This window comes from Ancylobacter sp. VNQ12, assembly GCF_049445835.1.
GTDB lineage: Bacteria > Pseudomonadota > Alphaproteobacteria > Rhizobiales > Xanthobacteraceae > Ancylobacter.
Window position 1 is genome coordinate 1 of record NZ_JBMSDU010000001.1, and the last position, 228498, is coordinate 228498.

A 228498-nucleotide genomic window follows, 5' to 3' on the forward strand; every position below is an offset into this window, starting at 1 on the left:
CGGACCGCGGGCCGAACGCATCGGGACGAGCGTGAGCCGTTGCCCGCAAAGGGCGTGATGTGGGTCCGTGATCGTGACCTCGGACACCAGCCGGTCGACGATGAGGGTATCCTGTAATGTTCGGGGACGCCAAGATGACGACCGCGCTGCTCGACCGGCTGACCCATCACTGCGACATCGTCGAGACCGGCAACGAGAGCTGGCGCTTCAAGAACAGGCTCTGAGCCAAGCGCTCCTCCGACCCGGAGCCGGCGCGGCTGCGCAACACAAGCCAGCTCCGCCGCGCCGCCTCCTCACCGCCTCAGCCCCTCAAGGGGTCAAGATTGGACGCCGATCGGGGGGCAATATTGCGCGCCGTTTGACATTCCAGGCCGCCGCCATGAAGCAGCGCTACTCGATCCGCTTTCCCGGTCTGCTCGACCAATCCTCCCGGCCGCGCGGGCTGTACCGGTTTTGCCGGGAAGAGGATGGATCGCTGCCGGATCCGGACCTCGCAAGTGCGGCGCTCGATGCGCCGCCCCTGCTGGCCGAGGAGATGGTGGACCTCGTCCGGTTCAAGACGGCGACGCTGACGGCCTTCGGCTATCAGCGCAACGGTGTCTGGGGCGAGGAGACGGCGTCGCAGAAGGTCGAGCATCTCGGCCTGATGTTCGGCGCGCTCGCAGCCTCACCCAGCGGCGCGGTCCATGGCTTCGGTGTACCGCTGGAAAACCTGAGCTTCGGTCTGCTGGTCTTCCCGATCGTGTGGGACTGGTACATCCAATGGCGCGAGCGTCGGCGCGGCTTCTACACCGCGTGGGAAGCCGACATGCTGCGGATCGCTGCCGCGCTCAGACAAGGCGTCCCATTTGTACGCGATGGCGTCCTATTCGCCGCACGACCGTCGTTTGGGGCTTTCCCCATGCGCTCCGATAGGTCTTCGGTCATTCCCGGACCTTTCCGGCACCGATTTCTCGGACGCAATGACTCTCAAGCGGCACAGGAACAACCCCAAGGCACTCGGACCGATAGCCGGACCGGAGACGGCGCTGGCCCGCGCCAGACGTGCTGAAGAGGCGTTTCTGGGTCTTGCCCGGATCATCAGTCGCCAGATCGCCCGCGAGCAGTTTGATCGGCACATCGCGTTGGAGCGGAAGGTCCGGAGGAAACGTTCGAAGGGCGACAAGGTGTAATTCCAGCTTTGCTCATAAACAAATTATACGTATAATTCTGGCATTCGATCTGAAAGGATGCCCGCCATGGCGAGAGTCGGCTCCCTCGAATTCCAGCGCAAGTTCGGCGAGTTCCAGCATCAGGCCCAGCGCGAGCCGGTGGAGATCACGCGGCACGGACGCCGCGAGTTCGTGTTGATGTCCGCTGACCATTATGACTGGCTTCGGGCCGCCGCGCAGCGGACCCACCGCACGGCCGACGCCATCGATGTGGTGATCGACGCGGTGGAACGCGCGGAGATGGACGCCGAGCACACGCACCTGAACGACCTGTTGAAGTAAGGCGCTCGCCGTGGCGTTTCCTGAGCCAAAGCCCGGCCTCATCCTTCGCTATGATTACCTCTGGACGCACGAGGCAGCTGCCGGCCGCGATCAAGGCAAGGATCGCCCGACCTGCCTTGTCGCCGCGACCGATTCCCTTGTGCGCCCTCGCTATGTAGTGTTGCTGCCGATCACCCATACGCCGCCGTCCGGGGATACGGTGGGGATCGAGATTCCGGCGAAGGTGAAAGAGGCTATCGGCCTCGACAGCGAGCCGAGTTGGGTAATCGTATCGGAGCACAATATCGACGAATGGCCGAATGGCGGGCTGTCGCCGGTTCCTGGCAAGCTAGGTGAGTTCAGCTACGGATTCATCCCGCCAGGGCTGTTCGAGAAAATCAGGGCCAGCTTCCTCGAACTGGCACGAGCGAAGAAGAGTGGTGCCGTCCGCCGCTGACCATGGAGACACGAAAGGAAGGTCGATGACCCGCGTCGCGCTCTATGCCCGCTATTCCTCAGATCACCAGCGGGAAGCCTCAATCGAAGATCAGCTTCGCCTCTGCCGGGAGCAGGCGAGACGCGACACGTGGAAGGTGGTCGCCACTTACAAGGACGCAGGGATTTCCGGTTCCAGCATGATCCTGCGACCTGGCATCCAGATGCTGTTGCAGGACGCGCAGGCGGGACAATTCGATGTGGTGATGGCCGAGGCGCTGGACCGCATCAGCCGCGACCAGGCGGACATTGCGACGCTGTTCAAGCACCTCAAATTCGCCGACGTGCCGATCGTCACATTGGCCGAAGGCGAGATCAGCGAATTGCATGTCGGCCTGAAGGGCACGATGAACGCGCTTTTCCTCAAGGACCTTGCCGCCAAGACGCATCGCGGCCTCCGTGGTCGTATCGAGGACGGCAAGTCGGGCGGTGGGCTCTGCTACGGCTACAAGGTGGTGAAGAAGCTCGGCACATACGGCAATCCCGTTCGGGGAGACCGTGAGATCGACGAGGTCGAAGCCAACATTGTTCGACGTGTGTTTCGCGAGTTCGCGGATGGTGTAGGTCCGCGCACAATTGCGCGCCGACTGAACGAGGAGGGCATTCCCGGCCCGAGCGGCAAACTGTGGAGCGACACAACGATCCGCGGTCACGTCAAGCGCGGAACCGGCCTCGTGAACAATGAGCTTTATGTCGGCCGCTTGCTCTGGAACCGGCTTCGATATGTCAAAGACCCGTCAACTGGGAAGCGCGTCTCGCGAATGAATCCGGGCTCGGAGTGGATCGTCAAGGACGTCCCCGAGCTCCGGATCGTCGACGACGAGCTGTGGCAAGCCGTGCGCGAGCGGCAAGGCGAGATCAACGAGAAGTACGTGAATGTCACCGAGGCGATCCGTGATCACCATACCAAGAATCGACTGAACGGTGGCCGCAGGCCGAAATCGCTGCTCTCGGGGCTGATATTCTGCGGCTGCTGTGGCGGTCCGTATTCTCTGCGCGGATCCGACCGCTTCGCCTGCTCAAACCACATCAGCAAGGGTAGCTGCTCCAACAGCCGAACGATCCCGCGCGAGGAGTTGGAGCGCCGGGTGCTTGCCGGTCTCAAGGGTCGGATGATGGCACCTGAGGTCGCGGCAGAGGCGATGCGTGCCTATGCCGATGAGACGAACCGGCTCAACCGGGAGCGCCGCTCGAACGGCGACGCCTGGAAAGCGGAGCTGGTCAAAGTCGAAAAACAGATCAGGGGCATCATTGAGGCCATCAAGGCTGGAATGTTCCATGAGAGCATGAAGGCCGAAATGGACGCGTTGGAGGCCCGAAAAAAGGAGCTTTCGGAGCTACTGATCGATGTTCCCAACGACGTTCCGGACATGCTGGCGAGGGCAGCGGTCATCTATGCGAGCAAGGTGGCGACTCTGACCCGTGCGCTGAATAGGCCAGAGGAGAGGCCTCAGGCAGCGGAAGCCCTGCGGATGCTGATCGAACGGATCGTGCTCACGCCCGGCAATGAACGAGGCGAGATGTTCGCGGCGCTGCACGGCGAACTGCGCACCATCCTTGAATGGACCGAGCGCCAGGCAATCGGAAAGACCAGCAGAAAAACAAAACCCGCAGCCGAGGCTGCGGGTTTGTCTGTATCAGTGGTTGCGGGGGCAGGATTTGAACCTGCGGCCTTCAGGTTATGAGCCTGACGAGCTACCGGGCTGCTCCACCCCGCGTCAGAGCCGGTGCAAGGCGCCAGTGGCGCCGCCGACGCCGGGTATCTAGCAATCCGGATGGTCAAATGAAAGGGGCATGGGCTACTTTTTGTCATCGGACCGTCGCGCTTGGTCCGCATCCTTGGACTAAGTGTCTACAGGAAAAGGGGAATTATTTATGCTCGAGACTGTGCATGGCGGCTCTGCGCCCGCAGCCCCGGGCGAGCCGTCGGCGCGCGCCACGGTTGATCCGCTTGGCGAGGCAATCATGGAGGCTGCCGGAGAGGCGCGGACGGCGCTCGCCGTCGCGGATCCGGTCAAAGCGGTGCATGAGCTGCGCAAAGCCTTCAAGCGGCTGCGTGCGTTGCTCCGACTGGTTCGGCGGGAGACCGGCAGCCGCGAGGCGGCCGTGGAGGCCCGCACGCTGCGCCGTGAACTCGGCGAGGCGGCGCGTCAGCTCTCCGGCGCCCGCGACATGGCCGCCCGGCGTGAGGCGCTGGACGATCTGATGGAGAAGGATCTGCTCACGCCGGCGCTGCGCAAGACGGCGGGACGTGTGCTCGTTCCGCGCGGTTCGCAAGCGCAGGATGCCGGCCTGGCGCCACATCGCGAGGAACTGGCGCGGCTGATCGCGGCCACCGAGACCGCCGCTACTCGGCTGACGGGTGCGTGCCGCATCCCTGCGCTGCTGCGCGCCATGACCGGCGAATATGCGATCGCCCGCCGGCTGGGGCGGAAGGTGGATCCCGGCGACGCCGAGAGCCTGCACAATCTGCGCAAGGCAGTTGTCGCCCATCGTTACCAGATGGCGCTCGTCACCCATGCCTGGCCGGCAGTTGGCCGGGTGTGGGAGGTCGAACTCCAGCGGCTCCGGGAGAAGCTGGGCAAGTTCCAGGACCTTTCGGTACTGCTGGAGAGGCTCGGGCAAGCTTCCCTTGAGGGGCAGCCGGTGCCGGGCTGGAACGCGCCGCTTGCAGAGGCTGCCCGTGCTCGCCAGCTAAGACTGACAGTATCGGCCCTGCGTCTGCATGCGCGGCTGTTCGCCGAGAAGCCGAAGGCTTTTCGGCGCCGGCTCGCGGCGTATTTTGATCCTGTATCGGTTCGGGAATAAAACCCCATCTGCGGTGTTGTCCCGACGCCGATTGGAGCAGCCCGATGTTCGTCCGGCAAATGCACTACCTTGTCGCGCTTTCGCGCGAGAAGCACTTCGGCAGGGCGGCGGAGGCCTGTCACGTGTCCCAGCCGACGCTGTCGGCGGGTATCCGCAAGCTGGAGCAGGAGCTCGGCCTGCCTGTCGTCGTGCGGGGCCACCGCTTTCTCGGCTTCACCGCAGAGGGGGAGCGCGTCCTGGCCTGGGCCCGGCAGATCGCGGCAGATTACGAGAGCCTGCGGCAGGAGCGGGCTGACCCTTCCGGGCGCCTGAGCGGAACATTGCGCGTGGGTGCGATTCCGGCGGCGACTGCCGCGGCGCCGGCGCTGCTCGCCCCCTTCCGCGACCGTCACCCGGAGGTGAAGGTGCAGATGCTGACACTGAGCTCGGCGGCGATCCAGCGCGGACTGGACGAACTCGATCTCGATGCCGGCATCACCTATCTCGAGAACGAGCCGCTGAACCGGGTGCGGCGCGTGCCGCTCTATACGGAACGCTATGTCTTCGTGACGCGGGCGGACAATCCCCTCGCGCGGCGCCGGTCGATCCGCTGGGCGGAGGCGGCGGGGCAGCCGCTCTGCCTGCTCACCCCGGATATGCAGAACAGGCGCATCATCGATCATGTAATGACCGAGGCGGGGCTCGTCTCGCAGCCGGCCATCGAGACCAATTCCTTCATGGGCGTGTGGAGTTTCGTGCGGCGCGGGCCGTGGACCAGCATCGTGCCGGAAGCCAGTTTCCAGGGGCTGGGCGATGCAGCCGACCTCGTCGCGGTGCCCCTCGTCGAGCCGGTGCATGTGCAGCCGGTCGGCCTTGTGCTCTCCGACCGCGATCCGCTGAGCCCGGTCGCCGCGGCGCTGCTGAAGCTGGCGCGCAGCCTGTCGCCCGACGGCGCCGGTCGCGAAAAGTCGATTGAGAATATTTCCAGGTAATGCCGGCTTCATCGTCGGTATCTATCAATTGTTCATCCCTTTCAATTTGAGATTTTCACTCCTCGCCCTACGTTCAAATGGTCGGCAGCGAAGCGGCGGAAAGATCAACCGCAGGCTAGCCGACGTGGAGGATGCCCCGTCGCGCCGCGCTTACGAGCATCAGCGGCAACTCGTCTGTGAGAAAGCGCGCCGGAAACGGACAAGTTTCGAAGCCTTGGCGTTCGGAGCCGAGCGGTCTGCCGTTCCCGCGGCGGAAGCGTCCCCACTTACCCCAATGAGAGGAGACGCGACTATGGCGAAGGTTCTGTGCGTTCTTTACGACGATCCGATCGACGGCTACCCCAAGTCCTATGCTCGTGACGATCTGCCGAGGATCGACCACTATCCCGGCGGCCAGACCCTGCCGACGCCGAAGGCGATCGATTTTGTCCCCGGCACGTTGCTGGGGAGCGTTTCCGGCGAACTGGGCCTGCGCAAGTACCTCGAAGCCAACGGCCACACGCTGGTCGTGACCTCGGACAAGGATGGGCCGGACTCGGTGTTCGAGCGCGAGCTGGTCGACGCCGACGTCGTCATTTCCCAGCCCTTCTGGCCGGCCTATCTCACGCCCGAGCGCATCGCCAAGGCGAAGAACCTCAAGCTCGCTCTGACCGCGGGCATCGGCTCGGACCACGTCGACCTGCAGTCGGCCATCGACCGCAACATCACCGTCGCGGAAGTCACCTACTGCAACTCGATCAGCGTCGCCGAGCATGTGGTGATGATGATCCTGGGCCTGGTACGCAACTATCTCCCCTCGCATGACTGGGCGCGCAAGGGCGGCTGGAACATCGCCGACTGTGTGGCGCACTCCTATGACCTCGAGGCGATGAGCGTCGGCACCGTGGCTGCCGGTCGTATCGGTCTTGCCGTCCTGCGCCGCCTCGCGCCGTTCGACGTGAAGCTGCACTACACCGACCGCCACCGCCTTCCGGAAGCGGTCGAGAAGGAGCTGAACCTCACCTGGCACGCCACGCGCGAGGAGATGTATCCGCATTGCGACGTGGTCACGCTCAACTGCCCGCTGCACCCCGAAACCGAGCACATGATCAATGACGAGACGCTGAAGCTGTTCAAGCGCGGCGCCTATATCGTCAACACCGCCCGCGGCAAGCTGTGCGACCGCGACGCAGTGGCGCGGGCGCTCGAGAACGGCCAGCTTGCCGGTTATGCCGGTGACGTCTGGTTCCCGCAGCCGGCGCCGGCGGACCATCCCTGGCGCACCATGAAGTGGAACGGCATGACGCCGCACATTTCCGGCACGTCGCTGACCGCGCAGACGCGCTATGCCGCCGGCACGCGCGAAATTCTCGAATGCTTCTTCGAGGGGCGTCCCATCCGCGACGAGTACCTGATCGTGCAGGGCGGCAATCTCGCCGGCGTCGGCGCGCATTCCTATTCCAAGGGCAACGCGACCGGCGGCTCGGAAGAGGCCGCGAAGTTCAAGAAGGCGAGCTGACCCTTTTATTCCCCGGTGCGCGCCGTTCGCGGTGTGCACCGTGCCTTCCCAATGCGATCGCAGGCTCTCACTGATGATCGTCTAGCAAACTGGCGCGCCGGTCCCGCGAAGACCGGCGCGCCTTTTCTTTTCACACTGCCCTGAGATAGCGGATGGGCCGGCCGGGTGCGATGGCCTGCGCGGCGCGGGCGATGCCCTGCGCATCAATGCCGTAATGGCGATAGAGATCGGCAATCGTTCCGGTCTGGCCGAAATGCTCGACGCCGAGTGCGCGGGTGCGGTGGCCCCACACCGAACCGAGCCAGCTCAGCGTCGCCGGGTGACCGTCGACGACGGTAATCAGCGCACAATCCTGCGGCACGTGGGCCAGCAGCGTCTCCACAGGACTGCGGGCCTGCGCCGAGCCGTCCTCGCGTGCCTTCTGCGCCGCCGTCCATCCCGCGTGCAGCCGATCCGCCGAAGTGATGGCGAGCAGGCCGACATCGCGCCGATCCTCGGCGATGAGCCCGACGGCCTCGATGGCTTCTGGCGCCAGCGCGCCGGAATAGGCGACGACCACCTGCGCGTTCGGCCCCGGCCGGCGCATCCAGTAGCCGCCCTTGACGATGTCCTCGGTGAGCGCGGCGTCGAGCGTGCGCTTGGGCTGCTCGATGGTGCGGGTGGACAGGCGCAGATAGGTCGAGCCGCCGTTCTCGCACTGCATGTGGTCGAAGGCGAAGCGCAATATGACGGCGAGTTCGTCGACGAAGGCCGGCTCGAAGCTGGCCAGCCCATCCTGCGTCATGCCGATCAGCGGCGTGGCGATGGACTGGTGCGCTCCGCCCTCCGGCGCTAGCGTGACCCCCGAGGGCGTGGCGGCGAGGATGAAGCGGGCATCCTGGTAGCAGGCATAGTTCAAGGCATCGAGGCCGCGCTCGATGAACGGATCATACAGCGTGCCGACGGGGAGCAGCCGCTCGCCGAAGATGGAGTGCGACAGGCCGAGCGCCGAGAGCATGATGAACAGGTTCATCTCGGCAATGCCGAGTTCCATGTGCTGGCCCTTGGGCGAGAACTCCCAGTTGAAGGTGGAGGGGATGCGTTCCTTCCTGAAGGTGTCGGCCAGTTCCTCGCGGGCGAACAGGCCGCGCCGGTTCACGAAGGCGCCGAGATTGGTCGAGACCGTCACGTCCGGCGAGGTGGTGACGACGCGGCTGGCGAATTCGCTGTCCTGCTTGCCGATGTCGTTCAGTAGCAGGCCGAAGCCCTGCTGGGTCGACATGGCGGGCTGAAGCTGCACCGACAGCTTTGCCGGAACCTCGATTGCCGGCGCCTTGTAGCGGCGTGCGCCGCGCGCGTTGAACGGCGCGGCCTCGATGAGGGCCCTGAGTTCGGTGGCCGGCGTGGCGAGGCCTTCGAAGGCGTCCCATTCATGACCCGGGCGAATTCGGTGCCGGGCGCGCAGATCTTCCATCTGCGCCGGCGTCATCAGTCCGGCATGGTTGTCCTTGTGGCCGGCGAGAGGCAGGCCGAAACCCTTGATGGTGTAGGCGATGAAGCAGACCGGGCGGTCATGCGTGCGCGCTTCCTCGAAAGCGTGCAGCAGCGAGGCCAGGTCATGGCCGCCGAGATTGGTCATGAGCTGGCCCAGCTCCTCGTCGGAGCGCGCCTCGATCAGCGCCGTGACCGGGCCCTGATCGCCGATGTCATCGAGCAGACGCCGGCGCCACGCCTTGCCGCCCTGGAAGGTCAGCGCCGAATAAAGCTGGTTGGGGCAGGTGTCGATCCAGCGGCGCAGCGCCTCGCCGCCGGGCTCGGTGAAGGCAGCCTCCAGCAGGCGGCCATATTTGAGGATGACCACGTCCCAGCCGAAATTGTGGAAGATGGATTCGAAGCGCTCCCACAAGCCTTCGCGCACCACGGCGTCCAGGCTCTGGCGGTTATAGTCGACGATCCACCAGGTGTTGCGCAGGCCGTGCTTCCAGCCCTCCAGCAGCGCCTCGAAGATGTTGCCCTCGTCCATCTCGGCATCGCCGACCAGCGCGACCATCTTGCCCTCGGGCAAAGCGGTGCCGAGGTCTTTCGCCCGCAGATAATCCTGCACCAGCGAGGAGAACAGCGTCTGCGCCACGCCAAGGCCGACCGAACCGGTGGAGAAATCCACGTCGTCGATGTCCTTCGTCCGCGAGGGGTAGGACTGCGCGCCTTTGTAGCCGCGGAAATTCTCCAGCTTGGCGCGTGTCTGGTTGCCGAACAGGTACTGGATGGCGTGGAAGATCGGGCTCGCATGCGGCTTCACCGCCACCCGGTCCTCTGGGCGCAGCGCCTTGAAATAGAGCGCCGTCAGGATCGTGGCCAGCGAGGCCGAGGAGGCCTGGTGGCCGCCGACCTTCAGCCCGTCCGCGCTGGGGCGGAGATGGTTGGCGTTGTGGATCGTCCACATGGCCAGCCACAGCACCTTGCGCTCGAGTTCCTCAAGCAATTCCACCCGTTCCGCGGCCATGTTCTCTCTCCGGCTTGCAGGAAAGAGAGATTACATCGGTGGTGCGAGCTGAGGCAGGCATTGTAGGCTAGCGGAATGCAGCACAATGGCGAATTCAGCCAGGATCACTCTCGGGATTAGCGGAAAATGGCAGAAGCGAAGCTCGATGGGATCGACCGCAAGATTCTCGTGGCGTTGCAGGAAAACGCCCATGCGACGATGGAGGAGATCAGCGCCAAGGTCGGGCTCTCGCCTTCGCCCTGCGCGCGGCGGGTGCGCCAGATGGAGGCGGCGGGCGTCATCCGGGGCTATGTTGCCATCCTCGATCAGGAAAAGGTCGGGCTGCCGATCAGCGTGTTCGCCTCGATCCGGCTGGAGCGCCAGCGCGAAGACGAGCTCGACCGCTTTGCCAGGGCGATCGCGCGCTGGCCGGAGATCGTCGAGTGCTATTTGATGACCGGCCAGCGCGATTATCTGCTGCGCATCGTGGTGAAGGACCTGCCGGCCTATGAGGCCTTCCTCAAGCGTACGCTGACGCGGCTGGAAGGCGTCGCCTCGATCGAATCCAGCTTCGCCCTGAGCCAGGTGAAGCACGCGCAGGCGCTGCCGATCGACCAGTGAGATCGGGTTGCCGGAGCCGGGGCCGGCTCCTATCCTGCCCGCCCTTCACACAGGCGAACGAGGCCATCATGGCGAAGCACGGGCATATCCGCATCGGCGTCGGCGGCTGGACTTATGAGCCGTGGCGCGGGGCGTTCTATCCCGACGGCCTCGCTCAGAAGCGCGAGCTGCAATATGCCGGCTCGAAGCTCACGGCCATCGAGATCAACGGCACCTATTACGGCTCGCAGAAGCCGGAGAGCTTCGCCAAATGGTTCGCGGAGACGCCCGACGATTTCGTGTTCACGCTGAAGGGATCGCGCTTCACCACCAATCGCCGGGTTCTCGCCGAGGCGGGCGAATCCGTCGAGCGCTTCGTTACCAGCGGCATCGCCGAGCTGAAGCACAAGCTTGGTCCGATCAACTGGCAGTTCATGGCCACCAAGAAGTTCGACCCCGCCGACTTCGAAGGCTTCCTCAAGCTGCTGCCGAAAAGTGTCGACGGCATCGCGCTGCGCCATGCCGTGGAGGTGCGGCACGACAGCTTCAAGAACGCGGAATTCGTCGCGCTGGCGCGGGAATATGGTGTCGCCATCATCTTCGCCGGGGACTCGGAGTTCCCCGCCATCGCCGATGTAACGGCACCCTTCGTCTATGCCCGCATCATGGGGACGCGGGAAGACGAGGAACTCGGCTATTCCGGCAAGGCGCTGGACGGCTGGGCGGAGGCGGCCAAGGCATGGTCGGCGGGGCAGACGCCGGCCGCGCTGAAGGATGGGCTTCTCGCGCCGGCAGCAAAGGTGGAGCCGCGCGAGGTGTTCCTGTTCGTCATTAGCGGCTTCAAGCTGCACAATCCCGCGGCCGCCATGGCACTCATCGAGCGGGTGTGATCTCGCCGGGCGGCGGTGGAAAGACCAGCCGGGCCACCGTGCCGTGCGGCACGTTGGGCGTGATCTCGAGCCGCCCGCCATGCAGCGCGGCGATGCGGCGGACGATTTCCAACCCGATGCCAAGGCCGCCGGCGCGTTTGTAATGGCCTGGCGCGTCGTGACCGGCGCCGGTCTGCGGTTTTTCCGCCTCGAAGCCGATGCCGTCATCACTGACGCCGAGGCCGGGACCGCCATCGGTGGCGACGGTGATCGCGATGCCGGGGCCGGCGTGCCGCACGGCGTTCTCGATCAGGTTGCGCACTGCGTCCTTGAGCAGCGCCGCATGGGCGGTGATCGTCGGCTCGGCGACCCCGTCAAAGGCGATGGAGGCGCCGTGCGAATAGACGAAGGGAGCCAGCGTGCCGACGCTGTCGCGACCGAGCTCGGCGAGATTTATGGGGGCGAAGCCGGTACGGTCGGAGGCTTCCAGCCGCGCCAGCGTGACCAGTTGCTCGACGAAGTGGGTGAGCTCGTCGAGTTCGGCGGTCACGCGCCGCGCCGCCGGATGGTCGATGCGCTCCAGCTCCAGCCGGATCACCGCGAGCGGGGTGCGGATCTCGTGGGCGATGGCCGAGGTGAACAGCTTCTGCGCCGCCATCAATTCGCGGGTGCGGGCATAGGAGCGGTTCACCGCGCCGGTCAATTGGGCGATCTCCAGCGGCATGCCCGCCTCGTCGAGTCGCGCATCGGGGCTGAGCGGGTCGAGGCGCTCGGCCTTTTCCGCCTCGACCGTCACCGGGTGCAGTGCCGTGCGTAGTGAGAACAGCGTGGCACCGAGCACGAAGATGAGCGTGAGGCTCATCGGCAGCACCATGTGGTCCAGGGCCTCCTCCGCCAGCACGCCCCAGATCGCGCCCTGCGGGTCGCCGGTGACGGCAAGCTCGATGAACGCGCTGCGATCGCCGATCTCCACCGTCCGTCCGCCGGCGAAGGAAAGCGGATAGCCGGGCGCGAGGATGCGCATCCAGAAGGAGGGCGGGTTGAGGTCGAGGGGCAGGAAGTGCTCGGTGCACGCCCGGTCGCAATGGGAGAAGAGCACCACGCCGCTGGCCGTGCGCACGCGCGCGACATAGCCGGAGCCCTCAGTATCGTAGCGCGAGGCAAGCTCGCGCGGCAGCTGGAACGCCAGCCGCGTGCCGTTGCGCGCGAGGCCGCCGGCGAGTTCGGAGGTTTCCTGTTCCAGCGTAAGCCGGGCAAGGTTCTCCGGGTCGCTGGCATATTGGCCGAGGACGATGACGAGCTGCGCCAGCATGGCCAGCGCGGCGAAGGCGATGATGCGCCCGGCGACGATCCGCCCCAGCGGGCGCGCCCGCCGCACGTTCACGCGCCGGTCTCGCGCAGCATGTAGCCGACCCCGCGCACCGTCTCGATGGCGGTGCCGGTCGGATGCGGCGCGAGCTTGCGGCGCAGGCGCGAGAGCACCACTTCGATGGCGTTCGGGCTCACCTCCTCGTCGAACTCGGACAGCCCTTCTTCCAGCCCGCGCTTCGGCGTCACCCGCCCGGCGTTGCGCATGAGGATTTCCAGCGCGGCACGCTCGCGCGGGGCGAGGGCGACGATTTCGCCGGCGCAGCTGGTCTCATGCGTGGCGGGATCGAAGCGCAGCGCACCGGCCTCCAGCACCGGATCGACTGAGAGCGGCGCGCGGCGTAGCAATGCCCGCGCGCGGGCGAGCAACTCGCCATTGTTGAATGGCTTGACGAGATAGTCGTCAGCCCCGGCGTCGAGGCCGGCGATGCGCTCGTCCACCGCGCCGCGTGCGGTCAGCACGAGAACTGGCGTCGCGTCCTTGCGGCGGCGCAAGGCGCGCAGCAGCTCGAGACCGTCGCCGTCGGGCAGCCCGAGATCGAGCAGCACGAGGTCGTAGCGGGTGGTGGCGAGGGCGTCGTCGGCCTTGCCGAGATCGCTCACGGCATCGAGCCGCCAGCCGGCGTCACGTATCGTGTCGCCGACCAGCTCGCGCAGACGCGCGCTGTCTTCCACAAGCAGCAGTCTCACCGCCCCTCACGCCCGTTTACGGCCAGTCACCATGGACCAGACGAGGTTTTCGTGGTGCCGCCAGCTTTCGAACAGAGCTGCCGCCGCATGGACCAGCGCCAGAACCAGTATGCCATTGGCAAGGGCTTCGTGCAGCTCTTCCAGCCAGTCCTCGCCCCAGAAGGCGTCGAGACCCATCATCCAGCCCGTGAGCGAGACACCGGCGAGCAGCACCATGAGCGCCAGCATCATGACCGCACCGGCCGGATTGTGGCCCAGCATGCGCGGCTCGCGACCGGCGACAAGCGCTGCGATGTAACGGCGGAGACGCGAGGGCGTCGGCACGAAGTCCTGGAAACGCGCATATTTCGTGCCGACGACCCCCCAGACGAGGCGGATAACGAGTGCGCCGGCCACGACATAGCCGACGATTTCGTGCGGCAGTTCGCCGTCTTCGAGAACGAACAGGTTGAGGATGCAGCCGGCGACGACCGTCCAGTGGAACAGGCGCACGACCGGATCCCACACCCGGACGCTGGCGCCCGTGGCCGGCGACTGCACGTCACCGGCCTGAGCTGCTTGAGACGCCATCAGTCGATTTCGGACTTCACGACGGCGCCGGTGACCGGATTGAAATACACCTCGGCCTTGCGGTTGTCCTTGGTATATCCGTAGATCTCGTAGCAGCTGCCCGAGACCTTGAAGGTCTTGATCTTCTGGTAGCCCATCTCGGTGACCTTCGCCTTCATGGCATCCTCGGTCATCCACTTATCCTTGGCTTCGGTGGTACAGGCAGGTCCGGCAAAAGCGGCAACGGGAGTGAGGGCCGAGAGGGCGACGATGCCGGCAATGATCTTGCGCATGGGGCTTCCTTTACTGACGATCGGCGAACTGCATCGATCGCCGGCACGCTAGTCGCGGGAAGCTGTCCGCCGCCTGTCAGGAAGGAACGCCGTGCGGGGCGGTCAGGCCCCGCCGGGCCAGCGCCAGTCGCGCACCTCCGGCAGGTCAAGGCCATGAGCACGGATGTAGCGCGCATGCTCCGTCAGCTTGTCGCGGATAGCCTGTCGGACATGGACGTCGCCCTGCAGTTTCGGCACACGGTCGATCACGTCGGCGACGAGGTGGAAGCGGTCGAGCCGATTGCGCACCACCATATCGAAGGGCGTGGTGGTGGAGCCCTCCTCGACATAGCCGCGCACATGCATGTTGTCGTGGTTGGTGCGGCGATAGGCGAGGCGGTGAATGAGCCAGGGATAGCCGTGATAGGCGAAGATCACCGGCTTGTCCCGGGTGAATAGCGCGTCGAAATCCGCGTCCGACAGCCCGTGCGGGTGCTCGGATTTCGGTTGCAGCGTCATCAGGTCGACGACGTTGACCACCCGCGCCTTCAGCTCGGGGAAATAGTCGCGCAGCAGGCTGGCGGCGGCCAGTGTCTCCAGCGTCGGCACGTCGCCGGCGCAGGCGAGCACCACATCCGGCTCGTCGCCCTGGTCGCTGCTGGCCCATTCCCACAGGCCGATGCCCTGCGCGCAGTGCTTGATGGCGGCGTCCATGTCGAGCCATTGCGGCGCGGGCTGTTTGCCGGCGACGATGACGTTCACCCGGTTCCATGAGCGCAGGCAGTGGTCCGTCACATAGAGCAGCGTGTTGGCGTCCGGCGGCAGGTAGACCCGCACGACATCCGCCTTCTTGTTCACCACATGGTCGATGAAGCCGGGATCCTGATGGCTGAAGCCGTTATGGTCCTGCCGCCAGACATGCGAGGTGAGCAGGTAGTTGAGCGAGGCGATGGGCCGGCGCCACTCCACCTCGCTGGAGGATTTCAGCCATTTGGCGTGCTGGTTGAACATCGAATCGACGATGTGGATGAATGCCTCGTAGCAGGAGAACAGCCCGTGCCGGCCGGTGAGGAGATAGCCCTCCAGCCAGCCCTGGCACATGTGCTCGGACAGCATCTCGGTCACGCGCCCGTTCAGCGCGAGATGGTCGTCATAGGAGAGCTTCTCGGCGTTCCAGGCGCGGTCCGTGACCTCGAACAGCGCCTGCAGCCGGTTGGAGGCGGTCTCATCCGGGCCGAACACGCGAAAATTCTTCGCGGCAAGGTTCTCCTTCATCACGTCGCGCAGGAAGGTGCCCATCACATAGGTCGATTCCAGATCGACCGCGCCGGGATGAGGCAGCTTCACGGCATAGTCGGTGAAATCCGGCAGACGCAGGGGGCGGCGCAGCGCGCCGCCATTGGCGTGCGGATTGGCGCTCATGCGCTTCTCGCCCTCGGGCGCGAGCGAGGCGATCTCGGGTTTCAGACAGCCCGCCGCGTCGAACAGCTCCTCAGGCTTGTAGCTCTTCATCCAGTCTTCGAGCAGCGTGACATGCTCGGGCTTCGACATGTCGGAGAACGGCACCTGGTGCGAGCGCCAGAAACCTTCCGCCCTCTTGCCGTCGACCGTCTTCGGCCCGGTCCAGCCCTTGGGGCTGCGCAGCACGATCATTGGCCAGCGCGGGCGTGTCGTCACGCCATCCTCGCGCGCGGCCTTCTGGATCGTGGCGATCTTCGCGAATGCCTCATCGAAGCCGGCCGCCATGGCCTGATGCATCGGCTCGGGCTCCTCGCCTTCGACGAAGATCGGGTCGTAGCCATAGCCCTGCAGCAGGCTTTTCAGTTCGTCATGCGGAATGCGGGCGAGCACGGTGGGGTTGGCGATCTTGTAGCCGTTGAGGTGGAGGATCGGCAGCACCGCGCCGTCGGCGGCGGGGTTGAGGAACTTGTTGCCGTGCCAGGAGGTGGCGAGCGGGCCCGTCTCGGCCTCGCCGTCGCCGATGACGCAGGCGACGATCAGGTCCGGATTGTCCAGTACCGCGCCATAGGCGTGGGAGAGTGAATAGCCGAGCTCGCCGCCCTCATGGATCGAGCCGGGCGTCTCGGGCGCCGCGTGGCTCGGGATGCCGCCGGGAAAGGAGAACTGGCGGAACAGCCGGCGCAGGCCCTCCTCGTCCCGCGAGATGTCGGGGAAGAGTTCGCTGTAGGTTCCATCCAGATAGGTGGAGGCCACCACGCCCGGCGCGCCATGGCCCGGACCGGCGATGAACAGCACGTTCGCGCCGGTGTCGCGGATGACGCGGTTGAGATGGACGTAGAGGAAATTCAGTCCTGGCGTCGTGCCCCAATGGCCGAGCAGGCGCGGCTTGATGTGATCGAGGGTGAGCTTCTCGCGCAGCAGCGGGTTGTCCAGGAGGTAGATCTGGCCGACCGAGAGGTAGTTCGCCGCCCGCCACCATGCGTGCATGTGCTGGAGGCGTTCCGGGCTCAGCGTCGCCTTCGAGGTCGCGTCGGCCATCGTCGATTTTTCCTTCCGATCGGTCTGGTCTCTATCTGCACATAGGGCGGGCTGGTCGGGCCGTCACGGGACCAGCACGGCGGCGCCCTGGAATCGGCCGGCGCGCAGGTCCGCGAGTGCCTCGTTGGCGCGTTCCAGCGGGTAGGTGGTGGTGATCGCGGTCACGCCGGCCACGGGCGCGAGGGCGAGGAATTCCGTCGCATCCTCGCGGGTGAGGTTGGCGACTGAGACGACCTGCCGTTCCTCCCACAGGATGGAATAGGGAAATTGCGGGATGTCGCTCATGTGGATGCCGCCGCACACCACCCGCCCGCCTTTGCGCAGGGAGCGCAGCGCGGCGGGCACCAGCGCGCCGACCGGCGCGAAGATCAGCGCGGCGTCGAGCCTCGCAGGCGGGGCGTCCTCCGAGGCGCCGGCCCAGCGCGCGCCGAGCGAGAGGGCCAGCTGCTGCGCGTTCACATCGCCCGCCCGCGTGAAGGCATAGACCTCGCGCCCCTGCCAGCGGCAGACCTGGGCGATCAGGTGCGCGGCGGCGCCGAAGCCATAAATGCCGATGCGCCGTGCGTCGCCCGCCATTTTCAGCGTGCGCCAACCGATCAGCCCAGCGCACATCAGCGGCGCGGCGGCGACGGGATCGTCGAAGCCCGCCAGCGGGAAGCAGAAGGCGGCATCCGCCACGACATGGGTGGCGAAGCCGCCGTCACGCGTGTAGCCGGTGAACAAGGGGTCGTCGCACAGATTCTCGTGATGCGACGTGCAGTACGGGCAGACGCCGCAAGTGTGGCCGAGCCAGGGGATGCCCACGCGGGTGCCGAGAGCGGGCGCGTCGACCCCCTTGCCCAGCGCCTCGACGATGCCGACGATCTCGTGGCCGGGAATGACGGGCAATTTCGCCGGGGGGAGTTCGCCGTCGACGACGTGAAGGTCGGTGCGGCACACCGCGCAGGCTTCGACGCGCACGCGAATCTCGCCGGGCCCCGGCGTAGGGGTGGGCCGCTCCTCGAGTCGGAGCCGCTCGCCATAGGCGTGGAGAACCATAGCCCTCATCGCATCTCCTCGCTCGGCACGCGGTAAGTCATGATGCCTGCCATTTCGAATTCTTCGTTGATCGCGGTCAAGACGGCTGCGGAAAGGTTGGCTATCCTCTCGTACAACTTGGCGAATATGGCCATGCGCGCCATGCTGCGCGGGTCCGTTCCGCATCCGAGCTTATGGAGTTGAGATGGCAAGCCAGCGACGGTTGCCCGTCTATTCGCTTTTGGCGGCAGTGTTTTTCGTGGGTTTCGTCGGGCCTGTGGCGGCCCAGCAGGATTCGCCGGCGAATGCCGGTCTTGGAGCCAAGCTGCAGGCGCTGATCGCCCGGCTCAGCGGGAACCGGCTGCCGGCGGGGTTCTTCCAGACCAATGGGCGGATCGAGGCCGAGCAGGTGCTGATCGCCTCCAAGCTCGCCGGCCGGGTGGCGCAGGTGCTGGTCGAGGAGGGCCAAACCGTCGATCTCGGCCAGACGGTGGCGCTCATGGACACCAGCGAGCTGGAAGCCCAGCTTGCCGGGACGGTGGCACAGGTGCGCCGCGCCGAGAAGTCGGTGGCCGAGGCCGAGGCGCAGATCGCACAGCGCGACAGCGAGCATACGCTTGCCGAACAGGAGTTCGAGCGCGCCTCCAAGCTGAAGGAAGGCGGCTACGGCACAATCCAGGCGCTCGATCTGCGCCAGAGCCAGCTGACGGTCGCCGTGGCGGCCCAGCGTGCCGCGCAGGCCTCGCTGGAGGAGGCGCTCGCCGCCGCCGATGCCGCCCGCGCGGATGTCGCGCGCATCCAGTCGCTGATCGACGATTCGACGCTGAAGGCGCCGCGCCGCGGTCGCGTCGAATACAAGCTGGTGCGCTCGGGCGAGGTTGTGGCGGCGGGCGCGCCCATCGTCACGCTGCTGGACCTCGGCGATGTCTACATGACCGTCTTCGTGCCTGCCCGCGTCGCCGGCCGCCTCGCCATGGCCGACGAGGCGCGCATCGTGCTCGATCCGGCGCCCGACTATGTGATTCCGGCGACGGTGAGCTTCGTGGCGGCGGGCGCGCAGTTCACGCCCAAATCCGTGGAGACCGCGGATGAGCGCGAGAAGCTGATGTTTCGGATCAAGCTGCGCATCGCTCCCGAACTGCTCAAACAGTATGAGGACCGGGTGAAGACCGGCGTGCGCGGCGTCGCCTATGTGCGCACCGATCCTGCCGCGGCATGGCCGGACGCGCTGGCGGTGAAGCTGCCGCAATGAACGAGGCGGCAACGGCCAAGGGGGCGGTGATTTCCCTCGGCGGCGTGGTCCATCGCTACGGCAAGATCACCGCCCTGGACGGGGTCGATCTTGCCGTGCCGGCGGGCAGCATGGCCGGGCTTATCGGGCCGGACGGCGTGGGCAAGTCGACGCTGCTGTCGCTTGCCGCGGGCGTGACGCGGATTCAAGACGGCACGGTCCGCGTGCTCGGCGGCGACATGGCGGATTCCGCCTGGCGGCGCGAGGCTGGCGGGCGCATTGCCTATATGCCGCAGGGCCTCGGGCGTAATCTCTACCCGACGCTGAGCGTCGCGGAGAATCTCGATTTCTTCGGCCGGTTGTTCGGGCAGGGTGGTACCGAGCGGCACGAGCGCATCGCCGAACTCATCGCCGCCACCGGCCTCGCCCCTTTCGCCGACCGCCCCGCCGGCAAGCTGTCGGGCGGCATGAAGCAGAAGCTGGGCATCTGCGCCGCGCTGATCCACGATCCCGACCTCGTCATTCTCGACGAGCCGACGACCGGCGTCGATCCGCTCTCGCGCCGGCAGTTCTGGGAGTTGATCGACCGGCTACGGGCGCGCCGGCCCGGCATGAGCGTCGTCGTCGCCACTGCCTATATGGAGGAGGCCGAGCGCTTCGACTGGCTGGCGGCGATGAATGCCGGCAAGATCCTCGCCACCGGCAGTCCGGCGGAAATCCGCGCCAAGGCTGGCGAGGCGACGCTGGAGCGTGCCTTCGTCGCCCTGCTGCCGGAAGCCCAGCGCGGTGCCGCTGAACCGTTGCCGGACCTGCCGCGCGTGATCCATGATGGCGCGCCGGCCATAGAGGCGAACGGCCTCACCTGCCGCTTCGGCGATTTCGTCGCCGTCGACCATGTTAATTTCCGCATCGAGAAGGGCGAGATCTTCGGCTTCCTCGGCTCCAACGGCTCGGGCAAGTCGACGACGATGAAGATGCTCACCGGCCTTCTGCCGGCGAGCGAGGGAGAGGCCAAGCTGTTCGGCGCGCCGCTGGCCGGCGGCGACATGGAGACGCGCAAGCGCGTCGGCTACATGTCGCAGGCCTTCTCGCTCTACGCGGAACTCACCGTGCGGCAGAATCTCGTGCTGCACGCGCGGCTGTTCGAGCTTCCCGATGTCGAGGGTCGCGTGGCCGAGATGCTGGCGCGCTTCGACCTTTCCGATGTTGCCGACGAACGCCCCGAGAGCCTGCCGCTCGGCATTCGTCAGCGGTTGCAACTCGCCGTGGCGGTGATCCACCGGCCGGAGATCCTCATCCTCGACGAGCCGACCTCCGGCGTCGATCCGGTGGCACGCGACGGTTTCTGGCGCACGCTGATCGAGTTGTCGCGGCAGGACGGCGTGACGATCTTCCTTTCCACCCACTTCATGAACGAGGCCGAGCGCTGCGATCGCATCTCGCTCATGCATGCCGGCAAGGTGCTTGCCGTCGGCACGCCCGATGAGCTGAAGCGCGCGCGCGGGATGGACACGCTCGAAGAGGTGTTCATCGCCGTGCTGGAGGCGGCGGGGATGGGGCGCGAGCAGGGCGGGGAGCTGAAGCAACGATCCGCCGCGATGGCCCGCATGCGCCGCTTCGATATTGGCCGGCTCTGGGCCTATGCGAGCCGCGAGGCACTGGAGATCGTGCGCGACCGGGCGCGGCTCGCCTTCGCCTTCCTTGGGCCGATTCTGCTGCTGCTCACCTTCGGCTACGGTATCTCCTTCGATGTCGAGAATCTGCCCTATGCCGCCTTCGACCAGGACCAGAGCCTGCAAAGCCGGCAGTTGCTGGAGAGCTTCGAGGGCTCGCGCTATTTCGAGACCCATGCAGCGATCTCGTCGACCGACGAACTCGATCGCCGGCTGAAGGATGGTGAGCTCAAGCTCGCCATCGAGGTGCCGCCCGATTTCGGCCGCGACCTGCTGCGCGAGCGCGTGCCGGAAGTCGGCGTCTATGTGGACGGCGCCATGCCGTTTCGGGCGGAGACCACGCGCGGCTATGTCCAGGGCATCGCCCAGAGCTACCTCGCCGACGCGCAGATGCGCACCACCGGCCAGGACACGCCGCCCTATCCCATCTCCATCGAGCCCCGCTACCGCTACAATCAGGCGTTCAAGAGCGTGAACGCCATGGTGCCGAGCGTCATCATGCTGATGCTGGTGTTGATCCCCGCGATCATGACCGCGCTCGGCGTGGTGAAGGAGAAGGAGACCGGCTCCATCACCAATTTCCAGTCGACGCCGGTGACACGTCTCGAATTCCTGCTCGGAAAGCAGTTGCCTTATGCCGTTATCGCCTTCGTCAGCTTCATTACGCTGGTGATCACGGCGCGGCTGATCTTCGGCGTTCCGGTCAAGGGGTCGATGGCGACATTGGCGCTCGGTTCGCTCGCCTATGTGCTGGCGACCACCGGCTTCGGCCTGCTGATCTCCAGCTTCGTGAAGAGTCAGGTCGCCGCGATCTTCGCGACCGCCATCATCTCCATCATTCCGGCGGTGAATTTCTCCGGGCTGCTGGTGCCGGTGTCCTCGCTGTCGGGTGGCGCGCGCTTGATGGGGCTCGCCTTCCCCTCGGCCTGGTACGAGCAGGTGAGCGTCGGCACTTTCACCAAGGCGCTCGGCTTCGCCGACCTGTGGCCCAACATCGCCGTGACCTTCCTGTTCGCCCTTGGCTTCATCGCCGCGGCGATGGTCGCGCTACGCAAGCAGGGAGCGTGAGCATGTTCGCAAGGCTCGCCCGCGTGTTCCGGCTCGGCATCAAGGAACTCTACAGCCTAAAGGCTGACCCGGTGCTGGCGGGGCTGATCGTCTACACCTTCACCATCGCGATCTATACCGTCGCCACCGGCGCCAAGTTCGAGGTGGAAAACGCCGCCGTCGCGGTGGTCGACGAGGACCAGACCGCACTGTCGCGCCGGTTGCGCGACGCGCTGCTCAAGCCGTTCTTCAAGGAGCCGGTGCTGATCGGCGCCGACGAGGTCGACCGGGCGATGGATTCCGGCCGCTTCGTCTTCGTGGTGTCGATCCCGCCGAAATTCGAGCACGACGTCATCGCCGGCCGTTACCCGACGATCCAGCTGGACATCGACGCCACCGCCATGTCGCAGGCCGGCAACGGCGCTTCCTACATCCAGAACATCCTGATCCAGGAAGTGCTCGCCGCCATGCCCAGCGCGGCGACGACGCAGCCGGTCAATGTCGTGGTCCACGCGATGTTCAACCCGAACCTGCAATCGGCGTGGTTCACCGCGGTGATGCAGGTCATCAACAATGTCACCATGCTGGCGGTGATCCTTTCCGGTGCGGCGCTGATCCGCGAGCGGGAGCACGGCACCATCGAGCACCTCTTGGTGATGCCGGTGACGCCGATGGAGATCATGCTGGCGAAGATCTGGGCCAACGGCATCGTCATCGTCATCGCGGCGACGCTGTCGCTGCTGATCGTGGTCGAGTGGCTGCTCGGCGTGCCGGTGCAGGGCTCGATCCTGCTCTTCGTCGGGGCGATGCTGGTCTACCAGTTCTCGGTGACGGCGCTCGGCATCCTCATCGCTACGGTGTCGACCTCGATGGCGCAGTTCGGCCTCATCGTCATGCCGTCACTGATCATCATGAACCTGCTGTCGGGCTCGACCACGCCGATGGAGAGCATGCCGGTCTGGCTGCAGAATGTGATGCAGCTCTCGCCTTCCACCCATTTTGTCGCTCTGTCGCAGGCCATCCTCTACCGCGGCGCCGGGTTTGCGGTGATCTGGCCGCAGATGCTGGCGCTGGCCGCCATCGGCGCGGCGTTCTTCTTCCTGGCGGCGCTGCGCTTCCGCAAGGCGCTGCAGGCGGCGCAGTAAGGCTTGCCTCAGGGCATTTTCGACGCGAGCGTGATGGTCTCACCGTCGACGGTGAAGCGGCCATAGCCGCGATGGTGGATGGTGCGGGGCGCCTTCTGCTTGGGATCGCGCCAGGCGGCGACCACTTCCAGCACGAACAGGTTGAAGCGGTTGACCAGCCGCGTGTCGATGACGCGGCATTCGAGGTTGGCGAAGCACTCCTGCACCAGAGGCGGCGCTACTTTGCTCGCCGGCACCGGCGTGAGGCCGATGGCGGCGAACTTGTCGGTGTCCCGCCCATGCGTGTTGCCGACAGCCACCACCTTCTCCGCCAGTTCGACGGCGGGGATGGCGATGACGCATTCGCGGTGCTTGCGCAGGGCCTGGAAGCTGTAATCGCCCTCGCTGACGACGCAGGCGATGAGCGGCGGGGTGAACTCCACCATCATGTGCCAGGACATGGTCATGACGTTGGCGCGTCCACGGTCGGTCGTGGTGAGCAGCACCACCGGTCCAGGCTCCAGCAACTGATAGACCTCGGGCAGCGGCACTTCCTGCATGGCGACCTCCTGCGGTGGATGCCGGATGATAAGCTGCGAGGCGGCGATTGCGTCCGCATCCTTCCCTCTTGTGCAGCGCGGCGAACGGACATCTAATGTCTCGGAGGCTGCGACAGTGACGTCGCCGGCCTTTCGGCAGGGATTGCCGGCAGCCCTTGGGCTCTTTCCGTTCGGATGGAACATCCGAACGAGAAATGCTCTGGCGGGCCGTCCGCTCCTGCCTGGGGTGAGGACTCCCGCGACAGACCCGACGCGGAGACTCCCCATGCTGAGCGACATCGACCTGTCCGCCTATCGCCTCGCTGCCGAGCCCTATTACCGGCCGGTCGGCGATGAGGTCGCCGTGTTCGAGGCGGCATGGCGCCACCGCCTGCCGGTGATGCTGAAGGGGCCGACCGGCTGCGGCAAGACGCGCTTCGTCGAATATATGGCCTGGCGCCTTGGCCAACCGCTGATCACCGTCGCGGCGCATGAGGACATGACCGCCGCCGACCTTGCCGGACGCTTCCTGCTGAGCGGCGAGGGCACGGTGTGGCACGACGGGCCGCTGACCCAGGCGGTGCGCCATGGTGGCATCTGCTATCTCGACGAGATCGTCGAGGCGCGGCAGGACACCACCGTCGTCATCCATCCGCTGACCGATGCGCGCCGCATGCTGCCGCTGGAGAAGCGCGGCGAGATCGTCCCGGCTCATGCCGATTTCCAGCTCGTGATCTCCTACAATCCCGGCTACCAGAGCGCGGTCAAGGACTTGAAGGAATCCACCAAGCAGCGCTTCATCGCCATCGATTTCGACTATCCCGCCCCGGCGCTGGAGGCCGAGATCGTCATGCGCGAGGCCGGCGCCGATCTCGCCCTCGCGCGCACCCTCGTCGCCATTGCCGCCTGCTCGCGCAATCTGCGCGGCCAGGGGCTGGACGAGGGCGCCTCCACCCGCATGCTGATCCATGCCGGGCGGTTGGCGGCGGGCGGCGTGTCGCTCGAAGCCGCGGTGCAGGCCGGCATCGTGCTGCCGATGACCGACGACGCCGATGTACGCCGGGCGCTCGGCGCGGCGATTGCCGCCTGCTTCGCATGAGCGCGGTGCGGGAGCGGGCCGGGCCGGCGGCCGCCCGGCTGGCGGAGCTGATGCGGGCGCGCGAGACGTTGCGCGGGCCGTTCGAGGTCATCTGGCGACGCCTCGCCGCCCGCCGTTCCGAGGAGGCGCTGGAGCCTTGGGCGGCTGGCGTCCTCGCGCTGGTCGATGCCAATGCCGGGGCGCTGTGTCTTATCGCCTTCTGGCGGGCGAGCGGTGAACTGGCGGGGCGGCGCGATCCGGCCGAACTGGGAGAGATGAGTGCGCATCTCGCCGCGATCTGCCGCGAGGCGGGAGCGGCGGCGGCGATCGCCGTGCTCGACGCCCTCCTGCGGCTGGAGCGGCAGATCGGCGGCGAGGATGCGCACTTGTGGCGGGCCCTGCACCGGCTCGCACAGGCCGCGCCGGAGAGTGTCGAGACCCTCGCCGCGCGGGCGGAACGAGTGTGGCATGCCGGCCATGGCGTGGCCTTCGCCGATTTCATCGAGGCGGGACTGCGGGCAGCGGGACGCGACCCTTCGCGGCGGCGGGCGTTCTTTTCGCTGGAGGATCCGCTGGCGCGCAGCCTCGCCGCGCGCATCGGCGCCGGCGCGGGATTTGCCGAGGTCGAGGAAGAACTCGGGCGGGTGCTGACCGCGCTGTGGGGCAGGGCGCCGGAGCTGCGGTCGCTGCCGCCGTCCGCGCCTGACGTCCCGCGCCGCGCCAGCATTGCCGGACCGGTCATCCGCCTGCCGGAGGTGCTGATTGGTGTCGAAGGCTCGGTCGCGCGGCAGCTTTATCTCGCGACCGCGGTCCACGCCGGCGCGCATCTCGCCTTCGGCAATCCGCGCTTTCCCGTCGGCAAATTCAAGCCGGTGCAGATCGCCCTCGCCACGCTGGTGGAGGATGCACGGATCGAGGAATTGGCGATGCGTGCCTATCCCGGTCTGCGCCGGCTCTGGGCGCCCTATCATCGCGCCGGGCCGGAGAAGGGGCCGACCGTCGCGGCGCTGCTGGCGCGGGTGGCGCGGGGCCTGTTCGATCCTGCCTATGACGACCCCGATGATCTCGTCGGCAAGGCGCAGTGCCTTTTCCGTGCCGCCTTTCCCCGCATCGACGACCCCGCCATCAGCCTCAATATCGGCACGCGCCTCGCCAACGATATCGGCCAGCGCCGCATCCCCTTCGATGCGCGCGGCCATGCGGTGGAGCCCGTCTATCGCGACGACGGGCTGGGCCTGTGGGACTTCTCGCAGATCGATCCGGAGACGAGCGAGGAGATCGAACTGCTGGTCGAAGCCGCGCGGGTGGAGCGGCGAGAAGGGGAGGGCGGCAAATCGCAGGGCGATCCGGCCTCCGGCCGTGCCGGACGAGCGCGCCCGAGTGTTGCCGCGCGGCCCGAGGGGGTGGTGATCGCCACCTATCCGGAATGGGATCCGGGCGCCGGCATCGAGCGGGAGGACTGGACCACGGTGAAGGAAATGCCGCCGTGTGCTGCCGACGCCGGCGAACTCGCGCGGGCGCAGGCTAGGGCATTCGCGGTGCGGGCGCGCATCGCCCGTCTGGTGCGCGCGGCGAGGGTCGGAAGGGCGAGCCGGCTCCGGCGCCAGAGCGAGGGGCACGAGCTCGATCTCGACGCGGCCATCGACCTCGCCATCGCCCGGCGGGCCGGCGAGATGCCGGACCTCAGGGTATTCCGCTCCACGGCGTTGCTACAGCGTGACGTCGCCGTGCTGGTGCTGATCGACGTCTCGCACTCGACCCGCGCGCGGCTGGCGGACGGGGCCAGCGTGCTCGATGTCGAGAAGCTCGCCGTCGTCCTGCTTGGCGAGGCGCTGGCGAGGCTCGGCGATGATTTTGCACTGTTGGCCTTCGCCTCGGCCGGGCGCGGCGACGTGCAACTGCATTATGTGAAGCGGTTCGCGGAGAGCTTCGGGGCGGAGACGCTCGGGCGGCTCGCCGGGCTTGCCCCCGGCCTGTCGACCCGTCTCGGCGCTGCGCTGCGCCATGCCGGCGCGGAAATCGGCCGGGTGCGGGCGTTCCGCAAGCTCATTCTCGTGCTGACCGATGGCGAGCCCTCCGACATCGACGTCGCCGCCGGAGACCTGGTGCAGGATGCGCGGCGCGTGGTGCTGGCGCTTCGCGCGAAGGGCATCGACACTTTCGGCGTGACGCTGGACCCCACCGGGGTCGGTTCCGGGCCGGCGATCTTCGGCAAGACCAACACTATGCCGGTCCGCCGCGTCGAGGACCTGCCGATGCGACTGTCTGAGCTGTATTTCCGGCTGGCGCGGCGGTGAGTCTTGCTTCTCCCCTCTCCCCGTCGGGGAGAGGGGCCGGCGCCGCGCTTTCGCTCACCGATGTGCGGTGTCGGGGTTGGGGATGCCCTCGATCGGGCACTCCTCGGTGCCGACCATCGGGCGCGTGAAGGACTCCACCATTTCGCGCGTGCCCTCCGGGTCGGAGATCCACTTGGCGTAGAAGTCGTAGGGGCAGGCGGCCGCGCCCTTGTCGCCGTCGCCGGAATTGATCATGCCCGTATAGCCGCGATGCAGCAGCTTGAAGAGGTGGTTCTCCGACTGCATGTTCTTGCGTGCGTCGCGGATCAGCGAGGTCGACAGCGCGGCGTACTGGATGCCGTAATCCTCCTCGCCGCATTCGCCGAGCGTGCGCCCGTCGAAGCCCACGATGGCCGAATGGCCGAAATAGGAATAGACGCCATCGAAACCCGAGGCGTTCGCCACCGCCACATAGACATTGTTCGCCCAGGCCATGGCCTTGGCCATCAGCACCTGCTGGTCCTTGGCCGGGTACATGTAGCCCTGGCAGCGCACGATCAGCTCGGCGCCCTTCATCGCGCAGTCGCGCCAGATCTCCGGGTAGTTGCCGTCGTCGCAGATGATGAGTGAGATTTTCAGCCCCTTCGGGCCTTCCGAGACATAGGTGCAATTACCGGGATACCATCCCTCGATCGGTACCCAGGGCATGATCTTGCGGTATTTCTGCACGATCTCGCCCTTGTCGTTCATCAGGATGAGCGTGTTGTAGGGCGCCTTGTGCGGGTGCTCCTCGTGCTGCTCGCCGGTGAGCGAGAACACGCCCCACACCTTGGCCTTGCGGCATGCCTCGGCGAAGATCTCGGTCTCGTCGCCGGGAATGGTGGAGGCGGTGTCGTACATCTCCTTGGAGTCGTACATGATGCCGTGGGTCGAATATTCCGGGAAGATCACCAGGTCCATGCCGGGCAGGCCGACCTTCATGCCGACAAGCATGTCGGCGATCTTGCGGGCGTTTTCGAGCACCTCGGCCTTGGTGTGAAGGCGCGGCATCTTGTAGTTCACCACCGCCACGCCGACGGTGTCTTTGCTGCTGGAAACGTCGCCGTGCAACATCGGACTTCTCCTCTCGGGAAGACACGCCGCTGCAAATCGCAAGCGGACGAGCCATTGCACCATGGGATTTTGATTTGCCGGCAAATGAAGCCGGGGCGGGTGGCGCCGCCGGTGCGGACGACATTGTCCCGCCGGGCCGCGCGCAGGGTCGCGGGCACAAAAAAAACCGACAGGTCCTCGCGAACCTCCCGGGCTTCACCGCCGCGCCCGACCAGCAGCATCGATGACCGGGCAGATGACGCTGCCGGCAATGCCGACCTCGTCCAAGCAAGGATTGAAACATCGCCGCCCGGCGAGTTCAAGCGGCGCGACCCCCGGCAAATGCCGGTGTTACCGGGAGGGCACAGTTCGAAGCTCGACCCACAATGCACCGTCATCCTGAGGTGCGAGCGCAGCGAGCCTCGAAGGATGGATTTCCGATGTGCCCGGCCGGGCATCCTTCGAGGCTGGCCTTCGGCCAGCACCTCAGGATGACGGTCATCGGGAGAGAATGCGAAGTAAGCATCGTACTTTCAGCTTCGCGGCCGGAAGTTCAGCAATTCGCTGGCGTTGATGATGGCGAGCGCCATGTCCTCCATCGGCACGCGCTTGGCCATCGCCTGGCGGCGGATGCTCTGATAGGCCTCCTCCTCGGAAATGCCCTGGCTGGCGATGAGGACCGACTTGGCCTTCTGGATGCGCTGGATGCCGTTCAGCTTGCGCTCGACCTTGGCGAGGCGTCGGCGTGCCTCCTCGCGCTCCCGCCACAGGCTGCGGGCGATGGTGAGGTTGGCGAGCAGGCCGAAGGGGCGGATCGGCCGCTCTACTACCGCGACGGCCCCGGATTCGAGCACCAGCTGCAGCGTCGAGGGGTTCTCGTAGCCGACGATAGCGATGAGGGGCGGGCGCTCATGCGGGTCGCCCTTGAGCAGCTCAAGGATGGCGGCGCGCGGCTCCTGCTCCATAGCCAGCAGCACGACGTCGGCCGCCGGCCAGTCGGCGGGCACCGGCCAAGTGACCTCGACCGCACAGCCGATGCGCCGCAGATGCTCGACGAGGCTAGTGCGCTCCTCGTCCGGCGGGTGGATGACATGCACCCGGAGGCCGCGCAGATCCTTGAGTATCTGGATCGCCGAGGTGCCCTCGACCGCTGCGGTGACACTTGTCGTGGAGAACAGCACGCCGAGGCGCCAGGGTGTGGTCGTCGAGGAAGCGTGGGTCATGGGCTGCGGTATACCCCCGCATGAATGGGACACCCCACGCTTGTGCCCGGCGTGCGTGGCCCGGCGCAATACGGCAATTGCCCCAGATAGCAGCCAGTAACGGTATTATGATAGGTCCGCGGCGCCTCTCAGATGCCGAAGCAGGCCCGCAGCTGGGCGCGGGCGTTCTCGAGGATTTCCACCGAGAGTGCGGGGTCGCCCTCGGCGACGCCGCGCGCCATGGTGAGCGCGCCGGTCATGGTGGCGAATATGGCGATGGCCTTGCGGTGACGGGCTTCCGCGTCGGCCTCCTTGAGATGATCCTCGATCGTGCCGATGAAGCGCCTGATGCCGCCGGCGTAATCCTGCTGCATCTGCGGGCCCTCCCGCGCGATGTCGGCGGCCAGCGCTGAAATGGCGCAGCCTTTCGCGGGGGCATCGCGATGGGTGGTGGAGAGGTAGCGGTCGATGATCGTGCCGATGTCGCCGGTCTTCTTCCAACCGGCAAGGCCTTCCGCGCAGGCCTCGCGGCAGGCCTCCCCAGCAAGCTCGGCCTTGGAGCGGAAATGGCCGTAGAAGGCGCCGTGCGTCAGGCCGCTGGCCTGCATGATCTCGGCGACGCCGACATCGTTGAAGCCGCGCTCGCGAAACAACCGCGAAGCGGATTCCAGTATGGCGGTGCGATGTTCCGCGACCTTCGCCTTCGAGACCCGCACCTTTTCCTCCGCTGCCGTCCGAGCGCCTTTCCTTAATCAACAGAATGTATTGCTGATGCAAATCAGAAATAACCCTGACCAGCCGCGCGAAATGCGCGCGGCTGGCGGGATCGGCGTCAGGCGGCGTCCCAGACCGGGGCGAGGGCGGGCGGGCTGAGGAGCCGCCCGTCCGGCCGGGCGAGGGCGTGGATCGCCGCCATCTCGTCCGGCGACAGCTCGAAATCGAACACCGCGAAGTTCTCGGCGGCGCGCGCCTCGCCGGCGGTCTTGGAGAGGACGACGAGATCCTGCTGGAGGACCCAGCGCAGCACGATCTGCGCCACGGTGCGGCCCTTGGCGGCGGCGATGTCTTTCAGCACGGGATCGCCGAACACCTTGCCGTCGGCCATGGCGTAATAGGCGGTGACGACCAGGCCCGCCGCGCGGGCGGCCTTTATCACCGGGCTCTGGTCGAGATAGGGGTGGTACTCGACCTGGTTGGTGACGAGCGGGACGGCGCTGAGGCGGATCGCCTCCTGCATCTGCGCGACATTGAAGTTCGACACGCCGATGTGGCGCACCTTGCCGGCCTTCACCACCTCGTTGAGCGCGTCGACCGGCTCGGGCAGCGCATGGCCGGCCGGCCAGTGCAGCAGCAGCAGGTCGACATAGTCGGTCCTGAGCTTTTTCAGGCTCTCGTCGACCGAGGCCACGAGCGCGTCGTGGCCGTATTTGTCGACCCACACCTTGGTGGTGAGGAAGATGTCGGCGCGCTTCACGCCGGAAGCCTCGATGCCCGCGCCGACCTCGGCCTCGTTGCCGTAGATCTGCGCGGTGTCGATGTGGCGGAAGCCGAGCTTGAGCGCATGCGGCACCATGCGCAGCGTGTCGGGGCCGGGCAGGCGGAACGTGCCGTAGCCGAGGGCGGGAATGCGGGCGCCGTTGGCGCTGACGTAAGGCTGCATCGGATTGTCTCCTTGAGGCTCAGGCGGTACGGGCAATGAGCGTCGCGCGGCGGTCGAGCGCTCCGCTCCAGATGGTGAGCCCGAGCGCGCCGGCAACCAGGATGGCGCCGACCCAGGGCGTGGCGCCGAGGCCGAGCGGGGAAGCGACGACGAGGCCGCCGACCCAGGCACCGATGGCGATGCCGAGATTGAACGCGGCGATGTTCAGCGCCGAGGCGACATCCACCGCGCCGGGGCGGAACTTCTTCGCCAGTTCCACGACATAGATCTGCAGGCCCGGCACATTGGCGAAGGACAGGAAGCCGAGCAGCGCCAGCGTCGGCAAGGTGAGCCAGGGCGAGAGCGCGGTGAAGCTGAACAGCGCCAGCACGGCGGCCTGGGCGAGGAACAGGAAGGTGAGCGCGCGGACCGGATCGCGGTCGGCGAAGCGCCCGCCGACGAGGTTCCCCGCGGCGATGGCGAGGCCGTAGAGCACTAGGATCAGGCTGACGCTGGACGAGGCAAATCCCGTGATTTGCTCGAGGATCGAGGCGAGATAGGTGAAGGCGACGAAGGTGCCGCCATAGCCGAGCGCGGTCATGCCATAGACGATGAGCAGCCGGCCGGAGCCGAGCACGCGGACCTGGTCGATGAGCCGGGCGGGGGCGGGGCGGGGGAGGTTCGAAGGAAGTAGGGCGGTGAGGGCGGTGAGGGCGATGACGCCCAGCCCGGCCACGGCCCAGAAGGTGGCGCGCCAGCCGAAGATCTGGCCGATGAAGGTGCCGAGCGGCACGCCGGTGACGATGGCCACCGTGAGGCCCATGAACATCATGGCGATGGCCGAGGCGCGGCGGTCCGCCGGCACGAGATCGGCGGCGATGGTGGCACCGACCGAGAAGAACACGCCATGGGCGAAGGCGGAGAGCACGCGGGCGACCAGCAGCGTCTCATAGCTGGGGCTGAGCGCGGCGGCGGTGTTGCCGACGACGAACAGTGCCATCAGGGACATGAGGAGGGGCTTGCGGGCCATGCGGCCGGTGAGGGCGGTGAGGATCGGAGCGCCGAAGGTGACGCCGAGCGCATAGACGCTGACGATGAGGCCGGCGAGCGGCAGGTCGATGTGGAGGTCGCTCGCCACCGTCGGCAATAGCCCGACGATGACGAATTCGGTGGTGCCGATGGCATAGGCGGCGATGGTGAGCGCGAACAGCGCCAGGGGCATGCGGGTGAACGACATGGCGGTTCCAGACAAATGAAAGGCCGGGCGCGCGGCTCGGGGGAGCGCGGCGCTACAGGCGATGAGAGGCGTTGCGCCGAATATGCGCGCCGGCGACTTGCGCGATTAGCCGCCATGATGGACGAAGAGCTTTGAATTTGTTTCATAAGCGAACGGCGACCTGCCCCTTGGCACGGCGACGTGCCGAGGCTTTGGTGGAGGACCCTCATGGACAATCGCGCCGGCGAGATGCAGGTGCTGGTCGAAGCGGTGGACCGGGGCAGCTTCTCCGCCGCCGGCCGCAGGCTCGGTCTCTCGCCCTCGGCGGTGAGCAAGCTGATCTCGCGGCTGGAGGAGCGGCTCGGCGCGCGCCTGCTGGTGCGCTCCACCCGCGCCATCGTGCTCACCAGCGAGGGCGAAGCCTACGTGGCGCGGGCGCGGCGCATCCTCGGCGAGATCGACGAGGCCGAGCGCTTCATCGCCGCCGGGGCCGCCGCCACGCCACGCGGCAAGCTGCGCGTCAGTTCGACGGTCGGCTTCGGCGAGCGCTGCCTGGTGCCGCTGGTGCCCGAATTTCTCGGCCGCTATCCCGAGGTGCAGCTCGACCTGTCGCTGACCGACGACGTGATCGATCTGGTGGCCGAGCGCGCCGACATCGCGCTGCGCGCCGGGCCGATGCGCGATTCCACGCTCAAGGCGCGCAAGATCCTGGAAAGCCGGCGAGTGATCGTGGCCGCGCCGGCCTATCTCGCCCGCCACGGCATGCCGCGCACGCCGCAGGATCTTGCCCGGCACAATTGCCTGCGCTTCAACTTCCGCCGCGCCATGGACGACTGGCCATTTCTCGATCCGGCGACGGGCGCGAGCTATGCGCTACCGGTGTCCGGCAATCTGGAGGGCAATAGCGGCTCGATGGTGCGGCGCCTCGCGCTCGACGGGCTGGGCCTTGCCCGCATCGCCCGCTATGTCGCGGAGGCGGACATCGCGGCCGGTGCGCTGGTGCCGGTGCTGGAGGAATTCAACGGCGGCGACATCGAACTGCTGCACGCGGTGTTCGTCGGCCACGACTATCTCGCCGCCCGTATCCGCGCCTTCGTCGAGTTTCTGGCCGAGCGGATCAAGGCGTGAGGGTGCTTCCTCTCCCCGACGGGGAGAGGGATGGGGTGAGGGGGCTTCGATGCTCCGCGATCGTGTTCCCCCTCACCCGGCGCTACGCGCCGACCTCTCCCCGTGGGGGAGAGGTGAAGAAGCCGCCGGCTGTCCCGGGATCATGCCCCGAGCGGGCGGCCGGTGGTCGCGGGGGCTCAGGCGAAGCGGACGAGATGGGCGCGGGCGCTGGTCGAGGCGCTGCTCCCTCTCCCCCTGGGGGAGAGGGTTGGGGTGAGGGGTCTTCGATGCTCCGCGATCGTGTTCCCCCTCATCCGGCGCTACGCGCCGACCTCTCCCCGTGGGGGAGAGGTGAAGAAGCCGCCGGCTATCCGGGATCACGCCCCGCGCGGCCGGCCGCGGGCGCAGGGGCTCAGGCGAAGCGGGCGAGATAGGCGCGGGCGCTGGTCGAGGGGCGGCCGGCGAGCGTCTCCACGTCCCGCGAGGTCGCGGCATATTCGCCGGCGCCGAGCGCGGCATAGAAGCTGCCGACGCCGGTGGCGACGAATTCCGGCAGGCCCATGGCGCGGAACTGCTCCTCGAAGGCCGAGACCGGCACGTCGAGCGCCTTGATGTCCTTGCCGGTGATTTCCGACAGGAGCGCGGCGAGATCGATGGCGGACCAGGCCTCGCTGCCGGCGAGTTCATAGACCTTGTTTTCATGGCCGGTGCCGGTGACGGCGCCGACGATCGCGTCCGCCACATCTTCGTGGCTGATATACGCGACCTTGCCCGCGATGCCGGTGAAGGGCAGTACGCCGCTCGCCTTGGCATTGGCGAAGAGCGGGTCGTTGTTGGAGAAATACGAGTTGTCGCGCAGGATCGTATAGGCGATGCCGGACGCCTTCAGCTCGGCCTCGGTCGCCTCATGCGCCTTGGCCCAGTCGAACCGGCTGGTGGCGACCGGGTTGACGGCGCTGGTGTAGACGATGCGCTTCACCCCCGCGGCCTTGGCCGCCTCGATGGCATTGTGATGCTGGGCGATACGGGCCTCGTTCGGGCCGACGCCGGAGATGATGACGGCCACCTCCTCGCCGGCAAAGGCGGCCTTCAGGCTCGCGGGGTCGTCATAATCGGCGGCGACGACGGCAAAACCCTGCGCCTGCTGCGCGGCGAGCTTCTCCGGCGAGCGGACGGCGAGCTTGACGCTGCCGGCGAGACCCTTTGCGGCGAAGGCGCTCGCAAGGGTCTGGCCCAGCTTGCCGCTGGCGGCGGTGATGACGGTCATGGCGGGTGCTTCCTGTTGGGCGGCCCTGCGGCTCGCCTCGGTTACTGAATGAGAGTAACATGCAGTTTGGAAGCGAGCGGACAAGAAGGGTTTTCAAAGTGCGTCGGTATGCGTGGGGTAACCGAGGGGCTTTGGTTTCATGGATGACCCTCATCCTGAGGTGCGAGCGCAGCGAGCCTCGAAGGATGCCCATCCGGTGCACCTGAATGAGCATCCTTCGAGGCCCGGCCTCTGGCCGGGCACCTCAGGATGAGGTCGATCGGGTGGGACGTGAGAGCTTAGGAGAGAAACCAAGTGCTTGTGGATGTCGATAAATACGCGCTGCAGGAGCTGTGCCCGACGCGCGACGTGCTGGACCGTATCGGCGATCGCTGGACCGTGCTGGTGCTGAGCGAGCTGGAGGACGGTTCGCGCCGTTTCACCGCGCTCAAGCGGGCGATACCGGACATCTCACAGCGCATGCTGGCGCAGACGCTGCGCCACCTCGAAGCCGACGGGCTGGTGACGCGCACGGTGTTTCCCACCATCCCGCCGCGGGTGGACTACGCGCTGACCGATCTCGGCCGCTCGCTGATGATCCCCTTGCGCGCGCTGGTGGGGTGGGCCGAGGCCAACCACCAGACTGTGCGTGCGGCGCGCGAGCGCTATGCGCGTACCGTGACGGAGGGCGTACCCTCGACCACGCGGCCGACGATGGCGGCCCTGGGGTAGCCGGCGGCACGGATCTGATCGAGCACCCGCGCCGCGGCATTCGGCGCGACGGCGACCAGCAGGCCGCCGGAGGTCTGCGGGTCGGTGAAGAGGTGCCTTCGGTGCTCCGGCAGCCCCTCGGGCAGATGCACCGCCTCGCCATAGCTCGCCCAGTTGCGGTGCGAGGCGCCGGTGATGAAGCCCTTCTGCGCCAGCGTTTCCGCCTCCGAGAGCAGCGGCAGTGCGTTAGCGTCGATCTCCAGCGCGAGGCCGGCGCCACGCGCAACTTCGAGGCCATGGCCGAGAATGCCGAAGCCGGTGACGTCGGTCACGGCGTGCACCTCCGCGTCCTTGCCGAGCTCGGTGCCGATCTTGTTGAGCGTCGTCATCGAGCCGATCATCTCGGCATAGCCGGCGGGCGACAGTGCCTCCTTCTTGAAGGCGGCGGAATAGATGCCCACCCCGAGCGGCTTGGTCAGGATCAACGTGTCGCCCGCGCGCGCCGTGCTGTTCTTGCGGATGGTCTCGGGCCGGGCGGTGCCGATGACGGCGAGGCCGTAGATCGGCTCGGGGGAATCGATGGAGTGGCCGCCGGCGATCGGGATGCCGGCCTCCGCCGCGATCGAGGCGCCGCCCTTCAGGATCTCGCGTACCATCGCCGGCTCCAGCTTGCCGAGCGGCATGCCGAGAATGGCGAGCGCCAGCAAGGGTTTGCCGCCCATGGCATAGACGTCGGAAATGGCATTGGTGGCGGCGATGCGGCCGAACTCGAAGGGGTCGTCGACCATCGGCATGAAGAAGTCGGTGGTGGCAATGAGGCAGGTGTCGTCGTCCAGCTGCCAGACCGCCGCGTCGTCGCCGGTCTCGGTGCCGACCAGCAGACGCTCGAACGGCCCGGCGAGCGGCTGTTCCGACAGCAATTCGCGCAGCACCGAAGGCGCGAGCTTGCAGCCGCAGCCGCCGCCATGGGCGAGGCTGGTGAGGCGGAACGGGGCGGGCTCAGCGGGCTTGTCGAGCATGGTGACGTGTCCTCGTGTTCTTCACCTCTCCCCCACGGGGAGAGGTCGCCGCGCAGCGGCGGGTGAGGGGCTTTTGGCCACAGGTCGGTCTTCCCCCTCACCCCAACCCTCTCCGCCTGAGCCGGATGTTTCCGGTTCAGGCATCGCCGGAATCGAACTCGGCAACAGCCGAATTCGGGCGGGGAGAGGGAGCTTTCAGCGCCGATCAGGCCGAAAGCTCGCTCGCCTTGATGGTGTATTTGAAGGCGTCCGGGTCGAGGCAGTCGTGGCGCAGGCTGGCCACTTCCGCCTGCGGGTACATCAGGAAGCCGAGCTTCGGGCCGGACGAGCCGGGCAGGGCGATGTCGTGGCCGTCATTATAAGCGAGCCAGTTGCCTTCCCACGAGCCGAACAGCGCCTTGCGCGCGGCCAGCACCTTGGCGTCGTCCATGGCGTTCTTGCCTGGCGGCTCCTCCAGCACGACCTTGCGCACATCGGCGGGATCGGTCGCGACCCAGCCGAAGCCGTCCAGCCACACTTCGGCGCGGCAGTGCTGCGCCTTGGAGATGGTCGGCGAATTGGCGCCGAGGCTCTTGTAGCCGAAGGCGGAAGGCGCGACGCGGATGCCGTAGAGGTCGCGGGCGGGAATGCCGGCGGCGCGCACGAGGCCGACATAGAGCGCGTTGAGATCGGCGCATTTGCCGCCGAGATTGCCGCTCTGCAAGAGCGAGGCGACGTCGCCCGTGCCGCAGCCGCGGGTGGCGGCGTTGCGATAGGTGTTCTCGACCACCCACTCATAGATGGCGCGGGCCTTCTCGACGTCGCTGGTCTTGTCGGCGGTGATCTTGTCCGAGGTCGCCTTCACGATGCCGTCGAGCGGAACGAGGTCGGTCGGTGCCAGGAACAGCGCGCGGTCCTCCGCCGAGAGCGGGGCGACGGTGCCGGGCTTGGAGAGGTCGGTGGCGCGGTCGCGGGTGGCGAAGGTCGAGGTGATCTCGACGGTCGGCGCCTTCTCGCCCTCGGCCCAGGTGAGGTGCAGCATCTGCGCGCCGTAATGCGGGTCCGTCTCGACCTTGGCGGTGGCGGCGTTGGTCTTCCAGCGGCTCTCGCCCGGCTTGAACCAGTCGGCGGCGGTGTAGGAGGGCAGCGGCACCCAGGCTTGAGCCGGGCCGGCCTTGCCCTCGACCGGGGCGATGTCGAGCGTCGTCACCACCTCGAAATTGCGCCATTTGCCGGGCTGCGGCGCGAAGACGGCACCGGCGGGCGCCGCGACCTGCGCGAGAGCGTGATGCGGCACGGCGGCGACGGCGGCGAGCGCGGCACCGGCTTTGAGGAATTCGCGGCGGCTGGTCATGTTGTGGCTCCCGATTATTCGTTGAGGGGCGGCAGCACGCCTTCAGGCGGCACGCCGGCGGGGGTCGCGAGACGTTCGAGCAGAGGCAGGGCGGACGGGTCGTCCCAGTCGACCGGGCCGCCGGCGTAAAGACGCAACACATGCGAGGCATCGAGCACGAAGCTGGTCGGCAGGACGGCGACGCTCCACGCCTTCATGGCGGCGCGGTCCTCGTCGAGCAGTATGGGGAAGGGCACGGGCTGCTTCTCGAAGAAGCGCCGCACCCGTAGCTCCGGCTCGCCGACATCCACCGCGAGCAGCGCGACGGGTCCGTCGCCGATGCGCGCGACGAGCCGCGACAGCCCGGCCATCTCCTCCCGGCACGGCTCGCACCATGTCGCGAAGAAGTGAACGATGACGACTTTGCCGCGCAGTGCCTCAAGGCTCTGCATCCTGTCGCGCAGCGTGGGCAGGGCAAGCGCAGGCGCCGCGCTGCCGAGCGGCAGCGGCGGGCTGGAGGCGGCCACCGCCAGGCTCCCCGGCGACAATGATGCCAGGGAAGCGATCGCGGCTGCGGAGAGATGACGGACGATGCCCCGGCACGCGGGAGCCTGATGCACAAACATCGTGCGCGATGCTGCGACTACGGCGCGCGCACGTCAACCCGTCTGCCGGCAGCAGGCTGTGCAGTGCGGCGCAGCATTTTCAAACCGCACGGCAACATGGGGAACGGCTTGGAAATACACGGGTTTTTGTGTGCGATCCGCCGCTCTCCAGTTTGACATTGGAGGGGTTAAAAAATATGTTTCACGATCGGATTTGCCTATCGACCGATGGGCATTGCGGCAGAAAATCGGGAGGGTCTCGATGAATATGGAGCTCTCGCGCCGGACGTTTCTGAAAACGTCGGGTGCGGGTATCGCGGGTACGTCGCTGGGAGCCTTCGGGTTCGGCGAGGCGGAGGCGGCAGTGGCCTCCTTCATCAAGCCGTTCCATCTGGTGAACACGACGGAAACGCGGAACACCTGCACCTATTGCTCGGTCGCCTGCGGCATCATCATCTATTCCAAGGGCGACCTTCGGAAGGGTGAGAAGGCCGACATCGTCCATATCGAGGGCGATGCCGACCACCCGACCAATCGCGGCACGCTCTGCCCCAAGGGCGCGGCGCTGCGCGACATCGTGAAATCCGAGACCCGGCTGACCCAGCCGATGGTGCGCAAGCCCGGCTCCGACAAGTTCGAGCCGATCGCCTGGGAGGCCGCGCTCGACAAGATCGCCCGTGCGCTGAAGGACGATCGCGACGCGAACTTCATCGCCACCAACAAGGATGGCGTGACGGTCAACCGCTGGCTGACGACGGGTTTCCTCGCCGCCTCCGCGACGACCAACGAGACGGCGTTCTGCACCTACAAGGTGGTGCGCAGCACAGGCATATTGGCGTTCGACAACCAAGCGCGCGTCTGACACGGCCCGACGGTGGCGAGTCTCGCCCCAACATTCGGCCGTGGCGCAATGACGAACTCGTGGACGGACATCAAGAACACCGACCTCGTCGTCATCATGGGCGGCAATGCCGCCGAAGCACATCCCTGCGGATTCAAATGGGTCACGGAGGCGAAAGCCAACCGGGGCGCCAAGCTCATTGTCGTCGACCCGCGCTACACGCGCTCGGCGTCGGTGGCGGACTATTACGCGCCGATCCGTCAGGGCACCGACATCGCCTTCCTGATGGGCCTGATCAACTACTGCATGGCCAACGACAAGGTGCAGTGGGCCTACACCAAGGCCTTCACCAACGCTGCCTATCTCGTGAAGGAGGGCTTCACCTACCAGGACGGCCTGTTCACCGGCTATGACGAGGCCAAGCGCGACTACGTCAGAGACACCTGGGAATACGAGATCGGGCCGGACGGCTATGCCGTGGTCGACGAGACGCTGCAGAATCCGCGCTGCGTGTGGAACCTGCTGAAGCAGCACGTCGCCCTCTACACGCCGGAAATGGTCGAGCGCATCTGCGGCACCCCGAAGGAGAAGTTCCTGAAGGTCGCCGAGATGATCGCCGAGTGCTCCTCGCCGACCAAGACCATGACGAGCATGTACGCGCTCGGCTGGACCCAGCATTCCAAGGGCGCGCAGAACATTCGCGGCATGGCGATGCTCCAGCTCATCCTCGGTAATATCGGGGTGCGCGGCGGCGGCATGAATGCGTTGCGCGGCCACTCCAACATTCAGGGGCTGACGGATCTCGGGCTGATGAGCAACCTCATCCCCGGCTATCTGAACATTCCCACGGACAAGGAGGTGGACTTCGCCACCTACATGTCGACGCGCGGCTTCAAGCCGCTGCGGCCGAACCAGATGAGCTACTGGCAGAACTACAAGAAGTTCTTCGTCAGCTTCATGAAGTCGATGTACGGCTCCGCCGCCACGGTGGAGAACGACTGGGCCTACGCCTACCTGCCCAAGCTCGACGTGCCCGGATACGACGTCCTGCGGGCGTTCGAGCTGATGAAGCAGGGCAAGATGAACAACTACATCTGCCAGGGCTTCAATCCGCTGCAGGCCTTCCCCAACAAGGCCAAGCTGGCCGAGGCGCTCGCCAAGCTCAAGCTGCTCGTGATCATGGACCCGCTCCAGACCGAGACGGCCCGCTTCTGGGAGGACCACGGCACCTTCAACAAGGCCGATCCCGCCGCGATCAAGACGGAGGTGATCCAGCTGCCCACGACCTGCTTCGCGGAGGACGAGGGCTCGCTGGTCAATTCCGGCCGCTGGCTGCAATGGCACTGGCCGGGCGGCTCGCCTCCCGGCGAGGCCAAGCACGACACCTGGATCATGGCGCAGATCCATCTGCGCCTGAAGGAGCTCTACAAGAAGGAAGGCGGCGCCTTCCCCGATCCGATCGTCAATCTCAACTGGTCCTACAAGGATCCGGGCGAGCCGACGCCGGAAGAGCTGGCCAAGGAGATGAACGGCTCGGCGCTGGTCGACGTGTTCGATCCGGCCGACCCGACCAAGAAGCTGCTGGAGGCGGGCAAGCAGCTTGCCGGCTTCGGCCAGTATCGCGACGACGGCACCACGGCGGGCGGCTGCTGGATCTTCTCCGGCTGCTACACCGAGGCCGGCAACATGATGGCGCGCCGGGACAATTCCGACCCGGGCGACACCGGCGCCTACCTCAAATGGTCGTTCGCCTGGCCGGCGAACCGGCGCATCCTCTACAACCGCGCTTCCTGCGACCTCGACGGCAAGCCGTGGGATCCCTCGCGCAAGCTGATCGAATGGGACGGCTCCAAATGGAGCGGCTACGACGTGCCGGACATCGCGCCGACCGCCAAGCCGCGCGACGTCGGCCCGTTCATCATGAACCCGGAGGGCGTCTCCCGCCTGTTCGTGCGCAAGATGATGCGCGACGGGCCGTTCCCGGTGCATTACGAGCCGTTCGAGAGCCCGGTCGCCAACGTCATTGCCCCGAAGATCGTCGGCAATCCGGTGGCGCGCGTGTTCGCGGACGACTGGAAGCAGTTCGCCAAGACCGGCTCGGCCGAGTTCCCCTATGCGGCGACCTCGTACCGGCTCACCGAGCACTTCCACTACTGGACCAAGAACAACCACGTGAACGCGGTGCTTCAGCCCGAGCAGTTCGTCGAGATTTCCGAGGAACTGGCGAAGGAGAAGGGCATCGCGCTCGGCGGCTGGGTGCGGGTGTGGTCGATGCGCGGCTCGCTGTTCGCCAAGGCGGTGGTCACCAAGCGGATCAAGCCGATGACCATCGACGGCAAGACCGTCCATGTGGTCGGCGTGCCGATCCACTGGGGCTTCGTCGGCGCCGCCCGCAAGGGCTTCCCGGCGAATGTGCTCACCCCCTTCGTGGGCGACGCCAACATCGAGACGCCGGAGTTCAAGGCGTTCCTGGTGAATATCGAAGCGTCCACCGGGCCGGTGGCATAACAGGGAGGCGGTACGATGTTTCCACCCATTCCGAACCCGTCCGTCTCCCCCGAAGCCGCGTCCCAGCGTTTCGGCGAGAAGGACATCATGCGCCGCTCCGCTTCCGAGGTGACGCCGCCGGCTGAGCGGCTCACCGAAGTGGCGAAGCTGATCGACGTCACCAAGTGCATCGGCTGCAAGGCGTGCCAGGCGGCCTGCCTCGAATGGAACAACCTCACCGAGGAGATCGGCTTCAACCACGGGGTCTACACCAACCCCATGGACCTGACGCCGGACACCTTCACGCTGATGCGCTTCACCGAGTGGGTGAACCCCGAGACCGAGAATCTCGAATGGCTCATCCGCAAGGATGGCTGCATGCATTGCGAGGATCCGGGCTGCCTGAAGGCCTGCCCCTCGCCCGGCGCCATCGTGCAGTACTCGAACGGCATCGTCGACTTCCAGCACGAGAACTGCATCGGCTGCGGCTACTGCATCAAGGGCTGCCCGTTCAACATCCCGCGCATCTCCAAGGTCGACCACACCGCCTACAAGTGCACGCTGTGCTCGGACCGCGTGGCGGTGGGCCAGGGTCCGGCCTGCCAGAAGGCCTGCCCGACCCAGGCCATCGTCTTCGGCACCAAGCAGGAGATGAAGGACTGGGCGGATTTCCGCATCAAGGACCTGAAGTCGCGCGGCTTCGACAAGGCGGGCCTCTATGATCCGCAGGGCGTGGGCGGCACGCATGTGATGTATGTGCTGCATCACGCCGACACCCCGTCCATCTATGCCGGCCTGCCGGACAATCCGCGCATCTCGCCGATCGTCGAGACCTGGAAGGGCGTGACCAAATATGTCGGTCTCGCCGTGATGGGCTTCGCCGCCGCCGCGGGCTTCCTCCACTATGTGGTGGCCGGGCCCAACAAGGTGACGGAAGAGGACGAGGAGAACGCCGAGAAGCTCACCGAGGGCAAGGCGCCGCCGCCCCCGGCTTCCGGCCCGGCGCATGAGCAGGGGAGGACATGATGGCCGCCATCCATCAGAACGAGATCCCCAACGATGTCGAGCCGGGCGATGCCGTCCGGCCCGGACACCCCGTGCATGTGAAGCGCTACACGGTCGGGGCGCGCATCAACCACTGGATCACCGCCATCAGCCTCGTGCTGCTGGCGCTGTCCGGCATGGCGCTGTTCACGCCGCGCCTGTTCTTCCTGACTGGCCTGTTCGGCGGCGGGCAGTGGACGCGCACGCTGCATCCCTGGATCGGCGTGGTGCTGTTCTTCTCCTTCGCCATCCTGTTCATCCGCTTCTGGCGGGCCAACCTTCCCGCACGGGAGGATGTCGACTGGGTTGCGCATTCCGGCGACCTCTTGGCCGGGCGCGAGGAGAAGATGCCGGAGGTCGGCAAGTACAATGCCGGCCAGAAGGGCGTGTTCTGGGCGATGTCGGTGTTGATCATCACCCTGATCGCCTCTGGCATCGTGATGTGGGACCAGTATTTCTATGATCTCACCACCATCCCGCAGAAGCGCGTCGCCATTCTGGTGCATGCCATTGCGGCGGTGGTCATCATCTGCGTCTGGATCATCCACGTCTATGCGGCGATCTGGGTCAAGGGCACCATCGGCGCCATGACCAAGGGCGAGGTGACGGGCGGCTGGGCCTGGCGCCACCATCGCAAATGGCTGCGCGAACTGGTGAGCCGCAAGCCGCGCGCACCGGCGGAATAAGTCGCCGGGTCGCCGGCGACGGCAGGCGATCCTATATTGTCGGCGATCCCGGCGGCGGCCCGCCCCCGCCGGGATGACGCCTTGGCGTGCGTGTCCAGCGTTTGCGCGTTCTATCGTTGCGTAGCCACGTGGCCCGTGCGGTTCGTGAGGGAATGAATGTCCGCAGACCTGCAACCTGATCCGACCGCGATCGGCGATGTCTCGACCCCGCCCTTCGCGGTGCTGCCCGATCCCGTCACGCTGTTCGGCATCCGCGCGCAAAGGCTGAAGACCTATGCGGCGGTGAGCCCGCTCAAGCCCTATCTCGATTTCGTCGCCGGCCTCGTGGAGGCGCAGGGGGCCATCGTGCCGGCGCTGCCGCCGGTGGAGCTGCCCGACCGGGAGACGCTCGAGCGCGCGGCGTCCTTCGAGATGCCCGCGCTCGACCGCGCCGGCTTCAAGCTCGACGACACGCTGGAGACGACGCTGGAGGCGATGTTCGACGCCAGCGCCCGCGTCGCCATGCCGAAGGAGGCCGCCGACGCGCTGACCCGCGTGCGCCGCGCCGACGGCGCCGAGCGCGCGCAGATGGTGCGCGACGTGCTCGCCCACGACATGCCGATCGAGACGCTGGCCGAGCATGTCTATGTCGCGGCGGCGCTGCAGGTGCATTTCGCTCGCCTCGCCGCCGGCCTCGATGCCGGCAAGCTGGTCGCCGTGGGCGACGGCGTCTGCCCCGCCTGCGGCGGGCCGCCGGTCGCCTCGCTGATCGTCGAATGGCGCAACGCGCATGGCAACCGCTTCTGCGTCTGTTCGCTGTGCTCGACGCTGTGGAACTATGTCCGCATCCGCTGCTGCTCCTGCGGCTCCACCAAGGGCATCGGCTATCAGGAGGTGGAGGGCAGCCCCGGCACGGTGAAGGCCGAGACCTGCGACGAGTGCCGCACTTATGTGAAGGTGATGTACCAGAACAAGGACGTCACCATGGAGGCGGTGGCCGACGATATCGGCACGCTGGCGCTCGACATGATGATGCGCGAGGGTCCCTATCGGCGGGCCGCCTTCAACCCCTTCCTGCTCGGCTATTGAGGGGCACCCGATGGACGCGGAAGCCCGGCCCTCGCTTCGTGACCTGCCCTCGGTCGACCTCGTGCTGCGGACGCCGGCGGGCGAGATGACGGTGGAACGCTTTGGCCGGCCGGCCGCCACCGCCGCCATTCGCGCCGCACTGGACGAGGTGCGCGGCTGCGTGCTGGCGGGCCATCTCGCCAGCCTGCCGACGCCGGACCATGTGGCGCTGGCCGCGAGCGAGACGCTGGAGCGGGCCGCTCGCGCGAGCCTGCGCCCGGTGTTCAACCTCACCGGCACGGTGCTGCACACCAATCTCGGCCGCGCCCTGCTGGCCGAGGAGGCAGTGGAAGCCGCGACCGCCGCCATGCGCTCGGCCGTGGCGCTGGAGTTCGACCTTGCCACCGGCAAGCGCGGCGAGCGCGACGACCATGTGCGCGACCTGCTGATCGAACTGACCGGGGCGGAGGACGCCACCGTCGTCAACAACAACGCCGCCGCCGTGCTGCTGGTGCTGAATACGCTGGGGCAGAATTCCGACGGCAGCCCGCGCGAGGCCGTCGTCTCGCGCGGCGAGCTGATCGAGATCGGCGGCGCCTTCCGCATGCCGGACATCATGGCGCGGGCGGGCGTGACGCTGGTCGAGGTCGGCACCACCAACCGCACCCACCCGAAGGACTATGTCGGCGCCATTGGCGAGGCGACCGGGCTGGTGCTGAAGGTGCATACCTCGAATTACCGCATCGAGGGGTTCACCCGCGACGTGCCGGCGCGCGAACTGGCGGTCATCGCCCATGCGCGCGAGGTGCCGCTGGTGAACGACCTCGGCTCCGGCACGCTGGTCGACCTCTCCCGTCTCGGGCTGGCGCATGAGCCGACCGTGCGCGAGGCGGTGGCGGATGGGGCGGACATCGTCACCTTCTCCGGCGACAAGCTGCTGGGCGGGCCGCAGACCGGCTTCATCGTCGGCCGCGCCGACCTCATCGCGGCGATCAACAAGAACCCGATGAAGCGCGCCTTGCGCGTCGACAAGGTGCGGCTCGCCGCGCTGGAGGCGACGCTGAAGCTCTACCGCGATCCCGAGCGGCTGGTGGCGCGGCTGCCGACGCTGCGGCTTCTGGCGCGCACGCGCGGCGAACTCGCCGCCCGCGCCCATGCGCTCGCCGAACATGTTGCGACGCGGCTCGGCGACGGCTTCGACATCGAGATGGTGGAGTGCGCCAGCCAGATCGGCTCCGGCGCGCTGCCGCTGGAGACGCTGCCGAGCGCGGCGCTCGCCATCCGCCCGGCCCTTGAGGCCTCCGGCGGGCGGCTCAACGCGCTGGCGGCGGCGTTGCGGGAGCTTCCCGTCCCGGTGGTCGGGCGCATCGCCGAGGGCGCGCTGCTGTTCGACCTGCGCTGCCTTGAGGACGAGGCCGGCTTCCTCGACAGCCTCGCCCATATAAGGCTGCCGGCATGATCATCGGCACGGCCGGCCATATCGACCACGGCAAGACCGCGCTGGTGGGCGCGCTGACCGGGGTCGATACCGACCGGCTGAAGGAGGAGAAGGCGCGGGGCATCTCCATCGATCTCGGCTTCGCCTATCTCCCCACCGAGGCCGGCACGCTCGGCTTCATCGACGTGCCGGGGCATGAGAAGTTCATCCACACCATGCTGGCGGGCGCCAGCGGCATCGATTTCGCGCTGCTCATCGTCGCCGCCGATGACGGGGTGATGCCGCAGACCCGCGAGCATCTGGCGCTGCTCGACCTGCTCGGCATCACGCACGGGCTGATCGCGCTGACCAAGGCCGACCTTGCCGATGACGCGCGACGCGCGGCGGTGGAGGCGGAGATCGCCGCGCTCTTGGACGGTACTTCGCTGGAGGGTGCCCCGGTCGTCGCCGTGTCCTCGCTGACCGGGGAGGGGATCGACGACCTGCGCGGACGGCTTGTGGATGCGGCGCGGGCGTTTCGCGCGCGGGCGGCGGAAGGGCGCTTCCGCCTCGCGGTCGACCGCAGCTTCACGCTGTCCGGTGCCGGCACGGTGGTGACCGGCACGGTACTCTCCGGCCAGGTGAAGGTGGGCGATCAGCTCATGCTCTCGCCCTCGGGAATTCCGGCCCGCGTGCGCTCCATCCATGCGCAGAACCGCAAGGCGGAGGAGGGCCGCGCCGGGGATCGCTGCGCGCTGAACCTCGCCGGCGAGGGCGTGACGCATGAGGGGATCACCCGCGGCGACATGGTGCTCGATCCCGCGCTGCATGCCCCGACCGAGCGCATCGACGCGAAACTCCGGGTATTGGCGGGCGAACCCAAGGCGCTCGGCCAGTGGTTTCCGGTGCGGCTGCACCATGCCTCGGTCGAGGTCGGCGCCCGGCTGGTGCCGCTGTCGCTGGAGGCCGTGCCGCCCGGAGACGAGGCTTATGTCCAGCTGGTGCTGGAGCGGCCGATCGCGGCGGCGAGCGGCGACCGCTTCGTGATCCGCGATACCTCGGCGCAGCGCACCATCGGCGGCGGCACGCTGCTCGACCTGCGCGCCCCGGCCCGCAAGCGCCGCACGCCGGAGCGCCTCGCCCAGCTCGACGCAGGGACGGAGGCCGATCCCGCCCTCGCCGTGGCGCGGCTGCTCGAGGGCGAGCCGTTCCATCTCGACCTCGACGGCTTCGCGCGAGACCGGGCGCTGGCGGCGGCGGCGCCCGTGACCCTTGCCGAACAGCTCGGCCTCGTGACGTTTGCGGCGGGCGGCACGCGCACCGCGCTGTCGCCCGCGCGCTGGGAGTTCTACCGCGCCGCGCTGCTGGCGGAGCTGACGCGCTTCCACGATGCCAATCCGGACCTGCCGGGCATGGGCGCGGAGAGGCTGCGGCTGGCGCTGGTGCCGCGCCTCGCCAAGCCGGTCTTTGCCGAGGCGCTGAAGCGGCTCGCCGGCGAGGGGAGGATAGGGCTCGACGGCGCCTGGGTGCGGCTCGCCGGGCATGAGGTGCGCCTCACCCGGCAGGATGAGGTGCTGTGGGAGCTGATCGAGCCGCACCTCGGCGGGGCCGAGCGGTTCCGCCCGCCGCGCGTGCGTGATCTCGCCGGCCTCACCGGCGCGCCGGAGCCCGATATCCGCCGGCTGTTGAAGCTGCTCGGGCGCATGGGCCGCGCCGACGAGGTGGCGCATGACCATTTCTTCCTGCGCGCCACCGTGGCGGAGATGGTCGGCATGGTGCGCGACCTCTCGCAGGCCGCCGCCGACCACCAGTTCGCCGCCAGTGCGTTCCGCGACCGCATCGAAGAAGGGGAACACGCGGTCGGCCGCAAGGTCGCGATCCAGATATTGGAGTTCTTCGACCGGCACGGCGTGACGCTGCGCCGTGGAGATCTCCGACGCATCAACCCGCACAGGCTGGACCTGTTCGGCGCGATCGGGGAGACTGTGCCGGACACGACGCCTTCTGGAAGGGAAGCATCACTGGTGTGATGTCCGGGCTTCAAACCCGGGAGGGGCCGCGAGACGGTCCCTGGTGGGTTCGACTCCCACTCTCTTCCGCCACATGACCCGCAGGACGGGACAAGCAAAAGGGCCGGCGCCCGGATGAGCGTCGGCCCTTTTCGTCTGCGTCGGCGGCGAGGCCGGTCAGTACGCATCCTTCATCTGGCGCGTCGCGGCCAGGATGGCCTGCGTGCCGTTCATCGCTTCGGTATTGCCCTGTGCGGCGAGCGCCTTGAAGATGCGGTTGGCCGACTGGAAGTCGCGGATCTTGTAGTAGCACCAGGCGCGCATCAGCATGAGATCCTGCTGCTCCGGCGCGATGCGGGCGAGTTCGTCCAGGGCGATCAGCGCCTCGACATAGCGGCTGTCCTTGTAGAACTCGTAGGCGCGCTGGGTCAGAAGATCCTTGGTCAGCGCCAGCGAGCGGCGCGGGCTCTGCGGCGCTTCGAGGGCCGCGGCGCTGGCGGCATTCGTCATGCCCTTGCGCAGATAGGCCAGCGACTTGCCATAGGCGGCGTCTTCCGCCGTACGGCCGGTGCCGTATTTGATGGCGTAGTCGAAGGCCGGGATCGCCTCCATCGGCCGGTTCATCTCCATGAGCTGCCAGCCGCGCGCCAGCGAGGAGGCCGCGCCGCCACCACCGCCGCCGACATCGGATACCGTGCTGCCGGTGCGGGCGACGGAGCGGGTGACCGAGCGCCGGCGCGGCGGGGCCGGGGCATAGCTGGCGGCGACCGGCGTGGCATAGGCCCGCTCGGCGGCGACCTGGGTGGTGACAGGCTGTCCAACGGCACCCGGCAGCGGCTGGAACTGCGCGGTCGGCTGATAGGTGCCAGGCACTCCCTGAAGTTGCACGCCCTGAACCTGCGCGCCCTGGAATTGCGGCACCGGCTGGAACTGGCCCGTCGGCGCATAGGACAGGGCGGGGGCACCCGGCTGCACGCTGGCGGCGCCGGGCACGGGGACGAATTGCGGCGTCGCCACGCCCGGAACATAGCCGCGGCCGGCATTGACCGTGGGCGCGCCGAGCGGCGGCGGCTGCAGGGTCGGGGTCGGCGTCAGGCGCGCGGCGGCGGCAATCAGCGGATCGTTGTAGCGCAGGGTCGTCGTCTGCGCGTTGCGGGCCTCGAGGCGGGCGCGCACCACGGGATCGACGAGGGCGACGATGCGCTCCGAGCGCGGGCCCCAGCTGCGCACCATGGCCATGAGCCGTGCCTGGTCGCCGAGACGCCAGAAGGTCAGCGAAAGGCCGTAGGCGGAGGGCTCGTCGTTCGGATCCCAGGTCAGCGCCGTCTCGAACCAGGACTGCGAGGTGACGATCTGCCCGGTATTGTAGGCGTACCAGCCGAGCGCCTGCGCGCCGGGCACATATTTGTCGCGCATCACCACCGGGCTGAAGCGCGACAGCACGATCTCGTCGAGCACCGGCGGGGGATCGGCGGTCAGCAGGCTGATGACGACGTCGAGATAGGCCTTGTTGTTCTCGGGCGCGCTGTCGCGCCACTCATAGGCGATCGGCTCGGCTTCGAGCGCGCGGCCGAGGAAGTTCAGCGCCAGCACATAACCTTCCGCCGACTTCGGGCCGCCCTTGCGGTCCAGCGCCAGCTTGAACCATTCGAGCGCGCGCTGCGCCTCGTCGTGGCGGAACAGATACCAGCCCAGCAGCAGCGGGTCGCCCGGCGTGGTGCTCTGGCGCGACAGCTCTTCCATGCGCTTGATGTCGTGGTCCGGAACCGAGAATTCCGGATTCTCCGCCGCCTTGCCCATGCGCCGGCGGATCAGGTCGTCGCGCAGCACGTCGAATTCCGGCTTGTCGTCGGCGTCCTTTCGCTCCAGCTCCATGAGCTTGGCGATCTGCTCGTCGGTCAGCAGCGGAATGGCCTTCTGCATCGTCGCGAGACGTTCGTTCGGGTCGTTGCAGTTGGTCAGCACATAGGTGTAGGCGTCGAGCGCGCGCGGCAGCTGGTTGGTCTTGCTGAAGGCCTCGGCGACGCGCCAGAGGATGTCGACATTCGAGCAGGTGAGCACGCCCGGCGTCTCGGTGGCGAGCCGCAGCACGGTCGACCATTGCTGCGCATCGGAGGCGTTGATGAGGCGCTGGCGGGTTTCCGATTCATTGAGCCGGGCGATCAGGTCCGCCGGCGGATCCCACGCCGGATCGGCCGCTTGCCGCGCGGCGATGGCGCTGCGCACGTCGCTGTACTTGCCGTCGGCATAGAGCTTCCACATGCGCTCCAGCTCGGTGTCGGTCTGCGGGCCGAACAGATCGGCGGGCGGCGACCATTCCGGGTAGAGCGCGCGCAGGCGGGCGATTTCGGCTTCGAGCCGGCGCGTGTCGCCCTGCGAGGCGAAGTAGCGGAGAGCGGTTTCGTCGACCTTGGGGCGTGCCGTGCCCGGCGTGTCGCCATTGGCGCGGTTGGCGGGCGTGCTGCCGGAGCTGCCAGGGAGCTCGATCTGCTGCGCAATGGCGGGGAGGACGGTTCCTCCCAGCACGATCAGCAGAGCGGCTCTCTTCAAAGACATCTCGGATATTTCTCCGCGACTAGCGCCCAGCCCAACAAGTAAAGTGTCGACGGATAGTAGAGCGTGGGCTCGAACCGCCGCAGATCATCCGGGATAGGAGCCGCATCAAGGGCACATGCCAGAACCGCCCCGAGCATGCGATAGCCCGGATCGGTCAGCCGCGTCAGCACGCGTCCGGTGGGGATCTCGACGACCGCGGGTGTGCCCCCGTTCTCGATCAGCCAGTTCCGCCGGAATGTCTCCTGTAGCTCTGCGTCCACTATCCCCGCACGCAATAGGTAAAGAGATATCCTTAACGAATTGTAACCAAAGACCGGGGGGAAGCCCTCGGCCACGGTCACCGGCGCATTGTTCGGCGCCGAAATCCAGTCCGGCGGAAGCCGCGCGGGGCCGAGCTGCGCGATGCGCAGCAGCTCGATGCCGCCGGCCACCACGCCGTCCCAATCGGTCTCCGGCGCGAGTTGCTTCATCACCGGAAAAGCTTCGAATATCCAATAGGATAGATTGAGTATCGGGCCGTCCTTGCGGTCCCCGGCGGCAAATCCGGCCGCGCCGGGCAACAGCACCAGCCGGCTGCCGCTGCGCACGATGAGCTTCTTGCCCACGGCCCGCGCGATCTTCTGGGCGCTGTCTATATAGGACTGGTTGCCCCACGTTCTTCCGGCCCGCGCCAAAGCATAAGAAATTAACAGATCGCCGTCGCTCGCCGCGTTGACGTCCGTAACACGTGGTGTCGAATTCGGGTCCCAGCGCCATGCAGCGAGTCCGTCGTCGCGAATCAGCAACTCGGTACGCGTGAAACTCCATATGCGCTCGAAATTGCTTCTGTCACCAGCTAAATAGGCCAGAAGCATTCCATAGCCCTGACCTTCGCTGTGACTGATGCCGCCATTGGCGGTGTCGACGACCCGTCCTGAATCGTCGACGAAGTGCTGCATATAGGCTTCCCAGGCCGCCGCCGGGATGGAAGAGGTCTGCGCTTTCACTGAAACAACCCCGAAGGCGAGCAAGAAGATGCCGGCGACGAGGCGTTTCATCATGTGGGGCGTCCCAGTCGTCTCAGGAGGAAGGCCGTGGCAATGCCGAGCACGGTGCCGGCGATGAGCAGCATCAGCGCATAAGGCATGATGTTGGTCGAGAGCCAGTTCGCCGCGATCATTCGGAAGTTCGCGAAGGACAACGGCTGGGTGATGATGAAGCGGAAGGACGAGGTGTCCCGGCGCTCGACCTCGCCCGTGGAGCTCTGGAAGGCGACGGCCTGACCGCCGATCCGGTTCCAGACATTGTCGGCGGTGAAGCGGACCATCGAGGCGCTGAGTGCCTCCGAGGTGCGGGCCGTCACCAGCGTCCAGGACTGCTGGCCGTTGGTGCTGGAGCCCTGCGCCATCAGGATCGAGGTGCGCGGCGGCGGCTCGTACAGCGTGCGCCGGCCCTCCTGGATGCGCAGCGAGTCGAAGCCGATCGCGAAGGTGCGCCGCAGCCATTCCTCGAACGCATCCATGACGGCGTAGACGCCGCCGCGGCCGGCCACGCTCTCGCGCCAGCGCTCGTAGATTTCCGGCGTGTTGTGCTGGCTCGGCTGCTCGGTCGGCACCATCTGGGTGTCGGCGGAGCGCCGGTTGCGGAAGCGCTCCAGCACGTTGTCGTAGTTCTCGCTGCCGGCGACGCCGCTCGGCCGGTCGTCCTCCACCGAGACTACCCAGTTGGCCCGTGTCGAGGGTGCGATGCCGACCTGGTCCAGCACGCTGGAGGCGATGTGGTCGATGCCGCCGACGAAGATGGTGTTGCGCTCGCCCAGCGTCACCGAGGCGGCGGAGGCGTCGATCGGCAAGGGCGCGCCGTTCGAGAGCGCGAGGCGCGCCATCAGCGTGCCGGCGCCGGCGAGCGTCGCCGCATCCTGCCGCGCCAGCACGACGGCGATCGGATTGCCGTCGATATTGTAGGGAAAGCCGGTGGCGGTGAACGCGCCGAGGTCGGGCAGGCGGCCGATGCGGGCGAAGTTGCCGAGGGAGAACTCCGACGAGTCGAACAGCACGAACCGGTTGTCCGCCGGCAGCGTCGCGCCGGGCAGGCAGCGGGCGTCGGATTCGGTGTCGAGCACGACCTCGAGCCACAGCCGGTTGATGCCCGGCCGGAAATTGCGCAGCGGAACGAACATCGGCTGATGCTGGAACAGCCCGCCGCCGCGTGCCGTGATCGGCAGGGTGGAGGCGATCTGCTGGTTCACATAGAGGTCGATATGGCTGCCCGGCCGGACCGCGGCGGTGAAGGCGGCGTCGAGGAACAGGTTCGCATTGCCATAGGCCTCGGCATAGAAGTCCGGCGGCAAGGCGATCTGGAACTCGGAGCGGAAGCGGCGCCCGGAGAATTCCTGCGTGGTGACGCCGAGCTCCGCCAGCCGGACGCTGCGTGCGCCGTCGAACAATGGGGCGTTGGGCGCGAAGCGGGTCTGGGTGTTGATGGCGTCGGTCTGCGGGATCGAGATGCCGTTGAGCCGGTCGATGGCGCGGTCGACGTCGGCCGGCGTGGGGCCGGAGATGACGAGGGTCGGCGCGCCGAGTCGGTCGTCGTCGAGGAAGCTGGTGATCGGTCGCTGGCGGGCGTCGGCGGGCACCGCCGCCATCAGGCGGGGCAGCTCGGATGCGGTGCCGACGACCACGGTGAACGTGCCCGGCGCGGCCCGCCCCTGCGCGCCCTCGGCGATGACCACCGACGGATTGGGAAACTGGCCGCGCACGGCAAGTCCCTGCACGACGCGCAGCACCCGCGCGCTGCCGCCGCCTTCGATCGGGCCCGGCGTGATCACGCGGATGGTGGTGACGCCCTTGTCGTCGAAGCCGACCGAGGGGAGATCGTCGAGCCCGCCGGTGATGGGCGGGCGGCCGCCGGCGAAGGAGAGGCCGGTGCCCTCATTGTTGATCTCGGTCCACAGCTCATAGGTGGCGGTGACGGCGCAGTCGGTGCGGTGGCGCTGCACGACGTCGACGCGGATGAGGTTGGCGCCCGCGCGCAGGGCACCGCGATGGATCGGCACGGCGAAGCGCGAGGGCTCCTGCGAGGAGGCGATCGGCGTCTCGATGACGGCCTGGCCGTTGATCGTCACGCGGATGCGCGAGGTCTCGGGCATCACCACGACGGCGTTGATGTAGCTCAGCAGGAAGGTCGCCTGGCGGGCCGCTTCTTCCTCGGTGACGTAGATCACCCAGGCGCGCGAGGCGACTTCGCCGGAGAAGATCATTCGCGGCTGCGGGATGATGAAGCGGTCCGGCCGCGGCGGTGCGCTCGGCTGGCTGCTCGTCGGCACCGGGGCGACGCGCGGCGGGGCGGGCTGGCCGGGACGCATCTGGAACGGCGCGGCGGAGGGGGCCGGCGCGCCGGCTTCGCCGGGCAGGCCGAGGCCGGTCGAGGGATACGTTTCGCCGGAAGGCGCCGCCGGGGCGGCGGCCGGGGGCGGCGCGGATTGCGTGAGCGCGCGCGGAGCCGGCGCGGGAGCGGCGGTGGACGGCGCAGTGGTGGACGGGGCCGCTCCGGACGGGCCCGGCGTTGCCGGCGTGCCGACCGCCGCCGAGGGGAAGGACGGCATGGAGAAGCTGGAGCCGCCGGACGAGCCGCCGGCGGGGGCCTGGCCGGCGGCCGGGGCCGGGAAGGCCGGTTGCTGAACTGCGGCCGAAGGGGCGGTCGACGGTGCGGCGGAGGGAGCCGTCATCGGCACCGATGTCGCCGGCCCCTTGGGCGCGGAGCCCGCGTCCTGCAGCGGCGGCGTCATCGAGAAGCCCGTGCCCTGACCGGCCGACCCGCCCTGCTGTGCGAAAGCGCTGCAGGCGAAGGCGGCGACAAGGCCGATCACCGCGATCGAGGAAACGGCGCGCATGGGCATCATCCGCGTTTGGCCGGGGCGAGTGAAGGCTGGCGGCGGCGCTCGCGCCACAGCTTGTGCAGATGAACGAGATAGGACAGGCCGCGGCCCGTATGGAAGATGGAAAGTCGAACGAAATTGAGAGTACCGCGCAGAACCCCCGGATTTTTGCGCCGGGACTCCTGGAATTTCTTCCACTGTTCCGAACTCGCGAAGATGAGGTCGGAAATGAGCCGGTAGTGCTGGGGCTCCTCGGGGGCGAACTGGCCGCCGATCAGCAGGCCGTCGGCATCGCGCTCGATGTTGCGGATGGTGAAGGGCAGCGTGTCGATCTTGATGTTGGCGGAGAGCGGCTTGAAGCGCAGCACCGCCGCCTGGCCGCGCTCGATCTCCGGCATGGTCACGTTGGCGTTGGGGCGCACGCGCGCACCGCCGACCGAGCCGTCGTCGATCGTGGCGGGATAGGCCACGCCGTCGATGATGAGCTCGCAGCGCCGCAGCAGGTCCACGCGGTGGGCGCGGCGGCGGTTGCGCCGCTCGGACACCACGCCGAGGGCGCAGCCGGCGATGATGATGTTGAGCACGTTCCACGCCCCGACGACGATGATGACGTCGGCGTTGAACGGCTCGGTCAGCAGCCGGTAGACGGTGACCAGCAGGCCGACGATCAGGATGCCGTAGATGATGAAGAACGGCCGGCCGATCTCCGACACATGGCCCTCGTCCATCGTCTCGCCCTTGGCGGTGACGTTGAAGGTCGGCTTGTGCGGATTGATGAGAACCGAGATGAGCGCTGGCAATAGATAGATCGATTGTATGTATTCGTAGAGCTCGGAAATCCACGGCCAGCGATAGCGCCCGTAGAGGTAGTTCTGCATCAGCAGGTTCACGAGCATGTAGGTCGTGGTGTAGGCGAGGAACTCGGCGCCGGAGGCGTCGAAGATCTCCAGCGAGAAGAACAGGTAGAACAGCGGCGAGATGAGGAACATCAGCCGGGGATAGGCGAACAGCCAGAACAGCGTGGACGAGCAGTAGCTCAGCCGCTGCGGCAGGGTCAGGCCGCGCTTCAGCGGCGGGACATGGAAGCGCAGGATCTGCATCATGCCCTGCGCCCAGCGCGAGCGTTGCCCGATGAAGCTGGTGAAGGTCTCGGGCTGAAGGCCGGCGATCAGCGGGCGGTCGACATAGATCGAGTGCCAGCCGCGCGAATGCAGTTCGAGCGCGGTCTCGGCGTCTTCGGTGATGGTGATGCCCTGGAAGCCGCTCGTCTCCTGCAGGGCGCGCCGGTTTATCAGCGCCGCCGAGCCGCAGAAGAATGCCGCGTCCCATTTGTCGAGGCCACGCTGGATGATGCCGTAGAACATCTCGTTCTCGGACGGCATGTACTCGAACGTGTTGAGGTTGCGTTCCAGCGGGTCGGGATTGATGAAGAAGTGCGGCGTCTGGACGAGGAACAGGTTCTCCGTCGTCTGGTAGTAGCCGACCGTCTGTTGCAGGAAGTCGCGCGTGGGCGCGTGGTCGGCGTCGAACACGGCGACGAGATCGCCGGTGGAATGCTTCAGGCCGTTATTGAGGTTGCCGGCCTTGGCGTGCTCGTTGCGCGCGCGGGTGAGGTAATGGCAGCCGAGCCCGGCGCAGAGCTGCTGCAGCTCGGCACGGCGCTGCTGGGCCTCGAGCGCCTTGACGGTGTCTTCCTGCTCGCATTTCTGGTCGGTGCCGCCGTCGTCGAGCAGCCAGACGGAGAACTTGTCGTCGGGGTAGTCGATGCTGAGCGCGGCCGAGGCGGTCGAGGCCAGCAGATGCGGGTCCTCATTATAGGTCGGGATGAAGATGTCGACCGTGGGCAGTTCGTCCATCACCAGCGGCGGCGAAACCCGCTCGGGCATGGGCGAGGACACCACGAACAGGCTGAGGAACAGCATGAACACGCTGTACATCTCGGCGATGTAGAGCATGAAGCCGGGGATGAAGTCTTCCAGCTGGGTGATGGGCGGGATGGTGCTGGTGGTGCGCCAGTAGACGTAGCGCAGCACGATCGCGGTGCCGAGCGCGAGCGCGATCATGCGGAAGATGCCGACCGGAGGCCCGAACGTCTTCAGCAGGATCATGGCCAGCACGACGATGCAGCCGGCGATGAGATGGGCCTGGAGGCTGATGGGCAGCGTGATCAGGAACACGACGATGAGCGAGGAAATCGCCCACAAGCCTCCTATCCATGCCTTGCGCATTCTGTCTCCGCCTCGGTTTCGCCAGGGCCGCGGCTGGCCGGCGGCATAAGGTGTGTCTAATCCTCAGAGGTTGAGGAAATCTATCCAATATCGAACTTTCTTGTCACTTGCTCGATTCCACCCGGCGCCCGTGCAGGCTAAAGTCTTCCTACGCAAGTGATTCGTCTATGTTTCACGAGGCGACTCTTAGGATCGGATGCAGGCGGAGCAGAGCGTCGGCGCAACGGCGCTTCAGCGCTCGAAGGACACATGACCGGACGGAATGCGCGCGTACCTCTTCTCGGGTGTCTTGCCGTTTCCGTCGCTTTCCTGACGGCCGGTTGCGCACCCTTGTTCTGGCGGGGCAATCCGCAGGTCGCGACCGCGACGGTCGAGGTGCCGGTCGCCGAGGCGCTGGTTCTGCCGGAACCCGGCGCGGCGCCGCAGGTCATCACCGTTCTGGAGACCGACTATATAAACGCGGTCCAGCAGGAAATCATTCTCGCCACCAATTCGCGCTCGCGCGGGCAGAACGCCATTTATGCGGTGTTCTTCGGCCCGGTTAAGGGGCGCACCGGCTGGGAGAACCTGCGCAAGGACGAGTTCCTCAACGACGAGGCGCTCGACGAGGAAATGCTGGAGCGCATGCCCGGCGTGCCGATGCATGTGTCCAACTACTTCGTGCAGAACCGCTACGGGCCGTTCAACTATGCCATCGGCAATGCCGGCGGCGGCGAATTGTGCATCTATGGCTGGCAGCGGATCCAGTCGCAGGCGCGCCTGCGGCTGATCCCGCCGGACAGCGGCGTGCTCGCCATCCGCCTGCGGCTCTGCCAGATCGGCGCGAGCGAGCAGGACCTGCTGCGGGTCATGTACCGCTATTCGATCAACGGCTATTTCCTGCCGCAGTTCTGGCAGCCCTATGGGCGGCCCATGGGCGAGCCGGAGGGCCTGGGCATGATCGGCGGGCCGCTGGCCTATCCCTCCGGCCTGCAGGGCGACGGGACGGTGCTGGACGGCTGGGCCGGACCCGAGCCGGTGCAGGCGGCGCCGGCGCGCGCTGCCCGGAGCACGAGGCGCTATGGCAGCGCGGTGCCGCAGCCGGAGCCGGTCTATCCCGCGGCGCAGCCCGGCTACATGGACCCGACCATGCAGGGCAATCTGGTCGATCCGGTCGAGGGCTATCCTCAGGTGCCGGGGCCGGCGGTTTCCGGCCAATTGGCGCCGAGCGCGAAGCCCAGCGTCACGCCGGGCCAGGTGCAGCCGGGCGCGGTGGTCGACCGGGCGCCGGCGCGGCCGGTGCAGTCCGACCAGCAGAGTTCGCCGTTCAGCACGCCGCCGACCCTGCCGGGGACGACGAACTACCTGCCCTCGCCGGGCGTCTCCTCCTCCGGTTCTTCCTCGACCGGCGCGCCCAGCGCGATCGGCGAGCCGGTGCGGCTGGTGCCGGGCGCTTCCTCCTACCCGACGCCGAGCCAGTAGCGGGCGTCAGGGGGCGGCGAGGCGGGCGCGGGCCCGCGTGCGGATCTGCTTCAGCGTGGCCAGTACCGGCCGTTCGACGGCGACGAGGAAGACGCACCCCAGCGCGAGCGTCGCGGCTGAAGTGGCGACGAACAGCAGCGCCAGCGCCAGCGGCGACATCGGGCTCAGCGCGGCGAAGACCGCCGAGGCCGGCGCCACGATCAGCGGCACGTGCACGAGATAGATCGGGAAGGACAATTCGCCGAGCTTCTGCAGCGGCGGGCTCTCGAACAGCCGCCTGAGCGCCGGCGTCATCAGGATCGCGAGCACCAGCAGCACGGCGCCGGCCTGGCGGGGGCCGTCGGTGCCGAGCCGGGCGATGAGCTGCGAGGCGAGGTCCGGCCCGGCGGCGCGGCCGGCGAAGCTGGCACCGAGCACGAGGCCGGCGAGGCCGACCAGCGCGCCGAGCACGGGCCGCTCGCCCAGCCGATGGCGCAGCTCATAGATGAGCGCACCGCCGCAGAAGGCGGCGAGGTAGAACAGCCCCACCGCGCCGAAGGCAAGGATGCCGGCCGCCATCGCATAGGGCCGCGCGCGGCCTTTCAGCAGGGCGTAGGAACCGTAGATCAGCACCGATCCGAAAAATTCCGCCTGCATGGTCCAGAGCGGATTGTTGAAGCGGGTGGTGCCGTTGACGAACACGCCGACGCCGCCCTCCCAGATCGCCTGCGACAGCGGGGGAATGGGCGGCTGGTAGGTCCAGCGGAACCAGCGGCTGCCGCTGATCGCCTGTGCCTCGCTCGCGGCCTCGGGAAAGCCGGTGAGCCAGGCCCAGGCGAGGATGGAGGAGGCGAGCGCCGGCAGGCCGAGGCGGAAATAGCGCAGCCCGATCATCAGCGGCGCCTCGCGCAGATTCTTCGGGCTGGAGGCTGCCAGCACGAAGCCGGAGAGCACGAAGAACACCGCCACGGCGAAATTGCCGTTCCACAGCACCGCCAGCGGCGTGTCGAACAGGCTGAAGCCGGTGCGCGCCCGGTCGGCGAACGGGCCGGGCGTGAAGGCATAGAAGAAATGGAACGCCACCACGGTACAGGCGGCAAAGCCGCGCAGCCCGTCGAGGCAGGTGACACGCGATGAGGCAGGCACGGGCTGGCTGGCAGGCATGGTGCGTGCGCCCCCCGGCGCGGACCAATGGAGAGACGGCGGCGATCTAATACCGCCGCGGCGCCGGCAGCAACGGGCGATGCGTGACAGGCGTAGCCTCGCGGGTCCTGGCGCCGGTGGCCTGCGGTTTCGTGAATTGACGTGGCCCGCCGGTCGGGCTTCACCGCGTGCGTCGATGCGAGGAGAGATGCGGGTGAGGCGGCTGCGCTGGATTCTATGGGGACTGGTCGTGCTCGGGGCGGGCGGCTTCGGTTTTCTTATGCTGCGCGAGCCGTCCGTGCCTTCCGGGGCGATGGTCCTTGAGATCAGTGAACTGGGCGGACCCTTCGCGCTGACCGACCAGCACGGGCGCGCGGTCACGCAGGACGACATTGCCGGGCGCCCCTATGCGGTGTTCTTCGGCTTCACCAACTGCCCGGATGTGTGCCCCACCACCCTGTTCGGCCTGACCCGGCTGATGGAGACGCTCGGCCCGGAGGCAGACCGCTTCAAGGTGCTGTTCGTCACCGTCGATCCCGAGCGCGACAGCGTGGAGCAGCTGGGGCTCTACATGTCCTCCTTTGATCCGCGCATCGTCGCGCTGACCGGCACGCCGGAGGCGACGGCGCGAATGCTGAAGAATTACCGCGCCTACGCCCGCAAGGTGCCGACCGAGGGCGGCTACACCATGGACCATACCGCGCTGGTGTTCCTGATGGGCTCGGACGGACGCTTCGTCTCGACGCTGGACCTGCACGAGCCGCAGGAAACCCAGCTCGGCAAGCTGCGGCGGCTGGTGGACCGATAGCTCACGATTGCGTGAAGCCGGCGCCGATGCCGCAAGGCTGCCTTGCTCCTCAAGCGACTGGAGATGGCAGCGTGCCGGAACCGGAATGGCCGGCGGAAGCTGCGGAGGTGCATATGAGGCGTCGTGACGTTCTTCTGGCCGGGGCCGCGGCCGCCGGGCTTCTCGCGGGCGTATCCGGCGCCAGCGCCCAGCGCATGGCCGACAAGATCCTCGGCGAGCCCGGCCCGTTGCCCGAGCGCGTCTTCGGCTCGCCGGACGCCAAGGTCACGGTGATCGAATATGCCTCGCTGACCTGCCACCATTGCCGTGATTTCCATGTGAAGACATGGCCCGCCATCAAGGCGAAATATGTCGATACCGGCCGCGTGCGGTTCATTCTGCGCGAATTCCCGCTCGACCAGATGGCGCTTGGCGGCTTCATGCTGGCGCGCTGCGCCGGCGAGGAGCGCTGGTACGATGTGGTCGACACGCTGTACCGCAAGGACGACGCTTGGGCGCATGCGCCGAACCCGCTGGAGGGGCTCCGCGGCCTGCTGACGCCGGCCTATCTGAGCGCGGAGAAGTTCGAGGCTTGCCTGAGCGACAGCGCGCTGCAGGAAAAGGTGCTGACCGTCTCGCGCAACGGAACGGTGGCCGGCGTCGCCGCCACGCCGACTTTCTTCATAAATGGCAAACCATATTCAGGCTTCATGACGGTCGAGCAATTCAGCCGTCTGATCGATCCGCTGCTGTGAGCGGTCGATGGAATGGCCTTGTGAGAGCGTCGGGAGCTCGGGTTTCGTGAGTAAGCTGCTGGCCAGACTTGGTCTTGTCGCCGTCCTCGTGGCGTCCGCCGCATTGGCGGGCTGCGTGTCGATGGATGGCGAGGACGATCGTGGATCGATCCCGCTCAACGGCAAGATCGTCTCGGAGATGACCGCCAAGGGCATGACCCCGGCCGATCCGATCATGGTGCGCATCTACAAGCAGGAGAGCGAGCTGGAGGTGTGGAAACGCACCAGCAACGGCACCTATGCGCTGCTCAAGACCTACCCGATGTGCCGCTGGTCCGGAAAGCTCGGCCCGAAGATGCGCGAGGGCGACCGGCAGGCGCCGGAGGGCTTCTACACCATCACCCGCGCGCAGCTGAACCCGCGCTCGCAATACTTCCTGTCCTTCAATCTCGGCTATCCCAACGAGCTGGAAAGCGCGCTGGGCTACACCGGCGCGGCGCTGATGGTGCACGGTGCCTGCACCTCGGCCGGCTGCTACGCCATGACCAATAACGGCGTGGGCGAGATCTACGCGCTGGCGCGCGAGGCGCTGAAGGGCGGGCAGGAGGAGTTCCAGGTCCAGGCGCTGCCCTTCCGCATGACGCCGGCCAATCTCGCCGTGCACCGCAGCGACCCGAACATGGCATTCTGGCAGAATCTGCGGGAAGGCGTCGACTATTTCGACCTGACCAAGCAGCCGCCGACGGTGACGGCCTGCGCCGGGCGCTACCGCTTCACGCCGGGGCCGCTGCCGGCCGATGCCAAGCTCGACCCGCTCGGCCCCTGCCCGGTGGACCCCGCCAGCGCCGCGATCGCCCAGCGCATTCAGGAGCGCGAGGCCGCCGAGGCGGCGGAGATCGCCTCCATCGCCGCCGCCAACCCGCCGCTGGCCGCAAGCTATGTCGATGGCGGCATGCACAAGAGCTTCCGCGACGTGCTGCGCCGCGCCGGGCCGGAGAAGCTGGCGGCGCTGACCTCGGGCGTGATTCCCGTCAGCCAGCCCGATGCGGCTCTGAAGGACCCCTATCCCGGCGCGGTGACGGTTTCCGCCGCGCAGTGATCTGCCGTTGACGTGGCAGGCCGCGCCGTGGTGCAAGCAGCGACCATGAATGTGACCGTCGAAAAACCACTCGCCCCCGTCCTCGTGCGCGATGCGCATGTGCCGGACATGGCCGCCATTCAGGCGATCTACGCCCACCACGTGCTGCACGGCCTCGCCACCTTCGAGGAGGTGCCGCCTTCGGTGGAGGAGCTCGGCGCGCGGCGCACCGCCGTGCTGGGCGCGGGCCTGCCCTATATCGTCGCCGAGAGCGGCGGCGAGGTGGTCGGCTACAGCTACGCCACCGCCTACCGTCCCCGTCCGGCCTATCGCTTCACGGTGGAGGATTCCATCTATGTCGCGGACGGCCGGGGCGGGCTGGGCATCGGCAGCGCACTGCTGGCGGAATTGATCGCCCGCTGCGAGGCGGGGCCGTGGCGGCAGATGATCGCGGTGATCGGCAATAGCGGCAATGCGGGCTCCATCGCCCTGCATCGCCGGCACGGCTTCGCTCACACCGGGGTGCTGCACGATGTCGGCTTCAAGCTCGGCCGCTGGGTGGATTCGGTGCTGATGCAGCGCCCGCTCGGGGCGGGTGCCGGAACCCTGCCGGACGCGCGCGCCGCGGCAAAATGAAAAGGCCCTCCGTCGGGAGGGCCTTTCCGTCGTCTTCAGTGCCTCACGCGCTACTCACTCGGCCTTGGCTTTCACCGGCTTGGAGCGAAGGACGGCACCGCCACGCGCGCGGCTGGCGGCGGCGCGCGGGGGCGTCATCGGGTCGTTCTTGTCGGCGCCCACCGGCTTGCGCGACAGCATGGCCTTGTCGATGGTGACGAGGCGCATGACGTTGGTGGTGCCCGGCGTCGCGAAGGGCACGCCGGCCGTGATGGCGATGAGGTCGCCCTGCTTGGCGAAGCCGTGCTCGACCGTGGTGTGCGTTGCCTTGGTCGCCATCTCGCCGAAGGTGTGGATCTCCTCCGGCGCGTGCACGGCGTGCACGCCATAGGACAGCACGAGCCGGCGCGCGGTCGACAGCTGGCTGGCGATGCCGACGATCGGGATGCGCGGGCGCTCGCGCGCGGCGTGCAGCGTCGTGGTGCCCGACAGCGTGTAGGTGACGATGGCGGCGGCATCGACCGACAGCGCGGCCTGATAGGCGGCGGCGGTCACCGCATCGGCGACCGAATGACCGGCGTCGGGACGCTGCGATTCGACGATGGCACGGTAGCCGGGGTCGCGCTCCACCTGCTTGATGATCTGGTCCATCATCGCGACCGCCTCGACCGGATATTGCCCGGCCGCGCTTTCCGCCGAGAGCATGACCGCGTCGGCACCGTCATAGACGGCGGTGGCGACGTCGGACACCTCGGCGCGGGTCGGCACCGGGGCGCTGATCATCGATTCCAGCATCTGCGTCGCCACGATCACCGGCTTGCCGAGCCGGCGGGATTCGCGGATGACGCGCTTCTGCAAGGCCGGGATTTCCGGCAGCGACAGTTCCACGCCGAGATCGCCGCGCGCCACCATGATGCTGTCGGAAAGCTCGGTGAGGCGGGTGAGGTGCTCGACCGCCTGCGGCTTTTCCAGCTTGAGGTTGATCTGGGCGCGGCCCTGGATCAGCTCCTTGGCCTCGAGCACGTCCTCGGGACGCTGCACGAAGGACAGCGCGATCCATTCGACGCCGAGGTCGAGGGCGAAGAACAGGTCCGAGCGGTCCTTGTCGGTGAGCGCGGAGACCGGCAGCAGTACGTCGGGGACGTTGAAGCCCTTATTGTTCGACAGCCGGTTGCCGGCGACGACCTCGGCCTCGATGAAGCCCGAACCCTTGCGCACGACGCGCACGCGCACCTTGCCGTCGTCCAGCAGCACGGTCGAACCCTCATGCAGGGCTTCGAGGATTTCCGGGTGCGGGATCGGCACGCGCGTCTCGTCGCCCGGGGTCGGGTCGGTGTCGAAGCGGATGGTGGTGCCGGCGGTCAGGTTGATGTGGCCGTCGACGAACTTGCCGAGGCGCAGCTTCGGGCCCTGCAGGTCGGCGAGCACGCCGATGGGGCGGCGCACATCCTTCTCCAGCGCGCGCACCGCGCCGAGTACCTTGCCGTGGTTCTCCTGCGTGCCGTGGCTGAAATTCAGCCGGAACACATCGACGCCCGCCTCGTACAGCGCGCGGATCTTCTCCGGGCTGGACGATGCCGGCCCGAGGGTCGCCACGATCTTCGTTGCGCGTTCGCGCCTGCCTGCCATTGTTTCCTCCATGTCGCCGGCGCGTCTCCCGCGACCCCGCACTGATACGGGCTCACGTTGCCGGCGCGTCTTCTATGTACCAATTCGGGGCGGCTGTCTCTTGCGCGATATCTTGCACTGCAACGTGTCGATACGGCGACGCAGCACGTTCAATTCTTCGCGCCCAAGGCAAAGTCGGTCGCTTACCTCTGGCGAAGCTATGATGTTACGTTGATCGCCGCGCGCGGCGAGGAGAGGGTCTCGCCGGGCCGATCCGTTGCCGATCGGAACCATCCGCCGCATACGGAATCAACTTGCTGGTATCTAGAATTCTGTATACCAATGGAGTCGAATGGCGGGAAGTGCCGTCGGCGCGCGCGGGATGAAGATGTCCGCGCGGGATCCGGGGGCGGGCGTGCGCCAGCGCCGTGAACCGCACGATCGAATAACAGCCGGCTAACGGCTCGCAAGGGAGGGAAGAATGCGTCTGTCCGTTCTGAAGGAGACGGTCGCGACCGAGCCACGGGTTTCTGCGTCGGTTGATACGGTCAAGCGGTATGTTTCGCTTGGGGCTGACGTTGTTGTTTCGTCGGGAGCGGGGCTGGCGTCGGGGATCGGCGACGGGGATTATGAGGGCGCGGGCGCGTCGGTGGTCGCGGATAATGCGGCGGCGGTGGCGGGGGCGGACATCGTGCTCGGGGTGCGCCGTCCGGAGGCGGGCGCGCTGGCCGGCGTGAAGCCGGGCGCGCTGGTGATCTCGATCGCGGATCCCTATGGGCACGAGGCGGAGCTGGAAGCGCTGGCGAAGGCGGGCGTGTCGGCGTTTGCGATGGAGCTGATGCCGCGCATCACCCGCGCGCAGGTGATGGACGTGCTGTCCAGCCAGGCCAACCTTGCCGGCTATCGCGCGGTGATCGATGCCAGCGCCGAGTTCGGCCGGGCCTTCCCGATGATGATGACGGCGGCGGGCACGGTGCCGGCGGCGCGGGTGTTCGTGATGGGCGCCGGGGTCGCGGGCCTTCAGGCGATCGCCACGGCGCGGCGTCTGGGCGCGGTGGTGTCGGCGACCGATGTGCGTCCGGCGGCGAAGGAACAGGTGGAGTCTCTGGGCGCCAAGTTCATCGCGGTCGAGGACGAGGAGTTCAAGCAGGCGGAGACGGCGGGCGGCTACGCCAAGGCGATGTCGGCGGAGTACCAGGCCAAGCAGGCGGCGCTGACGGCGAGCCACATCGCCAAGCAGGACATCGTCATCACCACGGCGCTGATCCCCGGGCGTCCGGCGCCGAAGCTGGTGTCCAGCGAGATGGTGGCGTCGATGAAGCCGGGCTCGATCCTGGTGGACCTGGCGGTGGAGCGCGGCGGCAATGTCGCGGGCGCGGTCGCGGGCGAGGTCGTCACCACGGCGAACGGTGCCAGGATCGTCGGCTATCTCAACGTGCCGGGGCGTCTGGCGGCGACGGCGTCGCAGCTCTACGCGAAGAACCTTTACGCCTTCGTGGAGACGCTGGTCGACAAGGGCACGAAGTCGCTTGGCGTGAAGTGGGACGACGAACTGGTGAAGGCGACGCTGCTGACGAAGGACGGTGCGGTGGTGCATCCGGGGTTCAAGCCGCAAGGGGCTGGCGACGCCGCCTCGGCGGCGTGAGCGCGGCCGGGTTGAGCGTCTTGCCGTGATCGACAGGGCGGGCCGGTTGCGCCGGGGAGGGCGCGGCAGGGCTCGGATAACAGACTTCTAGGGGATTGAGGGACATGGCCAATCCGGCAGCGGGCGACGCGGTCGCCCAGAACGCGGCGGAAGGCGCGCGCATCGCCGCGGAAGTGGCGGCGCAGGCGGCGCAGGCGGCGCAAGCCTATGCGGACGCGGCGGCACAGCATTATGCGGAGATCGCAGGTAACGCGGCGCACGCGCTCTCGGGCGGGGCGATCGACCCGTTCGTGTTCCGCCTCGCCATCTTCGTGCTGGCGGTGTTCGTGGGCTATTACGTGGTGTGGTCGGTGACGCCGGCGCTGCACACGCCCTTGATGAGCGTGACCAACGCGATCTCCTCGGTGATCGTGGTCGGCGCGCTGCTGGCGGTGGGCGTCGACACGGTGGCGGAGGGCACGGGCTGGGCGCGCGGCTTCGGCTTCCTCGGGCTGATCCTGGCTAGCGTGAACATCTTCGGCGGGTTCCTGGTGACCAGCCGGATGCTCGCCATGTACTCGAAGAAGAAGTGAGGGCGACGGGATGAACGCCAATATCGTCGCTCTGCTGTACCTCGTCTCCGGGGTGCTGTTCATCATGGCGCTGCGCGGGCTGTCGAGCCCGGCGACCTCGCGCCAGGGCAACCTGTTCGGCATGGTCGGCATGACCATCGCGGTGCTGACCACGCTGGCCTCCTCGCCGCCCTCGGGGCTGGGCGGCTGGGCGCTGGTGATCGGCGGCCTCGCCATTGGCGGCGGCGCCGGGGCGGTGATCGCCCGCAAGATCGCGATGACGCAGATGCCCCAATTGGTGGCGGCGTTCCACTCGCTGGTGGGCCTTGCCGCTGTCATGGTGGCGGCTGCCGCTCTTTACGCTCCTGCCGCGTTCGGCATCGGCGATCCCGGCCATATCCATGCGCAGGCGCTGGTGGAGATGAGCCTCGGCGTCGCCATCGGCGCCATCACCTTTACCGGTTCCGTGATCGCGTTTGCCAAGCTGAACGGCAATATGAGCGGCAAGCCGATCCTGCTGCCGGCGCGCCATGCGATCAACCTCGCGCTGGCGGCGCTGATCGTGGTGCTGGTCGTCATCCTGACGCTGACCGAGAGCCACACGGTGTTCTGGCTGATCGTGATCGCCTCGCTGGTGTTCGGCGGGCTCTTGATCATCCCGATCGGCGGGGCGGACATGCCGGTCGTGGTGTCGATGCTGAACTCCTACTCCGGCTGGGCGGCGGCGGGCATCGGCTTCACGCTGGGCAACACGGCGCTGATCATCACCGGCGCGCTGGTGGGATCCTCGGGCGCGATCCTGAGCTACATCATGTGCAAGGGGATGAACCGGTCCTTCGTGTCGGTGATCCTGGGCGGCTTCGGCGGCGATGCCGCGGCGGGCCCGGCCGGCGCGGTGGAGAGCCGGCCGGTGAAGCAGGGCTCGGCGGAAGACGCGGCGTTCATCATGAAGAACGCGGCCAAGGTGATCATCGTGCCGGGCTACGGCATGGCGGTGGCGCAGGCCCAGCACGCGCTGCGCGAGATGGCGGACAAGCTGAAGGAAGAAGGCGTCGAGGTGAAATACGCCATCCATCCGGTGGCGGGCCGCATGCCCGGGCACATGAACGTGCTGCTGGCGGAAGCCAACGTGCCCTATGACGAGGTGTTCGAGCTGGAGGACATCAACTCGGAGTTCGCTCAGGCCGACGTGGCCTTCGTCATCGGCGCCAACGACGTGACCAACCCTGCGGCCAAGACCGACCCGACCTCGGCGATCTACGGCATGCCGATCCTCGACGTGGAGAAGGCCAAGACCGTGCTGTTCATCAAGCGCGGCATGGCCGCCGGCTATGCCGGCGTCGAGAACGAACTGTTCTTCCGCGACAACACCATGATGCTCTTCGCCGACGCAAAGAAAATGGTCGAGGACATCGTCAAAAACCTCGCTCATTGAGCGCGGCTCTCCGATGACGCAAAAGGCCGGGCGCGAGCCCGGCCTTTTTCATATGCCCGCCGGATCCGCCATGCTGCGGCGCGGCGACTCTTTTCGTTGACGACAGGTGTATTGCATACCAGACTTCGACCAAAGGCTAAGAAGACGTGACGGCGCCCGTTCCACTCAAGTCGAGGAAACGCCATGCTAGTCGCTGATCTCATGAAGCTGAAAAGCGCCCGCGTGCCGACGATCCGCATGTCGGAAACCGTCGAAATGGCCGCCACCCTGCTCAACCGCGAGCGCATCGGCGCCGTGGTGGTGAAGGATGCCTGCGGCTCCGAGGGCGACACCGTGGTCGGCATCTTCTCCGAGCGCGACGTGGTGCGCGCCATTGCCGAACGCGGCGCCGCCTCGCTGAAGCTGCCCGTCTCCGAGCTGATGTCGCGCAACATGATCTCCTGCGCCATGGACGACAGCGTCGACCAGGTGCGCGCGATGATGGACGAGCACCATGTGCGGCATCTGCCGGTGCTGGCCGAACACCAGCTGGTCGGCGTGCTCAGCATTCGCGACGTGCTGGCGCATGATGTGCGCATGGCTGCGCTGGTCGCCGCCGGCGCGGGGCGTCCGGCCGGCGTGCCCGGTGTCTCGCTGACCGCCTGAACCACCGTCTGCCGGCAAAGAAAAACCGCGCGGGACGGTCTCCCGCGCGGTTCATTCATGTCAGGTGGAAACCCTGTGTGCCGGTCAGAGCGCCGGCGAGGTTTCCTGGCGCATCGGCGCCGTCTCCATCTGGTGCACGCGGTCGATCACCGCCTTCTGCACCTTCTCGAAGGCGCGGACCTCGATCTGCCGCACGCGCTCGCGCGACACGCCGAACTCGGCGGCGAGGTCTTCCAGCGTCATCGGATCGTCGGCGAGGCGGCGCGCCTCGAAGATGCGGCGCTCGCGCTCGTTCAGCACCGACAGGGCGCCCGACAGCGCATTGCGCCGGTTGTCCATCTCCTCATGCTCGGCGATGACGGTTTCCTGGCTGTCATGGTCGTCGGCCAGCCAGTCCTGCCATTCGCCGCCGCCTTCGACATCACCGCGCAGCGGCGAGTTCAGCGACGCGTCGCCGCCAAGACGGCGGTTCATGTCGATGACGTCCTGCTCGGTGACGCCGAGCTTGGTGGCGATCTGCTGCACCTGGTCCGGCCTCAGATCGCCTTCTTCCAGCGCGGAGATCTGGCTCTTGGCCTTGCGCAGGTTGAAGAACAGCTTCTTCTGCGCCGCCGTGGTACCCATCTTCACCAGGCTCCACGAGCGCAGGATGTACTCCTGGATCGAAGCCTTGATCCACCACATGGCATAGGTGGCGAGGCGGAAGCCCTTGTCGGGCTCGAACCGCTTCACCGCCTGCATGAGGCCGACATTGCCCTCGGAGATGACCTCGGAAATCGGCAGGCCGTAGCCGCGATAGCCCATGGCGATCTTGGCCACCAGACGCAGATGACTGGTGACGAGCTTGTGGGCGGCGTCCGGATCCTCATGCTCGCGCCAGCGCTTGGCGAGCATATATTCTTCCTGCGGCTCCAGCATGGGGAACCGGCGGATTTCCGCGAGATAGCGGTTCAGGCCACCTTCAGCGGACGGCAGGCTCATTGCGGAACGGGCCATGATTGCACCCTCCTTCTTTTCTCGGTCCCCAAGTGCGGGCAACCGGTAGGCGGCCGCTTGTCGCCGACCGCTTCACTATAATAGCAGCAACGGCCTCTTTTTGCGAAAGCGCAAGACGATGGAGGGTCACGAAGCGTTGACCGGGCGCCGGCGCGCGCGGCCCCCGCCGTTCAGCGCCCGTCCGCGAGGGCCTGTTCGAGCGCGGCGAGGTCGGGCGGCAAGTCGCTCTCGAACAGCAGGAATTCACCCGTGGCCGGGTGTTCGAAGCCGAGGCGCGCCGCGTGCAGGGCCTGCCGGTGCAGGGTTTCCACCATGGTGCGGGCCTCGGGGCCAAGGCGCGTTACCCGCGTGCGCTGGCTGCTGCCATAGAGGCTGTCACCGATGAGGGCATGGCCGATATGCGCCATGTGCACGCGGATCTGGTGAGTGCGCCCGGTCTCCAGCTGGCATTCGACCTTCGCCGCGATGGGGCGGCCCTGCGCATCCTCGAAGGCCCTGAGCCGCGACCAGTGCGTAATGGCAAAGCGCCCCTCCTGGCGCACCGCGATCTTCTCGCGCGAGGTGGAGTGCCGGGCGAGGGGAGCGTCCACCGTACCGCTCGGCAGCTCCGGCACGCCCCAGACGAAGGCGACATAGGCGCGCTCCAGCGGGCCGGTGCGGCCATGATCGGCGAACTGGGCGGCGAGGCGCTTGTGGGCGCGGTCGTTCTTGGCGACGACGAGCAGGCCCGACGTATCCTTGTCCAGCCGGTGCACGATGCCGGGCCGGCGCACCCCGCCTATGCCCGACAGGCTGGCGCCGCAATGATGCAGCAGCGCGTTGACCAGCGTGCCGTCGGCATTGCCGGGCGCGGGATGCACGACGAGGCCCGCCGGTTTGTCGACGACGATGAGGTGATCGTCCTCATAGACGATGGTGAGCGGAATATCCTGCGCCACCGGCTCGGCCGCTTCCGGCTCCGGCAGCTCCAGCGTGTAGCGCGCTCCGGCCGTGGCCTTGGCCGAGCCATTGGTGACCGGTACGCCGTCGCGGGCGAGCCTTCCCTCGGCGATCAGCGCCTGCAGCCGGGTGCGGCTGAGCTCGGGCAGGTGCCGGGCGAGCGCACGATCGAGCCTCTGCCCTTCATCCTCGGGCCCGACGGTGATATCGACGCGGGTCTCCGCCATGTCGGCGGCGATCTCGTCCACTTCATCCAACGGCTCGTCCATTGGGGCCCGCATGACTTCTCCAGTTCCTGACGACGACAAGCTCAACCCCGCCCAGGAGCGCGTGCTGCGCAAGCTGCGCCGTTTCGCGGCCTTTTCCGGGCTGATCATGGTGCTCGGCTTTATCGCCGTTTTCGGTGCCATCGGATACAAGCTCCTGAGCGGCAGGAAAAGCGCGCCGGCGGAAATCGCCGGTACCATCCAGCTGCCCAAGGGCGCGAATGTGCGCGCGGCGGTGATCTCCGGCGATCTGATCGCGGTGACGCTCGAGCGCGGCGGCCTCATTGAGACGCGGTTCTACGACCTCGCGACCCGCGCCGCGCGCGGCAGCCTGAGCTTCGCCAGCGAGCCGTGAAGGGGAGGGCGCTCACTCGCCCGCCGCTCCGCTGCGCCGTCCGCCGGACGCCTCCACGGGTGTCGGTGGTGGATGGCTGTGAAAAACGGCCGAATGTCAGAACGATGGCTTGATCCGGCAGGCGATTGGCCCTATGAGACGCCCCTGCCGCACGCGCCCATCGTCTAGCGGTCAGGACGTCGCCCTCTCACGGCGAAAACCGGGGTTCGATTCCCCGTGGGCGCGCCACTTCCGCCAATTCGCTCGCTACAGCTTTGACGCCGTCGCCGCATCGTCGCGATGCAGGCGGACCGTCAGCATGAACAGGCCCGCCAGCAGAAACGAGGCGGCAAGCGCGATGGCCGTGGTGATGAACTGACCTCCGCTCATATCCAGCAAGATGCCGCCGAGACGGGGCCCCAGGAAGCCGCCCAGATTGCCGACGGCATTGATGAGGCCGGCCGCGCCGCCAGCCGCCAACATCGGCACCGCCCGCGATGCCGCCGCCCAGAAGGGACCCTCGTACGCTAGTGCGCCGCCCATTGCGAGGCAGATGAAGAATACCGACAACATCACCGAAGACTGGCCGATCAGCACCGATGCAACCAAGCTGACGGCGGCCACCGCGAGCGGAATCAGCACGTGGCGCTGATAGAGCCGGTTGCGATCGGTCAAGGAACCGTTCACCCACATGAACACGATCGCCGTGAAGTACGGCAGAGTGGCGATCAGGCCCACCGCGCCGAATCCCGCTTCCGTCAGCGCCTTCAGCAACGTCGGCATCCACATGTTCAGACCGTAGAAGCCGACCTGGATCAGGAACGACACGACGACCAGCTGCCAGACGACGGGCTCGGCGAAGATCTGGCGAAAAGAGGTGGCTTTCGGCTCGCTTGCCCGATCTTCAGCCAGCGACTTCTCGATGAAATCGCGCTCGGCGGCCGAGCACCAGGCGGCCGCACGCGGGGTATCGGCGATCATCAGCCACCAAATGGGTGTGGCGATGATGAAGGGCAGCGCGCCCTCGATCAGGAGCATCGTGCGCCAGTTGGCCCATTCGACGATGAAACCGGAAACCGGCTGCGTAATGATCGAGGCGATCGCCAGGTTCGTCATCCAGAAGCTGTAGGCACGGGCTCGTTCCGACATCGGGAACCAGTTGTTTATGAGAACCAGGGTGGCCGGCCAGACGCCCCCCTCCGCGAGGCCGAGGACGAAGCGAGCCAGGACCAATTCGTCGAAGCTGCGGGCGAGGCCGCACCAGATGGCGGCGCTACCCCATAGCAGAATCATGATCCCGATGGATTTCTTGGCGCTCCAATGGGTGGCGAGCCAGCCGCCGGGAATCTGAAAGAGCGTATAGCCGATGAAAAAAATGCCGCCGGCGAAGCCTTGATCCGCTTTGCCGACGTTAAATTCCTGGCCGATGCCGGCGAAGGCGTAGCTGATATTGGTGCGGTCCATGAAGGAGATGATGTAGACCACCATCGCCACGGGTATGAGCCGCTTCCACCGCATCATGCCTGCTGTCGGCCCGGTAGCCGCGTTGGGCGCGTCCATGCCGTTCCCCCCGATTTTTCCAATCACCAGCGCGCACTCGAAACACGGGCATTCAAGATCCGGGTGTTCAAGATCCGGGCATTCCCACTGACGCCCACGCGATCGCAATGTGAACAGTCAAGGCGCGCCCGTGATGGCGTTCATTCAGCTACCGATTTCGATCGCTCGCAACAGCGCGTTGGCCCGTACCAGCGCCGGCACGCCGAAGCCTCCGGTGAAGCGCCGGTAGATCGGCGCGAGCAGCGCGTAGGCCTCCGCCTGCCGCGCTTGCCGCCGCCAGCGTTCCGCCAGGCTCACCGCCGCGCGCAGTTCCCAATACAGTGCCTGTTCGTGGCGTGAGAGATCGATCGCGCGCAGGAAGATCCGCTCCGCGGACGGATCGTCGGGATCGCGGAGGGTGAGGAGCCTGCCGCAGATGCACTGCAATTCCGGTACGTATTCCATGTAGTCCGTCTGCTCCGCAGAGCGCAGCGCCTCCTCGGCTTGCGCAAGACCTTCATCGACGCTCCCTGCGGCGGTGAGCGCCTCGGCAAAATAGCCGCGGAACGGCGTCACGAATGATCGATAGCCGGTGGCCTCCAATTGCGCGAGGCCGGACCGGAGCGCCGCGACGCCGGCGGTGGGGTCGCCCCGCATGGCAAGGACCCGCCCCTTCGCGCAAAGCGCCACGGCGCGGAAGGTGGGAAACCCGTAGCGGCTGGACTGTTCTTCGATCAGCGCAATATACCGCTCGGCGATGGCGAAACCGCCAAGCTCGGGAAACAGGAGCGCCGCGGGCCGTGCGAGCGCCAGGCAAAGAGCGACGGGCTGCCCGACTTGCCGGGCTGCTTCGATGGACCGCCCGGCGGCCTCGATCGCCGCGTCGATCAGGCCGCGCGCCAGCAGACATGACGACAGGTGGCCATGGGCGGAGGCCGGCTCATTGATGCCGTAGGATGGCCCGTCACGCCGGTGCCGGGCTGACGAGTATTCATGGACAGCCCGCTCCAGAAGGCTCGAGGCCTCGACATATTCCGCCAGATAAAGCAACGACATGCCGACCATCAGGTTGGCCGTGCGCACCGCGGGCGGGTTGGCGTCGCCAAGTGCGAGTTCGGCATAGCGCCGGCTCAACTGCAACGCTCTACGCAACTCCAGCGAGCGCAGATTGATTTGCCACAGGCTATGCACCGCGCGCCTCTGGTATTCGACGTCGCCGACTTCTTCCGCCAGCGAAAGCGCCCGCGCCAAATTGCTATAGGTGGCGGGAGTCATGCCCTCGGTAAACATCAGCGACTGGCCGAGAGCACACCGCAGGACCATCTCGTCCCTGGAATTCTCCGTGCCATCCAGCTCGGCCACGGCTTTGGTGGTCCAGATGCGGCACTCCTCCAGCAGCGGCGCGGACAGCCAGAAAGCCACGGAGGCGGTGGCGAGCGCAACGCCGAGGCCCGCATCGCCCGAGATCGAGAACGCCCAGGAAAGGGCCGCGCGCAAATTGTCGACCTCGCGAGCGTAGGCGGGGAGCTCCTCGCCGCCGATTTCCTGATCGGCTCTGGCATTGGGATTGAAGGTGGCGAAGAAGTCGCGGAAATACTCGGCATGGCGGCGCGCGGCCGCGTGCCACTCGCCGCTGGGCGCCAGCTTTTCCATCGCGTAGGCACGCACCGTCTCGAGCAGTCGCCAGCGCTCGTCGGGTGTGGTGCGGTCGAAGGTGACGATGGATTTTTCGACGAGGCTGGAGATGCAGTCCGCGACATCCGCCGGCGGATGATCACGCATCACCGCGCAGGCTGCCTCGATGGTGAAGCTACCCGGAAAGACGGCTAACCGCTGGAGCACCAGACGCTCTGCAAGCGGCAGCAGGGCATAGCTCCAATCGAAAACGGCGCGCAGCGTCCGATGGCGCGGCAAGGCGGTGCGGCGCCCGGTCGTCAGCAGCGCGAAGCGATTCTCCAGTCCTCCCGCAACCCGGGAGAGCCCCAGCGAGGACGAGCGGGCGGCGGCGAATTCTATGGCGAGCGGCAGGCCATCGAGGCGACGGCAGATGCTGGCAATCGAGAGCAGGCTCTGCTCGTCGCGGAGGCCGTCCATGTGCGGCGCCTCGGCCAACCCCAGGAACATCTGAACAGCGCTATTGCCCAGTATTTCTTCCGACCGTTCGGCTTCATGTCGCGGAACTTCGAGAGGCGGCACGCGATAGACATATTCCCCGTTGATCCTCAAGGTCTCGCGGCTGGTGGCGAGGATGACGGCATTCGGCGCCAGGCGGACAATGACGTCCGCCAGTTGCGCGGCCGAGGCGACGAGATGCTCGCAATTGTCGAGGACCAGGAGGAGACGATCGTGGCCAATGACGCGCGCCACGCTCTCCGCTGATATCGGGCGACCATCAGCCTTCAGGCCGATGGCCTCTCCTACGGCGACCGGCAGCAGGCCCGGATCGGCGAGCGAGGCCAACTCCACGAGCCAGACGCCGGCGTCAAATCGCGCCAGCAGGCTGCGTGCCAATTCGATCGCAAGCGCGGTTTTGCCAATGCCGCCCGGACCCGTGAGGGTGACAAGGCGATACGCCGCGCAGGCCTCTCGTAGAAACTCCAAGGATGCGCCCCGTCCGACGAGATCGTTTGCGGCGGCGGGCAGGTTTGTCGACGTGCTGCTGCGCGACGGTGATGGCGGAGGCAGCGGCGCCTTGCCGGTCTGCACCGTCCACGTGCCGACCAGGCGGAAGCCACGCCCGGATATCGTCTTGAGCATGGCGCGATGCGAGCCAAGCGCTTTCCGGATCGCGGATATGTGGACGTCGATCGCGTTCTCTCCGACGATGGCGCCGGACCAGACGAGCTCAAGCAGACGTCCGCGGCTGACGACCTCGTTCGCGGCCTCGACCAATACGGCCAGGATGTCGAAGGCCCGGCCGCCGATCGGCATGGCGTCGCCGCGCACGCGCACCTGGCGCAGTAACAGATCGATCTCGCACTCGTCGGACCGGTAGATCGCCTGACGGCCCGCTGTGCCGCCCGGCAGGTTGGATTCGAGCGAATGCGCCGGGATCGGGTCGAAGGTCGGCGGCGCCGACGTCGACGCTTCAGCCGCACTTGCGGTCTGCCACACGACCCAGTCGCCCAGCAGACGATAACCCTTGCCGGATATGGTCCTCAGCAAGGCCCGGTTTGCACCGAGCGCCTTGCGGATCGCGAATATCTGCACCTGAAGGGCCGTGTCGCCGACGACGACTTTGGGCCACACGCGCGACATCAGGTCCGATTTGGTTACCGTGGCCCCGGACGCCTCGACCAGCATCTGCAGAACGGCGAACGCGCGACCACCCAAGGCGACAGTCGATCCGTTCGCTCGCAGTTCACGACGCTCGACGTCGATTTCCAGGCGATCTGGCCGGCTGCCGGCGACCGGTCCATTGACTTCCACTGCGCCCACAAGCTGAAAACCCCAAGGTGACCCAGATTGGCGGACGCTACGCTTGGCAGATCGCTGGTGGGCTCCGTGCTGTCATCCGGCGCCCACGTGCGACTCCAGCAAACTGCCGTTCAGCCTGAGAGCTCTCGGTCTCCGCCGCGCCACAAAGCGCTATCGCGGCGTTCCGTAACTTAAGGAATCTCAGGATTGTTAAATCCGGCTCATGACCGCGTCAATTGCGGGAACGGCGCCGCGGGACGTTGAGGCCTTGTCGCGATAGGACCGCGGCAGCTCGGTCGAGACCCATCGCATGGCCAGCGGATCCGAAAGCAATCTTAAGGATCTTTATGGCCGGCCGTAAGGACAAGTACTTAGGCCGAACCTACAGTGTAGCCCGCTTAGGCCGGATGTAATGGCCGCCAGAAGGTTCTCCGTCGCTCGTTCCGTTTCCCGGCAAGCGACGCGCATAGTCTCCGCTTTGACTGCGCCCGGTCTTTGGGCGCGGGCCGCACGACCGTCGCAGCGCTGGAGAGATGATGATGAAAAACATGATCTTCGGAGTGCTCACAGCCATGGCCACCTTGAAGGGCGACGTGGATGCCACCCAGCAAGTCGTTGCCAGAGCCGGCAAGCCGGTCGTGCTGGTCGGCCATTCCTATGGCGGCGCTGTCATCACCGAGGCGGGCAGCCTGCCGAAGGTGAAGAGCCTCGTCTATATCGCGGCCTTCGCACCGGAGGTCGGCTTCCGCGGTTCGCTGCTGAACCGAGAAGGGTGAGCAAGCCGATGCCGCGCTCCTCCACCACTTTGGGACTGTCGGATGCCAAGCGGATGCTCGACGCGGGCGAGGCCAAGGCCGCGAGCATCGGCGTCGCCTACAACATCGCCATCGTCGACGCCGGCGGCGCACTGGTCGCCTTCGCGCGACAGGATGGGGCGCTGATAGGAAGCATCGACCTTGCCATCGGAAAGGCGATTACCGCGCGGCTTTTCGACAAGCGCACTTCAGACCTCGCAAAAATGGCGCAGCCGGGCGCGCCGCTCTTCGGCATCGAACAGAGCAATGGCGGAAAGGTCGTCATCTTCGGCGGGGGCCTGCCCGTCCTGATCGACGGTGAGATCGTAGGCGCCGTCGGCACGAGCGCCGGAACGGTCGAACAGGATATCGCCGTGGCGGAGGCGGCCGCGGCAGCCATCAATGAACCCGGAATTATCGAGGAAAGGAGAAGCACATGAAAGCCGCGCGCATACTTCAATATCGCAAGCCGCTTGTCCTTGAGGACATAGCGATTCCCGACATTCAGGCCGACGAGGTGCTGGTCAAGGTGGCCGCATGTGGGATGTGTCGATCCGACGTGCTCCTGGTCGACGGATTTTTCCAGAACTATGGCGACATCCCGCCGCCGGTAATCCCGGGTCATGAGATCACTGGGACGCTCGCGAAAATTGGCAGCGTCGTGCCAAAAGCCGCGGGCCTGGAGGAGGGCGACCATGTGGTGGTCGCGCCCGGATGGGGCGACGGCGTGTGCCGCCATTGCCAGGCCGGTAACACGCACATCTGCCCGAACGTGCGCTGGCCCGGCTTCGGCACTTATGGCGGGTTCGCGGAATATATTCCCGTTCCGGCGCGCTACGTGATCAAGGTGCCGAAACATTTGAAGTTCGAGGAGCTCGCTCCGCTCACCGATGCAGGGCTGACGCCCTATCGTGGCCTCAAGAAGATCCGCGATGCCGGTGGACTTGGCCCGGACCGGGTGATCGGCGTGTTCGGTGTCGGCGGCCTCGGCGTCTACGCGGTCCAGTATGCCAAACTGCTTGGCGCCGGCGCCACCGTCGTCGCGTTCGCCCGCAATCCGGACAAGCTCGCGATCGCAAAGACGTATGGCGCAGACCACATCATCGACATCAAGGGCAAGTCCGCCGACGATATCGGCAAAGAGCTGAAGGCGGCCACGGGGCAGAAAAAGCTCGACGCGATCATCGACACCGTGGGTGCGCCGGAGATGATGCAACTGGGCTTTGCCTTGCTGGCGATCAGCGGGCACTATGCCGACGTTGGCTTCGTCGGCGATCGCATCGACGTCCCGCTGTTCCCGCGCGTCTCAGGCGAGCAGACCTTTCATGGGTCCTTCTGGGGCAACAATCTGGACCTCAGCGAGGTCATGGCGCTCGCCGCCGAAGGCAAGATCCAGCACACGATCGAGACCATCGGCTTTGATCAGATCAACGAATATCTCGATCTCTGCCGCGACAACGCGATCGTCGGCCGTGCAGTGGTGAAGTTCTGACGGCGTGCCGCAGCGCAGCTGGACCCGGTTGCCGTTGCGACGCACCGGCCGTGGATGCCGGAGCGCATCATCATTCATCGAAGGAGAACATCGTGACCCAGCATGTCCTGTTCATCGTCACCAATGCCTCCGTGATCGGCCCGCACAGCCGCAAGACCGGCTTCTTTTTCGCCGAGATCGCTCATCCCTTCGATGTGCTCGACAAGGCGGGGATCGCAATTGAGTTCGCTTCGCCCGCCGGCGGATGGACGCCCTACGACGCGTATGACGAGACGGATCCCGCCCAGAAGGCGTTTCTCGAGAGCAAGGCATTCCGTCGGCTGAATCACAGTCGCAAGCTCTCCGAGGTGGACGCCGCGGATTACGACGCCATCCTGGTGCCTGGCGGCCTCGGGCCCATGGTCGACATCGCGCGCAATACGGACGTGCAGAAGGCCGTCGTGCGCGCCTGGAGTACCGGCAAGATCGTGAGCGCCGTTTGTCACGGCCCGTGCTCGCTTCTCGGCGTGGATCTCGGCGACGGCACGCCGTTCGTACGCGGCAAGAAGCTGACGTCGTTCTCGAAGAAGGAAGAGTTCGACTACGCCCGCGACGACGTGCCCTACGAGCTCGAGGATGCGCTGAGGGCGGAAGGGGCCGAGTACTCGTCCGCCGCCAACTGGGAACCTCACGTCGTCGTCGATGGCCGGCTCATCACCGGCCAGAATCCGGCCTCGGCCGGAGGGGTGGGGAAGGAACTGCTCGCCGCCCTCAATGCGGTAAACGGGTGAGGCGCCGCTGAAATATCCGGCGTGCGGCTCCATTTCGCAGGCACGTAGCTCGGCGGCGGAAGGGAGTCGCAGGTACCCATTTCATCGGGAGCTTTGCATGACGCAATCGCCATCGAAGATCACCGCGATCCTGACCGCGTATCCCGGCAAGGCGGCCGAGTTGAGAGCATTGCTTATAGGCATGGCACCGCATTGCAGGGCCGAACCCGGCAACCTGCGTTGGGATGTCTGGCGCGATGCATCAAATGAAGACCGTTACGTGATCGATGAGCTGTACCGGGACGCCGCGGCCGTCGAGGCCCATCGCAACTCGCCGCATTATCAAATCTACGCGGCCAAGGTTCCGGAGCTGGCCGATCGGACGGCGGTGACCTCCGAAGCGGTGGAGGTCAGGTGACAGGCGGACACCGGATCCTTGCAGCCTTGTCGCGTTGATAGGGAGGACGGGCATGATCGAGATCGTGCAGGCTTTCGACCGCAAGCCCATAGCGGAACTGCCGACGGACGATGCGTCGGCTCTCGATGCCAAGCTGACGACGGCGCGCGCCCGGTTCCTGGATCGTGCCGGCTGGTTGCAGCCGCATCAGCGCATGGCGGTGCTGCACAAGCTCGCCGGCCTCGTCGAACAGCGCCGCGAGGCATTCGCGACCCGGATCGCGCGCGAGGGCGGCAAGCCCTATTCGGACGCGCTGGTCGAGACCGACCGGGCGATCGACGGCATCCGCGATGCCGCCGACCTGCTGCGCGTGCGCGGCGGCGTCGAGATTCCCATGGGCCTCACCCCGGCCAGCGAGAACCGGCGCGCCTGGACCATCAAGGAGCCGATCGGCGTGGTGGCGGCGATCTCGGCTTTCAACCATCCGCTCAACCTCATCGTGCACCAGGTCGCGCCCGCCATCGCCACCGGCTGCCCGGTCATCGTCAAGCCGGCCATGGCGACGCCGCTCTCCTGCATCGAATTGGTGAAGCTCGTCGACGAGGCCGGTATGCCCGAGGGCTGGGTGCAGACGCTGCTTCCCGAAAGTCGCGACCTTTCCGAAGCCTTCGCCACCGACGCGCGCGTCGCCTTCCTGAGCTTTATCGGATCGGCGAAAGTCGGCTGGCGGCTGCGCTCGATACTGGCGCCCGGAACCCGCTGCGCGCTCGAACATGGCGGCGTCGCACCCGTCATCGTCGACCGCAGCGCCGATCTCGACGCAATCATCGAGCCGATTGCGAAGGGCGGTTATTACCACGCCGGCCAGGTGTGCGTGTCGGTGCAGCGCATCTACGTGCATGCCGAGCTCAAGCAGGCCTTCGTCGACCGCCTGGCCGCCCGGGTCGAACGGTTGCGGGTCGGCGATCCGACCCACGCGGAGACCGAGGTCGGCCCGCTGATCACCCCGGCCGAAGCGAAGCGGGTCGAAACCTGGATCGACGAAGCGGTCGCCGCGGGCGCGCGCCGGATCGGCGGCGGTCGCCTGAGCGAAACCACGCTCACGCCAGCGATCCTGGTCGATCCGCCGCGCGGGGCGAAGGTCTCGACGCACGAGGTTTTCGGGCCGGTCACATGTGTTTACGGCTATGATCGGATCGACGAGGCGATCGGCGCCGCCAATTCCCTTCCGGTCGCTTTCCAGGCCAGCATCTTCACGCGCGAGCTTGACGTCGCCTTCGACGTCGCCGAACGGCTCGATGCCTCGGCGGTGATGGTGAACGACCACAGCGCTTTCCGCACCGACTGGATGCCTTTCGCCGGCCGGCGCGAATCCGGCTACGGCGTCGGCGGCATTCCCTACACGGCGCGCGAGATGACTGCGGAGAAGATGATCGTCTTCAGGCGTTAGCGCCGGTCGTCCGTTCCGCGGTACCCCTGGTGCGCATCAAGCTGTCAGTTACCTGAGCGTGCCGAAGGAAGCATCAAGGTCACGACAACGGAGATCCTCAAGAGACCTCCCGACCTGGGCCTAATCGGACGACACGACGTTCGGACGGATCGCTGCACACCGGATCGACACGATCCGCATAGCCATCGCGAAGGGAGGTACACATGTTGGACAAGGCCTATCGCGGTCAATGTGCCGCTGTGAAGGTGCATTGCACGAACGAAGCGGAGCGGCGTAACCGCGGCCTCACGCTGTTGGCCCTGGCGCTCGGCAGCTTCTGCATCGGGACGTCCGAGTTTGCGAGCATGGGGATCCTTCAGCTGTTCTCGGCCAGCCTCGGCATCGATATCCCCACAGCGACGAATGCGATTGCGGCCTATGCCTTCGGCGTGGTGATCGGCGCTCCTCTGGTGACGCTGGTGGCGGCGCGGCTGAACCGGCGAACGCTTCTTCTCGGCCTGATGGCTCTGTTCATCCTCGGCAACGTCCTGTCGGCCGTCGCCACGAATCTCGGCATGTTCGCCGTGGCGCGTTTCGTCAGCGGCATGCCGCAAGGGGCGTATTTCGGCGCCGGCGCCGTGGTGGCGTCCTACATCGTCGGCCCCGGTCATGCGGGAAAGGCGTTCGCGCTGGTCATGACCGGGTTGACGGTGGCGACGATCGTCGGCTCGCCGCTAGCGACCTTCCTCGGGCAGACCATGGGATGGCGAAACACCTATTTCACCGTTGCCGGGGTTGCCGCGCTGGCCTTCCTTGCCTTGTGGACCTGGGTGCCTCGAACCGAAGCGCTGCGCGGCGGGCCCGTGGTGCAGGAGCTTGCCTCGCTGCGCAAGCCGGCCGTCTGGGTCACAATGCTCGTCGCGGCGCTCGGCGTTGCCAGCATCTTCGCCGTGTACACCTTCATCGGCCCCTTCGTCACCGATACGGCGGCGCTCGATCAAGCCTGGATTCCGATCGCGCTCGCGCTGTTCGGGTTCGGCATGACCGCCGGCAACCTGATCGGCGGAAGGCTGGCGGATACCTATCCCGCGCGAGGATTGGTCCTGGGTTTCGGCAGCGCCCTGATCGTGCTTGCGATGCTGGCCGTCGGCGGCAGCAATGTGTGGATCCTGATGCCGGCCCTGTTCGGCGTCGGCGCGACGATGATGGTCGCCATCCCCACGATTCAGGTACGCCTGACGGGCTTCGCGCCGGAGGCGCCCACGCTGATGGGTGCCATGAATCTCGCGGCGCTCAACGTCGCCAACGCGATCGGCGCCTGGGCGGGCAGCATGACGATTGCGGCCGGCTACGGCCTGCTGTCCGCCGTATGGGCGGGCTTCGGGCTGACTCTCCTGGGCCTTCTGGTCTTTGCGCTCACCTTGCCGAGGGCGCCTCAGCTCGCGCCTGCATGATTGCGGTCAAGCCCCTCATCTGCTCGGATGGTGTTGCGCGCGAGAAGTGGCATAGGCCCGATACGGAGGTCCCCCCATGGCAATCGGCGACGCTCGGCGAGAGCAGATGTTTCCCACACTGTCCGCCCTTCAGCTCGCGACGGCGCGTCGTTTCGCGAGCGGTGCGCCGTGCCGTTTCGGTCCTCGCGACATCGTCTATGAGATCGGCGCCCGCAACACCCCCTCCTGGCTGATCCTCGATGGCTCGGCTGACGCGATCCGGCGCAGCGCGGCGGGCCAGTCGTCGGTGGTCACCACCTACGGTCCCGGCCAGTTCACCGGCGAGACCAATCAGCTTACGGGGCGTCCAGCCCTTATGTCGGTCGTGGCGGGTGACTCCGGCGCGGTCGCGATACCCTTTGATGCGCCGCATCTGCGGGCGCTCGTCATTGGATCGGCCGATGTCGGCGAGACGATCATGCGCGCCTTCATCCTCCGGCGCGTCATGCTGATCGAGGCGGGGCAGACCGGCGGCGCAGGGTCGATCCTGGTCGGACGCCGGGATGATCCAAACATCGTCGGGTTGTCGGGCTTCCTCACCCGCAACGGCTACCCTCATACCGTCATCGCCGCCTGCGAGGTGGAGGGTCGCGAACTGGTCGAACGGCTCGGCGTCGATCCCGAAGATCTGCCGCTGATGATCTGCCCGAATGGCACATTGCTTAGAAGCCCGAGCAATGCGGACGCCGCGTCCTGCCTCGGCATCACACCGGATCTCGACGCGGACAAGGTCTATGACGTGGCGGTCATCGGGGCCGGCCCGGCCGGGCTTGCCACTGCCGTCTATGGCGCATCCGAAGGGTTGTCCGTCCTGGTGCTGGACAGCCGCGCCTTTGGCGGCCAGGCCGGCGCGTCCGCCCGGATCGAAAACTATCTCGGCTTTCCAACCGGCATCTCCGGACAGGCCCTCGCGGGCAGGGCCTTCAATCAGGCGGCGAAATTCGGCGCCGAGCTCGCCATTCCGCTGACCGTCGGATTGCTTCGCTGTCACGGCGAGGATGCGGAAGCCCCATTCAGCCTTGAGTTCAGCAACGGCGGCACGGCGCGTTCGCGCACCATCGTGATCGCTTCGGGAGCGCGCTACCGGCAGCCCGCCATCTCCAACATTGAAGAGCTGGAGGGGGCCGGTGTGTCCTACTGGGCATCCCCCGTCGAGGCGCGGCTTTGTGCCGGCCAGGACGTCGTCCTGGTTGGTGGCGGAAACTCGGCGGGCCAGGCGGTCGCCTATCTCGCGCCGCAGGTCCGGCAGTTGCACCTGGTGGTGCGCCGGCCCCTCGAGCAGACGATGTCCCGCTACCTGATCGATCGGATCGCGGCCTTGCCCAATGTCGAACTGCATGTGGGCAGCGAGATCGCCGCCTTGCATGGCGACCGGGCGACAGGTCTGACCGGGGCGACGTTTCGGGACAGCCGGACCGGTGCGGTCCGGGAGTACGCATCGCGCCACCTTTTCCTGTTCATCGGAGCCGATCCCAATACACACTGGCTCGACGGCTGTGTGGCGCTCGATGGAGCGGGCTTCGTCCTCACGGGGGAGCGCGCCGGTGACGGCGAGCGGCTGCCACTCGAAACCAGTTGCCCCGGCATCTTTGCCGTCGGAGACGTTCGTGCCGGCTCGACCAAGCGGGTCGCCGCCGCGGTCGGCGAAGGCGCCGCCGTCATCGCGCAGATTCACTCCTTCCTGACAAGGGACATCGGCCGCACATTGAGCGCGGTGCGGCAAGCATGATGGAACGTGGCCTTTGCATCGCCTCGGGGGCCGATGCGTTGAGGTACATGCCCGGTCCGGATGAGCCTCCTATTCTGCGGTTGCGCCGACAGCGGGCAGGCGACTTGAAGCAAAGCTAAGCGTCAGAAGTCGCCGAGGATCGCGTCTGCGAGACGCGCCACCGTCGCGACGTGCTCGCGGCTCGCCTCATAGGCGGCCATGCCGTCGCGCCGGCGGATGGCGTCGTGGAGCTTGCGCATCTCGCGGATGGCCGCCTCGTGACGCCCCTCGGCCGCGATGGTCATGCCGCGCAGATGGTTGATGCGGGCGTTGAGGGAGCGGACGACGTCCCAGGCTACTTGCTTGCCGGCCGCCACGAACAACTTCTCGTAGAACTCTGTCGTCCGCCGCAGCACCTCGCGCGGGCTGCCGGATCGGAAGGCTGCGTCGATGGCGTCGATCACCCGGCCGAGCTCGGCAACGGCGACATCGTCGGCCTTGAGCGCGCAGGCGCGCGCCGCCTCGCTCTCCAGCAGGCCGCGGATCTCGTAGATCTGCGCCGCCTGTGCCGGATCCGGCTTCGTCACCGCCGGCCCCTGATGGGGGATGGTCTCGACCAATCCCTCCGCCTCCAGATGGCGCAGCACCTCGCGCACGACGCTGCGGCTTACCCCGAGCCGCTCGCACAGCGTGCGCTCCACCAGCCGCTCGCCGGGCCGGAAGCGAAAGTCGAGGATCGCGTCCCGCATCTTCTCGAGGGTGAGGCTGCGCAAGGTAGCGACGCTGCGCTCGACCTTCATTTCTTCTCCGGCCGTGACCCCGGCGCCGTTCGCTTCCCTCATCGCGACCATCATTGTCTCCATCCCCCGCCTCTTGTCGCCTGTGGCGCGCGTCATGACAATTGACTCCGATGTCTTATGGTATACCATCTTACGAGGAACGATAGATAGACGCCGAACGAGCGTCGCCAACGTGGAATTCGCGTCATGCCTCTGCAACTCAGGAAGCTTGTCACCTACTCCGAGACCACGCTGATCGAGGGCGGACGCGCCGCCACGACCCCGCTGCGGATGCACGCCGCGGCGGCGGTGCTGACCAACCCCTGGGCCGGACGCGGCTTCGTCGAGGATCTGAGGCCGGAAATCCATGACATCGCCCCCCAGCTCGGCGCCCTGCTGACGGAGGAGATCCTGAAGCTCACAGGGTCGGGCGAGGCGGTGGAAGGCTATGGCAAGGCCGCCATCGTCGGCACCTCGGGCGAGGTGGAGCACGCCTCGGCGCTGATCCACACGCTCCGCTTCGGCAATCACTACCGCAAGGCCGTGGGCGCCAAGAGCTACCTCGCTTTCACCAATACGCGCGGCGGGCCCGGTGCGCCGGTCGTGATCCCGCTGATGGACAAGCTCGACGAGGGTCGCCGCTCCCACTACCTGACCATCCAGTTCGCGATTCCCGACGCGCCGGCGCCGGACGAGATCGTCGTTGCGCTCGGCGCCTCGATCGGCGGGCGGCCGCACCACCGCATCGGCGACCGCTACCAGGACCTGAAGGATCTGGGCAGCACGCAGGAACTCGGCGCCGCCCATGTCTGAGACCCGCATCGCCGCCTATGTCGGCCGCGGCGGGCGGCCGGGCCGCATACGCTACCGTCGCGAGGGGGTGGCGGGTGGCGTGCCGGTGGTGCTCGTCCACGGCGTCGGCATGGCGTTGGAGGCCTGGGCGCCGCAGATCGAGGCCCTGCGCGCCCGTTGTGACGTGGTCGCGCTCGACATGCCCGGCCATGGCGGCTCCAGCCTACCGCCGGAGGATGCCCGCCTCGCCGACTATGCCGATCACGTCGTTGCTCTCATGGATGCGCTGGCGATCCCGGCGGCGGTCGTCGTCGGCCATTCGATGGGCGCGCTGGTCGCGCTGGAGGTGGCGCTCGCGCACCCCACGCGGGTGCTCGGCGTCGCCGCCCTCAACGCCGTGTTCTGCCGCACGCCGGAGCAGCGCGCCGCCGTCGCCCAGCGCGCCGCCACGCTGGCGGAGGAGGGCAGCGCCGCCTCGCACGAGGCTGCGGTGCGCCGCTGGTTCGGCGAGCCCGTGCCGGAGGAGCTGGAAGCGACCGCCGCCCGCGTCGCCGGCCTGCTCGCCGCCTGCGATCCGGTCGGCTATGCGCGGGCCTATGCGCTCTTCGCCGCCTCCGACGAGGCGCATCGCGACCGCCTCGCCTCGCTCGCCGTGCCGGCGCTGTTCATGACGGCGGACGGCGATCCGAACTCCACGCCCTCCATGTCGCAAGCGATGGCCCGGCTCGCGCCGCAGGGGCGCGTCGAGGTGCTGGCGGAGGCTCGCCACATGATGAACCTCACCGCCCCGGAGGCCGTGAACCAGCGCCTTCTCGCCTTCCTGCAGGAGGTCGCGCCCACGCCCTTCGATCCGAAGGCTTTCCGCCAGGCGCTGGGCGCCTTCGTCACGGGGGTGACGGTGGTGACCACGCGCGACGCCGCCGGCGAGATGCGCGGCTTCACCGCCAATTCCTTCACCTCTGTCTCGCTCGACCCGCCGCTGGTCCTCGTCTGCATCGCCAAGACCGCGTCGAGCTTTCCGGTATTCGGCAGCGCCGAGACCTTCGCCGTGTCAGTGCTGGCGGCGGCGCAGAAGGATGTCTCGGCGCTTTTCGCCTCGAAATCGATCGACAAGTTCGGCGCCAGCCGCTGGCACATCGGCCCGGCGGGCAGCCCGGTCATCGAAGGCGCCAGCGCCTGGTTCGACTGCCGCCGCCACAGCCTCGTCGAGGCCGGCGACCATGTGATCCTGATCGGCGAGGTCGCCGGCTTCGGCGCCACCCCCTCGCCGCCGCTCGGCTATTGCCGGGGCGCCTATGTCGACTTCGCCCTCGGCCAGCAGGCGCTGGCGAAGCGCGACGAGCCGGCCCGCGTCGGCGCCATCCTGGAGAAGGACGGCGCGGTGCTGCTGGTCGAGGACGGCAGCGGAGGGCTCGACCTTCCCGTCGGCACCTGCCTGGAGCCGGCCGGCAATCCGCGCAGCCTCAAGGGCGCGCTGGCCCGGCTCGGCGTCGAAGCGCAGCTCGGCTTCCTCTTCGCGGTGTTCGAGACGCCTGGCCGGGGGGCGACGGAAGGCGAGGGCACCGTCTCGATCTATTATCGCGGCACCTTCGAAGGCACGCCGCAGGCGGAGAGCGGCGCCCGGCTCGTGCCGTTCGACGACATCGCCTGGCCGCGCCTGCCCGACGAGGCGACGCGAACCATGCTCGCCCGCTACGTCCGCGAGCGCCGCGAGGATGCCTTCGGCATCTATGTCGGCGATGCCGAACGCGGCACCGTCCACCCGCTCGCCGCCCACACCTGAGACAGAACCGGGGATCCGACGATCATGAAATTCTCCCTCTTCGTCCATATGGAGCGTTCCGATCCGTCTATCCCCCACCGCCGTCTTTTCGACGAGTTGGAGGAACTGGTCTTGATCGCCGAAGCCGCCGGCTTCGAGACGGTATGGATCGGCGAGCACCATGCGATGGAGTTCACCATCGCGCCCAATCCCTTCATCCAGCTCGCCCATCTCGCGGCCCGCGCCTCGACCATCCGCCTCGGCACCGGCAACGTGATCGCCCCGTTCTGGAGCCCCATCCGTCTCGCCGGCGAGGCCGCGATGATGGACGTCGCCTGCAACGGTCGGCTCGACCTCGGCGTCGCCCGCGGCGCCTACTCCTTCGAATATGAACGCATGCTGCCCGGCCTCGACGCCATGGGCGCGGGCCTGCGCATGCGCGAGCTGGTGCCGGCGGTGAAGAAGCTGTGGGAGGGCGACTACGCCCATCAGGGCGAGTTCTGGTCCTTCCCAACCACCACCGCCTCGCCCAAGCCCGTGCAGGCCGGCGGCCCGCCGGTGTGGGTCGCCGCGCGGGACCCCAACAGCCATGATTTCGCGGTCGCCACCGGCTGCAACGTGCAGGTCACGCCGCTCGCGTCGGGTGACGGCGAGGTGGCGAGCCTGATGGAGCGCTTCAACGCGGCGGTGGCGAACCATCCCGAGGTGCCGCGCCCGAAGATCATGCTGCTCCAGCACACCTTCGTCGCCGATTCCGAGGCGGAGACGCAGGCGCTCAGCGAGGACCTGTCCGCCTTCTACTGCCTGTTCGGCGCCTGGTTCGCCAATAAGCGGCCGATCCGGCAGGCGATCATGCAGCCGCTCACTGCGGAGGAGCGCGCCGCCTTCCCGCAATACGCCCCCGACGCGGTGCGCCGGAACCTCGTCATTGGCCAGCCCGAGGAGGTCGTCGCCCGGCTGAAGGGCTACGAGGCGCTCGGCTTCGACCAGTTCTCCATCTGGATCGACAGCGGCATCAGCCATGCCCGCAAGAAGAAGTCGCTCGAGCTGTTCATCCGCCACGTCATGCCGGCCTTCGCGCCGGCACCGGCCGCCGCGGCAGTGGCGTGAGGACGACGCCGATGAACGCGCTTCGCGAGGACTTCCGGCTCTATATCGACGGCGCGTTCGTCGCGGGCGGCGCCAGCTTCGAGAGCCTCGATCCGGCGACCGGGAAGCCATGGGCGCGCATGCCGGCCGCCACCGCCGCCGATGTCGACCGGGCGGTGAAGGCCGCGCACCGCGCCTTCGACGATCCGGCCTGGGCGAACCTCACCGCCACCCAGCGCGGCAAGCTGCTGATGAAGCTCGGCGATCTCGTCGCCGCCCATGCGCAGGAGCTGGCCGAGCTGGAGACCCGCGACACCGGCAAGATCATCCGCGAGACCCGCGCCCAGATCGGCTATGTCGCGGATTACTACCGCTATTTCGGTGGTCTCGCCGACAAGCTCGAAGGCGCGCACCTGCCGGTCGACAAGCCGGACATGGAGGCCTATCTGCGCCGCGAGCCCATCGGCGTCGTCGCCGCCGTGGTGCCGTGGAATTCGCAGCTCTTCCTCTCGGCGGTGAAGCTCGGCCCGGCGCTCGCCGCCGGCTGTACGGTGGTGCTGAAGGCCTCTGAAGAGGGTCCGGCACCGCTGCTCGCCTTTGCCAGGCTGGTGCACGAGGCCGGTTTCCCGGCCGGCGTCGTCAACATCCTCACCGGTTTCGGCGAGGAATGCGGGCGCACGCTGACCGCCCATCCGCTCGTCGCGCGCGTCGCCTTCACCGGCGGTCCGTCCACCGCCCGCCAGGTGGTGCGCAACACGGCGGAAAACCTCGCCTATACGACGCTGGAACTCGGCGGCAAGTCGCCGGTGCTGGTGTTCGCCGATGCCGACCTCGAAAGCGCCGCCAACGCCATCGTCGCCGGCATCTTCGCCGCCTCCGGCCAGAGCTGCGTTGCCGGCTCGCGATTGTTCGTCGAAGCCTCAGTCCGGGACAGGCTGCTTGCCATCCTCGTCGACAAGGCGAAGCGCATCCGCATCGGCGACCCGCAGGATCCGGCGACCGAGATGGGCCCGCTCGCCACCGCCCGCCAGCTCGCCCATATCGAGCGGGTGGTGGCGGAGAGCCTGTCGGCCGGCGCCGGCCTCGTCACCGGAGGCCGCCGTCCGGCGGACTTCGCCACCGGCCATTATTACGAGCCGACCATCCTTTCCTGCGCCGGTAACGAAGTGCCCTGTGCCGCCGAGGAGCTGTTCGGCCCTGTTCTGAGCGTCATCGCCTTCACGGACGAGGCGGAGGCGGTGGCCAAGGCCAATGACAGCCCCTTCGGCCTCGCCTCCGGCGTGTTCACCGCGAGCCTCACCCGCGCCCACCGGCTGATCCGCCGGCTGCGCGCCGGCATCGTCTGGGTGAACACCTACCGCGCCGTCTCGCCCATCGTGCCCTTCGGCGGCTACGGCCAGTCCGGCCTCGGCCGCGAGGGCGGCGCGGACTCCATCCGCGACTACACCCGCACCAAGTCGGTCTGGATCCGCACCTCGGACGAGCCGATCGCCGATCCCTTCGTGATGCGCTGAGGAAGCCCGCCAATGCTGTACGAGATGCGCACCTACCGGCTGAAGACAGGCACCGTGCCGGCCTATGTGAAGCTGGTCGCCGAGGAGGGCATCGCCATCCAGAAGGCCCATCTCGGCAACCTCGTCGGCTACTTCTCCAGCGACATCGGCCCGCTCAACGAGATCGTCCACATCTGGGCCTATGAGAGCCTGGACGACCGCGCCACCCGACGCGCAGCGCTGAACGCCGACCCGGCGTGGCTGGCCTTCCTTCCCAAGATCCAGGCGCTGATCGAGGTGATGGAGAACAAGATTCTCCTGCCGACCCCGTTCTCGCCGCTGAAGTGACCAGAGCGCGAAAAGCGCCGCGTGCCGAACACAACCAGAGAACCACAGGGGAATAACATGTTTCGCAAGTCCAAGATCGGCTGGATCGGAGGTCTGGCCCTCGGCGCGCTCGTCGCCGGTGCGGGCCTCGGCCTCGCCCAGTCCGGCTCCATCGTCTTCACCAGCTGGGGCGGCACGACCCAGGACGCCCAGAAGAAGGACTGGGCCGTGCCCTTCACCAAGAAGACCGGCATCGCCGTGAAGCAGGACGGGCCGACCGACTACGGCAAGCTGAAAGCCATGGTCGAGAGCGGCAACGTCGCCTGGGACGTCGTGGACGTCGAGGCCGACTTCGCCGCCGCTGCGGCGAAGGACGGGCTGATCGAGCCAATCGACTTCAACATCGTCAAGCGCGCCGATCTCGACCCGCGCTTCGTCACCGACCACGCGGTCGGCAGCTTCTATTATTCCTTCGTGCTCGGCTTCAATCCGACGACCTTCGGCGAGAAGGCGCCGAAGAGCTGGGCGGACGTGTTCGACACCAAGAGCTTCCCCGGCAAGCGCACCTTCTACAAATGGTCGGCGCCCGGCGTGCTGGAGATCGCCCTGCTCGCCGACGGCGTGCCGGCGGACAAGCTCTATCCGCTCGACCTCGACCGCGCCTTCAAGAAGCTCGACACCATCAAGGCCGACATCGTCTGGTGGAGCACCGGCGCGCAGTCGCAGCAGTTGCTCGCCTCCGGCGAGGCGCCGATCGGCCAGTTCTGGAACGGCCGCCTCTTCGCGCTCGAGCAGGGAGGCACCAAGGTCGGCATCTCCTGGGAGCAGAACCTGACCGCCGCCGACATGCTGGTGGTGCCGAAGGGCGCGAAGAACAAGGACGCGGCGATGAAGTTCCTCGCCGAGGCCACGAGCCCCGAGGGCCAGGCGAGCTTCGCCACCGACAGCGGCTACGCGCCCGTCAACGTCAAGTCGACGGCACTGATGCCGAAGGACGTAGCCGCCAACCTGCCGGACAAGCACACCGCCTCGCAGATCAATCTCGACATGGCCTATTGGGCCGCGCATCGCGACGAGATCGGCAAGCGCTGGTACGCCTGGCAGGCGCAGTGACCAGGCGCTCTGCCGCCCGGCCGAAGCCGTGACACGTGGCGTCCGCGCCGAGGTACGGCCGTTCCCATCATCGCGCCCGGCCCGATCTCCAGGGTCGGGCGCGGCCGAGCCTTTCGACGAGCGCCCATGACCGTGATCGACGCCACGACCAGCACCGCCCCGCACGCGCCTTCGGCCTCCTCACGCCGGGCCTCGCGCGGCTTCGCGCCGGTGACGCCGGCACTGGCGCTGGTGCTGTTCGTCTTCGTGCTGCCGGTGCTCGCCCTGCTGCTGCGCAGCGTGCTGGAGCCGCAGCCGGGGCTGCAGAACTATGCGGCCTTCTTCGCCTCGACGACCTATCTGAAGGTGCTCGGCAACACCTTCCTGGTCGCCGGCACGGTGACGGTGGCGACCGTGCTGCTGGGCTTTCCCGTCGCGTGGTTCCTCGCCATCGCGCCGAGCTTCTGGTCGCGGCTGCTGTTCGCCATCGTCATCCTGTCGATGTGGACCAACCTGCTGGCGCGCACCTATGCCTGGATGGTGCTGCTCCAGCGCACCGGCGTGATCAACCGCACGCTGATGAATCTCGGGCTCATCGCCGAGCCGCTGCCGCTCATCAACAACCTCGTCGGCGTCACCATCGGCATGACCTACATCATGCTGCCCTTCATGATCCTGCCGCTGCACGCGACCATCCGCTCCATCGACCCTTCGGTGTTCCAGGCGGCGGCGCTGTGCGGGGCGAGCCGCTGGCAGGCCCTCACGCGGGTGATGCTGCCGCTCACCGCCTCCGGCATCGCCGCCGGCGCGCTGATGGTGTTCGTCATGTCGCTCGGCTATTTCATCACCCCGGCGCTGCTGGGCGGCACCTCCAACATGATGCTGGCGGAGCTGATCGCCCAGCTCGTGCAGTCGCTGCTCGACTGGGGGCTGGCGGGGGCGGCGGCGCTGATCCTGCTGACGATCACGCTCGCCATCTATCTGGTGCAGCTGCGCTTCTTCGGCTTCGGACAGGCGAGGAGCTGACCCATGCTGCTCGATTTCTCCCGCCTCGGCGGCTGGCGCATTGCCCTCGCCCTCATCGCGCTGCTGGTCGGCGCCTACCTGCTGCTGCCGATCCTGCTCATCGTCGCGCTGTCCTTCGGCTCCTCGCAATGGCTGCAATTCCCGCCGCCCGGCTGGACGCTGCGCTGGTATGAGGAGCTGTTCGACGATCCGGAATGGATCGCCTCCTTCCTCACCAGCTTCCAGATCGCCGCCGTCGTCACCGTGCTGTCGGTGCTGATCGGGCTGATGGCCTCCTTCGGCCTCACCCGCGGCACCTTCCGCGGCCGCGAGGCGCTGCGGGCGCTGTTCCTCACCCCGATGATCCTGCCGGTGGTGGTGCTGGCGGTGGCGCTCTACGCCTTCTTCCTGCGCCTCCATCTCAACGGCACCTTCGTCGGCTTCGTGCTGGCGCATCTCGTCATCGCGCTGCCCTTTTCGATCATCGCCATCTCCAACGCGCTGGAGCGCTTCGACCGGGATATCGAGACCGCCGCCATCGTCTGCGGCGCCAGCCCGCTGGAAGCCAAGATCCGCGTCACCCTGCCCGGCATCCGCCTCGGGCTGATCAGCGCGGCGATCTTCTCCTTCCTCGCCTCCTGGGACGAGGTGGTCATCGCCATCTTCATGGCGAGCCCGGACCTCCAGACCCTGCCAGTGCGCATCTTCGGCACGCTGCGGCAGGACCTGTCGCCGGTCATCGCCGCCGTCTCGACGGTCCTCATCGCCCTGACCGCCGCCCTCATGGCGCTCGCCGCCCTCCTGCGCAAGGACGCCCGCTCATGACCTTCCTCGACATCCATGGCGTGTCCAAGAGCTTCGGCAATGTCGCCGCCGTCTCCGACGTTTCGCTGGAGATCGCCCGGGGCGAGTTCATGACCTTCCTCGGCCCATCCGGTTCGGGGAAAAGTACGACGCTCTACATGATCGCCGGTTTCTTCGAGCCGACGGGCGGCGACATCCGCATTGACGGGCGCAGCATCCTCGCCGAGCCCTCGAACAGGCGGAACATCGGCATGGTGTTCCAGCGCTACACGCTGTTCCCCCATCTCAGCGTCGCCGAGAACGTCGCCTTCCCCTTGCGCGTGCGGCGGCGGTCCGGCGCGGAGGTCGGCCGCAAGGTCGAGGAGATGCTGGCGCTGGTGCGGCTGGAGCGCTTCGCCGACCGCATGCCGGCCCAGCTCTCCGGCGGTCAGCAGCAGCGCGTCGCGCTCGCCCGCGCGCTCGCCTACGATCCGCCTCTGCTCTTGATGGACGAGCCGCTCTCGGCGCTCGACAAGAAGTTGCGCGAGGAGATCCAGACCGAGATCCGCCGCATCCATCGCGAGACCGGCGTGACCATCCTCTATGTCACGCACGACCAGGAGGAGGCGCTGAGCCTGTCCGACCGGGTGGCGCTGTTCAATCATGGTCGCATCGAGCAGGTCGGCAAGGGGCGCGAGCTCTATGACGAGCCGTGCACCCGCTTCGTGGCCGGTTTCGTCGGCCATTCCAACTTCCTCGACTGCACCATCGCCGCCCGACGGGACACGCGCGCCGACATCGTCTTTCCCGACGGCAGCAGCTTCGCGGACACCCCGCTGCACGCAGCGGCTTCGTCCGGCACCGCCGCGCGGCTGATGATCCGGCCCGACCGGCTACAGCTTGCCGCCCCGATGCCGGCGGCCGGTCCGGGCATCGACGCCACCCTGTCCGATGCGACCTTCATCGGCGAGACGTTCCACTTCGCGGTGACGACCGATTGGGGTGCGCAGGTCAATGTCCGGCTTCCCGCCGGCGCGCCGATGGCGCATGACCCGATCGTCGGCGAGCGCGTGCGGCTGAGCTGGGAAGCGGCCGATGCGCGGCTCTTCGCAGACTGAAGGAGACGCCCGGCGAAACCCCGCGCCGCTGGCGCCGGAGCGCGGTGGAGCGTAGCAATGTCCGCCATCCTCGCCGCGCCGCCAATATGCCTTCGACGGTGGGCCTCTGCGTCTGGAGAGGGCGTCTTCTGCCCTGCGCCGCCGAATTCAAGCTCACCTCTCACCACCCGCCGGGCCACCGGCTTCGTGTGGGAATTCTATTGAAGATCGATCAGAATCTTCAGTTCCTGTCCGGTGGGACTGAACAACGGCTCGAAGCGTCCACCCGCAGGAGAGTGCGGACGACGTGTCCATAAGCAGGTCTTCAGGCGGACCGAGGCGCCTGGCTGTCGATGCGCATGAAAAATTGCGTGCGCGGAACGAAGATCCGCTGGAAAGAGCCGTGACTGGCCGGACTCGCCGAGCTGAAGATCTCCACCACCATGCCAATCGTCTTGGCCGCTACGCCGATCTTGGAGCAGATGTCCCGCGGCAGCGGTTCTATACGGATATCATACGTCATGCGCTGGACATTGAGGTTGAGCTCACGCCGCAGGTTGACGCCTTCGAGTGGCATCGTCTTATCCTTGCGCGCCTGGTCATAAACGCGCGCATCGATGATAAACTGGCTATAGACTAGGAATTCATGGCCGATATCGACGATGCGGTCGATCTGTACCACGTCGTCTTCCACCCATTGCATGTGCATGTTCCAGGAGCCGCGGCTGCTGTGCCGGTGGATGCGGTCCACCTGGGGGAAGACAGGGAAGAAGTTCTCGCGCCGCTCGTCGCTGAACAGGAAGTGCCAGACGGTATCCACCTGGCGCGGCTCGCGATTGACGAAGCTTCCGGCCCGCCCCTGGCGACGATCCACCGCCCCGTCCTGCACCAGTTCGCGATAGGCCTTCTGCACCGTGCCGAGGCTGAGGCCGGTGGCCAGGGCCAGATCCTTCTCCGGCGGCAGGCGATCGCCAAGGCTCCAGAATCCTTCGCGGATTCCCGCCAGCACCGCATCCCTCAGCTGGAGGTATTTCGGGGACTGGCCGGGGTCCTTCGGCGCAAAGCGGCGCCAGAAGTCGTATCCCGCCTGGGACGCCGGAACCCTGGTCTCGGCATCTGCCTTATCGCGCGTCGCACGCGGAACCCGAGGCTTTGTCATGGCAGATTCCGAACGCAAGTGAGAGGGCGGTGGTACTGACATTCCCACGAGGAGACAAGGCGCCGACGTGCGGCGTGCGCGATGTCCACCATGAGCGGTCAGTCGCCAGGCAGATCATGGACGTTGCTGAAGAAAACGTCCTTCCAGGAGGCCGGCAAGTTCTTCAGCAGGCCGGTCTTGTGCATATATTGTGCGAAGACCATCACCTTCCGGGGCATCGGCGAGAAGGTCATCATGTTTGGATCATTGAGGATCGCCACAATCTCGGCCACCGACAGCTTCGAGGTGTCGAACCGCTTGAATGCCTGCGCCGCCGCGGTCTTGTCGGCGGCGATGAGCGTCATCGCTTCGGTCAGCGCGGCATAGGTGGCGTCGTAGAGCTTGGGATTTTCGGTCCGCCATTTCTCGTTGGCATATGCGGTGATCAGCGTGCTGGGTCCACCCGTGACGTCATAGGAGTTGAGGACGGTGCGCACCCCCGGCTTGGCGAGCTCCATCTGGATGAAGGGCACCGTGGTCACGTGCGTCTTGGCGCCCGCCCCGCCCGAAAGCAGCGCCGCGACCCCGTCGGGATGGGACATTGTGATGGCCAGCGTCTCGAACTTGTTGCGCTGGTCGAAGCCGAACGCCTGGGCGGTCGCCATCTCCAGGATCAGCGCATGCTGCGTGCCCTTGCCGGAGGCCATGGCGATCCGGTCGGTGGGCTTGAAGTCCTTGATGGAGGTGATCGCAGGGTCGATGGTGTTGAAATAGATCGGGGAATCGCAGATCGCCATCATCCCCTTCACGGGGGCGAACTTCACCGTCTTGTCCCACAAATTCAGCATCACCGACGTGCCCGCCATGGCGATGTCGGCATTGCCGGAGATCAACGCATCGGTGATGGCCGGGCCGCTCGTCAGCTGGGTGTAGGCGACCTTGACGTCGGGTACCCCGAGGGCGGCCGCGTGCTTTTCAATCAGCCTGTTTTCCGTGGCGATGATCATGGGCAGGTAGCACAGTCCGAGGCCGCTCACGATGCGCACCTCGGCCGCCTGGGCGGGCCGGGCGAGGTGCGGACTGAAGGCGGTGACAAGAGCGACGGCTAATCCGGCCAGCCGGGCAAGTTGTTCCATCTGGATTCCCTTTTGTCTGGAAGGTTCTGCGCCGGTTCGGCGTCTCGTTTTGCGATCGATGAAACGCGACGCCAGCTGGCTGGCTGTCGCGTTCGCTTTTTCAATGCATCGGATGCGATCGGGTGATCGCCGAAACCCGTCAGAGCAGGCGGTCGCTCTGGGGGCCATGGAGCGGAATCTCCATGAGGTCTTCGCCGAAGAAGATGTTGCCGCCATAGACGCGCGAGATGTCGGCGACCACCCGCTCCCGCAGGCCGGGCCGGTCGAACTGTTCGGTGATGTGGGTGAGAACAAGATTCTTCACCCTGGCATCGCGCGCCAGCTCGGCGAGTTCCATGTGCCCCATACAGCTGTGCGAAAAATCAGGACTGTAGTTGGTGCCAGAGAGGTAATGGCACATGTGCACCAGGACGTCGCAGTCCTTGGCCAGCACATGCATGCTCTCCGCCGGGCCGCTGTCGCCGGAATAGACGAAGACGCCCTCGGAGGTCGTCAGGCGGAAGCCGAGGGTGATGAGGAAAGGCTGGAAGTGGTTCACCTGGGTCGTCTCCAGCATCCAGCCGTCGCCCTGGACGACGTCACCCGGCGACAGGGTGGTGACCTGCGGGGCGGGGCGTGGCCGCGGCAGCGTGCCGCCGCGCGCCTTGAACAGGTCGAGGCTTGAACCATGGGAGGTGCGCGCCACCAAGTCTGCGTTGTAGACGCCATCCACCCCGAACAGGCGCTCGGTGATCTCGGCGATGGGAGCGGGCCCGAAGACCTTCAACTCGGGGATTCGGTCGGCGCCCTGGTCCCAGCGGGTCAGAAGCAGGCGGCCATAGTCGCCGCAATGGTCATAATGCAGGTGGGAGAAGAAGAGGTGGGTCACCCTGGTCGCGGGGATGCCCAGCTCCAGCAGGCGATGATGGGCGCCGAATCCGTGATCCATGACGATCACGTCACTGCCGGTCTCGATCACATAGCCGGAGGAGCCGCGGCGCAGGGAGGGCGTGGGCGTGCCCGTGCCGAGAAGGCGAATACGCATGGGACTGCTCTTTTCCTTGGGTTGTGCGTGCAGGGCGAAGTCAGCCGCGGCTCATGCCCCAGCGGCGGATGGTGCGTGCCTCGATGGTGCGGAAGATCAACCCTTCCACCAGAAGGCCGATGATGATGACGCAGGTCAGTCCAGCGAAGACCTGATCGGTTTCCAGCTGGTTGCGCTTCTCGAACAGGAACCAGCCGAGGCCGCCGGATCGGGAGGACACGCCGAACACCAGTTCCGCCGCGATCAGCGTGCGCCAGGCGAAGGCCCAGCCGATCTTCAGTCCCGACAGGATCGAGGGAAAGGCGGCCGGGATCAGGATCAGCGCCACGTAGCGCACGCCGCGCAGGCCATAGTTCTGACCGGCCAGCCGCTGGGTCTCGGACACGCCCAGGAAACCCGTCAGCGTGTTGAGGGCCACGGCCCATAGCACCGAATGCACAATGACGAAGACGAGGCTGGGCACGCCGAGTCCGAACCACAGGAGCGCCAGCGGCAGGAGGGCGATGGCGGGCAGCGGGTTGAACATGGCGGTGAGGGTCGCCAGAAGGTCGGCGCCCAGTCGCGAGGAGACGGCGAAGGTCGTCAGCACCGCCGCGAGGGCAATGCCGATCGTATATCCCGTCATGAGCACCTGGAGAGTGGCGCCGATGCGCTGGAGCAGGACGCCGTGGATGAGGCCGTCCCACAAGGCGCGCAGGGTGTCCGTGAGCGTGGGGAACATCAGCGGGTTGGAGAGCCATATGGCATAGAGCTGCCATGCCACCATCAGCGCGACAACGATCGCCCCGCGCCGGACACCCTCCATGTTGGCGAGGTGCTCCCAGAGCGAGAGCGGACGCTCGATCTCGCCCGCATCGCTCACGCGCGGCGTCGCACGCTCGAATTCCGGACGGATGGGGGGAGAAAGCCGGGCGGCCGGCAAAGGCGACATCTCAGCCATGGTGGCCCTCGGCGAAAAGCATGGTGTTGATCCTCTGGGCCAGGGCCATGAAGTCGCTCCCTCCCAGGTGGTCGTGCCCGTACTGGTGGGCGTTCAGTTCCGCCTTCACCTGGCCGGGATGGGGGGAGAGCACGAGTATCCGCGAGCCGACCACGATCGCCTCCTCGATGGAGTGGGTGACGAAGAGGACGGTGAAGCGGATGTCGTCCCACAGTTGCAGCAGTTCATCCTGCATCTGGCGGCGCGTCAGGGCATCGAGGGCGGCGAAGGGCTCGTCCATCAGGAGGATGGCGGGTTCCATGGCCATGGCGCGGGCGATCGCCACACGCTGCTTCATGCCGCCGGAGAGCATGTGCGGATAGGCGTCCGCGAACTTGCTGAGCTTGACCTTCGAAATGCTGGCCAGAGCGCGCTCACGGGCCACGGCCCGGGGAAAGCGACGGCTCACCAGAATGGGAAACATCACGTTCTCCAGCACGGTCTTCCAGGGCATCAGCTGGTCGAAATCCTGGAACACCATCATGCGGTCGGGGCCGGCGTCGGTGATCATCTGGCCGTTCAGTCGCATGAGGCCGGCCACCGGTTTCAGAAAGCCGGCGACACCTTTCAACAAGCTGGATTTGCCGCAGCCGGACGGGCCGAGCAGCACGAAACGGTCAGCCGGATAGACTTCGAAGCTGACGTCGCGGGTGGCCGTGACGAGCAGATCGCGGGTCTTGTACTGGAGCGTGACGCCGGACACTTCCAGCAATGGCCCGGTTTGCGACGGCGAAGACGTCCGGTCGTGCGGATGCGTGGCAGCAGCGCTCATCGGCCCCTCATTGTTCCATCTCTGGCTTCGCCTTCAACGATGCCCGAAGGGGCGTACGGGTGGCGAATTGCACTGATTTTCAGTATATAGTGAACGCTAAATGCTACATAGCATAATGTCAAGCGAGCCCCGGCTGAGGCGGGTTGTCGTGAAGCGGTCGCTCGCGTCGGCGTGCGGGCTGGGCGGAACATCGCCTTGCGTCGGCCTTTTGGCCTTTTGTCACGCAGTTGACGTCTGGCCGATCCAGGGGCGAGCCACCCTCATCGACGGGGCCTGCTCGAGATCGCCGGCCAACGCATCCGTCCGTTCGGGATCGATGCCGCCGAGCGCGGCAGACCTGGCGGGATGAGCGGGGCGCGAATGACCCGCGCGGCAGCTTCAGGAGTTGAGCCCGAAAACCATGGGGCATGCAGACCGCTCCGTCGGCGGCCTCCCCGAGGGCGCTCGTCAGCGGGGAGCAGAGGAAGCCCTGGCACGGCCCCGCCGCAATCCGGAGGCGCGCCGGCCTGTCAAGCTACACATCATCGAGGTCTTGAACTAACGTAAGGTATTGGTGCGCTGATCAAGGTCGGAATAGTGGGGGCGCGGATGAGATCCATCCTGTTGGGAGTAATTGCGGCCCTTTCGACTTCGTGCGCGGTCATGGCCGAGGAGTCTTGGATCGCGCTTGCGACGGGAAGCAACTCGGAGTGGGTTTATGCTTATCTCGGTCGCGCGCCCACGAAGGGCCGGGCCGAATCCAAGGTCATGGAAAACTGTCGCGCCGAGGGGTTCGCCTGCACCTTCCTGAAGAGTTGGAGACGCGGTTGCATCTACGCGGTATCGGGTCATGACGCGAGCGGCCGCGCTTACCTGGGCACCGGTCCGGATCTTGAGTCCGCTACGCAACAGTGCGAGGCAACCGGGGCATCTTGCTCGGATCCCGATCCCGCCTCTATGTGCGTCCTTGAAACAGATTCTCCGGGGGTGGGGGATATTGCCGGCCCCATGGCCCAGTTGCCAGGTACCACGAGGCCGACACCGAACTACCGCCCGGAACCGGCCGATGTCATGGGCGCCGACAGTCTGGTCCGCTATTTCACGTGGATGTACAATTTCGAGCCGGAGCCTGGCTTGAGAACCTGGTCGCGCGACGACCTGAACCGCTGGAGCGAGCGATATCCAAGCGGAAGAGTCGCAAAGGTTTTTGACACCGTCGAAGCATCGTCTGTTGGCGGTTGCAATGGTCAGCTGGTCAGCAGATCGACCGACCCAAGTTTCCAGGTTTTCATTCCCAACAAGGGATGCAAAAATATGGTGGCGAAGTTCCGCAGAGGTGACGATCCATGGTCGAACCTGGGGAAAATGGAAGACGTTGAGTAATCCATTCGTCGGTTTTTAGAGAAATATCAGAGAATATCGGGGCAGATTGGCCGCGCCGACATTGCAGAGGCTGGCCGCTGAGGTGGTTCTGTCGTGTCGGGCTGATGGCGGCTTTGCTAAACTTGGTTCAGGTGCCGTCACGCCGCGATGTCGATGGCGTTACAAGCCGTTTGACCCTCCTCCGGCGTTCTGCCGCCGAGGGGCGAGCGAGGCGCGCGCGGTGACGGACGGGAATCCACCTGCCGCTCCCCGCTCGATCGACAAACATGTCGTCCAGCTACCGGCTGCGACCATCCATGGAGATTCGCACGCAAGTATCCCGCTGCACCTCCGTGATGATGAATGCGCAAGGTTATTCGGCCTCGGCCGCCCGCTAGGCGGTGGGGCTAGCGGCGGCGCTCCAGCGTGGCGAAGAACAGGACGGTGAGGCCCAGCACGATCAGCAGCAGCACGAAGGCCGCGGCAGCGCCCTCGTTGAGCGAGAGGCCGAGGAAGGCGCGGCGATAGGCGAAGAAGCTCAGCACCTCGGTGGCGTTGCCCGGCCCGCCCTTGGTGAGGATGTAGGGCAGGTCGTAGGTGCGGAACTCGTTGATGAGCTGGATGATCACCGCGATCATCGCCACGGGGCGCAGCATCGGCAGGGTGATGTACCAGAACTGCTGGAGCGGCGAGGCGCCGTCCACCTCCGCCGCCTCATAGGGGTCGCGCGGCAGCGAGGCGAGGCCGGCGGCGAGGATCAGCACGACGAAGGAGGTCTGCTGCCAGATGTCGATGGCCGCCATCGTCCACAGCGCCAGGTCGGCATTGCCCAGCCAGTCGATACGCGGCAGGCCGAGGCTCTCCAGCACCTGGTTGGCGATGCCGAGATTGGGCTGCAGCAGCATGCGCCAGATCAGCGCCACGCTGACCGGCGACATCGCCATGGGTATGGTCAGCACGGCGAAATAGACCGGCTTCATCGTCACCGTGCGGTTGAGCATCAGCGCGATGCCGAGCCCGATGACGAACTCGCCGGCGACGGTGACGAGCGAGTATTTAACAGTCAGCCACAGCGCGCCCCAGAACAGCGGATCGGCCATGACCGTGGCGAAGTTGTTCAGCCCGACGAAGGGCTGAAGCATCGGCTTGAGCAGCGTCAGCGAGGACAGCGAGATGAGCCCCGCATAAACCAGCGGGAAGCCCATGACGATGGCGAGCGTCAGCAGTCCCGGTGCCGCAAAGGCCCAGCCGGTCCGCCAATCCCGGTCCGCGAATGCGGGAACGCGCATACTCGTCTTTCCGTTTCGTCAGGGCCAGAAAAGCCGGCGCGCCGAGCCGAGGGGGTGGCCGGCGCGCCGGTCGGCGGGCACTTCCGGAGAAGCGCCCGCCAAAGCGATCACTTGGCGAGGAGCTGGGTCAGGCCGTCGGCCGCCGCCTTCAGCGCCTCCTCGGGCTTGGCCTGGCCGCCGGCCGCCAGCGAGAGCTGCGCGCCCAGAACATCCTCGTACTGCGCGGAATAGGCGAAGATCGGGAAGGACTTGCCGGAGGCGACGACGTCGAGGCCGGTCTTGTAGAAGGGGTACTTCTTCAGCACCGCCTCGTCCGCGAACACGTCCGAGCGCACCGGTGCATGGCCTTCCATCGCGCGGGCGACGGAGATCTTCTTGCCCTGCACCCATTCGATGAACTTCCAGGCCGCGGCCTTGGATTCATCGGAAGTGTTCTTCGGGATGCCCCAGCCCCAGCCGCCGCTTTCACCATGACCGCCCGGCATGACCGACAGCGCCAGCCTGCCGGCGACTTCCGGGCACTTCTCCTTGTTGTCGAGCTGCGGCAGCATCCACCAATAGGTGACCATGCTGAACGCCTTGCCGGCGCACATCAGCCGCATCGTGTCGTCGAGCGTGGCCGACAGTGCGCCCTGCTGGGCGCCGTTCTGCACGTTGTCGGCGTAGAGCTTGAGCGCGGCCAGCCCCTCGGGGCTGTTCAGCACGACCTTGCGGCCGGCATCGAGATAGGCGCCGCCGGACGAGAACAGGTAGTTGGAGAACTCCATGGCGTTCGGGTCGCCACGCTGCGCCTGCATGGCGGCGCCGACGACGCTGCCACCCGCCTTGAAGAACTTGGACAGTTCCACATACTCGGCGAGCGTCTTCGGCAGGGCCAGCTCCTTGCCGGTCTTGGCCTTGTAGTCGGCCTTGATCTTGGGGTCGCCCAGCAGGTCGGTGCGGTAGATCAGGCCCATGGAGTAGTTGTACATGGGCAGGATCGGTGTCGCTTCCTTTGTCTGGCCCAGCAACTCCAGCATGGACGGGATGAAGGGCTTCAGGTCGAAGCCGGACTTGGCGATGTAAGGGTTCAGATCCTCCAGCCAGCCGGCGGTGGGGAATTCGCCGGCCCAGAGGAAGTCGACCTCCAGCACGTTGTAATAGCTCTCCGGCGAGACGAGCTGGGCGACCAGCTTGTCGTGCATGTCGCCATAGCCGATCTTCTCGAACTCGACCTTGATGCCGGTCTCCTTCTCGAATTCCGGCAGCAGCTTCTCAATGATCTGGGTTTCCGGCACGTCCTCCATGAGGGCGCGCAGCGTGACGTTCTGGGCGTGGGCCGCGCCGGACGCCGCCAGCAACGTGGCGCCGAGCAGGGCCGCCTTGAGGCTACGCTTCAACTGCATCTCGTTCTCCTGTTCCTCTGGTGCGGGCTTCGCCCGCCTTGTTGGCGCACGCCCGGGCGGGCGCGGCAGAAAGAACCGTCACTTCACGCTGCCGAAGGTCAGCCCCTGGACGATGAAGCGCTGAATGAAGCGGGAGGCGATCACCAGCGGCAGCACGGCGAGCACCACGCCGGCGGAAACCTTGGCGATCTGCACGCCGTTCGAGGTCTGGAGCGAGGCCAGCGCCACCGGCACCGTCGCGGTCTGCGGACCGCTCAGCACCAGCGCGAACAGGAACTCGTTCCAGGTAAGGATGAAGCCGAGCACGCCGGCCGCCGCGATGCCGGGCAGCGAGACCGGCAGCACGATCCGCCAGAAGGCGCCCCAGGCGGTGGCGCCATCGGTCTGCGCCGCCCATTCGAGATCGACCGGAATGCCCTCGAAGAAGCCCATCAGGATCCAGATGAGGAAGGGCAGGTTCACCGCCGCGTAGACGATGACGAGGCCGGTCAGCGAATTGGTGAGTCCGACGGTGCGCAGTAGCGCGAAGGCGGGCAGCACGATCGCCACCGGCGGCAGCATCTGCGTCGCGAGCACCGCGAAGCGCCCGGCCTTGCCGCCGGTCTTGAAGCGGGCGAAGGCGTAGCCGGTCATCGCCGCGAAGGGCAGGGCGACCACGACCGAGCCGAAGGCGACGATCAGGCTGTTGAGATAGGACTGGCCGTAGCGGGTCGAGGTGAACAGCGCGACGTAATTGTCGAGCGTCGCGGCCGGCATCAGTTCCGGCGAATAGGACAGCGGCTCCGGCAGGAAGCTGGTGCGGACCACCCAGAGGATGGGCAGGAGGATGACGGCGCAGGTCAGGAGCAACCCGAGATGAAGTGCGACGCGCCGCATGGCCTCCCCTCCGCTTCGATCAGGATTTGACGATGCGGAGGGCGGGACGCGGAAAGGCCCGCGTCGTCTCCGGGTCGAACAGGTGCATGGGCCGCGCATCGAGATAGAGCGGAACGCTCGCTCCCGCCGGCGCGGTGAAATGGCGCGAGAGCCGGGCGGAGATCTCGACCGGCTTGCCGCCGCCCGCGCCGCCGATCTGGCCGACGAGGATGTTCTCGACGCCGAGCGCCTCCATCGCCACCACGGTGACGTCGATGCGCGCGAAGCCGGGCTGGGGCGCCTCGTGCAGGTCCTCGGGACGCAGCCCGAAGATCACCTCGCGTCCGGCCGCCGGCGCATAGGCCGCCCGGTGCATGTCCGGCACCGGCACGTCGAGGCCGTCGCCGACAACGGCCAGCCCGTCGTCCCGGCCCTGCAGTCGGGCGGGAATCAGGTTCATCGGCGGCGTGGCGAGGAAGCGGGCGACGAAGGTATCGACCGGGTTGGCATAGACCTCCAGCGGCTTGCCGACCTGGATCATGCTGCCCTCGCGCATGATGCAGATGCGGTCGCCCATGGTCATCGCCTCCACCTGGTCGTGGGTGACATGGACGATGGTGCGGCCGAGCCGGCGGTGCAGCTTCACGAGTTCGAGCCGCATTTCCGCGCGCAACTGCGCGTCGAGGTTGGACAGCGGCTCGTCGAGGAGGAAGGCGACGGGATCGCGCACGATGGCGCGGCCGAGCGCGACGCGCTGGCGCTGCCCGCCCGAGAGGGCCGCCGGCTTGCGGTCGAGATAGGGAGTAAGTCCGAGCAGCCCCGCCGCCTCGCGGATCTTCTCGTCGATGACGGCCCGGCCCACGCCGCGCATCTTGAGGCCGAAGCCCATATTGTCGCGCACGCTCATATGCGGGTAGAGCGCGTAGGACTGGAATACGACGGCGATGTTGCGGTCACGCGGGGCCACGTTGTTCACGCTGCGCCCGCCGATGCGCAGATCCCCCGAGGAGATGCCCTCCAGTCCGGCGATCATGCGCAGTGTGGTCGACTTCCCGCAGCCCGAGGGACCGAGGAAGATCACGAACTCGCCTTCTCCGATGGAAAGGTCGACGTCACGCACGCCATAGGCGCCGTTGGCGTAGAGCTTGGAGACATGATCGAGCTCGATCGACGACATCAGCAATCCTCTGCCCGGAACACGGCGCCCCCGTCACGCGGGATACGCCGGAGGGCCTTGTCTTTCGCCGGAGCCCCAACGGTCGGCGGATAGTAGTGGAACAAAATCGCACATCGCAAGAACTAAATCGAACGGGCCGGCATCGTGACCGGTCACATTCGCACAGCCTGGCATCAGGTCGTGTAGACGCCGCCCGTCACGTTGATGCCCTGTCCGGTCATGAAGCGAGCCTGATCCGAGCAGAGGAAGGCGACGACGTCGGCGACGTCTTCCGGCTGCTCCAGCCGTCCGAGCGGGGTCTGGCCGATATAATCGTCGATCACCCGCTGTGGGCTGACGCCGCGCAGCGTCGCTTCCCACTGCACCTCGCGCGACTGCATGCCCGTCGCCACGAAACCCGGACAGACAGCGTTGACGCGGATGCCCTTCGGGGCCAGCTCGCGGGCCAGCGCCTGCGTCCAGCCGAGCACGGCGAATTTGGACGCCGAGTAGTGCGCCAGCAGCGGTGCGCCGACCTTGGCGGCGAGCGAGGCGGTGTTGACGATGCAGCCCTTGCCCGTCGCCACGAAATGCCGGGCCGCGATCTGGTTGGTGAGGAAGACGCCGCGGGTGTTGACGTCGAAGTTGAAGTCCCACTCCGCGTCGGTGATCTCAAGTGCCGCCTGCATCGTCGAGACGCCGGCATTGGCGACCAGCAGGTCGCAGCCGCCGAGCCGTTCCAGTACCTGGGCGAACGCTGTCTCGACCGAGGCGCGCTGGCGCACATCCACTGCGACCGCCACCGCGCCGCCGCCGATCGCCGCCGCCGTTTCCTCGGCTGCGGCGAGATTGATGTCCCCGATGGCGATTCGCACGCCCTGGCACGCCAGGGCCGTGGCGATGGCCCGTCCGATCCCCGTCGCCGCCCCGGTCACGAAGGCCAGTCGGCCGGAGAGTTCGGGGTAGACTGGCGTCGGCGCGGTCGCAGGGATCATGGTCGGCTCCTCATGTTCGACGCGCAGCTTATCCAAACATGATCGCACATCAAGTGTAATCTTGTGTTTGATATTGTTCGTTTGTTGCGCTAGAGAGGAGTGGCCGACGCGCGGCGAATCCGTTCACCTCCGATGGATCCGCAACGAGGCAGGGTGCAATGATGGCCGACGACGTGTCTTTTCCGGACAGATCCGTTGCCGAACTCGCGGCTGGCGAGGACCGCCAGCGCATGCTCTCGCATGTGCGCCACGCCCGCATACTCGACCAGCTCGCCCTCTCCGGCTCGATCAGCGTCACCACCATCGCCGCCGAGCTCGGCGTGTCGGACATGACGATCCGGCGCGACCTGCTGGAGCTCGAGCGCGAGGGGCGGCTGGTGCGCGTGCATGGCGGCGCCGTGCTGGCCGAGGTGCCGGCCAGCGTCGCCATGGACAGCGAGGAGCCGCGCTTCGACGCGCGCCTGCGCCGTGGCAGCGAGGCGAAGACCGCCATCGCCGCCTATGCCGCCGGCCTTGTCGCCGGCTACCGCACCGCCGCCATCGACGTGGGCACCACCACCTATCTGATGGCCGGCCATCTGCGCGATGTCGGGCACCTGAAGATCTTCACCAACAGCCTGCGCGTCTCGGCCCTGCTGGACGGTGGAGCGCCCGAAGTCTACGTGGCCGGCGGGCGCGTGCGCGCGGAGGAGATGTCGGTGTGGGGGCCCACCGCCATCGCCCAGTTCGAGAAGCTGTGGTTCGACGTCGCGGTGCTCGGCACCTCGGGCGTCACCGCCGAGGGCTTCTTCGATTATTCCTTCGAGGACACCGACATGAAGCGCGTCTATCTGCGCCGGTCGGGCCTGCGCATCCTGCTGTGCGACAGTGCCAAGTTCCAGCGCATGTCGCTGGTCCAGGTCGGCGCTCTCACCGATATCAACATCCTCATCACCGATGCCGAGCCGCCCGCGCGCATCGCCGCCGCGCTCGCTGCCGCGCGCGTCGACGTGCGCATCGCGCCGCCGGCCCCTGGAAATTGATGCGCCCCGCGCGCGCCCCGTCCCCCAAGGAGTAGTTGGAATGGTTTTCGAGTGTTTCGGCGCCAAGAAGAAGGTCGTCATCGCCATGGCTCATATCGGCGCACTGCCGGGAGCCCCGCTCTATGACGCCGATGGCGGCCTCGACAAGCTGATCGAGGGCGTGCTCGCCGATGTCGAGAAGCTGCAGGCCGGCGGCGTCGACGCCATCATGTTCGGCAACGAGAACGACCGCCCCTACGTCTTCAAGGGCTCCCCGGCCTCCATCGCCGCCATGTCGGCCATCGTGCAGGCGGTGAAGCCGAGCCTGAAGGTGCCGTTCGGCGTGAACTATCTGTGGGACCCCGTCGCCACCGTCGCCATCGGCGCAGTGACGGGCGCCAGCTTCGTGCGCGAGATCTTCACCGGCCTGTTCGCCTCCGACATGGGCCTGTGGGAGCCGAACTGCGCCGAGGCGGCGCGCCTGCGCCACGACCTGAAGCGCGACGACATGAAGATGCTCTTCAACATCAACGCCGAGTTCGCCCATTCGCTCGATCAGCGCCCGATCGAGCTGCGCGCCAAGAGCGCGGTGTTCTCCTCGGTCGCCGACGCCATCCTCGTCTCCGGCCCGATCACCGGCCAGCCGGCCGACCAGTCGCACCTTCAGAAGGTGGCCGAGACCGTCAAGGACGTGCCGATCTTTGCCAATACGGGTGTGAACATCGACAATATCCGCGACATCTTCTCGGTCGCCTCCGGCGTCGTCATCGGTACGCACTTCAAGGTCGACGGCAATACCTGGAACCCGGTCGAGGCGGCGCGCGTATCGCGCTTCATGGATGTCGTGAACTCCATCCGCTGACCCCTCTCTCCTCCCTTCCGGTTGCTTCATGAGCTGCGTTCTCGGCCTCGATATCGGCACGACCTCGACCATCGGCCTGCTTCTGCGGCTTCCGGGGGAGATACTGGGTGTCGTCTCGCGGCCGGTGACGCTGACCTCAAGGCATGCCGGCTGGGCGGAGGAGGACCCCGCGGAATGGTGGGCGAATGTGTGCGCCATCACCCGCGAGCTGATCGACAAGGCCGGGATCGACCCGGCCGAGATCGCCGCCGTCGGCGTCACCGGCATGCTGCCGGCGGTCGTGCTGCTGGACGCGGAGGGCCGGCTCCTGCGCCCTTCCATCCAGCAGAGCGACGGACGCTGCGGGGCGGAAGTCACCGAGCTGCGCGCCGAGCGCGACGAGACGTCCTTCATTGCCAAAGCCGGCAACGGCATCAACCAGCAGCTCGTCACCGCGAAGCTGCGCTGGATCGCCCGCCACGAGCCGGAGGTGTTCTCCCGCATCGCCACCGTGTTCGGCTCCTACGACTATGTGAACTGGCGGCTCACCGGCGAGCGGGCGGTAGAGCAGAACTGGGCGCTGGAGGCCGGCTTCGTCGATGTCTCGCGCCATGAGATCGATGACGACCTGGTCGCCTGGGCGCGCATTGCGCGCAGCGCCATCCCGCGCAAGACCGCCTCACACGAGGTGATGGGGCGCGTCTCGGTGGAAGGCGCGGCCGAAACCGGCCTCGCCCCCGGCACGCCGGTCATCGGCGGCGCGGCCGACATGATCGCCTCGGCGCTCGGAGCCGGCGTCACCAGGCGCGGCGATATCCTGCTCAAGTTCGGCGGCGCCATCGATATTCTCGTCGCCACCGACCAGGTGAAGCCGGACCCGCGCCTGTATCTCGACTATCACCTCATCCCCGGCCTGTTCATGCCGAATGGCTGCATGTCGACCGGCGGCTCGGGGCTCAACTGGTTCGTGCATAACTTCGCCGGCGGCGAGGCGGCGACGGCCGAGCGCGCGGGGCTGAGCCTGCACCAGCATCTCGACCGCCTCGCGGACGCCCGCCCCGCCGGCGCGGAGGGGCTGACGGTGCTGCCCTATTTCCTCGGCGAGAAGACGCCGATCCACGACCCCGCCGCACGCGGCATCGTGGACGGGCTCACCCTCTCGCACGATATCGGCCATGTGTGGCGGGCACTGCTGGAAGGCTATGCCTTTGCCTGTGCCCACCATGTCGAGGTGCTGCGCGACATGGGGCACGCCGCTGCACGCGTCATGGTGTCGGATGGCGGCTCGAATTCGCGCGTGTGGATGCAGATCATCGCCGATGTGCTGCAGCAGCCCGTCCATCGCCTGAAGGGCCATCCCGGCTCCTCGCTCGGGGCGGCCTGGACGGCGGCGGTCGGCATCGGCGCGGCGGACTGGGCCGGCATCTCCCGCTTCGTACAGCAGGACGAGACGCTGGAGCCGGACCCGGCCCATGCGCAGACCTACGCCGCCGGCTATGCGCGCTACCGCGACCTCTACCGCCGCCTCGCCGGAAGGGACGCGGCAAGGGATACGGCATGAGCGCCCGCCGGCTGCGTGCTGTCGCGTGGGACATTGACGGCACGCTGATCGACAGCGAGCCCCTCCATCACCGCGCGCTCGTCGCCGCCTGCCGTGCGCTGGGCTCCGACCTCTCGGACCTTCCCGACCAGGCGTTTCGCGGCATCCATATGGGCGATGTGTGGAATGAGATATCGCCGCGCCTGCCGGCGGAGGTGGCGCAGGCCGAATGGCTGGCGCGCATCAATGACCATTATGTCGCCCACCGCGACAGTCTGATCGCGCTTCCCGACGCGGTGGCGACCATCCGCGCGCTGGCGACGCTCGGCGTGCCGCAGGTCTGCGTCTCCAATTCGAGCCGCAGCGTGGTGGACGCCAATATCGACGCGCTCGGCATCTCCGATGTCATCGTCTTCTCGCTCAGCCTGGACGACGTCGCCTGCGGCAAGCCCGATCCCGAGCCGTATCGCCGGGCCTGCACGCGGCTGGGCGTCGCGCCGGACGAGATGGCGGCGGTCGAGGACAGCCTGTCCGGCGTGCGCTCGGCTCGTGCCGCTGGCCTCTATGTGGTTGGCTACCGTGCGAGCGGCGGCGGTTTCGGGGATGTCGACCTCGAAATCGACGGGCTTCAGGAAATCGTGCCGCTGTTCACAGGGCAGACGAAAAGCTCCCGGATGGACGTGGAATGATCGTCTGATCGACGGGACCTGGCAGGTGCGCGTGCCCCGGCGCTCCTGGTTGAGGTGAAAGGCCGGTCGCCGGCGATCTTGGCATCGCGGGGCTCCGATCCCCCGACGAGCGGCCGGAGTGGGAGACGCACACGCTGCATGAGCCTTGGGCATGGGCCTTGGCGCAACGAAAATGCGTTCGGTCTGGCGGTTGATTGTCGAGCAACCAACCGCCAGAGTGAGCGTTGTCTAACGATGGCAACATGGCACATCGCTCCAATTTGAAAGGTGTCGTCGATGAAAGTCTTGTCGGTACTCAAGGTTGGGCTTCTCGCATTGGCAACACTCATCGGCGCCGTATCGATGGCGAGCGCCGCTGACGGATCAATCACCATTCGTATCTTGAAGGCCGGGTTCGTGGTCGGCGGATCAGCCGGAGACGGCGTGCTGACGTTTCAGGGCCGCAAATATCCGCTCTCGGTCGGGGGGCTGAGTTATGGCTTCACCTTCGGCGCCTCGGAGACGCGACTTCACGGAACGGTCAGAAATATCCGGCGCCCGTCTGACGTTTCTGGGGTCTATGCCCAGGGCGGTGCCGGCGCTGCACTCGGAAAGGGCGCGCAAGTCGTCGTCCTGACCAACCAGAATGGCGCTGTTCTGGAGCTGAGCGGTGAGCAAAAGGGCGTCATCGTCAGCCTTGATTTGAGCGGGCTGGCTTTGTCGCTGAAGTGAGGATTTCCCCGGAACATCAGCCCTTTCGATGAACTCCGCCCATGCCCTCGGCGCCCGCGTCTTCGCGACCGCCAATGCCGAGCATCGCGCCGAGGCGCTGGCGCTGGGGGCCAGGGCGGTGTTCGACTAGCGATCCGAGGGCTTCGAGCCGGGCGTGCGCGCAGCCACCGGCGGACACGGGGTCGATGTGATCGTCGATTTCGGCGGCGGCGACTACCTCGCGCGCAATCTGCGCGACCTCGCCCCGTTCAGGTCGGCCTGCTGCGCGGGCAGGACGGCGCCGGCATCCCGCTTCGCGCTGTACGCCCCCTTCGGTCGCAAGACACCGCACGTATCGACCGGCGGCTGAATGCGGCTGCGGACTGTCCCTTGCCGGCATTGTGCTGTCGGGCTCCGGGGCGGTTGCTCCCTGGTGCCTGCAGGATCAGCGGAGCGCAGCGATCAGCGCCTTGGCAAGCGCGGCGGTCGAAGCAGGATTCTGACCCGTCAGCAAGTTCCCGTCCTGGACGATGTAGGAACCCCAGTTCGGACCCTGCTCGAAGATCGCTCCGCGCTTGCGCAGTGTATCCGCGAGCAGCCACGGCGCATTCGTGGCGGTGCCGAACTCTATCTCCTCCTCATCGCTGAGAGAGGTCATTCTGCGTCCCGCGAAGGGCCACCGGCCATCCTCGTCGCTTGCGGCCAGCAGCGCGGCGGGACCGTGGCAGACCGAAGCGATCAGCGTCGACGCCTGGTTCGCCTGGACCAGGATCCTGCCCATGTCGGCGTCCCTGTAGAGGTCCTCCATGGGGCCATGGCCACCAGGAACCACGACCGCGTCGAACCGATTGACGTCGATCCCTGCGAGGAGGAGCGGCTTTTGGAGACGCCCGGCATTCCTGGCGAGGTAGTCGCGGTAGCGATCAGCGGCTTCCTGACCGATGATCTCCGGCTGGAGACTAAGGGGGTCGATCGTCGGCTGCATGCCGCCCGGTGTCGCGAGATCGACCTGGAGGCCCGCCTCGATCAAGGCCTCGTCCATAACGATGAATTCCTCGGCCCAGACACCGGTGTCATAGGTCGATCCGTCGGCGCGGGTCCATCTGTTGGCCGCGGATAGGACGGTCAGTACCTTGGTCATGTTCGAACTCCTTGTGCCCAGGGGCCCGCCGTTCGGCAAAGCCGCCGGCGGCCCGCAGGGTGCGATTCAGCTAGATGTTCTGGCCGCCCGAGACCTCGATGCGCTGGGCGGTGATCCAGCGGTTGTCGGGGCGGAGCAGGTTCGCGACCGCCGGACCGATGTCGTCGGGCAAGCCGACGCGGCCGAGCGCGATCATCGAGGCGAAGGCTTCGTTGTAGGCGGGCGTGTCGCGCACCGCCCCACCCAGGAAGTCGGTCTCGATGGCGCCGGGCGCGATCGCATTGGCGGTGATCCCGCGGGCGCCGAGTTCCTTGGCCATGTAGAGGGTCAGGATTTCGACCGCGCCCTTCGCCGCCGAATAGGCGGAGAAGCCGGGATAGGACACGCGGGTAAGGCCGGAGGAGAAGTTCACGATCCGGCCGCCATCCGCCATCAGCGGCAGCAGAGCCTGCGTCAGGAAGAAGACCCCTTTGACGTGCACGTTGAAGATCAGGTCGAACTGCGTCTCGGTGGTCTCGACGAAGGCCGCCATCTCGCCGTGCCCGGCATTGTTGATGAGATGGTCGAAGGTCTCCCGTCCCCAGGCCGTGAGCACGGTGCGGACCCGTTCGACGAAGCTGGGGAAGTTCGACGCGTCTCCGGTGTCGAGCTGCAGCGCGACCGCCCGGCGGCCGAGCGCCTCGATCTCGGCGACAACGGCCTGCGCCTCGTCGGCGCGGCTGCGATAAGTGAAGATCACGTCGCCGCCCTGGCGGGCGATGCTCATGGCGGTGTTGCGGCCAAGGCCGCGGCTGCCGCCGGTCACGATTGAGATCGTCGTCATTGTGAAGTCTCCTGTTGCATGGCTTGGGGGTTCAGGGCGCATTGGTTGGGCGCCCAGGGTTCATGACGGCCTCGCCGCCGAACTCGCGGTGGAGGCGGAGCAGCGCTCTGCCGCATGAGCTTTCGAGGAAGAAGGTCGCGGTGGCGACGAGCAGGGCGAGAAGGCCGGCGCCTCCGAAAATCCCTATCGTCAGGCTGACGGCCGCGGCTGGCACCGCCTGGCCCTGTGCCAGTACGGCGCCGGCCAGTCCCAGAACGGCGGTGGCGGCGAACAGCGCCACCGCGCCGTTGAGAAAGCCGAGCCCGCGCAGCAGCAGCTGGATGCGCCGCCGGGCCAGTACGACGGCCGCTTCCGGGGCGACGTATTGCAGCGACATCCTGTCGTCCCGCGCCGCCAGCGACGCGCGAAACTCGCGCCACTGGGAGATGGCCAAGTTGTAGCGTGTGGTCGCGCCGTTCTGCAGGACCGCGCTGGCGTTGGTCAGGATCGCCGGCCCGGCGATGAAGGAGAGGGAGGAGAAGGGATCTTCAAGCATGCGGGTTCCTCATCCCCTGGCCCGGGCGGGCGGGGATCGGTTGGACTATCGAAGACTGACCTGCTTGGTCCGCTGATAAGGCTCGAGGATCTCGATGCCGCCTTCGGTGCCGATGCCGCTTTCCTTCCAGCCGCCCAGTGCGGCCTCGGGATAATGGGTCACTGGCCCGTTCACCCCGACTACGCCGTATTCGAGCGCGTCGATCAGACGGCGCTGGCGGCCGATGTCGTGCGTGACCACGTAGGCGGCGAGGCCGAATTCAGGACGGTTTGCCCGCTCCAGCATGGCCGCTTCGTCGTTGAACGGAAGGATCGGGGCGATGGGGCCGAACGGCTCCTGGTGCAGGATCTCAGCGTCGTCCGGAACATCGGTGATCACGGTCGGCGCATAGAAGAACCCGCGCTGACCGACCCGCTTCCCGCCGACCAGGACCGATGCGCCGCGCGATCGCGCGTCCTCCACCAGCTCTTCCACCGCCGCCAGGCGGCGCGCATTCGCCAGCGGGCCCATCTCGCTGGCCGGATCGGTCCCGGCACCGACGCGCCGCGCCTTGGCCCGCTCGACGAACCGCGTGGTGAAGCGCTCCTGGATCGATGCCTCGACGAAAAAGCGCGACGGGCTGAGGCAGATCTGGCCGGCGTTGCTGAACTTTGCGTCCGCCAGCATGTCGGCGGCCCATTCCGGATCGACGTCGCTGCAGATGATCACCGGCGCGTGGCCTCCCAACTCCATAGTGACGGACTTCACCTCGGCGCCCGCCGCGGCGGCGAGGCGTTTGCCGATCGGGATCGAGCCCGTGAAGGTGAGCTTGGTGACTTCGCGCGCCGCGACGAGGTGGTCGGAGACCTGGTTGGCGTGGCCGAACACCACGGCGAGGGCCGCCGGCGTGACGCCGGCCTCGAGCAGGGCCCGCGCCATCACCAGCACCGGTCCGGGGGTTTCCTGCGAGGGCTTGCAGATGATCGAGCAACCGGCACCGAGCGCGCCCGCGAACTTCTTCGCCGCGAGCGCCATCGGGAAGTTCCACGGCGTGAAGGCGGCGACGACGCCAATGGGAAGCGACCGGATCTCCACGCGGCTTCCCCGCGTGCGGCCGGGGATGAGGCGGTCTGAAATCCGGCGTGCCTGCTCGCCTCCCCACTCCAGGAAATCGGCTGACCGTTCGACCTCGGTCCGGGCCTGGGCCAGGGGCTTGCCCTGTTCGCGCGTGATGGTAAGCGCCGCCGCCTCGAGGTCGCTGCGCAGGATGTCGGCCGCCCTCTTCAGGACGCGGCCCCGTTCCCAGGGCGGCGTCGCTGCCCAGTCGCGCAGGCCCCGCGCCGTCGTCGCGACCGCCTCGCGAAGATCCTGGACGGATGCGTAGGCAACCTGGCCGATCTTCTCTCCCGTTGCCGGATCGAGGACGTCGCCGGCCTCGCCGGTCGACCCCGCACGTTCGGTGCCGTCGATGAGCAGGTGGAACTCGTGAGGCATGGGATAGCTCCCGGCGCCGGGCAAGGCGCGTTGGTCTCCGGCGGTTCGCGTCGGAGCTAGATCAACAAGGATGGGTGCAATCGGCGTGCGCGCAGGCCCGCCGGTGACTGCTCTGCCGGTGTCGAGACAGAAGATGTCTCGTGCTGGCCCGGTTGTCATAGCAGTGGGGCTTTGCGCGAAGAACGACTTCGTTTATGTATCAGTCATACCTCGGAGGCATGACCCGTGGAGCTCCGCCACCTCAGATACTTTGTTGCTGTCGCCGAGGAGGGCAGCCTCACCGTGGCCGCTGAACGGCGATTGTTCACCGCTCAGCCGTCCTTGAGCCGCCAGTTGCGCGACCTTGAACTCGAGGTCGGCGCCCAGCTCTTCATTCGCAGCTCCCGGGGCGTCGAACTCACTCCGGCCGGACGCGCCTTCCTGGATCACGCCAGGCGGGCTCTGCAGGCCGCGGCTGAAGCGGTGGCGGCGGCGAGGCGTGCGGCACGGCCACCCAAACCCAGCTTCTCGGTCGGCTTTTTGACCGGGCAGGAGGTCGAGTGGCTTCGGCACGTCACTCACGTGCTCAGGCCTCAGCTCAGAGACATTGATTTTCGTGTGTCGAGCGACTTCTCGCCCGACATCGGCGAAGCGATACAGCGCGGCGACATCGACCTGGGCTTCTGCCGGCTGGAGCCCCACCCGGACGTCATCTACAAGGTGATCGCGCACGAGCCGATCCTGGTTTTCCTACCCAGGGATCACCCTCTCGCGGCCTGTTCCGCGATTGATGTGCGCGACATCGATCCCACCTCGTTCGTCGGCTATTCCGACACGCCCCATATCCTGCGGGGCATCGTCGATCGCTATTTCCGCGATCGAGGCGTCGCCATGTCGCCGGCCCAGTTCCTCGACGGCATCGCCACGGGGATTTCGCTGGTCGCCTCCACGGGCGGCGTGACGCTGCTGCCGGCCTATGTCGAGCCTTTGCTGCCACGCTCCGTGGTATGTCGGCCGCTCACCGGCAACGCCCCGGTGATCGAGGTCGCCGCCGGTTACCGGGGCGACAATCCTTCCCCCGTACTGCGGTTCTTCCTCGATCACATCGACCAGCTCATCGCCTCGCGAGCGGGGGAAGCGGTTTCGATTTGATCGGGACATCCGCCTGCGGGCGGAGGTGCATGATACCCCGGTTGCCCGAACGTCCGTCCCCGGCGCGACGCTGGAAGCGGACGCTGAACGCCCTTACCCGCGGAACCGTCGCGCCAGCGCCTCCGAGCCGCGGGCGAGCACCCCGGCGTCCGAACCCACCGCCGTGAAAATGTTGCCGGCGGCGATGTAGCGGCGCGCGAGCGCTTCGTCCCCGGTGAGGATGCCGGCGCGGTTGCCCGCCTTCACGATGCGGCCGACCAGCCCCTCGATCAGCGTGACCACCGCCTCGTTGCCCTGGTCGCCGAGATAGCCGATGTCGGCGGAGAGGTCGCCCGGCCCGATGAACACGCCGTCGATCCCCGGCACGCCGCAGATCGCCTCCAGATTCTCCATGCCGAGCCTGGATTCGATCTGCACCAGCACGCAGATCTCCTCATGGGCGCGGCTGTAATAGTCCTTCACGCGGCCGAAGCGCGAGGCGCGCGAGGCCGACGCGAAGCCGCGGATGCCCTCGGGTGGGTAGCGGGTGTAGGCGACCGCGGCCGCCGCCTGCTCGGCGGTCTCCACCATGGGGAAGAGGAAGCTTTGCACGCCGGCGTCGAGATAGCGCTTGGCCCAGACCGCATCGGTCACCGGCGGGCGGACGATGGGCTGCACCTTGTTCTCCATGCAGGCCTGAAGCTGCGAGAACACCATGTTCAGCTCGTTCGGCGAGTGCTCGGTGTCGATGAGCAGCCAGTCATAGCCGGAGCCGGCGAGGATCTCGACGGTGAGGTTGCTGGCGAGGCTGCACCAGAGGCCGAGCTGCTGCTCGCCGGCATGGATGCCGCGCTTGAAGTGATTGACAGGCAGTTCCACGAGACGGTCCCTTGCTCTCAGTAGATGGAAGGCTCGCCGACAGGCGCGCCAAAGGAGGTTTCCAGGAAGTCGAAGTCGCAGCCCTCGTGCGCCTGCCGGATATGGCGCGAGAACATCCAGCCATAGCCGCGCTCATAATGCGGTGGCGGCGGCACAAGCGCGGCGCGGCGGCGCTCCAGCTCGTCCTCGGCGACCAGCATGTCGATCGAGCGGGCGGGCACATCCACCCGCACGAGATCGCCGGTCTTCAACAGCGCCAGCGGCCCGCCGACATAGCTTTCCGGCGAGACATGCAGGATGCAGGCGCCGTAGCTGGTGCCGCTCATGCGCGAGTCGGAGATGCGCAGCATGTCGCGCACGCCCTGCTTCACCAGCTTCTTCGGGATGGGCAGCATGCCCCATTCCGGCATGCCCGGCCCGCCGAGCGGACCGGCATTGCGCAGCACCAGCACATGGTCGGGCGTGACGTCGAGGCTCTCGTCGTCGATCGCCGCCTTCAGGCTGGGATAGTCGTCGAACACCAGCGCCGGGCCGGTGTGCACCCGCAGATGCGGGGCGCAGGCGCTCGGCTTGATGACGCAGCCCTCGGGAGCGAGATTGCCGCGCAGCACTGCCAGCGCGCCCTCGGCGTAGATCGGGTTGTCGACGGTGCGGATGACGTCGTCGTCATGCACCTGCGCGCCGACGATGTTCTCGCCGAGGGTTCGCCCGGTAACGGTGAGCGCGTCGAGATGGAGGTGGTCCGTAAGCCGGCTCATCAGTGCCGGCAATCCGCCGGCGAAGAAGAAGTCTTCCATCAGGTAGGCGTCGCCCGAGGGGCGGACATTGGCGATGACCGGGACGATCCGGCTCGCGCGGTCGAAATCGTCCAGCCCGATGTCGACGCCGGCGCGGCGCGCCTGCGCGATCAGATGGATGATGGCGTTGGTCGAGCACCCCATCGCCATCGCGACGGTGATGGCGTTCTCGAAGGCGGGACGGGTGAGGATGCGTGCGGGCGTGAGATCCTCCCACACCATCTCGACGATGCGCCGCCCGCAGGCGGCGGCCATGCGGTTATGGCCGGCATCGGCGGCGGGAATGGAGGAGGCGCCGGGCAGGGTCATGCCAAGCGCATCGGCGATGGCGGTCATGGTCGAGGCGGTGCCCATCGTCATGCAATGGCCGAAGGAGCGGGCGATGCCGCCCTCGATCTCGCCCCAGGCCTTCTCGTCGATATTGCCGGCGCGGCGCTCGTCCCAGAATTTCCAGGCGTCCGAACCGGAGCCGAGCGTGCGGCCGTTCCAGTTGCCGCGCAGCATCGGCCCGGCCGGGAGGTAGATCGCCGGCACGCCGGCGCTGGTCGCCCCCATCAGCAAGGCGGGGGTGCTCTTGTCGCAGCCGCCCATCAGCACGGCGCCATCGATGGGATGAGCGCGGATGCCTTCCTCCACCTCCATGGCCGCCATGTTGCGGTAGAGCATCGAGGTCGGCTTGAGGAAGGTTTCGGAGGCCGAATGCACCGGCAGCTCCAACGGGAAGCCGCCTGCCTGGAGCACGCCGCGCTTCACGTCCTCGACGCGGTCCTTGAAATGGCCATGGCAGGGATTGAAGTCGGACCAGGTATTGAGGATGCCGATGACCGGCTTGCCGACCCAATCCTCCGGCGCGTAGCCCATCTGCCGCAAGCGCGAGCGATGGCCGAAGCTGCGCAGGTCGTCATGGGCGAAATAGCGGGCGCTGCGTAGTTCTTCGGGTGTTTTGCGCGCGGCAATCTTCGCATGGGCGTTCATGAAGGCACCTGTGGGATGCCGGGCCTCACATATGAGGCCCGGCGAGAAGCGATCACTGGGTGGCTATCTTTCCGTCGGCCACGACCCGGCGCCAGCGTTCCTCCTCCGCCTTCTGGAAAGCGGCGAACTGCTCGGGCGTGTTGGCAACGATCTGGAAGCCGAGATCGTTGAACTTGCTCCTGACTGCCGGATCGGCGAGCGCCGCCGCGAAGGCGTCGACCACTTTCTTGCTCACCTCGGGCGGCAACCCTTTCGGAGCCGCGGCCGCCTGCCAGGAATAGACGTCGAGCCCATCGACGCCAGCCTCCTTCATGGTCGGCACGTCCGGCAGCACCGGGTTGCGCTCCGCGGCGGTGACGCCGAGCACCTTCAGCTTGCCGGCCTTGATGTGGCTCGCGACCGCCCCGAGGTTCTGGAACGATACGTCGGAATGGCCGGCGATGAGATCGGCGATGGCCGGGCCGCCGCCCTTGTACGGCACATGGATGCCGGTGGTGCCGGTCTGCTGCCAGAACAGCGCGGCCGTCAAATGGTCCGACGATCCGGCACCGGAGGTGGCAAACGTCACCTTGTCCGGGTTCTTCTTCAGATACGCCACCAGTTCCTGCACCGTATTGGCCGGGAAGTTCGGGTTGGCGACCAGCACGTTCGGCGTGCGTACCGCCACGGTGACGAGGTCGAAATCCGTGCCCGGTGCATAGCCGAGCTTGGGGTTGAGCGCGGGATTGATGGCGAAGACGCCGATCGAGCCAACCAGCAACGTATAGCCGTCGGCGGGCGAATTCTTCACATGCTGCGCACCCGTGGCGCCATTGGCGCCCGGGCGGTTGTCGACCACCAGCGGCTGGCCGAGCTTTTCCTGCATCTTGGGCAGCAGCAGGCGCGCCGTGCTGTCCGAGGCGCCGCCGGGCGGAAACGGCACCACGACCGTCACCGGCCGCTCGGGAAAGGACTGGGCCAGCGCCGGGGCGGCGGCGAAGCCGGCGCACAGCGCCGCTACCAGCGCCAGCGGAGCAATCTTGAGATGGGACATGGTTCCTCCTGTCGCGTCGAATGACGCATGGGGCAGGAGCCGGCGCCGGTTTGGCGTTGGCGCATGGTCTCCTCCGATCCCCGACTTTGCGGGGTTGACCCTTATGGGCACACCACTGAAGCACTAATGCATCAGTGGCGTCAACTCGGTTTTGCGCTATGGTGCCGGCATGGACAGCCCCAACCGCCCGCGCCCCACGCGCGACCCCTCCCGCCACGCGGCGCCGCAGGTCTTCGACTATCTGCGCGAGCGAATCATCGCGCTGGAGTTGCCGCCCGGAACGCTGATCTCGCGCATCGAGTTACAGGACCTGTTCGGCTTCTCCTCCACGCCGGTGCGCGACGCGCTCTTGAAGCTGCAGGAAGAATCGCTGGTCGAGATCTTCCCGCAGCACGCCACGGTGGTGAGCCCCATCGACCTGAAGCTTGCGCGGCAGGCACATTTCCTGCGCCGCTCCGTCGAGCAGGAAGCGGTGCGCACCATCGCCCTGATGGAGGAGCGCACGGAGGTGGTGCGGCGGCTAGAGACGGTGATCGACGTCCAGGCCGCGCTGCTCGCCCGCGGCGACCTGCCGGGCTTCGAGAACGCCGACCGCGAATTTCACCGCATCTTCTTCGAGACGGTCGGCGTGTCGGAGCTCTGGACGATGACCCGCCGCTATTCCGGCCACATCGACCGCATCCGCCGGCTCCACCTGCCGATGCCGGGCAAGGCATCGCAGGTGATTGCCGATCATCGCGCGATCGTGGCGGGAATCGCCTCGGGCGATGTGTCGGCGGCGCAGGGCGCGCTGCGCGAGCATCTGTCGAAGTCGCTGGCCTTCACGCCTGACCTGCGTGCCCGCTGGCCGGATTATTTCCGCGACTGAGGCGGGGCGCGCCCGAGCGTGCAGATGCAGCGGCATCGTGGCTTCGCCGCCAAGCCTGCCCGAGGGCGACATCACAACTCCGCCCCGCCTGTCGCGCCACACCAAGCGTGCTGTGAGCACGACTGGGCTTTGCTTTGCCCTCTCATGACATAAGCTTGCCAAGCCGCGGAGGCTTGTGGCCATGGCGTTGTCAGAAGCAATGCCGCTACGCTTGCCCGACCTTCGACCGTAGTTCGGAGACCTGCTGTTCGAGCTTCCGGACGCGGCTCTCAAGCAGGTCGACTTCGTCGTAATCCATCGCCTGTTCCCATTGGCGTAGCGTCTCAAGCCAGCCCCGCCAGATGGTCTTCGAGAACAACCGCTGCAATGTTGCTTTTGTCATTAGCGGCCTCTTCTGCCTGTCGTCCCCATTATTGCCGTGGCTTGGCATCGAGAGGAGCCGCAGCGGCCTGAGCCATGACGCTGCCGGCGGCTGCCTGCAGGAACTGCTTTGACATCTCCTCGTCGTTGACGGCGCGCGCGAGCAGCACGGCGCCCACCATGGTGGAGAGAATGGCCATGGCCTTGCTCTCCGCCTCGCCGCGATCCGCCCCGCCGATCCAGCCGGCGACCAGGGCGAGATGCTCCTTGAAGCCGGCCTCAAAGGAAGCGCGCACCTCCGGCCCCTGTCGGGCCGCGTCCGAGCCGAGAGCGACGACCGGACAGCCATCCGACCTTTGGGCGCAGTGATCCTCGCTGAGATAGAAGTCGACTGCGGCGGCGAGCGGATTGTCGGGCCTGGAGGCGGCGGCGGCGGACCAGCGACCCAGGGCCTCCTCCAGGGCACGGCGGGACGCCTGGACCGCCAGATCCTCCTTGGAGTCGAACTGCTTGTAGAAGGCGCCCTGGGTCATGCCGGCGCCGGCCATCAGGTCCTTCAGCCCGATGCCATCAAAGCCGTGCTCCCGGAAGAGACGGCTCGCCACATTGATCACCGTCTGCCGGTTTTCCTCCGCCTGAACGCGACTGACGCGCATGGCTGACCTCCTCAAATTAGATTGCGTTCGATTTCTATATCGGATATAGAGTTCAAATGCAATCTAATTTGATAGGGCGGCGGACATGAAGAAGAAGCCCGTTCTCGTGCTGGCAGGTGGTTTGATCGTGGTGGCCGGCGTCGGCTCCGCCGTCGTGTTGTCACTCTCCTCGCCCCACGCAGGACCTGCGAACGACCCCCGGCAGGAAGCCCCGCTCGTTCGCGTGGCGACGGCAGCGCCGGTGAAGGGCGTCGAGCGTGGTTTCACCGGCCTCATCGAGGCGCGGGTGCAAAGCAATGTCGGCTTCCGGGTGCCGGGCAAGATCGTCGAGCGGCTGGTCGATGTCGGCCAGACCGTCAAGGCGGGCCAGGCCTTGATGCGGATCGACGACACCGATCTGCGCCTCGCCCTCACGGCCAAGCGCAACGCCGTGGCCGCCGCCCGCGCCGTGCTGGTCCAGGCGAGCGCGGATGAGAAGCGCTACGCCGCGCTTGTGAAAGGCGGACTTGCCGCGACGCCTCAGCGTTACGAGCAGGCCAAGGCCGCGCTCGACACCGCGCAGGCGCAGCTCGACTCGGCGGAGGCGGATGCCGACGTTGCCGAAAACGAGGCGACCTATTCCACGTTGACGGCCGGCGCGGACGGCACCGTTGTTGCCACCCTCGGCGAACCCGGGCAGGTCGTTGCCGCCGGCCAGACCGTGGTTCAGCTGGCCCATGCCGGGCCGCGCGAAGCCGTGGTGGCGCTTCCCGAAACGATCCGTCCGGCCTTGGGGTCGCAGGCCAGAGCCAGCGTCTACGGCAGCAATGCCGAGCCCAGCACGGCACGCCTGCGGCAGATTTCCGACGCCGCCGATGCCCAGACGCGCACCTATGAGGCGCGCTACGTGCTCGACGGCCCAGCCGCTTCGGCGCCGCTCGGCTCGACGGTCACGATCACCATCGCCAGTGGCGCGAACCAAACAGCCGTGACCGTCCCCGTTGGCGCGGTGCTGGACGATGGCGCACGCACCGGCGTGTGGGTGCTCGAACGCTCCTCGTCCACCGTGCGCTTCGTCCCCGTCCAGATCAAACGGTTCGGCGGGGAAGAGGCCACCGTCACCGGTGTCGAGCTCGGCACGGAAGTCGTGGCGCTGGGCGCACATCTCCTGAAGGACGGGGCACCCGTCCGAACGGCGGCCGTGGTCGAGGGGAGAGCCCAATGAGTTTCAATCTCTCGGCTCTCGCGGTCCGCGAACGGGCGGTCACGCTGTTCTTCATCGTCCTTCTGGCGGCAGCGGGCGTCTACGCCTTCGTCAAGCTCGGGCGAGCGGAAGACCCCTCCTTCACCATCAAGACGATGACGGTCACGGTGGCATGGCCGGGCGCCACCGCCCGCGAGATGCAGGACCTCGTCGCCGAGCCGCTGGAAAAGCGCATTCAGGAGCTGACCTGGTATGACCGGGTCGAGACCATCGCCCGTCCCGGCTTCGCCTTTCTGACCGTGACGCTCAAGGACAATACGCCCCCCTCGGCGGTCGAGGAGGAGTTCTATCAGGCGCGCAAGAAGCTCGGTGACGAGGCGCGCAATCTCCCGCCCGGCGTGCTCGGCCCCTTCGTCAACGACGAGTTTTCCGATGTGAGTTTTGCCCTCTACGCCCTGAAGGCGAAGGGCATGCCCATGCGCGAGCTGGCGCGGCAGGCGGAGGTCATACGGCAGGACCTCCTGCACGTCCCCGGCGTCAAGAAGATCAATATTCTGGGCGAGCGGCCCGAGCAGATCTTCGTCGAGTTCTCCTACGCCAAGCTGGCGACGCTCGGCGTGTCGGCGCAGGACATTGCGAGCGCCCTTCAGCGGCAGAACACCGTGACCCCCGCCGGCTCCATCGATACGCGCGGCCCGCAGGTCTTCATCCGTTTCGATGGGGCCTATGACAGCATCGAGGCCATCGCCAACACGCCGATCGTGGCCGGTGGCCGGACGCTCAAACTGTCCGATGTCGCCGAGGTGCGTCGCGGCTATCAGGACCCCGAAACCTACATCATCCGCCATGATGGCGAACCCGCCATCATGCTGGCGGCGGTGATGCAGCAGGGCTGGAACGGGCTGGAGCTCGGCAAGGCGTTGGAGGCCCGCTCCAGCGCGATCGCCGCCACGCTGCCGCTCGGCATGACGCTCGCCAAGGTCAGCGATCAGGCCGTGAACATCGACGCGGCGGTCGGCGAGTTCATGCTGAAATTTGTCATGGCGCTCGGCGTCGTGCTGTTCGTGAGCCTCGTCGCCCTCGGCTGGCGCGTCGGCATCGTCGTGGCGCTCGCGGTGCCGCTGACGCTGGCCGTCGTCTTCCTCATCATGCTGGAGACCGGCCGCTTCTTCGACCGCATCACGCTGGGCGCGCTGATCCTGGCGCTCGGCCTGCTGGTGGACGACGCCATCATCGCCATCGAGGTGATGGTGGTGAAGATGGAAGAAGGCATGGACCGCATCCAGGCGGCGGCCTACGCCTGGAGCCATACGGCGGCGCCGATGCTCTCGGGCACGCTGGTGACGATTATCGGCCTGATGCCGGTCGGCTTTGCCGCCTCGGCTGCAGGGGAGTATGCCGGCAACATCTTCTGGGTGGTCGGCTTCGCGCTGATCGTCTCGTGGATCGTCGCCGTGGTCTTCACGCCTTATCTCGGCGTGAAGATGCTTCCCGCCATCAAGCCGATCGAGGGCGGCCACCACGCCATCTATAATACGCCCAACTACCGACGCCTGCGCGCGGCGATCAAATTCACCGTGCGGCACAAATTCCTGACCTGTGCCGTGGTGGGCGTCGCCATGGCCCTCTCCGTGATGGGCATGGGAGCGGTCAAGCAGCAGTTCTTCCCGACCTCGGATCGTCCCGAAGTCCTGGTCGAGGTGCGTATGCCGGAAGGCACCAGCATCGAGACCACCACCGCTGCTGTGGAGAAAGTCGAACGCTGGCTGAAGGAGCGCCCCGAGGCGAAGATCGTCACCAGCTATATCGGCCAGGGCGCTCCGCGCTTCTTCTTCGCCATGGCGCCGGAGCTGCCCGATCCGTCCTTCGCCAAGATCGTGGTGCTGACGCCGGACGCAGAGGCCCGCGAGGAACTGAAGCATCAGCTGCGCGCGGCCATCGCTGGCGGGCTCGCTCCCGAAGCCTTCGTCCGGGTCACGCAGCTCGTCTTCGGCCCCTATACGCCGTTCCCGGTTGAGTTCCGCATCATGGGCCCTGATCCGGCGGAACTGTACCGCATCTCCGAGAAGGCCCTTGCCCTCATGAGCGGCGTGCCGGACGTCCGGCAGGCCAATCGCGACTGGGGCAACCGCTCGCCCGTGCTGCGCTTTGTCCCCGACCAGGACCGGCTCAACCTGATCGGCCTGTCGCCCACCGAGGCCGCCCAGCAGATGCAACTGCTTCTGACCGGCCTCACCGTCACGCAGGTGCGCGAAAACATCCGCAACGTGCCCGTGGTGGCGCGCAGTGCCGGCGACAACCGGCTCGATCCGGCGCGGCTTGCCGACTTCTCGCTGATGAGCCGGGACGGCCGACAGGTTCCGCTCGATCAGATCGGGCGCTCCGAGATCCGGTTCGAAGAGCCGATCCTCAAGCGCCGCGACCGCACGCCGGTCGTCACGGTCCGTGCCGATGTCAACGAAGCCACGCAGCCGCCGGAGGTCTCCCAGCAGGTGATGCAGGCGCTCCAGCCGCTGATCGCCTCGCTGCCGGTCGGCTACCGCATCGAAATGGCCGGGAATATCGAGGAGTCCCTCAAGGCCAACGTCGCGCTGGTCAAGATCTTCCCTCTGATGATCGCCGCGATGCTCATCGTCATCATCCTGCAGGTCCGCAGCCTGTCGACGATGACGATGGTGATGATGACGGCTCCGCTCGGCCTCGCCGGCGTGGTGCCGACATTGCTGCTGTTCAATCAGCCCTTCGGCTTCAACGCCATTCTCGGGCTGATCGGGCTCGCCGGCATCCTCATGCGCAACACGCTGATCCTGACGGAGCAGATCAAGGAGAACAAAGCGGCGGGGCTCGACGACTATCATGCCGTCATCGAGGCAACCGTCCAGCGGACGCGGCCGGTGATCCTCACTGCGCTGGCGGCGGTGCTGGCCTTCATCCCGCTGACGCACTCCGTGTTCTGGGGATCGATGGCCTACACGCTGATCGGCGGCACCGCCGTCGGCACGGCGCTGATCCTGCTGTTCCTCCCCGCACTCTACGCCGCCTGGTTCCGCATCAAGCCCACGGCCGACGAGGTGCACGCGGACGTCGCGCACGGTCCCGCAGCGCATCCGGCCCTGGCCGCCGAATGAGAGCCTTCAAGCGCTCTCATCTCAAAGCAATGAACGAAGGAACGATCATGTCGACCGCGAAAATCGTGCTCATCACCGGGGTCTCATCCGGCATCGGCCGCGCCACCGCGCTGAAATTCGCGGAAGCGGGCTGCCGCGTCTATGGCACCGTTCGTAACCCAGCCAAAGCTCAAGCCATTCCCGGCGTGACGCTCGTCGAGATGGACGTCCGCGACGAGGCATCGATTGATCGCGGCATTCAGACCATCATCGCGCAGGACGGGCGCATCGACGTGCTCGTCAACAGCGCGGGCGTGACCCTGCTTGGCGCGACCGAGGAGACCTCGATCTCGGAGGCCCAGACGCTCTTCGACACCAACCTTTTCGGCCTCCTTCGCACGATCAAGGCCGTGCTGCCTCACATGCGCGAGCAGCGCTCCGGCCGCATCGTCAATGTCAGCTCGGTGCTGGGCTTTCTGCCCGCGCCCTACATGGCGCTTTATGCGGCGTCCAAACATGCCGTCGAGGGGTTGTCCGAAACCTTGGATCACGAAGTGCGTCCGTTCGGCATCCGCGTGACGCTGGTCGAACCGTCCTTCACCAAGACCAACCTCGATCTGAACGCGCCGCAGGCGGCCTCCACCATTGTCGCCTATGGAAAGGAGCGCGCCCTCGTTTCGCGAGCGATCCAGAAGAACGTTCAGAAGGCCCCCGCGCCCGATGCCGTCGCCGACACGATCATGCGCGCCGCGCTGGGCGGCTGGAAGATGCGCCACACGCCGAAGGGGGAGGCGTCCCTCCTCGCCAAGCTGCGCCGTTTCATGCCCGCCGGGCCCGTCGAGAAGGGGCTGAGGAGGACGTTCGGCCTCAGCTGAAATGGGCCTCGTCTCGGGCCGGGCGCCCGCTGCTGGGTAGCAGGCCAGTTTCTGGCTCCGGCGCTCCCTTGGCGCCATTTAGCCGGCATCTTCGCGCGCCATCTGCGGGAGGCCCGACGACGCTTACGCAGCGTCGGAATGACGGCGGCCAAGAGCGCTGACCGCCGTCAGGCCGAGTCGCTTCTCGCCTGAGATTGACAGGCGGACCAAAGGAGCGGTTCGCCAAAGTCTTCCCGGCGCGCAGTGGGCACCTTGTGTGCCGTCAGGGCGTGCCGCAGGTGGAGCTGCCGCATACCGCGCGACATATCGCCGGGTTCATGCAGGTATACGTCTTTCCCGCGGCGGGCTTGCCCGGTGTGGCCGCCAGTTTGGCTGCGGGCGCGTCCAGCGCGCGCATATCCGCATCCCGCGCTGTGAACTGGCCGCATGTCGGGGCGCCGCACACGGCGCGGCAAATGGCCGGATTCATGCACGTGTAGGCGGCAAAAGATTGCGTTGGAACAAGTATCGATCCACCGATACTCGCCACTGCAAGGGCGAAAATGACTGTTTTGCGCATTATTTCCTCCGAATTTGACGGCAATCTCAGATGAGTATTGACGTCTCACGCGCGCCAGAATGCGACGTTTGTAATATTTGCGTATTGCACAAGCGGAACATTAATCTCGCTGTAGGGGAGCTCGGCTGATTACGGGACGGAGAAATTCATGTAATCTCGATGACACGTAATTACCCGAGGGATCTGGTGCCATGGCGGCCGATGGCGCGCGCGTTTCCATATCGACCGGCGACATCAAGGCGCGCGATCGGGAGGAACTGATACGTGATTACTACGGACGTATTTGCATGCGGCTCGATCTTGAGCCGCTGGGCGACAGCGAACTGCGTTTCGACACGACGACGACAATGTTGCCGGGCATGAGCGTGACGCGCGCTTCAGTGGCACCCATGGCTTGGGAGCGTACCGAGGCGCTGATGTCGGACGGCAATGACGATCTGGCCGTCTCCTGGATAGCCAGTGGCTGGCGGTTCCGGAGCAAAGGCGGAACCACGGTCGAAACGCTTCCCGGCGCCCCCTGCATCATGCCGCTCGACATGCGGTGGCAAGCCGAGGCGCAGGACGGCGATTGGACGGTTTGCATCCAGCTCAATCGACGCTTGCTGGAGCCGCTGGTGAGGCATATCGGCGATATCGCACCTGATGCCCTTCGGCCCGACACTCCCGAGGCGCGACTGCTTTTCGATTATGTCCATGCGGCAAGCCGGACGCCGCTCACGCCACAACTGGCGGCGTTGGTCTCGCAACATATCTCGGATCTTCTGGCGGCCGCGCTGGGCACGACACGAGAGGTCGAGGAGATCGTTGCCGGCCGAGGTGTACGGGCGGCGCGGCTTCGCGCGATCAAGCAGCATATCGCGGAGAATCTGTCGAATGTCCGTCTCTCCGCGGAAACGGTGGGACGTCACATGGGGATGACCCCTCGTTATATCCGCCGCCTTTTCGCCGAGACCGGCTGCAGCCTGTCCGACTACGTCACCGACCAGCGCCTCGCGATGGTGCGTCGTCGCCTGGAAGATCCACGTTTCGCCGGCCAGCAGATCGCCGACATCGCATTCGGCACAGGGCTGGTCGAGCCGTCGACCTTCTATCGCCGGTTCAAGGCGCGCTACGGGTTGACGCCATCGGACGTGCGGGCGGCGGGGAGGGGGCCCTCGCTCGAATAGTGCTCAGAACCTGACCGTCAGATCGGCCTTGAAGCTGTTCTGCTGGGCGTCGGAAGCGAGCTGGCCGTTATAAGCGATGCCGAGCCTCGCCTGCGCAGACAGGTCGACGTCGAGACCTGCCTCGAGGACGGCTGCATCGCGGGCGATCGGCACGCCGGCAATGGTGAAGGGGTCGCCGCCGGCAAAGGCCAGCGTCGCGACCGGCGTGGTGTCGCCGAAGGCGTGGCGCCAGCCGAGCGTGCCGCGCAGCGTCGCCGGGACGCCGCTGACGTCGAGATCGGTCGCCACGCGTAGGCCGAGGGTGGTGAAAGTCGTGTCCGTGGTCTGGCTACCGGATTGGAGCGCTGCCGCCCCCCATTGCTCGGTGAAACCGTCGCTGTCGAAGCTCACATAGGCGAGGTTGGCGAAAGGCTCCAGCGCCACGGCGTGCACATCGATACGATAGCCGAACTCGCCGAAGGCCTGAAAGGTCGCGGCGTCATAGCTGCTCTTCAGGCTCTCGCCGAAGCCTGGAAAGACCACGGAACGGCTGGTGTCGATCTGGTGCCAGCTGTAGGCGAGGCCGGAGCGGAAGCCGAGGTCGCCCCACTGCGTACCGGCGTAGAGGCCCAGGGGAAAATTGTCGCTGCTGCCCGACGAGGCCCGCTCGTCGACGTCGAAACTCGTTCGGCTGTAGCCGGCGAGAATGCCGAGCCGCCAGGTTTCGAAGATCGGTGCGTCGGCCCCGATGAAGAAGCCGCCGGTCGAACTGTCGAGGCGTGCGGCGTTGCCATCGCCATCGATGTGGCCCCAGGCGCCGAAGCCCTGGCCCCAGATGGCGAAGCGATCGGTGGTCGGCTCGGCGGACTGGACCCCGCCCTCGCCATAGGCCATTACCGGCGAGGCCGAGGCGCCGACGCTGTCCAGTGCCGCGCGGAGGCGGTCGAACGCCGCTTCGCGGACGAAGCGGCTGTCGTCGATCAGCGCGCTCCTTGCCGAAGCATGGATCTCGCCGGAAAGCTGGTCGAAGGCATAGCGCGCCTCCGCTGCCGGCAGGCTGAGGACGGCATCGTAGACCGGATTGCCCAGACCCAGGCTTTCGGCGCCGTAGCCGGTGGCGATCTGGTTGGGGGTCAGGCCGACGGCGCCGAAATCGACGTCGTTGCGGATGAGCGTGAGATAGACGTTGTTGGGATCGTAGCTCAGCGTCGGATCGAGAAAGGCGAAGTCGGACGCCACCGTCGCGAACGCACCGTCCACACCGCCATCGGCGGTGACGATGGTGTAGGTCCGCAAGGGGCTGTAGGCGCCGGCAAGGCCGATATGCTGCACCGTGCCGCCACTGATCGTGACGGTGCCGGTGGCGTGGATGAGGTCGCCATCGCTGCTGGTCGGGTCAAGTTCGACCTCGTAGACGCTGCCGGCTGCCAATGTCGCGTTGCCGGCAACATTCAGCGTGCCGATGGAATTTCCGGGGGCGACGACGGCGCCGCCGGCGATGGTCGTCGTGCCGACCGTGCCGGTTCCCTGCAGGCGGCCAGCGAGAACCTCCAGCGTGCCGCCGAGGGTGCCGGTCACGGCGAGCGTGCCGCCGTCGACGCTCGTCGTGCCGGTGAAGCCCCCCGAATTGCCGCTCAGCGTCGTCGTGCCGGAGAAGATGTCGATGGTTCCCGTGCCGGTGATGCCGGCGGCGAACTGATAATCGGTCGAGCTGTGGTTGAAGACGATGCCACCGGTGCCGGGGCCGAACATGATCGCGCCCGCCGCCAGCGTGCCCGGCGCTGTCGCCGCCTGCCCTTCCGCCGCACCGATGTTCAGCGTGCCCGACGAGCCCGCTCCCGCGGCGATCTCGGTGATGCCGCCGACCTCGACCCGGCCGCCCCCGGAGATAGTGAGCACGCCGGTGCCGTCGGCGCCGATGAGGAGATCGCCGCTGTTCACCCAGCTGGCGCCGGAAACCGTCACCTCGCCGAGGCCGCCGGTCGAGGCACCGATGCCCGCCACCACCGAATTCACCTGCCCGCCATTCTCGACGAACATCGCCGCATTGCCTTCGAGGCCGACGAGCAGGAATTCGTGGCTGATCAGCGAGGAGCCGGCGCCGCTGATGGACGCGCTGCCGCCCGAGTTCGCCTCCATGCCGAGAAGGACGCTCTGCGCCTCCACCCTGCCGCCGGCGGAGATCGACAGCGCACCGGTGCCCTCGTCGCCGATGCCCATATTGCCGGTGTTGAAGAAGCTCGAACCTTCGCCCGCGACATTTAGGATGCCGACGCCGGCGCTGAAGCGGCCGAGGAGCGAATCCAGCGTGTTCACCGTGCCGCCCTCGGTGACGTTGAGCGTGCCGAGGCCGGAGTGCCCGACGGTGAAGGTCGTGCCGTTCGTCCAGCTGGCGCCGCCGGTCACGGTCGCGACGCCGGTGCCGCCGAGCGCGATCGTCGCCCCTTCGCTGGTCACGCTGGCGCCGTCGGCTACGGTCAGTGCGCTCTCGCCACCGGCGCCGACATAGACATTGCTGCTCGCCGCAAGGCTCGAACCCGCACCGGTTACGATCCCCGTGCCGGTGCCGAGAGACAAGCCGACCGTGTTGAGTGCCGCCCCGGCCTCGATGCGCAGATGGCCGACACCGTCGCCGCCGATTCCGGTGCTGGCCGTCGTGGTCCAGCTCGTGCCCGGACCGGTAAGCGTCACCTGGCCGAAGCCGGTCGGCTCGAAGCCCACGACGAGCGTCTGCGATTCCACCGTGGCGCCGTCGGAGACCGTCACGGAGCCGCTGCCTTCCTCGCCGACGATGAATTCGCTGGAGGCGATCCAGCTCGTCGTGCCGCCGCTGATGTCGAGGATGCCTTGCGATCCGCTGGCGGCGCCGACGGTGACCCGTTCCGAGTTCACGGTGCCGCCGCTGTCGACATTGACCGTGCCGCTGCCGAAATTGCCGACGATCAGGGGATCGGTGACGTTCCAGGTCGAACCTGTCCCGGTGACCGTCGCGGTGCCGAAGCCGACATTGCCGACGAAGGAATCATTGCTGATGACCTCGCCGCCATTGGTGATCAGCAACAGGCCGCTGCCCTGATCGCCGACATAGAAGTTGCCGGTGTTCGCCCAGGTCGAATCCGTGCCGGTTACGGTGACCGAGCCGGCCGAGCCGAGGCCCCGGCCGATATAGCCGGTGGTGGTCAGCAACACGCCGCTGTTCTCCACCAGCAGCGAGCCGACCGCGCTGTTGCCGACGGTGAGGTCGCGTGCGTTGGCGCCGATGGCGAAGACTGCCGGCGCATTGATGGCGATGGTGTCGATCTCGGCGTCGGTGGCATTGTCGGGCAGGCCGGCACTCCAGTTGCCGGGATCGAACCAGTTGTCCGAGTTGGTGCCGGTCCAGGCGGTCTGCGCGCCGACGGGTGAGGCATAGACCAGGGCGAGGACAGCGGTTGTCGCCAGCAGCGTGCCGTGGCGCCGTGGATATCGCGAAAGCCAGCCGGCTGCGGGATCCTCCCGCCGCGAGGATGGCCGGAACTCATGGCCGCCCTCCGTCTGCCCTGTCCGAAAACCCCGCATCGTCGACGTCATAGAAACCCCCGAAACGCTATTGCATCGCAGGGGAAGGGCGGAAGAGGCGCCCCCACTTCGCAGGTGCGAAGCACGCGGCGTCCCTCCGGAAACCTGTCGACCCGGCAATGCAGGGCGACTTTGGGTTGGGCATCTTCAGATTTGCAAGGAAATGAAAGGTGCCGGACGTAAATGTATCCAGGGCCGCAGGATCCGTATCCGACAGTGCAAATGCAGCGACTACGCAGGTAAATTCAAGCTAAACTGCAGATCGACTCTCGAATCGAGTTGCAAAGATAGAATGCCCCGATCCGACGGTCCGTCTCACCTGAGTTGGCGGATCCAGTGCCACATTGTGGTGTCGTCGCCGGGATGTTCGAGCAAGCGGCGCCCCTCGGCGGCATGCGCACGCACTTCGCGCGGGGTGACGCCGAACAGCTTGCGAAACGCACGAACGAAATTCGTGCGGTAGGCGAAACCGTGAAGTTCGGCGATGTCGGCGATGCTCCTGCTCTGTTGGGCGGGATCGGCGAGCATCTGCCTCGCCTGCTGGAGTCTTCCCCGCGTAATGTAGGACGCCACGCCGCCATGCGCCTCGAACAGATAATAGAGCTTGCGGGTCGAGATGCCGAAGGTTGCCGCGAGCGCCTCGCCGGTCAGGCTCGGATCGAGGAGGCGTTCGTCGATGTAGCGGGCGATCTGTCCGGTCAGCGCGAGCTGGACGGCGGCTGCGTTCTCCTCCGTCACCGCGGCATTGAGCGCCGCGGCGGCGAGCTCGATCGTCGGCCGGACGATCGTCTCCGCCTCATCGAGGCTCATATCGCCGGCGCCGGCGTAAAGGCCGCTGAGATGATTGCGCAGCAGCGCGGCGAGCGGCGCATCGCCCCGGATAAGGCGCAAATTCTGCTCGTCCGGCGCCCTGAGCAAAGGCGCCAGCAGGCGGCGCGGTATGGTCAGGTTGAGGCTGTCGAAATCCGCCGTCGTCGCGGTCGCCTGCGCCTGGGCCAGATCGGCGATGATGAAATCCCCCGGATCGGCTCGATCATGGGATCCGCCCTCGCGCCGTCCGTGGCTTCCCTTGACGCAAAGCTGGAGCGTGACGTGGTCGAGCCCGTCCCGGCCGATCCGAGCCGGCGTGCGGTCGAAGCTGTGGGCCACGCAACGATATCCGGTGAGCACGATGTCGCCGAGGTGAAAGGCGTCTGCACCGAAATTGAAGCGGTCGGTCTTGTTGCGCAGGCGGACGTCGTAGAGGACGCCGATGCTTTCCTGCCAGGCCGCGATCGCCTCCTTCTGGGTGAGCCCCGCCGTGTCCATGACGACATGCCGAACCCGCGGCACGGCTGTAACGGCTGCCGGGGAACCGGCGTTTGCGCTTTCCACCATGAGGGCCCGCAGATGGTGCTGATGAGAAAGGTTGCTCGATTTCCTTACCATAGGAAACCGGTGAACATAGGCCGTCAAGGACACGGCTGTTCGGGCGACTGAACCTTGGCGGGTTTATGAAGCGTGGTGGACCCGAAAAGGGCGGCAAGCTTTCCGTCTGTCCGCAGATTTATCGGGCTTCCGCCTGGTCAGGCGCCGGCCGCTAGGCGTTCGGGGTGAAGTAAGAAATGCCTCGGCCTATATAATTTAGTTCTACAGAAACTGATATTTATATTATCTACACGAATATGGTGAAGGTAGGTACGAAGAGAAAATGGCATTATTCCTTACATAAAATCCCGTCTAATTTGGCCGGAATGGCGAAGCCGTCCTTCACGCACACCATGATGACCATGATGTTGAGCCCATTTATGTCGGGATTCTCATGGAAGAATTTGCGGGTTAAGGTCTCGTGATCCTTCATGCTGCGGGCGGTGACGATCAGGATGACGTCTGTCTCTCCCGTCACATAGTCGCCGTTCATGACCTCCGGCGTCGTATGGGCACGCTGGGTGGTGCGCAAGGCAGCGCTGAAGTTCCTCCGCGACACCCGCGAGCCGCCATCCGCCTTTGAGTTCGCTCCCCTCCCGCCATCCCGCTCGTCTCTGCGCTCTATGAGGCGCAGGACAACAGGGCCATGCGTAGAGGAGCCGGCTTCGGACGGTCGCGCCGGCTCGGCGACGACGCTCGCCATGGGGCAGAGGATTTGTCTCATGCCGACGCCCCTTCCGGATGAGATGTCCGGCCGAGCGACTCGGAAATATAAAGAAACCTGACAGCAGTGAGTTGTAACACCAGGGGATATAGTTCTGGGCTAGATTATAAATGCCTGATGAAAGCGCAACTTCATCGGGTATGGCTGGGGCGCTGACCCAAGACTTCACCCGTCGACCAGCGCCTCAGCCGCTTATATCTACAGGTCCTTGGTCTGCGACAGAGCGTCTCGATCCCCATGCGCGTCATCAGAATGGCGACAGAAGACGTCCCGCTATCGCTATGACCCTCGGCATCGAGAGGCCTCCTGCAACATCCGGCCGCCGGCGAAGGGGGGGGGGGGCCAGATGCGGCCGCTGGATTGCGCGCATCAGGGCCGGCTTGCGCTCACCATCTCGACCGTGCCGGGCGGCCCGGACCAAATCGCCCCAGCGCCAGACTCTCCGACGGTTGCATTCAGCGCCTTCGCGCTGTCGTGGGTGCTGCTGCCTCGGACGTTGCCTCGGAGCCGAAGACGTTGGCTGCGCCATTGCGTGAACAGGTTGGGGCAGATGTCGAACTACTGCGCGGCTTTGAAGATGGCTACGCGATGACCGTTGGCTCGAAGCATCAACGTCCAGAAATCATGTATGAAAAATAGCTAGTTTTGGAAATATTCGGACATGTGACAGCAGCAAAATCGCCTTGAATCACTTTTAATGTTCGATTATATAATATTAAGTGTGATTTATAGTGTTATGTTAGATGATATATTATTCATAATTCGACCAATATTGGTTTAATCATAATTATAATTAAAAATATATAAATATTGAATGATAGAATTGTATACGCATACGGAAACAGAAAAGAACGCACTGAGTGGTGTAAAATGAAGTCGACAAGTTATCGCGCGGTGTTCTGCTTTTCTGTCAGGATTGGGTTTGCGTTATTTGCGTTGTGTTCCGTAATACTGTGGGGTGCTGGTACTGCTTCATTGAGCGCTAAAGGGCTGGCTTCGCAAAAAGAGCCATCCATCATCGTCGAGGGGAATCGGCGCGTTGATGCGGAGACCATCCGCTCCTATTTCCAGACCCAGCCGGGCGAGCGGCTGACGCCCGCGAAGATCGACGAGGCGCTCAAGGCGCTGTACGCCACCGGGCTGTTCTCCGACGTCACCATCAGCAATCGCGGCGGGCGCACCGTGGTGACGGTCACCGAGAACGAGGTGGTCAACCGCGTCGCCTTCGAGGGCAACCGCAAGCTCAAGGACGAGCAGCTCGCCAGCGAGGTGCAGTCCAAGGCGCGTGCGCCGTTCTCCAAGACCACCGTGCAGGCCGACACCCAGCGCATCATCGAGCTTTATCGCCGCTCCGGCCGCTACGACGTGCGCGTCGAGCCCAAGATCATCGAGCGTGGCCAGGGCCGCGTCGATCTGGTCTTCGAGATCAACGAGGGCGACAAGCTCGGCATCGCCGAGATCAAGTTCGTCGGCAACAAGGCGTTCTCGGCGGGCAAGCTCAAGGAAGAGCTGACCACCACCGAGACGAACTGGCTGTCCTGGCTGAAGAACACCGACGTCTATGATGTCGACCGCATCAATTCCGACCAGGAGCTGCTGCGACGCTTCTACCTGAAGCACGGCTATGCGGATTTCCGCATCATTTCCGTCACCGCCGACCTCGACCGCCAGAAGGAAGGGTTCATCCTGACCTATGTGGTCGACGAGGGTCCGCAATACAGCGTCGGTTCCGTCGAGGTGGTGTCCGGCATCAAGGATGTCGATCCGGCCGCGATCCGCGCCGCGCTGCGTGTGCAGAAGGGCCAGATCTACAACGCCGAGCTGGTCGAGAAGTCGGTCGAGAATGCGACGATCGAGGTGTCGAAGGCGGGCTATGCCTTCGCCCAGGTGCGTCCGCGCGGCGACCGCGACATGCAGAACCGCACCATCTCGCTGGTCTTCGCGGTCGAGGAAGGGCCGCGCGTCTATGTCGAGCGCATCGACATCCGCGGCAATACCCGCACCCGCGACTGGGTCATCCGCCGCGAGTTCGATCTCGCCGAGGGCGATGCCTATAACCGCGTGCTGATCGATCGCGCCGAGCGCCGGCTGCGCAATCTCGGCTACTTCAAGGATGTGAAGATCTCCACCGAGCCGGGCACGGCGCCGGACCGGGTGGTGCTCGTGGTGCAGGTCGAGGATCAGCCGACGGGCGAGTTCTCCGTCTCCGGCGGCTATTCGACCGCGGACGGCTTCATCGGCGAAGTGGCGGTCGCGGAGAAGAACTTCCTCGGCCGCGGCCAGTATGTGCGGCTTGCCGGCTCGCTCGGCGAGGACACGCAGGGCGCTGACTTCAACTTCACCGAACCCTATTTCCTCGGCTATCGCGTCGCGGCCGGCTTCGATCTCTACTGGAAACAAACCACCGCAACCTCATCCAGCCCGTATGACACCTCGACGGCCGGCGGCACGCTGCGTGTCTCGCTGCCGCTGACGGACGAGTTCACGCTGGGTCTGCGCTACAGCCTCTACCAGAAGGAGATTACGATCGACGACGATACGATCGCCGATTACGGCACGCCGTCCTGGGCGCTGCTCGAGGTGGACGGCGATCCGGCACTGACCTCGGCGATCGGTTATACGCTGTCCTACAACATGCTCGACAGCAATACGGACCCGAGCAATGGCTACCTGCTCGAACTGAAGCAGGATTTTGCCGGCGTCGGCGGTGACGTGAACTATATCCGCTCGACCTTCGATTCGCGCTTCTACTTCCCGGTTTATGGCGACGTGACTCTCATGCTGCGCGGTCAGGCCGGCAACGTTACCTCCTGGGGCGGCGAGGACCTGCGCATCCTGGACAATTTCTTCAAGGGACCGGACCTCGTGCGCGGTTTCGAATCGAACGGCATCGGCCCACGCGACCTCGCCTCCGGCTGTAGCGACGGGGTGTGCGACAGCTCCGACGCGGATGCGCTGGGCGGCACGCTCTACTGGGGCACGTCGGCGGAACTGCAGTTCCCGCTCACCTTCCTGCCGAAGGAAATGGGCCTGAAGGCGGCGATCTTCGCGGATGCTGGCTCGCTGTGGAGCTATGAGGGGGGGACGACGTTCGAGAATGTGTCGGGTTGGGAGGACAACCTGACGAACTGCTCGGCCATCTCGGGCTCGAAGACGCAGGGCTATGCCAATGTCTGCGTCGCCGACAGCGACTCCGTGCGCTCGTCGGTCGGCGTCAGCCTGATCTGGAAGTCCCCCTTCGGCCCGCTGCGCTTCGACTATGCCTGGGTTCTGACCAAGGAAGACTATGACCAGACGCAGGCTTTCCGCTTCAGCGGCGGCACCAAGTTCTAATGGCGCAGACGGCCGCTCGGGGGCGCTCGATCATTCCGGGGAGCCGTCGGCCATCGTGCGGTATAATGGTAGCGAGTTCACCTCGAACGCGATCCTTGCCTGGGCGGATGCGGCGCGGGTCGCCATTTGCTCAAGAGTTGGACCCGCCGGCGGAACCTGAACGGTTCACACGCGCTGCCGGTTGGCCCGTCTGCGCCAATGCCGCTCTGCACTGGCGCCGGACTTCCGCGATGAAGTCCACGCAATGGCGTGGCAACGGACGCAGTTCGTTGCTGAGCGCCACGACGTCGAAATGGATTGCCGGGCGCAGCTGGGCCACGGCAATGTTGCTTGTCATCAAGGACAGCGCCGTGAACATGTCCACGACGGAAGCGCCACAGCCCTTCGCCACCAGCGCGCAGGCCAGATAATAGGTCTGTACCTCGATCTGCGGTGCGAGGCTGATGCCCTCCGCATTGAGTTTCTGGCGCAACAGACGGCCAAGCGGATCCTCCGAGGCGAGGCCGATCATCGGAACGCGCGACAAATCCTCCAGGCGAACCTCTTCGGCGCCGGGGGCGGGCTGGATGAACACCATGTGTCCCCGGCACAGCTTCTCGATCCGGATGCCCGCCGAAGGGGGGTGGTCATAGGCGAGCGCTATGTCGATATCCTGCGCCAGAATGCCTTCAACGAGTTCGTTGGTGTGCTGCGTCAGAACTTCGTAGCGCACCTGCGGATGGACCTGCTGCAACGCATGGATGGCTGAAGGCACGATGGAAAGCGCCAGACTGGGAATGCAGCCCAGCCGAATGCGTCCCTGCCGTTCGGGCCCCAGATTCTGTCCCAGGCGCTGCACGTGTTCCAGTTGCCGGAACAGCTTCTCGATTTCCGGCGCCAGAATCTCGGCCTCGCGTGTTGGCACGAGGCGACCCTTGACCCTCTCGAACAGGGCAAAGCCAAGCTGCTGCTCGGCATGACGCACCAGTTTGCTGGCCGCCGGTTGCGAAATGCCGAGAAGGCGCGCGGCACGCGAAATTGCCCCTGTCCGAAACAGAGCATGCAAAGCTTCGACACTGCGTAAGCGCATGATTTCACACCTCAGCCCATAACTTTTGTTTCTACATGATAGACAAGAATGGGCGTTTTCAAACCTGGCCCGGAGGGACACACTCCGCCCATTCTGGTGACTGAGGGCCGTAGGAATGCGGATCTGTGTTCTGGGGGCCGGCGTGGTGGGCATCACCTCGGCCTATTATCTGGCGAAGGCGGGCCACGAGGTGGTGCTGGTCGATCGCAATGGTGCCCCCGGCCAGGAGACGAGCTTCGCCAATGGTGGCCAGCTTAGCTATTCCTATGTGGCGCCGTTGGCAGCTCCCGGCGTGACCCAGCATATCCTCGACTGGGTATTCGGCCGTGATTCCGCTCTGAAACTGACGCCTCGCTTCGACCCTTGGCAGTGGCGATGGCTGATCAACTTCATGCGCGCCTCACGCGCGCCGGTCTTCTACCGTTCGATCGTGGAACTGACCGGCCTCGCTTATCTCAGCCGCGACCTCCTTCACGACCTGGTGGCGCGTGAAAGGCTGGATTTCAACTTCGTCCGCTCAGGCAAGCTGGTGGTTCACCGCGAGGCCGGTGCCTTTGAAGCTGCCCGCAAGCTCGTCGACATGCAGTCCCGCCTCGGTGCCGATCAGCGGGTGCTCTATCGTGACGCCTGCGTGGCGCTGGAGCCCTCGCTCGCCCATATCGCCGGCGATCTCGTGGGCGGGGTCTACACGCCGTCCGAGGATGCCGGCGACTGCGCCCGTTTCTGCCTCGAGCTCGATCGCGTTCTGGCGACGCTGCCTGCCGTTACCCGGCTTTATCATCATCGCATCGGCGAACTCGTGCGGGAGAAGGGCGAGATCAAGGCGGTGATTACCGATCGCGGCCCGGTTGAGGCGGATCTGTTCGTGGTGGCCGCCGGTCTTGAAAGCCGCGACGTGCTGCGCCCGCTCGGCGTGCATCTGCCCTTGTATCCGCTGAAGGGCTACAGCCTGACCGTGCCGATCGAGCAGGATCGGGCCGCTCCGCGCATGAGTGTGACCGATGCCAAGCGCAAGATCGTCTATGCCCGCCTGGGTGCTTATGAGCGTATCGCCGCCATGGTCGATCTCGGCGCGCGTGATGCGAGCGTCGCCCCGGATCGGCTGGACGACCTGAAGGCGAAGGTGCGCGCCACCTTCCCGGCCCTGGGTTCGCTCGAACGCGCCACGGTGTGGTCCGGGCTTCGGCCCGCCACCGCGCAAGGCAAGCCGATTGTCAGCGCGACGCCCCTGCGCAACCTCTATGTGAATGCCGGACATGGCGCGCTTGGATTCACGCTCGCCTGCGGCAGTGCAAAGCTCATCGCCGACATGATCGGCGGGAAGGAAACGGCCATCGCAACCGCGCCATTCGAGCTCGGAGCCGTCTTTTAGCAAGACCAGACAAGCTGACATCCACCGATCCCGTGCCGCCATCACCGCACAACAAGGCCGGCCGGGATGCTTTCCCAGGGGAGTGCCTATCCATGAAATGTGAAATGTCGCGCGCAGGACGTTTCCGTCGTGCCCTTCTGACCAGCGGCATGCTGGCTTCGCTGGCGGTTGCAGGTCTCACCGTTCCGTTCGGAATGGTCCCGGCCATGGCCGCGGAACTGCGCCTTGCCATTGCGGAAGACGCCACGACACTCGATCCCATTGCCTCGTCGGATAATCCGTCGATCTGGACCGAACTGCTCATCTTCGACCAGCTCGTGCGTCCGACCGCCGATGGCAAGAGCCTTGAGCCGGGCCTTGCCGAAAGCTGGACGGTCTCGCCGGATGGCAAGGAATACACCTTCAAGCTGCGCGACGCGAAATTCGCCGACGGCACGCCGGTGACCGCAGAGGACGTCGTCTTCTCGCTGAAGCGCGCGGCGGGGGAGGGGTCGGACTGGGCCCGCTTCTTCCGTCCGATCACCAACTATACGATTGCCGATCCGAAGACGGTCGTCATGACGCTCGACAAGCCGTTCACGCCGATCCTCAACAATCTCGCTCTGTTCAGCGCCTCCATCGTGCCGAAGGCCAAGGTCGAGGCGCAGGGCGCCGATTTCTTCAAGAAGCCGTTCGGCTCCGGCCCCTTCATGGTGAGTGGCTGGGTGCATGGCGAGAAGATCGAACTCGCCAAGAACCCCAATTACTGGCAGCCCGGCAAGCCGGGTGTGGATGCCGCAATCGTCACCATCATCGGTGACGACAATGCGCGCGTGCTGAAGCTGAAGGCGGGTGAAGTCGACGCCATCATCGGCATTCCGTTCAACCAGGTGGCGGCGCTGAAGCGCGATCCGGCCCTGAAGGTGGATGTCGCGCAGACCCTGCGTATCGACCTCGTCCAGCTCAACACCACCAAGAAGCCCTTTGACGACGAGAAGGTGCGCCAGGCGCTGAACCTCGCCATCAACAAGGACGCGGTCATTCGCGGGGTATTGCACGGCAATGGCGAGGCCGCCGTCTCTTCCTTGCCGGTCATGGCCTATCACAACGCAGCGCTGAAGCCCTATCCGCAGGATCTGGAGAAGGCCAAGGCCCTGCTGGCGCAGGCCGGCTATCCCGACGGCTTCTCCGCCAGCCTGCTGGTTCGCGCCGGCGACGTGACGGCGCGCCAGGTGGCGACCGCCATCCAGAGCGACCTGAAGAAGATCGGCATCAACATCACCTTGCAGTCGATCGAAGGCTCGACGCAGTACGCGACGACCAAGAGCGGCAATTTCGAGATGTCACTCAGCTATGCGACCAGCGACACCATCGATCCTGATCAGCTCATCGGTTTCACCGCGGTCAATCCCGAGCGCGCCAACGCCTTCCACACCCAGTGGAAGAACGAGAAGCTGAACGAGCTCTATGTGAAGGAACGCGGGACGCTCGACGGGCCGGAGCGCCAGGCTCAGTTCCAGGAGATGGAAGCGCTGGTGCATGAGGGCGCGCCGTTCATCTTCCTCTACCAGCCGGGCACCCCCTACGCGTCCAAGGCGGACATCAAGGGCTTCGCGGTGCTGCCGACGTCCAACTACCGTCTGGAAGACGTGGTCGTCGGCAAGTAGCGCCGGCCTGTCACCCTGCGGAACAAAAACTCGATGGGGCCGCCGGCCCCATCGCTTCTTCCTGACGTTCGGCTGGCATCCTGATGGCACTCCTGAAGTTCATATCCGGTCGGCTCATCCAGCTCGTGCCGGTGCTGATCGGCATCACGCTGATCGCCTTCCTTCTCCTGCGCGTGCTGCCCGGCGATCCCGCGACGCTGATCCTTGGCAACCGCGGGACGGTGGAGGATATCGCCCGGCTCAATGTCCAGCTCGGCCTCGACCGCCCGCTGTGGCAGCAATATTTCGCGTTCCTCGCCGATGTCCTGCGGGGCAGCTTCGGTCAGTCCATCGTCTACCGCACCGCTGTCGGCCCGCTCATTCTGGAACGCGCATGGGCAACCCTCCAGCTGGTCGGTCTGTCGACGCTGATCGCCGTGGCGATGACCGTTCCCTTCGCCCTCGTCTCCGCGCTCAATCGCGGCCGCCTCATCGATCAGGGGGTGAAGGTCCTGTTCGTGGTCGGCATGTCGATGCCCGCCTTCTGGCTCGGCATTCTCATGGTGCTGGCCTTCAGTCTGTGGATGCCGCTGTTTCCTGTTTCCGGCTATGGCGTGGGCCTGCTTGACCGCCTGCATCATCTTTTTCTGCCGGCCTTCGTGATCGCCATCGCGACCGCGGCACTGACCATCCGCTCGCTTCGTTCCAGCCTGATCGCGGTGCTCGGCGCCGACTATGTCGACACCGCCCGCGCCAAGGGCCTCAGGGCGCGCACAGTGCTCATGCGCCATGTTCTCCGGAACTCGCTGATCAGCACGATTTCGGTTCTGGGCGTTCACACAAGCTGGGTGGTGGGCGGCACCGTGGTGATCGAATCCGTGTTCGGCATTCCGGGGCTGGGTTATCTGCTCGTCTCTTCCATCTCCGCGCGCGACTATCCCATGGTGCAGGGGCTCACCGTGGCCTTCGCCGTTCTGGTGGTCGTCATCAACCTGCTGACCGACATCGCCTATGCGGTCGCCGATCCCCGGGTGAAGCTCTGATGTCGGGCTATTACGGCGAAGCCGCGCGGCGGCTCTTCCACAATCATTCGTTCGCGGCCGGCTTCGCGCTGCTGGTGCTGCTGCTGGCGATCGTCGCGTTCGGCCCTCTTCTCGTGCCCCATGATCCGCTGGAGGTCGATTTCGGCCTCGCAATGCTGCCGCCCGGTTCGGAGCATTGGATGGGCACCGATGAGATGGGTCGGGACGTGCTGGCTCGCGTGCTTGCCGCAGGTGCGGTCGACCTTCAGATCGCCGTCATCTGCGTGGCCTTGCCCTTCCTGCTCGGCACCTTGGTGGGGCTGGTTTCCGGCTACATCGGCGGGTTGACGGACGTGGCCCTGATGCGCCTCGTCGATATCCTCTGGGCCTTTCCATTCTATGTGCTGGTGATTTCCATCGTGGGGGCGCTCGGGCCGGGCCTCAGCAACATGTATCTCGCCTTCACCCTGGTGGCGTGGATCTCCTTCGCCCGCATCGTGCGCGCCGAGGTTCTGGTGGTGAAGCGACTGGAATTCATCGAGGCGGCCAAGGTTCTGGGCTACTCCCACACCCGGATCGTCCTGCGCCATGTGCTGCCCAACGTCATCACGCCGGCAATCGTGTTCATGATGTCCGATGTCGTGCTGACGATCCTGGCCGTCACCGCGCTCGGCTTCCTGGGGCTCGGCATTCAGCCGCCGACGCCGGAATGGGGCGCGATGATCGCCGAAGGACAGAACTTCATTCTCGATGGTTGGTGGATCTCGGTCTTTCCGGGACTGGCGATCGTCTATATCGGCATCACCTTCGCGCTTCTGGGCGATGGGATCGATGACGCGCTGAGGCCGAAATCATGACCCCGTCCGCTCGACTTCTGACCGTGGAAGGTCTCACCACCCGCTTTGGAGGCAGCAAATCGGCTGTCACCGCCGTGGATGGCATTGATTTCCACATCGATCGTGGGGAGATCTTTGGCCTGGTCGGAGAATCCGGTTCCGGCAAGAGCGCGACCTGCCGGTCGCTTCTGCGTCTTTTCGGCGGCGCGACGGCACGCGTCACCGGCCGGCTCGATTTCGATGGCACGGATCTCACCCGTCTCTCCGGCCGATCACTGGAAGATTTCCGTGGCTCCCGTATCGCCATGGTGTTCCAGGACCCGATGACGGCGCTGAACCCGACCATGCGCGTCGGCGATCAGATCGCCGAGGGTCTGATCCGTCACCGCGGCATGCGCCGGCCCGAGGCGCTCGCCGCCGCCGAAGCGCTGCTGGTCGCGGTCGGCGTGACCTCTCCGAAGGAGCGGCTCAGGGTCTATCCCCATCAGCTGAGCGGTGGTTTGCGTCAGCGCGTGGTCATCGCGATCGCGCTCGCCTGCCGTCCGCAACTCCTCGTCGCCGATGAGCCGACAACAGCGCTGGATGTCACCATCCAGGACCAGATCCTGAAGCTTCTGCGCCGCCTGCGCGATGAGACGGGCATGAGCATGCTGATGATCACGCACGATCTCGGCGTCGTCGCGCAGACCTGCGATCGGGTGGCGGTCATGTATGGCGGACGCATCGTGGAAACCGGCCCGGCCGCAGAGGTTTTGCATCGACCCATGCATCCCTATACGCGCGCGCTGCTCGAGGCCCTGCCGGCTCATGCCGCGCGCGGGGAAAAGCTGAAGCCGATCGGTGGGGAGCCACCCAATCTCGCCCATCCCCCCACCGGCTGCCGCTTTCATCCGCGCTGCGCGTCGGCGATCGCGGCCTGCTCGGTCCGTGAGCCCGAACTCAGCTCCGTGGGGCTCGAGCGGCTCTCGGCGTGTCTCCGGCAGGAGGAATTGGCATGACTGGGTCCGATACCACTCCTATCGCCGCACCTTTGCTCGAGGTTCGCGGACTATCCATGGATTTCACGTCGGGCAGCGGTCTTGGCCGCCTTGTCGGCCAGCCGCCCCGCGTGCTGCACGCCCTCCGGAATGTCTCGCTCACCGTCGGGGTCGGGGAAATGCTGGGCGTGGTCGGGGAGTCCGGCTGCGGAAAGAGCACGCTGGGCCGGTGCATTGCCGGGCTCTACCAGCCGACGCGCGGCGAGATCTTCTGGCAGGGCGCGCCGCTTGCCGCGCTTGGCGGTTATCGCGAGCGCAGCCGCCAGATCCAGATGATCTTCCAGGATCCCTATTCCTCGCTCAACCCGCGCATGAGCATTCGTCAGATGCTGGAGGAAGTGCTGACGGTACACGCGCCGGCCCATGGAAAGGGTGAGGTGCGCGACCGGCTTGACGAGTTGCTGCTCACGGTCGGGCTCAGCCCGGCGCTGAAGGAACGGCTGCCTCATGCCCTGTCCGGCGGCCAGCGCCAGCGCGTCAGCATCGCGCGGGCGCTGGCCCCCAAACCACGCCTGATCGTGGCGGACGAGCCGGTGTCGGCGCTGGACGCGTCGGTACAGGCACAGATCATCAATCTGTTCGACGAATTGAGAGAAAAGCTCGGTATTGCCTTCATCTTCGTCGCCCACGACCTCGACGTGGTGCGCCACATCTCCCAGCGCATCGCGGTAATGTATCTGGGGGAGGTGGTGGAAACGGCTCCGGCGGAAACCCTGTTCGCGCATCCCGTGCACCCTTACTCGCGGGGCCTCATCGCGGCGATCCCGAGCCTTGATCCGGAACGGCGCACGCCGGATGCCGGCATTGACGGCGAACTGCCCGATCCGATGAAGCCACCGGCCGGATGCGCCTTTTCCGGCCGCTGTAGCCATGTGCTTCCGGACTGCCGCCAGCGTCATCCCAACCTCGAGCCGGTCACTGTCGGTCACCTGAGCCGCTGCCTGCGCAACGAGGCTTTTGCCGCCTGATCTGCCAATCCCTTTCCGAGGACCTGCCATGTTTTACGAGACCTCGCCGGCGCTGGACGCGCTGGGCAAGACGCTTGTTTCCGACATCCTCGCCCGGTATGCGCCGAGCGGCCTGCGGGCTGACGCCTTCGCGCTGACCTTGCTGCCCTTCGACGGCCCGCTGACCTTCACCGGCGGCGTCCACAAACCCGCCGGCTTCAGTCATAACGGTGCGCGGTCGTTCTATCCCTGCAGCGTCGTGAAGGCGTTCCATCTGGCGGCGATGGAAGCGGCCCTGGAAGCCGGCACGGTCGAGCCGCATGAGGAACTCGACCGTGCGATGCGCGACATGATCCTGTGGTCGAGCAACACGGCGACCAACTACATCATCGATCTGCTGACGGCCACGACCGGAGACACCCTGCTGCCGGCCGCCGAGATGCGTGCGTGGGCGGAAAGGCGCGATTCCATCAACCGCTATTTCGCCACCTATGGTTGGCCGGAAATGGCCGGCACGAACATCTGCCAGAAGCTGATGGATGACGAGCGCTACGGCCGGGAAAAGATCTTCTCGCGCTGGAACGGCCGCAACAACCACAATGCCCTGACGGCCGATGCCACGGCTCGCCTGTTCCACGCGATTTTCACCGGGCAGATCGTGACGAGCGAACGCTGTCGGCACATGATCCAGCTTCTCTCACGCCCACACGATGCCGAATTCGCGGCCAGACCGGCCGCGCAGGTGCGGGGCTATTTCGGGGAGGGATTGCCCGCTGCCGCCAAGCTCTGGTCGAAGTGCGGCTGCACGGCCTGGACCAACGATGTGGATGCAAGCTGGCGCCGGCACGACGCCGCCTATGTCGAGCTGGAGAATGGCCGCTCCTTCATCCTCACGGCCTTTACCGAAGGCGAGCAGGTTGCGCAGGACGTGACCGTCCTTCCCGGCATCGCGACCCTTGTGACAGAGCGACTTTCCGCGTGACGCAGCGATCAATGGCATCAGCGGTAAATCGGCGCTGTCGGCGGGCCGCGAGCGGAGACGCGAACGCCGCGTAAAGCCTAGCGCCATCGCCCGCGAACGAGAGAGCCGCTGAAGCGAGGCCAAGGTAATTTCGCGGGCGTGTACCACCCGTTCTTATGCCGGCAAACCTGAATCGATGGTCGCCGTACGCATGGCCCAGTCGGCGAAGGAGGCGGCAAGGCTCGCGCGTGTACCGGCTGGTGCATATCCCAGTCGGTATTCCGGCCCGATCACGCGCATGGCCGGGAACGGCTCGACAAGATCGCCTCGGGCCAGAAGGTCCGCGACGACTTCGATCGGAGCAGCGATCACGCCCTGGCCGGCGAGACAGGCTTCCAGCGCGATGTAAAAATGGCCGAAGCGCACGGCTTCGATGGCGCAATCGACCGACGCGTCGGCCGCCACCAGCCACCGCGCCAGTTCGCCGGGCCGTGTCACGGCCTCAAGCAGCTGCACGCCGGCCAGATCCGTGACCGAGCGCAGGCCGGCGGCGATTTCCGGCCGCGCCAGCAGCCCGATCTCCTCGCGCAGCAAGGTGACGCTGCGCAGGTCGCTGTGCAGCGCCTCGCCGCGCCGGATCACCACGTCGAACGGAATGTCGCGCCACTTCTCGCCCGTATGGATCGGGCGAACGCGGACGTCGACATGGGGAAACTCCGCCTCAAAGGCCGGCAGGCGCGGAATGAGCCAGCGCATGGCGAAGGTGGCGGGCGCGATGACCTCCAGCACCTCCGCCGCCTCGAGTGGCATGAAGGTATCGACAGCAGATGTGAGAAGGTCGAGCGCCGCGCCAGCGGCGGAGGCGAGCCGCAGTGCCGATGGCGTCGCCTTCATGTGTCGCCGGTTGCTCTCGAACAGTGGCGCGCCCAGCCAACCCTCCAGCACCGCGAGCTGCTTGCTCACCGCGCTATGGGTGACGCCGAGTTCGTCGGCCGCCGCCGTAACGCTGCCGATGCGCGCCACCGCCTCGAATGCCACGATCGCCTTCAAGGGCGGAAGACTGCGCCGCATGCTTTCGTTCCAAAAGCTCACACAATGACAGAACTAATATCGCTTTACTCACACAGAGTATAGTCAATAATAAAGCTACAAAATACGATAGCTTGAAGAAAGAAAAGAAGTAACCATAGCTTTCGTTTGCGACATTTTAATAACGGAATCCATAAAATGGATATTATGACGACCGGTGCCGGTGCGCCGCGCGACCACATCGTCGTGAACGGACGAGATTACCGCAGGCCGCAGCGCACGACCGTCGTGATCTGCTTTGATGGGTGCGACCCCGATTATATCGAGGCCGCCACGCAGGCCGGCGTCACCCCGACGCTAGACGCGATGCGCAGCCGCGGGCATTTCGCGCTCGCCGATGCGGCCATGCCGACCTTCACCAACCCGAACAACGTGTCCATCGTCTGCGGTGCACCGCCCTCCGTGCATGGTGTGGCGGGCAATTTCTATCTGGACCGCGCCACCGGCGAGACGGTGATGATGCTCGATGCCGCGCTGATGCGCGCGCCCACCATTCTGGCCGGCCTCGCCGAAATCGGCAGCAAGGTTGCCGTGGTCACGGCGAAGGACAAGCTGCGCAAGGCGCTGGCCTTCGGTCTCGACGGCATCGCCTTCTCCGCCGAGTGCGCCGAAAGCACCACCGAGGCTGAGCACGGCATCGCCGACGCCGCCGGCTTCGTCGGCCTGGGCAAGCCCGACCAGTACTCCGCGGCGCTGTCGCTGTTCGTGCTCGACGCGGGTATCCGGCTGATCGAGGCTGGCCGTGCCGAGGTGCTCTACCTCTCGCTCTCCGACTATGTGCAGCACAAGCACGCCCCCGACGCTCCGGAGGCTCTGGCCTTCATGGCGGCGGTGGATGCCCGCGTTGCGCGGCTGGTCGAGCTCGGCGCCGTGGTCGGCATCACTGCCGATCATGGCATGTCCGACATGTCGCAGCCCGACGGCACGCCGCGTGTGACCTATCTCGGCGACGTGCTCGACGCTGCCTTTGGCCAGGGGGCGACGCGGGTGATCTGCCCGATCACCGATCCCTTCGTGCGGCATCACGGCGCTCTCGGCGGGTTCGTGCGGGTTCACGTCCTCGATGAGGGCGTTTCTCGCCAGGCGGTGCGCGATCTCCTTGTCGGCCAGCCGGGCGTCGCGCTTGTCCTGTCCGGAGCAGAGGCCGCGTCCCGCTTCGAGATGCCGGAGGACCGCGAGGCGGATTTCGTCGTTGTGGCCGAACCCGGCGTCGCGCTCGGGGCCCGCGCGGTGGACCACGACATCAGCCAGCTTGCCGGCGAGCGGCTGCGCTCCCATGGCGGCCTGTCGGAACAGCGCGTGCCGTTCCTGCTGTCGCATCCCGTAGCGAACGCGGAGGAAGGCCACCGGCTGCGCAACTTCGACATTTTCGACGTCGCGCTGAACCGGGTGGGCTGAGCCATGCGCCGCGCTGTTCTCGTCATCCTCGACGGCCTGCGTCGTGACTTCGTCGATGCGCAGCGCACGCCGCATCTGGCGGTGCTGCGTGAGCGCGGCACGTTCTTTCCCGCCTATCGCTCCGCCTTTCCCTCCGCGACGCGGGTGGTGTCCTCGACGCTCGCCACCGGCTGCTGGCCGGCGCGGCACGGCCTGCACGGCAACTCCATGGTGCTGGTCGAGGAGGGCAGGCCGGTGCGCCACGATGCCGGGCATCCGGACTTCCTCCAGCACAAGCGCCGCGTGACCGGCCGCTCGCTCGCGGTGCCCACCCTTGCGCAGCGGGTCGCCGGCCATGGCGGGGCGATGATCTTCAATAATGTCTCGCCCGGCGCTGCCTATGCTCATGATCCGGACGGCCACGGCCGGGTCTTTCATCGCGCCGGTTCCTTCGGCCCCGGGCGGGTGCCGCTCGACAACGGGCTCGACGTCACGCTGGACGCGGCCGGCGACACCGACATGACCACGCGCTTCATCGCCGAAGCGCTCGCACCCGGCGGGCCGGCGCTCGCCGTGCTCTGGATGGGCGAGCCGGACCATATTCAGCACGAAACACCGCTGGGCTCGCCGCTACAACTCGCCGTACTCAAGCTCGCCGACGCCAATCTCGGCCGCGTCATCGCCGCGGTGGAGGCACGGCGCGCCGAGGGCGAGGAGGTGCTGCTGATTGCCGGCTCCGATCATGGCCACGAGACGGTCACCGGCGTTATCGACATTGAAGAGGAACTCGTCGCGGCGGGTCTCAAGGTCGATCTTCATTCCGACGATGTCGTCGTCGCCGCGAACGGTACGTCGGCGCTGATCTATCTGCATCCCGATCATGAGGGCCGGCGCGACCGGCTGGACGATTTCCTGCGTAGCCGTCCGTGGGCCGGCGCGGTGTTCGGTGGCGATGAACTCGGTGCGGTGGGGCAGGTGCCGGTCGGCGCCCTAGCCTTCGCCGTGTCGATGAAGGGCAATGAGGCGCCTAACGCCTTCGGCACTCCCGGTTCGTGCCTCGCCGTCAGGCCGCAGGGCGGCAAGGCGGACCGTCTCGGCTTCGGCCAGCATGGCGGGCTGAACGCCCATGAACAGTCGCCGGTGCTCGTCATTGACGGTGCCGGCTTCACTTCGGGCGAACGGTCCGCGCCGGTGGCGGTGGTCGACATCGCTCCCACCATCCTCGCCCATCTCGGCCTGCCGGCCGACCACCTCGACGGCCGTGCCCTTCAGGATGCCGAACCGCCGCGTTCGGCCGCCCGCGCCTTTTCCCTTCAGATCCCCGTTTCGGAGAACTGCCGATGACCACGCTCAGTCTCAGCCGTCGCACATTTCTCGTCGGTTCCGCTGCCTTCGGCCTTGGCGGCGGTCTGGTCGGCCTTCCCTCCCAGTTTGCCCGCGCCGCCGCCGATCCCCAGCGCGGCGGCGTGCTGCGCTATGCGACCCTCGGCCTCGACACGGCTGATCCGCACCGCCATACGGGCTCCATCGCCGTCCAGCAGATCTATGTCGAGGCGCTGACCTCGATCGGCGATGACGGCTCGGTCACGCCCTTTCTCGCCGAGAGCTTCGTGATCTCGCCGGACGGCAAGACCTACACCTTCACGCTGCGCGAGGGTGTGAAGTTCCACAATGGTGAGGTGATGAGCGCCGACGACGTGGTCGCCAACATCGCCCGCGTCAAGGAGAAGGTGAAGGGCGGCTGGCTCGCCTCGGCGATGAAGCTGGTCGACACCGTGAGCGCAGCGGATGCCCGCACCGTGGTCATCGCCATGCGCGAGCCCTATGCGCCACTGGCGAACCTGATGTCCGAGCTGTGGATCCTCTCGCCTAGATCTCCGGGCTGGGACGACACCATCACCACCCCGATCGGCACCGGCCCCTTCACCTTCGGCGAATGGCAGCCCAAGGTGAAGCTGACGGCGCCCGCCAACACGTCTTATTGGCGGCCGGGGATGCCGTATCTCGCCGCGATCGAGGCTGATCTGCGCGACGGCGCGGACCGACAGCTCGCCCTGCGCGCCGGCGAGATCGACATCGCCAGCGTGCCGGCGGACATCGCCAAGCAGCTTGCCAAGGACCCCAACCTGCGCGTTTCCCAGCTGAAGGATGCTGGCTGGTATTTCGTCGCCTTCAACAACCGCAAGCCCCGTCCGCCCTTCAACGATGTACGCGTGCGTCAGGCGCTCACCTACGCCATCGACAAGGCCGCGTTCATCAACTTCGCCTCGGCCGGGACCGGCGTTGTCTCCAACCAGCTGGTCGGCCCCGGCAATGTCTATTTCGACGACGCACTGTTCAAGGCCGACCCGCATGCCAAGGCGGACCTCGCCAAGGCCAAGGCGCTGCTGAAGGAGGCGGGCGTCGACCCCTCCAAGGAAACCATTGAGTTCGTCTCCTGGCAGGAGAGCTATCCCCAGGTCGTGGTGCAGATGGTGCGCAAGCTCGGCTTCAACGTGAACCATGTCGCGCTCGACGACATCGGCACCCAGAAGCGGCTCGGTCAGTACGACTGGGACATGAACTGCATGAGCTCTGGCCCGCGCGCCGACATCTTCCTGCGCTATGTGCGGATGATGAGCGACGGGCCGAACCCGGTGCTGTGGGGCGGCATCCAGGATCCGGCCTTCGACGCGCTGGTGAACAAGGCGGTGGCCGAAACCGATCTCGCTACCCGCCGCCAGCACTATCTCGACGCCTGGAAGATCGTGACGGACAAATACTATGTCGTCGCGCTCGGCATGGATGCCGACCAGATCGTCATCCGCAAGGGCGTCGAGGGCTATGAGCCCGGCTTCACCTGGTCGCCCAACCGGGTGGATGGCGGCGTCGCCCAGACCTGGCTCGCGGGCCGGTCGTGAGCCTCGCGCTCCCTGCCGGAGCCCGCGAAACCGTGCGCCGGGGCCTTGCCCCACGCACGGTGATCGCCGCACTGGTGCTGGCGCTGATCATCGCACTGGCGCTTGCCGCCCCGCTGGTCGCGCCGTTCGATCCACTCGACCAGGATTTGCTGGCACTGAACCAGCCGCCGGGCCCGGAGCATTGGCTGGGCACCGATCACATGGGGCGGGACGTGTTCTCCCGCCTCGTCATAGGCGCCCGCACCACACTGGCGGTCGGCTTCGGCGGGGCGCTGGTCGCCTTCGTCCTCGGCGCCGGCCTGGGCCTCGTCGCGCTGTCCTTCGGGCGGGTCGCGGAGACGGCGATGTTCGCACTCATCGACCTTGTGCGTGCCATGCCGGACGTGTTGCTGGCGCTGCTGCTGATCGTGGCACTGGGGGCGGGCGCGCAGCCGGTGATGATCGCACTCGGCATCGCCTTCGCGCCGTTCTTTGCCTATGTCGCCCGCGCCACGTTTCACCGCGAGGTGGTGAAGGACTATGTCACGGCCGCGCGGCTGTTCGGTGGCGGCAGGCTGCATGTGCTGCGCCTGCACCTCGCGCCGAATCTCGTCGGCGGGCTCGTTACCCAGGCGGCGATCCTGCTGCCGCGTTGCGTGGTGACGGAATCGGTGCTGAGCTTCCTCGGGCTCGGTTCCTCGCCGGACCAGCCGACCTGGGGCCGCATGGTGGCCGATGCCAGCCACTATATCGAGTCTTCTCCGCACGCCATTCTGGCGCCGGTGATCGCGATCATCCTGCTCACCCTGTCGCTGTCATTCGTCGGCGAAGCGGTGCGCCGGCGGCTTGATCCGCTGCGCGCGGCTGGAGAGGCCGCGCTATGAGGGCTCTCCTCCACCGGCTCGCGCCCTTTGCCGTCACCCTCGCTCGGATGCTGGCGCAGGCCGCCGGCATCGTCGTCATCGTCTTCCTGCTCGCCCGGCTCGTGCCCGGCGACGCGGTCGATGTGAAGGGCCTCGAAGGCGATCTCACCGCCGCCCAGCAGGCCGATCTGCGCCAGCAACTCGGGCTCGACCGTTCCGTTGCCGAGCAGTTGGCCGTGTGGAGCGGCCGGATGCTTAGGGGCGATTTCGGCGTATCGATCCGTTTCGACCGCCCCGTGTCGGACATGCTGGCGACGGCCCTGCCGACGACGCTGCTCTTCACGGCGCTCAGCTTCACCGCCGCCCTCGTCATCGCGCTCGGCGTCGCGGTGGGGGCGGTGACGACGGGCAGCCGCGTGCTGCGCGGGCTGGTCGATCTGTTCAATGTCTGGTCGATCGCCCTGCCCACCTTCTGCGTCGGCGTGGTCGGCATCCTCGTCTTTTCCATCTGGCTCGGCTGGCTGCCCGTGCTGGGTTCGATGGTGCTGCCGGTGATCATCATCGGCATCGACAGCGCCGGGCTGATCGTCAAGCCGCTACACGAAGAGCTTCGCGAGGCGGCGACCTCCGCCCATGTCCGCACCGCCCGCGCCAAGGGCCTGGCGCCCTGGCGCATCGCCCTTCGCCACCTGCTGCCGACGGCCATACCGGTGCTGCTGGCGCTCTCCGGTCTCGTGCTTACCAGTCTCGTGGCCGGCACGCTGACCATGGAAGTGCTGTTCGGCCTGCCGGGCGTCGGCAGCCTGCTGCTCAACGCCATTCATGGCCGCGACTATCCGGTCATCCAGGCGGCGATCCTTGTCATTGCCGTCGCGCTGGTGGCGATCAATGCCGCCACCGACCTCCTCCATCGACTGATCGACCCGAGGATGACGTCATGACCGAAACCCTGCTCTGCCTGCACAATCTGGTCGTCAGCGCGGCCGGACGGCGGCTGGTCGACGGCGTCTCGCTCGATCTCGAGGCCGGGCGCACCCTCGCCATCATCGGTGAATCCGGCTCCGGCAAGTCGCTCACGGCTCTGTCGCTGCTTGGCCTGTTGCCCGAGGAACTCGTCATCGATCCGACGACCCGCATCGCGGTGGAGGGGCGCCCCCTTGCGCCGCGTGACGAGCGCGCATGGCGGGCGCTGCGGGGACGCCGCATTGCCATGGTGTTCCAGGATCCGATGGCGTGCCTCAATCCTTTCATGCGGGTCGGCACCCAGATCGATGAAGCGCTTCAGCGCGCCGGCGTCGCTTCGCCTGCGGAACGCCGGAAACGGATCGAGGCACGCCTCGCCGAAGTGGAGCTGCCCGATCCGGCAGTTCTTGCCCGCCGCTACCCGCACCAGCTTTCCGGCGGCCAGCAGCAGCGGGTGATGATCGCCATGGCGCTGGCCGGTGAGCCGGACATTCTCATCGCCGATGAACCGACCAGCGCCCTCGACGCCAGCGTGCAGGCCGACATCGTGGCGCTTCTGGCGAGGCTGCAGGCGAAACGCCGGCTCGCTCTTCTGATCATCACCCACGACCTCGCGGTCGCCGGCACGCTCGGCCATACCATCGCGGTGATGCAGCACGGCCGCATCGTCGAGACCGGGCCCGTGGCGGAGGTCATCGGCCGGCCGCGCCATCCCTACACCGCTCATCTCGTCAGCGCGGGGAGCCGCTTTGCCGACGTGCCGGCACCGACCCTGCCGCGTCACGTCGTGGCCGCCGCCGAAGGCGTGTGTATCGACTATGCCGCCCGCCGGCTGTTCGGTGCTTCGTTCCGCGCCGTGCACGGCGCCTCGCTGTCCTTGCAGGCCGGCCGCACTGTCGGGCTGCTCGGCGAATCCGGCTCCGGCAAGAGCACGCTCGCCGCTGCGCTCGCCGGGCTGCGGCCGCTGGCGGGCGGGAATGTCCGTCTGCTCGGCCATGTGATCGAGCCGGGCGGGAGGCCGCTGCCGAACGCATTGCGGCGCCGCTGCCAGATGGTGTTCCAGAATCCCTACGGCGCGCTCAATCCCCGGCTCACCCTTGGCCGCGCGCTTGCCGAACCGTTGGCGCTGGCAGGAGTGCCGGGGGCGGAACGAGCGACCCGCATCGCCGATGGCCTCACCGAGGTCGGCCTCAGTGCCGACCATGCCGCGCGCTACCCGCACCAGCTTTCCGGCGGCCAGCGCCAGCGCGCCTGCATTGCGCGTGCTCTGCTGTGCGACCCCGAAGTGCTGATCTGCGATGAGGTGATCTCGGCGCTCGACATGACGGTGAAGGTGCAGATCCTGGAGCTGCTGAAGCGGCTACAGGCGGAACGCGGCTTTGCCATGCTGTTCGTCGGCCACGACATCGAGGCGGTGCGCTGGATTTCCGATGAGGTGCTCGTGATGCATCAGGGGCGCATCGTCGAGAGCTGCCGATCGGAGGAACTGGATCTGGTGCAAGTCCGCGATCCGTATACGCGACGTCTGCTGTCCGCCCGGCTGATGTCGCGGCCCGACGAAGGCTCTACGGTCGACGCCCGTATCGGGCAACTGAGGTCCAATGGCGCGGCCGGCACCGAAGCTATGCCGGTCTTCACCTCTGCGGCCCAGTCTTCATAGCAATGCCCGCAGGCCGACCGGTTCAATGGCATCCGCGGTCGTGGCGTCATGTCGGCCAGCGCACCAAGGCGACCCGGCATTCTCCCCTCACGGGATATAGGGACTGCCTGCCGCATGGGTCATCGGCGCTATAGTGACAGTTTCAGTTTCTCGACCCGCGCGGTTTCCACCGCCCGCGCCTTGAGCGCTTCCTCCAGCGTCACGGCGGTGAAGCGCACGGGCTGGTGCGGCTGCAACTGCCCGATCAGGTCCATGTCGGCCGAGATCACCGTGCCGATCATGAAATAGCCGCCACCCGACACCGCGTCGCGGTGCAGCACGATCGGCTCGGTGCCGCCCGGCACCTGGATCGAGCCGTAGGGATAGCAGCTGTCGACGATGTTGGAGGGGTCGGAGCCGGCGCCGAAGGGCTGTTTCCGCGGCACGAAGTCGAGCTTCTTGCCACCGCGGAAGCGGTAGCCGATGCGATCCGCCTCTGGCGCCACCTTCCACGTATCCTCGAAGAAGCCGACCTGCGCCCCTTCGGTGATGCGGTGCCAATAGAGGCCCGGCACCACCCGGATTTCCATGCCGCTTGCCTGCACGGGACGGCGGCCCGACGCCGGCAGTGTCGCGCCCTCGCGCCCGGTGGCCGTCGGCGCCCCCAGTGGCACAACATCGCCCGCCTTCAGCGCGCGGCCCTCGAAGCCGCCCAAGGCGCCGAGCGCATAAGTCGAACGCGAGCCGAGCACCTCCGGCACGTCGATGCCGCCATTGATGGCGATATAGGCCCGCGCGCCGGCCTTGAGGAAGGCGAAGGACAGCACCTGCCCAGCCTTTACCGCGAAGGTGGTCCACAGCGGCTGCTCGACGCCGTCGAGCCTGGACGGCAGCTCGGCGCCGGTGATGGCGACGAGTGCGTCGGCGGAGAACCGCAGTTCCGGGCCGAGGAACACTGCCTCCAGTCCGGCCGCGCCGTCGGGATTGCCGACCAGGCGGTTGGCGGCGATCAGCGCGAAGCGGTCCATCGCGCCGGAGAGAGGCAGACCGAGATGATAGTAGCCCGGCCGGCCGAGATCCTGCACGGTGGTGGCAAGGCCGGGCTTGACGACCTCGAAGGAGCGCTCAGCCATTGAGGGCCTCCAGCAGCTTGGCGTTGGTGCCGGCGGGATCGGCGGTGAAGGCGTCGAGCGAGAAGGGCACGGACACGATCTTCGGCTCGAAACGCCCCTCGTCGATCACTGCAACGGTGGCGTCGTACTCCGCGCGCTCGATGGCGCGGAACTTGATGATGTCGCCGGGGCGGAAGATCATCAGATCCTTGAGGTAGCTGATCTTTCCCGAGGGGTCGTAGATCGGCATCGGGGTGACGCCGAACATCTGGTAGCCGCCGGCGCCGCGCACCGAATAGATGCAGCCGAAGCAGCCGCCATGGCCGATGGTGAGGCGCGGCGTGTCGGTGCGGGGGCGCAGATATTTCGGCACCTCGATCTGCTTGGCCCGCTCCACCAGCTGGTAGGTGAAGGGCAGGCCGGCGACGAAGCCGACCATGGAAACAAACCACGGGGCGGCGGCGTGCGCCGCGATGAAGCTGGCCACATCCTCGAAATTGTTCATCCGCGCCGCATATTGCAGGTCGGTCGAATTCGGGTCCTGGTGACGTTCGCGGAAACGCATCAGCGTCTCGTTGGTCCACGGATCGTCGTAGAGCACCGGAATCTCGATGATGCGGGTGGCGATGGTCTTTTCAGTGCTCTCCGCCGCCGCCTCGAAGCTTTTCAGCTCCGCCATGAGATCCTGCGGGGCGATGAGGTCGGGGTTGAACTTGATCTGGAACGAGGCGTTGGCCGGGCAGATCTCGGTGACGCCGGCGATGTTCGCCTCGCGCACCGCGTTGGTCATGGACAGGCTCTTGAAGAAGGCCTCCAGCGACATCTCCTCGTCGACCTCGACGAAGATGTGCTCGTCGCCGCCGAATGAATAGCGCGTCTGCATCCCGGTCGATCCCTCAGGCTGGAGTGGCATTGATGGGCGAGGCAGGCACGGCGGGTAGCGCGGCCGGGGCGGCGGCCAATGGCGCGCTGGCGAGCCACTCTTCCAGCCAGCGCGTATGGACCGTGCCTGCCCGCACCGTCGGATCTGCGGCCAGCGCGCGGTGCAGCGGCGCGGTGGTCGGCAGCCCCTCTATCGTCAACTCGCCGAGCGCACGGTCGAGCCGGGCGATCGCAGCCGTGCGGCTCTCATCATGGGCGATCAGCTTGCCGAGCAGCGAGTCGTAGAAGGGCGGCACGGTGTAGCCGGCATAGAGCAGCGTATCGAAGCGCACGCCCAGGCCGCCCGGCACGGCAAGCGCGCTCACCGTGCCGGGCGAGGGCCGGAAGTCGGCGGCCGGATCCTCGGCGCAGATGCGTGCCTCGATCGCGTGCCCCTTCAGCGCGATATCCTGCTGGCGCAGCGCCAGAGGTTCGCCCATGGCGATGCGGATCATCGCCCGCACCAGATCGACGCCCGTCACCATCTCCGTGACGGGATGCTCCACCTGAATGCGCGTGTTCATCTCGATGAAGAAGAACTCGCCGGTGGCGTCGTCGAACAGGTATTCCAGCGTGCCGGCGCCGCGATAGCCGACGCGCTCGGCAAGACGCACCGCCGAGGAACAGAGAGCGGCGCGCTGCGCGGGTGTCAGGCAGGCGGCGGGTGCCTCCTCCCACACCTTCTGGCGGCGGCGCTGCAGCGAGCATTCGCGCTCAAAAAGATGCACCGCGCGCGTCCCGTCGCCGAGCACCTGCACTTCGATATGCCGGGCGCGGCCGATGAAGCGTTCGAGATAGAGCCCGCCATCGCCGAAGGCGGCACGTGCCTCGCCGCTCGCCTGCGGGAACTGGACCGCGAGTTCCGCTTCGTCGCGGGCGACGCGAATGCCGCGCCCGCCGCCGCCGGCCGCGGCCTTGATCATCACGGGATAGCCGATGCGTGCGGCCTCCAGCTTCGCCGTATCGAGATCGGCGACCACGCCCTCCGTGCCGGGCACGGTCGGCACGCCGGCGGCCTGTGCCTCCTGACGGGCGCGCGCCTTGTCGCCCATCTGGCGGATCGTTTCCGGCTTCGGGCCGATGAAGACGAGACCGGCCTCCTCCACCTGCTGCGCGAAATCGGCATTCTCGGACAGGAAGCCATAGCCTGGATGCACCGCGTCGCAGCCACTCTCCAGCGCCGCGCGCACCACGGCTTCCTTGTTGAGATAGGACTTGGTGGCGTGGGCGGGGCCGACGTTGGCGAGGGCATCGGCAAGCCTGGCGGCGAGCATGTCGCCATCGGCCGCGCTCACCGCCTGCACCGTTCTCAGCCCCAGCTCACGAGCCGCGCGGATGATGCGCACCGCGATCTCGCCGCGGTTGGCGATGAAGATCGTCGAGACGCCCATGGTCAGGCGTCGAGATCGTAGAGCGGCTGGCCCGCCATCACCGCGTCCTCGTTTTCCACGTGGAAGGCGGCGAGCGTGCCCGCTTCCTCGGCGACGACCGGCGTGAAGGACTTCATCACCTCGATCAGGCCGATCGTGTCGCCAACGGCAATCGCATCGCCTTCCAGCTTGAAGGGCGGCTCGCCGGGCGCGGCCGCCCGGTAGAAGGTGCCGGGAAGCGGGGCCTGTATCGTCTTCGCCATCGCGTTGCCTCCATCGAAGCTGCGGTTCATCGTTGCGGCAAGAGTTGCAAAAGACGCCTCGATCGAGAAATAGCATTAAGGAATTCGGGACATCAGGAAATCAGATAGCATGACGGGACCCTACCTCGCCGACCGGCTCCGAGGACCGCCATGTCGATTTCGCTCAAGCAGATCCGCTACTTCGTCGCCGCCGCCGAGACCGGGCGGATCAGCCAGGCGGCCGTTGAGCTAAATGTCTCGCAATCGGCGGTCACCGCCGCCATCCAGCAGCTGGAGGCGATGCTCGGCGCGCGGCTGCTCGACCGCACCCCGACGGGCGTGAGTGTGACGCTGGAAGGCAGCCGCTTCCTGTCCCAGGGCCGGCAGATCCTCACCGCGGTCGCCGAGGCGGTGCGCGACGCCCGCCACTCGACCGACCCGATCTCCGGCACGGTACGCGTCGGTGTCACCTACACGGTGTCCGGCTATTTTCTGCCGCGCCACCAGATGCGCTTCCAGTCGAGCTTTCCCGGCATCACCATCGAATTGTTCGAGGCGCCGCGCTCGGTAGTAGAGCAGGCTCTGGTCGATGGGGTGTTGGATGTGGCGGTGCTGCTGGTCTCCAATCTGAAGAACAGCGAGGATCTCGCCAGCCAGCTGCTGCTGCGCTCGGCGCGCCGGCTGTGGCTGGCTCCCTCGCATCCGCTCACCCGGCCGGAGCGCGTGAGCCTCGCCGATGTGGCGCGCTACCCCTATGTCATGCTCACCGTCGACGAGGCCAAGCACACGGCGCTGCGCTACTGGAGCGCGCAGGGGCTGGAGCCACGCACCATCTTCCGCACCTCCTCGGTGGAGGCGGTTCGTTCCACGGTGGGGGGTGGCATGGGCGTGACCATCCTGTCCGATCTCGTCTACCGACCCTGGTCGCTGGAGGGGCAGCGCATCGAGGTGCGGGACGTTGCCGACGACGTGCCGAGCATGGATGTCGGGCTTGCCTGGAAGCGCGACGTCGGCTTTACCCCTGCCGTGCAAGCCTTTTGCGACTTCCTGCGTTTCGCGGTGGCCGGCCACACTGGCGGGCGCCCTGCCGCCGCTGGGGAGCCGCGGCCCGTCGCCGGGGAGCAGCATCACGGGGACATCGAAAATTGAGATATCGGCTTCCGCTTAATACGATTTGACGCTTGCCGCCTCGCTTCGCCACGCTTCGTCCCGTCATCGGGCAAGTGGAGAGCGGGCATGGGTGTCGTCATCAATTGCGACATGGGCGAGGGGTTCGGCCTATATCGCTGCGGCGACGACGCCGGCATCATGCCGCATATCGATATCGGCAACGTCGCCTGTGGCTTCCATGCTTCCGACCCGATGGTGATGCGCGAGACGGTGCGTCTTGCGGTCGAATGCGGCGTGGCAGTGGGCGCCCATCCTTCCTTTCCGGACCTGCAGGGCTTCGGCCGGCGCGACATGGCGATGACGCGTGCGGAACTCGCTGCCTGCGTGCTCTACCAGATCGGCGCCCTGAAGGCGTTCCTCGACGATGCCGGCCTCCCGCTGAATCATGTGAAGCCGCACGGGGCTCTCTACGGTGCCGCGATGCGCCGCGAGGAGGTGGCGCAAGCCGTCGCCGATGCCGCCCTGGTTTATGGCGTGCCGGTGATCGGCATGGCCGGCACGCTGCACGAAGAAGTCTATCGCAGCCGCGGCCTCACCTTCGTCTCGGAATATTATGCCGATCTCGACTACGATCCCGCGGGCGCGCTGCTGATTACCCGCGAGCATGCGGCGCGCGATCCCGTGGAGGCGGCGCGCCGGGCGGTGCGGATGCTCGCTGAGGGCAAGGCGACGACCATTGACGGCCGGGACTTCGACATGAAGGCCGACACGATTTGCATCCACTCCGATACGCCGAACGCGGTAGAGTTGGCTCGTGTCTTGAAAGAGGCGGTGCGGCCCTGGCTTGCCTGATCGCCGGCCGTTGAGGCCGAGGTCCGGCAGGACCGCCGGCACCTGCGGGCATGCCGCGAGCCGCGTTCGGCCTGTAACGTGCCTGTTGAAGCCGCGCCGGTGCGTCGCAGATGCGCGAGCGTGCCGGCCTCGGGGACGTCCCGCGGACGTCCCGCATTTGGATCGGAGGAGCGTGACATGCGTGCCAGCTACTCGACCGATCAGGCGGCGCCGATGCAGAGGCGCCAGTTCTGGAAGGACGCCGTCTCCAGCACCTATTTCCCTCTCGACCTGCGCTTCGCTTCGGGCGACAGCTTCTCCGGCAACCTCGGCGCCTGGTCGCTGGGCCCGGTCTCGGTGTCGCGCAACGTGTCGGACGGCTTGCTCTACCGCCGCCATGAACGCCATCTCGTCGCCGAGCGCGAGGAAAGCTATCTCATCACCGTTCCCGAGCTTGCCGAGATCCGCTTCGAGCAGGACGGGCGGCAGGTGCATTGCCGGCCGGGCGCTTTTCTCATCGAGCGCAGCCATCTGCCCTACGAGTTCAGCCATAGGGATCCGGCGGCGCTGTGGGTCATGAAGGTGCCGAGCGCCGTGCTGCGGGCCCGCATCGCCCGGCCCGAACGCCTCGCCACATTGCAGTTCGATGCCCGCCGCGCGGTCGGCGCCATGTTCGTCGACATGCTGCGCCTGACCGGGGCGCGCATCGACGAAATGAACGAGCCGGCCCGTGCGCTGCTCGGCAAGCAGCTCGTCGACCTGCTTGCCATGGCGATCGAGGCGGACGAGCGGGTGCTCGCCGGCAATTCTTCCACGGTACGCAACGCGCATCTGCACCGCTGCGAGCATTTTGTCCGCGCGCGGCTGGGCGACATGCGGCTTTCGCCACAGATGGTGGCCGAAGGCTGCGGCATCTCGGTGCGCTACCTGCACCAGATCTTCGAGGCCGAAGGCATCACCGTCGGCGCCTATATCCGCAACCAGCGCCTGCTCGCCAGCGAGGCGATGTTGCGCGATCCTTACTGCCGCAAGTCCATCTCTGAAATCGCCTATGAATGGGGCTTCGGCGACCAGGCTCAGTTCAGCCGAAGTTATCGCGCCCGTTTCGGCTGCACGCCGAGCGAGGCGCGCGCCGCTTCCCGTTCCCCCGCAAATTGATCGCGAGGGCTTTCCTCACCCCCAAGGTTCCGAGCATGCTTCCCAACTCGCTGCACAGTCTGGACGTCGCCCACCACATCCATCCCGTCACCAATATGCGCCGGCATGAGCGCCAGGGGCCGATCGTCATCGACCGCGGCGCGGGCATCTATGTCTATGACGACGAGGGGCGCGAATATATCGAGGCGATGGCGGGGCTATGGAGCGTCGGCGTCGGATTCGGCGAGCCCCGCCTCGTCGCGGCGGCGACAAGGCAGATGGAGAAGCTGCCTTATTACCACGTGTTCTCGCAGAAGGCGCACGCTCCCTCGGCGCTGCTCGCCAGCAAGCTCGCGGAACTCGCCCCCACCGGCCTGACCCGCGTCTTCTTCACCAACTCCGGCGGCGAGGCCAACGACACCGTCATCAAGTTTGTCTGGTACTATAATAACGCTTTGGGCCGGCCGGAGAAGAAGAAGTTCATTTCCCGCGAGGGTGCCTATCACGGCATCACCATCGCCGCGGCCAGCCTCACCGGCCTGACCGGCAACCAGAAAGGCTTCGACCTCCCGCTCCCCTTCGCCCGGCACGTCTCGCGCCCGCATTATTACCGCAACGCCCTGCCGGGCGAGAGCGAAGCCGCCTTCGTCGAGCGATTGGGGCAGGAACTCGAGGACATGATCCTTGCCGAGGGGCCGGAGACGGTCGCCGCCTTCATCGGCGAGCCGCTGATGGGCGCGGGCGGGGTCATCGTGCCGCCCGAGGGCTACTGGCAGAAGGTGCAGGAGATCTGCCGGAAATATGACGTCCTCGTCATAGCCGACGAGGTGATCAACGGCTTCGGCCGGCTTGGCACGATGTTCGGCAGCGAAGCGCTCGGCATCGCGCCGGACATTCTGGTCTGCTCCAAGCAGATCACCTCTTCCTACCAGCCGCTCGCGGCCATCCTGATGAAGGATTCCATCTACCAGCCCATCGCCGACTATTCCGAGAAGCTCGGCGTGTTCGGCCATGGCTACACTACGGGCGCCCACCCGGTGGCGACGGCGGTGGCGCTGGAGAACCTCGCCATCATCGAGGAGCGCGGCCTCGTCGCCCGCGCTGCCGCCATGGGCGACTATATGCGCGCCGGCCTTGCGCGCTTCTCCGACCATCCGCTGGTGGGCGAGGTGCGCGGCATGGGCCTCATCGCCGCGGTCGAGCTGGTGGCGGACAAAGAGACCAAGGCGCGCTTCGATCCCGTCGGCAAGGTGGGCCTGCGGCTGTTCGACCGCGCGCATGACCACGGCCTGATCATCCGCGCCATCGGCGACTCCATCGCCTTCTGCCCGCCGATGATCATCACCGAAGCCGAAATCGACGAGATGCTGAGGCGGTTCAAGCTCACGCTCGACGACGTCACCAACTGGGTCGAAGCCGGCATGCCGGACGCCTGATCTCCGCAAGGGGCGCGGCCTGCCACGGTTCGACGGCGTCCGTCAGGGACGCTTCCATCTGCCGCCCGACGGGGCGGCGGGGCCCTGCGCTCGTCCTGGATTCCCTCGCTGCGGTGTGTCGCCATGCGCTTCGAACCACATGATAGTGCCCAATCGCAAGGCAGGCCCGGCGAGCGCCCGGAAAATGGTCTCCCTGCGCTCTGTGGCGCAAATCTTTCTGCACTCAGCGTCAAGAACAGCCGTCGCAAAGCACGTCTAATCCTTTCGACTGCTCCGACATTCCGCCGCCGGCCGACTGGGGACGAGGGCCTGGATCTCCGATCCGGCCGCTCGCTCAAAGGGGTGGTGCGTGCGGGTGGAGGAGCGCGTGCGAAAGGAAGCGCTGCCGTGCAGAATCTCCGCGTGGCCGTCGATGTCGGCGGCACCTTCACCGACATCTGCATCATGGACGAGGCGACCGGTCTCATCCGGATCGAGAAGACCTCGTCCACCCGCGATCCCATCGACGGGATCATGAGCGGTGTCGAGAAAGCCGGCATCGACCTCTCGCAGGTGGCGCTGTTCTCGCACGGCACCACGGTGGCGACCAATGCGCTGATCACCCGCCGCCTGCCGCGTGCCGCCGTGGTCTCGACCAAGGGCTTTCGCGACGTCATCGAGATCCGCCGCGCCAACAAGGAAGACCTCTGGGACGTCTACAAGGACGTGGTGCCGCCCTATGTGCCGCGCCGCGACCGGCTCACCGTGCCGGAGCGCGTCGACGCGGCCGGCCGGATCGTCGAGGCGCTGGACGAGGAGGCCGCCCGCGACGTCGCCCGCATCCTGAAGAAGCGCGGCGTCGCCACCATCGCGGTGTGCTTCATGAACGCCTATCTCAACGGCGCCAACGAGCAGCGCATGCGCGAGATTCTGAAGGAGGCGATGCCGGATATTCCGGTGTCCATCTCCTCGCAGGTGCTGCCCGAGATCTTCGAGCACGAGCGCTTCTCCACCACCGTGGCCAACGCCGTGGTGAGCCCCGTCGTGGTCGACTACACCACAAGGCTCGGCGAGCGGCTGGCCGATGGCGGCTATACCCGCGATCTGCTGCTGCTGCACACCGGCGGCGGCGTGATGACGCCGGCCAGCGTGAAGGACTTTGCCGCCCGCCTCGCGGGGTCGGGCATCGCTGCGGGCGCCATCGCCAGCCGCTATATCGCCGGGCTGTGCGGCTTCCCCAACTCCATCGGCCTCGACATGGGCGGCACCTCGACCGACGTGTCGCTCGCCTATGACGGCCAGTCGCGCGTCACCAAGGACTGGCACATCGAGTTCGGCTACCCGATCCGCTTTTCCTCCATCGAGGTGCTGACCATCGGCGCCGGCGGCGGCTCGCTCGCCTGGACCGATCCGGCCGGCGGCCTGCGCAACGGACCGCAATCGGCCGGCGCCTACCCCGGCCCGGCCTGCTACGGCAATGGCAACACGCAGCCCACCAACACCGACGCCAACATCACCCTCGGCCGTCTCGGCACCTCGCTGGCCGGCGGCAAGGTGCAGCTCGACCCGGAGCTTGCCCGCAGCGCGGTGGAGGAAGGCGTTGCCAAGCCGTTCGGCCTTGGCCTGCACGAGGCGGCGGACGCCATCGTCAGGGTCGCCAATGCCAACATGTCGGATGCGGTGCGGCTGATCTCCATCTCGCGCGGCTATGATCCGCGCGACTTCGCCCTCGTCGCCTTCGGCGGCGCCGGTGCGCTGCACGGGGTCGACGTCGCCCGCGAGCTCTCCATCCCCGTGGTGATCGTGCCGCCCAATCCCGGCGTCACCTCGGCGCTGGGCTGCCTTCTCGTCGACATGCAGCACGATTTCTCGCAGAGCTGCATGGTCGCAGCCGACGAGGCCGATCCCGCCGCTATCGAGGCGCAGTTCGCCGAACTGGAGCGGGAGGCGATGGCGCGGCTGACGCATGAGGGCGTCGCTGAAGCCGACATCGTGCTGCAGCGCTCCATCGACATGATGTATCGCGGCCAGTGGCGCTCGCTGGCGGTGAATGCGCCGCGTCCGATCGGCGCCATCGCCGATCTGGTCGGCAGCTTCCACGCCGAGCACAAGCGCGAATACAATTTCCGCCGCGACGACGCGCCGGTGAGCTTCTTCCGGCTCAACCTTAAGGCGATCGGCGTGGTGCCGAAGGCCGAGCTGGCCGTACATGCCCCCACCGGCGCCACGCCCGTGCCGGACTCCCGTCGCCGCGTCTGGTTCGACGGGGAAGGGCTCGATACCCCGGTCTACAACCGCGACGAACTGCCCTGCGGCTTCGTCTTCGAGGGACCGGCCATCGTCGAGCAGCTCGATTCCACCACCGTCGTTCCGCCCGGTGCCCGCGCCGAGGTCGACAAGTTCCTCAACATCATCATCCGCGTGAAGGGCTGAGACGATGGCCGAGCTCGACCCCGTGACCTTCGAGGTCCTCAAGAACTCCTTCATCACCAGCGTCGACCAGATGGGCGAGCAGATCCTGCGGACCTGCTACTCCTTCGTGATCTACAATCACGACTTCTCCAGCGCGCTGCACGACGCGAACGGCGAATGCGCCGCCCAGGGCAATGCCGACATCGCGGTCCATGTCGGCACGCTGCATTTCACCTGCAAGGAAGTGATGCGCCACTTTGCCGGCGACATGCACGAGGGTGACGTCTACGCCGTCAACGACCCTTACGCCGGCGGCACGCATTTTTCCGACGTGCGTCTCATCCGGCCGATCTTCGCCGACGGCAAGATCATCGCCTTCTCGCAGTCCAACGGCCACTGGTCGGATGTCGGCGGCTCGGTGCCGGGCTCATTCGATGTCTCCGCCAAGGAGATGTTCAAGGAGGGCCTGCGCATCACCCCGGTGCGGCTGTTCGACAAGGGCCGCTTCGTCAAGGACGTCGCCCACCTCATCGCCTCCAACACCCGCGACCCGGCCTCGATCATCGGCGACATCCAGGCGCAGGCTGAGGCGACCGCCGTGTGCCAGCGCGAAATCCTGCGCCTTGTCGGCAAATATGGCCGCGAGACGGTCGAGACCGGCCTTGCCGCTGTGCAGGACTATGTCGAGCGCTCGGCGCGCGCGCGCATCGCCGCGCTGCCGGATGGCGAGTGGGAGACGGTCGACTTCATCGACCGCGATCCGGCGGGCGGGGAGGGCATGATACCGATCCGCATCAAGCTCACCATCAAGGGTGATAAGGCGATCTACGATTTCACCGGCAGCCATCCCGTGATCGGCTCGATCTACAATTCCGCCTTCGGCACCACCTTCTCGGCGGTGGCGGCCGGGATGAAGACGTTCTTCCCCGACCTACCGCTCAATTCCGGCTTCTACCGCTGCTTCGAGATCATCGTTCCCGAAGGCTCCATCGTCGACGCGCAATGGCCGGTGGCGGTGACAGGCTTCCTGATGCCGTTCGAGAAGATCATGAACTCAATCTACGAGATGTGGTCGAAGCTGATGCCCGAGCGGGCGCTCGCCTGTGCGTTCAACCTCGAATACCTGCTCACCGGCGGACGTGATGCGCGCACGCCCGACAAGCCGATCTTCATGTTCTACGACTGGCTGCCGGGCGGCTGGGGCGGGCGCAACGGCAAGGACGGCGCCAATGTCACCACCGCCTGCTTCGGCACCGGCATGATGGCGCAGCCCGTGGAGGGCCAGGAGCGGGCCAATCCGATCCTGACCACCGAATGCGAGATCCTCACGGATTCGCCCGGTCCCGGCAAATGGCGCGGCGGCGCCGGCGTGGTGAAGACCTCGCTGATGCTGGCGGCGGAGAGGACCGTCATCTCCTACATCTGCGACCGCGAGCGCGCGGTGGTCTGGGGCATCGAGGGCGGCCTGCCCTCCATGCCGCACGGGCTCACGCTGAAGCGCGCGGGAGCGGACAAGGAGGAGCGGCTCGGCTCGATCTTCTCCGACGTGCCGATTGGTGAGGGCGACGTGTTCTCCCGTCCCACGGCCGGCGGCGGCGGCTTCGGCGATCCGCTCGAGCGCGATCCCGCTTTGGTGCTGGAGGATGTGAAGGACGACTACGTGTCGGCCGAGCGCGCCGCCAAGGACTACGGCGTCGTCATCCGCACCATCGACGCCGAGCTGTGTGAGTACGAGGTGGACGCACCGGCGACGGAGACGCTGCGCGCCGCCCAGCGGGGTGCGCGCGTCGCCGAGGTCCGCCTCGATCCGGAAGCGGTGGCCGCGCGCTACCGGGCCGGGGAGATCGACGCGCTCGACGCCATCCGCCGCCATGCGGTGATCCTCGACTGGGGCACCGGCGACCTGCTGCCCGAATCCACCCGCCAGTTCCGTGAGGTGTTCGAGCGCCGTTCCCTTGCCAACTGGAGGAACTGATCCTCAACGCCGCCTCGCGCGGCGGACTGTGCTTTCGGAAGGGGTGTGCAGGTTCGTTCGTCCCTTTCCGCCAAAACCAACCAGAGGAAAAAGAAACATGTCCACCACCGCCATCCGCAGTCCCGCCGTCTCCCGCCTGAGGCGCCGCGCCCTGGCCGGCGCCGCGCTCCTCGCATTCTCCTCCGCCGCGCTCTCCCCGGCGGCGGCGGAGACGAAGTGGTTCCCGATGAAGATCTACGATGCCTCTTCGGGCGCGCCGAAGCCGGCGGAGTACACGCCGCTCGCGAAGGCCGAAAAGCCCTACAACATCTGCGTCCTGTTCCCGCACATGAAGGACAGCTTCTGGGTCGCCGTCGCCTACGGCATCGTGAAGCAGGCTGAGGCCTCGAACGTGAACATGAATCTCTACGAGGCCGGCGGCTACGAGAACCTGCCCAAGCAGCTCTCGCAGTTCGACGACTGCATGGCGGCGAAGGCCGACGCCATCGTCGTCGGCGCCATCTCCGGCGCCGGCCTGATGAAGAAGTTCGAGGAGGCCAAGGCCAAGGGCATTCCCGTGGTCGGGGTCACCAATCCGCTGCCGCCGAATGCGCTGCCGGCCGCCAACTATGTCGACTTCGTCGCCATGGGAGAAGTCACCGGCGAGGGCCTGCTCGCGCAGTCCAAGCCGGACGAGGAGCTCAATATCGTCACCTTCCCCGGACCGGCCGGCTCGGGCTGGGCGGAATCCTTCAACGAGGGCTTCAAGAAGGCGGTGGCCAAGAACCCGAAGGCCAAGATCCTCGGCGAGAAGTTCGGCGATTCCGGCGTGGCCGTGCAGCTCCAGCTGATCCAGGACGCGCTTCAGGCCTATCCGAACATGAACGTGATCTGGGGTACCGCCCCCACCGCCGAGGCCGCCATCGGCGCCGTCGCCGAGGCCGGCCGCTCGGACATCAAGGTCATCTCCTCCTATGAGAACCAGGCGATGCTCGACGCGCTCAACCGCGGAGACATCCTCGCCTTCGCTACCCAGTACCCGGTTGGCGAAGGCGCTATCGCCATCGACCAGGCGGTGCGGCTGATCGAGAAGAAGCCGGTGATGAGCCTGGTGCAGCCGGTGGCGGCGGTGATCGACAAGAGCACGGTGCCGAACCTGCAGATGGACCTCGTGCTCGCGCCGGCAAGCTGGAGCCCGGTCTACTCCGTCAAGGCGAAGTAGCCCCCCACGGGCTTCAGCACTGCGCCGAGGATCTGTGCGGACCTTGCACCGCACAGATCCCGCGTGGCCCCGGAACTGCATCGGTCCCGCGTATCGGGACCGCGGGAGAGCATATGGATATCAGCGTAGAGCCATTGAGCGCAGAACGCCCGCCGACGGCGCCGGCTGGCGCGCCCTTGCTGGAGCTCAAGGGCATCTCGAAACGCTTCACCGGCGTGCGCGCCCTCGATCACGTCGACCTCGATGTCCGCGCTGGCGAACTGCACGTGCTGTTCGGCGAGAACGGTGCCGGCAAGTCGACGCTGATCAACGTCATCGCCGGCACGTTCCCGCCGGACGACGGCTGCTTCCGCTTCGACGGCGAGGAGATCCGCCATCTTTCCCCGCAGCGGGCCCGCGCCATCGGCATTAGCCCGGTGTTCCAGGAGTTCTCGCTGGTGCCGAGCCTCACGGTGGAGGAGAACCTGTTCCTTGGCCGCGAGATTTCGACGGGTGGCGTGTTGCGCGCCGGCGCGATGCGCAAGAAGGCCCGCGCGCTGATCGACGAACTGGGCTTCGACCTCGATCCCGGCAAGCGGGTCGACAACCTGTCGCGCGCCCACCAGCAGATGGCGGAAATCGCCAAGGCCCTGCTCGGCAAGGTGCGCCTGCTGATCCTCGACGAGCCGACCGCCTCGCTCACCGAGCGCGAGACCGGCCGCCTGTTCGAGCTGATCGCCCGGCTGAAGGCGCAGGGCGTTGGCCTCATCTATGTCTCGCACCGCATGCGCGAGATCCGGGCCTTGGCCGACCGTGTGACGGTGCTGCGTGACGGGCGCCACATCCGCACCCTCGACGCGGCGACGGTGACCGATGGCGAGCTGGTCGAGCTGATGACCGGCCGGCGCATAGACGTGCTGTTTCCCACCATCCCCCACGCCCCCGCCGAGGTGGCGGTGGATGTCGAGAACCTCACCCTGGCCGACGGCTCCGTGCGGGAGGTGAATTTTTATGCCCGCGCCGGCGAGATCACCGGCATTGCCGGCCTGGTCGGCTGCGGCAAGTCAGAGCTGGTGCGGGCGATCTACGGGCTGGAGCCGATCGTCGGCGGCACGCTGCGCATCGCTGGTACGCCCTATGACTCCCCTGTCCCGCGCGAGAGCCTGACGCGCGGCATCGCCTATTTCCCGGCCAATCGGGTGGCGGAGGGCCTCGCCCTCTCACGCCCCATACGGGAGAACGCGTCGATGACGGCGCTCGACCTGCCCGCCTTCGCCCGCTTCGGCCTGCTGCGGCCGGGTGCCGAGCGCAGCCTCGTCGCCGCGGCGATGGAGCGGCTGAAGCTACGTCCGCCCAATATCGAGCGGCCGGCTGGCGCGCTGTCCGGCGGCAACCGCCAGAAGGTGATGCTGGGCCGGGCGCTGACCCGCGACCTCAAGGTCTTCCTGTTCGACGAACCGAGCGTCGGCATCGATGTCGGTGCCAAGCTCGAGGTCTATGAATTCATGAAGCAGCTGGTGAGCGAGGGTGCGGCGGTGATCGTCGTTTCCTCCGAACTGCCGGAGGTGCTGGCGCTCTCCAACCGGCTCTATGTGATGCATCACGGTCGCATCGCCGCCGAGCTGGCAGGTGCGGACAAGACCGAGCAGAACGTGCTGGCTTCCTTCTTTAGGGAACATCTGGCGACGGAGGCGGCATGAGCGCACACGCTTCAGCCTCCCTCGCTGCCCGTCCCGGCGTCGCCACCCCCTATGGCCGCAGTCTTCTCGGCCGCATCGGCTTCCTGCCGGCGCTCCTCGTGCTGGTGGTGGTCGGCATGTCGGCGACCGACCCGCAATTCTACGGGCCGCTCAACATCCTGAACATCCTGCGCAACGCCGCCTTTCTCACCATCGTCGCCTGCGGGCAGGCGCTGGTGATCATCGGCGGCGGCTTCGACCTGTCGGTCGGCGCGGTGGTGGCGCTGGCCAGCGTGGTGACGGCGAAGACCATGGCCCTGGTTGCCGCCGCCTTTCCCGGCAACGACGCGCTCGCCGTCGCCTGCGGCGTCGGCGCCGGGCTCGGCAGCGGCGCGGCGGTGGGCATTGTCAACGGTCTGTGCGTCGCCCGGCTGAAGGTCTCCGGCTTCGTGGTCACGCTCGGCACCATGTCGGCCACCGCCGGCGTCGCGCTGATGATCACCTCGGGCATCCCGGTTTACGGCATGCCGCAGAGCTTCGTGAAGGAGTTCGGCCGCGCCCAGTTCCTCGGCCTGCCGACTGCGATCTATGTCGCGCTCCTCGTGCTGGCGGCGGTGGTGTTCGTGCAGCGGCGCACCCTGTTCGGCCGCTATGTCTATGCCATCGGAGGCAATGCCGACGCCGCCATCGTCTCCGGCGTCGGCATCCGTCGTCATCTCGTCGGCACCTATGTGCTGTCCGGCGTGCTCGCCGCGCTCACCGGCATCCTGCTTACCGCCCAGGTCGGCTCCGGTCAGGCCAGCTTCGGCGGCGATCGCATGATGCTGCAATCGATCGCCGCCGCCGTCATCGGCGGGGTCAGCCTGCGCGGTGGCATCGGGCGGGTGGAGATCGTCGCGGTCAGCGCGCTGTTCCTCACCATTCTCGGCAACGCCCTCAACTTGCTCCACATCGATTCACGCCTGCAGCCGGTGTTCCTCGGCGTCATCATGGTGGCGGCGGTGGCGCTGGACGAGCTTGGCCGGCGGAGGAAGTCCCGTGTCTGACCTCTCCGCCCCCACTGCACCGGCGTCGGCCGAGCGCCGCGCCGCCCTCATGTCGCTGCTGTGGCAAGCAGCGCTGCCGATCGCTCTCGTCGTGCTGCTGCTCGGCTTCGCGGCGGTGGATTCCGCCGTGCTCACCTTGGGCAACCTTGTCAACATCGCGCAGCAGGCGAGCTATCTCGCCCTGTTCGCCATGGCGCAGACGGTGGTGATCCTTACTCGCGGCTTCGACCTTGCCCTGGGGCCGACCGTGTCGATGGTCAGCGTCGGCTCCGCGCTGGCCATGGCGGCGGGGGTCGCCGGCGGGCAGGCGCCTGGCACTGTCCTGCTGATGGGGTTGGCGGCGGGCTTCGCACTCGGCGCCGCCTGCGGCCTCTTCAACGGCGTGGTTGTCGCCTGGCTCGGGGTCAGCCCCTTCGTCGCGACGCTCGGCAGCTACAACATCGCCATCGGCGTCGCCACCACTCTCTCGGCCGGCCGGCCGGTGCAGGGCGTGCCGGACCTGTTCTCGCGGCTGCTCTATGGTGGCGGCCTGTTCGGTGTGCCGGCGGCGATCGTCATCGCGGTGCTGGTCGGTGTCGGCCTCCATCTCCTGCTGACGCGTACCGTCTATGGCCGCGCGCTCTATATCATCGGCACCAATCCCCGTGCCGCCGCGGTGGCCGGCCTGCCAGTGAAGCGCCTGCTGGTCGCCACCTATGTGCTGTGCTCGACGCTGGCCGCGCTCGGGGCGCTGATGATGACGGCGCGTACCGGCTCGGGGGAGCCCAATCTCGGCGGCTCGCTGTCGCTGCAGGCCATCGCGGCGGCGGTGGTCGGCGGCACCAGCCTTGCCGGGGGACGCGGCGGGGTCGGCACGGCGGTGGTCGGCGCGCTGTTCGTCACCATCCTGTCGAACGGTATGAACCTCGCCCGGATCGACGGCTATGTGCAGATGGTGGTGCTCGGCGCCATCGTCATCGCCGGCGTCGTGCTCGACCGGCTGCGGCTGGAGCGACGCTGATGCATGAGAACGGCCGGGAAGCCGAGTTGATGGTGTCACCGGCCCATCCCTCGCTCTATGTCGCCCGCTCACTTGACTCCGCCCTCGATGCGCTTGCCGAGCGTGGCGCCGAGGGCGCTCCCTTCGCCGGCGGGACCTGGATCATGCGCGCACCGGTGCGCCACGAGCGGCTCAGTCCCGCCTACGTCGGCGTCGGCCGCATCGCGGAGTTGAGCCGTATCGAACGGAGCGACGACCATGTCGTCCTCGGCGCCGGCGTCACCCATGCCCACATTGCCGAGGCACTGCGCGATCTGCCGGATCTGCGGGTGCTCACCGAAGCCGCCGGGCGCTCGGCCAACCCAGCGGTGCGCCGGGCGGCGACGCTGGGCGGCAATCTGTGCACGGCCGACTTCCCGGCGGCCGATCTTGTTCCCGCATTGCTGTGCCTCGATGCCGAAGTCGACATAGCCTCGCGCGACGGCGTGGAGCGCCTGACGCTGGAGAGGTTTCTCGCCCTTCGCCACTCGATCGAGCCGGGGCATCTGCTGACGAGTGTGCGCGTCCCTCGCTCGCTTGCCCGCAGCGTGCATGCCCGTCTCCCCCTGCGTAAGGCGGGGGACTATCCGACCGCCATTCTCAGCCTGTCGGTGGAGCGTGACGAGGCAGGATGCGTCACGCAGGTGCGTGTTGCTGTCGGCGCGGTGGAAGCGGTCGCGCGCCGCTGGCCACGCCTCGAGGGCGCGCTGATCGACTCCCCGCTGGACGCCGCCTCGGCCCACCGCGCGGCGACGGAACTCGCCGGTGAATTTGACGGGCGCGAGGGCATCGATGTGCCGGGCTGGTACCGCGTCAGCGTGCTGCCGGCGCTGGTACGGCGCGCCGTGGCAGCGCTTCACTGATCACGACAGGAGGTCCCGATGGCGATCGACATGGCGGTGAACGGCGAGGCGAGACGTTCCGCCTGTGACCCGCTGACCCCGCTGATCAATGTGCTGCGGGACGAGTTCCACCTCACCGGGGCCAAGCCTGTCTGTCGCGAAGGGTTTTGCGGCGCCTGCACCGTGCTGGTGGACGGCGCGCCGACCGCTTCCTGCCTGACCCCCGTCGCGCTGGTCGAGGGCTGCGATGTCGTCACCATCGAGGGCGTCTCAGCCGGCGGCCGTCTCAACGAGGTTCAGGCGAAGCTGGAACAGCACGATGCCGTGCAGTGCGGCATGTGCTTTCCCGGCATGGTGCTGACGCTGACGCATTTCCTCGAACGCATGCCGCGGCCGAGCCGGGAGGATGTTCGCGCCGCCCTCACCGGCAATATCTGCCGCTGCACCGGCTATGAGCGCATCGTCGAGGCGGCGCTGGCGGTCGCCGGCGCCCACGCGGAGATCCGCCCATGACCGTCGATGCCGTGATGGAGTTTCGCCGCCGCGACGCCCGCGACAAGCTGATGGGGCGTACCCGCTACACCATCGACCGCGCCGGGCCGGGCATGCTGCACGCCGCCGTGCTGCGCGCACCGGTGGCGTCCGGGCGTCTCGTGAAGCTAGACACCTCGAAGGCCGCCACCCTGCCGGGCGTGCGCGCCATAGCGACCGCCGCCGACGCGCCCGGTCGCATCGGTATCGGCGTCGCCGATCACTCGCTCTTCGCCGAGGACCTGGTGCGTTATGTCGGCGAACCGCTGGCCGCCGTGGCTGCCGACACAATCGAGCAGGCGCAGGCGGCGCTGGCGGCGATCGAGGTGATGATCGAGCCGCTGCCGGCGCTCGTCACCATGGAGGAGGCGCTGGCACCCGGCGCCCCGCTCGTGCATCCGGCGTGGCAAGGCTACGAGGTGCTGCTGGAGGGCGGTGCGCGCGCCGGCAATGTCGCCTGGGAGGCGACTGTCGTGCGCGGCGATGTCGATGCGGCCTTCGTCCGGCCGGATGTGACCATCGTGGAGAGCGCGTTCCGCGTCGGCCGGCAGAACCACATGGCGTTCGAGCCGCGGGCGGCGGTGGCACGTTACGAGGAAGGCCGCTTTCATATCGAGACCTCCACGCAGGTGCCGTGGACGGTGCGCAACGCCACGGCGCGTTTCCTCGGCGTTCCGGCCGCGCAGGTGCGGGTAACGGTGCCGCCGGTGGGCGGCGCCTTCGGGCTCAAATTCGACGTCGCCATCGAACCCTTCGCCGCGCTGCTGGCGAAGATGAGCGGCCGGTCGGTGCGGTTGGTCAATTCGCGCGAGGAGGAGATGCTCACCTGCCTGTTCCGCGAGAATGCCGAGATCCGCATCCGCTCGGCGGTGACCCGCGAGGGCGAGATCGCCGGGCGCGAGGCGGTGGTGCTGATGGATTGCGGCGCCCATGGCGGCGAGCAGATCTTCCTCACCACCATGACCGCCCACACGCTGGGCGGCAATTACCGGCTCGGCGCGGTCCGCCTCGCCTCGCGTGCGGTCTACACCAACACCCCGCCCAACGGCGCCTTCCGGGCCTGCAACGGTGTCTACAATACCTTCGCGCTGGAACGGCACACTGACGAGATCGCTGCTGCGATCGGTATGGATCCGCTCGAATTCCGCCGGGCGAACGTGCTGGGCGATGGCGACCTGGGGGCTACCGGGCAGGTCTTCGAGGGCGAGGTATTGCGTCCCATGCTGGCACGCATGGAGGCGCTGCGGGTGCGGAGCGAACCGCGGATCGCCGAGGATGGGCGCCTCTACGGTCGCGCGACGACGGTCGGTACCTGGTTCGTCTTTACCGGTCCCTCGGCGGCGACGGTGAACATGAATGCCGATGGCAGCGCCACCCTCGTCACCTCCGGCGTCGAGATCGGCTCCGGCTCGATGATGCAGAGCCTGCCGCAGATCGTCGCCGGTGCGCTGGGCATCCGCCCGGAGGAGGTGGTGGTGCGCCAGGCCGACACCGATGCCTCGGGCTATGACGTCGGCGTCGGCGGCGGTCGGCAGACCGTCTCATTGGGTGCGGCGAGCCTCGCGGCGGCGCAGGAGGTGCGCGGCAAGCTCCTGGCCGTCGCGGCGCAGATGCTGGACGCGACCCCCGACGACCTCGTGATGCAGAATGGGCGCATCGAGATCGCCGGCCCCAACGGCGCTGGCTTCAGCATTGCCGAGGTGACGGCGCGGGCCCAGGCCCTGCAGGGACCGGTCGGCGGCACCGGCAGTTCCACCCGCAAGGGCGTCCCCGCCATGCCGGGCTGCGTCGCCGGTCACTTCATCGACGCGCTCGATATTCCGGTCTTCGCCGTCCACGACTGCGAGGTCGCGGTCGATCCCGACACCGGTCATGTCGAGGTGTTGAGCTATCGCGTCGTGCAGGATGTTGGGCGGGCGCTCAACCGCAGCGCCATTGGCGGCCAGATCCAGGGCGGTGTCGTGCAGGGGCTCGGCTATGCGTTGCACGAGGAGGTGTCGATCGACGCCCATGGTCGTGTCCGACAGTCAGGTTTCGAGACCTACCGCGTGCCGCTCGCCGGCGATGTGGTGCCGGTCGAGATCGACCTGTTCGAGGGCGCGCCTTCCCTCGGACCGCTCGGCGTCAAGGGTGCGGGCGAGGTGCCGATCCTCAATGTGGGGGCGACGGTGGCCTGTGCGGTGGCCAACGCCACCGGAAGGCGCGTGCAGGAACTGCCGCTGACGCCGCCCCGCGTCCTCGCTCTGCTGCTCGGCCGCCATCCGGAACTCGCCTTCCCCCATATCCTGCCGGCGTGGGACGACAATCTGGTGCTTCCGCATGGCGCGGGGACATGATCCCGGCGTGAACCGGGATGGCGTTTAAATCTGCTACAGGCGAGCGTGAGCGGTCCGCACACATCGCAGCGGCGCATCGGACCAAGGCACCCGTTCCGAGTTGGAAGCCCCGGCAGAACCAACCGAGGCCTCCACGCTTCACTCGGCCCCGCGCGGCGCGGCGTGCCGGTGAGACCAGCGGTGCAATGCCCACGGCCCGACGGCAACAAGGCCCGCCAGTACCCACAGGATGATGGATATGTTGCTCTGGAAGAGAATGCCCAGCTCGCCGCCACTGATGGCCAGCGCATTGCGAAGGTTCACTTCCATTACCTTGCCGAGCACGAAGCCGAGGATGATCGGCGCCATGTCGAAGCCGAGCTTGCGCAGAAGCCAGCCCATGCAGCCGACGCCCAGCATCAGGAGCACGGATTCGACGCTGGCGTGGGTCGAGTAGACGCCGACCACCGACAGAACGAGGATTCCGGGAACCAGGATCCAGTTCGGCAGCAGCAGCAAGCGTGAGAAGATGCCGACGAACGGGATGTTGAGCAGCAGCAGCAGGACGTTGCCAATATAGAGCGACGCAATCAGCCCGCCGACGATCTCGGGGCGCTCGGCGAAGAGCTGGGGACCGGGCTGGATATTGTAGAGCATCAGCGCGCCGAGCATGACGGCAGTGGTGCCGCTGCCGGGCACGCCGAGGGTGAGCATGGGCACGAAGGCGCCGGCCGCGCAGGAATTGTTTGCCGCCTCGGGTGAAGCGAGGCCGCGCATGTCGCCCTTGCCGAAGGTGCCATGGCGATCGGAGACGCGCTTCTCCAGCGTGTAGGAAACGGCGCTCGCGACCGAGGCGCCCGTGCCCGGCAGGACGCCGACGACGAAGCCGATGATCGAGCCGCGCAGCGTGGCTCCCGTGGTGAAGACGATGTCCTTGAAGCGCACGAAGCTGCGCCCGACCTTGCCGATGACGGGGCCGCCCATCGCATGGCTCTCCAACATCAGCATGGCTTCGGAAATCGAGAACAGGCCGATCACCAGCACCACGAAGTCGATGCCGTCGCCGAGTTCCGGGCTGTCGAAGGTGAAACGGTAGGCCCCCGATGTCGGGTCGAGGCCGACGGTGGCCAGCATCAGGCCGAGCACGCAGCCGATCAGCGTCTTCACCGGCTGGCTGCCAACCATCGAGCCGAGCGTGGCGAAGGCGAACACCATCAGCACGAAATATTCGGCGGGGCCAAAGCCGATGGCGAGGCTGGCGAGGAAGGGGGCGAACAGCGTCAGACCCACGACGCCGATGATTCCGCCGACGAAGGAAGATAGGCCGCTGATCATCAGGGCTTCGCCCGCGCGCCCCTGCCGCGCCAGCGGGTTGCCGTCGAGCGCGGTCATCACCGCGCCGGCGTCTCCAGGAACGTTGAGCAGGATGGAGGAGATGCGCCCGCCATATTCGGAGCCGGTATAGATGGCGGCGAGCAGGATCATCGTGCTCTCCGGCGGCAGGCCGAGCGTGTAGGCGATCGGCAGCAGCAGGGCGATGCCGTTGATCGGGCCGATGGCGGGAAGCGCGCCGATGACGGTGCCGAGGAAGCAGCCGACGAGGCCGATGAGCAGGTTCTGCCAGCTCAGCGCAACGGCGAACCCGGTCCAGAGATAATCGAAGTTCATGTGTGGCCTAGCCTCGACGCGATGCGGTGAAAAGCTCGCCGGTCGGCAGATAGACCTCGAGCAGATAGCCGAAGACGAGATACCAGAGTGCCGCCTGCACGAGCCCGCCGATGAGGGAGGCTTTCCAGGACGCGCCGAAGATCCGCCCGACCCCGGTCGTCATGACGAACATCGCGCCGGCAAAGCCGATCGGCTCGAACAGCAGCGCGGCGATGAGCACGAGCGCCGGCAGCGCGATGCAGCGCATCAGCACCGTGCCCTGCGGCCATTCTTCCGCGTGCCCCGGCACGAAGAGGTAGATCAGCGACAGCAGGGCGAGGATCGCCGCGAGCAGCACTGGAAATACGCGCGGGCCCAGCGGATCCGACGAGAAGGCGTACTCGATCCCGCTGCCGGCAAATCCGTAGAGGAGGCTGAACGCCAGCAGCGCGAGAGCGGCTATGCGATTGCTGAGCGTGCCCGGAAGAGGGCGTTGATTGGCGTCCATGGAGCGATCCTGGCAAGCGACAAGGGAGCGGCCCCGCCCGCAGGCGAGGCCGCTGGAGCGTCGGTCGAAATCAGAGGCCGGCTTCCTTGGCGAGCGTCTTGAAACGCTGCACGTCGCTCTTCACCTTGGCGTCGAAATCCGCGCCGATGACGGTGTAGGGAAACAGCCCGCGCGCCGCGAGTTCCGATTTGAACTCGGGCGTCTGCACCAGCTTCTTGAAGGTGTCGGTCCAGGCCGCGTAGTCGGCGTCGCTCACCTTGCCGCCGGTGTAGTAGCCGCGCCAGATCACCCAGTCGAAATCATAGCCCTGTTCGCGGGTGGTCGGGATCGCGGCAAGGTCGCCGGGCAGTCGCTCGGGCGACATGACGGCGAGGATGCGGACCTTGCCGGCCAGATGGTGCTTGACCATCTCCGAGGCATCGCCGGCGCCGATCTTGATGTGGCCACCCTCGAGCGAGGTCAGTACGGCGCCGCCGCCTTCAAGCGCGACATAGCGCATCTTCTTGGGATCCTGCCCGGCACCCTTGGCGATGAGCGCGGCTTTCATCCAGTCCTGGCTGCCGATGGCGCCGCCGCCGCCGATCGGGAAGCTGGCCGGGTTGGCCGCATAGGCGTCGGACAGTTCCTTCAGCGTCTTGAAGGGCGAATCGGCATTGACGACGATGACGCCGTAATCCGCGCCCAGCGCGCCGATCCAGCGGACGGCGTTCTCGTCATGGCTGCCGAACTTGCCCTGGGCGAGCAGCAGCGCCGAGCCGGTGGAGGCCGCGACGATGAGGCTGGGGTCGGCGGCGCGCTTGCCGACGACGTGGTTATAGGCAATGGCGCCGACGCCGCCTTCCATGTAGGTGACCACCATCGGCTGCTCGATGAGCTTGGCGGCGAGAAGCGAGTTGGCGGCGAGGCGGCAGGTGACGTCGAAGCCGCCGCCGGGCTTGGCGCCGGCCAGGCATTCGGTCTTTTGCGGGAGCGCGAAGGCGCCGCCTGTGAGCATGGCGCTCACCATGCCGACCAGGGCGAATTTCGTGAAAGTGGCGTTCATGGTGTCGTTCCTCCGAAGACTCTGTGCAAGGTCGTTTCCGCACCATGGCTGGTGCGGATCGATCGATGAGCGGAGTTGAGACGTCGAGCGCTGGCGATGGCCTGCGCCGGCCGGGCATTCCTCCACATCTTGTGGCACCGTCTGCGCGGCGCTTCAGGATGCTTTGCTAGAGCGGATTCCTGTCATAGAGCTGTCTTTGGGCAGGGCGCCGCAGGACATGATTCATGCGAATACTGCTGGTCGAAGACACGAGGGATGTCGGTGAAGCGATCATCGGTCGTCTCACCCGTATCGGTCATGCCGTCGACTGGGAACTGGATGGCACCGCCGGCATGGAGGTGCTGGGTCGCACCAATTATGATCTCGTCATCCTCGACGTCATGCTGCCCGGCCTCGACGGTTTCAGCATTCTCGCGCAATTGCGCGCCCGCGGCTCGATGACCCCGGTGCTTATCCTTACGGCGCGCTCGCGCGTGGAGGACCGCGTCGACGCGCTCGACATCGGCGCCGACGACTATCTGGTGAAGCCGTTCGACTTCCGCGAGCTGGAGGCGCGCGTGCGGGCGCTTATCCGGCGCAATGGCGGCGAGGCGACCAATGTGCTGCGCTGCGGCGACATCAGCATCGACCGGCTGACGCGGATGGTGCGGGTGGGCGACTGCGAGGTTCATCTCAAGCGGCGCGAACTCACGCTGCTCGAAATCCTGTCGTCGCGGCCCGGCCGCGTCTTCGGCAAGGACGAATTACTCGACCGCATGTTCGGCCATGACGAGGCGCCCGGCGCCAATGCTGTCGAGCTCTATATCGGCCGCCTGCGCCGCAAGATCGAGGGCGCGCGGGCGCAGATCGTTACCGTCCGCGGCTTCGGCTACCAGATGGTGATCGATGGCCCGGCGTGAGCCCTCTCTGTTCATCCGCCTGTTCGCTCTCATGTCGCTGGTGCTCGTGTTCGGCGCCGCCGTGCTCATGACCGCCGCCTGGTACTCGGCGCGCGAGGCGGCCGACGAAGCCTATGACCGGCTGCTGCTGGGCGCCGCCTATCAGATCGCCGACGCCATCCAGGTGCAGGACGGCAAGCCCGAGATTGAGCTTCCCGTCTCTGCCTTCGAACTGCTCGCCCTGTCGGATCGGGATCGCATCTTCTACCGCGTGCTGGACCCCGCCGGCCACACGATGACAGGCTATGAGGGGCTGGACGTTCCGGCCGACGAGGCGCCGGCGTCCGGCAGGGCGCTGGTCGAGAATGCGCGCTTCGACGGCGAGATCGTACGCGTGGCGCGGGTGTCGCGCCGCTTCGACGACCCCCAGATGCGGGGCGACGCGGTCGTGCTCGTCGCCCAGACCGTTGAAGCGCGCCGGGCACTTGCGCGGGACCTTACCCTCCGCTCGTTCATATTGGTGGGCGTCATGGGCGCCATCGCCATTGGCGGCACGATCTTCGCGGTACGCCGGGCACTGGCGCCGATCGGCCGGCTGGAGGTCGCCATCCGGCAGCGCGATCCGCTCGATCTGACCCTTGTCAACGTGTCGACACCGCGTGAATTGGCCCCCTTCGTGGCTGAGATCAATGGCTTCATCGAGCGGCTGCGGGGAAGGGTCGAGCTGATGCAGCAGTTCATCGCCGATGCCGCGCACCAGCTTCGTACCCCCTTGGCGGCGCTGGAGGGGCAGGTCGACCTGCTGTCGAACGACGAGGTGACGCCTGCGGGAGGCAAGCATCTTGAGCGCATCCGCGCCCGCACGCGGCAATTGTCCCGTCTCGCCAACCAGCTGCTCAGCCACGCCATGGTGGCTCACCGCGAACGGGCGGTGGCGAACGCGCCGGTCGATCTCACGGAATTGACCCGGCGGGCGCTCGACGAGGCGATACCCGATACGCTGGAACGCGACCTCCTCGTCACTTTGCACGCGCCGCCCGAGCCGCTGATCGTGAGCGGCGATCCGGTGAACCTCGCGGAGGCGATCAAGAACATTCTCGACAACGCGGTGCGGCATGGCGCGCCGGGGCGGATCACGGTTCGGCTGACGAGGCGACTGGATATGGTCGTGGTCGAGGTGGAAGATGACGGCCCCGGCATTCCGGCCGGCCAGTGGCTGCGGGTCGTCCAGCGTTTTGGCGCGCCGTCGTCCGATGGCAAGGGGTCGGGGCTGGGCCTGTCGATCGCCGCCGAGGTTCTGGCCGCCCATGGCGGAGCGCTGTCCTTCGTGGAGAAGGGGGCCTTCGGCTTCGTCGTGGTGATGTCGCTGTCGGTGAAAGGGCGGGAACTCGCATGACAGATTCCCCCGCGCGACTTGCCCACAGGCTCACCCGTGCGGTCGCGGGCGTCCTCACCGTGGTGCTCGCCGGGTGTCTCGGTGCGCACGCCCAGACCATGACGCGGTTTCCGGCCGTCGGAGCCCAGGTCGACACACTGTCGATCCATGCCGCGACCGACCTCTATGCCCTGGCGCCGCTGATCCAGGACTTTCAGGAGCTCTCGCCGGGCACCATGGTCGAGATCGTGGAATATGTGACCAATGACCTGTTCTCGGCTGCCGCCAAGGCGTGCGCGGAGGGACGCTCGCTGGGCGACGTCTATCTGTCCTCCTCCGTCGACCAACTGGTGAAGCTGGCCAATGATGGCTGTGCCCAGCCCATCGAAGGGCCGGATCTCCGGCGTGCGCCGCGCTGGGCGAACTGGCGGGACGAGGTGTTCGGCTTCACCTTCGAGCCCATCGTCATGGTCTATAACCGCGACAGCGTTCCGGCGGACGACGTTCCGCGCACCCATCTGGAACTGGCCGAACTGCTGAGGCGCGAGGCCGACCGCTACCGGGGTCGGGTGGGCACCTACGATATACGGCTTTCCGGCATCGGCTATCTGCTCGCCTTCAACGACGCCCGGCAAACCACGACGACCTATGGCCGCCTGCTGGAAAGCCTCGGCCGCGCTCAGGTCGTGGTGCGCTGCTGCACGTCGGAGATACTGGACGAGGTGGCGGCCGGGCGGCTGCTGATCGGCTACAACATGCTCGGCTCCTACGCCTATGACCGGGTGCGGCGCGGCCAACCTATCGGCATCGTCATGCCAGCCGACTACACGCTCGTACTGAGCCGGGGCGCCATGGTCCCGGCCCATGCACGGCAGCCGGGCCTCGCTGCGCGTTTCGTCGACTATTTACTGTCCGAGCGGGGGCAGTCGGTCGGGCGGAGCCAGTCCTTTTTCTTCGGGTTGGACGGGGCGGCTCCTCCCGGCATCGAGGGGCCGGATGTCGTGACGTCCGGCATCGCCCGTCCGATCGCCGTCGGGCCGACCCTTCTGGCGGTGCAGGATGCGGCGCGCCGAAAGCGATTCCTTGAAGACTGGTCGCAATCGGTGATCCAGACTGCGCCGTAGGGCCGTCTCGCTTCAGGCGGCTGTCTCCTCCACGGCACAGCAAGGCGCCCGGTCAGTCCACCGTTTCAGCCTCGTGCTGGAGGGCGGCCAGCAACGACATGAATCGCTCGCCCTGCACCAGCACATGGGCGCGAATCCGTTCCGCCGCGCTGGCGCCGTCTCCCGCGAGGATGGCTTGCAGAATGGCTTCGTGTTCGGCCAGCGAGGCGGCAATGCGCCGGGGCACTTTCAGCTGCAGGCGCCGATAGGGTTGCAGTGCGGTTTGCAGCCTTATGGCCTCGGCCCGCAGCACGCGATTTCCGGTCGCGCTGTAGATCGCGGCATGGAACTGGGCATTGGCGGGGTAATAGGCGTCGTCGTCCCCGGCGGCGGCCGCCGTGCAGCAGGCGATGTGCGCCTGGTTGATCGCGGCACGGTCAGCGTCCCCGAGCCGCTGCGCGGCAAGTCGTGCGCAGGAGGCCTCGATCTCCGCCATGAGCTCGAAGGATTCGACGAGTTCACGGGGACCGAGCAGCGCGACATAGGCACCCCGCCGGGGGCGCATGTCGATGAGGCCGGAGGCGGAGAGCTGGATCAGCGCCTCGCGAATGGGCGTGCGCGACACGCCGAACCGCTCGGCAAGGCTCGCTTCGTCGAGCCGCTGCCCGGGCCGCAGCCGGCCGGCGACGATATCCTCTTCAAGTGCTTCGCGAAGCCTTGGGGTCTGTTCACCACGCACGGCATACCTCCGCACGCAGAAAGCCATGTCACGTGCTGCAATGCAAGAGGCGACGCCTTGTATACTTGATGATTGACTTTCAATGCACGCTGATCTTCACTCGATACAAACCGGCGTGTCGTCCGACCCGACGCGACCGGACTCCGCGCCTTCCGCATAACCGCCGTTCACACGCAATTTCGGGATGGCCATGGGATCGAACACCTCGTTTGTGGCGGACCTTCTGACCTCCATCGCCGAGCGCGGTCGCACCCTGCTCGACCGCTCCGCCCGTGTCAGCGGGGCGACGCGGGTGGAGACGCTTGCCGAGCGCTGTGAAACCCTGCTCTCCGGACGTGGCGAAGCCTCCGGCGTCGCCCTCGCCACCGACATCCTCGACCGCTACGCGCATATGAAAACCGGCGAAAGCATCGCCTTCTTCGAGGTGCTGGCGGAGAAGTTCGGGCCGGATGCCAAACGGCTCGCCGCGGCAGTCGAAGCCTATGGGCGCAACGGCGCGGCGGCCGCCGTCGACCTGCACCGCGCCAGCGAGCCGCGGCGGCAGGAGCTTTTCCGCCGCTTCAACCTCGCGCCGGGCGGCACGCTCTCGCTCGTGCGCATGCGCGAGCAGCTCATGGACGCCATGGTGCGCCGGCGCGACCTCGCCGAGGTCGACCGCGATTTCGCGCATCTGTTCTCGTCCTGGTTCAATCGGGGATTTCTCGTGCTCAAGCGCATCGACTGGTCGACGCCGGCCAATGTGCTGGAGAAGATCATCCGCTACGAGGCCGTCCATGCCATCCGGGACTGGGACGACCTGCGCGCCCGCGTCGATTCGTCCGACCGGCGCTGCTACGCCTTCTTTCATCCGGCACTGGTCGACGAGCCGCTGATCTTCGTCGAGGTGGCGCTGATGCAGGAGGTGCCGGGAGCGATCGCGCCGATCCTCGACCCGGCCCGCAAGCAGCTTCGCCCGCAGGCCGCCACGACGGCCGTCTTCTATTCGATCTCGAACTGTCAGAAGGGTTTGGCCGGGGTCTCCTTCGGCAATTTCCTCATCAAGCAGGTGCTGGAGGAAATCTCGCGCGAACTGCCCAACCTCACGACCTTCGTCACGCTCTCTCCGGTGCCGGGATTCCGCAAATGGCTGGAAGCCGAGCGCCGGGCGGAGCAAAGCGCCGTTCTGTCGACGGCCGACCGCAAGGTGCTGGAGAGGCTGGACGCGCCGGACTGGGGCGAGCGGCCGGACCTGCGCGAGGAGGTAGCGAGCGTGCTCGCACCGATAGCCGCCTACTACTTCCTCGCCGCACGCACGCCGAAGGGCGCGCCGGTCGATCCGGTCGCGCGGTTCCATCTCGGCAATGGGGCGCGGCTGGAGCGCATCAACCTCATGGGCGACCTGTCGGCGAAAGGCATCGCCCAGGCCGCCGGGCTGATGGTGAACTACCGCTACGTGCCGGCCGACATCGAAAAGAACCACGAAGCCTTTGCCGGGAAAGGCGAGATCGTCGCGAGCGCGCAGGTGCGAAAGCTGCTCAAGGCCGATCCGGCTTCCCGTGCCCTTGTTCCTGTCACCTGAAAAGCCATCATGTCCGAAAATCATCTGTTTGCCGCCATCCGCGCCGCCGTCCCTTCCCCCGACAAGCCGCTGGCCCTGCTGGCGGACGGGTCGGTCGTGACTTATGGCGAGATGCTCGCGCTTTCCGGGCAAATCGCCGGGCTGCTCGTAGCGCGGGGTGTGAAGCCGGGCGATCGCGTCGCGGTGCAGGCCGAGAAGTCGTGGCCCTGCCTCGCGCTCTATCTGGCGACGCTGCGCGCCGGGGCGGTCTATCTGCCGCTCAACACCGGCTACACGCTGAACGAGGTGCGCTATTTCCTCGGCGACGCCGAGCCCACCTTGTTCGTCTGCCGGCCCGAGGTCGCGGTCGAAGCCCGCGCGCTGGCGAATGAACTCGGCGTGCCCCGCCTGGAGACGCTGGGCGCCGACGGCACCGGCTCGCTCACCGACGCCGCGGCGACGTTCGCGCCGGATTTCGACGACGTGGCGCGCGGGCCGGACGACCTCGCCGCCATTCTCTACACCTCGGGCACCACCGGCCGCGCCAAGGGCGCCATGCTGAGCCACGGCAACCTGCTCTCAAATGCACGGGCGCTGAGGGAGTGCTGGCGCTTCACCGCCGACGACGTGCTGATCCACGCGCTGCCGCTGTTCCACACCCATGGCCTGTTCGTGGCGGTCAACATCGTCCTGCTGAGCGGGGCTTCGATGTTCTTCCGGGCGAAGTTCGATCCGCGCGAGACGATCGAACTGATGGACCGGGCCACCTGCCTGATGGGCGTGCCCACCTTCTACACCCGGCTGCTCGACCAGCCGGAGCTGACGCGCGCGGCCACCGCGCATATGCGCCTCTTCATCTCCGGCTCCGCGCCGCTTCTGGCGGAGACCCACCGCGCGTTCCGCGAGCGGACCGGCCATGCCATCCTGGAACGCTACGGCATGACCGAGACCTGCATGAACACCTCGAATCCCTATGAGGGCGAGCGCATTGCGGGGACGGTCGGCTTCCCCTTGCCGGGCGTGTCCATCCGCATCACCGATCCGGCCTCGGGCGCGGAACTCTCCATGGGAGAGATCGGGATGGTGGAGGTGAAGGGCCCGAACGTGACGAAGGGCTATTGGCGCATGCCCGAGAAGACGGCGAGCGAGTTCCATGACGGTTACTTCATCACCGGCGATCTCGGCAGGATCGATGAACGCGGCTATCTCAGCATCGTCGGGCGCGGCAAGGATCTCGTCATAACCGGCGGCTTCAACGTCTATCCCAAGGAAGTCGAAGGCGAGATCGATGCCATTGACGGCGTGCTGGAAAGCGCCGTCATCGGCGTGCCTCATCCCGATTTCGGCGAGGGCGTTACCGCCGTGGTGGTGCCCGCCAAAGGCGCGAATCTGACCGAGCAATCCGTCCTTCACGCCCTTGAAGGCCGGCTGGCGAAGTTCAAGCAGCCCAAGCGCGTGTTCTTCGTCGGGGAGCTGCCGCGCAATACGATGGGCAAGGTGCAGAAGAATGTCCTGCGCGACAGCTACAAGGACATCTACCGGCGGAGCGCCTAGGACAAAGGCGGCGCCGGACGACCGAATAAGCGGGCGGATCAACCGCCCGGCAAGAAGTCACTGAGGAAACGCCAACAGTCCGCCGGAAGGCGGCGACATGGAGGAAAGCATGAACGGTACGCGACAGATCGCGCGCGCCCTGACACTGGGTTGCGCACTCGCCTTCGCCACCTCTGCGTTCGCGCAGGACATCACGCTGCGCGCCTCGCACCAGTTTCCGGGCGGAAAGGGCGACCCCCGCGACGAGATGGTGCAGATGATCGCCCGCGACGTTGAAGCGGCGAATGTCGGCCTGAAGATCCAGGTCTTCCCGGGCTCGTCGCTGTTCAAGGCCAATGAGCAGTGGGGCGCGATCACCAAGGGCCAGCTCGACCTCACCTCCTTCCCGCTCGATTACGCCTCGGGCCGCGTGCCGCAATTCTCCGTCACGCTGATGCCGGGCCTGGTCCGCAACTTCGACCGCGCGGAACGTCTCAACGACTCGCCCTTCATGCAGGAAATCAAGGCGATCATCGAGAAGAACGGCGCCATCGTCATCGCCGACGCCTGGCTTTCGGGCGCCTTCGCGTCCAAGAAGGCGTGCATCACCGGCCCCGGCAGCATCAAGGGGCAGGTCACGCGCGCGGCCGGCCCCGCCTTCGAGCAGATGCTGGCGGCGGCGGGCGCCTCCATCGCCTCCATGCCCTCGTCGGAAATCTATTCGGGCATGCAGACGGGCGTGCTCGACGCCACCAACACCTCCTCGGAGAGCTTCGTCTCCTATCGCCTTTATGAGCAGGTGAAGTGCCTGACGGCGCCGGGCGCAAACGCCTTGTGGTTCATGTACGAGCCCGTCCTGATGTCCAAGCAGTCGTTCGACCGGCTCAACCCGGCACAGCAGAAGGCGGTGCTGGAGGCGGGCAAGAAGGCGCAGGCCTGGTTCTCCAAGGAAGTGCGCAAGGGCGACCAGAAGCTGATCGACACCTACAAGAAGGCCGGAGTCGAGGTGGTGGAGATGTCCGCTGCCGATTACGACGCCTGGCTCAAGGTCGCGCAGGAGAGCTCCTACAAGAACTTCGCCGAGAAGGTGAAGGGCGGCGATGAACTGATCAAGAAGGCGCTGACCGTCCAGTGAACGCATCCGCCCCGCGCTCCCTCCGTGGGGGCGCGGGCGCCTGCGACGAGCTGGGATCGGCGGCGTGAACACTTCCCGCAGCGGAGAGGACGACGGTCCGCCGCCTCCCGTTCCTTCCGGTAAATGAAAGCCACCCATGGTCAGCCTGTTCCTGCGAGCGGTCGATCTCGTCTCCCGAATTGCCGCGGTCATTGCCGGGCTGATGCTCATCGCCGCGATGCTGGTGATCTGCGAGATGATCTTCCTGCGCTACGTGTTTCGCGCACCGACGATCTGGCAGACGGATTTCGTCGTGTTCTCCGCCACTGCCGCCATGTTCCTGGGCGCGCCCTATGTGCTGAAGACACGGGGCCATGTCGGGGTGGACGTGATCGAGATCGCGCTGGCGCCCGGTCCGCGGCGCGCGCTCGGCATTATCGGCGCCGTGCTCGGCCTGCTCTTCGCCGTGCTGATGACGTTCGCCAGCGTGATCTTCTTCCACGAGGCCTATGTCAACGAATGGCGCACCTCGACGGTGGCCGCGATCACCCTCTGGATTCCCCTCCTGCCGCTGCCGATCAGCTTCGGCCTGCTGTCGCTGCAATACGTCGCCGAACTTATCCGCCGCTGCTGCGGCGCGGATGAAGCGGAAGGTCACGCATGATGAGCCTCTCCCCCACCTCCTCGGGCCTGATGATCATCGGCCTGCTCTTCGTGCTGCTGGCCACCGGCATGCCCATCGCCTTCGCCCTGGGCCTGACCGCGATCGGCGGACTGCTGATCGCCAACGGCATCGGCGTCTTCGAGGTGCTGGCCGAAACCATGTTCGCGGGCATCGCCAACCTTGCCTATGTGTCGATCCCCATGTTCGTGCTCATGGGCGCGGCGGTCGCCGCCACTCCGGCGGGCCGCGATCTCTATGAGGCGCTGGACCGCTGGCTCAACCGCGTCCCCGGAGGGCTGGTGCTGTCGAACATCGGCGCCTGCGCCGTCTTCGCCGGCATGACGGGCTCCAGCCCGGCAACCTGCGCGGCGATCGGCAAGATGGGCATTCCCGAAATGCTCAAGCGCGGCTACCCCGCCTCGGTCGCGACCGGCTCCATCTGCGCGGGCGGGACGCTCGGCATCCTTATTCCGCCGTCGGTGACGATGATCGTCTACGGCATCGCCACGGAAACCTCGATCGGCCGCCTGTTCCTGGCCGGCGTGATGCCCGGTCTCATGCTGACGGCGATGTTCATGGCCTGGGCGCTCTATGATTGCCGCCGGAAGAATTTTGACTTCGACGTGAGCGGCCGGCGATTCAGCTTCGGTCAGAAGCTCGCGGCGCTCCCCAAGGTCACGCCCTTCCTGCTGATCATCCTCGGCACGCTCTACGTGCTCTATGGCGGCGTCGCGACGCCCTCGGAAGCGGCGGGCGCCGGCGCCTTCCTGACCCTCGGCGTCGTCATCGTGATGTACCGGCTGTTCCGGCCGAAGCCGATCTTCGAGATCTTCTCCTCCACGCTGCGCGAAAGCGTCATGATCATGATGATCATGGCTTCGGCCGAGCTCTTCGCCTTCGCGCTTTCCTCGCTCTTCATCACTCAGACCGTTGCCGCCGCGATCGCGTCGCTGGAGGTCAACCGCTGGGTGCTGATGGGGCTGATCAACCTGTTCCTGCTGGTGTCCGGTATGTTCCTGCCGCCGGTCGCCATCATCGTCATGTCGGCGCCGCTGCTCTACCCCATCATCGTTTCCTCGGGCTTTGACCCCTACTGGTTCGCGGTGATCCTGACGATCAACATGGAGATCGGCCTCATCACCCCGCCGGTCGGGCTGAACCTCTTCGTGGTCAAGGCCATCGCGCCGCAGGTGCCGGCCCAGACGGTACTGAGCGGGGCGCTGCCCTATGTGCTGCTCATGCTGCTCGGCATCGTCATCCTGGGCATCTTCCCGGAGATCGCCACCTGGCTGCCCGACTATGTCATGGGTCCGCAGTGAGGAGCGGCCGGCGCGGCTCGCCCTGAGATGCTTGACGTAAGGTATTGGGTTCCCAATAGTCGCAACTGAGGCAAAGGCCATGACGGCCTTGGCTGCGGCGGGGCGGCCGCGTGCGGGGTGGGGCGATGAGCTGTCATATGCGGCCGGGGCGTGGCCGCTTGCTCGGCATATGCCTCGCCCGGCTTCTCGCGGTCTCGGCTCTGATAGCGCCGTCGCTGGCGCTGGGGCAAAGCCAGACCGGCATTTGTGCGGCAACTCCCGGTCCGAACGGTACATTCAGTTTCGCGGGCAACTGCCAGGGAAGTTCGTCGAGCCTGATCGGTCTCACCGGCACCGGCGCGACCGGGCCGGGTGGATCGGGCGCCGATCTGTTCGAGAGCGCGACGGATGGCGGACCGGGCGTGGTCGGCCCCGCCCTGACCCTCGAATTGTCCTCCGGGGCGCTGCTGATCCAATCGGCCAACGGTGGCAACGGCCTCTATTTCAGCAGCACCGGCGGGACCGGTGGCACCGGCGGGCATGACGCGGACTTTCGTCATGCCGGCGACGGCGGCAGCGGCGGCGACGGCGGCGTCATCACGGTCACCATCGACGCCGACGCTTCGGTGAGCACGACCGGTTATAATGCCGACGCCGTCTTTGCCATCAGTAGCGGCGGCGTCGGCGGCCAGGGCGGAGCGGACGTCGATGGCGGCCTTGGCGACGGCAATGGCGGGCCGGGCGGCAATGGCGGCGACATCAGCATCGTCAACAATGGCGCGCTGAGCACCAGCGGCACCTACAGCTCGGCCATCTTCGCCCATAGCGACGGCGGGGCGGGCGGCGCGGGGGCTCCGGCCCAGAGCTTCTTCGGCAATGGCGGCTCGGGTGGCGTCGGCGGCAATTCCGGCGCCGATGTCACCGCGACCAATGCCGGAACCGCCAGTACCAGCGCCGACAATTCCGCCGCGATCGTGCTGCAGAGCGTCGGTGGCAATGGCGGGGACGGCGGCGGCGGGCAGGGCGCGTTCTATTCGCAGGGTGGCGGCGGCGGCAATGGCGGCAATGGCCGCGACATCGACTTCACCAATAGCGGCACCATCCAGACCCAGGGCGACCATGCCGACGCGGTGGACGCCTATTCGATCGGCGGCGGCGGCGGCCATGGCGGCTCGGCACTGACCGCAGGCGAGTTCATCGGTGTCGCCATCGGCGGCTCCGGCGGCGGGGGTGGCGATTCCGGCAATGTCACTGTCACCAACGCGGGCAGCATCGTTGCGGCCGGCACCAATGCCAAGGGCATCGTGGCTTCCTCCATCGGCGGCGGCGGAGGCGACGCGAACGCCGTCACCGACATCACCTATGGCCTGAGCCTCGCCTGGAACTTCTCCTTCGGCGGCAGCGGCGGCATGGGCGGCACCGGCAGCGTGGTGAACGTGACCAACCAGGTGGGTGGCAGCATCTTCACGGGCGTCCCGTCCGACGACACGCCGCAGGATCCCGGCAACACACCCATTCCCGGCGATCATGCCAGCGGCATCCTCGCGCAGTCGCTCGGCGGCGGCGGCGGTCATGGCGCCCAGACGATCAGCGTCGCCGCCTCCGCCGGCTATGCCGACCTGTCGCTCGGCGTGGCGCTGGGTGGCTCCGGCGGTTCCGGCGGCAATGGCGGCGCGGTCACCGTCTCCTCGGACGGGGCGATCACCACCCATGCGCGCCTCGCGGACGGCATCCTCGCCCAGTCAATCGGCGGTGGCGGGGGCAAGGGCGGCACCGCCATCAACGTGGACGCTTCCGTTGGCGAATATGCCGGCAATCTGTCGGTCGCGCTGGGTGGCACGGGCGGCAGCGGCGGCGACGGCGGTGCGGTGTCGGCCGAACTCGGCGGCGCCATCATCACCTATTCCAGCCAGTCGCGCGGCATTCTCGCCCAGTCCGTCGGCGGGGGCGGCGGCAGCGGCGGAAACATCTTGGACGTCGACGCGGCGGTCGGTAACAACGCCGTCAATCTCGGCGTTGTCCTTGGCGGCTCAGGCGGCGGTGGTGGAACGGGCGGCACCGTGTCGGTGACCACCGATGCCGGCAGTTCCATCGCGACCCTCGGCCATTACTCGGACGGCATCCTCGCCCAGTCCATCGGCAGCGGCGGCGGCAATGGCGGCTCGGTCAACAGCTACGCCATCTCCGCCATCAATGGCAGCGGTCTGGCGGCGAGCGCGGACATCGGCGTCGGTGGCAATGGAGGGATCGGCGGCGGCGCCGATGCGGTCACCGTCTCGCAAGCCGGTTCGATCACCACGGCAGGCGATCACGCGACCGGCCTGTTCGCGCAGTCGGTCGGTGGCGGCGGCGGCATCGGCGGATCGGTCTTCGAACTGTCGGTGGCGGCGTCGCTCGACGCCAAGGATGCTCAGGGCAACGCGCTGGGCGGACGCGACATCTCGGCGGCGATCTCGGTGGGCGGGAACGGCGGCGCCGGCAATATGGGTGGCCCCGTCACCGTCAATCTCCAGTCCGGCACCACGATTGCGACCACGGGTGAACATGCCGCGGCCGTCGTCGCCCAATCCGTCGGTGGCGGTGGCGGCGCCGGCGGCGTCGCCCACAGCTTCGCCGTCTCGACGCCGGTGCCGACCAGTCCGCAGCGCCTGATCGACCAGATCGCCCAATGGATGGTGATGGCGCAGAAGATCTTCGACAAGAAGTCCGACTCCGGCGAGCCGGACGGTCAGTACAAGAGTGGCCTGGAGGCCTCCGTCAGCGTCGGCGGCAGCGGTGGCGTGGCCGGCATGGGCGGCGACGTCGCGGTCAATCTCGCATCCGGAATCTCCGTCCAGACAAGCGGCGGACATTCGGCGGGCCTGCACGCCCAGTCGGTTGGCGGTGGCGGCGGCATCGGCGCCATCGCCAACAGCAACGGATTCGCCGGCTTCGGCGAATATGGGCTGCAACTCAGCCTCGGCGGCAATGGCGGAAACGGCAATGATGGCGGCGAGGTGCTGGTCGCCGGCAGCGGTCCCGACGGCACGACGGTCGGCATCGCGACCAGCGGTCAGCAATCCCCCGGCATCCTCGCCCAGTCGGTCGGCGGCGGCGGTGGTGCCGGCGCCAGTGCCGACAGCACAAGTTACAGCGTGCCCGGCCTCAGCAAGAAATCGCTGCAGTTCGCGCTCGGGGGCAATGGCGGGGCGCAGGGCGAGGGCGGCGGTGTCACCGTGACGGGAGCCCCGAACATCGCGACCTCGGGTGGCGGCTCCGCGGCGATCCTCGCGCAGTCCATCGGTGGCGGCGGCGGGCTCGCCGGCGGCAGTTCCGCGACCGGCCTGATCAGCCTGAGCCTGGGAGGTTCCGGCGGCGGCGGCGGCGATGGCCGCGAAGTCAACATCGAGGGCGATTCGACGCTGGCAACGTCCGGTGCGGCAAGCGCCGGTATCATCGCCCAATCCATCGGTGCCGGCGGCGGCGCCGGCGGCATCTCTACGGCGACCTTTCTCGGAATGGATGCGGGCCTGCACCTCAGCCTGGGCGGGGATGGCGGAGTGGCGGGGCAGGGTGGTCAGGTTGGCGTCCGGTGGACCGGTACAATCCAGACCTCGGGAGCCGTCTCGATGGGTATCTTCGCCCAGTCGATCGGCGGTGGCGGCGGGCTCATCCAGGCCGACAATGCGACGGTGGTCGGCGGCCCTATCCCGATCATGGCATCACAGCTTGGCGGGGCGGGCGACGGCGGCACGGTGATCGCCGGTGACGACCCGCAGGACGTTGTCGCCATCACCACCACCGGGGACGGCGCCCACGGCATCGTGGCGCAATCCATCGGCGGCGGCGGCGCGGCGCTGGTCATCGACCAGCCCACGGTGCAGTTCGACATCACCCGTACGGAGGGCGGAAGCCCGAGCGGCAGCGGCGGCGACGTTCAGGTCATGCTGAACGGCAGCGTCGCGACATCCGGTGCGAATGCCTATGGCATCGTCGCCCAGAGCCTGACCAATGCCACGGTCCTGTTCGGCACGGACGGCATCGAGATCGTGCAGGAGCCGACACCGTCGCGGCAGGGGTCGGTCCGGGTGCTGCTACAAGGTTCCATCGCGACCAGCGGCAGCGGCGCGCACGGCATCGCCACCTACATGAACACCACCAATGGCGCGGGCGGCATGCCGGTCGTGGAGGTGGACGGCTCGATCCGTGTTTCCGGCGGGCAGGCTTGGGGCATCTACACCACCAACGGGCAGTCTGGCCTCGACGTGCCTGCCACCTCAGAGCTGACGACCAGCGTGCGCGTCGTGGCCGGCGGCACGGTCAGCGCCACCGGCAGCGCCGCCGGCGCCATCAACATGGCCGACTGGAACGGCATCGTCTCCGCGGACATCGCGGGAACGGTCAGCGCCCCCGACGGCATCGCGCTTCAGACCAATGCCAGCGGCGGGCTGAATGTCCATACGGGCGGCGTGGTCATCGGCGACATCGTGGCGACCGGCGCGAACTTCGACGTCGGCAACGCCGGCGCGATAACCGGCTCGGTGTCCGGCGTCGCGAACTACTCGATCTTCGGTGGCGCTCATTTCCTGCGTTTCGACCCGACTGCCACGCTGGGAAGCGACTCCATTTCGGTGCAGCAGTTGCAGGTGCCGGCCGACAGCATCAGTCCCGTGCTGATCGCGCTGCCGAACGGCAGCGTGGCGGCGACGCGCATTATCGTCCTCGGGGGAGGGACGGACCTCACGCCCTTGCCGGCAGACCAGGGCGAGATGGCCTATGGACTGTCCAGCGGCTCCGTAGCGACGCAGTACAGCTATGCCTTCACCCAGACCACCGCGTCGATCACCGGCGTGTCGATCGACTTCACCCGTGGCGGCTTTTCCGGCAACACGCAGCAATTGGCGGCGCTGGCCAACAGCCATCTCACCGGCTGGCCGAGCGACGCGCCCGCTTCCCCCACCGCGCTCTACACGCTGCTCGTCAACGCTGCCAATGCGACGACCGGCACCCAGTTGGCGCAATATCTCCTGAGCCTCGACGCGACCGCCGGCTACGCCTCGGTGCAGCAGAGCGCGGCTGCGGCCAGCGCCGCCCATACCGGCATGCAGAGCTGCGGCGACCCGGTCGGCCTCTATTCGCTGATCGACCAGAGCCAGTGCAACTGGGGCAAGGCGATCTACAGCGTGACCACGCTGCGCGACGGCGACCAGCGGGACACCTCGGCGGGCGTCAGCCTCGGGCGGCAGGGCGAGGTGAACGACAAGGTCTATGTCGGCGCCAGCTTCGCCTATGAATCGACGAGCTTCGACGGTATCGGCAGCTCCAGCGATGGCGACCGCATCAGCCTCGGCGGCATCGCCAAATATATCGACGGGCCGTTCTACACCTCGGCGTCGGTGGTCGGCAGTTATGGCTGGGCGGACGGGTCGCGCTATTCCACCCTGCCATGGGTCGCCGGCCTCGCCAGTTCGGACCAGGAGACATGGGCCCTGACCGGCCGGCTGCGCGCCGGCTATGTGTTCAAGTTCGGTGAACTGGAGTTGATGCCGCTGGTCGATTTCGACATGCTGGGCATCTTCGACCGTGGTTATACCGAACAGGGGCTCGACGACCTCTCCCTCGCCGTCGCTCCGTCCAACAACGTGCTGTTCGATCTGCGGCCGGCATTGCGCATCGGCGGGACGACGCGGATCGGTGAGGCCTTCATCACCAGCTATATCGAGGCGGGCGCCCTGTTCGCGCTGAATGAGGGCTCGGTCGACGTCTCGCTGGTGAATGGCCCCAACCCGGCAGCCAGCGTGCCGCTCGCTCTCGAACGGGACGATGTGATGGGCACGTTCGCGCTCAGCACTGCGATCGACTGGAAGGCTTATGAATTGCGCCTGCTCTATGAGGGCGCATGGGGCGACACCACCGTCAGCCAGACCGGCAGCCTGAAGTTCGCCGTCAAGTTCTGACGCCGGGCGGCGTCGAAGCTACCCGGAAGCGGCGGTGGCGATCGCGGTCCGGCGGTTAGCCCAGTGCGCGTGCCGCGAGCGAGGCCGCGAGGGTCAGCATTACGATCCCGACAAAGGCATCGAGGACGCGCCACGCCACCTGCCTGGTAAAGTGCGGACGCAGCAGCCGTGCGCCATAGCCTAGGGCGGCGAACCAGGCGAAGCTCGCTGCCGCGGCCCCCACGACGAAAAATGGCCGAAGCGCCTCGGGCTGAGACGAGCCCGCGGCTCCCATCAGCAGGACCGTGTCGAGATAAACGTGCGGATTGAGCAGCGTGAAGCCCGCCGTGGCCATGAGCGCACGCGTCAGCGTAATGCCGCGGGTCTCGATGACCGCCATCGCCTCCGACACCGTGATCCGCCGCAAGGCCCGGATTCCGTACCATGCGAGAAAGGCGGAGCCCGCCAGGGCGAGCAACGTGGCAAGCTGGGGCACGGCGGCGAGGAAGGCGCCGACCCCCGCGACGCCCGCCATGATGAGCAGCGCGTCGGCTGCCCCGCAGAACAGCACGATAGCGCCCACATGCTCCCGCCGCAGTCCCTGCCGCAGCACGAAGAGATTTTGCGCGCCGATGGCCATGATCAGCGCGGCGGAGAGCAAGAAGCCGGTGAGAAGGGGCATGAGGGCGTGCGTCATGCGGTCTTCCTGCGTCACCTCGACGGGAAAGTAAAACTTATTATGCTAAAGCTAATGAAGGAGAGCTTCATCCATGCTGGACTATCCCTCGCTTGCCGCCGTCGCCGCCGTGGTGCGGGAGGGTACGTTCGAGCGCGCGGCGGCCGCGCTCGGGATCACGCCTTCCGCCGTCTCGCAGCGGGTGCGGGGGCTGGAGGAGCGCCTCGGCGCGGTCCTTATCGTCCGCGGCCAGCCTTGCGAGGCGACCGAACTCGGCCGCACCCTCTGCGCCCATCTCGATCGTGTGCGCCTGCTTGAGCACGATCTCGCGCCGATGCTCGGCGGCATCGGCGCCAGGACGGGGGAGCGGTTGACGCTGCCGGTGGCGGTGAATGCCGACAGCCTCGCCACCTGGTTTCCATCGGCAGCCGCGGCCTTCGGGCGGATGGCGGATGTGTCGCTGGACCTCGCCCTAGACGATGAGGCGCATACTGCCGAAAGGCTACGTTCCGGCGAAGTGCTGGCCGCGGTGACCGCCGAACACGCGCCGGTTCAGGGATGCCGGACCATCCCGCTGGGCGCGCTGCGCTATGCCGCCTGCGCGAGCCCGGATTTCGCGGGGCTCCACTTTGCTGGCGGCATCAACGCCGAAACGCTCGGCCGCGCCCCGTATCTGCGCTTCGACCGGCGGGATCTTCTCCAGGCGCGCTGGGCGCGCGAGGGCCATGCTGTGGAACTTGTCGGCCCGGTCCACTGGGTGCCGTCGACGCATGGCTTCCTCGACATGACACTGCTCGGGCTGGGCTGGGGCCTGCACCCCTGGGTGATGGTCGAAGACCACATCGCCGCCGGCCGCCTCGTCGAGCTGGCACCGGCTCATCGGGTGGATGTCGCGCTTTACTGGACGGCGGCCCGGCTCCATGCCGGGTCGCTGCGCGGGCTGACGGAGGCGGTTCGCGCGGCGGCGCGCACGGTGCTGGTGGGCTGCGGGTGAGCGCCGGCCGCCTGCCGCATCCGCACGGAAGTCGGCGATCTCATCGCCCCGGCATCAGGGCGTGGATCCTTGCGGCCCTTCCGGCGCGCCGACGATGCGGGTCATGGCGTCTTGAAACCACACATCGCTTTCCCGCGCGTTTCTCTGTCGTAATGCCGCCGGCTCCGAAAGGGCGGACACCGAGCCTTTCACTTCCTTCATGGTGCCGTTCACCGCGGCATAGTCGCCGGTCGTGGTGACGCTGTCGCCGGGAGAGAGAAGGCTCCAGCACTGGCTGGAATAGGATGCGGCGGCGGGCGCGGCGCCGAGCAGCTGCGCCCGCAGCGCGGCGGCCACCGCGACGGACTGGCTGACGGCGGCCGAGGCCGCTTTCGGGATGGGGCTGGCCTGCGCGGCATCGCCGAGCACGTAGATGGCGCGGGCGAGCGTCGAACTCATGTCGTCGGGCCGAACGGGGCAGAAGCCGGTCCGGTCGGTGAGGCCGGACTCCAGGGCGACGGCTCCAGCAGTCTGGGCGGGGATCACATTGACGAGCGCGCAGTCGCGATAGACGCCGAAACCCGTCCGCACCGTCAGGGTGGCGGGATCGACCTCCTCGATCCCCTCATGGATCGAGGGCGGCAGCCATTCGATCATGCCGGGATAGTACCGCTCCCAGCCGTCGAGGAAGAGCGCCATCTTGGCGAAGCGCTCCTTGCAATCGAGGATGATGATCCGGCAACCGCCGCGTCCGGTGGTGCGCAGGCGATGGGCCATCATCGAAGCCCGCTCATAAGGTGCCGGCGGGCAGCGCGAGGGATCAGGCGGTGGCAGGATGACGATCGTGCCGCCATCGGGTACGGCCGCCAATTGCCGGTTGAGCAGGTCGAACTGGGCGCGGCCGATCCAGCCATGCGGCATCCGCTCGCTCGCTGCCAGGCTCCAGCCGGGCACGCTCGCATAATCGAGCCCGATTCCGGGTGCGAGCACGGCGGCGTCGAAGGGCAGGGCCGTGCCGTCCTCCAGCCGGATCGTCCGGCGCGCCGGATCCACCCGCTCGGCACGGCCCCGCACGAGGCGCAGGCCGGCTCGACGAGCAAGCGCCTCATAGCTGAACCAGATGGACGGGCGCGTCTTCATCCCGCCCAGCACGAGATTTGAGCGGCAGAGGGCGAAATAGCCGGGCTCCGGTTCGATCAGCACGATGTCGAGCGGGGCGTCCGCCCAGGCCGCCACTTCGGCGGCGAGCGCGCCGCCGCCGAAGCCGGCCCCGACGATTGCCACCTTCGGTCGCGCCGCGCGCGCCACCGTCGGGAGGGCGAGGCCGGGCTTGGCAAGGGCGCCGAGCGCGAGACCACCCAGCACGGCGCGACGGCCAAGTGCCGCCGCCATCGCTCAGCCGACCTTCATATAGGCGAAGCCCTTGCCCTGGAGCGCCGCGCAGGTGGCGACGCCGGAGGGCACGAAGGAGACGAAGTCGGCCTGCCTTGCCCGCGACAGGTCGAGCTGGTTCCGCTTGAAGGTGATCTCGCAGAGATAGACCTTGAGCCCGTTCTTGGAGATCGCCTCGGCTCGCGCGAACAGTTCCGGCGGCAGCTTCTCGCCGGCCCACATCGTGCCGTCCAGATTGTCGAGGAAGAACTTGATGCCGCCGGCATGCACCACCAGCACGATCTGCAGGGCGAAGGGATCGGCGCCATAGACGGAGTAGTGGTTGCCGATATTGTTCAGCGTCTGGGCGAAGCGGTCGGGATCGCCATAGTCGCAGTGATAGAGGCAGGCGACCTCGGCGTCCTTCTTGATGTCGTCGAGCTTCACCTGGGCGGGCGCGGCGGCGGCGTTCTCGACCGTCAGCGCCGCCCCGCCGGCCGCCAGCCCGGCCATGACCGACCGGCGGCTGATCTCAAGCCTGGGCGTCTCGTTCCTCGGCATGTCGTTCCTCCCTCCGGTTGTTTTGATTGTGTGGCGGCCGAGCTGTCACTCCACCCCGCCGGTCGGCTTGTCGCCGTCCTTCCCGGCGTCGGGCGTAACGTCGAGCACCGCCGCATGGCTGGTGATCTCGACCTTCGGCTTACACTGCTTCATGCACGGATTGGCGTTCCAGAACGCCTTTTCCGTGGTCTCGCGATCGTCGTCGTAGAAATTGGCCTCATTGGGCAGCTGGACGGTGGGGAAGTTCTCCTTTGACAGGACATAGTCGTCCGGGACGACGTCGTTGAGGTAGAGAAGGTAGGCGACAATGGCATAGACCTCGTCCGGCTGCAGCGTCTGCGCGGCGCCGAACGGCATGGCCCGATGCACGTAGTCGTAGACCGTCGAGGTGTTTGGCCAGAACGAGCCGATGGTCTTCTCCGGCCGCTCCGACTTCAGCGTGCCCTGTCCGCCGGCCAGCACCGGCCAGCGTCCGGCGCCCTCGCCGAATTCGCCATGGCATGCGGCGCAGTTGCTCTGGAACAGCGCCTCGCCCTGCGATACCGAGCCCTTGCCTTCGGGCAGGCCGAGGCCGTCGGGACGCACGTCGATGTCCCACGCCTTGATCTCCTCCGGCAAGGCGGGCCGGCCGAGCTTGACCGTCTCGGCGGTGCCGGCGCCGATGAAGGCGAAGAGGAACGCGCCTGCGACGACGCAGGACCTAGCTGACCTCGACATTCTCCGCCTCCCCGTTGCTGCGCACCAGCCAGGTCTGGATGCCGTTATTGTGGTAGATCGAGTTCTGGCCACGCACCGCGCGCAGTTCGGCCTTGGTCGGTTGCAGATAGCCGGTGTCGTCCATGGCGCGCGATTGCAGCAGCAGTTCCTCGCCGTTCCAGTCGAAATCGAGGTAGAAGCGCGTCATCGCGCGCGGCAGCGCCGGGCCCTCGATGCGGGCCGTCGTCCAGTTCTTGCCGCCGTCCAGGGTGACGTCGACGCGGGTGATGGTGCCGCGTCCCGACCAGGCGACGCCGGACACCACGTTCGGCCCCTTGGCGCGCAGCGGCGCCTGCGGGCTGGGATTCGTGACGACGGACTTGGCGTCCATGATGAAGGTGAAGCGGCGCGAGCGTCCATCGGCCAGCAGGTCGGTATATTTCGACGTCTCCTCGCGCTGGCCCCAGGGCTGGTCGCCGACCTCGATCCGCCGCAGCCATTTAATCCACATATTGCCTTCCCAGCCGGGCACGACCAGGCGCAGCGGATAGCCCTGCTCGGGGCGCAGCGCCTCGCCGTTCATCGCCCAGGCGACGAGGCAGTCATCCATCGCCTTCTCGATCGGAATCGAGCGCGTCATGGCCGAGGCGTCGGCGCCCTCGGCGAGCACCCACTTGCCCTTCGGTTTTACTCCGGCGGCTTCGAGGAAGGCCCGCAGCGGCACGCCGGTATAGACGACGTTGTGGATCATGCCGTGGGTGTACTGGCAGCCATTGAGCTGGGCGCCGCGCCATTCCATGCCGCTATTGGCGGCGCATTCAAGGAAGTAGACGCGGTTGGTCCGCCCCGGCATGCGCTTGATGTCCTCCATGGTAAACACCAGCGGCTTGGCGACCAGGCCGTGGATCATGAAGCGATGGCGGGCCGGGTCGATCTCCGCCTCGCCGCCATGATGGCGGACGAAGCACAGCCCGTTCGGCGTGATGATGCCATCGAGCGCGTAGAGCGGGGTGAAGCTCACCGAGCTCTCGCTGCTGGCGGTGAGCCAGGTGACCTCGCGGCGGACGACGTCCTTCTCGAAGGGCGAGGGGGTGCCATAGGGATGGTTGTTGACCCCGGCTCCGAGGGACTGCGTCCATTCGGGAATGTTGACGATGTTGGGATCTGGCGTCGTCTCAGCGGCGGCGGGCCGCACGCCGGCGGCCGCTCCCGCACCGGCAAGGCCGGCGAGCGTGAGGAAGCGGCGGCGGTCGACCCGCGGCTCCGGCTTGGTCTGGCTCATCGCATCCTCCCGGACGGATATTCAAATTCGAATTTATGAATGAGTTGAGCGTGCATCAAATCTTCCATGGCGGTTTCAGGCGCCGGACACCTTGACGAAGGAACTCGGAGCGATGTTCACCGTCTTGCTCGCGGCGACATAGCGCTCGAGCAGCTCCCAGATGGGCGGGCCTTCCACATTCTCGTTCACGCTGGCCCAGCCGGCGACCGCATAGGTCTTGGCGAGGTCGAGTGGTTGGCCGGTCTTGAGGTGGACGAGAGAGGTGATGCGCTTGCCCATGGGCTGGCCGACATCGATCGCGTAGCCGAGGCCGCCCACGCGCACCATGTCGCCGCCGCCCTGGAAGTATGGGTCGGGCGTGAAGATGTTGTCGGCGACGTCCTCCAGCACGTCCTTGAGCTGCTGACCGGTCATCATGTTGCGGTAGCAGGCCGGATAGGTGATCGCCGTGGCGTTGGAAATCGCCTCGAAAGTGATCGGATCGCCCGGCCGCAGGGTGCCGCCCCAGCGGAAGCCCGGCGAGAGGGCGATCTCGGCGTCACGCTCGGTCAGCATGGCCCGGCAGATCATGTCGTCGAAGGTGCCGTTGAAGTTGCCGCGCCGGTAGAGAAGGCTTCCCGCCTGCCCGACCACGCGTCCGAGATCCGCGGCGTAGGGCGCGCGCAGTTCCTTCACCAGCGCCGCCATGTCCGGGTCGGGTGCGATGGCGTCAGAGAACACCGGCAGCAGCCCGTAGCGGAAGCCGGCGACCTTGCCGTCCTTCACGTCGAGATCGAGCCGGGAGATGAACTTGCCATGCGAGCCGGTGGCGATCAGCAGCGTCGAGCCGACCATGACCGGCGCCGGCAGCGCGTCATGAGTATGGCCGGTGAGAATGACGTCGATGCCCTTCACCCGCCCGGCGAGCTTGCGATCGACATCGAAGCCGTTGTGCGAGAGCAGCACGACCACGTCGGCGCCGGCGGCGCGGGCCTCGTCCACCTGTTTCTGCAGGTCTTCCTCGCGCAGGCCGAACTCCCAGTCGGGGATCATCCAGCGCGGGTTGGAGATCGGCGTGCGCGGAAAGGCCTGGCCGATGACCGCGACCTTGGCGCCGCCGCGCTCGAACATCTTGCGACCCTCGAAGACCGGCTCCTGCCATTCGACACTGCGGATGTTCTGCGCCAGGAAGGCGAAGGGAGCCTTGTCGGCGATCTCTTTCACGCGATCGGCGCCGTAGGTGAATTCCCAATGGCCGACCATGGCGTCGGTGCCAAGCGCACCGAAGACGCGCACCATGTCCTCGCCCTTGGTCTGCAGCGAGCTCCAACTGCCCTGAAGCCCATCGCCGCCGTCGAGCAGCAGGACGTTGCTTTCCCCGCGCGCGGCGCGGATGGCCTTCACCAGCGTGGCGATGCGGTCGACGCCGCCCATGCGCCCATAGGTCCCGGCCAGCGCATCGAAATCGAGGCTGGTGAGGGAATAGGCTTCCGGCCCGCCGGCGGCGAGTTTGTAGTAGGCGAGGAGGGCTTCGTCGACGAGATGCGGCGGCAGGCCGCGCGCCTCGCCGACACCGATGTTGACCGACGGCTCGCGGAAGTAGATCGGCGCGAGCTGCGCGTGCAGGTCGGTGGTGTGCAGGATGGTCAGCGTGCCCACGGGATCGAAGCGCAGTATGTCGTCCTGCGTCATCTTTCCCGCGCGGGCCGCCTGGGCGAAGGCACCGCGGGCGCCGGATGCGAGCATCCCGGCAGCCATCGCGGCGATCACGAAATCGCGGCGTGAGATCATGTGGCAAGTCCCTGCTGGCAGGCCATCCTTGTCGGACGCCGGCCCGTGATGCGGCGGACGGATCAGGCGACGGTGAGCTTGGCGCTCGCCGTCTGTTCGGAGCCGTCGTCGTCCTTCCAGGTGAAGGTGAACTCGCCCGATTCAGACGCCTTGTAGAAGAAGGCCTGATACGGGTTCGCCGAGATGGAGGTGAACCAGTCCGCCTCGAAGAAGGTCTTGCCGTTGAAGGCCGCGGTGAACTTGTTGATGATGGCGCGCGGAATGGGCTTGCCGGTGGAATCCTTGCGCTGCCCGCTTTCCATCTCATGCGAGATGAGGGTCTTGATCTCGATGATCTCACCGGCCTTCGCTTCGGAAGGCGCCTTGACGCGCGGCTTGGACTTGATGGCCATGTTGGCGTTTCCTTGTCGTTTCCCCAGGTGTCGTTGCGCGCGGCCCTCCGGGCCGGACGCGCCGCTCAGCCGCCGCAGCCGCCGATGGTGACCTTCACCTGCGCCTTGGCGGTGAAGAGCGCGCCGTTCGACATCTCGGCCACTGCGACGACGTTCTGCGTCTGGGCAAGGCGCATGCGGACCGAGGCCGCCGCCTTCCCGGACTGGGGTGTGAACTTGTAGGTCACGACCTGGGGCAGCGGGTTGCCGTCGGCGAAGACATGGACGGCCTTGACGTAGTCCTGCTCCGTCATTGGGCTTTCCACGTCGATGTTGAGCGGCACGACGAGGCCGTTTTCGGCGATTTCGGGCAGATCCAGCTTGATCTTGCCCGGCGCCATCGGCTTGTCGCCATAGAGCTTCTTGAGCTCGGCCGCGGTTGCTTCCTCGGTCGCCATGACGAGGTGCGGGGCGAGCGCCGCCGCCAGCATGGCGGTCAGGCCAAGCCCCATGGTTTCCCGTCGCGACGGAGTCCAACTGCGAAGTTGCATCAGGCGTCCTCCTGCTGGCGTCGAGCGCCAACTCTTTGTTTTTGCTTTGATTGTATCGTCAGCGATCATTTTTGCCGGTGACGAACATACATATTGTGATATTAAATTTTTTGAATGTAAAGTGGGCTATCGAGCGATCGCCAAAGCTTATCATCGCTCGCCACGGAGACCGCTTCAACACTCTCGCAAGAAGGGTGAGGCCGCGGCTCAACAGCTGGGGAAGCACATGCCCAAGGAACAGATACGACCCAAGGAACACGCCCAACCGACACGGCGCTTCATCGCCGGGTGCCTGGCCCTCGCCCTCCTCGCGCTGCCCTTCATCCTGACCACCGCGCAGGGCGCCGAGGACGAGAGCGAGAAAGAGATCGAACGCTACCGGCAGATGATCGAAGACCCGATGGCCAATCCGGGCTACCTCAATGTCGACCGGGGCGAAGTGCTGTGGAGCGAGCCGCGCGGCACCAAGAATGTCTCGCTGGAAAGCTGCGATCTCGGGGAGGGCCCCGGCAAGCTGGAGGGCGCCTATGCTCACCTGCCGCGCTATTTCGCCGATACCGACAAGGTGATGGATGTCGAGCAGCGCCTGCTCTGGTGCATGCAGACGATCCAGGGGCTGGATACCAAGCCGATCATGGCCAAGCCGTTCTCCGGACCGGGGCGTACCTCGGACATGGAGGACCTGGTCGCCTTCATCGCCAACAAGTCCGATGGCATGGAAATCCATGTCGCACTGGCGACGCCGCAGGAAAAGGAGATGTACGCGATCGGCGAGGCGCTCTTCTTCCGGCGCTCCTCGATCAACGACTTCTCCTGCTCCACCTGCCACGGCGCTGCCGGCAAGCGCATCCGATTGCAGGCGCTGCCGCAGCTCGACGTCCCCGGCAAGGATGCGCAGCTGACCATGAGCACATGGCCGACCTACCGCGTCTCGCAGAGCGCGCTGCGCACCATGCAGCACCGCATGTGGGACTGTTACCGGCAGATGCGCATGCCGCCGCCCGACTACGGTTCGGACGTCGTGACCGCGCTCACTCTCTACCTGACGAAACAGGCCGAGGGCGGTGAGCTCAAAGTGCCGTCGATCAAGCGGTGAGGGAGGCGAAGATGAGAGTTCACACGTTCCTGAAGCGCGCGGCATTGGCTGGCGTCGTCGCCCTTCTGCCGCTGGCCGCTCCCGCCCAGGAGGCGCCCACCATCGATGCGGCCCGCGTCGACGCGGTGGTCAAGGCGGGCTTCACCAAACTGCCGGAGGGGTGGGGGCCCCGTCTCCAGCAGGACGAGACGCAGCGCATCTGCTCGCTCACGCGCAACAATCCCTCGCCGGATCAGGCAGCCGCGATCATGAAGAGTGAGGAGGTGCGGGTCATCTTCCCCGCGGACTCGGTCCTCGGCGACTGGAAGGAGGGGGCCAAGGTCGCGCAGAATGGCCGGGGCGGGCAGTTCAGCGATCCGCCCGGCACGGTAAGTGGGGGCAATTGCTATGCCTGCCATCAGCTCGATCCCAAGGAGGTGAGCTACGGCACGCTCGGCCCGAGCCTTGCCGGCTATGGCCGCGACCGCAATTACGATCTGGCCGACGCGAAGGCGACCTTCGCCAAGGTCTATGACGCGCAGGCCTCGCTCGCCTGTTCGAGCATGCCGCGCTTCGGCGTCAACGGGGTGCTGACCGAGCAGCAGATCAAGGACGTGGTGGCGTATCTGTTCGATCCGAATTCGCCGGTCAACAAATAGCCGACCACCTACGGCGCCTTCTGCGCCGCCATCCAGGCTTCGAAGCCGGTGCTTTCATAGGCGCCGGCTTCGACATATCTGAACATGGCCAGGAATTCGGGCTTGGGCAGCAGGCCCGGCAGGCGGGCGACCTCGGCGACTTGGCCGTTGCGGCGGCCGAAGAACTGGAAGGTCGGCGTGGCGCGCACGGCGTAAGCGCCGGCCAGCGCCTTCTCCGTCAGCACCGCGCCGTCGAAACCCGTCACCTCGCGCGATCCGTAGATGTCGATATGCACGACGTCGAAATGATCGCGCACATAAGCCTCGATGGCCGGATCGGCGAAATATTCGGTGTGCAGCCGCTTGCAGAGCGGGCAGCCGCGCTGGCTCCATTGCAGGGCGAAGCCCTTTCCCTTCGCCTTTGCGGCTTCCTCATCCTCGCGCAGGTCGAGAAAGCTCTCCACGTACCAGTCCTGCACATAGAGCCCGTCATCGCCGAGGCGTGGCGCTGCGCGAGCAAGGGCGGGCGCCAGCAGGAGCGCTCCCGCGCCGAGGGGGAGCGAACGGCGGGTCAGGCGGACATCCATGATCGGCTCCATCGCGGGCGCGCTCATCCGATCGCGCCGAGGGTGGGGAAGGCGTCGAGCAGCCAGGCGGACAGTTGCGGCATCCATCCGACGATAAAGACGAGGCCGGTGGCGACCAGCAGCACGCCGGACGCCTTCTCGACCAGACCGAGCCGTGAGCGCATCGCCGCCGACCAGCGCAGGAATCCCGTCGAAAAGGCCGCCGCGGCAATGAAGGGCAGGCCGATCCCGGCCGCGTAGGCGGTAAGCAGCAGCACGCCCTTGGCCAGCGAATCCTCGGTTCCGGCGATGATCAGGATCATCGACAGGATCGGTCCGACGCACGGCGTCCAGCCAAAGCCGAAGGCGAGGCCGACGAGATAAGCCCCGGCAAGACCCGCCGGCGCGCGCGCGACATTCGGCGCCACCCGTCGGTAGAGCAGTGAAATGCGCAGCGCCCCGAGAAAATGCAGGCCGAACAGGATCAGCATGGCCCCGGCGACGATGGTCAAGGCCGGCGCGTGCAGGGCAAGCCACCGGCCGAACTGCGAGGCCGTGGCGCCGAGCAGGATGAAGACGCTCGAAAAGCCGGCGACGAATGCCATGGAGAGGTAGACCAGCCGCGCGCGCGTCGCGCCCGCACTGGTGACGCCGCGACCGGCACCGCCCAGGAAGCCGAGATAGGCCGGCACGAGCGGCAGCACGCAGGGTGAGGCGAAGGACAGGAGGCCGGCCCCGAAGGCCCCCGGAAGCGTGATATCCAGCGACACGGCATTTCCCCAAGGTCGCCCCCGCTCTGCGGCGGATTGACCATCGAATTCATATTCGAATGCGTTTATATAACGAATGCGATGCGACGTCATCGGGCGGAAGTCTGGGAAGGCCGGTTTCACATGAAGATGAACGGGAAATGCCGCCTTACCGGCCTTGCCGGTGTCTTCGCGCTCGCTTCCCTGTCGGGCGCCTCGCCTCTGTGGGCGGCCGAACTTTTGGTGTTCGAGCAGCCGGGCTGCGTCTGGTGCCAGCGCTTCGACCGCGAGATCGCTCCCATCTATCCCAAGACCGAGGAGGGGCGTCTGGCGCCGCTGCGCCGGCTCGATCTCGGCGACGAGGATGCCGCGCTGGCCACTCTGGCCGCGCCCGTGCGCTACACCCCTACCTTCGTGCTGGTCGAGGATGGGCGCGAGGTGGGGCGGATACCCGGCTATGCCGGCGAGGACGCCTTCTGGGGACTGCTCGCGGAATTGACGAAGAAATTGCCGCGGACGCCATGACGCTTTTGCAGGCGGGGCGAGTCCGATAGGCTGGAGGTGAAAGCGACGTGATGATGACCGGAATCGTTTCGAAACGCATAGAGGACGAACTGCGCAACGGGCCCGAGGTTTCGCCCGAGCTCGACCGCCTCATGCGCAATGCCCGGGAGGCGAGCGACTTCCTCAAGGCGGTCTCGCATGAGAACCGCCTGCTGCTGCTGTGCCTGCTGGCGGAGCGCGAGCGCTCCGTCACTGAGCTTGAGAACATTCTGTCGCTGCGCCAACCGACCGTGTCGCAGCAGCTCGCCCGGCTGCGGCTGGACGACCTCGTCACCACCCGCCGGGACGGCAAGACGGTCTATTACAGCCTCGCCGACGAAGACGTGCGGCGGCTCATCGGGGTGATCTACGACATCTTCTGCGGAACCAAGGAAGACTGAGCCGCATAAGCGCCGGCCGGACGGGCAACAATGCCCGCGGGAGCCATGGTACGGGAGGACCGGGCGCAATGAACGACCTCAATGCGTGGTGGGCCGCGCTCGCCGGCCTTGTCATCGGCGCGGCCGTCGGCTTCGCCACCCGCCGCGCCCGCCTGTGCAGCTTCGGTGCGGTCGAGGACGCGCTGGTGGGCTCCGATACCCGCCGGCTGCGCGTCTTTGGCCTGGCGCTGGGTATCGCCATTGCCGGCACGCAGTTCCTTGTCCTGACGGGCCTGCTCGATCCGCAGGCCACCTCCTATGTCCCCGGCGCGCTGCCGTGGATCGGCATCGCGCTCGGCGGCGTCATGTTCGGCCTTGGCATGGCGCTGGTCGGCACCTGCGCGTTTGGAAGCTGCGTCAGGCTCGGCTCGGGCGATCTGCGCAGCCTCATCGTGCTTCTGGTCTTTGGCGTGACCGCCTATGTCATGCTGCGCGGAACGCTGGCGACCTACAGGATCGCCTTTGGCGAGGCCTGGGCTCTCGCCATGGCCCACTCCGGCCAGGCCGACCTGCCGGGCCTGATTGAGCCCTTTCTCGGCCTGTCGAGCCGTGCCCTTCTCGCGGCCGGCATTGCCGCCATCCTCATTGCCCTCGCCGTGGCCGATATGCGCCTGCGCAAGGCGCGGCGCCTGCTTGCGGCCGGTGTCGTGCTCGGTGCCGGGGTGGTCGGCGGGTGGCTGGCGACGCAGTATCTGGTCGATGAATTCGTGCAGGCAGCGCGGCCGCAGAGCCTAACCTTCGTCTCGCCTGTGGCGATCACGCTGCACGGGCTGCTTGTCGACGGCGCGACGCTGGTGAATTTCGGCACGGGCTCGATCGTCGGCGTCATCCTCGGGGCCTTCGCCGCGGCCCGCGCGGGCGACGAATTCCGCTGGGAGGCCTTCGACGATGCGCGCGAGATGAAGCGGCATCTGCTGGGAGCGGTGCTGATGGGGGCAGGCGGCGTGCTGTGCGGGGGCTGCACCATCGGGCAGGGGATCACCGCCGGCTCGCTGCTCGCCTTGTCCTTCCCGCTCGCGGTTGTGGGCATGATACTCGGCGCGCGGCTCGGCATCGCGTTCCTGGTCGAGGGGCGGGCGCTGTTCTTCCTTCCCGCGAGCCGGCCCTCCGTCCCCCGTTCGCGCCTTGCGGGCGGGCGGCGTTCGCGCTCGTGAACGGCAACATCCGTCAGATGGACAGATACGCCTCGCTGATGGCGGGATCCTGCGCCAGCTCCGTCGACGCCCCGCTCCGCGTGACGCGGCCGTTCTCGATGATATAGGCCCGGTGGGACAGCTCGAAGGCGGTCATCACATCCTGCTCGACCAGCAGAATGGTCTGGCCCACCTTGTTGAGCGCGGTCAGGGCGTCTCCGAGATGTTCCACCATGCGCGGCGACAGGCCGAGCGAGAGTTCGTCGATCATCAGCAGCCGCGGGCGGGACATGATGCCCCGGCCGACGGCGCACATCTGCTGCTCGCCGCCGGAAAGCGTGGTGGCATCCTGCCGCTGGCGCTCACGCAGAATGGGAAACAGCTCGAGCACCCATTCGAGGTCGTCCGCCACCGCCTTCTTGTCCGTGCGCAGATACGCGCCGAGGAGCAGATTGTCGCGGACCGTCAGGCCACGAAACAGGCGACGTCCCTCCGGTACATGGGCGATGCCCGCCGCGAGAACGACGTCGGGCCTGGCACCTCCGATCTCGGCACCGTCGAAGCGGATGGATCCTGAGCGCGGGCCGAGTTGTCCCGAGATGGTGCGCAGAAGCGTGCTCTTGCCGGCGCCGTTGGAGCCGACCAGGGCCACCACCTCGCCGGGCTGGACAACGAGGTCCATGCCCCACAGCACCTGTATCTGGCCGTAGCCCGAGGTGACCCCCTGCAATGCGAGCAAAGGCTCAGCCATGGTGGCGCTCCTTCAGGCGGGCGGCGAATTTCTGGCCGAGATAGGCCTCGATGACGCGCTCGTCGGCGACGATTTCCGCACTCGGGCCGTCGGCGATAAGCTGCCCGTGATGCAGCACCAGGAGGCGCTTGGAGAGCGTCAGCACCACCTTCATCAGATGCTCGATGATGAGCACGGAGACGCCGCGCTCGGCGATCTTGCGGATGAGGGCCAGCGCATCGTCGATCTCGGATGAGTTGAGGCCGGCATTCACCTCGTCGAGCATCAGCACCTTGGGATCCATCGCCAGGCTCTTGGCGAGTTCCAGCCGCTTGCGCGCGGCAAGGGCCAGATTGGCGGCGGGCCGGTCGGCGAGCGGGGCGAGCCCGACGAACTCGAGGCTCTGCATCGCCTTGTCGCGCGCGTCGCCGACCGACGCGGCGGCGCCGCCGAACAGTGCCCCGGCGGTGACGTTGTCGAGCACCGACATGGCCGGAAACGGCTGCACGATCTGGAAGGTGCGGGCGAGCCCGCGGCGGGCGGCCTGATGGGGCTTCTGCAGCCCCACATCCTCGCTCTCGAACAGGATGCGGCCGGAGGAGCGCCGCAGATTGCCGGTGACGACGTTGACCAGGGTCGTCTTGCCGGCCCCGTTCGGCCCGATCAGGCCAACCACCTCTCCTTCATCGAGCGAGAAGGAGACATCGGTGAGCGCCTTCAGCCCGCCGAAATGCTTGCAGACGGCGTCGAGGCGGAGAATGGGCTCGCTCACGCCGCGCCTCCCGTACGGCGGAGGCGCCGCAGGCCGTTCAGGCTGAGCAGCCCGCCGGGCAGGAAGAAGATCAGCAGCACGATGACGACACCGAGAATGGCGCGGTTCCAGTCGATGAAGTTCGCCCAGAAGAACTCTTCCAGCATCACGAAGGCGGCCGCGCCAAGCGCCGGTCCGACGATGGTGCCCGCGCCGCCGAGAATCGCCATGACGGCGACCTTGACGGTCATGACGATCTGGAACGAGTCGGTCGGATCGATGTAGCCGGTCCACGAGGCGTAGGCGGCGCCGGCCATGGCGCAGAACACGGCGGAGAGCGTGTAGGCGGCGACCTTGTAGAGGGTGGTGTCGACGCCGACCATGGCGGCCGCATCCTCGTTCTGGTGAATGCACCGCAGGCCGAAGCCGAGCCGGGAGCGGTCGACGATGATGGTCACGACGAGGCTCGCGGCAAGGATGGCGAGCATCACGAACAGGAAGAAGCGCATGATCTGTTCGGGGGAACCCTGGAGCAGGGGAAGGTTCAGCCCGTCGCCACCGCCCGTGAGGCTCGACCAGGACGAGACGATAAGCCGGCACAGTTCGACGACGGCAATCGAGCCGATGGCGAAATAATGCCCGCGCAGCCGGAGGATGATGCCGCCGAGCACGGCGGCGAAGGCGGCGACCGCCACCGTGGCGATGCCCCAGGCGACGATCATGGGAATGCCCTGCCGCTGGCACAGCGCGCCGACATAGGCGCCGAGCCCGAAGAACGCCGCGGTCGAGAACGAGGGGTAGCCGGTGAAGCCGCCGATGAAGTTCCACGATGTCGCCAGCGCGCCATACATGGCGACGATGGCGGCGGTGCGCACCACGTAGTTGTCGCCGTAGAGCGGCGTCGCGGCGAGGACCGCCAGGCCGGCGAGGATCGAGAGGTAGAGCGGAAGCCGTCTCATTCGTACCCCTTCACCCCGACAAGGCCGGTGGGACGTGTCAGCAGCAGCACCAGCATGAGCAGGAAGCCGGCGGTCATAGCCTGCTGCGGGCCGAACCAATGCCCCGCGAAGCTCTCCACCAGGCCGAGAACCAGCCCGCCGACCAGCGCGCCGGGCACCGAGCCGAGGCCGCCGACCACGCAGACCACGAAGGCCTTGCCGAGCCAGATGCCGGTGACGTTGGTGGTGATGGGAAAGACGGTGGCGAAAACCACCCCCGCGACCCCCGCCATCACGGCGCCGATGCCGAAGGTGATCGCGTAGATCCGGTCGGTGCGGATGCCCATCAGCTCGGCGGCGGTACGGTCCATGCGAACGGCCACGATCGCCCGGCCGATGCTGGAGCCGCGCATCACCGCATAGAGCATCAGCGTCAGCAGCAAGGCGAGCGCGGTGCCGAAGAGGCGATCGACCGGCAGTGTCACCGGGCCGAGGCTGATGGCGCCGAGGTCCAGCGTGATGCGTCGCGGCGTCGCCGTGAAGAAATAGGTCATCAGGTTGTACAGGATCATGTCCAGCCCGAAGGTCAGCGTCAGAGTGGTGAGCACCGGGGCGCTGACGACCTTGTTGATCACGCCGCGCTGCAGCGTGAAGCCAAGCACGAACATGAGAGCCGCCACGACGGGCAGCATCACGAGAGGGTGGATCCCGTAGAGATGCCAGGCGAAATAGGTCAGATACCCCCCCAGCACGATGAATGAGCCGTGGAGCATGTTGATGACGTTCAGCACGCCCCATACCAGCGAGAAGCCGACGGCAAGGCAGGCATAGAGCGCGCCGAGCATCAGGCCGTTGGTCAAGGTCTGAAGATAGATGGCCATGGGCCCTTTCGCCGCGCAGACTGGACGTGCGTCCTGGTTGTCGGTGCATCCGGCGGGAAAGGCTTTCCTTCCCCGCCGCCTGATCGGTCGATCACTTGGGCATGGCGACCATGTCGGCGTTCTTGATGCTTGCCGGCGCCAGAACCTTGATCGTTTCGTCCTGCACCTGGATGATCGGCAGTTCGCGGGTGAGGTTCATGCCGTTGGGGCCGAACTTGATCGGGCCGTAGAAGGTGGCGATGTCGGTGCCGGCGATGGCGTCGCGCAGCTTCGCCTTGTCCAGCGAGCCGGTGCGCTTGAGCGCGTCGGCGATGACCTCGCCGGCCGCCGCGCACGAGCCGTGCACATAGTCCGGGTCGGCGCCGTTGGTCTTCGCCTGGAAGTCCTTGTAGAAATCCGCCGTCGTCGGCCACACGCCCTGCCCGGAATAGTTGGTGGCGTGGTGCCACCAGCTCGATGACGAAATGCCGTTGGCCAGCTTGCCGAGGCCCTCGGTGAATTCCTTGTAGGACGGACCGGTGACCATGGTGACGATCGGCGCGGTGACGCCGAGATCCTGCATCTGCTTGCGGGCGAGGATCAGGTCCTGCGTGTAGCCGGTGACGTAGATCCAGTCCGGCTTGGCCGCCTTGATCGAGGAGAGCGCCGCCGCGTGGTCCATGGTGCCGACCGGATAGAGTTCCTTATAGGAGACGGTCAGGCCCTCGGCGGCCGCGGCCTTGGCGATGCCTTCGGCCATGGATTTGGGAAACACGTCGTCGCGGCCGAGCACGGCGATCGACTTGGTTTCCGGGAACTTCTCCTTGAAGAACTTCACCATCGCCGTGGTCATGCCGCCATTCGGCGAGAGCGTGCCGAAGAGATATTTCAGCGTCTGGTCGAACACGCTTTCGGAAGAGGCGACGCAGGCGATGGTCGGGATCTGGTAGCGCTCGCCGACGCCCGCGACGATCTTGGTATGGCCCGAGCCGAACGGCGCGAACAGGAACTGCACCTTGTCGTCGTTGATGAGTTTCTCGGCGAGCTGGCTCGCGCGCTGTCCTTCGGACTGGTAGTCGTACTCGATCAGCTCGACCTTCAGCTTCTTGTCGCCGACCGCGATGCCGCCGGCGGCGTTGATCTTCTCGACCCACATCTTCCAGACGAGATCCTGCTTCTTGCCCTCGTCGGCGAGGCCGCCGGTCAGCGCGAGCGGCGCGCCGATCTTGATCGTCTCCTGCGCCGAGGCCGACGAAGCGGTTCCCGCCAGCGCGAGGAGGAGCGTGGCCGCCAGCAGGCCGGAGCGGTGTGAGGCGTTAGTCGGGCGGCGGAGATCTCGTTCGAACATATGCCAGCTCCTGTGCTCGTGGGAAAAGGGACGCGCCCGGCTCATTGGGGCGTTTACGCGCAGGACATCCGGCGAGCGACGGAACGCCGCCAGATGGTATGGTGTGCTATGTAACCATACGACTTTGCATATTTTACTCAATCATCAAAGTGACTTAGTCGTGCGCTAATTTTGGGCTCCGCCTGCCTCTCGCTCGGGCATCGCGACCCCGCCGGAGACTCGGGAGTTCCGCATCGCGCCGGACGGCTGTCCGGCGGTGGCTTTCGCGGGGAAATCGGCACGCCGCCGGCCCGGTATCGCGAGCGAAACCGGTGACGGTCGTTCGGTGATTCAATCTGTGCGCTCGGCTGCTCGGACGAGCGGCTGGCCGTTCAGGCGCGGAGCACGCGCTCGGCCCAGCTCGCCTGTGCGAGCAAGAGGTCGTCGGCTCCGGAGGCCGCGCAAAGCAGCGTCGAAAGCGGCAATCCCTCGGCGGTGGATCCGCTCGGCAGGGCAACGCCCGGCATGTCGAGGAAGCTGGCGATCATCGTCAGCGCCAGTGTCGCGACATTGACCTCGGCGAAGCGCGCGGGATCCGCCTCCAGCGGCGCCAGTAGCGGCGGGACATGCTTGACCGTCGGCAGGATCAGCACCGCGCCGTCGAGCTCGGCGCGTAGGCGCTGCATTTCCCGCGCGCGGGTCGAGATGAGTTCCGCTGCCGCCTCGGCGGAGATGCGGGCGGCGCCATCGAGCCGGCTCAGCACGCGGGCATCGACAAGGGTCCGCTTCGGGCCGGTCAGTGTGTCGAGATGCAGCTGGCGCGCCTCGTAGGCACCGAGCCAGCCGAGTGTCGCGATGGCCTCGCGTGCCCGGTGCCAGGCCTCGACGCGCTGCCGGCGGATCGGCACATGCCGGGACAGTCGAGCCAGAACGTCCTCGAAGTGAGCCCGTACCGGCGCGGTGACCGCCGGATCGTCGAGTATGGCGTCGTCGATGACGAGTTGTGCCGGCATCTGCGTCCGAGGGGTTGGCGCGAGGCCGTGCATCGCCGCGTCCATGGTGACGCAATCGGCGACGCTGCCGGCGAGCGACCCGAGGCTGTCGAGACTTTTTGCGAGAGGAAACACGCCCGCCATATCGTAGCGCGCCTGCGAGGCCTTATAGCCGACGCAGCCGGTGAAGGCGGCGGGCACCCGCACCGAGCCGGCCGTGTCGGTGCCGATGGCGCCCGGCACGATGCCGCGCTGCACGGCGACCGCCGAGCCGCTGGAGGAGCCGCCCGGCATGCGCGGCTCGTTTCCCGGCAGGTCGGCGGTCGGCGTGCCGAAATGCGGGTTGGCGCCGAGGCCGGAAAAGGCGAATTCGCTGAGATTGGTCTTGCCGATCGGGATGAAGCCGAGCCGCCGTGTCGCTGCGACCACAGGCGCGTCGACCGTTGCCGGCGCCGCATCGTCGCGGGTGCGCGAACCGGCGCTGGTGCGCGTGCCGGCGATGTCGAACAAGTCCTTCCACGCGATCGGAATGCCGTCATGGCGACCGAGCGGCAGGCCCGCCGCCCGGCGCCGGCGGGCGGCATGGGCCTCGGCGAGCGCTGCCTCCTCCATCAGCGTGATGAACACGGCGTCGGACGCCCGCGCCCGCTCAAGCGCGCGCTCGACCAGCTGGACCGGATCGGTCCGGCCGGTGGCGAGATCGGCGGCGAGGTCGTCGAGGCTCTCGGACATGATCGGCTCCGGCGTCGAGGGAGGCTCCCGCCCAGCGATCGGGTGCGCCGGCCGGGAGCGGTCTCCTGTGTGTCAGACGTGACCGTACTTCGCCAGCGCGTCGGCGAGCGAGAGGCCGCTGGCCAGTTCGGCGCGGATGGCGACCTCGGTGCGGGTGAGGCGCTCGGCCTCGACAAGCACGGTCTCGACCACGCCGGCGGGAATGACGATCACGCCGTCCTCGTCGCCGAGCAGGAAGTCGCCCGGCGAAACTTCGACGGTGCGGCTGGTGGCGCCGCGCATGACCACTGGCACCTGCCAGGCATTGACTTTCCAGCGGCCGATCGACTGGGTCGGTGTGCGGTAGCGGGCGAAGACCGGAAAGCCGTGTTCGCCGATCCAGCGAATGTCGCGGATGCCGCCGTCGATCACCGCGCCGACGCAGCCGCGCTCCTTCATGCCCAACGCGATCAGCTCGCCGAAATAGCACACGCCTTCGCCGTCGCCGCTCCACACGGTGATCTCGTCCGGGCCGACGCCGTGGCACGCCTTCATCTTCTCGGCGTCGCCGCCGAGCGGGTAGGGCGTCTTCTGGCCGCGGATCGTGTAGGCCCAGCCGGCGATACGGTTGTTGTGTGCGGGATAGGGCGCGAAGTCGCCGGCAAGGCTCTGGTCCATGAAGCCCAGCGTGTCGAGCACATCGGCGACGTTCGAGGTGTCGACGGCGAGGTAGCGGCGGCGGATATCGGCCTTCTGCTCCGGGGTAAGGGCCGGCGTGTTGTCCGTGGTGGTCATCGGGGTGTCTCCCTGAGGTCAGATGTTCGGCAGATAGCCGCCGTCGACGCGAATCACCGAGCCGGTGATGTAGGCGGCGCGGGCACTGGCGAGAAAGGCAACGGCGTCGGCATATTCCTCCGGCGTGCCGTAGCGCCCCACGGGGATGGAACCCGTGCTCTCGGCGATGATGTCGTCGACCGGGCGCCCCTCGCGCTTGGCCTTCTGCTCGTCGAGGAAGCGGATGCGGGCGGTGGCGATGCGGCCGGGGAGAATGACGTTGGCGGTGATGCCGTCCGCCGCCACTTCCCGCGCCAGCGTCTTCGACCAGCCGACAAGGGTGGAGCGCAGCGCGTTGGAGACGCCGAGATTGGGGATCGGCGCCACCACGCCCGAGGAGGTGGAGGTGACGATGCGGCCCCATTTGCGCGCCCGCATGCTTGGGAGCACGCGGTCGGTGAGATGGATCACCGACAGCACCATGGCGCGGAACTGCGCGTCCCAGCTCGCCGGCGCCACGCCGTGGGCCGTGCTCGGCGGCGGGCCGCCGGTGTTGTTGACGAGGATGTCGACCGGCCCCAGCGCCGCCTCGATGGCCGCCACATGGCCGTCGCAGGCGTCGATGTCGGCGAGGTTCCAGACGAGCGGCAATGCAACCCCGCCCGTGGCTTCTATGGCGGCTTCGGTGGCCGCCAGTGCCTCGGCGTCGATGTCGGCGAGGGCGACCCTCGCCCCTTCCGTCGCCAGCGTCCGGGCGATGGCGCGGCCGAGCCCGCCGCCGGCGCCGAGGACCAGCGCCGTGCGTCCGTTGAGTTCCAGATCCATGGGGATGACTTTCTACGACCCGACCCGCAGCGGTGCATTCAGCTTGCGCAGGTAGGAAATGACCGAGAGCGCGGTGATGCGCCCGGTCTTGGGATTGTCGGTGGGGATATTGGCGATCGACATGGTGAAGCTCGCCGAATCCGCGTCGACCTCGATGGTGTGGGTGTTGCGGGTGAGCGCGGGATCGGCCCAGATCTCCAGCCGGGTACGGTCCGGCCCGATGCCGGCGAGCGCCAGAGCCACGGCGACGTTGAGATTGGCGGGAAAACCGATCGCCGCCTCGCGCGGGGTGCCGTCGAAGATGCGCAGCGGTTCGGTGATGTCGTCGATGGCAATGTGGTGCTCGACCAGGTAGGGCGCCCCGACCAGGCCCTTCACCGGCTTGCGGGTGATCATGCGCACCGAGCGGATGTCGCCCTCTGCCGCCGCCGTCACGGCATCGAGCCCCAGCAGGGCGCCGGTCGGCACCACGATCTGCCCGCCATGGGTGCGGGCGAGTTCCACCAGTTCCTGATGCGCGAGGATCGCCCCGGAGGAGAGCACGATCACCGTCTTGCCGGCCCGGAGGAAGGGCGCGGCGATGGCCGGCAGCAGCGCCGCGGGCGCGCATTCGACGACGACGTCGGCAAGGGCCTCCAACTCCTCGACCGGCACCACGGGCACTGGGCGCCGCAGATGCGCCAGCCGCTCGGCAGCGCGGACGCGGTCATGGGCGGAGACGGCGACGAGTTCGCAGCCGGGCAGGCCCTCGTCGAGGGCGTGAGCGACGCGCAGGCCGACGGCGCCGAGGCCGGCGATGGCGACGCGAAGCACGGCTCTGCTGTGATCGGGCGTGGCCGGCGTGGGTGCCGGCCCAAGTTCCGGCTCGGTGTAGGGAGAATTCATGACTGCGTGCCTTGCGTGGAAAGATCGCCGGGTGCGGGGAACAGCGTCGCGTAATGCTGCGCGCAGGCGCCGGCGGTGGTGAACCAGATGCGGTCGCGATGGCGGGCAAGCGCCTCCATCACCCGGCGGAACTGCCGGAGGCGGAAGGGCTGGCCGACGATGAAGCTGTGGATGGTGATGCCGTAGACGAGCGGCTGGCGCTCGGACTGCGCCAGCATCTCCTCGAGATTGTCGATCGCCATGTCGGCGAAGGCGGTGGCGGTGCCGTCATGCAGCACCACCATGGGCACGTCGTTGACCTCATGCGGATAGGGCATGGCGAGCAGCGGGCCGCTGGCCGTCTTCATCCACACCGGCTGGTCGTCGATCGGCCAGTCCAGCGTGTAGCCGTAGCCGGCCTGCGCCAGCAGGTCCTCGGTGCGCGCGCTGGGGTGCGCGCCGGGGCTCATCCAGCCGGTGGGGGGCGCGCCCTCGGCCTCGCGGATACGGGCCGTCACCTCGGCGATGATGGCGCGCTCGCTCGCCTCGTCCATGCCGTTCTGGTGCTCGGAATTGGTGCGGCCATGGGCGACGATCTCGTCGCCGCGCTTGCGATGAGCGGCGACGAGTTCCGGGCAATGGTCGTAGCAGGCGCTGTTGAGCAGCACGGTCAGCGGCAGGCCGTACTCCTCGAACAGCTCGATCAGCCGCCAGCCGCCGACGCGGTTGCCATATTCGCGCCAGCCCCAATTGTAGGAATTGGGATGGCTGAGCCCCGGCGAATAGGCGAGCCCGAGCCCGGAGCCATAGGAGAAATGCTCCACGCACAGCGCGACATAGACGGCGAGGCGCTTGCCGTTCGGCCAGGAGAAGTCCGGCCGGGCGGTGATGGGCGAATAGGCGAAGCGGTCATGGGACGGCAGCATGAAAGGACTCCAGGCGATCAGGGCCGATAGTCGGCGGGGGCAACGACGAGGCTGAGGTCGATGCTGCCGACATTGTTCGGCGTGACAAGCACGGCGGGCGTCACCACCTTCGCTTCCACCTTGCCCTTGGTCGCGGCGGCAACCGCCTGGGTGAGCGCCGCCTTGCCCTGCGCGACGATCTGCTGGATCGAGGTGCAGGCGAGATCTCCGTCCTTCAGCATCTGCTGGGCGGTGGGCGAGAGGTTGGAGGCGGAGACCTTCACCGAGCCCTTGCCGGCGCTCTTGAGCGCGGAGACCACGCCGGCCGCCATGTCGTCGGTGGCGCTGTAGACGCCGGAAAGGTCCGGGAAGCGCTGGATCCAGTCGTCGGCGGTGGTCAGCGCGGCATTGCGATTGTCGGCGAGGCGCGACTCCGCGACGATCTTCACGTTCGGGGCCACCTTGGCGAGGGTGTCCCTGAAGCCCTGCGCGCGCAGGTCGGACCAGGCCTGCCCGCTCGGACCGGCCATCATCGCCACCTCGCCCTTGCCGCCCATCGCCTTGGCCAGGCACTCGGCCTGGAGCTTGCCCATGTCGTAATGGTCGGCGCTGACCATGGCGGCGAGCTTGTCGGTGTTGGGTGGCGAGGAGATGCCGACCACGGGAATGCCGGCGGCAACCGCCCGCTCGACGATCGCCTTCACCGCGTCGCCATTGGTGGCGCCGACGATGATGGCGTCGACCTTGCGCTGGATCAGGTCCTGGATCTGCGAGATCTGCTGGCTCGAATTGGCGTCGCCGCCGGCGCTCAGCGTGACGAGCTTCGCCTTGTCAGCCTTGGCGGCGCTGTCGACGCCGTACAGTACGGAAATCCAGAAGGACGAGCCGAGATTGGGCACCGAGACCCCGATGATCGGTTCGGCGGCGAGGGCCGGCGCGAGAGCCGTGGACAGGAGCAGGGCGGCGAGGGAGGCGGCACGGAACAGCTTCATTGGAATGTCCCTTTTTGTTGGAAGGTTCTGGAAAGGCGGGAGACAAGGAAGCGCAGGCCCGTATCCATCAGCCCGGAGGCGATGATCACGGCGCCGACGGCGATCTGGGCGAAGAAGGGCGAGACGCCGGAGAGGTTGAGCCCGGTGAGCACCACCTGCACGAAGGCGGCGCCGGCGAGCACTGCCCACACATTGGCGCGGCCGCCCGCCAGCGCGGTGCCGCCGATCACCGCCGCGGCGATGGATTGCAGCTCCATGCCCGCGCCTTCGGTCGGCAGTCCGGCCCCGGCGCGGACCGTCATCAGCGCGCCGGCGAGCCCGGCAAAGGCGCCGCAGAGCTGGTAGGCGCTCATCTCGATGCGCCAGCGCGACCCGCCGACCAGCGCCACCGCCTCCGGATTCGAGCCGAGCATCAGGAGGCGCCGGCCGAGGACGAGATGGCGCAGCACGACATGGGCGAGGACGATGCAGGCGAGCGCCGCCCAGCCGAGCGGCGGCAGGCCGAGCACCGCGTCGAAGGCCAGTCCGGCCGTGTCGCCCGACTGGAGCGGCACCGCCTGCCCGTCACTGGTGATGAGGAGGGCAAGGCCCTTCACCGCCAGCAGCGTGCCGAGCGTGGCGACGATCGGCTGGAAGCCGGCGCGGCCCACCAGCCAGCCATTCACGGTTCCGCAGGCGAGGCCGACCGGCACGGCGAGGAGTAGCGCCGGCAGGCCGAAGGCGTTGGCCGCCATCGCTCCCAGCGTCCCCGACAGTGCGGCGACCGCACCGACCGAGATGTCGAAACCGCGTACGGTGATGGCGAACATCTGCCCGACCGCCAGCAGGGCGAGGATCCAGATCTGGCCGGCAATGCTGAGCCCGTTGTCGAGCGTCAGGAAGCCAGGTGTGGCGAGGCCGAACAGCACCATCGCCACGAGAATGGAGGCCGGCGCGACGAGGAAACGGGCGCCGCTGTCGCTGAGGTGCTTCACCGGAGGTTCCTCCCGGCGAGGCGCTTCAATACCGCCCAGTCCTTCTGCAGGCCGACCGCGGCCAGCACCGCGAGGCCGAGCAGCACCAGCTGCCAGGCGACCGGCAGGTTGATGAGCACCACGGCGTTGTTGAGCATGGCGACGGTGAGCACGCCGAACACGACCTGCAGCACATGCCCCCGCCCGCCCGACAGCGGCAGACCGCCGATGGCGCAGGCCGCGATGGTCTCGAAAGGCAGATTCGGCGCCAAGGCCGGCTGGCCCGAGGCCACACGGCTGGTCAGGATGATCGCCCCGACGGCGCAGAAGACGCCGGCGACCGCGTAGCCGAGCAGGGTGACGCGGGCGACATCGATCCCGGCGAGCCGCGCCGCCAGCGGGTTGGCGCCGACATGATACCAGAGCCGGCCGAGCCGCCCATGGGCCAGCAGCGCATGCAGTACGACGCAGGCGAGCATGGCGGCGAGGATCGGCACGGGAATGCCGAGGACGCGCCCGCGCGCCGGCCAGGAAAAGGCGGCGGAGGGCGGCGCGTCGAGCGGCAGGCCGCCGACCAGCCAGGCAGCGGTGCCGGAAGCCATCATCAGCGTGCCGAGGGTGACGATGACCGGCGGCAACCCCATGCGCCCGACCAGCCAGCCATTCATCGCCCCGACGCCGATGACGGTCGCGCCGCCCGCCATGAGGCCGCCGATCGGCCCCGCAGTGGGCAGCGTCATTACGGTCACGACGCTGGCCAGCGCCACGGAAGCGCCGAACGAGAACTCGATACCGCCGAGGATGATGACGATCGCCTGCCCGCAGGCGACGATGCAGAGAATGGCGGCAACGCGCAGCACATTCTCCAGATTGCCGACGCTGGCGAAGCGCGGCACGAACAGGCAGCACAGCAGGAACAGGCCGAGGCAGACCAGCGCCACCGCCGGCGGGCGGGCCAGCCATAGGGAGGAGGGGGGGCCCGGCAGGCGCTTGCCTGGCAGATGCTTGGTCATCATGCCGCGATGCTCCCCGACAGCGCCGACAGCAGCGCCGCGCGCGGGGCGTCCTGCGGCAGCTCGGCGGCGAGCCGGTTGTCGCGCACCACGAGATAGCGGTGGGCGAGAACCATGAGTTCGTCGAGGTCGCTGGTGGCGACCAGCACCGCGACCCCGGAGGCGGCGGCTTCGCGGATGGCGTCATGGATGACGCCGCGCGCGGCGACGTCGACGCCGCGCGTCGGCTCCAAGAGAACCATCGCCTTCAGTCCCGGCAATGCGAGGCCGCGGCCGATGAGCAGCTTCTGCTGGTTGCCGCCGCTGAAGTTCGCCGCTTCCGCCTCGGGATGCGAGGGGTGCAGCTTCAGCCGCCGCAGCAGCGGGTCGATCCGCTCCGCCTCCTCGGACGCGCGCAGCCAGCCGAGACGCGCCAGACGGCCAAGCGCCGAGACCGAGACGTTGCGCCGCGCCGAGAGCGGCGCGAACAGGCCCTCGACATGGCGGTCGGCGGGGACATAGGCGATGCCGAGAGCCACCGCCCGTTTGCGATCACCAGGCGCGAAGCCGTGGCCCGCTACCGAAAGCTCGCCCGCCCCGGCCCGCGCGCCGGCCAGCCAGGCGGCGAGGGCGAGCGCGCCGGAGCCGATGAGGCCGGTGAGGCCGATGATCTCGCCGGCATGGACGGTGACGTCGGTGTCGCTACGGCCGGCAAAGCCGCGTCCGACCAGCACCGGCTCGGCACGCGTGCAAAGGCGCTGCGGCCCGGCCTCGACGCCCGCGCCGAGCATGGCGTGGGTCAGCTCCTCGCGGCTGTGGCGGCCAATGGGCGCGGCGTCGATCACCGTGCGGCCGTCGCGCAGCACGGTGACATCGTCGGCAAGCGCCTCGATCTCGTCGAAGCGGTGGGAGATGAACAGGGCGGCCGTGCCGTTCGCGCAGAGCCGGCGCACCACGGCGAACAGCCGGTCGGCCTCGCCGGCGTTGAGGACGGCGGTCGGCTCGTCGAGCACCAGCACGCGGCAATCGAGGCTGAGCGCGCGGGCCACTTCGACCAGCTGGCGCTCGCCGAGCGACAATGTGCCGAGCGGCGCGGCGAGATCGACATCGAGCCCGACCTCGGCAAGCCATCCGCGAGCGCGGGAGGGATCGACGAGACGCCGCCCCGCCCACAGCCCGCCGCCGCCGGCAAGCGCGAAGGCCGACAGATTCTCGTGCACGCTCAGTTCCGGGAACAGGCTGAGATGCTGGTGGATCGGCACGATGCCGGCGCGGATCGCCTGCGTCACCGAGCCGAAACTGGCGGATACGCCGTCCAGCTCGAGCCGGCCGGAATCGGGCGTCACCGCGCCGACGAGGATCTTCACCAGTGTCGACTTGCCCGCGCCGTTCTCGCCGAGCAGCGCGTGCACGCGCCCCCGCCGCAGGGCGAGGCGTGCATCGCGCAGCGCGCAGGTCGCGCCATAGGTCTTGGCGATGCCGGTGGCGAGGAGCGCTTCATCGGATGCGGGCATGGGAATCCTCGCCCGGACGCTGGCGGTCCGGGGGTGAGTGCGACGACGGATGGCTGACCGGCGGAGATCGGGTGCCGCTACGATGCCGGGGGGAAGGACCTGTCACAAACGATTTGTTCGGCACTCATGCATGATCTACGGTCATGCATGGCGGAGGTGCTGGATGAGAAAGAGGCGACTGCCGCCTTTGAATGCGTTGAAGGGGTTCGAGGCCGCGGCGCGCCATCTCTCCTTCACCCGCGCGGCCGACGAACTGAATCTCACGCAGAGCGCGGTCAGCCGGCAGGTGAAGGAACTCGAGGTCGAGCTGGGTCAGGACCTGTTCGTGCGCCATACGCGGCGCATCGAGCTCACCGCGGAAGGCGAGCAGTTCTACCGCGTGGTGGAAGGGGTCTTCGACGAACTGGAGCGCGCCACCCTGCGCCTGACGCGCCAGCGCAGCGATCCCGCCATCACCATCAGCGCGCTGCCGACCATCGCCACCGTCTGGCTGATGCCCCGGCTGCACCTGCTGGTCGCCCGTCATCCGGAGATCGAGGCCCGCATCGTCTCCTCGATCGAGGCGGCGGACCTTCTCGCCCATGATGCCGACATCGCCATCCGGGTCGGTCGGCTGCCCGGCCGGCGCTACGAGCGCAGCCAGCCGCGCATCGAACTGCCGATGGTCACCCGCTGGGACGGCGTGCACGCGGATGAACTGTTTCCGGATCGTCTCGTGCCGGTCTGCGCGCCGGCGCTGTTGAACGGCGATGTGCGCGAGGCGGCCGATCTTCTCGCCTATCCGCTGATCCACACCACGACGCGGCGCTATGCCTGGCCCGACTGGCTGCGGGCCAATGGCGTGCGCTACGAGGCGGAGAGCGATCCGCATTTGCAGTTCGGGCATTTCTTCATGGCGCTCGATGCCGCGCGGCAGGGGCGGGGCATCGCGCTGGTGCCCGATATCCTGCTGGCGCAGGACGAGGGCGCGCGGGGGCTTTGCGTCCCGTATTCAAGCGAGATCGCGAGCGCCGGCGAATACTACCTTCTCATCCATGAATCGCGGCTGGACGATCCGCGGGTGCAGGTCTTCCGATCGTGGATTCTCGACGAGGCGGTGGCCATGCGCAAACACAATGGCGGCACGCCGTTGGAGCGGCATCTCTAATCGTCGTCTTGGCTCGATCTTGGCCAAGGCGCGGCAGCGACCTCCGACGAATGCGCCCGGCCTGACGGATCAGGCCGGGCGCGCGGCGATCAGCAGTCGGGATGCCGGGGAATCATTTGCGGATTTCCTTACGGTTGACCTCCGGAAACAGCCACATGGCGATCACCATGAAGAGTCCGAGGAACAGCACGGCGTATTTCGGGCCGGCCTGCCCCAGATGCGCCTGCAGGGCATAGCCCGCAGCCGCGGCAAGGATCACGATCAGCGAGATGGTGAGTTTCACAAGGGTGGGCATGCTGGGCTCCGTCTTCCTGGCGTGTCGGATCTGATGGGGGCATGGTTCGTTTCCTCCCCTCGCTCGGGGCTACACCAGAGGGGCGAGCGAGCCGCCCCCGACCCCATAGAGGGCAGTGATGGCGCCGAGCTGCGCGAGCGCCATGATGGCCAGCACGGTGCGCCCGTCCTTCCAGCGCTCCGGCCAGATCTCGAACGAGGCCGGCGCGAGCAGGAAGGCAAGACCGGCCACGACGATCACGCTGGTGATGCGCAATTCCGCCAGGCCGAAAGCCAGCGTGAGTCCAACGAAAACCAGCATCAGCGCGCCGTTGAACAAGGCGAGCGCAGCGCTGGAGGCTTGCCCCCGCTCCCTCGCCACCTTCAGCGGGAACGAGCCGGAGAGGACGAGGAAGCCGATGCAGCAGAGCGTCGAGAAGAGGGCGAACCAGATCAGAGCGGCGATGTTCGGCTCGATGGCGGCCATGACGGGTTCCTTTGCGGCGTGAGGGGAGGAGCGGCCGGCTATTCGGCGGGCTGCTGGGCCGCGGGCGCCGGGGATGGGAAGCCGGCGGGCCGGGGCGTGCGCGAGGTCTTGCGCATGTCCTGCTTCACGTAGCGCGTCTCGTAGCCGTTGAAGAGATGACCGACGAGGCCGCGATCGAGATCGGACGTGCCGAACAGCCAGTCCATGATCGGGAAGGTGAGGTTCATGTTCCTCTCCATCATGATCGACTGGTTGTGATGGGCCGCGTGATGCCGCCGGTTCGTGTTGATGAACGGCACGTTCCGCACGAACCAGTTTTCGTCGATATGCGTGGTGAAGTGCATGAATTCGTAGAGCAGGTAGACCGAGGTCGTGGTGGTGATGAACAGCCAGCCGACATTGGGCGAGATCAGCCAGGACAGGACCACGGCGCCGGGGATCGACATCAGCGTGAACGTCACCAGCGCATAGGGCGGGAAGAAGGTGACGCGCCAATCGTGATGATCGGCGAAGCGCATCTCCTCCTCGGTGAAGAACTGGTGGTGCATCAACGTGTGGCGGTTATAGACCGCGCGCAGCAGCGGGATGCGCGAGGGCCGGTGCATCACATAGCGATGCAGCGCCCATTCGAAGAAATTGCAGAACAGGAACACCACCGGGACGGTGAGCCACTCCCACCACGCGATGTCGTGCAGGTTCGACACATAGACGTAAAGCGCGGTGAACCCGATCGTGTAGATGACCGCGATATGCAGCCATCCATTGTACCAGCCGGCGACGCGCTCGCGATATGTGGCGCGGTATTTCCTCTGGCGCTCGGTCATCGGGCTGACTGAGAGTTCCATGTTTTCCTCCTCGGGGCGGGCATTCCTTCGGGCGGCACGGCGCGTGCTCATTGCCCTACGACAAGAATGCATCTAACATATCAGTGTTACATTAGTTGGCAAGTGGCTTGATCGCGCGGGCCGGCAAAGCCGGCGAAGCAATGCCGTTCAAGCCTTTCAGGGGCCGGCCGCGCGCCTACCGTCGCGCGGTGGAGGCGTCTTCCGGGAGAGGGAAATGAACGTGAGTTACAGGGCGGCGGTGCTGCATGAAGCGCACCGACCGCTCGTCATCGAGACCGTAGCGGCGGAGCCTTTGCAGCCGGGCGATGTGCGGGTGCGCATCCGGGCGGCGGGGCTGTGCCACACCGATCTCGAGGTGATCGAGGGTGGCCTGCGCTATCCCATGCCCATCGTGCTTGGGCACGAGGCGGCAGGTGTGGTCGAGGAGGTGGGGAGCGAGGTGCGCGGCGTGGCGCCGGGCGACCATGTGGTGCTGTCCTGGAACCCGCGTTGCGGCAGTTGCTTCTATTGCGACCGCAGCCTGCCGATCCTGTGTGAGGGCTATCTGGCGCAGGGACCGGAGGCGATGGCGTTCGACGGCGCGCCGCGCGCCCGGCTGCGCGACGGGCGGGCGGTGCGCCAGCTGATGTTCCTCGGCGCGTTCGGTGAATATTGCATCGTGCCGGAACAGCAGGCGATCCCGGTGCCGCGCGAGATCCCGTTCGACCGGGCCTGCCTCATCGGCTGCGGGGTGATGACCGGGGTCGGTGCGGCGCTGAACGTCGCCTCGATCCGGCCGGGCGACACGGTGATGGTCATCGGTTGCGGGGCGGTCGGGCTGGCCGCGGTGCAGGGCGCGCGGATGGCGGGAGCCGCGGACATCATCGCGGTGGACCTCAGCGACGAAAAGCTCGCCCTTGCGGCAAGGATGGGCGCGACCACGCAGGTGAACGCCGCGCGGCAGGATGCGGCGGAGGCGGCGCGCGCCGCGACCCGGGGGCGGGGCGCCGACGTGGTGCTGGAATCGGCCGGCAGCCCAGCCGGCTTCCGTGTCAGCGCGGAAGCCGTGCGGCCGGGCGGCGAGGTGATCTGGCTGGGTAAGATCGACGTGACAAAGGACATCGCCCTCCGCTGGGGCTCGCTGATGGGCGAGAAGCGGATTCGTCGCTCCTCCTATGGCGGCGCGCATCCGCCGCGCGATTTTCCGCTGCTGGCGCAGGCTTATCTCGACGGGCGGCTGATGCTCGACGAACTGATCACCCGGCGGATCGCGCTGGACGAGATCAATGCCGGCTTCGACGCGCTGAAGCGCGGCGAGGCGATCCGCAGCGTCGTGATCTTCTGATCATTCGCCGGCTTATATAGACAGGCCGGTGGATGGGTGCGCCTGCCGGCTGTCTCCCGGCGCCTGTGCGCGCTCGGTCAAGCCGTAGTCACGCGTGACCTCGGCAATGCGCAGGCGATAGTCGCTGAATATGCCGTCCCGGCCTTCGTTGCCGCGGCCCTTGCCCTGCGCCTGGCGGTGGTTCGGCAGGTTGCGCCATTGCCGGATCGCCTCCTCGTCGCGCCAGAACGACAGCGAGAGCATCTTGTCGGGATCGGTGAGGCTCTGGAACCGTTCGACCGAGATGAAGCCGTCGATCTGGACGAGATCGGCGCGCAGCGCCGCGGCGAGGTCGAGATAGGACTGGCGTGCGCCCTCCGCGGGCCAGACTTCGAATATGACGGCGATCATGGCGGCCTCCCTGGCTGGAGCTTCATCCTGCACGCGCCGGCCGCGCCGCGTAAAGCTGCCAAAGCATAAAATATGTCAAACATATATCAGATCGCTGGCCGCCGGACGCAATCCGCGCCGCCGGACCATACGGCTCAAACCGAAGCGGCATACCGGTTTGCGCGTGCCGCCGGATGACACCCGCCAATCACAAATTGATCTAGGTCAAAATTAGCTGTTGCAGACATTCAGTTTGCATATTTATGATATGTCAGACCTAGGACGGGCGTCAGACCCGCAAGGGAGGAAACCAGATGAATCTCAGCCGCCGCTCACTGCTGCGGGGGATCGGTGCTGCCGGTCTCGCCGCCTCTGCGCCGGGCGTCTTCGCGCCGGCCATCGCCCAGTCCAAACCCGTCCGCATCGGCATCCTGGCCCCGCGCTCCGGCGCCATGGGCACGGTCGGCGAATGCGGCATTCGCGCGGTGCAATGGGCCGCCGAGCGCATGAACAAGGAGGGCGGCATCGCCGGCCGCCCGATCGAGCTGGTCTTCGAGGAGGAGACCTCGCCGAAGGACACGATCGAGCGTTTCCGCCGCCTGGTGCTGCAGGAGAAGGTGGACTGCGTGCAGGGCCTCATCTCCACCGGCGTCTCCATGGGCGTCGCCCCGATCGCCGAGGAGGAGCAGGCGCTGCTCATCATGTGGGACGGCACCACCCAGGACGGCGTGAAGGAGGCGATGCCCAACGCGCGCTACGTGTTCCGCTCCACCGACAATGAATGCGAGGCGGTGATGGCCTCATTGCTGTCGGTCAAGTATTTCGGCGGCAAGATCAAGCGCGTCGCCGGCATCAACCCGGACTATTCCTATGGGCGCAACAACTGGGAAGCCTTCCGGCAGATCCTGACGCGGGCCGGCGTCGAGTACGAGGTGGTGGCCGAGCAGTGGCCCAAGGTCGGCACCATGGATCTCACTTCGCACATCGCCGCGCTGAAGGCCGCCAAGCCCGATTTCATCTTCTCGTCCATGCTGTTCGCCGACCTGCCGGTGTTCATGAAACAGGGCAGCGCCGCCGGCCTGTTCGAGGGCGTGAACCTTGCGCTTCCGGCGGCGGGCTGGCAGCTCAACCAGCTCAAGAAGAGCTTCATGCCGGAGAACATCATCTTCGGGCACAACACGCTCTATTTCGCGCTGCCCGATGCCTCGCCGCTGCAGAAGGCTTTCGTCGACGACTATATGGGCCGCTACAAGGAAGCCCCGCACTGGGAAGCGGACCGCGCCTATTTCGCGCTCGCCGCCTACAAGGCCGGCACCGAAGCCGCCGCCAAAGCGACCGGACGTTGGCCCAAGCTGGACGAGATCATCGATTCGATCCCGAAACAGGAGGTGCAGAGCCTCGGCGGGCCCGGTCGCTTCCGCGCCGACAAGATCGCCGAGCAGGTGTTCTATCAGGGGCTTTCGACCAACGACAACGCGTTCGACTTCCCCACGCTGCGGACGGTGAACGCCTTCTCGGCCGACCAGCTCCAGAAGCCGCCCGGCGTCGACTTCTGGGATTGGCTCAAGACCGCGAAACTCCCGGTCTGAGGCCCCACGATGAGCACCTTCGTCGACATGATCCTCGGCGGCGTGTTTCACGCCGCCGTCCTGTTCCTCGTGGCCGCCGGGCTCCAGCTGG

At 67.0% G+C, this 228498-nt stretch carries 198 protein-coding genes, 3 tRNA genes and 2 pseudogenes (1 of these 203 only partly in view); 112 read left to right on the top strand and 91 right to left on the bottom strand.

What is annotated here, in order from left to right; all coding sequences use genetic code 11:
* Positions 1-113: 113 nt before the first annotated feature.
* The 5 genes and pseudogenes from ACO2RV_RS00005 to ACO2RV_RS00025 form a co-directional block, all read left to right on the top strand.
* A pseudogene (locus ACO2RV_RS00005) lies at positions 114-224 on the top strand (ATP-binding protein); the annotation flags it as partial.
* A gap of 110 nt (positions 225-334) precedes the next feature.
* A pseudogene (locus ACO2RV_RS00010) lies at positions 335-856 on the top strand (hypothetical protein); the annotation flags it as partial.
* Between the two features lie 382 nt (positions 857-1238).
* Entirely contained in the window at positions 1239-1493 is a 255-nt protein-coding gene (locus ACO2RV_RS00015) for a type II toxin-antitoxin system prevent-host-death family antitoxin (protein WP_423288499.1), read from the top strand.
* Positions 1494-1503: 10 nt separating this feature from the next.
* A complete protein-coding gene (locus ACO2RV_RS00020) occupies positions 1504-1929 on the top strand; it encodes a hypothetical protein (RefSeq protein ID WP_423288501.1) in 426 nt (141 codons plus the stop codon).
* A 25-nt stretch (positions 1930-1954) separates the two neighbouring features.
* On the top strand, positions 1955-3652 hold the full coding sequence (locus ACO2RV_RS00025; protein WP_423289843.1) for a recombinase family protein: 1698 nt from the start codon (positions 1955-1957) through the stop codon (positions 3650-3652).
* Here the strand turns inward: ACO2RV_RS00025 and ACO2RV_RS00030 are convergent.
* Positions 3609-3685: transfer RNA gene (locus ACO2RV_RS00030), tRNA-Met, on the bottom strand. The two genes, ACO2RV_RS00025 and ACO2RV_RS00030, sit on opposite strands and share 44 nt — an antisense overlap.
* 157 nt (positions 3686-3842) lie before the next feature.
* On the opposite strand from ACO2RV_RS00030, the gene ACO2RV_RS00035 reads away from it, so the two are divergent.
* The 3 genes from ACO2RV_RS00035 to ACO2RV_RS00045 all read left to right on the top strand — a co-directional run bounded on the left by ACO2RV_RS00035 (position 3843) and on the right by ACO2RV_RS00045 (position 7244).
* The gene (locus ACO2RV_RS00035) at positions 3843-4775 is read left to right on the top strand and encodes a CHAD domain-containing protein (RefSeq protein ID WP_423288503.1); all 933 of its coding nucleotides are present in this window, start codon (positions 3843-3845) and stop codon (positions 4773-4775) included.
* 44 nt (positions 4776-4819) lie between these two features.
* Positions 4820-5746, top strand: a complete 927-nt coding sequence (locus ACO2RV_RS00040) for a LysR family transcriptional regulator (RefSeq protein ID WP_423288505.1) — start codon at positions 4820-4822, stop codon at positions 5744-5746.
* A gap of 292 nt (positions 5747-6038) precedes the next feature.
* The gene (locus tag ACO2RV_RS00045; RefSeq protein ID WP_423288507.1) at positions 6039-7244 is read left to right on the top strand and encodes an NAD-dependent formate dehydrogenase; all 1206 of its coding nucleotides are present in this window, start codon (positions 6039-6041) and stop codon (positions 7242-7244) included.
* A gap of 130 nt (positions 7245-7374) precedes the next feature.
* Here ACO2RV_RS00045 and ACO2RV_RS00050 read toward each other — a convergent pair whose 3' ends face one another.
* Entirely contained in the window at positions 7375-9726 is a 2352-nt protein-coding gene (locus ACO2RV_RS00050; protein WP_423288509.1) for a transketolase, read from the bottom strand.
* Between the two features lie 126 nt (positions 9727-9852).
* On the opposite strand from ACO2RV_RS00050, the gene ACO2RV_RS00055 reads away from it, so the two are divergent.
* Together ACO2RV_RS00055 and ACO2RV_RS00060 are read left to right on the top strand one after the other, a co-directional pair.
* Positions 9853-10326 (top strand): Lrp/AsnC family transcriptional regulator, encoded by a 474-nt coding sequence (locus ACO2RV_RS00055; protein WP_423288511.1) that lies wholly within the window; start codon positions 9853-9855, stop codon positions 10324-10326.
* 68 nt (positions 10327-10394) lie between these two features.
* Positions 10395-11195 carry a DUF72 domain-containing protein gene (locus ACO2RV_RS00060; RefSeq protein ID WP_423288513.1) on the top strand — a complete coding sequence of 267 codons (801 nt, stop codon included), beginning with the start codon at positions 10395-10397 and terminating at the stop codon, positions 11193-11195.
* Here the strand turns inward: ACO2RV_RS00060 and ACO2RV_RS00065 are convergent.
* From ACO2RV_RS00065 to ACO2RV_RS00095, 7 genes are all read right to left on the bottom strand, one after another.
* Positions 11179-12558, bottom strand: coding sequence for a sensor histidine kinase (locus ACO2RV_RS00065; protein ID WP_423288515.1), 1380 nt, complete (start codon positions 12556-12558; stop codon positions 11179-11181). The two genes, ACO2RV_RS00060 and ACO2RV_RS00065, sit on opposite strands and share 17 nt — an antisense overlap.
* On the bottom strand, positions 12555-13232 hold the full coding sequence (locus ACO2RV_RS00070) for a response regulator (protein WP_423288517.1): 678 nt from the start codon (positions 13230-13232) through the stop codon (positions 12555-12557). Before ACO2RV_RS00070 ends, ACO2RV_RS00065 begins: the two co-directional genes overlap by 4 nt.
* 6 nt (positions 13233-13238) lie before the next feature.
* Positions 13239-13802 carry a cytochrome b/b6 domain-containing protein gene (locus ACO2RV_RS00075; protein WP_423288519.1) on the bottom strand — a complete coding sequence of 188 codons (564 nt, stop codon included), beginning with the start codon at positions 13800-13802 and terminating at the stop codon, positions 13239-13241.
* Positions 13802-14074, bottom strand: coding sequence for a PepSY domain-containing protein (locus ACO2RV_RS00080; RefSeq protein WP_423288521.1), 273 nt, complete (start codon positions 14072-14074; stop codon positions 13802-13804). The genes ACO2RV_RS00075 and ACO2RV_RS00080 overlap by 1 nt, the downstream gene beginning before the upstream one ends.
* A 102-nt stretch (positions 14075-14176) precedes the next feature.
* Positions 14177-16552 (bottom strand): phosphoketolase family protein, encoded by a 2376-nt coding sequence (locus ACO2RV_RS00085; protein ID WP_423288523.1) that lies wholly within the window; start codon positions 16550-16552, stop codon positions 14177-14179.
* A gap of 63 nt (positions 16553-16615) precedes the next feature.
* Positions 16616-17599 carry a zinc-dependent alcohol dehydrogenase family protein gene (locus tag ACO2RV_RS00090; protein WP_423288525.1) on the bottom strand — a complete coding sequence of 328 codons (984 nt, stop codon included), beginning with the start codon at positions 17597-17599 and terminating at the stop codon, positions 16616-16618.
* Positions 17596-17733: a hypothetical protein gene (locus ACO2RV_RS00095; RefSeq protein WP_423288527.1), complete on the bottom strand. Its 138-nt coding sequence runs from the start codon at positions 17731-17733 to the stop codon at positions 17596-17598. The genes ACO2RV_RS00090 and ACO2RV_RS00095 overlap by 4 nt, the downstream gene beginning before the upstream one ends.
* Before the next feature lie 41 nt (positions 17734-17774).
* Here ACO2RV_RS00095 and ACO2RV_RS00100 point away from each other — a divergent pair, with 41 nt between their 5' ends.
* The 3 genes from ACO2RV_RS00100 to ACO2RV_RS00110 are packed head-to-tail and all read left to right on the top strand — an operon-like array spanning position 17775 to position 22665.
* Positions 17775-18821, top strand: a complete 1047-nt coding sequence (locus ACO2RV_RS00100) for an HlyD family secretion protein (RefSeq protein ID WP_423288529.1) — start codon at positions 17775-17777, stop codon at positions 18819-18821.
* On the top strand, positions 18818-21541 hold the full coding sequence (gene rbbA, locus ACO2RV_RS00105; protein WP_423288531.1) for a ribosome-associated ATPase/putative transporter RbbA: 2724 nt from the start codon (positions 18818-18820) through the stop codon (positions 21539-21541). The genes ACO2RV_RS00100 and rbbA overlap by 4 nt, the downstream gene beginning before the upstream one ends.
* A 2-nt stretch (positions 21542-21543) precedes the next feature.
* A complete protein-coding gene (locus tag ACO2RV_RS00110; RefSeq protein ID WP_423288533.1) occupies positions 21544-22665 on the top strand; it encodes an ABC transporter permease in 1122 nt (373 codons plus the stop codon).
* A gap of 8 nt (positions 22666-22673) precedes the next feature.
* On the opposite strand, the gene ACO2RV_RS00115 is transcribed toward ACO2RV_RS00110, so the two are convergent.
* Positions 22674-23204, bottom strand: a complete 531-nt coding sequence (locus ACO2RV_RS00115) for a flavin reductase family protein (protein ID WP_423288535.1) — start codon at positions 23202-23204, stop codon at positions 22674-22676.
* Positions 23205-23469: 265 nt separating this feature from the next.
* Between ACO2RV_RS00115 and ACO2RV_RS00120 the strand changes: the two genes are divergently transcribed.
* On the top strand, positions 23470-24282 hold the full coding sequence (locus ACO2RV_RS00120) for a CbbQ/NirQ/NorQ/GpvN family protein (protein ID WP_423288537.1): 813 nt from the start codon (positions 23470-23472) through the stop codon (positions 24280-24282).
* Positions 24279-26558, top strand: coding sequence for a nitric oxide reductase activation protein NorD (locus tag ACO2RV_RS00125; RefSeq protein WP_423288539.1), 2280 nt, complete (start codon positions 24279-24281; stop codon positions 26556-26558). Before ACO2RV_RS00120 ends, ACO2RV_RS00125 begins: the two co-directional genes overlap by 4 nt.
* 54 nt (positions 26559-26612) lie before the next feature.
* Here the strand turns inward: ACO2RV_RS00125 and ACO2RV_RS00130 are convergent, their stop codons facing one another.
* From ACO2RV_RS00130 to ACO2RV_RS00150, 5 genes are all read right to left on the bottom strand, one after another.
* Entirely contained in the window at positions 26613-27650 is a 1038-nt protein-coding gene (locus tag ACO2RV_RS00130) for an aliphatic amidase (protein ID WP_423288541.1), read from the bottom strand.
* A gap of 512 nt (positions 27651-28162) precedes the next feature.
* The gene (locus ACO2RV_RS00135; protein WP_423288543.1) at positions 28163-28852 is read right to left on the bottom strand and encodes an ANTAR domain-containing response regulator; all 690 of its coding nucleotides are present in this window, start codon (positions 28850-28852) and stop codon (positions 28163-28165) included.
* A gap of 128 nt (positions 28853-28980) precedes the next feature.
* Positions 28981-29547 carry a TetR/AcrR family transcriptional regulator gene (locus tag ACO2RV_RS00140; RefSeq protein WP_423288545.1) on the bottom strand — a complete coding sequence of 189 codons (567 nt, stop codon included), beginning with the start codon at positions 29545-29547 and terminating at the stop codon, positions 28981-28983.
* 116 nt (positions 29548-29663) lie between these two features.
* The gene (locus tag ACO2RV_RS00145) at positions 29664-30491 is read right to left on the bottom strand and encodes an aldo/keto reductase (RefSeq protein WP_423288547.1); all 828 of its coding nucleotides are present in this window, start codon (positions 30489-30491) and stop codon (positions 29664-29666) included.
* A 19-nt stretch (positions 30492-30510) separates the two neighbouring features.
* Positions 30511-31692, bottom strand: coding sequence for an MFS transporter (locus ACO2RV_RS00150; RefSeq protein ID WP_423289845.1), 1182 nt, complete (start codon positions 31690-31692; stop codon positions 30511-30513).
* Positions 31693-31914: 222 nt separating this feature from the next.
* On the opposite strand from ACO2RV_RS00150, the gene ACO2RV_RS00155 reads away from it, so the two are divergent.
* Positions 31915-32814 (top strand): LysR family transcriptional regulator, encoded by a 900-nt coding sequence (locus ACO2RV_RS00155; RefSeq protein WP_423288549.1) that lies wholly within the window; start codon positions 31915-31917, stop codon positions 32812-32814.
* Positions 32815-33205: 391 nt separating this feature from the next.
* Here the strand turns inward: ACO2RV_RS00155 and ACO2RV_RS00160 are convergent, their stop codons facing one another.
* The gene (locus ACO2RV_RS00160; protein ID WP_423288551.1) at positions 33206-34060 is read right to left on the bottom strand and encodes an SDR family oxidoreductase; all 855 of its coding nucleotides are present in this window, start codon (positions 34058-34060) and stop codon (positions 33206-33208) included.
* Between the two features lie 294 nt (positions 34061-34354).
* Between ACO2RV_RS00160 and ACO2RV_RS00165 the strand changes: the two genes are divergently transcribed.
* A complete protein-coding gene (locus ACO2RV_RS00165; RefSeq protein ID WP_423288553.1) occupies positions 34355-34771 on the top strand; it encodes a winged helix-turn-helix transcriptional regulator in 417 nt (138 codons plus the stop codon).
* On the opposite strand, the gene selD is transcribed toward ACO2RV_RS00165, so the two are convergent.
* From selD to ACO2RV_RS00180, 3 genes are all read right to left on the bottom strand, one after another.
* Positions 34705-35769: a selenide, water dikinase SelD gene (gene selD, locus ACO2RV_RS00170; RefSeq protein WP_423288555.1), complete on the bottom strand. Its 1065-nt coding sequence runs from the start codon at positions 35767-35769 to the stop codon at positions 34705-34707. The genes ACO2RV_RS00165 and selD overlap by 67 nt on opposite strands.
* Before the next feature lie 205 nt (positions 35770-35974).
* Positions 35975-37102, bottom strand: coding sequence for a transglutaminase-like domain-containing protein (locus tag ACO2RV_RS00175; protein ID WP_423288557.1), 1128 nt, complete (start codon positions 37100-37102; stop codon positions 35975-35977).
* A 14-nt stretch (positions 37103-37116) separates the two neighbouring features.
* Complete coding sequence (locus tag ACO2RV_RS00180; RefSeq protein ID WP_423288559.1) at positions 37117-37608, bottom strand: TlpA disulfide reductase family protein; 492 nt, start codon at positions 37606-37608, stop codon at positions 37117-37119.
* A gap of 340 nt (positions 37609-37948) precedes the next feature.
* Between ACO2RV_RS00180 and fdnG the strand changes: the two genes are divergently transcribed.
* The 7 genes from fdnG to ACO2RV_RS00215 all read left to right on the top strand — a co-directional run bounded on the left by fdnG (position 37949) and on the right by ACO2RV_RS00215 (position 47310).
* Positions 37949-41035, top strand: a complete 3087-nt coding sequence (fdnG, locus tag ACO2RV_RS00185) for a formate dehydrogenase-N subunit alpha (protein ID WP_423288561.1) — start codon at positions 37949-37951, stop codon at positions 41033-41035.
* A gap of 15 nt (positions 41036-41050) precedes the next feature.
* Positions 41051-42040 carry a formate dehydrogenase subunit beta gene (gene fdxH / locus ACO2RV_RS00190; protein ID WP_423288563.1) on the top strand — a complete coding sequence of 330 codons (990 nt, stop codon included), beginning with the start codon at positions 41051-41053 and terminating at the stop codon, positions 42038-42040.
* On the top strand, positions 42040-42744 hold the full coding sequence (locus ACO2RV_RS00195; RefSeq protein WP_423288565.1) for a formate dehydrogenase subunit gamma: 705 nt from the start codon (positions 42040-42042) through the stop codon (positions 42742-42744). Before fdxH ends, ACO2RV_RS00195 begins: the two co-directional genes overlap by 1 nt.
* A 156-nt stretch (positions 42745-42900) precedes the next feature.
* Positions 42901-43812: a formate dehydrogenase accessory protein FdhE gene (gene fdhE / locus ACO2RV_RS00200; RefSeq protein WP_423288567.1), complete on the top strand. Its 912-nt coding sequence runs from the start codon at positions 42901-42903 to the stop codon at positions 43810-43812.
* A gap of 10 nt (positions 43813-43822) precedes the next feature.
* Positions 43823-45250 (top strand): L-seryl-tRNA(Sec) selenium transferase, encoded by a 1428-nt coding sequence (selA, locus tag ACO2RV_RS00205; protein WP_423288569.1) that lies wholly within the window; start codon positions 43823-43825, stop codon positions 45248-45250.
* The gene (selB, locus tag ACO2RV_RS00210; RefSeq protein ID WP_423288571.1) at positions 45247-47238 is read left to right on the top strand and encodes a selenocysteine-specific translation elongation factor; all 1992 of its coding nucleotides are present in this window, start codon (positions 45247-45249) and stop codon (positions 47236-47238) included. Before selA ends, selB begins: the two co-directional genes overlap by 4 nt.
* Positions 47215-47310: transfer RNA gene (locus ACO2RV_RS00215), tRNA-Sec, on the top strand. The genes selB and ACO2RV_RS00215 overlap by 24 nt, the downstream gene beginning before the upstream one ends.
* A gap of 84 nt (positions 47311-47394) precedes the next feature.
* On the opposite strand, the gene ACO2RV_RS00220 is transcribed toward ACO2RV_RS00215, so the two are convergent.
* The 4 genes from ACO2RV_RS00220 to bcsA are packed head-to-tail and all read right to left on the bottom strand — an operon-like array spanning position 47395 to position 55857.
* Positions 47395-49773, bottom strand: a complete 2379-nt coding sequence (locus ACO2RV_RS00220) for a hypothetical protein (protein WP_423288573.1) — start codon at positions 49771-49773, stop codon at positions 47395-47397.
* Entirely contained in the window at positions 49764-50813 is a 1050-nt protein-coding gene (locus ACO2RV_RS00225; RefSeq protein ID WP_423288575.1) for a glycosyl hydrolase family 8, read from the bottom strand. Before ACO2RV_RS00225 ends, ACO2RV_RS00220 begins: the two co-directional genes overlap by 10 nt.
* On the bottom strand, positions 50810-53644 hold the full coding sequence (locus ACO2RV_RS00230) for a cellulose biosynthesis cyclic di-GMP-binding regulatory protein BcsB (protein ID WP_423288577.1): 2835 nt from the start codon (positions 53642-53644) through the stop codon (positions 50810-50812). Before ACO2RV_RS00230 ends, ACO2RV_RS00225 begins: the two co-directional genes overlap by 4 nt.
* A gap of 5 nt (positions 53645-53649) precedes the next feature.
* Positions 53650-55857: a UDP-forming cellulose synthase catalytic subunit gene (bcsA, locus tag ACO2RV_RS00235; protein ID WP_423288579.1), complete on the bottom strand. Its 2208-nt coding sequence runs from the start codon at positions 55855-55857 to the stop codon at positions 53650-53652.
* A 330-nt stretch (positions 55858-56187) separates the two neighbouring features.
* On the opposite strand from bcsA, the gene bcsN reads away from it, so the two are divergent.
* The gene (bcsN, locus tag ACO2RV_RS00240; protein WP_423288581.1) at positions 56188-57318 is read left to right on the top strand and encodes a cellulose biosynthesis protein BcsN; all 1131 of its coding nucleotides are present in this window, start codon (positions 56188-56190) and stop codon (positions 57316-57318) included.
* Between the two features lie 6 nt (positions 57319-57324).
* Here bcsN and ACO2RV_RS00245 read toward each other — a convergent pair whose 3' ends face one another.
* Positions 57325-58461: an acyltransferase family protein gene (locus ACO2RV_RS00245; protein ID WP_423288583.1), complete on the bottom strand. Its 1137-nt coding sequence runs from the start codon at positions 58459-58461 to the stop codon at positions 57325-57327.
* A 187-nt stretch (positions 58462-58648) separates the two neighbouring features.
* On the opposite strand from ACO2RV_RS00245, the gene ACO2RV_RS00250 reads away from it, so the two are divergent.
* From ACO2RV_RS00250 to ACO2RV_RS00265, 4 genes are all read left to right on the top strand, one after another.
* Complete coding sequence (locus ACO2RV_RS00250; protein WP_423288585.1) at positions 58649-59248, top strand: SCO family protein; 600 nt, start codon at positions 58649-58651, stop codon at positions 59246-59248.
* A gap of 113 nt (positions 59249-59361) precedes the next feature.
* Positions 59362-59982, top strand: coding sequence for a DsbA family protein (locus ACO2RV_RS00255; RefSeq protein ID WP_423288587.1), 621 nt, complete (start codon positions 59362-59364; stop codon positions 59980-59982).
* Positions 59983-60028: 46 nt separating this feature from the next.
* Entirely contained in the window at positions 60029-61060 is a 1032-nt protein-coding gene (locus ACO2RV_RS00260) for a L,D-transpeptidase family protein (RefSeq protein WP_423288589.1), read from the top strand.
* Between the two features lie 45 nt (positions 61061-61105).
* Positions 61106-61675 carry a GNAT family N-acetyltransferase gene (locus ACO2RV_RS00265; protein ID WP_423288591.1) on the top strand — a complete coding sequence of 190 codons (570 nt, stop codon included), beginning with the start codon at positions 61106-61108 and terminating at the stop codon, positions 61673-61675.
* A gap of 54 nt (positions 61676-61729) precedes the next feature.
* Here the strand turns inward: ACO2RV_RS00265 and pyk are convergent, their stop codons facing one another.
* Positions 61730-63283 (bottom strand): pyruvate kinase, encoded by a 1554-nt coding sequence (pyk, locus tag ACO2RV_RS00270; RefSeq protein WP_423288593.1) that lies wholly within the window; start codon positions 63281-63283, stop codon positions 61730-61732.
* 460 nt (positions 63284-63743) lie between these two features.
* Between pyk and ACO2RV_RS00275 the strand changes: the two genes are divergently transcribed.
* From ACO2RV_RS00275 to ACO2RV_RS00290, 4 genes are all read left to right on the top strand, one after another.
* Positions 63744-64907, top strand: coding sequence for a Re/Si-specific NAD(P)(+) transhydrogenase subunit alpha (locus ACO2RV_RS00275; protein ID WP_423288595.1), 1164 nt, complete (start codon positions 63744-63746; stop codon positions 64905-64907).
* 104 nt (positions 64908-65011) lie between these two features.
* The gene (locus tag ACO2RV_RS00280; RefSeq protein WP_423288597.1) at positions 65012-65479 is read left to right on the top strand and encodes a proton-translocating transhydrogenase family protein; all 468 of its coding nucleotides are present in this window, start codon (positions 65012-65014) and stop codon (positions 65477-65479) included.
* Between the two features lie 10 nt (positions 65480-65489).
* The gene (locus tag ACO2RV_RS00285; protein ID WP_423288599.1) at positions 65490-66893 is read left to right on the top strand and encodes an NAD(P)(+) transhydrogenase (Re/Si-specific) subunit beta; all 1404 of its coding nucleotides are present in this window, start codon (positions 65490-65492) and stop codon (positions 66891-66893) included.
* 183 nt (positions 66894-67076) lie between these two features.
* Positions 67077-67538 (top strand): CBS domain-containing protein, encoded by a 462-nt coding sequence (locus ACO2RV_RS00290; RefSeq protein ID WP_423288601.1) that lies wholly within the window; start codon positions 67077-67079, stop codon positions 67536-67538.
* 84 nt (positions 67539-67622) lie between these two features.
* On the opposite strand, the gene rpoH is transcribed toward ACO2RV_RS00290, so the two are convergent.
* A complete protein-coding gene (gene rpoH / locus ACO2RV_RS00295; RefSeq protein WP_423288603.1) occupies positions 67623-68534 on the bottom strand; it encodes an RNA polymerase sigma factor RpoH in 912 nt (303 codons plus the stop codon).
* 170 nt (positions 68535-68704) lie between these two features.
* Complete coding sequence (locus ACO2RV_RS00300; protein ID WP_423288605.1) at positions 68705-69754, bottom strand: RluA family pseudouridine synthase; 1050 nt, start codon at positions 69752-69754, stop codon at positions 68705-68707.
* Positions 69755-69803: 49 nt separating this feature from the next.
* Here ACO2RV_RS00300 and ACO2RV_RS00305 point away from each other — a divergent pair, with 49 nt between their 5' ends.
* Positions 69804-70094, top strand: coding sequence for a DUF6476 family protein (locus tag ACO2RV_RS00305; protein WP_423288607.1), 291 nt, complete (start codon positions 69804-69806; stop codon positions 70092-70094).
* A gap of 153 nt (positions 70095-70247) precedes the next feature.
* Positions 70248-70322: transfer RNA gene (locus ACO2RV_RS00310), tRNA-Glu, on the top strand.
* Positions 70323-70340: 18 nt separating this feature from the next.
* Here the strand turns inward: ACO2RV_RS00310 and ACO2RV_RS00315 are convergent.
* Positions 70341-71633 carry an MFS transporter gene (locus tag ACO2RV_RS00315; protein WP_423288609.1) on the bottom strand — a complete coding sequence of 431 codons (1293 nt, stop codon included), beginning with the start codon at positions 71631-71633 and terminating at the stop codon, positions 70341-70343.
* A gap of 144 nt (positions 71634-71777) precedes the next feature.
* A complete protein-coding gene (locus ACO2RV_RS00320; protein ID WP_423288611.1) occupies positions 71778-75041 on the bottom strand; it encodes a winged helix-turn-helix domain-containing protein in 3264 nt (1087 codons plus the stop codon).
* 527 nt (positions 75042-75568) lie between these two features.
* Here ACO2RV_RS00320 and ACO2RV_RS00325 point away from each other — a divergent pair.
* The 8 genes from ACO2RV_RS00325 to ACO2RV_RS00360 all read left to right on the top strand — a co-directional run bounded on the left by ACO2RV_RS00325 (position 75569) and on the right by ACO2RV_RS00360 (position 83112).
* The gene (locus tag ACO2RV_RS00325; RefSeq protein ID WP_423288613.1) at positions 75569-75805 is read left to right on the top strand and encodes an alpha/beta hydrolase; all 237 of its coding nucleotides are present in this window, start codon (positions 75569-75571) and stop codon (positions 75803-75805) included.
* An 8-nt stretch (positions 75806-75813) separates the two neighbouring features.
* Positions 75814-76263: a GlcG/HbpS family heme-binding protein gene (locus tag ACO2RV_RS00330; RefSeq protein ID WP_423288615.1), complete on the top strand. Its 450-nt coding sequence runs from the start codon at positions 75814-75816 to the stop codon at positions 76261-76263.
* The gene (locus ACO2RV_RS00335) at positions 76260-77315 is read left to right on the top strand and encodes an NAD(P)-dependent alcohol dehydrogenase (protein ID WP_423288617.1); all 1056 of its coding nucleotides are present in this window, start codon (positions 76260-76262) and stop codon (positions 77313-77315) included. Before ACO2RV_RS00330 ends, ACO2RV_RS00335 begins: the two co-directional genes overlap by 4 nt.
* A 92-nt stretch (positions 77316-77407) precedes the next feature.
* A complete protein-coding gene (locus tag ACO2RV_RS00340; protein WP_423288619.1) occupies positions 77408-78085 on the top strand; it encodes a type 1 glutamine amidotransferase domain-containing protein in 678 nt (225 codons plus the stop codon).
* Positions 78086-78182: 97 nt separating this feature from the next.
* On the top strand, positions 78183-78482 hold the full coding sequence (locus ACO2RV_RS00345) for a putative quinol monooxygenase (RefSeq protein WP_423288621.1): 300 nt from the start codon (positions 78183-78185) through the stop codon (positions 78480-78482).
* Positions 78483-78534: 52 nt separating this feature from the next.
* Complete coding sequence (locus tag ACO2RV_RS00350; protein WP_423288623.1) at positions 78535-79911, top strand: aldehyde dehydrogenase family protein; 1377 nt, start codon at positions 78535-78537, stop codon at positions 79909-79911.
* Between the two features lie 203 nt (positions 79912-80114).
* On the top strand, positions 80115-81344 hold the full coding sequence (locus tag ACO2RV_RS00355; protein WP_423288625.1) for an MFS transporter: 1230 nt from the start codon (positions 80115-80117) through the stop codon (positions 81342-81344).
* 76 nt (positions 81345-81420) lie between these two features.
* Entirely contained in the window at positions 81421-83112 is a 1692-nt protein-coding gene (locus ACO2RV_RS00360) for an FAD-dependent oxidoreductase (protein WP_423288627.1), read from the top strand.
* Positions 83113-83234: 122 nt separating this feature from the next.
* Here the strand turns inward: ACO2RV_RS00360 and ACO2RV_RS00365 are convergent, their stop codons facing one another.
* On the bottom strand, positions 83235-83942 hold the full coding sequence (locus ACO2RV_RS00365) for a GntR family transcriptional regulator (protein WP_423289847.1): 708 nt from the start codon (positions 83940-83942) through the stop codon (positions 83235-83237).
* A gap of 135 nt (positions 83943-84077) precedes the next feature.
* Between ACO2RV_RS00365 and ACO2RV_RS00370 the strand changes: the two genes are divergently transcribed.
* From ACO2RV_RS00370 to ACO2RV_RS00410, 9 genes are all read left to right on the top strand, one after another.
* Positions 84078-84683, top strand: a complete 606-nt coding sequence (locus ACO2RV_RS00370) for an amino acid synthesis family protein (RefSeq protein WP_423288629.1) — start codon at positions 84078-84080, stop codon at positions 84681-84683.
* Positions 84676-86445, top strand: a complete 1770-nt coding sequence (locus tag ACO2RV_RS00375; protein WP_423288631.1) for an alpha/beta fold hydrolase — start codon at positions 84676-84678, stop codon at positions 86443-86445. Before ACO2RV_RS00370 ends, ACO2RV_RS00375 begins: the two co-directional genes overlap by 8 nt.
* Before the next feature lie 24 nt (positions 86446-86469).
* Positions 86470-87534: an LLM class flavin-dependent oxidoreductase gene (locus ACO2RV_RS00380; protein ID WP_423288633.1), complete on the top strand. Its 1065-nt coding sequence runs from the start codon at positions 86470-86472 to the stop codon at positions 87532-87534.
* An 11-nt stretch (positions 87535-87545) separates the two neighbouring features.
* Positions 87546-89027: an aldehyde dehydrogenase gene (locus ACO2RV_RS00385; protein WP_423288635.1), complete on the top strand. Its 1482-nt coding sequence runs from the start codon at positions 87546-87548 to the stop codon at positions 89025-89027.
* Between the two features lie 12 nt (positions 89028-89039).
* Positions 89040-89354, top strand: a complete 315-nt coding sequence (locus ACO2RV_RS00390) for an NIPSNAP family protein (RefSeq protein ID WP_423288637.1) — start codon at positions 89040-89042, stop codon at positions 89352-89354.
* Positions 89355-89411: 57 nt separating this feature from the next.
* Positions 89412-90446 carry an ABC transporter substrate-binding protein gene (locus ACO2RV_RS00395; protein WP_423288639.1) on the top strand — a complete coding sequence of 345 codons (1035 nt, stop codon included), beginning with the start codon at positions 89412-89414 and terminating at the stop codon, positions 90444-90446.
* 126 nt (positions 90447-90572) lie between these two features.
* Complete coding sequence (locus tag ACO2RV_RS00400) at positions 90573-91451, top strand: ABC transporter permease (RefSeq protein WP_423288641.1); 879 nt, start codon at positions 90573-90575, stop codon at positions 91449-91451.
* 3 nt (positions 91452-91454) lie between these two features.
* Entirely contained in the window at positions 91455-92255 is an 801-nt protein-coding gene (locus ACO2RV_RS00405) for an ABC transporter permease (RefSeq protein ID WP_423288643.1), read from the top strand.
* Positions 92252-93331: an ABC transporter ATP-binding protein gene (locus tag ACO2RV_RS00410; protein WP_423288645.1), complete on the top strand. Its 1080-nt coding sequence runs from the start codon at positions 92252-92254 to the stop codon at positions 93329-93331. Before ACO2RV_RS00405 ends, ACO2RV_RS00410 begins: the two co-directional genes overlap by 4 nt.
* A 304-nt stretch (positions 93332-93635) precedes the next feature.
* Here ACO2RV_RS00410 and ACO2RV_RS00415 read toward each other — a convergent pair whose 3' ends face one another.
* From ACO2RV_RS00415 to ACO2RV_RS00435, 5 genes are all read right to left on the bottom strand, one after another.
* Positions 93636-94469, bottom strand: coding sequence for a GntR family transcriptional regulator (locus ACO2RV_RS00415; protein WP_423288647.1), 834 nt, complete (start codon positions 94467-94469; stop codon positions 93636-93638).
* A gap of 98 nt (positions 94470-94567) precedes the next feature.
* On the bottom strand, positions 94568-95752 hold the full coding sequence (locus tag ACO2RV_RS00420) for an ABC transporter substrate-binding protein (protein WP_423288649.1): 1185 nt from the start codon (positions 95750-95752) through the stop codon (positions 94568-94570).
* A complete protein-coding gene (locus ACO2RV_RS00425; RefSeq protein WP_423288651.1) occupies positions 95724-96608 on the bottom strand; it encodes an MBL fold metallo-hydrolase in 885 nt (294 codons plus the stop codon). The genes ACO2RV_RS00420 and ACO2RV_RS00425 overlap by 29 nt, the downstream gene beginning before the upstream one ends.
* Positions 96609-96648: 40 nt before the next feature.
* Positions 96649-97539: an ABC transporter permease gene (locus ACO2RV_RS00430; RefSeq protein WP_423289849.1), complete on the bottom strand. Its 891-nt coding sequence runs from the start codon at positions 97537-97539 to the stop codon at positions 96649-96651.
* A 1-nt stretch (position 97540) separates the two neighbouring features.
* Complete coding sequence (locus tag ACO2RV_RS00435; RefSeq protein ID WP_423288653.1) at positions 97541-98359, bottom strand: ABC transporter ATP-binding protein; 819 nt, start codon at positions 98357-98359, stop codon at positions 97541-97543.
* A gap of 642 nt (positions 98360-99001) precedes the next feature.
* On the opposite strand from ACO2RV_RS00435, the gene ACO2RV_RS00440 reads away from it, so the two are divergent.
* The gene (locus tag ACO2RV_RS00440) at positions 99002-99721 is read left to right on the top strand and encodes a hypothetical protein (RefSeq protein ID WP_423288655.1); all 720 of its coding nucleotides are present in this window, start codon (positions 99002-99004) and stop codon (positions 99719-99721) included.
* Between the two features lie 386 nt (positions 99722-100107).
* Here ACO2RV_RS00440 and ACO2RV_RS00445 read toward each other — a convergent pair whose 3' ends face one another.
* The 5 genes from ACO2RV_RS00445 to ACO2RV_RS00465 all read right to left on the bottom strand — a co-directional run bounded on the left by ACO2RV_RS00445 (position 100108) and on the right by ACO2RV_RS00465 (position 105380).
* A complete protein-coding gene (locus ACO2RV_RS00445; RefSeq protein WP_423288657.1) occupies positions 100108-100989 on the bottom strand; it encodes a carbohydrate ABC transporter permease in 882 nt (293 codons plus the stop codon).
* A gap of 107 nt (positions 100990-101096) precedes the next feature.
* On the bottom strand, positions 101097-102374 hold the full coding sequence (locus ACO2RV_RS00450) for an extracellular solute-binding protein (protein ID WP_423288659.1): 1278 nt from the start codon (positions 102372-102374) through the stop codon (positions 101097-101099).
* A 78-nt stretch (positions 102375-102452) separates the two neighbouring features.
* The gene (locus ACO2RV_RS00455; protein WP_423288661.1) at positions 102453-103250 is read right to left on the bottom strand and encodes a carbohydrate ABC transporter permease; all 798 of its coding nucleotides are present in this window, start codon (positions 103248-103250) and stop codon (positions 102453-102455) included.
* A 19-nt stretch (positions 103251-103269) separates the two neighbouring features.
* Positions 103270-104406 carry an ABC transporter ATP-binding protein gene (locus tag ACO2RV_RS00460; RefSeq protein WP_423288663.1) on the bottom strand — a complete coding sequence of 379 codons (1137 nt, stop codon included), beginning with the start codon at positions 104404-104406 and terminating at the stop codon, positions 103270-103272.
* 173 nt (positions 104407-104579) lie between these two features.
* Entirely contained in the window at positions 104580-105380 is an 801-nt protein-coding gene (locus ACO2RV_RS00465; RefSeq protein WP_423288665.1) for an SDR family NAD(P)-dependent oxidoreductase, read from the bottom strand.
* Positions 105381-105541: 161 nt separating this feature from the next.
* Here ACO2RV_RS00465 and ACO2RV_RS00470 point away from each other — a divergent pair, with 161 nt between their 5' ends.
* The 6 genes from ACO2RV_RS00470 to ACO2RV_RS00495 all read left to right on the top strand — a co-directional run bounded on the left by ACO2RV_RS00470 (position 105542) and on the right by ACO2RV_RS00495 (position 110511).
* Complete coding sequence (locus ACO2RV_RS00470; protein WP_423289851.1) at positions 105542-106402, top strand: DeoR/GlpR family DNA-binding transcription regulator; 861 nt, start codon at positions 105542-105544, stop codon at positions 106400-106402.
* 40 nt (positions 106403-106442) lie between these two features.
* Positions 106443-107243, top strand: a complete 801-nt coding sequence (locus tag ACO2RV_RS00475; protein ID WP_423288667.1) for a BtpA/SgcQ family protein — start codon at positions 106443-106445, stop codon at positions 107241-107243.
* A 28-nt stretch (positions 107244-107271) separates the two neighbouring features.
* Positions 107272-108783, top strand: a complete 1512-nt coding sequence (locus ACO2RV_RS00480) for an FGGY-family carbohydrate kinase (RefSeq protein ID WP_423288669.1) — start codon at positions 107272-107274, stop codon at positions 108781-108783.
* Positions 108780-109451: an HAD family hydrolase gene (locus tag ACO2RV_RS00485; RefSeq protein ID WP_423288671.1), complete on the top strand. Its 672-nt coding sequence runs from the start codon at positions 108780-108782 to the stop codon at positions 109449-109451. Before ACO2RV_RS00480 ends, ACO2RV_RS00485 begins: the two co-directional genes overlap by 4 nt.
* Positions 109452-109727: 276 nt before the next feature.
* Positions 109728-110162 carry a hypothetical protein gene (locus ACO2RV_RS00490; RefSeq protein WP_423288673.1) on the top strand — a complete coding sequence of 145 codons (435 nt, stop codon included), beginning with the start codon at positions 109728-109730 and terminating at the stop codon, positions 110160-110162.
* 154 nt (positions 110163-110316) lie between these two features.
* Positions 110317-110511 carry a hypothetical protein gene (locus ACO2RV_RS00495; RefSeq protein ID WP_423288675.1) on the top strand — a complete coding sequence of 65 codons (195 nt, stop codon included), beginning with the start codon at positions 110317-110319 and terminating at the stop codon, positions 110509-110511.
* A 75-nt stretch (positions 110512-110586) separates the two neighbouring features.
* Here ACO2RV_RS00495 and ACO2RV_RS00500 read toward each other — a convergent pair whose 3' ends face one another.
* The 4 genes from ACO2RV_RS00500 to ACO2RV_RS00515 all read right to left on the bottom strand — a co-directional run bounded on the left by ACO2RV_RS00500 (position 110587) and on the right by ACO2RV_RS00515 (position 114113).
* A complete protein-coding gene (locus tag ACO2RV_RS00500) occupies positions 110587-111282 on the bottom strand; it encodes a type 1 glutamine amidotransferase domain-containing protein (protein ID WP_423288677.1) in 696 nt (231 codons plus the stop codon).
* Between the two features lie 70 nt (positions 111283-111352).
* Positions 111353-112105 carry an SDR family NAD(P)-dependent oxidoreductase gene (locus tag ACO2RV_RS00505; RefSeq protein ID WP_423288679.1) on the bottom strand — a complete coding sequence of 251 codons (753 nt, stop codon included), beginning with the start codon at positions 112103-112105 and terminating at the stop codon, positions 111353-111355.
* A gap of 31 nt (positions 112106-112136) precedes the next feature.
* Positions 112137-112640, bottom strand: a complete 504-nt coding sequence (locus ACO2RV_RS00510) for a hypothetical protein (RefSeq protein WP_423288681.1) — start codon at positions 112638-112640, stop codon at positions 112137-112139.
* Positions 112641-112685: 45 nt separating this feature from the next.
* Positions 112686-114113, bottom strand: coding sequence for an NAD-dependent succinate-semialdehyde dehydrogenase (locus tag ACO2RV_RS00515; protein WP_423288683.1), 1428 nt, complete (start codon positions 114111-114113; stop codon positions 112686-112688).
* Positions 114114-114338: 225 nt separating this feature from the next.
* On the opposite strand from ACO2RV_RS00515, the gene ACO2RV_RS00520 reads away from it, so the two are divergent.
* Positions 114339-115244, top strand: coding sequence for a LysR substrate-binding domain-containing protein (locus tag ACO2RV_RS00520; protein WP_423288685.1), 906 nt, complete (start codon positions 114339-114341; stop codon positions 115242-115244).
* A gap of 93 nt (positions 115245-115337) precedes the next feature.
* On the opposite strand, the gene ACO2RV_RS00525 is transcribed toward ACO2RV_RS00520, so the two are convergent.
* The 3 genes from ACO2RV_RS00525 to ACO2RV_RS00535 are packed head-to-tail and all read right to left on the bottom strand — an operon-like array spanning position 115338 to position 118907.
* Complete coding sequence (locus ACO2RV_RS00525; protein WP_423288687.1) at positions 115338-116102, bottom strand: HpcH/HpaI aldolase family protein; 765 nt, start codon at positions 116100-116102, stop codon at positions 115338-115340.
* A 17-nt stretch (positions 116103-116119) separates the two neighbouring features.
* A complete protein-coding gene (gene araD, locus ACO2RV_RS00530) occupies positions 116120-117874 on the bottom strand; it encodes an L-arabinonate dehydratase (RefSeq protein ID WP_423288689.1) in 1755 nt (584 codons plus the stop codon).
* 52 nt (positions 117875-117926) lie between these two features.
* Positions 117927-118907: a Bug family tripartite tricarboxylate transporter substrate binding protein gene (locus ACO2RV_RS00535; RefSeq protein ID WP_423288692.1), complete on the bottom strand. Its 981-nt coding sequence runs from the start codon at positions 118905-118907 to the stop codon at positions 117927-117929.
* A gap of 169 nt (positions 118908-119076) precedes the next feature.
* Here ACO2RV_RS00535 and ACO2RV_RS00540 point away from each other — a divergent pair, with 169 nt between their 5' ends.
* A complete protein-coding gene (locus ACO2RV_RS00540; RefSeq protein ID WP_423288694.1) occupies positions 119077-119775 on the top strand; it encodes a GntR family transcriptional regulator in 699 nt (232 codons plus the stop codon).
* A 205-nt stretch (positions 119776-119980) separates the two neighbouring features.
* Here the strand turns inward: ACO2RV_RS00540 and ACO2RV_RS00545 are convergent, their stop codons facing one another.
* Positions 119981-120157: a hypothetical protein gene (locus tag ACO2RV_RS00545; RefSeq protein ID WP_423288696.1), complete on the bottom strand. Its 177-nt coding sequence runs from the start codon at positions 120155-120157 to the stop codon at positions 119981-119983.
* Between the two features lie 28 nt (positions 120158-120185).
* Positions 120186-120791: a TetR/AcrR family transcriptional regulator gene (locus tag ACO2RV_RS00550; protein WP_423288698.1), complete on the bottom strand. Its 606-nt coding sequence runs from the start codon at positions 120789-120791 to the stop codon at positions 120186-120188.
* An 85-nt stretch (positions 120792-120876) separates the two neighbouring features.
* Here ACO2RV_RS00550 and ACO2RV_RS00555 point away from each other — a divergent pair, with 85 nt between their 5' ends.
* From ACO2RV_RS00555 to ACO2RV_RS00565, 3 genes are read left to right on the top strand one after another with little or no spacing between them, the layout of a single operon-like run.
* Positions 120877-121995 (top strand): efflux RND transporter periplasmic adaptor subunit, encoded by a 1119-nt coding sequence (locus ACO2RV_RS00555; protein ID WP_423288700.1) that lies wholly within the window; start codon positions 120877-120879, stop codon positions 121993-121995.
* Positions 121992-125102 (top strand): efflux RND transporter permease subunit, encoded by a 3111-nt coding sequence (locus ACO2RV_RS00560; protein WP_423288702.1) that lies wholly within the window; start codon positions 121992-121994, stop codon positions 125100-125102. Before ACO2RV_RS00555 ends, ACO2RV_RS00560 begins: the two co-directional genes overlap by 4 nt.
* Before the next feature lie 47 nt (positions 125103-125149).
* The gene (locus tag ACO2RV_RS00565) at positions 125150-125956 is read left to right on the top strand and encodes an oxidoreductase (RefSeq protein ID WP_423288704.1); all 807 of its coding nucleotides are present in this window, start codon (positions 125150-125152) and stop codon (positions 125954-125956) included.
* Between the two features lie 262 nt (positions 125957-126218).
* On the opposite strand, the gene ACO2RV_RS00570 is transcribed toward ACO2RV_RS00565, so the two are convergent.
* Complete coding sequence (locus ACO2RV_RS00570; protein WP_423288706.1) at positions 126219-126515, bottom strand: hypothetical protein; 297 nt, start codon at positions 126513-126515, stop codon at positions 126219-126221.
* 191 nt (positions 126516-126706) lie between these two features.
* Here ACO2RV_RS00570 and ACO2RV_RS00575 point away from each other — a divergent pair, with 191 nt between their 5' ends.
* Entirely contained in the window at positions 126707-127681 is a 975-nt protein-coding gene (locus tag ACO2RV_RS00575) for an AraC family transcriptional regulator (protein WP_423288708.1), read from the top strand.
* A 3-nt stretch (positions 127682-127684) separates the two neighbouring features.
* Here ACO2RV_RS00575 and ACO2RV_RS00580 read toward each other — a convergent pair whose 3' ends face one another.
* The 3 genes from ACO2RV_RS00580 to ACO2RV_RS00590 form a co-directional block, all read right to left on the bottom strand.
* Positions 127685-131218 carry an autotransporter domain-containing protein gene (locus ACO2RV_RS00580; RefSeq protein ID WP_423288710.1) on the bottom strand — a complete coding sequence of 1178 codons (3534 nt, stop codon included), beginning with the start codon at positions 131216-131218 and terminating at the stop codon, positions 127685-127687.
* A 315-nt stretch (positions 131219-131533) separates the two neighbouring features.
* Positions 131534-132526, bottom strand: coding sequence for a helix-turn-helix domain-containing protein (locus ACO2RV_RS00585; RefSeq protein WP_423288712.1), 993 nt, complete (start codon positions 132524-132526; stop codon positions 131534-131536).
* 388 nt (positions 132527-132914) lie between these two features.
* Complete coding sequence (locus ACO2RV_RS00590; protein ID WP_423288714.1) at positions 132915-133328, bottom strand: Lrp/AsnC ligand binding domain-containing protein; 414 nt, start codon at positions 133326-133328, stop codon at positions 132915-132917.
* Positions 133329-133865: 537 nt separating this feature from the next.
* Between ACO2RV_RS00590 and ACO2RV_RS00595 the strand changes: the two genes are divergently transcribed.
* Both ACO2RV_RS00595 and bamA read left to right on the top strand, forming a co-directional pair.
* Positions 133866-133988 carry a hypothetical protein gene (locus ACO2RV_RS00595; RefSeq protein WP_423288716.1) on the top strand — a complete coding sequence of 41 codons (123 nt, stop codon included), beginning with the start codon at positions 133866-133868 and terminating at the stop codon, positions 133986-133988.
* Positions 133989-134324: 336 nt separating this feature from the next.
* A complete protein-coding gene (bamA, locus tag ACO2RV_RS00600; protein ID WP_423288718.1) occupies positions 134325-136682 on the top strand; it encodes an outer membrane protein assembly factor BamA in 2358 nt (785 codons plus the stop codon).
* Positions 136683-136812: 130 nt separating this feature from the next.
* On the opposite strand, the gene ACO2RV_RS00605 is transcribed toward bamA, so the two are convergent.
* Positions 136813-137751, bottom strand: a complete 939-nt coding sequence (locus tag ACO2RV_RS00605) for a LysR family transcriptional regulator (RefSeq protein ID WP_423288720.1) — start codon at positions 137749-137751, stop codon at positions 136813-136815.
* A 115-nt stretch (positions 137752-137866) separates the two neighbouring features.
* Between ACO2RV_RS00605 and ACO2RV_RS00610 the strand changes: the two genes are divergently transcribed.
* From ACO2RV_RS00610 to ACO2RV_RS00640, 7 genes are all read left to right on the top strand, one after another.
* Positions 137867-139123 (top strand): D-amino acid dehydrogenase, encoded by a 1257-nt coding sequence (locus ACO2RV_RS00610; protein ID WP_423288722.1) that lies wholly within the window; start codon positions 137867-137869, stop codon positions 139121-139123.
* Positions 139124-139227: 104 nt separating this feature from the next.
* A complete protein-coding gene (locus ACO2RV_RS00615; RefSeq protein ID WP_423288724.1) occupies positions 139228-140769 on the top strand; it encodes an ABC transporter substrate-binding protein in 1542 nt (513 codons plus the stop codon).
* A gap of 83 nt (positions 140770-140852) precedes the next feature.
* Entirely contained in the window at positions 140853-141791 is a 939-nt protein-coding gene (locus ACO2RV_RS00620) for an ABC transporter permease (RefSeq protein WP_423288726.1), read from the top strand.
* Complete coding sequence (locus ACO2RV_RS00625; RefSeq protein WP_423288728.1) at positions 141791-142627, top strand: ABC transporter permease; 837 nt, start codon at positions 141791-141793, stop codon at positions 142625-142627. The genes ACO2RV_RS00620 and ACO2RV_RS00625 overlap by 1 nt, the downstream gene beginning before the upstream one ends.
* On the top strand, positions 142624-143604 hold the full coding sequence (locus ACO2RV_RS00630) for an ABC transporter ATP-binding protein (RefSeq protein WP_423288730.1): 981 nt from the start codon (positions 142624-142626) through the stop codon (positions 143602-143604). Before ACO2RV_RS00625 ends, ACO2RV_RS00630 begins: the two co-directional genes overlap by 4 nt.
* A gap of 56 nt (positions 143605-143660) precedes the next feature.
* Positions 143661-144611, top strand: a complete 951-nt coding sequence (locus ACO2RV_RS00635) for an ABC transporter ATP-binding protein (protein ID WP_423288732.1) — start codon at positions 143661-143663, stop codon at positions 144609-144611.
* Between the two features lie 28 nt (positions 144612-144639).
* A complete protein-coding gene (locus ACO2RV_RS00640) occupies positions 144640-145572 on the top strand; it encodes a serine hydrolase (protein ID WP_423288734.1) in 933 nt (310 codons plus the stop codon).
* Positions 145573-145725: 153 nt separating this feature from the next.
* Here ACO2RV_RS00640 and ACO2RV_RS00645 read toward each other — a convergent pair whose 3' ends face one another.
* Positions 145726-146622 carry a LysR substrate-binding domain-containing protein gene (locus ACO2RV_RS00645; RefSeq protein WP_423288736.1) on the bottom strand — a complete coding sequence of 299 codons (897 nt, stop codon included), beginning with the start codon at positions 146620-146622 and terminating at the stop codon, positions 145726-145728.
* Between the two features lie 156 nt (positions 146623-146778).
* Here ACO2RV_RS00645 and phnA point away from each other — a divergent pair, with 156 nt between their 5' ends.
* The 6 genes from phnA to ACO2RV_RS00675 are packed head-to-tail and all read left to right on the top strand — an operon-like array spanning position 146779 to position 154382.
* Positions 146779-148038: a phosphonoacetate hydrolase gene (phnA, locus tag ACO2RV_RS00650; protein WP_423288738.1), complete on the top strand. Its 1260-nt coding sequence runs from the start codon at positions 146779-146781 to the stop codon at positions 148036-148038.
* Between the two features lie 3 nt (positions 148039-148041).
* Positions 148042-149361: an alkaline phosphatase family protein gene (locus ACO2RV_RS00655; RefSeq protein ID WP_423288740.1), complete on the top strand. Its 1320-nt coding sequence runs from the start codon at positions 148042-148044 to the stop codon at positions 149359-149361.
* The gene (locus tag ACO2RV_RS00660; protein WP_423288742.1) at positions 149358-150917 is read left to right on the top strand and encodes an ABC transporter substrate-binding protein; all 1560 of its coding nucleotides are present in this window, start codon (positions 149358-149360) and stop codon (positions 150915-150917) included. Before ACO2RV_RS00655 ends, ACO2RV_RS00660 begins: the two co-directional genes overlap by 4 nt.
* A complete protein-coding gene (locus tag ACO2RV_RS00665) occupies positions 150914-151780 on the top strand; it encodes an ABC transporter permease (RefSeq protein WP_423288744.1) in 867 nt (288 codons plus the stop codon). Before ACO2RV_RS00660 ends, ACO2RV_RS00665 begins: the two co-directional genes overlap by 4 nt.
* Positions 151777-152700 carry an ABC transporter permease gene (locus tag ACO2RV_RS00670; protein WP_423288746.1) on the top strand — a complete coding sequence of 308 codons (924 nt, stop codon included), beginning with the start codon at positions 151777-151779 and terminating at the stop codon, positions 152698-152700. The genes ACO2RV_RS00665 and ACO2RV_RS00670 overlap by 4 nt, the downstream gene beginning before the upstream one ends.
* Positions 152697-154382, top strand: a complete 1686-nt coding sequence (locus ACO2RV_RS00675) for a dipeptide ABC transporter ATP-binding protein (protein WP_423288748.1) — start codon at positions 152697-152699, stop codon at positions 154380-154382. Before ACO2RV_RS00670 ends, ACO2RV_RS00675 begins: the two co-directional genes overlap by 4 nt.
* Positions 154383-154510: 128 nt before the next feature.
* Here ACO2RV_RS00675 and ACO2RV_RS00680 read toward each other — a convergent pair whose 3' ends face one another.
* The 4 genes from ACO2RV_RS00680 to ACO2RV_RS00695 are packed head-to-tail and all read right to left on the bottom strand — an operon-like array spanning position 154511 to position 158027.
* Complete coding sequence (locus ACO2RV_RS00680; RefSeq protein ID WP_423288750.1) at positions 154511-155494, bottom strand: biotin-dependent carboxyltransferase family protein; 984 nt, start codon at positions 155492-155494, stop codon at positions 154511-154513.
* On the bottom strand, positions 155487-156356 hold the full coding sequence (locus ACO2RV_RS00685) for a 5-oxoprolinase subunit B family protein (RefSeq protein WP_423288752.1): 870 nt from the start codon (positions 156354-156356) through the stop codon (positions 155487-155489). The genes ACO2RV_RS00680 and ACO2RV_RS00685 overlap by 8 nt, the downstream gene beginning before the upstream one ends.
* A 13-nt stretch (positions 156357-156369) precedes the next feature.
* The gene (locus ACO2RV_RS00690; RefSeq protein ID WP_423288754.1) at positions 156370-157785 is read right to left on the bottom strand and encodes an acetyl-CoA carboxylase biotin carboxylase subunit; all 1416 of its coding nucleotides are present in this window, start codon (positions 157783-157785) and stop codon (positions 156370-156372) included.
* A gap of 2 nt (positions 157786-157787) precedes the next feature.
* Positions 157788-158027: an acetyl-CoA carboxylase gene (locus ACO2RV_RS00695; RefSeq protein WP_423288756.1), complete on the bottom strand. Its 240-nt coding sequence runs from the start codon at positions 158025-158027 to the stop codon at positions 157788-157790.
* Positions 158028-158177: 150 nt separating this feature from the next.
* Between ACO2RV_RS00695 and ACO2RV_RS00700 the strand changes: the two genes are divergently transcribed.
* From ACO2RV_RS00700 to ACO2RV_RS00760, 13 genes are all read left to right on the top strand, one after another.
* Positions 158178-159155 carry a LysR family transcriptional regulator gene (locus tag ACO2RV_RS00700; protein WP_423288758.1) on the top strand — a complete coding sequence of 326 codons (978 nt, stop codon included), beginning with the start codon at positions 158178-158180 and terminating at the stop codon, positions 159153-159155.
* 87 nt (positions 159156-159242) lie between these two features.
* Positions 159243-159968 carry a LamB/YcsF family protein gene (locus ACO2RV_RS00705; protein ID WP_423288760.1) on the top strand — a complete coding sequence of 242 codons (726 nt, stop codon included), beginning with the start codon at positions 159243-159245 and terminating at the stop codon, positions 159966-159968.
* Between the two features lie 177 nt (positions 159969-160145).
* Positions 160146-161105: a helix-turn-helix domain-containing protein gene (locus tag ACO2RV_RS00710; RefSeq protein WP_423288762.1), complete on the top strand. Its 960-nt coding sequence runs from the start codon at positions 160146-160148 to the stop codon at positions 161103-161105.
* A 35-nt stretch (positions 161106-161140) separates the two neighbouring features.
* On the top strand, positions 161141-162520 hold the full coding sequence (locus tag ACO2RV_RS00715; protein WP_423288764.1) for an aspartate aminotransferase family protein: 1380 nt from the start codon (positions 161141-161143) through the stop codon (positions 162518-162520).
* Positions 162521-162907: 387 nt separating this feature from the next.
* Positions 162908-164932, top strand: coding sequence for a hydantoinase/oxoprolinase family protein (locus ACO2RV_RS00720; protein ID WP_423288766.1), 2025 nt, complete (start codon positions 162908-162910; stop codon positions 164930-164932).
* Between the two features lie 4 nt (positions 164933-164936).
* Positions 164937-166886, top strand: coding sequence for a hydantoinase B/oxoprolinase family protein (locus ACO2RV_RS00725; protein WP_423288768.1), 1950 nt, complete (start codon positions 164937-164939; stop codon positions 166884-166886).
* Between the two features lie 97 nt (positions 166887-166983).
* Complete coding sequence (gene torT, locus ACO2RV_RS00730) at positions 166984-168087, top strand: TMAO reductase system periplasmic protein TorT (RefSeq protein ID WP_423288770.1); 1104 nt, start codon at positions 166984-166986, stop codon at positions 168085-168087.
* Between the two features lie 113 nt (positions 168088-168200).
* A complete protein-coding gene (locus ACO2RV_RS00735) occupies positions 168201-169766 on the top strand; it encodes a sugar ABC transporter ATP-binding protein (RefSeq protein ID WP_423288772.1) in 1566 nt (521 codons plus the stop codon).
* The gene (locus tag ACO2RV_RS00740; RefSeq protein ID WP_423288774.1) at positions 169763-170791 is read left to right on the top strand and encodes an ABC transporter permease; all 1029 of its coding nucleotides are present in this window, start codon (positions 169763-169765) and stop codon (positions 170789-170791) included. The genes ACO2RV_RS00735 and ACO2RV_RS00740 overlap by 4 nt, the downstream gene beginning before the upstream one ends.
* Positions 170784-171791, top strand: a complete 1008-nt coding sequence (locus ACO2RV_RS00745) for an ABC transporter permease (RefSeq protein ID WP_423288776.1) — start codon at positions 170784-170786, stop codon at positions 171789-171791. The genes ACO2RV_RS00740 and ACO2RV_RS00745 overlap by 8 nt, the downstream gene beginning before the upstream one ends.
* Positions 171791-172672 (top strand): FAD binding domain-containing protein, encoded by an 882-nt coding sequence (locus tag ACO2RV_RS00750; RefSeq protein WP_423288778.1) that lies wholly within the window; start codon positions 171791-171793, stop codon positions 172670-172672. The genes ACO2RV_RS00745 and ACO2RV_RS00750 overlap by 1 nt, the downstream gene beginning before the upstream one ends.
* A gap of 18 nt (positions 172673-172690) precedes the next feature.
* Positions 172691-173164, top strand: coding sequence for a (2Fe-2S)-binding protein (locus ACO2RV_RS00755; protein ID WP_423288780.1), 474 nt, complete (start codon positions 172691-172693; stop codon positions 173162-173164).
* Entirely contained in the window at positions 173161-175518 is a 2358-nt protein-coding gene (locus ACO2RV_RS00760; RefSeq protein WP_423288782.1) for a xanthine dehydrogenase family protein molybdopterin-binding subunit, read from the top strand. Before ACO2RV_RS00755 ends, ACO2RV_RS00760 begins: the two co-directional genes overlap by 4 nt.
* 138 nt (positions 175519-175656) lie before the next feature.
* Here the strand turns inward: ACO2RV_RS00760 and ACO2RV_RS00765 are convergent, their stop codons facing one another.
* From ACO2RV_RS00765 to ACO2RV_RS00775, 3 genes are all read right to left on the bottom strand, one after another.
* Complete coding sequence (locus ACO2RV_RS00765; RefSeq protein ID WP_423288784.1) at positions 175657-177165, bottom strand: tripartite tricarboxylate transporter permease; 1509 nt, start codon at positions 177163-177165, stop codon at positions 175657-175659.
* Between the two features lie 7 nt (positions 177166-177172).
* Positions 177173-177652: a tripartite tricarboxylate transporter TctB family protein gene (locus tag ACO2RV_RS00770; protein WP_423288786.1), complete on the bottom strand. Its 480-nt coding sequence runs from the start codon at positions 177650-177652 to the stop codon at positions 177173-177175.
* A 70-nt stretch (positions 177653-177722) separates the two neighbouring features.
* Entirely contained in the window at positions 177723-178694 is a 972-nt protein-coding gene (locus tag ACO2RV_RS00775; RefSeq protein WP_423288788.1) for a Bug family tripartite tricarboxylate transporter substrate binding protein, read from the bottom strand.
* A 224-nt stretch (positions 178695-178918) separates the two neighbouring features.
* On the opposite strand from ACO2RV_RS00775, the gene ACO2RV_RS00780 reads away from it, so the two are divergent.
* From ACO2RV_RS00780 to ACO2RV_RS00790, 3 genes are read left to right on the top strand one after another with little or no spacing between them, the layout of a single operon-like run.
* Positions 178919-179593 carry a response regulator transcription factor gene (locus tag ACO2RV_RS00780; protein ID WP_423288790.1) on the top strand — a complete coding sequence of 225 codons (675 nt, stop codon included), beginning with the start codon at positions 178919-178921 and terminating at the stop codon, positions 179591-179593.
* A complete protein-coding gene (locus ACO2RV_RS00785) occupies positions 179580-180968 on the top strand; it encodes a sensor histidine kinase N-terminal domain-containing protein (protein ID WP_423288792.1) in 1389 nt (462 codons plus the stop codon). The genes ACO2RV_RS00780 and ACO2RV_RS00785 overlap by 14 nt, the downstream gene beginning before the upstream one ends.
* Positions 180965-182071, top strand: coding sequence for an ABC transporter substrate-binding protein (locus ACO2RV_RS00790; RefSeq protein WP_423288794.1), 1107 nt, complete (start codon positions 180965-180967; stop codon positions 182069-182071). Before ACO2RV_RS00785 ends, ACO2RV_RS00790 begins: the two co-directional genes overlap by 4 nt.
* 52 nt (positions 182072-182123) lie before the next feature.
* Here the strand turns inward: ACO2RV_RS00790 and ACO2RV_RS00795 are convergent, their stop codons facing one another.
* Positions 182124-182789 (bottom strand): GntR family transcriptional regulator, encoded by a 666-nt coding sequence (locus ACO2RV_RS00795; RefSeq protein WP_423289853.1) that lies wholly within the window; start codon positions 182787-182789, stop codon positions 182124-182126.
* A gap of 190 nt (positions 182790-182979) precedes the next feature.
* On the opposite strand from ACO2RV_RS00795, the gene ACO2RV_RS00800 reads away from it, so the two are divergent.
* The 6 genes from ACO2RV_RS00800 to ACO2RV_RS00825 all read left to right on the top strand — a co-directional run bounded on the left by ACO2RV_RS00800 (position 182980) and on the right by ACO2RV_RS00825 (position 194871).
* Positions 182980-184347: a malonyl-CoA decarboxylase gene (locus ACO2RV_RS00800; RefSeq protein ID WP_423288796.1), complete on the top strand. Its 1368-nt coding sequence runs from the start codon at positions 182980-182982 to the stop codon at positions 184345-184347.
* Between the two features lie 9 nt (positions 184348-184356).
* Positions 184357-185880 carry a malonate--CoA ligase gene (locus tag ACO2RV_RS00805; RefSeq protein ID WP_423288798.1) on the top strand — a complete coding sequence of 508 codons (1524 nt, stop codon included), beginning with the start codon at positions 184357-184359 and terminating at the stop codon, positions 185878-185880.
* Between the two features lie 109 nt (positions 185881-185989).
* Positions 185990-186994, top strand: coding sequence for a TRAP transporter substrate-binding protein DctP (gene dctP / locus ACO2RV_RS00810; RefSeq protein ID WP_423288800.1), 1005 nt, complete (start codon positions 185990-185992; stop codon positions 186992-186994).
* A gap of 136 nt (positions 186995-187130) precedes the next feature.
* Positions 187131-187637, top strand: coding sequence for a TRAP transporter small permease subunit (locus tag ACO2RV_RS00815; protein WP_423288802.1), 507 nt, complete (start codon positions 187131-187133; stop codon positions 187635-187637).
* Complete coding sequence (locus ACO2RV_RS00820; RefSeq protein WP_423288804.1) at positions 187634-188956, top strand: TRAP transporter large permease; 1323 nt, start codon at positions 187634-187636, stop codon at positions 188954-188956. The genes ACO2RV_RS00815 and ACO2RV_RS00820 overlap by 4 nt, the downstream gene beginning before the upstream one ends.
* Positions 188957-189093: 137 nt before the next feature.
* Positions 189094-194871: a hypothetical protein gene (locus ACO2RV_RS00825; protein WP_423288806.1), complete on the top strand. Its 5778-nt coding sequence runs from the start codon at positions 189094-189096 to the stop codon at positions 194869-194871.
* 55 nt (positions 194872-194926) lie between these two features.
* Here ACO2RV_RS00825 and ACO2RV_RS00830 read toward each other — a convergent pair whose 3' ends face one another.
* Positions 194927-195547: a LysE/ArgO family amino acid transporter gene (locus tag ACO2RV_RS00830; RefSeq protein ID WP_423288808.1), complete on the bottom strand. Its 621-nt coding sequence runs from the start codon at positions 195545-195547 to the stop codon at positions 194927-194929.
* Between the two features lie 73 nt (positions 195548-195620).
* On the opposite strand from ACO2RV_RS00830, the gene ACO2RV_RS00835 reads away from it, so the two are divergent.
* Positions 195621-196520 (top strand): LysR family transcriptional regulator ArgP, encoded by a 900-nt coding sequence (locus ACO2RV_RS00835; RefSeq protein ID WP_423288810.1) that lies wholly within the window; start codon positions 195621-195623, stop codon positions 196518-196520.
* Positions 196521-196574: 54 nt separating this feature from the next.
* Here ACO2RV_RS00835 and ACO2RV_RS00840 read toward each other — a convergent pair whose 3' ends face one another.
* From ACO2RV_RS00840 to soxY, 7 genes are all read right to left on the bottom strand, one after another.
* Positions 196575-197891: an FCSD flavin-binding domain-containing protein gene (locus tag ACO2RV_RS00840; RefSeq protein ID WP_423288812.1), complete on the bottom strand. Its 1317-nt coding sequence runs from the start codon at positions 197889-197891 to the stop codon at positions 196575-196577.
* Positions 197892-197894: 3 nt separating this feature from the next.
* The gene (locus ACO2RV_RS00845) at positions 197895-198431 is read right to left on the bottom strand and encodes a DsrE family protein (RefSeq protein ID WP_423288814.1); all 537 of its coding nucleotides are present in this window, start codon (positions 198429-198431) and stop codon (positions 197895-197897) included.
* Positions 198432-198476: 45 nt separating this feature from the next.
* Positions 198477-199148, bottom strand: coding sequence for a c-type cytochrome (locus ACO2RV_RS00850; protein WP_423288816.1), 672 nt, complete (start codon positions 199146-199148; stop codon positions 198477-198479).
* The gene (gene soxC / locus ACO2RV_RS00855) at positions 199132-200409 is read right to left on the bottom strand and encodes a sulfite dehydrogenase (protein WP_423288818.1); all 1278 of its coding nucleotides are present in this window, start codon (positions 200407-200409) and stop codon (positions 199132-199134) included. The genes ACO2RV_RS00850 and soxC overlap by 17 nt, the downstream gene beginning before the upstream one ends.
* A 75-nt stretch (positions 200410-200484) precedes the next feature.
* Positions 200485-202179, bottom strand: a complete 1695-nt coding sequence (gene soxB / locus ACO2RV_RS00860; RefSeq protein WP_423288820.1) for a thiosulfohydrolase SoxB — start codon at positions 202177-202179, stop codon at positions 200485-200487.
* 62 nt (positions 202180-202241) lie between these two features.
* Positions 202242-202571 carry a thiosulfate oxidation carrier complex protein SoxZ gene (gene soxZ, locus ACO2RV_RS00865; RefSeq protein ID WP_423288822.1) on the bottom strand — a complete coding sequence of 110 codons (330 nt, stop codon included), beginning with the start codon at positions 202569-202571 and terminating at the stop codon, positions 202242-202244.
* 65 nt (positions 202572-202636) lie between these two features.
* Positions 202637-203101, bottom strand: coding sequence for a thiosulfate oxidation carrier protein SoxY (gene soxY / locus ACO2RV_RS00870; protein WP_423288824.1), 465 nt, complete (start codon positions 203099-203101; stop codon positions 202637-202639).
* A gap of 226 nt (positions 203102-203327) precedes the next feature.
* On the opposite strand from soxY, the gene soxA reads away from it, so the two are divergent.
* Both soxA and soxX read left to right on the top strand, forming a co-directional pair.
* On the top strand, positions 203328-204197 hold the full coding sequence (gene soxA, locus ACO2RV_RS00875; protein ID WP_423288826.1) for a sulfur oxidation c-type cytochrome SoxA: 870 nt from the start codon (positions 203328-203330) through the stop codon (positions 204195-204197).
* An 11-nt stretch (positions 204198-204208) separates the two neighbouring features.
* Positions 204209-204835 carry a sulfur oxidation c-type cytochrome SoxX gene (gene soxX / locus ACO2RV_RS00880; protein WP_423288828.1) on the top strand — a complete coding sequence of 209 codons (627 nt, stop codon included), beginning with the start codon at positions 204209-204211 and terminating at the stop codon, positions 204833-204835.
* A gap of 8 nt (positions 204836-204843) precedes the next feature.
* Here soxX and ACO2RV_RS00885 read toward each other — a convergent pair whose 3' ends face one another.
* Together ACO2RV_RS00885 and ACO2RV_RS00890 are read right to left on the bottom strand one after the other, a co-directional pair.
* Complete coding sequence (locus ACO2RV_RS00885) at positions 204844-205428, bottom strand: SoxW family protein (protein ID WP_423288830.1); 585 nt, start codon at positions 205426-205428, stop codon at positions 204844-204846.
* Positions 205425-206150 carry a cytochrome c biogenesis CcdA family protein gene (locus ACO2RV_RS00890; RefSeq protein WP_423288832.1) on the bottom strand — a complete coding sequence of 242 codons (726 nt, stop codon included), beginning with the start codon at positions 206148-206150 and terminating at the stop codon, positions 205425-205427. The genes ACO2RV_RS00885 and ACO2RV_RS00890 overlap by 4 nt, the downstream gene beginning before the upstream one ends.
* Positions 206151-206273: 123 nt before the next feature.
* On the opposite strand from ACO2RV_RS00890, the gene ACO2RV_RS00895 reads away from it, so the two are divergent.
* The 3 genes from ACO2RV_RS00895 (at position 206274) to ACO2RV_RS00905 (ending at position 208266) form a co-directional block, all read left to right on the top strand.
* Positions 206274-206654, top strand: coding sequence for a thioredoxin fold domain-containing protein (locus ACO2RV_RS00895; protein ID WP_423288834.1), 381 nt, complete (start codon positions 206274-206276; stop codon positions 206652-206654).
* A 53-nt stretch (positions 206655-206707) separates the two neighbouring features.
* Complete coding sequence (locus ACO2RV_RS00900) at positions 206708-207073, top strand: metalloregulator ArsR/SmtB family transcription factor (RefSeq protein WP_423289855.1); 366 nt, start codon at positions 206708-206710, stop codon at positions 207071-207073.
* Positions 207074-207141: 68 nt separating this feature from the next.
* On the top strand, positions 207142-208266 hold the full coding sequence (locus ACO2RV_RS00905) for a YeeE/YedE family protein (protein WP_423288836.1): 1125 nt from the start codon (positions 207142-207144) through the stop codon (positions 208264-208266).
* A 13-nt stretch (positions 208267-208279) separates the two neighbouring features.
* On the opposite strand, the gene ACO2RV_RS00910 is transcribed toward ACO2RV_RS00905, so the two are convergent.
* The 14 genes from ACO2RV_RS00910 to ACO2RV_RS00975 form a co-directional block, all read right to left on the bottom strand.
* Positions 208280-208996 (bottom strand): ABC transporter ATP-binding protein, encoded by a 717-nt coding sequence (locus ACO2RV_RS00910; protein ID WP_423288838.1) that lies wholly within the window; start codon positions 208994-208996, stop codon positions 208280-208282.
* Positions 208989-209747, bottom strand: coding sequence for an ABC transporter ATP-binding protein (locus tag ACO2RV_RS00915; protein ID WP_423288840.1), 759 nt, complete (start codon positions 209745-209747; stop codon positions 208989-208991). The genes ACO2RV_RS00910 and ACO2RV_RS00915 overlap by 8 nt, the downstream gene beginning before the upstream one ends.
* The gene (locus ACO2RV_RS00920) at positions 209744-210685 is read right to left on the bottom strand and encodes a branched-chain amino acid ABC transporter permease (RefSeq protein ID WP_423288842.1); all 942 of its coding nucleotides are present in this window, start codon (positions 210683-210685) and stop codon (positions 209744-209746) included. The genes ACO2RV_RS00915 and ACO2RV_RS00920 overlap by 4 nt, the downstream gene beginning before the upstream one ends.
* Positions 210682-211545, bottom strand: coding sequence for a branched-chain amino acid ABC transporter permease (locus ACO2RV_RS00925; protein ID WP_423288844.1), 864 nt, complete (start codon positions 211543-211545; stop codon positions 210682-210684). Before ACO2RV_RS00925 ends, ACO2RV_RS00920 begins: the two co-directional genes overlap by 4 nt.
* Before the next feature lie 91 nt (positions 211546-211636).
* Positions 211637-212872 (bottom strand): amino acid ABC transporter substrate-binding protein, encoded by a 1236-nt coding sequence (locus ACO2RV_RS00930; RefSeq protein WP_423288846.1) that lies wholly within the window; start codon positions 212870-212872, stop codon positions 211637-211639.
* Positions 212873-213243: 371 nt separating this feature from the next.
* Positions 213244-214575 carry an amidase family protein gene (locus tag ACO2RV_RS00935; RefSeq protein ID WP_423288848.1) on the bottom strand — a complete coding sequence of 444 codons (1332 nt, stop codon included), beginning with the start codon at positions 214573-214575 and terminating at the stop codon, positions 213244-213246.
* A 72-nt stretch (positions 214576-214647) separates the two neighbouring features.
* The gene (locus ACO2RV_RS00940) at positions 214648-215349 is read right to left on the bottom strand and encodes an RraA family protein (RefSeq protein WP_423288850.1); all 702 of its coding nucleotides are present in this window, start codon (positions 215347-215349) and stop codon (positions 214648-214650) included.
* A gap of 18 nt (positions 215350-215367) precedes the next feature.
* Positions 215368-216153, bottom strand: coding sequence for an SDR family oxidoreductase (locus tag ACO2RV_RS00945; RefSeq protein ID WP_423288852.1), 786 nt, complete (start codon positions 216151-216153; stop codon positions 215368-215370).
* A gap of 12 nt (positions 216154-216165) precedes the next feature.
* Positions 216166-217038 carry an aspartate dehydrogenase gene (locus tag ACO2RV_RS00950; protein WP_423288854.1) on the bottom strand — a complete coding sequence of 291 codons (873 nt, stop codon included), beginning with the start codon at positions 217036-217038 and terminating at the stop codon, positions 216166-216168.
* Positions 217035-217943, bottom strand: coding sequence for a polysaccharide deacetylase family protein (locus ACO2RV_RS00955; protein ID WP_423288856.1), 909 nt, complete (start codon positions 217941-217943; stop codon positions 217035-217037). The genes ACO2RV_RS00950 and ACO2RV_RS00955 overlap by 4 nt, the downstream gene beginning before the upstream one ends.
* Before the next feature lie 17 nt (positions 217944-217960).
* The gene (locus ACO2RV_RS00960) at positions 217961-218914 is read right to left on the bottom strand and encodes a TMAO reductase system protein TorT (RefSeq protein WP_423288858.1); all 954 of its coding nucleotides are present in this window, start codon (positions 218912-218914) and stop codon (positions 217961-217963) included.
* A complete protein-coding gene (locus tag ACO2RV_RS00965) occupies positions 218911-219888 on the bottom strand; it encodes an ABC transporter permease (RefSeq protein ID WP_423288860.1) in 978 nt (325 codons plus the stop codon). The genes ACO2RV_RS00960 and ACO2RV_RS00965 overlap by 4 nt, the downstream gene beginning before the upstream one ends.
* On the bottom strand, positions 219885-220883 hold the full coding sequence (locus tag ACO2RV_RS00970; RefSeq protein ID WP_423288862.1) for an ABC transporter permease: 999 nt from the start codon (positions 220881-220883) through the stop codon (positions 219885-219887). Before ACO2RV_RS00970 ends, ACO2RV_RS00965 begins: the two co-directional genes overlap by 4 nt.
* Complete coding sequence (locus ACO2RV_RS00975; protein WP_423288864.1) at positions 220880-222373, bottom strand: sugar ABC transporter ATP-binding protein; 1494 nt, start codon at positions 222371-222373, stop codon at positions 220880-220882. The genes ACO2RV_RS00970 and ACO2RV_RS00975 overlap by 4 nt, the downstream gene beginning before the upstream one ends.
* A 163-nt stretch (positions 222374-222536) precedes the next feature.
* On the opposite strand from ACO2RV_RS00975, the gene ACO2RV_RS00980 reads away from it, so the two are divergent.
* Entirely contained in the window at positions 222537-223520 is a 984-nt protein-coding gene (locus tag ACO2RV_RS00980; protein WP_423288866.1) for a LysR substrate-binding domain-containing protein, read from the top strand.
* A 112-nt stretch (positions 223521-223632) separates the two neighbouring features.
* Here the strand turns inward: ACO2RV_RS00980 and ACO2RV_RS00985 are convergent, their stop codons facing one another.
* The 3 genes from ACO2RV_RS00985 to ACO2RV_RS00995 form a co-directional block, all read right to left on the bottom strand.
* On the bottom strand, positions 223633-223815 hold the full coding sequence (locus ACO2RV_RS00985; protein WP_423288868.1) for a hypothetical protein: 183 nt from the start codon (positions 223813-223815) through the stop codon (positions 223633-223635).
* Positions 223816-223884: 69 nt separating this feature from the next.
* Positions 223885-224280 carry a hypothetical protein gene (locus ACO2RV_RS00990; RefSeq protein WP_423288870.1) on the bottom strand — a complete coding sequence of 132 codons (396 nt, stop codon included), beginning with the start codon at positions 224278-224280 and terminating at the stop codon, positions 223885-223887.
* Positions 224281-224318: 38 nt separating this feature from the next.
* Entirely contained in the window at positions 224319-225125 is an 807-nt protein-coding gene (locus tag ACO2RV_RS00995) for a sterol desaturase family protein (RefSeq protein ID WP_423288872.1), read from the bottom strand.
* 214 nt (positions 225126-225339) lie between these two features.
* On the opposite strand from ACO2RV_RS00995, the gene ACO2RV_RS01000 reads away from it, so the two are divergent.
* Positions 225340-226449: a Zn-dependent alcohol dehydrogenase gene (locus ACO2RV_RS01000; protein ID WP_423288874.1), complete on the top strand. Its 1110-nt coding sequence runs from the start codon at positions 225340-225342 to the stop codon at positions 226447-226449.
* A gap of 12 nt (positions 226450-226461) precedes the next feature.
* Here the strand turns inward: ACO2RV_RS01000 and ACO2RV_RS01005 are convergent, their stop codons facing one another.
* Positions 226462-226839, bottom strand: a complete 378-nt coding sequence (locus ACO2RV_RS01005) for an antibiotic biosynthesis monooxygenase family protein (protein ID WP_423288876.1) — start codon at positions 226837-226839, stop codon at positions 226462-226464.
* A gap of 293 nt (positions 226840-227132) precedes the next feature.
* Here ACO2RV_RS01005 and ACO2RV_RS01010 point away from each other — a divergent pair, with 293 nt between their 5' ends.
* Positions 227133-228407, top strand: coding sequence for an ABC transporter substrate-binding protein (locus tag ACO2RV_RS01010; RefSeq protein WP_423288878.1), 1275 nt, complete (start codon positions 227133-227135; stop codon positions 228405-228407).
* A gap of 9 nt (positions 228408-228416) precedes the next feature.
* A protein-coding gene (locus ACO2RV_RS01015; protein WP_423288880.1) for a branched-chain amino acid ABC transporter permease crosses the window boundary here: on the top strand, positions 228417-228498 show its beginning. Its footprint extends 800 nt past the window's final position; the window shows 82 of its 882 coding nt (coding positions 1-82); it begins with the start codon at positions 228417-228419; the stop codon falls past the right edge of the window.

Coding starts and splice junctions, on each gene's coding strand:
- ACO2RV_RS00015 (WP_423288499.1), top strand. CDS start 1,239: ATGGCGAGAGTCGGCTCCCTCGAATTCCAGCGCAAGTTCGGCGAGTTC.
- ACO2RV_RS00025 (WP_423289843.1), top strand. CDS start 1,955: ATGACCCGCGTCGCGCTCTATGCCCGCTATTCCTCAGATCACCAGCGG.
- ACO2RV_RS00035 (WP_423288503.1), top strand. CDS start 3,843: ATGCTCGAGACTGTGCATGGCGGCTCTGCGCCCGCAGCCCCGGGCGAG.
- ACO2RV_RS00040 (WP_423288505.1), top strand. CDS start 4,820: ATGTTCGTCCGGCAAATGCACTACCTTGTCGCGCTTTCGCGCGAGAAG.
- ACO2RV_RS00045 (WP_423288507.1), top strand. CDS start 6,039: ATGGCGAAGGTTCTGTGCGTTCTTTACGACGATCCGATCGACGGCTAC.
- ACO2RV_RS00050 (WP_423288509.1), bottom strand. CDS start 9,726: ATGGCCGCGGAACGGGTGGAATTGCTTGAGGAACTCGAGCGCAAGGTG.
- ACO2RV_RS00055 (WP_423288511.1), top strand. CDS start 9,853: ATGGCAGAAGCGAAGCTCGATGGGATCGACCGCAAGATTCTCGTGGCG.
- ACO2RV_RS00060 (WP_423288513.1), top strand. CDS start 10,395: ATGGCGAAGCACGGGCATATCCGCATCGGCGTCGGCGGCTGGACTTAT.
- ACO2RV_RS00075 (WP_423288519.1), bottom strand. CDS start 13,802: ATGGCGTCTCAAGCAGCTCAGGCCGGTGACGTGCAGTCGCCGGCCACG.
- ACO2RV_RS00080 (WP_423288521.1), bottom strand. CDS start 14,074: ATGCGCAAGATCATTGCCGGCATCGTCGCCCTCTCGGCCCTCACTCCC.
- ACO2RV_RS00085 (WP_423288523.1), bottom strand. CDS start 16,552: ATGGCCGACGCGACCTCGAAGGCGACGCTGAGCCCGGAACGCCTCCAG.
- ACO2RV_RS00090 (WP_423288525.1), bottom strand. CDS start 17,599: ATGAGGGCTATGGTTCTCCACGCCTATGGCGAGCGGCTCCGACTCGAG.
- ACO2RV_RS00095 (WP_423288527.1), bottom strand. CDS start 17,733: ATGGCGCGCATGGCCATATTCGCCAAGTTGTACGAGAGGATAGCCAAC.
- ACO2RV_RS00100 (WP_423288529.1), top strand. CDS start 17,775: ATGGCAAGCCAGCGACGGTTGCCCGTCTATTCGCTTTTGGCGGCAGTG.
- rbbA (WP_423288531.1), top strand. CDS start 18,818: ATGAACGAGGCGGCAACGGCCAAGGGGGCGGTGATTTCCCTCGGCGGC.
- ACO2RV_RS00110 (WP_423288533.1), top strand. CDS start 21,544: ATGTTCGCAAGGCTCGCCCGCGTGTTCCGGCTCGGCATCAAGGAACTC.
- ACO2RV_RS00115 (WP_423288535.1), bottom strand. CDS start 23,204: ATGCAGGAAGTGCCGCTGCCCGAGGTCTATCAGTTGCTGGAGCCTGGA.
- ACO2RV_RS00120 (WP_423288537.1), top strand. CDS start 23,470: ATGCTGAGCGACATCGACCTGTCCGCCTATCGCCTCGCTGCCGAGCCC.
- ACO2RV_RS00125 (WP_423288539.1), top strand. CDS start 24,279: ATGAGCGCGGTGCGGGAGCGGGCCGGGCCGGCGGCCGCCCGGCTGGCG.
- ACO2RV_RS00130 (WP_423288541.1), bottom strand. CDS start 27,650: ATGTTGCACGGCGACGTTTCCAGCAGCAAAGACACCGTCGGCGTGGCG.
- ACO2RV_RS00135 (WP_423288543.1), bottom strand. CDS start 28,852: ATGACCCACGCTTCCTCGACGACCACACCCTGGCGCCTCGGCGTGCTG.
- ACO2RV_RS00145 (WP_423288547.1), bottom strand. CDS start 30,491: ATGCAGCCTTACGTCAGCGCCAACGGCGCCCGCATTCCCGCCCTCGGC.
- ACO2RV_RS00150 (WP_423289845.1), bottom strand. CDS start 31,692: ATGCCCCTGGCGCTGTTCGCGCTCACCATCGCCGCCTATGCCATCGGC.
- ACO2RV_RS00155 (WP_423288549.1), top strand. CDS start 31,915: ATGGACAATCGCGCCGGCGAGATGCAGGTGCTGGTCGAAGCGGTGGAC.
- ACO2RV_RS00160 (WP_423288551.1), bottom strand. CDS start 34,060: ATGACCGTCATCACCGCCGCCAGCGGCAAGCTGGGCCAGACCCTTGCG.
- selD (WP_423288555.1), bottom strand. CDS start 35,769: ATGCTCGACAAGCCCGCTGAGCCCGCCCCGTTCCGCCTCACCAGCCTC.
- ACO2RV_RS00175 (WP_423288557.1), bottom strand. CDS start 37,102: ATGACCAGCCGCCGCGAATTCCTCAAAGCCGGTGCCGCGCTCGCCGCC.
- fdxH (WP_423288563.1), top strand. CDS start 41,051: ATGTTTCCACCCATTCCGAACCCGTCCGTCTCCCCCGAAGCCGCGTCC.
- ACO2RV_RS00195 (WP_423288565.1), top strand. CDS start 42,040: ATGGCCGCCATCCATCAGAACGAGATCCCCAACGATGTCGAGCCGGGC.
- fdhE (WP_423288567.1), top strand. CDS start 42,901: ATGTCCGCAGACCTGCAACCTGATCCGACCGCGATCGGCGATGTCTCG.
- selA (WP_423288569.1), top strand. CDS start 43,823: ATGGACGCGGAAGCCCGGCCCTCGCTTCGTGACCTGCCCTCGGTCGAC.
- selB (WP_423288571.1), top strand. CDS start 45,247: ATGATCATCGGCACGGCCGGCCATATCGACCACGGCAAGACCGCGCTG.
- ACO2RV_RS00220 (WP_423288573.1), bottom strand. CDS start 49,773: ATGTCTTTGAAGAGAGCCGCTCTGCTGATCGTGCTGGGAGGAACCGTC.
- ACO2RV_RS00225 (WP_423288575.1), bottom strand. CDS start 50,813: ATGATGAAACGCCTCGTCGCCGGCATCTTCTTGCTCGCCTTCGGGGTT.
- ACO2RV_RS00230 (WP_423288577.1), bottom strand. CDS start 53,644: ATGCGCGCCGTTTCCTCGATCGCGGTGATCGGCCTTGTCGCCGCCTTC.
- bcsA (WP_423288579.1), bottom strand. CDS start 55,857: ATGCGCAAGGCATGGATAGGAGGCTTGTGGGCGATTTCCTCGCTCATC.
- ACO2RV_RS00245 (WP_423288583.1), bottom strand. CDS start 58,461: ATGCCTGCCAGCCAGCCCGTGCCTGCCTCATCGCGTGTCACCTGCCTC.
- ACO2RV_RS00250 (WP_423288585.1), top strand. CDS start 58,649: ATGCGGGTGAGGCGGCTGCGCTGGATTCTATGGGGACTGGTCGTGCTC.
- ACO2RV_RS00255 (WP_423288587.1), top strand. CDS start 59,362: ATGAGGCGTCGTGACGTTCTTCTGGCCGGGGCCGCGGCCGCCGGGCTT.
- ACO2RV_RS00265 (WP_423288591.1), top strand. CDS start 61,106: ATGAATGTGACCGTCGAAAAACCACTCGCCCCCGTCCTCGTGCGCGAT.
- pyk (WP_423288593.1), bottom strand. CDS start 63,283: ATGGCAGGCAGGCGCGAACGCGCAACGAAGATCGTGGCGACCCTCGGG.
- ACO2RV_RS00275 (WP_423288595.1), top strand. CDS start 63,744: ATGCGTCTGTCCGTTCTGAAGGAGACGGTCGCGACCGAGCCACGGGTT.
- ACO2RV_RS00280 (WP_423288597.1), top strand. CDS start 65,012: ATGGCCAATCCGGCAGCGGGCGACGCGGTCGCCCAGAACGCGGCGGAA.
- ACO2RV_RS00285 (WP_423288599.1), top strand. CDS start 65,490: ATGAACGCCAATATCGTCGCTCTGCTGTACCTCGTCTCCGGGGTGCTG.
- ACO2RV_RS00290 (WP_423288601.1), top strand. CDS start 67,077: ATGCTAGTCGCTGATCTCATGAAGCTGAAAAGCGCCCGCGTGCCGACG.
- rpoH (WP_423288603.1), bottom strand. CDS start 68,534: ATGGCCCGTTCCGCAATGAGCCTGCCGTCCGCTGAAGGTGGCCTGAAC.
- ACO2RV_RS00300 (WP_423288605.1), bottom strand. CDS start 69,754: ATGCGGGCCCCAATGGACGAGCCGTTGGATGAAGTGGACGAGATCGCC.
- ACO2RV_RS00315 (WP_423288609.1), bottom strand. CDS start 71,633: ATGGACGCGCCCAACGCGGCTACCGGGCCGACAGCAGGCATGATGCGG.
- ACO2RV_RS00325 (WP_423288613.1), top strand. CDS start 75,569: ATGAAAAACATGATCTTCGGAGTGCTCACAGCCATGGCCACCTTGAAG.
- ACO2RV_RS00330 (WP_423288615.1), top strand. CDS start 75,814: ATGCCGCGCTCCTCCACCACTTTGGGACTGTCGGATGCCAAGCGGATG.
- ACO2RV_RS00335 (WP_423288617.1), top strand. CDS start 76,260: ATGAAAGCCGCGCGCATACTTCAATATCGCAAGCCGCTTGTCCTTGAG.
- ACO2RV_RS00345 (WP_423288621.1), top strand. CDS start 78,183: ATGACGCAATCGCCATCGAAGATCACCGCGATCCTGACCGCGTATCCC.
- ACO2RV_RS00350 (WP_423288623.1), top strand. CDS start 78,535: ATGATCGAGATCGTGCAGGCTTTCGACCGCAAGCCCATAGCGGAACTG.
- ACO2RV_RS00355 (WP_423288625.1), top strand. CDS start 80,115: ATGTTGGACAAGGCCTATCGCGGTCAATGTGCCGCTGTGAAGGTGCAT.
- ACO2RV_RS00360 (WP_423288627.1), top strand. CDS start 81,421: ATGGCAATCGGCGACGCTCGGCGAGAGCAGATGTTTCCCACACTGTCC.
- ACO2RV_RS00365 (WP_423289847.1), bottom strand. CDS start 83,942: ATGGTCGCGATGAGGGAAGCGAACGGCGCCGGGGTCACGGCCGGAGAA.
- ACO2RV_RS00370 (WP_423288629.1), top strand. CDS start 84,078: ATGCCTCTGCAACTCAGGAAGCTTGTCACCTACTCCGAGACCACGCTG.
- ACO2RV_RS00375 (WP_423288631.1), top strand. CDS start 84,676: ATGTCTGAGACCCGCATCGCCGCCTATGTCGGCCGCGGCGGGCGGCCG.
- ACO2RV_RS00380 (WP_423288633.1), top strand. CDS start 86,470: ATGAAATTCTCCCTCTTCGTCCATATGGAGCGTTCCGATCCGTCTATC.
- ACO2RV_RS00385 (WP_423288635.1), top strand. CDS start 87,546: ATGAACGCGCTTCGCGAGGACTTCCGGCTCTATATCGACGGCGCGTTC.
- ACO2RV_RS00390 (WP_423288637.1), top strand. CDS start 89,040: ATGCTGTACGAGATGCGCACCTACCGGCTGAAGACAGGCACCGTGCCG.
- ACO2RV_RS00395 (WP_423288639.1), top strand. CDS start 89,412: ATGTTTCGCAAGTCCAAGATCGGCTGGATCGGAGGTCTGGCCCTCGGC.
- ACO2RV_RS00400 (WP_423288641.1), top strand. CDS start 90,573: ATGACCGTGATCGACGCCACGACCAGCACCGCCCCGCACGCGCCTTCG.
- ACO2RV_RS00405 (WP_423288643.1), top strand. CDS start 91,455: ATGCTGCTCGATTTCTCCCGCCTCGGCGGCTGGCGCATTGCCCTCGCC.
- ACO2RV_RS00410 (WP_423288645.1), top strand. CDS start 92,252: ATGACCTTCCTCGACATCCATGGCGTGTCCAAGAGCTTCGGCAATGTC.
- ACO2RV_RS00415 (WP_423288647.1), bottom strand. CDS start 94,469: ATGACAAAGCCTCGGGTTCCGCGTGCGACGCGCGATAAGGCAGATGCC.
- ACO2RV_RS00420 (WP_423288649.1), bottom strand. CDS start 95,752: ATGGCCCCCAGAGCGACCGCCTGCTCTGACGGGTTTCGGCGATCACCC.
- ACO2RV_RS00425 (WP_423288651.1), bottom strand. CDS start 96,608: ATGCGTATTCGCCTTCTCGGCACGGGCACGCCCACGCCCTCCCTGCGC.
- ACO2RV_RS00430 (WP_423289849.1), bottom strand. CDS start 97,539: ATGTCGCCTTTGCCGGCCGCCCGGCTTTCTCCCCCCATCCGTCCGGAA.
- ACO2RV_RS00435 (WP_423288653.1), bottom strand. CDS start 98,359: ATGAGCGCTGCTGCCACGCATCCGCACGACCGGACGTCTTCGCCGTCG.
- ACO2RV_RS00440 (WP_423288655.1), top strand. CDS start 99,002: ATGGCCGAGGAGTCTTGGATCGCGCTTGCGACGGGAAGCAACTCGGAG.
- ACO2RV_RS00445 (WP_423288657.1), bottom strand. CDS start 100,989: ATGCGCGTTCCCGCATTCGCGGACCGGGATTGGCGGACCGGCTGGGCC.
- ACO2RV_RS00450 (WP_423288659.1), bottom strand. CDS start 102,374: ATGCAGTTGAAGCGTAGCCTCAAGGCGGCCCTGCTCGGCGCCACGTTG.
- ACO2RV_RS00455 (WP_423288661.1), bottom strand. CDS start 103,250: ATGCGGCGCGTCGCACTTCATCTCGGGTTGCTCCTGACCTGCGCCGTC.
- ACO2RV_RS00460 (WP_423288663.1), bottom strand. CDS start 104,406: ATGTCGTCGATCGAGCTCGATCATGTCTCCAAGCTCTACGCCAACGGC.
- ACO2RV_RS00465 (WP_423288665.1), bottom strand. CDS start 105,380: ATGATCCCTGCGACCGCGCCGACGCCAGTCTACCCCGAACTCTCCGGC.
- ACO2RV_RS00470 (WP_423289851.1), top strand. CDS start 105,542: ATGGCCGACGACGTGTCTTTTCCGGACAGATCCGTTGCCGAACTCGCG.
- ACO2RV_RS00475 (WP_423288667.1), top strand. CDS start 106,443: ATGGTTTTCGAGTGTTTCGGCGCCAAGAAGAAGGTCGTCATCGCCATG.
- ACO2RV_RS00480 (WP_423288669.1), top strand. CDS start 107,272: ATGAGCTGCGTTCTCGGCCTCGATATCGGCACGACCTCGACCATCGGC.
- ACO2RV_RS00485 (WP_423288671.1), top strand. CDS start 108,780: ATGAGCGCCCGCCGGCTGCGTGCTGTCGCGTGGGACATTGACGGCACG.
- ACO2RV_RS00490 (WP_423288673.1), top strand. CDS start 109,728: ATGAAAGTCTTGTCGGTACTCAAGGTTGGGCTTCTCGCATTGGCAACA.
- ACO2RV_RS00500 (WP_423288677.1), bottom strand. CDS start 111,282: ATGACCAAGGTACTGACCGTCCTATCCGCGGCCAACAGATGGACCCGC.
- ACO2RV_RS00505 (WP_423288679.1), bottom strand. CDS start 112,105: ATGACGACGATCTCAATCGTGACCGGCGGCAGCCGCGGCCTTGGCCGC.
- ACO2RV_RS00510 (WP_423288681.1), bottom strand. CDS start 112,640: ATGCTTGAAGATCCCTTCTCCTCCCTCTCCTTCATCGCCGGGCCGGCG.
- ACO2RV_RS00515 (WP_423288683.1), bottom strand. CDS start 114,113: ATGCCTCACGAGTTCCACCTGCTCATCGACGGCACCGAACGTGCGGGG.
- araD (WP_423288689.1), bottom strand. CDS start 117,874: ATGAACGCCCATGCGAAGATTGCCGCGCGCAAAACACCCGAAGAACTA.
- ACO2RV_RS00535 (WP_423288692.1), bottom strand. CDS start 118,907: ATGTCCCATCTCAAGATTGCTCCGCTGGCGCTGGTAGCGGCGCTGTGC.
- ACO2RV_RS00540 (WP_423288694.1), top strand. CDS start 119,077: ATGGACAGCCCCAACCGCCCGCGCCCCACGCGCGACCCCTCCCGCCAC.
- ACO2RV_RS00545 (WP_423288696.1), bottom strand. CDS start 120,157: ATGACAAAAGCAACATTGCAGCGGTTGTTCTCGAAGACCATCTGGCGG.
- ACO2RV_RS00550 (WP_423288698.1), bottom strand. CDS start 120,791: ATGCGCGTCAGTCGCGTTCAGGCGGAGGAAAACCGGCAGACGGTGATC.
- ACO2RV_RS00555 (WP_423288700.1), top strand. CDS start 120,877: ATGAAGAAGAAGCCCGTTCTCGTGCTGGCAGGTGGTTTGATCGTGGTG.
- ACO2RV_RS00560 (WP_423288702.1), top strand. CDS start 121,992: ATGAGTTTCAATCTCTCGGCTCTCGCGGTCCGCGAACGGGCGGTCACG.
- ACO2RV_RS00565 (WP_423288704.1), top strand. CDS start 125,150: ATGTCGACCGCGAAAATCGTGCTCATCACCGGGGTCTCATCCGGCATC.
- ACO2RV_RS00570 (WP_423288706.1), bottom strand. CDS start 126,515: ATGCGCAAAACAGTCATTTTCGCCCTTGCAGTGGCGAGTATCGGTGGA.
- ACO2RV_RS00575 (WP_423288708.1), top strand. CDS start 126,707: ATGGCGGCCGATGGCGCGCGCGTTTCCATATCGACCGGCGACATCAAG.
- ACO2RV_RS00580 (WP_423288710.1), bottom strand. CDS start 131,218: ATGCGGGGTTTTCGGACAGGGCAGACGGAGGGCGGCCATGAGTTCCGG.
- ACO2RV_RS00585 (WP_423288712.1), bottom strand. CDS start 132,526: ATGGACACGGCGGGGCTCACCCAGAAGGAGGCGATCGCGGCCTGGCAG.
- ACO2RV_RS00590 (WP_423288714.1), bottom strand. CDS start 133,328: ATGGCGAGCGTCGTCGCCGAGCCGGCGCGACCGTCCGAAGCCGGCTCC.
- ACO2RV_RS00605 (WP_423288720.1), bottom strand. CDS start 137,751: ATGCGCTTACGCAGTGTCGAAGCTTTGCATGCTCTGTTTCGGACAGGG.
- ACO2RV_RS00610 (WP_423288722.1), top strand. CDS start 137,867: ATGCGGATCTGTGTTCTGGGGGCCGGCGTGGTGGGCATCACCTCGGCC.
- ACO2RV_RS00615 (WP_423288724.1), top strand. CDS start 139,228: ATGTCGCGCGCAGGACGTTTCCGTCGTGCCCTTCTGACCAGCGGCATG.
- ACO2RV_RS00620 (WP_423288726.1), top strand. CDS start 140,853: ATGGCACTCCTGAAGTTCATATCCGGTCGGCTCATCCAGCTCGTGCCG.
- ACO2RV_RS00625 (WP_423288728.1), top strand. CDS start 141,791: ATGTCGGGCTATTACGGCGAAGCCGCGCGGCGGCTCTTCCACAATCAT.
- ACO2RV_RS00630 (WP_423288730.1), top strand. CDS start 142,624: ATGACCCCGTCCGCTCGACTTCTGACCGTGGAAGGTCTCACCACCCGC.
- ACO2RV_RS00635 (WP_423288732.1), top strand. CDS start 143,661: ATGGATTTCACGTCGGGCAGCGGTCTTGGCCGCCTTGTCGGCCAGCCG.
- ACO2RV_RS00640 (WP_423288734.1), top strand. CDS start 144,640: ATGTTTTACGAGACCTCGCCGGCGCTGGACGCGCTGGGCAAGACGCTT.
- ACO2RV_RS00645 (WP_423288736.1), bottom strand. CDS start 146,622: ATGCGGCGCAGTCTTCCGCCCTTGAAGGCGATCGTGGCATTCGAGGCG.
- phnA (WP_423288738.1), top strand. CDS start 146,779: ATGGATATTATGACGACCGGTGCCGGTGCGCCGCGCGACCACATCGTC.
- ACO2RV_RS00655 (WP_423288740.1), top strand. CDS start 148,042: ATGCGCCGCGCTGTTCTCGTCATCCTCGACGGCCTGCGTCGTGACTTC.
- ACO2RV_RS00660 (WP_423288742.1), top strand. CDS start 149,358: ATGACCACGCTCAGTCTCAGCCGTCGCACATTTCTCGTCGGTTCCGCT.
- ACO2RV_RS00670 (WP_423288746.1), top strand. CDS start 151,777: ATGAGGGCTCTCCTCCACCGGCTCGCGCCCTTTGCCGTCACCCTCGCT.
- ACO2RV_RS00675 (WP_423288748.1), top strand. CDS start 152,697: ATGACCGAAACCCTGCTCTGCCTGCACAATCTGGTCGTCAGCGCGGCC.
- ACO2RV_RS00680 (WP_423288750.1), bottom strand. CDS start 155,494: ATGGCTGAGCGCTCCTTCGAGGTCGTCAAGCCCGGCCTTGCCACCACC.
- ACO2RV_RS00685 (WP_423288752.1), bottom strand. CDS start 156,356: ATGCAGACGCGCTATTCATTCGGCGGCGACGAGCACATCTTCGTCGAG.
- ACO2RV_RS00690 (WP_423288754.1), bottom strand. CDS start 157,785: ATGGGCGTCTCGACGATCTTCATCGCCAACCGCGGCGAGATCGCGGTG.
- ACO2RV_RS00695 (WP_423288756.1), bottom strand. CDS start 158,027: ATGGCGAAGACGATACAGGCCCCGCTTCCCGGCACCTTCTACCGGGCG.
- ACO2RV_RS00700 (WP_423288758.1), top strand. CDS start 158,178: ATGTCGATTTCGCTCAAGCAGATCCGCTACTTCGTCGCCGCCGCCGAG.
- ACO2RV_RS00705 (WP_423288760.1), top strand. CDS start 159,243: ATGGGTGTCGTCATCAATTGCGACATGGGCGAGGGGTTCGGCCTATAT.
- ACO2RV_RS00710 (WP_423288762.1), top strand. CDS start 160,146: ATGCGTGCCAGCTACTCGACCGATCAGGCGGCGCCGATGCAGAGGCGC.
- ACO2RV_RS00715 (WP_423288764.1), top strand. CDS start 161,141: ATGCTTCCCAACTCGCTGCACAGTCTGGACGTCGCCCACCACATCCAT.
- ACO2RV_RS00725 (WP_423288768.1), top strand. CDS start 164,937: ATGGCCGAGCTCGACCCCGTGACCTTCGAGGTCCTCAAGAACTCCTTC.
- torT (WP_423288770.1), top strand. CDS start 166,984: ATGTCCACCACCGCCATCCGCAGTCCCGCCGTCTCCCGCCTGAGGCGC.
- ACO2RV_RS00735 (WP_423288772.1), top strand. CDS start 168,201: ATGGATATCAGCGTAGAGCCATTGAGCGCAGAACGCCCGCCGACGGCG.
- ACO2RV_RS00740 (WP_423288774.1), top strand. CDS start 169,763: ATGAGCGCACACGCTTCAGCCTCCCTCGCTGCCCGTCCCGGCGTCGCC.
- ACO2RV_RS00750 (WP_423288778.1), top strand. CDS start 171,791: ATGCATGAGAACGGCCGGGAAGCCGAGTTGATGGTGTCACCGGCCCAT.
- ACO2RV_RS00755 (WP_423288780.1), top strand. CDS start 172,691: ATGGCGATCGACATGGCGGTGAACGGCGAGGCGAGACGTTCCGCCTGT.
- ACO2RV_RS00760 (WP_423288782.1), top strand. CDS start 173,161: ATGACCGTCGATGCCGTGATGGAGTTTCGCCGCCGCGACGCCCGCGAC.
- ACO2RV_RS00765 (WP_423288784.1), bottom strand. CDS start 177,165: ATGAACTTCGATTATCTCTGGACCGGGTTCGCCGTTGCGCTGAGCTGG.
- ACO2RV_RS00770 (WP_423288786.1), bottom strand. CDS start 177,652: ATGGACGCCAATCAACGCCCTCTTCCGGGCACGCTCAGCAATCGCATA.
- ACO2RV_RS00775 (WP_423288788.1), bottom strand. CDS start 178,694: ATGAACGCCACTTTCACGAAATTCGCCCTGGTCGGCATGGTGAGCGCC.
- ACO2RV_RS00780 (WP_423288790.1), top strand. CDS start 178,919: ATGCGAATACTGCTGGTCGAAGACACGAGGGATGTCGGTGAAGCGATC.
- ACO2RV_RS00785 (WP_423288792.1), top strand. CDS start 179,580: ATGGCCCGGCGTGAGCCCTCTCTGTTCATCCGCCTGTTCGCTCTCATG.
- ACO2RV_RS00790 (WP_423288794.1), top strand. CDS start 180,965: ATGACAGATTCCCCCGCGCGACTTGCCCACAGGCTCACCCGTGCGGTC.
- ACO2RV_RS00800 (WP_423288796.1), top strand. CDS start 182,980: ATGGGATCGAACACCTCGTTTGTGGCGGACCTTCTGACCTCCATCGCC.
- ACO2RV_RS00805 (WP_423288798.1), top strand. CDS start 184,357: ATGTCCGAAAATCATCTGTTTGCCGCCATCCGCGCCGCCGTCCCTTCC.
- dctP (WP_423288800.1), top strand. CDS start 185,990: ATGAACGGTACGCGACAGATCGCGCGCGCCCTGACACTGGGTTGCGCA.
- ACO2RV_RS00815 (WP_423288802.1), top strand. CDS start 187,131: ATGGTCAGCCTGTTCCTGCGAGCGGTCGATCTCGTCTCCCGAATTGCC.
- ACO2RV_RS00820 (WP_423288804.1), top strand. CDS start 187,634: ATGATGAGCCTCTCCCCCACCTCCTCGGGCCTGATGATCATCGGCCTG.
- ACO2RV_RS00825 (WP_423288806.1), top strand. CDS start 189,094: ATGCGGCCGGGGCGTGGCCGCTTGCTCGGCATATGCCTCGCCCGGCTT.
- ACO2RV_RS00830 (WP_423288808.1), bottom strand. CDS start 195,547: ATGACGCACGCCCTCATGCCCCTTCTCACCGGCTTCTTGCTCTCCGCC.
- ACO2RV_RS00835 (WP_423288810.1), top strand. CDS start 195,621: ATGCTGGACTATCCCTCGCTTGCCGCCGTCGCCGCCGTGGTGCGGGAG.
- ACO2RV_RS00840 (WP_423288812.1), bottom strand. CDS start 197,891: ATGGCGGCGGCACTTGGCCGTCGCGCCGTGCTGGGTGGTCTCGCGCTC.
- ACO2RV_RS00845 (WP_423288814.1), bottom strand. CDS start 198,431: ATGCCGAGGAACGAGACGCCCAGGCTTGAGATCAGCCGCCGGTCGGTC.
- ACO2RV_RS00850 (WP_423288816.1), bottom strand. CDS start 199,148: ATGTCGAGGTCAGCTAGGTCCTGCGTCGTCGCAGGCGCGTTCCTCTTC.
- soxC (WP_423288818.1), bottom strand. CDS start 200,409: ATGAGCCAGACCAAGCCGGAGCCGCGGGTCGACCGCCGCCGCTTCCTC.
- soxB (WP_423288820.1), bottom strand. CDS start 202,179: ATGATCTCACGCCGCGATTTCGTGATCGCCGCGATGGCTGCCGGGATG.
- soxZ (WP_423288822.1), bottom strand. CDS start 202,571: ATGGCCATCAAGTCCAAGCCGCGCGTCAAGGCGCCTTCCGAAGCGAAG.
- soxY (WP_423288824.1), bottom strand. CDS start 203,101: ATGCAACTTCGCAGTTGGACTCCGTCGCGACGGGAAACCATGGGGCTT.
- soxA (WP_423288826.1), top strand. CDS start 203,328: ATGCCCAAGGAACAGATACGACCCAAGGAACACGCCCAACCGACACGG.
- soxX (WP_423288828.1), top strand. CDS start 204,209: ATGAGAGTTCACACGTTCCTGAAGCGCGCGGCATTGGCTGGCGTCGTC.
- ACO2RV_RS00885 (WP_423288830.1), bottom strand. CDS start 205,428: ATGAGCGCGCCCGCGATGGAGCCGATCATGGATGTCCGCCTGACCCGC.
- ACO2RV_RS00895 (WP_423288834.1), top strand. CDS start 206,274: ATGAAGATGAACGGGAAATGCCGCCTTACCGGCCTTGCCGGTGTCTTC.
- ACO2RV_RS00900 (WP_423289855.1), top strand. CDS start 206,708: ATGACCGGAATCGTTTCGAAACGCATAGAGGACGAACTGCGCAACGGG.
- ACO2RV_RS00905 (WP_423288836.1), top strand. CDS start 207,142: ATGAACGACCTCAATGCGTGGTGGGCCGCGCTCGCCGGCCTTGTCATC.
- ACO2RV_RS00910 (WP_423288838.1), bottom strand. CDS start 208,996: ATGGCTGAGCCTTTGCTCGCATTGCAGGGGGTCACCTCGGGCTACGGC.
- ACO2RV_RS00920 (WP_423288842.1), bottom strand. CDS start 210,685: ATGAGACGGCTTCCGCTCTACCTCTCGATCCTCGCCGGCCTGGCGGTC.
- ACO2RV_RS00925 (WP_423288844.1), bottom strand. CDS start 211,545: ATGGCCATCTATCTTCAGACCTTGACCAACGGCCTGATGCTCGGCGCG.
- ACO2RV_RS00930 (WP_423288846.1), bottom strand. CDS start 212,872: ATGTTCGAACGAGATCTCCGCCGCCCGACTAACGCCTCACACCGCTCC.
- ACO2RV_RS00935 (WP_423288848.1), bottom strand. CDS start 214,575: ATGTCCGAGAGCCTCGACGACCTCGCCGCCGATCTCGCCACCGGCCGG.
- ACO2RV_RS00940 (WP_423288850.1), bottom strand. CDS start 215,349: ATGACCACCACGGACAACACGCCGGCCCTTACCCCGGAGCAGAAGGCC.
- ACO2RV_RS00945 (WP_423288852.1), bottom strand. CDS start 216,153: ATGGATCTGGAACTCAACGGACGCACGGCGCTGGTCCTCGGCGCCGGC.
- ACO2RV_RS00950 (WP_423288854.1), bottom strand. CDS start 217,038: ATGAATTCTCCCTACACCGAGCCGGAACTTGGGCCGGCACCCACGCCG.
- ACO2RV_RS00955 (WP_423288856.1), bottom strand. CDS start 217,943: ATGCTGCCGTCCCATGACCGCTTCGCCTATTCGCCCATCACCGCCCGG.
- ACO2RV_RS00960 (WP_423288858.1), bottom strand. CDS start 218,914: ATGAAGCTGTTCCGTGCCGCCTCCCTCGCCGCCCTGCTCCTGTCCACG.
- ACO2RV_RS00970 (WP_423288862.1), bottom strand. CDS start 220,883: ATGATGACCAAGCATCTGCCAGGCAAGCGCCTGCCGGGCCCCCCCTCC.
- ACO2RV_RS00975 (WP_423288864.1), bottom strand. CDS start 222,373: ATGCCCGCATCCGATGAAGCGCTCCTCGCCACCGGCATCGCCAAGACC.
- ACO2RV_RS00980 (WP_423288866.1), top strand. CDS start 222,537: ATGAGAAAGAGGCGACTGCCGCCTTTGAATGCGTTGAAGGGGTTCGAG.
- ACO2RV_RS00985 (WP_423288868.1), bottom strand. CDS start 223,815: ATGCCCACCCTTGTGAAACTCACCATCTCGCTGATCGTGATCCTTGCC.
- ACO2RV_RS00990 (WP_423288870.1), bottom strand. CDS start 224,280: ATGGCCGCCATCGAGCCGAACATCGCCGCTCTGATCTGGTTCGCCCTC.
- ACO2RV_RS00995 (WP_423288872.1), bottom strand. CDS start 225,125: ATGGAACTCTCAGTCAGCCCGATGACCGAGCGCCAGAGGAAATACCGC.
- ACO2RV_RS01000 (WP_423288874.1), top strand. CDS start 225,340: ATGAACGTGAGTTACAGGGCGGCGGTGCTGCATGAAGCGCACCGACCG.
- ACO2RV_RS01005 (WP_423288876.1), bottom strand. CDS start 226,839: ATGATCGCCGTCATATTCGAAGTCTGGCCCGCGGAGGGCGCACGCCAG.
- ACO2RV_RS01010 (WP_423288878.1), top strand. CDS start 227,133: ATGAATCTCAGCCGCCGCTCACTGCTGCGGGGGATCGGTGCTGCCGGT.